At 41.2% G+C, this 230,686-nt stretch carries 193 protein-coding genes, 1 tRNA gene, 1 other RNA gene and 6 pseudogenes (2 of these 201 cut by a window edge); 85 read left to right on the top strand and 116 right to left on the bottom strand.

Annotated features, from left to right (window positions below; all coding sequences use genetic code 11):
* A protein-coding gene (pal, locus tag QLH32_RS16645) for a peptidoglycan-associated lipoprotein Pal (protein ID WP_283267152.1) crosses the window boundary here: on the top strand, positions 1-399 show its 3' portion. Its footprint begins 168 nt before the window's first position; only the last 399 of its 567 coding nucleotides appear in the window; the start codon falls outside the window, past its left edge; its stop codon occupies positions 397-399.
* Positions 400-437: 38 nt separating this feature from the next.
* On the opposite strand, the gene QLH32_RS16640 is transcribed toward pal, so the two are convergent.
* Positions 438-632 carry an NF038105 family protein gene (locus QLH32_RS16640; RefSeq protein WP_283267151.1) on the bottom strand — a complete coding sequence of 65 codons (195 nt, stop codon included), beginning with the start codon at positions 630-632 and terminating at the stop codon, positions 438-440.
* 173 nt (positions 633-805) lie between these two features.
* Here QLH32_RS16640 and QLH32_RS16635 point away from each other — a divergent pair, with 173 nt between their 5' ends.
* The 5 genes from QLH32_RS16635 (at position 806) to QLH32_RS16615 (ending at position 4,078) form a co-directional block, all read left to right on the top strand.
* Positions 806-1,780 (top strand): class 1 fructose-bisphosphatase, encoded by a 975-nt coding sequence (locus QLH32_RS16635; RefSeq protein WP_283267149.1) that lies wholly within the window; start codon positions 806-808, stop codon positions 1,778-1,780.
* 57 nt (positions 1,781-1,837) lie between these two features.
* Complete coding sequence (locus QLH32_RS16630; protein ID WP_267980556.1) at positions 1,838-2,614, top strand: TrmH family RNA methyltransferase; 777 nt, start codon at positions 1,838-1,840, stop codon at positions 2,612-2,614.
* Between the two features lie 157 nt (positions 2,615-2,771).
* Complete coding sequence (locus QLH32_RS16625; RefSeq protein WP_283269369.1) at positions 2,772-3,389, top strand: RNA polymerase sigma factor; 618 nt, start codon at positions 2,772-2,774, stop codon at positions 3,387-3,389.
* Entirely contained in the window at positions 3,376-3,699 is a 324-nt protein-coding gene (locus QLH32_RS16620; RefSeq protein WP_267980555.1) for a ferritin family protein, read from the top strand. Before QLH32_RS16625 ends, QLH32_RS16620 begins: the two co-directional genes overlap by 14 nt.
* Complete coding sequence (locus QLH32_RS16615) at positions 3,689-4,078, top strand: DUF3106 domain-containing protein (protein WP_283267147.1); 390 nt, start codon at positions 3,689-3,691, stop codon at positions 4,076-4,078. The genes QLH32_RS16620 and QLH32_RS16615 overlap by 11 nt, the downstream gene beginning before the upstream one ends.
* 80 nt (positions 4,079-4,158) lie before the next feature.
* Here the strand turns inward: QLH32_RS16615 and QLH32_RS16610 are convergent, their stop codons facing one another.
* From QLH32_RS16610 to cxpE, 4 genes are all read right to left on the bottom strand, one after another.
* Positions 4,159-6,651: a CSLREA domain-containing protein gene (locus tag QLH32_RS16610; protein ID WP_283267146.1), complete on the bottom strand. Its 2,493-nt coding sequence runs from the start codon at positions 6,649-6,651 to the stop codon at positions 4,159-4,161.
* 16 nt (positions 6,652-6,667) lie between these two features.
* Positions 6,668-8,542, bottom strand: coding sequence for a rhombotarget A (gene rbtA / locus QLH32_RS16605; protein WP_283267145.1), 1,875 nt, complete (start codon positions 8,540-8,542; stop codon positions 6,668-6,670).
* Positions 8,543-8,654: 112 nt separating this feature from the next.
* Positions 8,655-9,353: a DnaA regulatory inactivator Hda gene (gene hda / locus QLH32_RS16600; RefSeq protein WP_283267143.1), complete on the bottom strand. Its 699-nt coding sequence runs from the start codon at positions 9,351-9,353 to the stop codon at positions 8,655-8,657.
* A gap of 20 nt (positions 9,354-9,373) precedes the next feature.
* A complete protein-coding gene (gene cxpE / locus QLH32_RS16595) occupies positions 9,374-10,567 on the bottom strand; it encodes a chloramphenicol efflux transporter CxpE (protein WP_283267142.1) in 1,194 nt (397 codons plus the stop codon).
* A 133-nt stretch (positions 10,568-10,700) separates the two neighbouring features.
* Between cxpE and purM the strand changes: the two genes are divergently transcribed.
* A complete protein-coding gene (purM, locus tag QLH32_RS16590; RefSeq protein WP_283267140.1) occupies positions 10,701-11,771 on the top strand; it encodes a phosphoribosylformylglycinamidine cyclo-ligase in 1,071 nt (356 codons plus the stop codon).
* Positions 11,768-12,409 carry a phosphoribosylglycinamide formyltransferase gene (gene purN / locus QLH32_RS16585; protein ID WP_283269368.1) on the top strand — a complete coding sequence of 214 codons (642 nt, stop codon included), beginning with the start codon at positions 11,768-11,770 and terminating at the stop codon, positions 12,407-12,409. Before purM ends, purN begins: the two co-directional genes overlap by 4 nt.
* A gap of 37 nt (positions 12,410-12,446) precedes the next feature.
* Here purN and QLH32_RS16580 read toward each other — a convergent pair whose 3' ends face one another.
* Together QLH32_RS16580 and sppA are read right to left on the bottom strand one after the other, a co-directional pair.
* Positions 12,447-13,238 (bottom strand): alpha/beta fold hydrolase, encoded by a 792-nt coding sequence (locus tag QLH32_RS16580; RefSeq protein ID WP_283267138.1) that lies wholly within the window; start codon positions 13,236-13,238, stop codon positions 12,447-12,449.
* 165 nt (positions 13,239-13,403) lie between these two features.
* Positions 13,404-14,426 (bottom strand): signal peptide peptidase SppA, encoded by a 1,023-nt coding sequence (gene sppA, locus QLH32_RS16575; protein WP_283267136.1) that lies wholly within the window; start codon positions 14,424-14,426, stop codon positions 13,404-13,406.
* 138 nt (positions 14,427-14,564) lie between these two features.
* Here sppA and QLH32_RS16570 point away from each other — a divergent pair, with 138 nt between their 5' ends.
* Positions 14,565-15,521 (top strand): lysophospholipid acyltransferase family protein, encoded by a 957-nt coding sequence (locus QLH32_RS16570; RefSeq protein ID WP_283267135.1) that lies wholly within the window; start codon positions 14,565-14,567, stop codon positions 15,519-15,521.
* Between the two features lies 1 nt (position 15,522).
* On the opposite strand, the gene QLH32_RS16565 is transcribed toward QLH32_RS16570, so the two are convergent.
* The 3 genes from QLH32_RS16565 to QLH32_RS16555 all read right to left on the bottom strand — a co-directional run bounded on the left by QLH32_RS16565 (position 15,523) and on the right by QLH32_RS16555 (position 19,948).
* Complete coding sequence (locus tag QLH32_RS16565; protein ID WP_283267134.1) at positions 15,523-17,949, bottom strand: DNA internalization-related competence protein ComEC/Rec2; 2,427 nt, start codon at positions 17,947-17,949, stop codon at positions 15,523-15,525.
* A gap of 84 nt (positions 17,950-18,033) precedes the next feature.
* Positions 18,034-18,720 carry a lipoprotein-releasing ABC transporter ATP-binding protein LolD gene (lolD, locus tag QLH32_RS16560; protein ID WP_283267133.1) on the bottom strand — a complete coding sequence of 229 codons (687 nt, stop codon included), beginning with the start codon at positions 18,718-18,720 and terminating at the stop codon, positions 18,034-18,036.
* Positions 18,713-19,948, bottom strand: coding sequence for a lipoprotein-releasing ABC transporter permease subunit (locus QLH32_RS16555; RefSeq protein ID WP_283267131.1), 1,236 nt, complete (start codon positions 19,946-19,948; stop codon positions 18,713-18,715). The genes lolD and QLH32_RS16555 overlap by 8 nt, the downstream gene beginning before the upstream one ends.
* Before the next feature lie 25 nt (positions 19,949-19,973).
* On the opposite strand from QLH32_RS16555, the gene QLH32_RS16550 reads away from it, so the two are divergent.
* Entirely contained in the window at positions 19,974-20,555 is a 582-nt protein-coding gene (locus QLH32_RS16550) for a PilZ domain-containing protein (protein WP_267980543.1), read from the top strand.
* A 19-nt stretch (positions 20,556-20,574) separates the two neighbouring features.
* On the opposite strand, the gene QLH32_RS16545 is transcribed toward QLH32_RS16550, so the two are convergent.
* Together QLH32_RS16545 and QLH32_RS16540 are read right to left on the bottom strand one after the other, a co-directional pair.
* The gene (locus tag QLH32_RS16545; protein ID WP_283267129.1) at positions 20,575-21,468 is read right to left on the bottom strand and encodes a DMT family transporter; all 894 of its coding nucleotides are present in this window, start codon (positions 21,466-21,468) and stop codon (positions 20,575-20,577) included.
* 10 nt (positions 21,469-21,478) lie between these two features.
* A complete protein-coding gene (locus QLH32_RS16540; RefSeq protein WP_004676796.1) occupies positions 21,479-21,952 on the bottom strand; it encodes a YaiI/YqxD family protein in 474 nt (157 codons plus the stop codon).
* 200 nt (positions 21,953-22,152) lie between these two features.
* On the opposite strand from QLH32_RS16540, the gene QLH32_RS16535 reads away from it, so the two are divergent.
* Both QLH32_RS16535 and QLH32_RS16530 read left to right on the top strand, forming a co-directional pair.
* A complete protein-coding gene (locus tag QLH32_RS16535) occupies positions 22,153-23,091 on the top strand; it encodes a hypothetical protein (RefSeq protein ID WP_283267127.1) in 939 nt (312 codons plus the stop codon).
* Between the two features lie 36 nt (positions 23,092-23,127).
* Complete coding sequence (locus QLH32_RS16530) at positions 23,128-23,271, top strand: hypothetical protein (RefSeq protein WP_004761646.1); 144 nt, start codon at positions 23,128-23,130, stop codon at positions 23,269-23,271.
* 73 nt (positions 23,272-23,344) lie between these two features.
* On the opposite strand, the gene serC is transcribed toward QLH32_RS16530, so the two are convergent.
* Positions 23,345-24,424, bottom strand: coding sequence for a 3-phosphoserine/phosphohydroxythreonine transaminase (gene serC / locus QLH32_RS16525; RefSeq protein WP_283267125.1), 1,080 nt, complete (start codon positions 24,422-24,424; stop codon positions 23,345-23,347).
* Between the two features lie 349 nt (positions 24,425-24,773).
* Between serC and QLH32_RS16520 the strand changes: the two genes are divergently transcribed.
* From QLH32_RS16520 to QLH32_RS16505, 4 genes are read left to right on the top strand one after another with little or no spacing between them, the layout of a single operon-like run.
* On the top strand, positions 24,774-26,270 hold the full coding sequence (locus tag QLH32_RS16520; RefSeq protein ID WP_283267123.1) for a TolC family protein: 1,497 nt from the start codon (positions 24,774-24,776) through the stop codon (positions 26,268-26,270).
* 12 nt (positions 26,271-26,282) lie between these two features.
* Positions 26,283-27,443, top strand: a complete 1,161-nt coding sequence (locus QLH32_RS16515; RefSeq protein WP_283267121.1) for an HlyD family secretion protein — start codon at positions 26,283-26,285, stop codon at positions 27,441-27,443.
* A 3-nt stretch (positions 27,444-27,446) separates the two neighbouring features.
* Positions 27,447-28,577: an ABC transporter permease gene (locus tag QLH32_RS16510; RefSeq protein ID WP_283267120.1), complete on the top strand. Its 1,131-nt coding sequence runs from the start codon at positions 27,447-27,449 to the stop codon at positions 28,575-28,577.
* The gene (locus tag QLH32_RS16505; protein WP_283267118.1) at positions 28,574-29,680 is read left to right on the top strand and encodes an ABC transporter permease; all 1,107 of its coding nucleotides are present in this window, start codon (positions 28,574-28,576) and stop codon (positions 29,678-29,680) included. The genes QLH32_RS16510 and QLH32_RS16505 overlap by 4 nt, the downstream gene beginning before the upstream one ends.
* A gap of 29 nt (positions 29,681-29,709) precedes the next feature.
* On the opposite strand, the gene QLH32_RS16500 is transcribed toward QLH32_RS16505, so the two are convergent.
* Both QLH32_RS16500 and gyrA read right to left on the bottom strand, forming a co-directional pair.
* Positions 29,710-30,423 carry a hypothetical protein gene (locus tag QLH32_RS16500; RefSeq protein ID WP_283267117.1) on the bottom strand — a complete coding sequence of 238 codons (714 nt, stop codon included), beginning with the start codon at positions 30,421-30,423 and terminating at the stop codon, positions 29,710-29,712.
* Positions 30,424-30,571: 148 nt separating this feature from the next.
* Positions 30,572-33,301 carry a DNA gyrase subunit A gene (gyrA, locus tag QLH32_RS16495; RefSeq protein WP_283267116.1) on the bottom strand — a complete coding sequence of 910 codons (2,730 nt, stop codon included), beginning with the start codon at positions 33,299-33,301 and terminating at the stop codon, positions 30,572-30,574.
* Between the two features lie 221 nt (positions 33,302-33,522).
* On the opposite strand from gyrA, the gene QLH32_RS16490 reads away from it, so the two are divergent.
* Complete coding sequence (locus tag QLH32_RS16490; protein ID WP_283267115.1) at positions 33,523-34,104, top strand: hypothetical protein; 582 nt, start codon at positions 33,523-33,525, stop codon at positions 34,102-34,104.
* On the opposite strand, the gene QLH32_RS16485 is transcribed toward QLH32_RS16490, so the two are convergent.
* From QLH32_RS16485 to QLH32_RS16445, 9 genes are all read right to left on the bottom strand, one after another.
* Positions 34,098-34,613 (bottom strand): DinB family protein, encoded by a 516-nt coding sequence (locus tag QLH32_RS16485; protein WP_283267114.1) that lies wholly within the window; start codon positions 34,611-34,613, stop codon positions 34,098-34,100. The two genes, QLH32_RS16490 and QLH32_RS16485, sit on opposite strands and share 7 nt — an antisense overlap.
* Positions 34,614-34,730: 117 nt before the next feature.
* Entirely contained in the window at positions 34,731-35,666 is a 936-nt protein-coding gene (locus QLH32_RS16480; protein ID WP_267980521.1) for an FAD-binding protein, read from the bottom strand.
* A gap of 17 nt (positions 35,667-35,683) precedes the next feature.
* A complete protein-coding gene (locus QLH32_RS16475) occupies positions 35,684-36,433 on the bottom strand; it encodes an electron transfer flavoprotein subunit beta/FixA family protein (protein ID WP_267980519.1) in 750 nt (249 codons plus the stop codon).
* A gap of 431 nt (positions 36,434-36,864) precedes the next feature.
* Positions 36,865-37,758, bottom strand: a complete 894-nt coding sequence (gene xerA / locus QLH32_RS16470; protein ID WP_283269367.1) for a site-specific tyrosine recombinase/integron integrase — start codon at positions 37,756-37,758, stop codon at positions 36,865-36,867.
* 37 nt (positions 37,759-37,795) lie between these two features.
* Positions 37,796-38,398 carry an alpha/beta fold hydrolase gene (locus QLH32_RS16465; RefSeq protein ID WP_283267113.1) on the bottom strand — a complete coding sequence of 201 codons (603 nt, stop codon included), beginning with the start codon at positions 38,396-38,398 and terminating at the stop codon, positions 37,796-37,798.
* Positions 38,399-38,473: 75 nt separating this feature from the next.
* Positions 38,474-39,328 carry a diaminopimelate epimerase gene (gene dapF, locus QLH32_RS16460; RefSeq protein WP_283267112.1) on the bottom strand — a complete coding sequence of 285 codons (855 nt, stop codon included), beginning with the start codon at positions 39,326-39,328 and terminating at the stop codon, positions 38,474-38,476.
* A gap of 6 nt (positions 39,329-39,334) precedes the next feature.
* Entirely contained in the window at positions 39,335-40,585 is a 1,251-nt protein-coding gene (lysA, locus tag QLH32_RS16455) for a diaminopimelate decarboxylase (RefSeq protein WP_283267111.1), read from the bottom strand.
* 22 nt (positions 40,586-40,607) lie between these two features.
* Positions 40,608-40,820: an LPS translocon maturation chaperone LptM gene (lptM, locus tag QLH32_RS16450; protein WP_283267110.1), complete on the bottom strand. Its 213-nt coding sequence runs from the start codon at positions 40,818-40,820 to the stop codon at positions 40,608-40,610.
* 122 nt (positions 40,821-40,942) lie between these two features.
* Complete coding sequence (locus QLH32_RS16445) at positions 40,943-42,358, bottom strand: amino acid permease (RefSeq protein WP_283267109.1); 1,416 nt, start codon at positions 42,356-42,358, stop codon at positions 40,943-40,945.
* A 282-nt stretch (positions 42,359-42,640) separates the two neighbouring features.
* Between QLH32_RS16445 and radA (QLH32_RS16440) the strand changes: the two genes are divergently transcribed.
* Complete coding sequence (gene radA / locus QLH32_RS16440) at positions 42,641-44,029, top strand: DNA repair protein RadA (protein WP_283267108.1); 1,389 nt, start codon at positions 42,641-42,643, stop codon at positions 44,027-44,029.
* Positions 44,030-44,133: 104 nt separating this feature from the next.
* Positions 44,134-45,135 (top strand): Tim44 domain-containing protein, encoded by a 1,002-nt coding sequence (locus tag QLH32_RS16435; protein WP_283267107.1) that lies wholly within the window; start codon positions 44,134-44,136, stop codon positions 45,133-45,135.
* Positions 45,136-45,281: 146 nt separating this feature from the next.
* Here QLH32_RS16435 and QLH32_RS16430 read toward each other — a convergent pair whose 3' ends face one another.
* From QLH32_RS16430 to QLH32_RS16405, 6 genes are all read right to left on the bottom strand, one after another.
* The gene (locus tag QLH32_RS16430) at positions 45,282-47,183 is read right to left on the bottom strand and encodes an Lcl C-terminal domain-containing protein (protein WP_283267106.1); all 1,902 of its coding nucleotides are present in this window, start codon (positions 47,181-47,183) and stop codon (positions 45,282-45,284) included.
* A 208-nt stretch (positions 47,184-47,391) separates the two neighbouring features.
* Complete coding sequence (locus QLH32_RS16425; protein ID WP_283267105.1) at positions 47,392-48,534, bottom strand: helix-turn-helix transcriptional regulator; 1,143 nt, start codon at positions 48,532-48,534, stop codon at positions 47,392-47,394.
* A gap of 134 nt (positions 48,535-48,668) precedes the next feature.
* Positions 48,669-49,844, bottom strand: coding sequence for a helix-turn-helix transcriptional regulator (locus QLH32_RS16420; RefSeq protein WP_283267104.1), 1,176 nt, complete (start codon positions 49,842-49,844; stop codon positions 48,669-48,671).
* Between the two features lie 265 nt (positions 49,845-50,109).
* Positions 50,110-51,345, bottom strand: a complete 1,236-nt coding sequence (locus QLH32_RS16415; protein WP_283267103.1) for a hypothetical protein — start codon at positions 51,343-51,345, stop codon at positions 50,110-50,112.
* Positions 51,346-51,552: 207 nt separating this feature from the next.
* Complete coding sequence (locus QLH32_RS16410) at positions 51,553-53,181, bottom strand: inorganic phosphate transporter (protein ID WP_279959814.1); 1,629 nt, start codon at positions 53,179-53,181, stop codon at positions 51,553-51,555.
* A gap of 527 nt (positions 53,182-53,708) precedes the next feature.
* Entirely contained in the window at positions 53,709-54,350 is a 642-nt protein-coding gene (locus QLH32_RS16405; RefSeq protein ID WP_283267102.1) for a DUF6714 family protein, read from the bottom strand.
* A 165-nt stretch (positions 54,351-54,515) separates the two neighbouring features.
* Here QLH32_RS16405 and metH point away from each other — a divergent pair, with 165 nt between their 5' ends.
* Entirely contained in the window at positions 54,516-58,214 is a 3,699-nt protein-coding gene (gene metH / locus QLH32_RS16400) for a methionine synthase (RefSeq protein ID WP_283267101.1), read from the top strand.
* Between the two features lie 60 nt (positions 58,215-58,274).
* Here metH and QLH32_RS16395 read toward each other — a convergent pair whose 3' ends face one another.
* Both QLH32_RS16395 and def read right to left on the bottom strand, forming a co-directional pair.
* Positions 58,275-60,212: a DNA cytosine methyltransferase gene (locus QLH32_RS16395; RefSeq protein WP_283267099.1), complete on the bottom strand. Its 1,938-nt coding sequence runs from the start codon at positions 60,210-60,212 to the stop codon at positions 58,275-58,277.
* 87 nt (positions 60,213-60,299) lie between these two features.
* Positions 60,300-60,782 carry a peptide deformylase gene (gene def, locus QLH32_RS16390; RefSeq protein ID WP_283267098.1) on the bottom strand — a complete coding sequence of 161 codons (483 nt, stop codon included), beginning with the start codon at positions 60,780-60,782 and terminating at the stop codon, positions 60,300-60,302.
* Positions 60,783-60,915: 133 nt separating this feature from the next.
* Between def and QLH32_RS16385 the strand changes: the two genes are divergently transcribed.
* Positions 60,916-61,119 (top strand): amino acid transport protein, encoded by a 204-nt coding sequence (locus QLH32_RS16385; RefSeq protein WP_267980490.1) that lies wholly within the window; start codon positions 60,916-60,918, stop codon positions 61,117-61,119.
* 45 nt (positions 61,120-61,164) lie between these two features.
* On the opposite strand, the gene QLH32_RS16380 is transcribed toward QLH32_RS16385, so the two are convergent.
* Complete coding sequence (locus QLH32_RS16380; protein ID WP_267980489.1) at positions 61,165-61,656, bottom strand: DUF2505 domain-containing protein; 492 nt, start codon at positions 61,654-61,656, stop codon at positions 61,165-61,167.
* A gap of 108 nt (positions 61,657-61,764) precedes the next feature.
* Entirely contained in the window at positions 61,765-62,055 is a 291-nt protein-coding gene (locus tag QLH32_RS16375; protein WP_283269366.1) for a hypothetical protein, read from the bottom strand.
* A gap of 515 nt (positions 62,056-62,570) precedes the next feature.
* Here QLH32_RS16375 and QLH32_RS16370 point away from each other — a divergent pair.
* Entirely contained in the window at positions 62,571-63,011 is a 441-nt protein-coding gene (locus tag QLH32_RS16370) for a universal stress protein (RefSeq protein WP_283267096.1), read from the top strand.
* A 59-nt stretch (positions 63,012-63,070) separates the two neighbouring features.
* Here QLH32_RS16370 and QLH32_RS16365 read toward each other — a convergent pair whose 3' ends face one another.
* From QLH32_RS16365 to QLH32_RS16355, 3 genes are all read right to left on the bottom strand, one after another.
* A complete protein-coding gene (locus QLH32_RS16365; protein WP_283267095.1) occupies positions 63,071-64,234 on the bottom strand; it encodes an alanine racemase in 1,164 nt (387 codons plus the stop codon).
* A gap of 309 nt (positions 64,235-64,543) precedes the next feature.
* The gene (locus QLH32_RS16360) at positions 64,544-65,824 is read right to left on the bottom strand and encodes a D-arabinono-1,4-lactone oxidase (RefSeq protein ID WP_283267093.1); all 1,281 of its coding nucleotides are present in this window, start codon (positions 65,822-65,824) and stop codon (positions 64,544-64,546) included.
* A complete protein-coding gene (locus tag QLH32_RS16355; protein ID WP_283267091.1) occupies positions 65,821-67,557 on the bottom strand; it encodes a neutral/alkaline non-lysosomal ceramidase N-terminal domain-containing protein in 1,737 nt (578 codons plus the stop codon). The genes QLH32_RS16360 and QLH32_RS16355 overlap by 4 nt, the downstream gene beginning before the upstream one ends.
* A gap of 68 nt (positions 67,558-67,625) precedes the next feature.
* Between QLH32_RS16355 and QLH32_RS16350 the strand changes: the two genes are divergently transcribed.
* Positions 67,626-68,720 (top strand): AraC family transcriptional regulator, encoded by a 1,095-nt coding sequence (locus QLH32_RS16350; protein WP_283267090.1) that lies wholly within the window; start codon positions 67,626-67,628, stop codon positions 68,718-68,720.
* Between the two features lie 103 nt (positions 68,721-68,823).
* On the opposite strand, the gene tauD is transcribed toward QLH32_RS16350, so the two are convergent.
* The 4 genes from tauD to tauA are packed head-to-tail and all read right to left on the bottom strand — an operon-like array spanning position 68,824 to position 72,420.
* Positions 68,824-69,669, bottom strand: a complete 846-nt coding sequence (gene tauD / locus QLH32_RS16345) for a taurine dioxygenase (protein ID WP_283267088.1) — start codon at positions 69,667-69,669, stop codon at positions 68,824-68,826.
* 31 nt (positions 69,670-69,700) lie between these two features.
* Positions 69,701-70,582, bottom strand: a complete 882-nt coding sequence (gene tauC, locus QLH32_RS16340) for a taurine ABC transporter permease TauC (protein WP_283267086.1) — start codon at positions 70,580-70,582, stop codon at positions 69,701-69,703.
* Positions 70,579-71,370, bottom strand: coding sequence for a taurine ABC transporter ATP-binding protein (locus QLH32_RS16335; RefSeq protein WP_283267085.1), 792 nt, complete (start codon positions 71,368-71,370; stop codon positions 70,579-70,581). Before QLH32_RS16335 ends, tauC begins: the two co-directional genes overlap by 4 nt.
* A gap of 9 nt (positions 71,371-71,379) precedes the next feature.
* Positions 71,380-72,420, bottom strand: coding sequence for a taurine ABC transporter substrate-binding protein (gene tauA, locus QLH32_RS16330; RefSeq protein WP_283267083.1), 1,041 nt, complete (start codon positions 72,418-72,420; stop codon positions 71,380-71,382).
* A gap of 387 nt (positions 72,421-72,807) precedes the next feature.
* On the opposite strand from tauA, the gene QLH32_RS16325 reads away from it, so the two are divergent.
* The 14 genes from QLH32_RS16325 (at position 72,808) to chrA (QLH32_RS16260) (ending at position 87,736) form a co-directional block, all read left to right on the top strand.
* On the top strand, positions 72,808-73,317 hold the full coding sequence (locus QLH32_RS16325; protein WP_283267082.1) for a rhodanese-like domain-containing protein: 510 nt from the start codon (positions 72,808-72,810) through the stop codon (positions 73,315-73,317).
* A gap of 47 nt (positions 73,318-73,364) precedes the next feature.
* Positions 73,365-74,318: a serine O-acetyltransferase EpsC gene (epsC, locus tag QLH32_RS16320; protein ID WP_432442319.1), complete on the top strand. Its 954-nt coding sequence runs from the start codon at positions 73,365-73,367 to the stop codon at positions 74,316-74,318.
* Positions 74,319-74,576: 258 nt separating this feature from the next.
* On the top strand, positions 74,577-75,509 hold the full coding sequence (locus QLH32_RS16315) for a family 2A encapsulin nanocompartment shell protein (protein ID WP_283267079.1): 933 nt from the start codon (positions 74,577-74,579) through the stop codon (positions 75,507-75,509).
* The gene (locus QLH32_RS16310) at positions 75,484-77,436 is read left to right on the top strand and encodes a family 2A encapsulin nanocompartment cargo protein cysteine desulfurase (protein WP_283267078.1); all 1,953 of its coding nucleotides are present in this window, start codon (positions 75,484-75,486) and stop codon (positions 77,434-77,436) included. The genes QLH32_RS16315 and QLH32_RS16310 overlap by 26 nt, the downstream gene beginning before the upstream one ends.
* 209 nt (positions 77,437-77,645) lie before the next feature.
* Positions 77,646-78,569: an NAD-dependent epimerase/dehydratase family protein gene (locus tag QLH32_RS16305; RefSeq protein ID WP_283267077.1), complete on the top strand. Its 924-nt coding sequence runs from the start codon at positions 77,646-77,648 to the stop codon at positions 78,567-78,569.
* A gap of 479 nt (positions 78,570-79,048) precedes the next feature.
* Positions 79,049-79,801, top strand: coding sequence for a GntR family transcriptional regulator (locus tag QLH32_RS16300; protein WP_283267075.1), 753 nt, complete (start codon positions 79,049-79,051; stop codon positions 79,799-79,801).
* 69 nt (positions 79,802-79,870) lie between these two features.
* The gene (locus QLH32_RS16295) at positions 79,871-81,607 is read left to right on the top strand and encodes a fumarate reductase/succinate dehydrogenase flavoprotein subunit (protein ID WP_279959680.1); all 1,737 of its coding nucleotides are present in this window, start codon (positions 79,871-79,873) and stop codon (positions 81,605-81,607) included.
* Positions 81,608-81,621: 14 nt separating this feature from the next.
* A complete protein-coding gene (locus tag QLH32_RS16290; protein WP_267980458.1) occupies positions 81,622-81,867 on the top strand; it encodes a 4Fe-4S dicluster domain-containing protein in 246 nt (81 codons plus the stop codon).
* A gap of 11 nt (positions 81,868-81,878) precedes the next feature.
* Positions 81,879-83,288, top strand: coding sequence for an ABC transporter substrate-binding protein (locus QLH32_RS16285; RefSeq protein WP_283267073.1), 1,410 nt, complete (start codon positions 81,879-81,881; stop codon positions 83,286-83,288).
* 1 nt (position 83,289) lies between these two features.
* On the top strand, positions 83,290-84,132 hold the full coding sequence (locus QLH32_RS16280) for an ABC transporter permease (protein WP_283267072.1): 843 nt from the start codon (positions 83,290-83,292) through the stop codon (positions 84,130-84,132).
* 1 nt (position 84,133) lies between these two features.
* Positions 84,134-84,973 carry an ABC transporter ATP-binding protein gene (locus QLH32_RS16275; protein WP_283267070.1) on the top strand — a complete coding sequence of 280 codons (840 nt, stop codon included), beginning with the start codon at positions 84,134-84,136 and terminating at the stop codon, positions 84,971-84,973.
* Between the two features lie 11 nt (positions 84,974-84,984).
* A complete protein-coding gene (locus QLH32_RS16270) occupies positions 84,985-85,977 on the top strand; it encodes a HEAT repeat domain-containing protein (RefSeq protein WP_283267069.1) in 993 nt (330 codons plus the stop codon).
* Entirely contained in the window at positions 85,967-86,251 is a 285-nt protein-coding gene (locus tag QLH32_RS16265; RefSeq protein WP_283267067.1) for a gamma-butyrobetaine hydroxylase-like domain-containing protein, read from the top strand. The genes QLH32_RS16270 and QLH32_RS16265 overlap by 11 nt, the downstream gene beginning before the upstream one ends.
* 141 nt (positions 86,252-86,392) lie before the next feature.
* Positions 86,393-87,736: a chromate efflux transporter gene (chrA, locus tag QLH32_RS16260; RefSeq protein ID WP_283267065.1), complete on the top strand. Its 1,344-nt coding sequence runs from the start codon at positions 86,393-86,395 to the stop codon at positions 87,734-87,736.
* 23 nt (positions 87,737-87,759) lie between these two features.
* Here chrA (QLH32_RS16260) and QLH32_RS16255 read toward each other — a convergent pair whose 3' ends face one another.
* From QLH32_RS16255 to radA (QLH32_RS16205), 11 genes are all read right to left on the bottom strand, one after another.
* Entirely contained in the window at positions 87,760-88,377 is a 618-nt protein-coding gene (locus tag QLH32_RS16255; protein ID WP_283267064.1) for an ATP-binding cassette domain-containing protein, read from the bottom strand.
* On the bottom strand, positions 88,374-89,069 hold the full coding sequence (gene modB, locus QLH32_RS16250; RefSeq protein WP_283267062.1) for a molybdate ABC transporter permease subunit: 696 nt from the start codon (positions 89,067-89,069) through the stop codon (positions 88,374-88,376). The genes QLH32_RS16255 and modB overlap by 4 nt, the downstream gene beginning before the upstream one ends.
* Before the next feature lie 354 nt (positions 89,070-89,423).
* Positions 89,424-90,587 carry an OmpA family protein gene (locus tag QLH32_RS16245; RefSeq protein WP_283267060.1) on the bottom strand — a complete coding sequence of 388 codons (1,164 nt, stop codon included), beginning with the start codon at positions 90,585-90,587 and terminating at the stop codon, positions 89,424-89,426.
* Between the two features lie 2 nt (positions 90,588-90,589).
* Positions 90,590-96,682: an SdrD B-like domain-containing protein gene (locus tag QLH32_RS16240; RefSeq protein WP_283267059.1), complete on the bottom strand. Its 6,093-nt coding sequence runs from the start codon at positions 96,680-96,682 to the stop codon at positions 90,590-90,592.
* Between the two features lie 122 nt (positions 96,683-96,804).
* Entirely contained in the window at positions 96,805-99,501 is a 2,697-nt protein-coding gene (locus QLH32_RS16235; RefSeq protein WP_279959668.1) for a beta strand repeat-containing protein, read from the bottom strand.
* A gap of 29 nt (positions 99,502-99,530) precedes the next feature.
* Positions 99,531-100,028 carry a hypothetical protein gene (locus tag QLH32_RS16230; RefSeq protein WP_267980440.1) on the bottom strand — a complete coding sequence of 166 codons (498 nt, stop codon included), beginning with the start codon at positions 100,026-100,028 and terminating at the stop codon, positions 99,531-99,533.
* Between the two features lie 234 nt (positions 100,029-100,262).
* Entirely contained in the window at positions 100,263-104,366 is a 4,104-nt protein-coding gene (locus tag QLH32_RS16225) for a prealbumin-like fold domain-containing protein (protein ID WP_283267058.1), read from the bottom strand.
* Positions 104,353-107,001, bottom strand: a complete 2,649-nt coding sequence (locus QLH32_RS16220; RefSeq protein WP_283267057.1) for a hypothetical protein — start codon at positions 106,999-107,001, stop codon at positions 104,353-104,355. The genes QLH32_RS16225 and QLH32_RS16220 overlap by 14 nt, the downstream gene beginning before the upstream one ends.
* A gap of 19 nt (positions 107,002-107,020) precedes the next feature.
* Positions 107,021-109,690, bottom strand: a complete 2,670-nt coding sequence (locus QLH32_RS16215) for a COG1361 family protein (protein ID WP_283267056.1) — start codon at positions 109,688-109,690, stop codon at positions 107,021-107,023.
* Positions 109,691-110,361: 671 nt separating this feature from the next.
* On the bottom strand, positions 110,362-111,402 hold the full coding sequence (locus QLH32_RS16210; RefSeq protein ID WP_256414809.1) for a PDDEXK nuclease domain-containing protein: 1,041 nt from the start codon (positions 111,400-111,402) through the stop codon (positions 110,362-110,364).
* 122 nt (positions 111,403-111,524) lie between these two features.
* Positions 111,525-112,916 (bottom strand): DNA repair protein RadA, encoded by a 1,392-nt coding sequence (gene radA / locus QLH32_RS16205; protein WP_256414810.1) that lies wholly within the window; start codon positions 112,914-112,916, stop codon positions 111,525-111,527.
* A 358-nt stretch (positions 112,917-113,274) separates the two neighbouring features.
* Between radA (QLH32_RS16205) and QLH32_RS16200 the strand changes: the two genes are divergently transcribed.
* The 3 genes from QLH32_RS16200 to chrA (QLH32_RS16190) all read left to right on the top strand — a co-directional run bounded on the left by QLH32_RS16200 (position 113,275) and on the right by chrA (QLH32_RS16190) (position 115,968).
* Entirely contained in the window at positions 113,275-113,481 is a 207-nt protein-coding gene (locus QLH32_RS16200; RefSeq protein ID WP_256414811.1) for a hypothetical protein, read from the top strand.
* Positions 113,482-113,692: 211 nt separating this feature from the next.
* The gene (locus QLH32_RS16195; RefSeq protein ID WP_256414812.1) at positions 113,693-114,613 is read left to right on the top strand and encodes a chromate resistance protein ChrB domain-containing protein; all 921 of its coding nucleotides are present in this window, start codon (positions 113,693-113,695) and stop codon (positions 114,611-114,613) included.
* A 2-nt stretch (positions 114,614-114,615) separates the two neighbouring features.
* Positions 114,616-115,968 carry a chromate efflux transporter gene (chrA, locus tag QLH32_RS16190; RefSeq protein WP_256414813.1) on the top strand — a complete coding sequence of 451 codons (1,353 nt, stop codon included), beginning with the start codon at positions 114,616-114,618 and terminating at the stop codon, positions 115,966-115,968.
* Between the two features lie 123 nt (positions 115,969-116,091).
* Here the strand turns inward: chrA (QLH32_RS16190) and QLH32_RS16185 are convergent, their stop codons facing one another.
* From QLH32_RS16185 to QLH32_RS16135, 11 genes are all read right to left on the bottom strand, one after another.
* Positions 116,092-117,399 (bottom strand): MFS transporter, encoded by a 1,308-nt coding sequence (locus QLH32_RS16185; RefSeq protein WP_256414814.1) that lies wholly within the window; start codon positions 117,397-117,399, stop codon positions 116,092-116,094.
* A gap of 80 nt (positions 117,400-117,479) precedes the next feature.
* Positions 117,480-118,118, bottom strand: a complete 639-nt coding sequence (locus QLH32_RS16180; RefSeq protein ID WP_256414815.1) for a transmembrane anchor protein — start codon at positions 118,116-118,118, stop codon at positions 117,480-117,482.
* Between the two features lie 11 nt (positions 118,119-118,129).
* The gene (locus QLH32_RS16175; protein WP_256414816.1) at positions 118,130-118,843 is read right to left on the bottom strand and encodes a HupE/UreJ family protein; all 714 of its coding nucleotides are present in this window, start codon (positions 118,841-118,843) and stop codon (positions 118,130-118,132) included.
* Positions 118,844-118,848: 5 nt separating this feature from the next.
* Positions 118,849-119,220 (bottom strand): hypothetical protein, encoded by a 372-nt coding sequence (locus QLH32_RS16170; RefSeq protein ID WP_005322921.1) that lies wholly within the window; start codon positions 119,218-119,220, stop codon positions 118,849-118,851.
* Positions 119,221-119,231: 11 nt separating this feature from the next.
* Complete coding sequence (locus QLH32_RS16165; RefSeq protein ID WP_256414817.1) at positions 119,232-122,360, bottom strand: efflux RND transporter permease subunit; 3,129 nt, start codon at positions 122,358-122,360, stop codon at positions 119,232-119,234.
* 14 nt (positions 122,361-122,374) lie between these two features.
* Positions 122,375-123,853: an efflux RND transporter periplasmic adaptor subunit gene (locus QLH32_RS16160; RefSeq protein ID WP_256414818.1), complete on the bottom strand. Its 1,479-nt coding sequence runs from the start codon at positions 123,851-123,853 to the stop codon at positions 122,375-122,377.
* 10 nt (positions 123,854-123,863) lie between these two features.
* Positions 123,864-125,063 carry a TolC family protein gene (locus tag QLH32_RS16155; protein ID WP_283267053.1) on the bottom strand — a complete coding sequence of 400 codons (1,200 nt, stop codon included), beginning with the start codon at positions 125,061-125,063 and terminating at the stop codon, positions 123,864-123,866.
* Between the two features lie 46 nt (positions 125,064-125,109).
* Positions 125,110-125,565, bottom strand: a complete 456-nt coding sequence (locus QLH32_RS16150) for a hypothetical protein (RefSeq protein WP_256414820.1) — start codon at positions 125,563-125,565, stop codon at positions 125,110-125,112.
* Positions 125,566-125,720: 155 nt separating this feature from the next.
* Complete coding sequence (locus QLH32_RS16145; RefSeq protein ID WP_256414821.1) at positions 125,721-126,623, bottom strand: recombination directionality factor; 903 nt, start codon at positions 126,621-126,623, stop codon at positions 125,721-125,723.
* 106 nt (positions 126,624-126,729) lie between these two features.
* Positions 126,730-127,842: a YqaJ viral recombinase family nuclease gene (locus QLH32_RS16140; RefSeq protein ID WP_256414822.1), complete on the bottom strand. Its 1,113-nt coding sequence runs from the start codon at positions 127,840-127,842 to the stop codon at positions 126,730-126,732.
* A 103-nt stretch (positions 127,843-127,945) separates the two neighbouring features.
* Positions 127,946-129,007, bottom strand: coding sequence for a DUF932 domain-containing protein (locus tag QLH32_RS16135; RefSeq protein ID WP_283267052.1), 1,062 nt, complete (start codon positions 129,005-129,007; stop codon positions 127,946-127,948).
* Between the two features lie 503 nt (positions 129,008-129,510).
* Between QLH32_RS16135 and QLH32_RS16130 the strand changes: the two genes are divergently transcribed.
* From QLH32_RS16130 to QLH32_RS16115, 4 genes are all read left to right on the top strand, one after another.
* Complete coding sequence (locus tag QLH32_RS16130; protein WP_283267051.1) at positions 129,511-130,521, top strand: Lcl C-terminal domain-containing protein; 1,011 nt, start codon at positions 129,511-129,513, stop codon at positions 130,519-130,521.
* Positions 130,522-130,554: 33 nt separating this feature from the next.
* Positions 130,555-131,082, top strand: coding sequence for an Lcl C-terminal domain-containing protein (locus QLH32_RS16125; RefSeq protein WP_283267050.1), 528 nt, complete (start codon positions 130,555-130,557; stop codon positions 131,080-131,082).
* Between the two features lie 68 nt (positions 131,083-131,150).
* Positions 131,151-131,978 carry a hypothetical protein gene (locus QLH32_RS16120; RefSeq protein ID WP_249570809.1) on the top strand — a complete coding sequence of 276 codons (828 nt, stop codon included), beginning with the start codon at positions 131,151-131,153 and terminating at the stop codon, positions 131,976-131,978.
* A 58-nt stretch (positions 131,979-132,036) separates the two neighbouring features.
* The gene (locus QLH32_RS16115; RefSeq protein WP_087537522.1) at positions 132,037-132,480 is read left to right on the top strand and encodes a hypothetical protein; all 444 of its coding nucleotides are present in this window, start codon (positions 132,037-132,039) and stop codon (positions 132,478-132,480) included.
* 54 nt (positions 132,481-132,534) lie between these two features.
* Here QLH32_RS16115 and QLH32_RS16110 read toward each other — a convergent pair whose 3' ends face one another.
* Complete coding sequence (locus QLH32_RS16110) at positions 132,535-132,807, bottom strand: hypothetical protein (RefSeq protein WP_283267047.1); 273 nt, start codon at positions 132,805-132,807, stop codon at positions 132,535-132,537.
* 99 nt (positions 132,808-132,906) lie between these two features.
* Complete coding sequence (locus QLH32_RS16105) at positions 132,907-133,770, bottom strand: YagK/YfjJ domain-containing protein (protein WP_283267046.1); 864 nt, start codon at positions 133,768-133,770, stop codon at positions 132,907-132,909.
* A 508-nt stretch (positions 133,771-134,278) separates the two neighbouring features.
* Between QLH32_RS16105 and QLH32_RS16100 the strand changes: the two genes are divergently transcribed.
* Positions 134,279-135,196, top strand: coding sequence for a hypothetical protein (locus QLH32_RS16100; RefSeq protein WP_256414503.1), 918 nt, complete (start codon positions 134,279-134,281; stop codon positions 135,194-135,196).
* An 18-nt stretch (positions 135,197-135,214) separates the two neighbouring features.
* Here QLH32_RS16100 and QLH32_RS16095 read toward each other — a convergent pair whose 3' ends face one another.
* Positions 135,215-136,390, bottom strand: coding sequence for a hypothetical protein (locus tag QLH32_RS16095; RefSeq protein ID WP_256414504.1), 1,176 nt, complete (start codon positions 136,388-136,390; stop codon positions 135,215-135,217).
* Between the two features lie 158 nt (positions 136,391-136,548).
* On the opposite strand from QLH32_RS16095, the gene QLH32_RS16090 reads away from it, so the two are divergent.
* Together QLH32_RS16090 and QLH32_RS16085 are read left to right on the top strand one after the other, a co-directional pair.
* A complete protein-coding gene (locus QLH32_RS16090) occupies positions 136,549-136,839 on the top strand; it encodes a pyocin activator PrtN family protein (RefSeq protein ID WP_371924518.1) in 291 nt (96 codons plus the stop codon).
* Positions 136,840-136,860: 21 nt separating this feature from the next.
* Positions 136,861-137,127, top strand: coding sequence for a helix-turn-helix transcriptional regulator (locus QLH32_RS16085; protein WP_256414505.1), 267 nt, complete (start codon positions 136,861-136,863; stop codon positions 137,125-137,127).
* A gap of 162 nt (positions 137,128-137,289) precedes the next feature.
* Here QLH32_RS16085 and QLH32_RS16080 read toward each other — a convergent pair whose 3' ends face one another.
* From QLH32_RS16080 to QLH32_RS16060, 5 genes and pseudogenes are all read right to left on the bottom strand, one after another.
* On the bottom strand, positions 137,290-138,096 hold the full coding sequence (locus tag QLH32_RS16080; protein WP_256414507.1) for a DUF5677 domain-containing protein: 807 nt from the start codon (positions 138,094-138,096) through the stop codon (positions 137,290-137,292).
* Positions 138,097-138,181: 85 nt separating this feature from the next.
* On the bottom strand, positions 138,182-138,511 hold the full coding sequence (locus QLH32_RS16075; RefSeq protein WP_256414508.1) for a hypothetical protein: 330 nt from the start codon (positions 138,509-138,511) through the stop codon (positions 138,182-138,184).
* Between the two features lie 232 nt (positions 138,512-138,743).
* On the bottom strand, positions 138,744-139,958 hold the full coding sequence (locus tag QLH32_RS16070) for a tyrosine-type recombinase/integrase (RefSeq protein ID WP_256414509.1): 1,215 nt from the start codon (positions 139,956-139,958) through the stop codon (positions 138,744-138,746).
* Between the two features lie 167 nt (positions 139,959-140,125).
* A tRNA-Ser gene (locus QLH32_RS16065) sits at positions 140,126-140,215 on the bottom strand.
* 96 nt (positions 140,216-140,311) lie between these two features.
* Positions 140,312-140,659 (bottom strand): annotated as a pseudogene (locus QLH32_RS16060) (GreA/GreB family elongation factor); the annotation flags it as partial.
* Between the two features lie 108 nt (positions 140,660-140,767).
* Here QLH32_RS16060 and QLH32_RS16055 point away from each other — a divergent pair.
* The 8 genes and pseudogenes from QLH32_RS16055 to QLH32_RS16020 form a co-directional block, all read left to right on the top strand.
* A pseudogene (locus QLH32_RS16055) lies at positions 140,768-141,079 on the top strand (gamma-mobile-trio recombinase GmtY); the annotation flags it as partial.
* Positions 141,080-141,151: 72 nt separating this feature from the next.
* A protein-coding gene (locus QLH32_RS16050) for an IS3 family transposase (protein WP_283266669.1) occupies positions 141,152-142,311 on the top strand; the annotation gives its coding sequence in 2 pieces (ribosomal slippage) (positions 141,152-141,398 and positions 141,398-142,311; 1,161 coding nt in all).
* A 7-nt stretch (positions 142,312-142,318) separates the two neighbouring features.
* Positions 142,319-143,317: pseudogene (gmtY, locus tag QLH32_RS16045) on the top strand (gamma-mobile-trio recombinase GmtY); the annotation flags it as partial.
* Entirely contained in the window at positions 143,314-146,082 is a 2,769-nt protein-coding gene (gmtZ, locus tag QLH32_RS16040; protein ID WP_283267043.1) for a gamma-mobile-trio integrase GmtZ, read from the top strand. The pseudogene gmtY and the gene gmtZ, both read left to right, overlap by 4 nt.
* Complete coding sequence (gmtX, locus tag QLH32_RS16035) at positions 146,072-146,680, top strand: gamma-mobile-trio protein GmtX (protein ID WP_004739674.1); 609 nt, start codon at positions 146,072-146,074, stop codon at positions 146,678-146,680. The genes gmtZ and gmtX overlap by 11 nt, the downstream gene beginning before the upstream one ends.
* Positions 146,677-147,150 (top strand): transcription elongation factor GreB, encoded by a 474-nt coding sequence (greB, locus tag QLH32_RS16030; protein WP_004739676.1) that lies wholly within the window; start codon positions 146,677-146,679, stop codon positions 147,148-147,150. The genes gmtX and greB overlap by 4 nt, the downstream gene beginning before the upstream one ends.
* A gap of 66 nt (positions 147,151-147,216) precedes the next feature.
* Complete coding sequence (locus QLH32_RS16025) at positions 147,217-148,437, top strand: DUF4297 family anti-phage-associated protein (protein ID WP_283267040.1); 1,221 nt, start codon at positions 147,217-147,219, stop codon at positions 148,435-148,437.
* Entirely contained in the window at positions 148,437-150,110 is a 1,674-nt protein-coding gene (locus QLH32_RS16020; RefSeq protein WP_283267039.1) for an ATP-binding protein, read from the top strand. Before QLH32_RS16025 ends, QLH32_RS16020 begins: the two co-directional genes overlap by 1 nt.
* A 61-nt stretch (positions 150,111-150,171) precedes the next feature.
* Here QLH32_RS16020 and QLH32_RS16015 read toward each other — a convergent pair whose 3' ends face one another.
* The 4 genes and pseudogenes from QLH32_RS16015 to QLH32_RS16000 form a co-directional block, all read right to left on the bottom strand.
* The gene (locus tag QLH32_RS16015; protein ID WP_283267038.1) at positions 150,172-152,859 is read right to left on the bottom strand and encodes a DEAD/DEAH box helicase; all 2,688 of its coding nucleotides are present in this window, start codon (positions 152,857-152,859) and stop codon (positions 150,172-150,174) included.
* A 9-nt stretch (positions 152,860-152,868) separates the two neighbouring features.
* A complete protein-coding gene (locus tag QLH32_RS16010; protein WP_283267037.1) occupies positions 152,869-154,407 on the bottom strand; it encodes a site-specific DNA-methyltransferase in 1,539 nt (512 codons plus the stop codon).
* Positions 154,408-154,493: 86 nt separating this feature from the next.
* The gene (locus tag QLH32_RS16005) at positions 154,494-155,771 is read right to left on the bottom strand and encodes a hypothetical protein (protein ID WP_283267035.1); all 1,278 of its coding nucleotides are present in this window, start codon (positions 155,769-155,771) and stop codon (positions 154,494-154,496) included.
* 184 nt (positions 155,772-155,955) lie between these two features.
* A pseudogene (locus QLH32_RS16000) lies at positions 155,956-156,096 on the bottom strand (transcription elongation factor GreB); the annotation flags it as partial.
* Positions 156,097-156,468: 372 nt separating this feature from the next.
* On the opposite strand from QLH32_RS16000, the gene QLH32_RS15995 reads away from it, so the two are divergent.
* Positions 156,469-157,578, top strand: a complete 1,110-nt coding sequence (locus QLH32_RS15995; RefSeq protein ID WP_283267034.1) for a transglycosylase SLT domain-containing protein — start codon at positions 156,469-156,471, stop codon at positions 157,576-157,578.
* A 59-nt stretch (positions 157,579-157,637) separates the two neighbouring features.
* Here the strand turns inward: QLH32_RS15995 and QLH32_RS15990 are convergent, their stop codons facing one another.
* Together QLH32_RS15990 and ttcA are read right to left on the bottom strand one after the other, a co-directional pair.
* Positions 157,638-158,021, bottom strand: coding sequence for an SCP2 sterol-binding domain-containing protein (locus tag QLH32_RS15990; RefSeq protein ID WP_004676693.1), 384 nt, complete (start codon positions 158,019-158,021; stop codon positions 157,638-157,640).
* Positions 158,022-158,312: 291 nt separating this feature from the next.
* Positions 158,313-159,218, bottom strand: coding sequence for a tRNA 2-thiocytidine(32) synthetase TtcA (gene ttcA, locus QLH32_RS15985; protein WP_267980368.1), 906 nt, complete (start codon positions 159,216-159,218; stop codon positions 158,313-158,315).
* Positions 159,219-159,714: 496 nt separating this feature from the next.
* Here ttcA and QLH32_RS15980 point away from each other — a divergent pair, with 496 nt between their 5' ends.
* Together QLH32_RS15980 and htpX are read left to right on the top strand one after the other, a co-directional pair.
* Positions 159,715-160,596, top strand: a complete 882-nt coding sequence (locus tag QLH32_RS15980; protein WP_283267031.1) for a lytic transglycosylase domain-containing protein — start codon at positions 159,715-159,717, stop codon at positions 160,594-160,596.
* A gap of 215 nt (positions 160,597-160,811) precedes the next feature.
* A complete protein-coding gene (htpX, locus tag QLH32_RS15975) occupies positions 160,812-161,717 on the top strand; it encodes a protease HtpX (RefSeq protein ID WP_267980366.1) in 906 nt (301 codons plus the stop codon).
* A gap of 59 nt (positions 161,718-161,776) precedes the next feature.
* Here htpX and QLH32_RS15970 read toward each other — a convergent pair whose 3' ends face one another.
* From QLH32_RS15970 to QLH32_RS15960, 3 genes are all read right to left on the bottom strand, one after another.
* Positions 161,777-162,367 carry a DUF4112 domain-containing protein gene (locus QLH32_RS15970; protein WP_283267030.1) on the bottom strand — a complete coding sequence of 197 codons (591 nt, stop codon included), beginning with the start codon at positions 162,365-162,367 and terminating at the stop codon, positions 161,777-161,779.
* Between the two features lie 78 nt (positions 162,368-162,445).
* Positions 162,446-163,783 (bottom strand): magnesium transporter, encoded by a 1,338-nt coding sequence (gene mgtE, locus QLH32_RS15965; protein ID WP_283267029.1) that lies wholly within the window; start codon positions 163,781-163,783, stop codon positions 162,446-162,448.
* A 280-nt stretch (positions 163,784-164,063) separates the two neighbouring features.
* A complete protein-coding gene (locus tag QLH32_RS15960) occupies positions 164,064-167,183 on the bottom strand; it encodes a multidrug efflux RND transporter permease subunit (protein WP_283267028.1) in 3,120 nt (1,039 codons plus the stop codon).
* Positions 167,184-167,508: 325 nt separating this feature from the next.
* Here QLH32_RS15960 and QLH32_RS15955 point away from each other — a divergent pair, with 325 nt between their 5' ends.
* The gene (locus QLH32_RS15955) at positions 167,509-169,125 is read left to right on the top strand and encodes a phosphoethanolamine transferase (RefSeq protein WP_283267027.1); all 1,617 of its coding nucleotides are present in this window, start codon (positions 167,509-167,511) and stop codon (positions 169,123-169,125) included.
* A 112-nt stretch (positions 169,126-169,237) separates the two neighbouring features.
* Positions 169,238-170,455, top strand: a complete 1,218-nt coding sequence (locus tag QLH32_RS15950; protein WP_283267025.1) for a hypothetical protein — start codon at positions 169,238-169,240, stop codon at positions 170,453-170,455.
* A gap of 43 nt (positions 170,456-170,498) precedes the next feature.
* On the opposite strand, the gene QLH32_RS15945 is transcribed toward QLH32_RS15950, so the two are convergent.
* Together QLH32_RS15945 and pnuC are read right to left on the bottom strand one after the other, a co-directional pair.
* On the bottom strand, positions 170,499-171,656 hold the full coding sequence (locus QLH32_RS15945; RefSeq protein WP_283267024.1) for a LuxR C-terminal-related transcriptional regulator: 1,158 nt from the start codon (positions 171,654-171,656) through the stop codon (positions 170,499-170,501).
* 316 nt (positions 171,657-171,972) lie between these two features.
* Positions 171,973-172,545, bottom strand: a complete 573-nt coding sequence (pnuC, locus tag QLH32_RS15940) for a nicotinamide riboside transporter PnuC (protein ID WP_279959646.1) — start codon at positions 172,543-172,545, stop codon at positions 171,973-171,975.
* A gap of 417 nt (positions 172,546-172,962) precedes the next feature.
* On the opposite strand from pnuC, the gene QLH32_RS15935 reads away from it, so the two are divergent.
* Positions 172,963-173,913: a DMT family transporter gene (locus tag QLH32_RS15935; RefSeq protein WP_283267023.1), complete on the top strand. Its 951-nt coding sequence runs from the start codon at positions 172,963-172,965 to the stop codon at positions 173,911-173,913.
* A gap of 124 nt (positions 173,914-174,037) precedes the next feature.
* A complete protein-coding gene (locus QLH32_RS15930; protein ID WP_283267022.1) occupies positions 174,038-175,633 on the top strand; it encodes an alpha/beta hydrolase family protein in 1,596 nt (531 codons plus the stop codon).
* 34 nt (positions 175,634-175,667) lie between these two features.
* On the opposite strand, the gene QLH32_RS15925 is transcribed toward QLH32_RS15930, so the two are convergent.
* The 7 genes from QLH32_RS15925 to rlmE all read right to left on the bottom strand — a co-directional run bounded on the left by QLH32_RS15925 (position 175,668) and on the right by rlmE (position 182,708).
* Positions 175,668-175,982, bottom strand: a complete 315-nt coding sequence (locus QLH32_RS15925; RefSeq protein WP_283267021.1) for a DUF5713 family protein — start codon at positions 175,980-175,982, stop codon at positions 175,668-175,670.
* Positions 175,983-176,093: 111 nt separating this feature from the next.
* Positions 176,094-177,716 carry a vWA domain-containing protein gene (locus QLH32_RS15920; protein ID WP_283267020.1) on the bottom strand — a complete coding sequence of 541 codons (1,623 nt, stop codon included), beginning with the start codon at positions 177,714-177,716 and terminating at the stop codon, positions 176,094-176,096.
* Positions 177,717-177,866: 150 nt separating this feature from the next.
* Positions 177,867-178,625, bottom strand: a complete 759-nt coding sequence (locus QLH32_RS15915; RefSeq protein ID WP_283267019.1) for an SIMPL domain-containing protein — start codon at positions 178,623-178,625, stop codon at positions 177,867-177,869.
* Between the two features lie 78 nt (positions 178,626-178,703).
* Positions 178,704-179,555 carry a dihydropteroate synthase gene (gene folP / locus QLH32_RS15910; RefSeq protein WP_283267018.1) on the bottom strand — a complete coding sequence of 284 codons (852 nt, stop codon included), beginning with the start codon at positions 179,553-179,555 and terminating at the stop codon, positions 178,704-178,706.
* Positions 179,556-179,653: 98 nt separating this feature from the next.
* Positions 179,654-179,956 (bottom strand): hypothetical protein, encoded by a 303-nt coding sequence (locus QLH32_RS15905; protein ID WP_283267017.1) that lies wholly within the window; start codon positions 179,954-179,956, stop codon positions 179,654-179,656.
* A 68-nt stretch (positions 179,957-180,024) separates the two neighbouring features.
* Complete coding sequence (ftsH, locus tag QLH32_RS15900; protein ID WP_283267016.1) at positions 180,025-181,920, bottom strand: ATP-dependent zinc metalloprotease FtsH; 1,896 nt, start codon at positions 181,918-181,920, stop codon at positions 180,025-180,027.
* 137 nt (positions 181,921-182,057) lie between these two features.
* Positions 182,058-182,708 (bottom strand): 23S rRNA (uridine(2552)-2'-O)-methyltransferase RlmE, encoded by a 651-nt coding sequence (gene rlmE, locus QLH32_RS15895; RefSeq protein WP_004676658.1) that lies wholly within the window; start codon positions 182,706-182,708, stop codon positions 182,058-182,060.
* A 227-nt stretch (positions 182,709-182,935) separates the two neighbouring features.
* Here rlmE and yhbY point away from each other — a divergent pair, with 227 nt between their 5' ends.
* The gene (yhbY, locus tag QLH32_RS15890; protein ID WP_034423105.1) at positions 182,936-183,262 is read left to right on the top strand and encodes a ribosome assembly RNA-binding protein YhbY; all 327 of its coding nucleotides are present in this window, start codon (positions 182,936-182,938) and stop codon (positions 183,260-183,262) included.
* A 3-nt stretch (positions 183,263-183,265) separates the two neighbouring features.
* The gene (locus QLH32_RS15885) at positions 183,266-183,802 is read left to right on the top strand and encodes a DOMON-like domain-containing protein (RefSeq protein ID WP_283267015.1); all 537 of its coding nucleotides are present in this window, start codon (positions 183,266-183,268) and stop codon (positions 183,800-183,802) included.
* Between the two features lie 72 nt (positions 183,803-183,874).
* Here QLH32_RS15885 and QLH32_RS15880 read toward each other — a convergent pair whose 3' ends face one another.
* Positions 183,875-184,453, bottom strand: coding sequence for a hypothetical protein (locus QLH32_RS15880; RefSeq protein WP_267980352.1), 579 nt, complete (start codon positions 184,451-184,453; stop codon positions 183,875-183,877).
* A gap of 360 nt (positions 184,454-184,813) precedes the next feature.
* Here QLH32_RS15880 and carA point away from each other — a divergent pair, with 360 nt between their 5' ends.
* The 3 genes from carA to greA all read left to right on the top strand — a co-directional run bounded on the left by carA (position 184,814) and on the right by greA (position 189,769).
* Positions 184,814-185,953 (top strand): glutamine-hydrolyzing carbamoyl-phosphate synthase small subunit, encoded by a 1,140-nt coding sequence (gene carA / locus QLH32_RS15875; RefSeq protein ID WP_283267014.1) that lies wholly within the window; start codon positions 184,814-184,816, stop codon positions 185,951-185,953.
* 14 nt (positions 185,954-185,967) lie between these two features.
* Entirely contained in the window at positions 185,968-189,201 is a 3,234-nt protein-coding gene (gene carB, locus QLH32_RS15870; RefSeq protein ID WP_283267012.1) for a carbamoyl-phosphate synthase large subunit, read from the top strand.
* A 91-nt stretch (positions 189,202-189,292) separates the two neighbouring features.
* The gene (gene greA, locus QLH32_RS15865) at positions 189,293-189,769 is read left to right on the top strand and encodes a transcription elongation factor GreA (protein WP_267980349.1); all 477 of its coding nucleotides are present in this window, start codon (positions 189,293-189,295) and stop codon (positions 189,767-189,769) included.
* 80 nt (positions 189,770-189,849) lie between these two features.
* Here the strand turns inward: greA and QLH32_RS15860 are convergent, their stop codons facing one another.
* On the bottom strand, positions 189,850-190,569 hold the full coding sequence (locus QLH32_RS15860; RefSeq protein WP_283267009.1) for a Crp/Fnr family transcriptional regulator: 720 nt from the start codon (positions 190,567-190,569) through the stop codon (positions 189,850-189,852).
* A 122-nt stretch (positions 190,570-190,691) separates the two neighbouring features.
* A complete protein-coding gene (locus QLH32_RS15855) occupies positions 190,692-191,660 on the bottom strand; it encodes a TauD/TfdA dioxygenase family protein (protein ID WP_283267008.1) in 969 nt (322 codons plus the stop codon).
* 262 nt (positions 191,661-191,922) lie between these two features.
* Here QLH32_RS15855 and QLH32_RS15850 point away from each other — a divergent pair, with 262 nt between their 5' ends.
* Entirely contained in the window at positions 191,923-192,546 is a 624-nt protein-coding gene (locus QLH32_RS15850; RefSeq protein WP_283267007.1) for a CatB-related O-acetyltransferase, read from the top strand.
* Between the two features lie 230 nt (positions 192,547-192,776).
* Positions 192,777-193,214: a universal stress protein gene (locus QLH32_RS15845; RefSeq protein WP_283267006.1), complete on the top strand. Its 438-nt coding sequence runs from the start codon at positions 192,777-192,779 to the stop codon at positions 193,212-193,214.
* Between the two features lie 75 nt (positions 193,215-193,289).
* Here the strand turns inward: QLH32_RS15845 and QLH32_RS15840 are convergent, their stop codons facing one another.
* A complete protein-coding gene (locus QLH32_RS15840) occupies positions 193,290-193,607 on the bottom strand; it encodes an MGMT family protein (protein ID WP_283267004.1) in 318 nt (105 codons plus the stop codon).
* Between the two features lie 83 nt (positions 193,608-193,690).
* On the opposite strand from QLH32_RS15840, the gene QLH32_RS15835 reads away from it, so the two are divergent.
* Complete coding sequence (locus tag QLH32_RS15835) at positions 193,691-194,428, top strand: metalloprotease (RefSeq protein WP_283267003.1); 738 nt, start codon at positions 193,691-193,693, stop codon at positions 194,426-194,428.
* A gap of 103 nt (positions 194,429-194,531) precedes the next feature.
* Here the strand turns inward: QLH32_RS15835 and QLH32_RS15830 are convergent, their stop codons facing one another.
* The 4 genes from QLH32_RS15830 to QLH32_RS15815 form a co-directional block, all read right to left on the bottom strand.
* Positions 194,532-194,642, bottom strand: a complete 111-nt coding sequence (locus QLH32_RS15830; RefSeq protein ID WP_004799650.1) for a hypothetical protein — start codon at positions 194,640-194,642, stop codon at positions 194,532-194,534.
* A gap of 187 nt (positions 194,643-194,829) precedes the next feature.
* Entirely contained in the window at positions 194,830-195,876 is a 1,047-nt protein-coding gene (gene arsB, locus QLH32_RS15825) for an ACR3 family arsenite efflux transporter (protein ID WP_283267001.1), read from the bottom strand.
* 7 nt (positions 195,877-195,883) lie between these two features.
* Entirely contained in the window at positions 195,884-196,357 is a 474-nt protein-coding gene (locus QLH32_RS15820; protein WP_283267000.1) for an arsenate reductase ArsC, read from the bottom strand.
* A 6-nt stretch (positions 196,358-196,363) separates the two neighbouring features.
* On the bottom strand, positions 196,364-196,684 hold the full coding sequence (locus QLH32_RS15815; RefSeq protein ID WP_279959626.1) for a metalloregulator ArsR/SmtB family transcription factor: 321 nt from the start codon (positions 196,682-196,684) through the stop codon (positions 196,364-196,366).
* Between the two features lie 339 nt (positions 196,685-197,023).
* On the opposite strand from QLH32_RS15815, the gene QLH32_RS15810 reads away from it, so the two are divergent.
* Together QLH32_RS15810 and QLH32_RS15805 are read left to right on the top strand one after the other, a co-directional pair.
* On the top strand, positions 197,024-197,203 hold the full coding sequence (locus QLH32_RS15810) for a hypothetical protein (RefSeq protein WP_283266999.1): 180 nt from the start codon (positions 197,024-197,026) through the stop codon (positions 197,201-197,203).
* A 3-nt stretch (positions 197,204-197,206) separates the two neighbouring features.
* Positions 197,207-197,621: pseudogene (locus QLH32_RS15805) on the top strand (MFS transporter); the annotation flags it as partial.
* A 67-nt stretch (positions 197,622-197,688) separates the two neighbouring features.
* Here QLH32_RS15805 and QLH32_RS15800 read toward each other — a convergent pair.
* The 10 genes from QLH32_RS15800 to QLH32_RS15755 form a co-directional block, all read right to left on the bottom strand.
* Positions 197,689-199,152: an NAD-dependent succinate-semialdehyde dehydrogenase gene (locus QLH32_RS15800; RefSeq protein ID WP_283266997.1), complete on the bottom strand. Its 1,464-nt coding sequence runs from the start codon at positions 199,150-199,152 to the stop codon at positions 197,689-197,691.
* Positions 199,153-199,215: 63 nt separating this feature from the next.
* Positions 199,216-199,977 (bottom strand): 2-keto-4-pentenoate hydratase, encoded by a 762-nt coding sequence (locus QLH32_RS15795; protein ID WP_283266996.1) that lies wholly within the window; start codon positions 199,975-199,977, stop codon positions 199,216-199,218.
* A complete protein-coding gene (locus QLH32_RS15790) occupies positions 199,959-201,572 on the bottom strand; it encodes a bifunctional 3-(3-hydroxy-phenyl)propionate/3-hydroxycinnamic acid hydroxylase (protein ID WP_283266995.1) in 1,614 nt (537 codons plus the stop codon). The genes QLH32_RS15795 and QLH32_RS15790 overlap by 19 nt, the downstream gene beginning before the upstream one ends.
* Positions 201,573-201,606: 34 nt before the next feature.
* Positions 201,607-202,446: an alpha/beta fold hydrolase gene (locus QLH32_RS15785; RefSeq protein ID WP_283266994.1), complete on the bottom strand. Its 840-nt coding sequence runs from the start codon at positions 202,444-202,446 to the stop codon at positions 201,607-201,609.
* 233 nt (positions 202,447-202,679) lie between these two features.
* A complete protein-coding gene (locus tag QLH32_RS15780) occupies positions 202,680-203,282 on the bottom strand; it encodes an amino acid synthesis family protein (protein WP_283266993.1) in 603 nt (200 codons plus the stop codon).
* 11 nt (positions 203,283-203,293) lie between these two features.
* Positions 203,294-203,746 carry a VOC family protein gene (locus QLH32_RS15775; protein WP_283266992.1) on the bottom strand — a complete coding sequence of 151 codons (453 nt, stop codon included), beginning with the start codon at positions 203,744-203,746 and terminating at the stop codon, positions 203,294-203,296.
* Positions 203,747-203,760: 14 nt separating this feature from the next.
* A complete protein-coding gene (locus QLH32_RS15770; protein WP_283266991.1) occupies positions 203,761-204,798 on the bottom strand; it encodes a WD40/YVTN/BNR-like repeat-containing protein in 1,038 nt (345 codons plus the stop codon).
* 12 nt (positions 204,799-204,810) lie between these two features.
* Complete coding sequence (locus QLH32_RS15765) at positions 204,811-205,605, bottom strand: SDR family NAD(P)-dependent oxidoreductase (protein WP_267980282.1); 795 nt, start codon at positions 205,603-205,605, stop codon at positions 204,811-204,813.
* Positions 205,606-205,632: 27 nt separating this feature from the next.
* A complete protein-coding gene (locus QLH32_RS15760; RefSeq protein ID WP_283266990.1) occupies positions 205,633-207,120 on the bottom strand; it encodes an aldehyde dehydrogenase family protein in 1,488 nt (495 codons plus the stop codon).
* A 10-nt stretch (positions 207,121-207,130) separates the two neighbouring features.
* Positions 207,131-208,675, bottom strand: coding sequence for an acetolactate synthase large subunit (locus tag QLH32_RS15755; RefSeq protein WP_283266988.1), 1,545 nt, complete (start codon positions 208,673-208,675; stop codon positions 207,131-207,133).
* A 177-nt stretch (positions 208,676-208,852) separates the two neighbouring features.
* On the opposite strand from QLH32_RS15755, the gene QLH32_RS15750 reads away from it, so the two are divergent.
* Positions 208,853-209,671, top strand: a complete 819-nt coding sequence (locus tag QLH32_RS15750) for an IclR family transcriptional regulator (protein WP_283266986.1) — start codon at positions 208,853-208,855, stop codon at positions 209,669-209,671.
* Positions 209,672-210,029: 358 nt separating this feature from the next.
* Here the strand turns inward: QLH32_RS15750 and QLH32_RS15745 are convergent, their stop codons facing one another.
* Both QLH32_RS15745 and QLH32_RS15740 read right to left on the bottom strand, forming a co-directional pair.
* Positions 210,030-211,631 carry a GMC family oxidoreductase gene (locus QLH32_RS15745; protein WP_283266985.1) on the bottom strand — a complete coding sequence of 534 codons (1,602 nt, stop codon included), beginning with the start codon at positions 211,629-211,631 and terminating at the stop codon, positions 210,030-210,032.
* A 104-nt stretch (positions 211,632-211,735) separates the two neighbouring features.
* Positions 211,736-212,503: a TorF family putative porin gene (locus tag QLH32_RS15740; RefSeq protein ID WP_283266984.1), complete on the bottom strand. Its 768-nt coding sequence runs from the start codon at positions 212,501-212,503 to the stop codon at positions 211,736-211,738.
* 369 nt (positions 212,504-212,872) lie between these two features.
* On the opposite strand from QLH32_RS15740, the gene QLH32_RS15735 reads away from it, so the two are divergent.
* Genes QLH32_RS15735 through QLH32_RS15725 form a run of 3 tightly spaced genes read left to right on the top strand, consistent with a single transcriptional unit; the run spans position 212,873 to position 215,260 of the window.
* Positions 212,873-213,994: a class II histone deacetylase gene (locus QLH32_RS15735; protein WP_283266983.1), complete on the top strand. Its 1,122-nt coding sequence runs from the start codon at positions 212,873-212,875 to the stop codon at positions 213,992-213,994.
* A gap of 46 nt (positions 213,995-214,040) precedes the next feature.
* The gene (locus tag QLH32_RS15730) at positions 214,041-214,193 is read left to right on the top strand and encodes a hypothetical protein (RefSeq protein ID WP_267980275.1); all 153 of its coding nucleotides are present in this window, start codon (positions 214,041-214,043) and stop codon (positions 214,191-214,193) included.
* Positions 214,190-215,260, top strand: coding sequence for an MFS transporter (locus tag QLH32_RS15725; RefSeq protein ID WP_283266982.1), 1,071 nt, complete (start codon positions 214,190-214,192; stop codon positions 215,258-215,260). Before QLH32_RS15730 ends, QLH32_RS15725 begins: the two co-directional genes overlap by 4 nt.
* A gap of 258 nt (positions 215,261-215,518) precedes the next feature.
* Here the strand turns inward: QLH32_RS15725 and QLH32_RS15720 are convergent, their stop codons facing one another.
* The 4 genes from QLH32_RS15720 to QLH32_RS15705 form a co-directional block, all read right to left on the bottom strand.
* On the bottom strand, positions 215,519-216,460 hold the full coding sequence (locus tag QLH32_RS15720; RefSeq protein ID WP_279959610.1) for a helix-turn-helix domain-containing protein: 942 nt from the start codon (positions 216,458-216,460) through the stop codon (positions 215,519-215,521).
* A gap of 199 nt (positions 216,461-216,659) precedes the next feature.
* On the bottom strand, positions 216,660-217,919 hold the full coding sequence (locus QLH32_RS15715) for a D-amino acid dehydrogenase (RefSeq protein WP_283266980.1): 1,260 nt from the start codon (positions 217,917-217,919) through the stop codon (positions 216,660-216,662).
* Positions 217,920-218,029: 110 nt separating this feature from the next.
* Positions 218,030-219,385: an aminotransferase class III-fold pyridoxal phosphate-dependent enzyme gene (locus tag QLH32_RS15710; RefSeq protein ID WP_283266979.1), complete on the bottom strand. Its 1,356-nt coding sequence runs from the start codon at positions 219,383-219,385 to the stop codon at positions 218,030-218,032.
* Positions 219,386-219,412: 27 nt separating this feature from the next.
* Positions 219,413-220,837 carry an APC family permease gene (locus QLH32_RS15705; protein WP_283266978.1) on the bottom strand — a complete coding sequence of 475 codons (1,425 nt, stop codon included), beginning with the start codon at positions 220,835-220,837 and terminating at the stop codon, positions 219,413-219,415.
* A gap of 247 nt (positions 220,838-221,084) precedes the next feature.
* Between QLH32_RS15705 and QLH32_RS15700 the strand changes: the two genes are divergently transcribed.
* Positions 221,085-221,993, top strand: coding sequence for an alpha/beta hydrolase (locus QLH32_RS15700; protein WP_283266977.1), 909 nt, complete (start codon positions 221,085-221,087; stop codon positions 221,991-221,993).
* A 13-nt stretch (positions 221,994-222,006) separates the two neighbouring features.
* Positions 222,007-222,599, top strand: a pseudogene (locus QLH32_RS15695) (SDR family NAD(P)-dependent oxidoreductase).
* Between the two features lie 169 nt (positions 222,600-222,768).
* Here QLH32_RS15695 and QLH32_RS15690 read toward each other — a convergent pair.
* Positions 222,769-224,118, bottom strand: a complete 1,350-nt coding sequence (locus tag QLH32_RS15690; protein ID WP_283266976.1) for a PQQ-dependent sugar dehydrogenase — start codon at positions 224,116-224,118, stop codon at positions 222,769-222,771.
* 344 nt (positions 224,119-224,462) lie between these two features.
* On the bottom strand, positions 224,463-224,735 hold the full coding sequence (locus QLH32_RS15685; protein ID WP_267980260.1) for a hypothetical protein: 273 nt from the start codon (positions 224,733-224,735) through the stop codon (positions 224,463-224,465).
* Positions 224,736-225,106: 371 nt separating this feature from the next.
* On the opposite strand from QLH32_RS15685, the gene ssrA reads away from it, so the two are divergent.
* From ssrA to QLH32_RS15650, 7 genes are all read left to right on the top strand, one after another.
* Positions 225,107-225,466: a transfer-messenger RNA gene (gene ssrA, locus QLH32_RS15680) on the top strand.
* A gap of 178 nt (positions 225,467-225,644) precedes the next feature.
* A complete protein-coding gene (locus tag QLH32_RS15675; protein WP_283266975.1) occupies positions 225,645-227,006 on the top strand; it encodes a tyrosine-type recombinase/integrase in 1,362 nt (453 codons plus the stop codon).
* On the top strand, positions 227,006-227,752 hold the full coding sequence (locus QLH32_RS15670; protein ID WP_283266974.1) for a hypothetical protein: 747 nt from the start codon (positions 227,006-227,008) through the stop codon (positions 227,750-227,752). The genes QLH32_RS15675 and QLH32_RS15670 overlap by 1 nt, the downstream gene beginning before the upstream one ends.
* Positions 227,753-227,859: 107 nt before the next feature.
* A complete protein-coding gene (locus QLH32_RS15665; RefSeq protein WP_432442289.1) occupies positions 227,860-228,072 on the top strand; it encodes a transcriptional regulator in 213 nt (70 codons plus the stop codon).
* 33 nt (positions 228,073-228,105) lie between these two features.
* On the top strand, positions 228,106-228,312 hold the full coding sequence (locus QLH32_RS15660; RefSeq protein WP_283266973.1) for a hypothetical protein: 207 nt from the start codon (positions 228,106-228,108) through the stop codon (positions 228,310-228,312).
* A 69-nt stretch (positions 228,313-228,381) separates the two neighbouring features.
* Positions 228,382-229,671 (top strand): hypothetical protein, encoded by a 1,290-nt coding sequence (locus QLH32_RS15655; RefSeq protein WP_283266971.1) that lies wholly within the window; start codon positions 228,382-228,384, stop codon positions 229,669-229,671.
* Between the two features lie 304 nt (positions 229,672-229,975).
* Positions 229,976-230,152, top strand: a complete 177-nt coding sequence (locus QLH32_RS15650) for a hypothetical protein (protein WP_283266970.1) — start codon at positions 229,976-229,978, stop codon at positions 230,150-230,152.
* A gap of 309 nt (positions 230,153-230,461) precedes the next feature.
* On the opposite strand, the gene QLH32_RS15645 is transcribed toward QLH32_RS15650, so the two are convergent.
* Positions 230,462-230,686: the 3' portion of a helix-turn-helix domain-containing protein gene (locus QLH32_RS15645; RefSeq protein ID WP_283266969.1), read on the bottom strand. It continues 6 nt past the right edge of the window; only the last 225 of its 231 coding nucleotides appear in the window; the start codon falls outside the window, past its right edge; it ends in the stop codon at positions 230,462-230,464.

The following is a 230,686-nucleotide window of genomic DNA, read 5'->3' as shown; positions in this document are numbered from 1 at the left end:
TTGGCAGGTGCGTCCTCAAAAGGCGTAACCGCAGCGAATAAAGCATTTTTAGCAAAACGTGTTGTACATTTTGACTATGACAGCAGCGACTTATCTCAGGAAGATTATCAAACATTACAAGCACATGCCCAATTTCTTGTTGCAAATGCCAATTCAAAAATTGCTTTAACAGGCCATACCGATGAGCGTGGTACACGTGAATATAACATGGCACTTGGCGAACGCCGCGCTAAAGCTGTAGAAAGCTTTTTAATCACCAATGGTGTAAATCCACAGCAGCTTGAAGCTGTAAGCTATGGTAAAGAAGCTCCTGTGAATCAGGGGCATAATGAAGCTGCATGGAAAGAAAACCGCCGTGTTGAAATCAACTATGAAGCTGTCCCACCGTTGTTAAGATAATGCTTTAAGAAAAAATGCTCACATCATGTGAGCATTTTTTATGGCTGATGTTGGGTATTATCATCCTGTTTAGATGACTGCATCGACTCAATCATATCGTGCTTATTAAAGTCCTTATATTCAGGCTTGGCTTCATAATCTTTCCAGGCATCTTTCACATTTTCCTTGGAAATTTCATCCAAACTAATCGGCTCACTTGGGGTGGGGGTCGCTTCAAAATTCTTGGTTGACATTTTATTCTCCAAACATCCTGTCTAATATGCACCCAACATAGCATGTAAATGAATACTTGTAATCATAAAAGCAACATAAATAAAGTAAGATAATTTTTATTTTTTGGCGTTCTCATCTAGAATAGCGGCATTCTTTTATCAATTTTGATGCAGCAAAATCGGAGCTATTCAATATGTCGTCAAACCTTACTTTGTCCCAATATTTACAACAACAAAATGGGAATTTGACACCAGAGTTGGCTCAGGTCATTGAAACAATTGCAAACACATGCAAAACCATTGACCAGGCTCTGCAAAAAGGTGCCCTGGCAGGTATTTTAGGCAGTGCGGGCAATGAAAATGTTCAGGGCGAAACACAAAAAAAGCTGGATGTCATTTCAAACGATTACTTAATTGATGCCCTGAAAGTTCATCCACAGGTGGGTGGCTTGGCCTCAGAAGAGCTGGATGACTTCACGCCTGCACAGGAAAATGGTAAATATCTAGTTTTGTTTGACCCACTTGATGGTTCAAGCAATATTGACATCAATATGTGTGTGGGTACGATTTTCTCAATCTTACCTGCTAAAAATGCCGTAACTCAATCTGCTGACTTTATGCAGGCAGGCACAGCACAGGTCGCTGCTGGCTATGTACTGTATGGTCCATCCACCATGCTGGCGCTTACTGTAGGTGCAGGCGTTGCTTTCTTCACATTTGATCCAACGACACAAACTTTCCTGCTTACGACTGAACAGGTTCAGGTTTCAGTAGATACTCAGGAATTTGCAATCAATTCATCCAATCAACGCCACTGGGAAAATCCTGTAAAACGTTATATTGATGAACTGTTGGCTGGAAAAACCTCAGTCCGTGAAAAAGATTTCAACATGCGTTGGGTGGCGTGTATGGTCGGTGATATTCATCGTATCCTGTGCCGTGGTGGTATCTTCCTTTACCCTTACGATTTAAAAGATCCGAAAAAAGCTGGGCGTTTACGTCTGATGTATGAAGCGAACCCAATGAGCATGCTGATTGAACAGGCTGGTGGTGCATCTACAACAGGGCGTGTTCGCATTATGGACATCCAGCCAACTGAGTTACACCAACGAGTTCCTGTGATTATCGGTTCTAAAAATGAAGTGGAACGCGTAACAAGTTATCATTAATTATTTTTTAATAATCAGGGCATTATAAATTGTAATGCCCATTTGGATATTTACCCTATGGCGGTTATTTTTTTAGAATCAAAAGACAATGCAAAAATCAAACATTTGCGTGGACTCATCGAACTCAACAGTGCTCGAAAAAAACATCAACAAACGGTACTCGAAGGAACACATCTGTGCCTAACATGGTTACAACAACAAAAGAAAATCTTTTCCCTGTTTACCACTGAACAAGCCTTGTCCCATCCAGATTTGCAAAAGATAATTGAATTGCACAAGGGGCATATCTTTGTGATCAGTGAGGTTTTATATAAAGATCTCAGTACACTAGGTACAACCCTACCCTGTTTGGCCATTATTGATTTGCCCTCAAATATTCAAACTATTGATTTTAACAAAGACACCCTGATTCTTGAAAATGTTCAGGATCCAGGTAATGTGGGTACATTATTACGCTCAGCAGCAGCGGCCAATGTTCAACAAGTCATTTGTACCCAGGGTTCAGCATTACTTTGGTCTCCCCGAGTACTACGTGCAGGCATGGGTGCACATTTTAGTTTAAACTGTTTTGAGAATTATCAACTTACAGATATTTTACCAAAGTTTAATATTCCTGTGTTTGTTACCAGCTCCCATCGCTCCACCAGTTTATATGGCAAGGATTTAACCCAGCCCTGTGTCTGGATTCTAGGTAATGAAGGCCAAGGTGCAAGTGACTATGCCCTTGAACATGCCCAGGCTGTCACTATTCCTCAACCTGGTGGTCAGGAGTCCTTGAACGTTGCAATTGCGGGATCAATCTGTCTGTTTGAGATGGTTCGCCAACGTCAGTAAAACGTTAAATTATTTTACATACACTTTCTCTGCCGAGAAAATCAATTACACTACTAAAAATAATTGCTTAAGTTGTCAACGCATCCACCATTTTCAACGTTATAGAACTAATGAATTGAAATAATGGTGGGTATCCATGACAGGATTTTCCATCTCTATGGATTTAGCACCGAAACAGGCCCGAACTGATAATGGTACTGACCGCAGTACTGTTGAACAACGTCTGCGTTTTTTTATGCAAGACGTTACAGGTCGTGCGCTTGTGATGATGGAAAGTGCAACACAGGGACAACAAGGCATTGCAATGGATCTGGTTCAGGAAGCCTTTATTTCATTGCATAAATCATATTCAGATAAAAGCACCGAAGAATGGTATCCCCTGTTCTATACCATTCTAAATAACAAACTACAGGATTGGCGACGCAAAGAAGTACGCCGAGCAAGTCCATTTTCATTGTTTAAAAAAGTGAATTTGGATGATGATGATGAAATCATTGATATTGTAGATGAATCCACACCTAATCCATTCGATTTTCTTGATCAGGAAGTCACAATGGAGGAAATTCAGGCTGCAATCAACCAATTACCAGTACGTCAACAGCAGGCATTTATGCTAAGAGCGTGGGAGGGTTTTGATACCATGACTACAGCTCAAATCATGGATTGCAGTGAAGGCAGTGTGAAAACACATTATCATCGTGCAATTCAGGGACTCAGAATCGCTTTAGAGCATTTAAACCCACATACGGGAGGATCATCAAATGAAAAAAGATGAATTCACCAAACGAGTGACTTCCAAGCTTGACCAACTCGCAAGAGAACAACATCACAATAAAATGCTAGTGATGAATCATGTTCTGGATTCTGTTCAAAAAAGACCTACATCTTTTTACAGTATCTGGAAAATGACTGGTTTTGCATTTGCCGCTGCAATCATGGGTATTGTGGTTCTCCCAAGTTCTTTACAACTCGCAGACAAACCGCAAAACCAGGTCATCGTAAATCCAAAGCTTTCGCCACAAATGGTTGAAGATATGGAAATGTTAATGGTCTTGGGTGAGGATAAAGTTCCACATGGCAGCTAGAAAGTTAGCACTTGTTGTGTGTACATTGGGTTTATTACAAACCAGTTTTGCTGGTTCAGAACGGTTTTGGGTTTTCTCTAAACCCAGCAAACCGACAGCTGAAGAAGCATGGGATGATTTATCCCCTGAAGAACAGCGTATCTTAATTAAACGCTACCAAACATTGAAAGAAATTCCAACAGACCAAGGCTCACAACTCCAGCAAAGAATGGAGTGGTTTACACAATTACCAGATGATGAAAAACAAAAAATGCGTGATGTCTGGCAGAAAATGAGCACCCAGGAGCGAAATAACTTACGTAAACGCATGCAAAATGCGAGTTTGGAAGAACGTGTAACAATTAGAGATGAATATCTAACTAAATATTCTGAGCACTAATTCATTCAACACATCAATCATTATTTAAAATATATAAAAAATAGCGCTATAAATAGCGCTATTTTTTTAATTCACCGCTTCTATTTTCTGAATCGGCGATAAACAAGTAAACTTAACAACCCCAATATTGAGAAAATCCCCGTGCTGCCACCGCCGCTACCCGCAGGGCGAGTATCATCGGTTGTTGTAGCCGTACTAATGACACTCACTGTTGCAGCGTTTGAAGCAGTGCCATCTGCGTCATAAACTTGATAATTAAATGAGAAATTAAATGGATTAAATGTATTTACTTCCTGAACATAAATATTACCGCCATAACAGATTTCTTTATCATCTGTTTCAGGACAAGCCCCTTGACGATCTGCTGTTATGGTCAAATCTCTAGTTGGTACATTGGTTAAACGAATTGGTAATTCAACACCCTCTTCGTTTTTCCAGAAAGCAGGTTTATTTGGGTTATTCTCAGGTCCTTTCCCCCCCTCACCTGTATCGCCATCATCATTTGCAAAACTTAATAAATTCAATGTGGCTTTTTCATGTTGTCGATATTTTAAAGTTACAGACGTATCTTTTGCTACAGGGGCAATGTTAACAAATGCTGCCTGAATTAAACCTGATGAAGTTTGTTCAGGCTGAATACCTGGCTTAGTAGTAATTGTATACTTACAAAATGCTTTATCACCCGCCTGTGTAATCACATCATCTTTACGGTAAATCACGATCTGTTGTAACTTTTCATTCCAGTCACACATCAAATTTGGATCGGGAGGTTGTTGAATGTTTAGCACTTTACCATTAAGCTGACCAACCCCAAGTCGTTCTACTTTTATCTCATAACTATCTGGATTAAAGAAATCTAATTTATAACTACCTTTATCATCACCTTCAGTCAATTCAACTTCTCGAGGTAATGGAAGTTTATAATTATTTAGGTCTACAAATATTGCACGATATTTTAAATTTTCTTTTGTATATTTTAATAAGTTCTCATATTGCTCTAATCGAGATTTATAATAAGTCAAAAAAATCTCATCATTTGGTTTCTCAACAAGATCTTTAAAAAAGTCATATTGACTTTGATAACTTTTAATTAATTCACTAATTGAACTATTCGCTAAATCACTAATATCACCTGCTGTTAGCTTCATTAGCTCAACTGAACCAATATCACATCTATTAGCTGCTTCAGGATTAAAATATAGAGTTTGATTGGTATTACGTGCCAAACCACGTTGATCTGTTGAGCTACAACCCGTTCCATCAATATCAACTAAATCTGTTTCTGTTCCATTATTTTTAGGGTAATACAGTGGAAAGAAAGAAGTATATTTAGAAGCAGGTTGCAATGGACTTAATAATGTTCGAATATCAATATCACTTATATTAATATTGGTTTTATTATCCTTTAAAGCTTCTTTTGGTAAATCACACTGATTAGCTGTCCGATCTGCTGTATCATCTTTCTTTAATGATAAAGCATTATATTGAACGGTAAATCTAACAGATTCCTGCTCCGAAACATCTCCCAATAAATAGCGACAACCGTAACTATCACTTCCACCATTATACGCTATAATATTAGAATTTAGACTTTTAGAACCAAGTTTATCATACAAAAGCGTCGTATAGCCCTGATTTTCAACAATTGTATTACTTGTTAACGTTAAACTACTTCCATTACTTAAAATACTAGACTTATTATTTGAAGTATTTTCAGTTGTAGCGTCACCCGTAAACTTAATTAAATTACCTGTCGATGTCTTTACTGTATTTTGGGCAATTGTATTATTAGTTAAAATAACTTCTGGTTCTCCACATAATTCAAACATACTGTCAGAATCTGTGGCCCCATTTTTAATAAAACTACTTCCTGTGAGATTAACTTTTCTTTTAGAATAAACAATATCATTAAAACAACTCATTGAAAGCACACTACCTTTAGGTGCAATATTTTTTTGAATTAAACTGTCAGTTAGAGTTAATGAAGCTGTTGGTCCAGCTAAAAAGATCGCTCCACCTTCTTGATCTGCTTTCGAATCCAAAATTTGAGTGTTTTGCAAAACTACATCTGCTCCAGCATAGATTGCCCCTCCTTTATCACTTGTTCTCCCACCCGTTAAAATAAGATTATTTAATGTTAAGCCCTTGGCTCCAAATGTTGTATTAAAAATACGTGAGTTCTCTGCTTTAATTGTGGTTTTTAATGGTGTTTCCGCAGGATATTGATTCACAATATCATTAATCAAAACCTTTTTTTCTTGCCAATCGACTGGGCTTGCTCCCCAAATTAATACATTAACATTGGGTGTTAATTCTTTTTTAAGTATATATTCCCCTGCTTGAAGCTGAATCACTTTTTGAGTTGTTGATAAAATATCAGTAGATTCACATCCACCATAAGGTTTGCGTAACTCCGCAGCTTTTAATGCTTCTCGCAATGAACAAGCATTTAAGTTTTCGCCATCTTCATCTTCAAAAGTTGTTACATTTATTGGCGCATCACTTGTTGCTGCAAGTAAAGGCATTGTTGCAAGAATCATAGTCGCCAATATGGCTTTTTTATAATTTTTCATCTCATCATATCCCTGATTATGATTTAAAACGACGGAATCCAACTAAACCTAACAGCATGAGTATCGCACTAAAACCAATTCCTCCACCTGAAACATTCACTGTTTTACTTTTAAAGTTATTTGGTGGATCCTGAATAATGGTTGTTGGAATATTAATATAATAATTAGATACATCATTAAAGCGAGTGGTCGTTGTTATCACCCGCAAATTAAATTTATCCGCGCCATGCCAGTCACCATCTGGTGCATAAACTACATTACCCTCTTGATCTATGGTTAACTTACCTTTAGATGGAGTTGCTGTTTGTTGTATATCCAAACACCCTGGTTGCCATGCTTGACCATCAGAACGCTTACCTAGAAACTGTTCACAAGAGGTTGGATCTAATAACTCTCCATCCAATAAGCTATCTGCAATACTAAATTTTGCTGTTTCGCCATATAAAATGCTTTGTCCCGCTATTGGAACTTCACTACGGTTCACAACAAGCTCTATTGCACCTAAATCACACAACTCGTCATAACCACTACGACTATTTCCTTTCTGATCAGTTGTTTCACAGCTTGCAAGACCAATACTGCTCCCATCACTATAAATTCGCCCCTTATTCACAATAAGAGAATCTGACAACTTTTTATAGGACATTAATAGACGTGGTTTAAAGAAACCCAACATTTTATCTTTAGGGGTCGCATATGGGCATAATAAACCATCTGCTGGTGGAGCATCACACACACCCTCATCATTCACACCACCTGCCACTAATTTATTTGTATTAAGTGCAAAATTTGGACGTTCACTTGGTGTATTGTGCCTAAAATCCTCTACAGTGGTTAAAGTACTTTGTACCACTGTTGCATCGTCAGCCATATAGTCAAAATCACTACCAGTATTTCCTGCAATAATACTATTAGATATATATGAACTAGGAGCTTCTGTTGTTTTCGTTTCACCGTCACTGGTTGTCGTATATTTCCATTTTGATGCCTGCAAATATAACCCACCTGACTTATTTTTAATCAATGTAATATTGTTTAAAAACATGCCTTCACGGATATTTGCAATATAATCCCCTATATTGTGAAATATCGTACTATTTCTTAAGCCAGCACTACGATTACTTAATGCACTACCAATAGTATTATCAGTAAAACCCGTTTGAACATATAACACTACACCATTTGTACCTGTTAAGCTTTCATTATCACGAATAACAGTTTGGCTAATTAAATAGAGCGGCATTTCACTATATAGTACAGCACCTTGATCTGCTTTATTATTTTGTAGAATACTATTGCTAATTGTTAGTGTACCTGCTGTTTTTTGTGCGTCAGATAAGATACCAGCATTATAAATTGCCCCGCCCTTATTTGAATGACCACCAATTAAACGGGAATATTGAATAGATAAGGCTTCACGATTTAGAATTAACCCACCATCATTTACTTTGGTAGAAGAGCCTTGTAGGTTTAACTCAATTAAATTTACAGAAATTAAACTATTTTCGATACTGGCATCATCTATAACAAAAATACGGTCTGTTCCCGCCATTTTAATCGTTGCATTGTTTAATCCCTTTTTATCATCGTTAAAGATTTCACTAGCAGCGGTATTAATGGTCATTGCTGCCTTAATATTTAATGCTGAATTCAGCTGGTATATTTGGTCACGCTTTAAAACAATATTTGAGCTAGCTTCCTTATCACCACAACCATGGTAACCATTCTCAAACGCTGTCTGGCTACGTTTATTTAGAAATTCTACAGCTTCTCGTAATGAACAAACGGTATCATCCTTGTCTTCATCAACCAACGTTGTGACTTGAATATCCGCAGAATAAACATGCCCAGTAACCGCAAATAAAGCGCAGGCAAGCGTCCGTTTGAGCATACCGATCTCCTTCTATTTTTCATTTTTCTTGGTATTGCAAAATTTAAATTTGCAACCACATCCTTTGTGCGTACTTTGTCATAGCTCTCACAATTTCTCAAGAAATTTTATATTATTGACGATATTCATCAATCAATGCATAGATTTGCTTGAGTGTCATATTGGAAAGCCTGGTTTTTTCGCCTTTCAGCATTTTTTCAAGTTGGGCTAGCGTTTGTAACAATACTGACGCTTGATGAGGGCCATTATTTAATAAATAGTCAACGATTTGCTGATCAAAATGAATGCCCCGCCTCGTCATAACAGACTGCAGCAAGGCTTGTCGGTCTGCATATGAACTTCCATTTGGAACTTTTACGCTTACCGCCTGCGTTAATCTGGACTGCAAATCAGGTAGTTCAAGTTTTAACTCAATAGGTGCCACACGGGAAGAAAATACCAGTTGCCCCTCATGATTATTGATTAAGTGAAAAACTGCTTTCTGCCAATGAGGAACACCGCTGATTGCATCAATGTCATCTAAAGCAACCAATTCGTAAAACTCTAATGAGGTAATTGCTTCTATAGGCGCATCCAATAATTCCAACAAGGATACTTTTATTGCTTGGCGGCCTAACTCCAGATATGAATCACAAATTGCAGACAGCAAATGGCTCTTGCCTGTTCCAGCTCCACCATAGACATAAAATCGGCTGACCAAGCCTGCATGTAACTGTCGGACTGCATCAACCACATTTCCCCAACCTGGACCTGAAAAATCGCTGATTCGAGCATCCAGTTGTGGTTCTATATCCAGTTGCAGTTGACGCATATCGTTAATATATTCCCCAATTACTTAAAGTCATTTGAATTTGAAGTGCCTGTATCTTGAGAGTTTTTAATTTCAATATCAAGTTCTACATCACCCGCATCAACATTTATGTGCTGAATTTCACCATGGGGAACACTCACCTCAATCGGTAACCCATAAAGACGGCTTTTTTCGTAATTGTCACGCGCATGCTTTAACAACACCACAATCACTGCTGCGACAGGTAATGCAATCAACATCCCAAGGAAACCACCAAGTTGTGCGCCAGCTAATACTGCAAACACCACCGCAACTGGAGATAAGCCAATTTTATCGCCCAACAGGAAAGGTTGCAGAATATATCCTTCAACCATTTGTCCAATCATAAACACAACACCGACCAAGAGAAGCTGTGTCCAGTCCAGTCCAAATTGGAACAATGTGGCAACAACCGCCGCAATAATACCAACCGCAAAACCTAGATAAGGAATGATACTCGCCAAACCAGCGATCATCCCAATAATCAGGCCAACCTCCAGCCCAATCAACTGCAATCCAACAGCATATACAATTCCCAGTAATAACATCACCAGAAACTGCCCTTTCACAAATGCACCCAATACACTGTGACATTCACCCACAATTCTCAAGGTCGAGGCTTCATAAGGCCGAGGAATCAGGCGTCTAAAGCTTTGCAACATTCTTTCCCAGTCAAGAAGGAAATAGAATGAAATAATTGGAATTAAAATCACCACTCCGCCCAGTTGAATAAAATTCAGACCTGACTGTGCCAAACGTAGCAACATGGTTTGAATACTGTCTGCACTATAATTGGTCTGGACATATTCCATGATCGTTTTGGAAATTTGTTCGGTATCCAGTTCCATTGGAATAACATTAAAGGTTTTGGATACCCAAGGCAGAAACGTGGAGTTAACCCAATGAATCCCTGCTGGAATGCTGTCTCGCGCATACATGAGCTGTTTCCAGACCAACGGCACAAGAAACCATAACACCACAGTTAAAGTGATACCAATCCCAACGAATACAATACTAATTGCCAGCCAGCGTGGCAGCCTAAACTTTACAAGGGTATCGACAAGCGGGCTAAACAGGTAGGCAATAAAGAATGCCCCTACAAATGGCAATACCACTGGCTTTAACAGATATAATACCCAGAGTAGTAATGCGAGTCCCGCGAGGATGAAGATACGACGCAATACCTGATCTTGCATAAAATCTAGCCTTTCTTAGTGTAATCGTTATAAATGGAAAAAAATTTTAATAAAGATAGCATTTTCGGGCATAAATAACAGAAGAGTTTCGTATATTCGGGTTATAATCTGCCGCCAATGCGGAGACTTCACTATGAGCAACTCAACTTCTACCCCAAATACTGGTTTAAGCTATAAAGATGCGGGGGTCGACATTGAAGCGGGCGACGCACTGGTCGATCGTATCAAATCTGTCGCTAAGCGTACCACTCGTCCTGAAGTCATGGGCGGTTTAGGTGGTTTTGGTGCCCTATGCAAAATTCCAAAAGGTTATGAAGAACCTGTATTGGTTTCGGGAACGGATGGCGTAGGAACTAAACTACGTTTGGCACTGAATCTCAATCGTCACGATACGATTGGTCAGGATTTGGTGGCAATGTGTGTCAATGACCTGCTGGTTTGTGGTGCTGAACCATTGTTCTTCCTGGACTATTATGCAACGGGTCATTTGAATGTTGATGTGGCTGCAAATGTAGTGACAGGTATTGGTAAAGGTTGTGAGCTTGCTGGCTGTGCATTGGTCGGTGGTGAAACTGCCGAAATGCCAGGCATGTATGAGGGCGAAGATTACGATCTTGCTGGTTTTGCTGTAGGTGTGGTTGAGCAGAGCAAAATTATTGATGGCTCCAAAGTAAAATCTGGTGATGTGTTGATTGGTGTTGCTTCAAGTGGTGCCCATTCAAATGGTTATTCATTACTACGTAAAATTTTAGATGTTAAGAATGTAGACTTAACTCAAGTGATTGATGGCCGCCCTCTTGCAGATGTTGCAATGGAACCAACCCGTATTTATGTAAAACCAGTGTTAGAACTTTGCAAGCAAGTCGATGTTCATGCAATGGCACATATCACAGGTGGCGGTTTACCTGGTAACCTGCCACGTGTACTTCCAAATGGCGCACAAGCTGTGATTGATGAGTCTAGCTGGGAATGGTCTGAATTATTCCAGTTGTTACAGCGTGAAGGTAATGTAGAACGTTTTGAAATGTACCGTACTTTTAACTGTGGCGTAGGCATGGTGATTGCGGTTGACGCAAGCGAAGCTGACAAAGCAATTGATCTACTCAATGCTCAAGGTGAAAAAGCCTGGAAAATTGGTCACATTCAGGAAAATGCTGAATCAGTTGAGGGTGCAGACGAAAAAATTCGTGTGATCTTTGCATAATGAGAATTGCGGTACTTGTTTCTGGTAACGGTAGCAACTTACAGGCCCTGATCGACGCCCAACATGGTAAACAGTTGTCAGGACAAATCGTTGGTGTTCTCTCCAACAAAGCTGATGCCTATGCATTACGACGTGCCGAGGACGCCAATATTGCCACCGCTGTGATTTCCCATAAAGACTTTCCAAATCGGGAAGCTTTTGACGTAGCCATGCATCAGCAACTGTTGGCATGGCAAGTTGATCTTGTGATTCTTGCGGGTTTTATGCGAATTTTAACACCAGAATTTGTCAGTAAATGGCAAGGCAAGATGTTAAATATTCATCCTTCCCTGCTTCCTTTTTATAAAGGGATGAATACACATCAACGTGTGTTAAATACAGGAGATCGTTTGCATGGCTGTACAGTTCATTTCGTCACGGCTGAACTGGATGCAGGACAAAGTATTGCTCAGTCTGTCATTCAGGTAAACTTGCAGGATACAGTAGAAAGTTTGGCACAACGTGTACATGAACTTGAGCATTTTATTTATCCTCAAGTAGCACAATGGTTATGTAATGGTCAGCTCACCTGGGAAAATGGTCAGGCTTATTTCAACCAGAAACTATTAGAAAAACCAATTCAGTTTGCCCAGTTTTAAAAATAAAACGCATCTTCAGATGCGTTTTTTATTTGAGTTAAATAACCAGACTTTTAATTTTTTCGGCAGTTTCCATAGGATGTTCTAGAGGAAACATATGCCCCCCCTGCGCAATTGAAAATGGAATATCTAGTTTTCTTTTTGCCACTTGCGGAAATTTTTCCTTTAAAAATACACTGTCACTTCCAACCACGAGATGTACAGGAACAGGGGGTTTTGGCATTGGCAACCACCACATTGACGGTGTTGTTCTAAACATCGCCACTTCATCATCTTTTGGAATGGTTAAAGTCACACCACCACGCTGTGGATCATTGGTCAAAGCATGATCAATGTAGGCTTGAAAACAGTCTGCATCAAAATGCTGGTAAAAACCTCTCGAACCTAATAACTCAGCCGCTTGCTCACGAGATTCCCAATGATCACGACGACGTACTGACAAACCTGCTGGCGTGATTTTATCGACCAATTTAGGTTTAAAAATTTTGGCAAGATGAAAGACAAACGAGGCTTTGCCAATAATCAATGGTGGATCGAGCATAATCACTTGTGAAAACAATTCTGGACGACGATAGGCTGCCATCAAGGTGAGTACTGAACCGAGGGAATGCCCTAGACCAATGACTTTTCGCCCTTGCGCCTGCTGCACAATGCTATCAATGATTTGGTCAACCAAATGTGCCCAGCCATGTGTAATTGGATAACGCTTATCTGTTCCAATTTCTGCCACATAAATAATGTCATATTGATCTTTGAGCTGATCAAACAGTTTTTGATAGACTTTTGATGGAACACCATTGGCATGGGCAAAATGAATCAAAGGTTTCATAAGCTTGTCTTTTATTTTCACTGATTGGTCAATTATCTCGTTCTACACATGTATTGCAAATAAAAGGGAGAACTGTGCAGTTATTTTTACAATAAAAAGGCTGTGATATACACAGCCTGATTAAGATCAACGCAGCGCCTTAATCAAAGCGCTGCATCAGATATATTATTGTATTTTCGCGTTTTGCTGAGCTTCCAATTGTGCTGTAAGAGAGCTACTAATCCCCTCGCCAATCTTTGCACCCATACGCCCCAAAATAGACTCTAAAGGATTACGTTGAACGGTATAATCCACTTTTTGATCCACCTTTAACTCACGCATCAGGGTGGTAATGCTACCACTACGATCTGCAACACCAAGCGCAATTGCCTGTTCACCCGTCCAGAATAAACCAGAGAAAACCGCTGGATCATTCGATTTTAAACGTTTGCCACGTCCCTCTTTAACCGCATTGATAAAGTGACCATGAACATTATCCAGCAATGCCTGAACGTGCGCACGTTGTTCGGGGTTAATCGGCTTGGTCATACTCAGGATATCTTTGTTATTACCCGATGTTAAGGTACGGTCTTCTACACCCAATTTCTGTGCCAAACCGCTTAAACCATAGTTCGGCATGATCACACCAATCGAACCCACCAAGCTTGATGGATTGACGATGATTTCATCCGCAGCCGAAGCAATATAGTAGGCACCAGAAGCTCCCATATCACCGATGACAGCATAAACCTTTTTATTTGGATGCTGTTTTTTCTGATAGCGGATTTCTTGCCAGATTTCGTCCGACTGCACAGGCGAACCACCAGGCGAGTTAATATTGAGAACAATCGCCTTGCTGCCACTTGCTTCAAATGCCCGTTTTAAAGCCTTGTTGGTATCTTCACTGTTCACTGTAGACTGACCCGCAGAGGAATCAATGGTGCCAACAATATCAACAATTGCCAAATGACTGCTGCCAATACTGGTAGTTGATTTTTCTGTGCTGGTCGAACACCCCTTACTCATTGCAATCAGTACAATCAGTAAATATGCAAAACCCAAACATTTAAAAAAGATACTCCAACGGCGGCTACGGCGTTGTTCTTCGACAGAAGCCAAGACAGCTTTTTCTAAAATCTGCCATTCTTTGCCTGTCACATTATTAGGATTTGTTGATTCATTTTGTGGTTTTGGTGGCCAATCGGACATAAGATTCCAATCCAATGTATTTTAAAAGTGGCTTTATTATATACGTTGATTGGTACAAAACTGTTTAAATAACTTGTTTGAACTTATAATTATTTTTTGCATTATACTGGTTTCCTGTAATTCTCAGAATTTCAATACATGACTCAGCCAAATTCAAACCGTTCAAGTTATCGCCTACTCAAGCTCATTAGTCGCCAGCCGATTCAGTTAGGACGTTTTTTTGCACGTTTGGTTGCAGCTTTACTTACCACATTTCAGCTTTCCAAACTTTCAAAAATCATTCGACTCAACATACAGATTGTGTTTACTGACTTGGCTGAACCAGAGAGAGAACAACTGACCAAACAGGCAATTCGCAATGAATTGACCTCTTATTTTGAGTTTGTCAGTATTTGGGGAGCTTCCAATCAAAAGAATATTCAACAAATTCAAAAGATTCATGGTGAACATTATTTCCATGCAGCATTGACAGAACAAAAAGGTCTGGTTTTAATTATTCCCCACTTTGGAACTTGGGAAGTGATGAATGCATGGCTCTCAAAATATACACAGATGACCATCCTGTATAAACCTGTCAAAAATCCTGATGCTGACCGTTTTGTCCGTGACGCGCGCAGTCGTGAACAGGCTCATCTTGTCCCTACTGATGAAAGCGGTGTACGGCAGATTTTTAAAGCCCTGAAACAAGGGGGAACCACCGCAATTCTGCCCGATCATACCCCTGATCATGGTGGTGAAATGATCAACTATTTTGGTATTCCACTTGCCTCAAGCAGTCTGAGTGCAAAACTCATTCAAAAAACCAAGGCCAAAGCACTCCTACTCTATACCATGAGAAATGAACAAGATGGTTTTGACATGCATATTGAACCGATCAATCCCCAGATTTATGAGGGAAGTGCCGAAGATGGCACGCTGATCATTCACCAGACTCTGGAGCAGCTAATTCAACGCTACCCTGCGCATTACCACTGGAGTTATAAACGTTTTAGCGCCAATCCTGCCCTTAAGAAAATTTATGATATTGATGAGAATGACGCTTTGACTAAGGTTGCAGAGGTTCGTCAACAATACCAATCTCAGGAAAATGCTTAGGCTATTTTCTTTCCAGCCATTTCACCTGTTGACGTTGTTGCCTTAGCTTCACTTTGCCATTTTCAAATACAAAACTGATGGTTCCTGCCTGTACTGTCGTAAGCAAAGGAATATTTAACGCCTGCAAACGGTTTTGTAGCTCCTGACTGGGATGACCATAACGGTTATTAAAACCAGCCGAGGCAATCGCAAGTTTCGGTTTTAATGTTGCCAGAAAATCATAAGCTGAACTGTGTTTACTGCCATGATGACCAAGTACCAAGACATCCACTTTCAAATCAGGATATTGTCGCAACAATTTATATTCAGTTTCCCAGCCTGCATCGCCCATAATGAGGAAGTTTTGATACGGCTGAGCATCTAAAAACTGTAGATACACCACACAGGATTGTTCATTTTGCTGATCTTTTGCATAAACCAATTCTTCAGGGCGTGGGGATAGAATTTCAATTTTTACATTTGCGTAAGACCAGTTTTGACCTTGCTGGCAAAATGAAAAGTTATCCTTGAACTGCATTTTTTCATTGCGTTCATTGGATAGAACATGGGTGATTGCAAAGGCATTTTGAATCGCGGGAAATGCGCCACTATGGTCTTGATCGAGATGCGATAGGATCACGTGATCCAGATATCGAACGCCCTGTTGGCGTAAGAATGGAATCACCATCCGTTCACCTAAACTAAACTTGCTCTCATCATATGACCCACCTGTATCAATCATTAATATCTGCTGAGGATGCTGTAAAAGAACCGATTGTCCTTGCCCCACGTCCAGAATATTTAAAATCGTGGGTTGAGATTTTACCCCCCATACAATAGGTAAAAAGCAAACCAAAGCCCAAACTTTTGGCAACGTCCCTTTGGGCATAAATAAAATGATTAAACCTAGAATCAAACTGACCATCATGAATGGCGTACAACTGACACCATATAAATGAGGAGAAATCTGCTGTAATCCATCCAGAATCCACATTAACAACGATAATAAAATATCATTGAGCTGAAACAACAACTGCCCTAATGCTGGAATAATCAGCCAGACACACGCAGCAATAATATCCAAAGGCACAGCCAGACCACTTAATATCGGAATGGCAATCAGATTACTGATTGGTGCAAGCCATGAAACCTGCTGAAAGAAAATCAACACCAAGGGCAATAAGGAAACGAATATTTTCCACTGGGACTCAATTAAAACTTTAACCGCAAAAATGACTTTTTGCGTTTTTGTTGCCACCTGATCTTTGGGTAGGTCATTGATGGTTTGATAAATCCTGAGCAGAATAAAACATGCGCCATAAGACAACCAAAAAGCTGCCGATAAAATGCTAAATGGATCATAAATTAATAACAAATTTGCGCTATACACCAGCAATGCAAAAGGTTGAATCTCTTGCCGAAATAAAATAAAAAGGCTGGCAATGATGACTGTTAACAAGGTTCTAATTGCTGGAATTTCAAAACCGACAAAAGCGACATATAACAGAACACTTAACCCAAATGGCAGTAGCACTAAAATCTGTCGTGGTTGCCACAAATACAACTTCGGATAATAACGTTGCACCAATCTTTGCAAAATCCAAGTCAACATTAAGGCAAAAATCAATACATGAGGCCCTGAAATCGCCAATAAGTGAGAGATTCCAAGCTGTTGAAACTGTTGTTTTAAAGCACTGGATAATAGGCTTTCATCACCTGTCAGCAAGGCCAAAAGCAGACCTTTGTAATGTAGATTTGAACTCTGTAGCATCTGCCGAAATGCCAAACGTTTTGTTTCAACATTTAACAGCAACTTAGCCCGAAAGCCCTGTTGCTGCTTTAAGTGCTGCTGATAACCCAAGGCATAAATCTCATCAGGGCTTAAAGGCTGAATCTGCTGTACGGAAAATGCCGACATCACATTTTGCTGTAAAAACCATTTTTCCTGATCAAATGCGCCTGCAACCGCATAACTATGTGCTGGCTTAATCTTGCCATAGACTCGGTAATAATGACCAAGCTGTAAGGATTGAGACTGAACAGTTTGATCTCTATCCTGCTTGAGATAAAGCAACCAATTTAAGGGTTGGGCATGTCGATTGAGCACCTCCGCAATTTGTTTGTGTCCATCTTCTGTCAGTTCATCTAGGTTCTTAATATAAACAATGGCTTCAAATGGCTGTGGTTCAAGCTCCCTAAGCTGAAGTCGCTGTTGTAAGGCAGAATCTGCAAAATGATACCCTCCACAAAAGAGTGCCCAACTGGCACTGATCAGGATAAGAAATTTATACAGAGGCTGATTCAGATAGAATCGTTTTGCATATAACCCAAAACCAAATATTGCAATTGCCAAAAGTAGCCAGCTCCACCATGTCCGATCAACAAACGGTAGACTTTTCCCCATGACTGCAATACCAGCAATCCATCCCAATAAAATAAGCTTTAACATCTATTTTTAATAAAGTTTTTGATTTTTCTGAGGGCAAAATTAAAGCCCATTTTCAGGGCTTTAACAAGAAATTATGTAAAATATTTATGATTGTCCAATCCATAAACCATCCTGCATATGCAGGATTGAATCGGCTGACTGTGCCAACTGCTCATCATGGGTCACGATCAGCATCGCCATATTCAGCTCTTTTTTCAAGTCAGTCAGTAACTCAAAAATACTCAAGGCTGTTTTGCGGTCAAGGTTGCCTGTTGGTTCATCCGCAAGCACTACAGCAGGCTTGGTCACCAAGGCACGGGCCAAAGCCACACGCTGGCGTTCACCGCCTGAAAGCTCACCAGGTTTATGATCCATGCGGTGTGACAAGCCCACACGATCAAGCAAGTATTCAGCCTGTTTCTTCACATCCTTAAAGTTACTTTCACGACGCAACATTAATGGCATTGCCACATTTTCCAGAGCTGAAAACTCAGGCAGTAAATGATGGAACTGATAAACGAAACCCAGATATTGATTACGCTTATAGCCACGCTCCGCTTCGCCTAAATTGTCAAAACGTTGCCCTTGTAAAAATACCTGTCCCTGTGAAGGTTGTTCCAAACCACCCAACACATGCAGCAGTGTACTTTTACCTGAACCACTAGAGCCGACAATAGAGACGAACTCACCCGCGTTCACTTGCAGTGACAAGCCTTTGATGACTTCAACCTTAGTTTTGCCATCATCAAAATGTTTATAGATGTCTTTGGCTTCCAAAACAATCTTACTCATAACGCAACGCCTCGGCAGGTTGAACTTTGGCTGCACGCAATGCAGGGTAAATGGTCGCAAGGAAGCTTAACAACAATGAAACTGTGACAATCACCACCACATCCTGCCATCTGAGATAAGATGGTAGGTAATGCACAAAATAGGCATCAAACAGGTTCAAGCCTAAAGCAGTATTGAACCATGAAATAATATCACTGATGGTCAAGGCCAAAGTCACACCTAAAACTGTCCCTGCAATCGTTCCAATAACCCCAATCACTGTCCCCTGCACCATAAAGATTTTGGTAATCATGGAAGGTGAGGCACCCAGGGTACGCAGAATTGCAATGTCAGATTTTTTATCAGTCACGACCATGACTAACGATGAAACGATGTTAAATGCGGCCACCACAATAATCAGCACCAATAATAAACCAACCAAGGTTTTTTCCATCTGGATCGCATTGAACAAATTGCCATGCGTATAGGTCCAGTTGGATGCATAGAAGTTGCTTGGCAACTGGCTCACAATATCATTGGCCACTTTAGGGGCAGCAAAAATATCATCCAGTTTTAAGCGCACGCCCTGCGCACCATCTGGCAGACGCAACAACGTTGAGGCATCATTCAGGGCGATATAGCCGACCATCGAGTCCACCTCTGCCCCCACACTAAAAATACCCACGACCTTAAAACGTTTAAAACGGGGCACCACGCCTGCTGGGGATGGTGTCGCCTCTGGCAGAACCAAAGTCACGTTGTCATTTAGGCCCAAGCCCAGTGCATCAGTCATATCCTTACCAAGGACAATACCGAACTCACCCTTTTTCAATGCATTTAAATCACCAGAGACCATGTGGTTTTGGATGATCGAAACCTTTTTTTCATATTCAGGCTCAATCCCTGTTACCATAATGCCAGCCACTTGTCCCTGGGCAGTCAACATGCCCTGTAACTGGGTAAATGGCGCAACTCCAGTGACATGCGGATGGTGCTCAACCTTTTTTACAAGCTCAGGCCAATCTGTTAGAATTTGAGTAGAAGAAACAGTGGCTTGTGGAACCATTCCCAGAACACGATTTTTTAATTCGCGGTCAAAACCATTCATGACAGATAACACTGTAATGAGGACAGCAACGCCCAGGGTTAAACCAATCATGGAAACCAGGGCGATAAAAGAAATAAAATGATTACTCCGCCGAGCACGAGTGTATCTCAACCCTATATACAGCGAAATTGGCTTAAACATACCATCTAGTCCGAGGTGATTTATTATGGAAAATACACTGCATCATGTTGTTGACGACAACACTGAACGTCGTGTGATGTCTCGTATTGATGCCGTGTTGAGAATCAACTATCAGGTCATTCCTGACGACGTTGCGCTGAATGACCCGTATGACTCTCATTTTGTATTGCCACGCTATTTTCTACTACTTGCTGAATTAGATCAATTTGATCATGCGTTTCGCTACGAATTAGAACAATTAAATGAAAAAGATCAACAAATTGCCCGCATCTTATCCCTTTTTAACCAGAAACTGAACCTGATTACAGGCTCTTTTTATGACAATATCGTGCAGTCACTGTTGCCTGTACCTGAGCAGGTCAATGTTTCTGAACATGGATTAAGCTTTTCCAGCACTCAGGCCATTGCTGGAGAAACCTATATTCATATTACCCTGAGCCATCCTGAAAATTTCTTTCACATCGCGGCGATTGCCCAGGTGGCTTATTGCAACCCTGAAGAACAGGGCAAGTTCCGCATTGGTGCCTATTTCATCACATTAAACCCGCAGGACCGTGCCAAGCTGGCTGCCAGTATTCAACAGGCGCAACAGGATGAGCCGAATTAGTCAGAATGTGAGAGATAACTTATATCTTTAAACGGCGATACAGGCCTAAATCTTTATAGAAATAAAGGAATAGGCCAAACAAAATTACCACAGCACCCACAAATACCTGAGCTGACAATTGCTCATGGTTCAGGTAAGCCCCAATCAATATCGCCAGCATTGGTGTCATCACCGTTGTTAATGACAGTGTGGTCGCCTTTAGGTTCTGCACCAGTTTAAAATAGCAGAACATGGCAATCAGTGAGGCCATAACCACAGTATAAGCAAGTGCCAATAGCGATTTGGCTGAGGGAAAATGAGTGGGTGCATACTGCCAAATCCACGGCAAAAGCAAAGTTGCCAACACGGTTGAGACGAGGATTGAACCTGTTGCCTGAGCCATAGGCTGCACATCCGCATTAATCTTTTTCACCAGAAAAATCGAGAGTGAATACGCAAATACACTGATCAGCATCAGGACAATGCCTATCGGCTGTACATGCTTCTGACTACCGCTGAGACAGATCAAGGCTAATCCAGCAATTGATGTACCCATGCCCACCCACTGCAATCCTGCTAGTTTTTGCTGGAAGCCAAAGCGTCCTATAAGTCCCGCCATAATCGGTGCCAATCCAAACATCAGTGCGATTAAACCTGAGCTTAAATACGCGGTGGCGGCATAGGTAAAGATCTGTGAACCAATCAGACTCAATGAACCTGCGATATAGCTGAGTAATGCAATTTTATGCGTGGGAAACTGAACCCTTAACAGCATTAAAATGGTTGCAGCCAGAGGCAAGGCAATGAAAAAGCGTAACACCAAAGCCCACATGGGATGTAAATCAGCCACACTCCAGACAATTGCCAACGGTGTGGTTGCCCAGATAAACACCAGCAATGCATAGCTAAGCATGAGATTCATACGTGATGGCATAATGGCAGGCTCAAGAAGAAGCTGTTTTCCGTTTTTGCTTTAAAATGGTCTGGTCCAATGAGCTTGAAAACTCACGTTTATCCCGTTCCGAGATTGGCGGTGGACCGCCTGTTTGCACACCTGCGCCACGCAGGGTATCCATGAAATCGCGCAAATGCAGACGTGCCTTGACATTCGCAGTGGTATAAATCTCACCACGAGGATGGATGGCAATACCACCCTTTTCAATTACCTGGGCGGCAAGTGGAATATCTTGCGTAATGACAATGTCATTTTCCTGCATCCGCTCTACAATTTCCTGATCGGCTCGGTCTGCCCCACTCATCACCTGAATTGATTTAATCCGCACCGATGGGGTAATGCCCACATTTTGGTTGGCTACAAAAGTCACTTCCAGTTGGTAACGATCAGAGGCACGTAAAATCACCTCACGCAAAATTTTAGGCAGCGCATCGGCATCCACCCACAATTTAAATGGCAGCACGTTGGATAGGCTCAACAAGGAAAAAATATAGTGTAGCAGATTGCCATGACAGTGGAGTGAACAATACTGCCAATGTTGAGACAGGTATTTTTTACATCTAAAAATGAATTAAATTCCATAGAATTACATATCCAGACTTGAAAAAACGCTGTAACCCTCGATTTAATAGAATAAGTTCAATCTCTTTGTATTATGTTTTTATGAAAAATCAGAACAGTCCAGAAACCATTAAAATTCAAGATCAAAATTTCGGTCATCATGTCGAGCATTGGAACCTATTGACAGAAACACCCGAAACAGATGTGCCACAATGGTTGGGACTGGCGCTGGATGCACCTGTGATGCCCATGGGTCTATGTGAAGATGAACAGGAGATGGACCAGTCATTCTGGCTGATTCAGGGGCCAAGCGGTGAGGCGATCTCGATTAATCAAATTATTGCGGTTGAGGACCAAAAGCCACGCGCGTTAAAAACCGCATTTCCAAGTTTTGAAAGCCCATATAAATACGAAGCAAAAATTGAACGAGTAATTACCTGTGATTCCGCAACCCAGGCAGTATTAAGATTAAGCCTAAATAAAAATACGGTTATTTATGCCTTTGATAGTTTATTTAGTGTAAATCGCTGTCAATATGACAAAAACCAGAGTTATCAGGTTCAATTTAATGCCTGGGCATACGAACTGGAAACCGTTTCTAAAGATGAGAAAATCATTGTTGATGATCCAGCCTCAATTAAGCACCACCGCGCATTAAATGCAATTCTGGCGGAACATAATGGGATTGCCCCCGATAACCTACAGGAACTGATTAATGAGTGGCAGCCAAAAAGCCCAGAAGATCAAGAACCTGTCACTGTCGACTTTTCCAAAATGGTCGCCTATTTATATGGTGAGACATTAGGTCAGGAAGATGAAGCATGGTTTCAGGGAAATATCGTGGGTAAAACTACCATACAGTTTATGCAGGATGAATATACCCTGTATGATGTGACGCTGGTATTGGAAGATGATTTACCCGCAATTTTAATACGTATTGCAACTAAAAATGTTTTGTATAAAAACTTTAACATTGGTGAATATATTCGCGGCAACCTATGGATTCAGGCGAATATTTATGCTAAAACTGCACTAAAGTGACAAAAAATCACATAAATGGCATTTTTAGGCGTTCTAATGAAAATTATACCAGAACAAACGACCACCAGTCTTATTCCATCGAGTGATCAAGGCCTTAAACTTGATGTTGGTGCTTTTTGCTTTTTTTTACTTGGTATGTTTTTAGCAGCACTTATTTTTCATCAAATTGGCTTGTTCTAATTTTGACCATTTCCAACTGATCCCAAACAAAAGCCCTCGATGTTGAGGGCTTTTGTTTGGGATCAGTTATTGCTTAACCATGACGTTTCGCAAAATCATCCATAAAGTTCACAAGTGCCTGAACACCCTCTAAAGGAACTGCGTTGTAGATACTTGCACGCATACCACCTACTGAACGGTGACCTGCCAGGTTAAGTAAATGGTTCTGTTCAGCCTCTTTCAGGAATGTTTTCTCAAGTGCTTCATCAGCTAGGGTAAATGGCACATTCATCATTGAACGGTTTGCAATGGCGATTGGATTGTTATAGAAATCGCTAGAATCAATATAACCATAAAGGAGTTTTGCCTTGTCCTGGTTGATTTTGTAGATTGCATCCACACCACCCTGCTCAAGCAACCACTCAAACACCAAACCAGACAAATACCATGCATAGGTCGCTGGCGTATTGACCATTGAACCATTCTTGGCTTGGTCACCATATTTTAGGATGCTTGGAATTTCAGGTTTTGCCTGATCCAGCAAATCATCACGAATAATAACAATGGTTAAGCCAGCAGGACCAATATTCTTTTGCGCACCCGCGTAGATGAGGCCAAATTTGCTCACATCCAATGGCGCAGACAAAATACTTGAAGAAAAGTCACACACCAACGGCGCATTTACCTCTGGAACAGCCGCGAACTGTAAACCACCAATGGTCTCATTATCTGCATAATGCACATAAGCCGCATTATCAGAAAGGTTCCAGGTGCTTTGTTCAGTGATCGCATGTTTGCCATCGATTAAAGTGCCCGCCTCAACGATATTAATATCGCCATAACGTTTCGCTTCTTTTAGTGCCTTTTCAGACCAGATTCCTGTATGGATATAATCTGCCTTGTTATTTTTTCCAAGCAGATTTAAAGGAATCGCTGAGAATTGTAAGGATGCACCACCTTGCAGGAACAATACTTTATAGTTCTCAGGGATATTCATCAGCGTGCGTAGATCAGCTTCCGCCTTTTCTGCCACAGCAACATAGTCATTGCTACGATGACTCATTTCCATGATCGACAAGCCTTTACCCTGCCAATCCAACATTTCCTGTTGAGCTTTTTCTAAAACGGCAGTAGGTAGTGCAGCAGGACCAGCGCAGAAATTATAAGCACGCATGAGTTTTCCCTTGTCAAAGTGAAACAAATTGAAATGGGCATTTAATCACAGATTGCTAAAGCTTGCAGCAGCTTATCGCGTAAATATTTCGATTTAAATGAAAATAATCGGTAATTTTTCAATCGTGTTTTTGTAGCTGATTTAAAGCAACGGCTCATTCATCAGTTTGATGTTTTTATCATCAAAAAACTGGATAAATCCACATTCGCACTAGACTAAAAACTCTATTTTTTACAAATTCACTACACCATTCTTGTCCATATAACTATTTAATTAAAAACATAATATTTGAATTTTATAAAAATAATTTAGACTAACGCAGGATATTATTAAATTGCGACATCAGATCATGTTGAAACGGCATCATCGACCGAATTTTAAGGTCAAACGGTTTCCAGGGCAGTTGAGTTTGAGTATCAGCTTGATCAGTTGTGCCCTGTTCTCCATGCCTGTATTTGCCCAAACCCTGAGCTATGGTGAAGCTGAACAATATGTTGTGGAGCATGCCTATGCCACACAAGCGCAACAGGCACTACAGCAGGCTTCCCAACTTGAAATGCAGGCGGTAAAGAATCTCGGCCTACCCCGTATTGATTTAAATGCCCGTGCCTATTCATTTCACAGTGAAACCAGTGTTCCTCTGGAATCCAGTAAACGTAGACTGGAAAACTCATTGACCCGTGGTTTTGATGACAAATTATCGCAATGGCAAAATGTACTTCCGCCAGAAGTGATTGACCAAGTTAGTCAGGGCTTTGATCAGGTGGTCAGTGACGGTCTGAATAAGGTTCCAAACGACTTGGATGTCACCATTCAGGACCACGATGTCCGCACCTCGGTTTCCATGGTGATGCCTTTGTATATGGGCGGGAAAATCAACAGCGCCAAGCAAATCGCCAATATTCAGGCACAGCGTTCCAACATCAGCGAAAAACAGCAACAGGACACACAGCGCTTTGAAATGATTCAGGCTTATTTTAATGTGCAGTTGCAGCAACAATTGGTCAATTCTGCCCTTTTTAATTTAAATGCAATGCAGGAACACTACGGCAATGCAGTCAAGCTTGAGCAGCAGGGTTTTATTAACAAAGGCCAGCGAATGCAGTTTGAAGTTGCCCGCAACAATGCTGAACGCAGCTACCAAAATGCACAGGCAAACTTAGGGGCAAGCCAGTTTAGTCTGCAAAACCTGTTGCAAACCAAGCAAAGTATTCAGCTCTCCACCCCGCTTTTTGTGAATTTAACCCAAAATCATTCCCTGGATACACTACTTGCAAACTATGATCAAAATTCAAGCCTGATCAAGAAATTGCAGATGGATACCCAGCTTGCCAACGAGAATGTCAAGCTGCAGCAATCGGCCAAGAAACCCAGTGTTTTTGCTTTTGGGGAATATGGATTGGACAGTAAAGAGAACTGGATTGTGGGTGTGATGGCAAAATATAACCTATTCTCTGGAATTGATAACAACAAGAATATTCGTGCGGCCGAGTTAAAAAAATATGCCGCAGAGTTGATGACTGAGCGCACTAAGCAGGAAGTTGAAAATGTGCTGTATAAATCTTTCAGTGAGTTAAATTCTGCTCAAACCAGCCATCAACTTCTCACCCAAAATATCAAGGCAGCTCAGGAAAACCTGCGTATCCAGCAACTGTCCTTTAAAGAAGGCATGGGGACGGCCACTCAGGTCATTGATGCCCAGAATGCCCTAAACGGTTTAAAAACTGAAATGGCGATCAATGCCTATAAATACATCCTATCACTGGCAACCTTACTGCAAAGCTACGGTTCGATTGATGAATTTAAGCTGTATGTCAATCAACCACGTACTGACTATATCCGTTAATTGGAGAAATTTATGAGTCAAGATCAATCATCATCCAATTCAGAACGTGATATAGGTCAAGAGACGATTCCGACTGAAAATCAGAAAGCAGCTTCTGTTGAACCTGTTCAACCAGAAAAACAGCATGAGGATGTTTCAGCCAACACAACGACTCCGAACAGCAAAGCTGACTCAACTGGATCAGGCAAAGGCAATAAACTGAAACTGATTGTGTTTATTGTGGTTGTCATTTTACTTGGTCTGATTGCCTACGGTTTGTGGAAAGCCTATCTTCCGAAAACTGTTGAGTTACAAGGTCGGGTTGAGTCGGAAACGGTACATATCAGCACCAAGGTGCCTAGCCGTATTGAGGAATTTTATGTCACTGAGGGGCAAACCGTTAAAAAGGGTCAGGCTGTGGTGCGCTTTGTCAGCCCTGAACTGGAGGCTAAAAAGGAACAGGCACAGGCAGCCCTGCAAAGTGCAATGGCATTCCATTCAACCGTCTACCGTGGTGCCCAGCAGGAAAATATTGATACCCTCTATGCCAACTGGCAAGCCATGAAAACTCAGGCCGAATTGGCGGCAACCACCTATAAACGAGGTGAAAATCTTTACCAGCAAGGGGTAATTTCCCGTCAGCGCCGTGATGAAATGCTGGCGACCCAGACCTCTGCCCGTGAAACAGCGGAAGCATCCTATCAGCAATATGCACGCGCCAAACGTGGCAGTACTGAACAACAGAAGTCAACTGCCGATGCACAGGTTGCCATGGCTCAGGCTGCGGTAAAAGAAGCCAATGCCCTGGATGAAGAAACCAAGCTGTATTCCCCGACTGATGGAACCGTGTCCAAAACCTATGGCAAACCCACTGAACTGGTGGCGACAGGAATTCCAGTGGTCAGCATCATTGAAGACCATGATTTATGGGTGAGCCTGAATGTCCGTGAAGATATGTATAGCTCCATCTATAAAAGCAAAACCCTGGATGGTTTTATCCCTGCACTGAATCGCAAGGCCAGCTTCAAAGTGAAAAATATTGATGCTGAGGGTGACTTTGCCACCATTAAAACCACCCGCCAGACAGGTGGATATGATATTCGCAGCTTCAAGTTTCACTTGGTTCCTGAACAATCTATTCCTGATCTTAAAGTGGGTATGAGTGTCCTGTTCAAGATTGAAGAGGCCAAATAACCGATGTTTGCTGTCATGCTTCGGGAATTACGCTATTTACAACGCCATAAAGCCGATCTTTTTATGGCGGTGATTGCCCCTTTGCTGGTGATTGTTCTTTTTGCAAGCATGTTTTCATCAGGTAAGGCTAATCATTTGCCTATTGCCATTATTGACCAAGACCAAAGTGAAATGAGCCGCAAGGTGATTCATGCGCTCAGCATCAACCATACCCTCAAGGTAAAAACCATTACTGCCAGTCAGGATGAAGCCGAGCGGCTGGTCAACAGTACGCAGGTATGGGGATTTGTCTTGATTCCAGATGGTGCCGAACAGCGTTTGGTCAAGGCACAGGATGCCCAAATCAGCATTGCCTATAACCAGTCCTTTTTTAGTATTGGTAACACCATTTCCTCCGCCATGCTGATCAGCACATTGAATGGCATGGCGGATTACATGGGAGAAAGTTATTTATCAAATAACATACCTTATCTGGACATGCCCACACCGCATATCAAGATTTCCACCCTGTATAATCCCAGCATGAGCTATGAACTGTTTCTGGAACCATTCATGGTGCCTGCGGTGCTACATTTACTGCTTTGCTGTTGTGTGGCTTTTGCCATTGGACAGGAATTTAAAAGAAATACCTTTGCTGACTGGGTTGATCCCCAACAGATTATTCCCAGTTTTCTTGGAAAAATCCTACCCTATGTTTTCATTTTCTGTTTCTGGACATGGTGCTGGATGTTCTGGCTGGCACATATTCGTGGCTATTTTATTGCTGGTTCACTCAGCCTGATTTTAATTGCCCAGTTTCTTCTGTATTTTGCCTATGCAGTGATTAGCAGCACGGTGGTGTTGACAACTAAGGATTTACCCAAAACCTTTGGTTTTATCGCCCTGTATGGCGGCTCATCCCCAAGTTTTTCGGGCATTACCCTACCCTTGAACAATGCACCTGCATTTACCCAGTTCTGGTCAATGATTATTCCCTATACGCCCTATGCGAAACTACAGACCGAGCAATGGGTAATCGGCAGTGACCTATCGGTATCACTGCTTCCCTTTGGTATCCTGATCATTTTCTCAGCCTTGTATTTTGCTTTAAGTATTCGCCTGTTAAGGAAAAATACCCAGGAGCAATGCTCATGAAGTCATTTTTCTGTTATTACATTCAAACCTTTAAAAATATTGCCGCCAATACCTCAGTATTTACCACCCTGATTGCAGCAATCATTCTCTACAGTTTTTTCTATCCAACCGCCTATAAAGCCCAGTCAGCAGAAGATATTCCCATTGTGATTGTGGATGAGGAACAGAGTATCCTGACCTCAAAGATCATCAGTCAGGCCTCCAACAGCCCACACATTCACATCATCACAGTGACTGATAATTTTCTCGAAGCAGAGCAATTGGTTAAAAACCAGAAAGCCGAGGGTATCCTGTTATTGCCAGAAAACCTGACCAATAGCCTAAAACGTGGTGAAATGGGCGGGATTGGGCTGTATCTCAGTACTGCCTATTTCATCCGAACCAAGGAAGTGGGAACAGGTTTGGCGGGTTCGATTGAATCGACCTTACAGGACTATTTTGAAAAGTTTGGTGAGGCTTCACAATTTCATCCTGAGCTTTCAATTCACCAAATCCCATTGTTTAATACCCTATCAGGTTACGCGAGTTATATCTTTCCTGCGGTGGCCAGCCTGATTATTCATCAGACCATTTTACTTGGCTTGGCAATGCTGATTGCCAGTTACCGTGAAAAAGGCTGGATTGCTGAAAGATTAGAATTCTGGGCGATCTTTGCAGCCATTCTCACCATCAGTTGTCTGGGTTGCCTGTATCTATTTGGTTTTACTTTCTGGTTTTATGAATATCCTCATGGCGGCAATTTCTGGGGCATGCTGCTTGCTGTACCAATTTATGTGAGTTGTATTATAGGTTTGGCGATGCTGGTGGGTTCACTGGTGGATATGCCTGAACGAGTTGGGCATTTGATTGTGGTGACCTCCGTTCCCCTGTTTTTACTGACGGGAACCGCATGGCCACATGAAGCAATGCCTGAATGGATGCAGTGGTTTGCATGGACATTGCCCTCCACTTATGGGGTACAGATGTTTGTGCAGCTCAATCAGATGGGTGTACCCACTGCCATTGTTGTGCCAAAACTGATTTATCTCGCGACAGTAGGCGCTATTTTATTGGCGCTTTCCTATTATCGCTTGGTAATGATGAAACCAACAAAAGGAAGCTGATTAGCTTCCCTTTACGATATAGAGCATTGTTAAATATTAGAATTATTTATCAGTGATGTTAGCTTGTCTTTAGCGGAATCCTTTAGCAATACACCATGTGCAGAAATCAGGTGTTGAAAATCCAGTTGTAACAATCGATCAAAATCACTTTTTAAGCTACCTTGCTTCGGTGTTACCCGCTTTAGCCAAGGTCCACCAATAAATAGCCCCAACCGAAATCCCATGAGATAGATAATCACCTTGCTGAGAAAACTAAAATATTTCCAGTCATTCCAATATTGAATACTGTCTGTGCTAATCAACAGTTTTTTATCTTTTATAAATAAGATTGCTTCTGGGCAGGTCGCCTGTTCAAAGATAAAGAATTCGGAATTTTTGATAGGTGGCTGTACATCTGCATGAATAATCTGTTGAGGAATAAGCTTGGGATAATTCACATGATGAGATTGGCTCCAGAATGTTGCCTGATAACGGTCAATATAAAACTGATCATCCAAACCGTGAAAATCGCCTAAACGAATGATATGCCGCACTTGTCCCAAGCTTTCCAATTTTTTTAATTCAGGCTCAGAGATTCGAACAGCATTGATTAATGTCAATTCATTCCCCTGTTTCAAAATCATCATGTTACGATTCATTGAAAGACCCAATCCAAGCCTTATACTTCCCCTCAACAAATAAATATTCTCAAATATTTCAATGATTGGATCATGTGGATAGATAGGTGCATATTTTTTTGTCATGATTATTTTCTCGGTTATTTTAATATCAATATATTTTATACATTTAAAACAAAAATATTAGATTGACCAATATATAAGAAGCTCAGTCAATAAAGCAACAAGCATAAAAAACCCAAAGCTGACTTTGGGTTTTTTACCACGAGACTAATTACTCTTCAGTAGCATCATCTTTTGGTTCTACTACAACGTCTTCAGAAGTTACCGCTTCAGCCTCAGTAGCTTCCATTTCTTCTGTCGCTTCCAACACTTCGTCATCTTCAACAGCTTCAATTGAAACCACACCCACCAGTGTTTCAGCATCGCTTAAACGAATCAGGCGAACACCCTGTGCATTACGACCTGTAGTTGCAACCTCAGCCGCACGGGTACGCACCAGTGTGCCCCCATCAGAAATCAACATCAGTTCCTTGGTTTCATCAATGGATACCGCACCAACAAGTTCACCATTACGCTCGCTGGTCTTGATGGCAATCACACCCTTACCACCACGTTTCTTGGTTGGGAAATCATCCACTGGAGTGCGCTTACCATAACCATTGGCGCATGCACACAGCACTTCACCTGTGACAGGTACAACCACCAATGAAACGATGCGGCTGACAACATTCGAATCTACTGAATCATCATTGTCATCGCTGTCATCATTTTCAACATCAGCATCTTCGGCTTCAATGGTATTGCTGGCAAAGCTGACACGCATACCACGCACGCCTTTGGCGGTACGTCCCATGGCACGAACATCGGTTTCTGCAAAACGGATTGCCTTACCTTCATTCGAGAACAACATAATCTGCTGATTACCATCAGTAATCGCAACACCAATCAAGGTATCTTCTTCATTGAGCTCAATCGCACGCAAGCCATTTGAACGCACATTGCTAAACTGTGCTAGTTCCACACGTTTCACTGTGCCTGACGCGGTTGCCATGAACACATAGTGATTTTCAGGGAAATCGGTCAATGGCAAGATCGCTGTCACTGTTTCATTCGCATCTAGTGGAAGCAAATTAATGATTGGACGACCTTTGGCACCGCGGGAAGCCTGTGGAACTTCAAACACTCTTAAACGATAGACCTTACCGACATTGGTAAAACACAACACCGTTGCGTGGTTCGATGCAACGATTAAATGCTGGATGATGTCATCATCTTTCATTGAGGTTGCGGACTTGCCACGACCACCACGGCGCTGCGCCTGATAATCAGAAAGTGGTTGAGTTTTCGCATAACCTGTCTGAGACACAGTCAATACAACTTGCTCTTCTGGGATCAGGTCTTCACGACAGAAATCAACACCAGACTCAACAATTTCAGTACGACGACCATCACCATATTGCTGCAGGATCAAGGCGAGTTCTTCGCGAATCACATTCATCAATAAATTGAAGTCATTCAGGATTGCGGTTAATTCAGCAATTTGGCCTAAAATTTCCGTATATTCCGCATGCAGTTTGTCTTGTTCCAAACCAGTCAGACGGTGTAAACGCAATTCAAGAATTGCAGCGACCTGTGTTGGTGATAAACGGTAAATATCACCTGACAAGCCAAATGGACGCGCTGGATCTTCACCTTCAATCTCATCAGGACGAACAGAGATCGCACCCGCTTTTTCAAGCAATGCCACCACACCACCGCCAGCCCACTCACCCGCCTGTAAACGTTCACGCGCTTCGGCTGGGTTTGCAGAGGTTTTAATGGTTTCAATGATGGCATCAATATTGGCTAAGGCAACGGTTAAGCCTTCCAAGATATGACCACGTTCACGTGCCTTACGCAATTCAAACATGGTACGGCGGGTCACCACTTCCTGACGGTGACGGATAAACGCCGCAATGATGTCTTTCAGGTTCATCAATCGAGGCTGACCATTATCCAGACAGACCATATTGATACTGAACGAGTTTTGCAGTTGCGTATGCAGGAACAGGTTATTCACCACCACTTCAGCGTTTTCGCCACGCTTCAGGTCGATGGCAATACGCATACCTTCTTTATCAGACTCGTCACGAAGCTCAGAAATACCTTCCAACTTCTTTTCTTTGACTAACTCGGCAATACGCTCAATGGTTTTTGCCTTGTTGACCTGATAAGGAATCTCAGTAAAGACGATGGTGGTACGGCCTGTTTTCTGGTCTTCCTCAAAGTGGTACTTACCACGGATATGCAAACGCCCTTTACCTGTACGGTAGGCATCCACAATACCCGACTTACCGTAAATAATACCGCCTGTAGGGAAATCTGGGCCTGTAATGTGCTCCATCAATCCTTCTACAGAAATATTGGGATTGTTGGCATAAGCCAAACAGGCATTCACCACTTCGGTCATGTTGTGTGGTGCCATATTGGTCGCCATACCCACCGCAATACCCGTTGTACCGTTAATCAAAAGATTAGGAATACGGGTTGGCATCACCTGGGGAATACGCTCAGAACCGTCGTAGTTGTCTTCCCAGTCAACTGTATCTTTTTCCAGATCAGCCAAAATCTCATGGGTGAGCTTCTGCATACGCACTTCGGTATAACGCATCGCAGCCGCACTATCCCCATCGACAGAACCGAAGTTACCCTGACCATCCACCAGCATATAACGCAGACTAAAATCCTGCGCCATACGGACAATGGTTTCATATACCGCACTGTCACCGTGAGGATGGTATTTACCGATCACGTCCCCGACCACACGGGCAGACTTTTTATATGCTTTGTTATAATCATTGCCCAATTCGTGCATCGCAAACAATACGCGGCGATGAACAGGTTTTAGACCGTCTCTAACATCAGGCAATGCACGAGATACAATTACGCTCATTGCGTAATCTAGATATGAATGCTTGAGTTCGTCCTCAATGGCAATCGGTCTGATTTCCGATACGCTCATGCATACTCCTTGTTTACAGGTCGATGGTTCCACCTGTTTTTATGTCTTCAATCTTGCAAAAATTCAGTTCAAAAACTTGAACTAAAATAAAAAATACAGCGAAAAATTATAGCATAAATAGCTCCCCAACTGGGAGCATTTGATACAAATAGATTGTCGTATTTTCTTTATTTATATAGAATTTACATAAAACCATTAAGCAAAAATTTATTTAGCAAAATATGTCAAAACCAAATCAAGAATATCGTTACCGTGTCTCAAAACGTATGTTCAAATACTATAATGACGAAAATCGTAATATGCTCTTTGGAATTGGTCGTATGATATGCAATGCACCATTTTCAAATGTATTTTATCAACGTATTTTTCCCATAAAAAACAAACACAGAAAAATTGATATAGCGCTTTTAGAACAAAGTCTTATCCCACAATATTTAGATTATTTCTCTAATATACATTACACCCCATCTACAGAGGACGCTATTTCTTTACATAAAGATGATATTCATTGGGATCTTGAAATTTTTCCGCCTAAAGAAATTGAGCATTATATAGCAAAACAATTAACCAATACTTTAAGCACCTTGCAATCAACAGAGAATTTAGAAAAAATATTTCAACATGGCATTACAGGTGTTTCATGGAAACTTGCTGACAATATTATGTTTATGAATAATGACTGGAATTTTAAGTTCCCTACATGGAAATGTGAAATTTCTTCGCCTTATTACAAAAATCATTTATTAATTATGCAGTTAACACATGGTTTAGTCATCATGTCTTTTTGCTACCCAAATCAATGATACAAAGAAGCAAAGGCTCTTTGAAAATAAATCAAGTCCAGCTCAAGTGATATATCAGTCAACTGGAAAACCATATTATGCATTTGCCCACGATGATGGGTTTGATGATTAAACATATGAGCCAACACCTCAATCAATGGCTCTGTATAGGTCTGGTTACGGCGAATATAAGTCAATGCTTGATGAAAAGCTGATTCATCATGAACCTGGACATAATCAATTAAAGATTGATCATGGTTTTTACGAACTTGAGTTAATTCCTTTATGTCTGGATATAAAACATCATCCAGTGCATAACTTGAGGGTTGTAGTCCACAGATACGTTCAAACCAGAGGAAATCCCCAACCAACACATGATTTGCAGTCTGAATCAGTGAGTTAAAATAAGCGCCACAGTCCTGATTCAACTGTGTTTCAGGCAAAGCCTCTAAAACTGCAAACAACTTGTTATTTGCCCATTGATTATAATGTGCCAACATCAAAAAATAGGTTTTAAAACGATAATTCATAAATGATATCCCTTTAATTTATTATTATTTTTAGCATAAAAAAACGCTCCTGAGCAGAGCAGCAAAGCATCGCTTTAACTGCCTGCGCAAGAGCGCTTTAGACTTTAATTCAGAGAATTAAAGTTTAGATACCAATTCAGGTACAACAGTGTTCAAATCACCAACTAACCAGTAGTCAGCAACGCTGTTGATTGGCGCTTCTTCGTCTTTGTTGATAGCAACAATAACTTTAGAATCTTTCATACCTGCCAAGTGCTGGATCGCACCAGAGATACCGATTGCCATGTAAAGGTCTGGCGCAACGATTTTACCAGTTTGACCAACCTGGAAGTCGTTTGGTACGAAACCAGCATCTACCGCAGCACGTGATGCACCTTGAGCAGCACCAAGCTTGTCAGCCAATGGATCAAGTACCTTGTGGTAGTTCTCACCAGAACCGACACCACGGCCACCAGAAACAACGATGCGCGCAGCAGTCAATTCTGGACGGTCAAGTTTAACGATTTCTTCGTTTACAAAGCTAGAAAGACCAGCATCATTCACTTCGCCCACAGTTTCAACCGCAGCAGAACCGCCTTCAGCAGCAACCGCATCGAATGCTGTACCACGAACTGTACCAACGATGATTGCTTCATCAGACTGAACAGTTGCAATCGCGTTACCTGCATAGATTGGGCGCTTGAACGTGTTTGCAGATTCAACAGCAATGATGTCTGTGATCATGCTTACGTCAAGAAGCGCAGCAACACGTGGAAGAATGTTCTTACCAGTGGTTGTAGACGCAGCCAATACGTATTTGTAACCGCCTTTCGCGATGTCGGCAACCAAGCCAGCAACGTTTTCAGCCAATTGGTTCGCATAAGCAGCATTGTCAGCAAGTAATACCTTGCTCACACCAGCAACTTTGGCAGCAGCGTCTGCAACTGCCTGAGCGCCAGAACCAGCAACCAATACAGTAATATCACCACCGATTTTTTGAGCTGCCGCAACAACGTTTAAAGTTGCACCGTTAAGTGTCTGGTTGTTGTGATCAGCGATAACTAAAATACTCATGATTTTATCCTTCTGTATTAGATCACTTTCGCTTCGTTTTTCAATTTTTCAACAAGTTCGTCTACAGACTTCACTTGTACGCCAGCTTTACGTTCAGCAGGTGCTTCAACTTTAATCGTCTTAAGTTTAGTACCAGTTGCAACGCCATAATCAGCAGGTGACTTAACATCAAGCGGCTTCTTACGTGCTTTCATGATGTTTGGAAGAGCAGCATAACGTGGCTCGTTCAAACGTAGGTCAGTTGTGATGATTGCAGGAAGTGCAAGCTCAACAGTTTGTAGACCACCGTCGATTTCACGCGTAACCTGAACTTTACCGCCTTCAACTTTAACTTCAGATGCGAAAGTACCTTGACCAGCACCAAGCAAGGCACCAAGCATTTGACCTACCTGGTTAGAGTCGTCATCAATTGCTTGTTTACCAAGAAGAATAAGTTCTGGTTTTTCAGCATCAACAACGCCTTTCAAGATTTTAGCAACTTCTAGAGCACCAATCTCATCAGCAGTTTCAACCAAAATACCACGGTCAGCACCTAAAGCCATTGCAGAACGAATTTGTTCCTGAGCGTCTTTAGAACCCACTGAAACAACAACGATTTCTGAAACCGTTCCTTTTTCTTTTAAGCGAACCGCTTCTTCCACTGCGATTTCACAGAATGGGTTGATTGACATTTTAACGTTGGTAAGGTCAACCCCACTATTGTCCGGCTTAACACGAACTTTAACGTTGGCATCAACCACACGTTTTACAGCGACAAGAGCCTTCATGTAATCCTCGGCTGTTCTAAGCAAGTAAATGTAGTGAAGAGTATTCTAACTCTTCGTTTGAAACTTTTTAGGTGCCCTATCTTGCAATGTATTTGGCATTTCGGTCAAGTCACAATTTCCTATGTGACTGTAAAAAAGATGAAATGCTCAGTTCACTAATTTAGGGCACTGATGGACTGCCTCAATTAAGCCGTCCATTCTTATTAATATTACATTTTGATTTTATTAATATTTTATAAAATTCAACCATCTAAAATAGATCTTGCAGACAAAAAGCAGATGTTCTGTAACGGATCATTTCGGGCAAATCCAAACACCCAACAGTTTTTGCAAAAAATGGGCAATAAAGTAAGAACATTGTTTAGGCAGTGTTCAATTGCAAACCCGAAAACGAGTTGTCTATTTAACACTCAATTTTGCAACATAATATATCAGGACCCAGCTTTTTGTGCACGTGGATGGGTTTGGTCATACACATTCATCAATTGTTCAAAATCCACATGGGTATAGATTTGAGTGGTGGACAAGTTGCTATGACCCAGCATTTCCTGAATTGCACGTAGATCACCACTGGCGGAAAGCAAATGACTGGCAAAACAATGCCGTAATAAATGTGGATGCAAATCGACACTGATTCCTGCCCGCTGGGCCTGTAACTTGACTCGATTTTCAATCTGTCGTGGGGTCAGTGCATTGCCTTTTTGTGAAATAAATACAGCTGAATCTGCGGTAAAACCACCTTTCCATATTCGATAGATTTTCAGCCATTCAACCAGACTTTCTTTAGCTTTCTTTCCAAAAGGTACAATTCGAGTTTTATTGCCCTTACCTGTAATGCGTAATAATTGCCGATTAAAATCAATATCCTTGACAGTTAAGCCCTGTAACTCAGCCAAGCGCAAACCACTCGAATACAACAACTCAAGCATCGCCCTATCCCTGAACCATAATTGCTGCTCAATTGGTTTTTCAGGTGCGGGCTGATCCAGAATCTGATTGATGGTTTCGATGTCAATCATCCCTGGTAAAGGTCGGGGCTGACGTTTTAACTTAAAATCTTCTGATGGATTCTGCTGTAGATACTGGCCTTGCTCAGCCCATTTCATAAATTGGCGGATGGAGGTCAAGTGACGTTGCAGGCTACTGGAACTCAGGCGGTCGCGTTCAACACGCTCGGCTAAATATTCACGTAAGTCTGAAGCTTCAACATCCTGTAGTTGCAATTGTTTATTTTTACAAAATTTAAAAAAGTCAGTGAGATCACGTTGATAGGCTGTAATGGTATGTGCAGACTGATTTTGAATCATCCGTTCTTTTAACCACATGGAAAGTAGTTGCAAAGCTGTCTGCACCCTCAACTCCCTAAAATTGCTTTATAAAATCGTTGACATAAATAGCAACTTCGGACGCATACTGCTCAGCAAAATTATGTTCTCCACCTTGAATCACATAAAGTTCAGAATTCTTTAAAATATGATGTAAATGTTGTCCCACAGCAACAGGGCTAATCAGGTCTTGATCTCCCCACAATAATAAAACCTGTTGTTGAATATGTGCCAATTGGGCTTCGTAGTCTACCTTTGCTGTGATAAACCAATCAGGATATTGCAAATATTCTTGCTGATAAGCCTGTCGCCAATCCTGAACTTGAAACGGGTCTAAATTGATACCTCCCGAAGTTGCCATCAGAACCAACCCTTTGACCAGATCAGTCTTTTGTAATGTGGCTGCGATGGCAAAAATACCACCCATTGATTGAGCAATTAAAATCGAGGGTTGTTGAATCTGTGCAACCACATAATCGGTTAAATCATCAAAACTATTTATATCTGGATGTGCAGCCACACCATGAAAACCTGGATATGCAATGACCTGTTTTGTATAGGGTTCAGGAATTTGTGCGATCAAAGGATTCCAGAATTGGATATTGCCTGATGCGCCTGGAAGAAAAACCAAGTTATTCATTTTTATCCTTTGAAATTATATTTTTATTTTAAAAAACAAACACCCTGCAACTCAAGGTGTTTATTTATTCTAACCTTAGCCTTGGAAATATCTTAAATCCAGACGCGCATCATAAACATGCGTGGTTGGACCTGTCATCCAGACCACATCACCCTCACGCCAAGCGATATGCAATTTACCGCCTGCTAGCTGAACCTCAACCTCATTGGCAAGCAAGCCACGGCGCATACCACTGACCGCAGCCGCGCAAGCCCCTGTACCACAGGCCAAGGTCTCACCCACACCACGTTCATATACACGCAAACGGATATGCTTTTCATCAATGATTTGCATAAAACCAGCGTTTACACGTGCAGGAAAACGAGTATGTGATTCGACTTGCGGACCGATATTTTCAACATCTGCCGTCAATACATCAGGCACGATGGTCACCGCATGTGGATTGCCCATATTCACCACATCAATATTGATACTCTTTTCATCCGCCAATGCCAGTGCATATAAACCCTCAGCATCTTCATGTTCCTGAGTAATAAATGGGATTTCTTCAGGAAGAAATTTTGGTGGTCCCATATTGACCCGAACCCAACCATTTGCACCTAATTCAGGTTCAACAATCCCAGCCTTGGTCTGCACACGGATTTTAGTTTTGGTGGTAAGTTGACGCTCATGCACAAAACGGGCAAAGCAACGCACGCCATTGCCACATTGCTCCACTTCCGAACCATCGGCATTGAAAATACGGTATTTAAAATCAACATCTGGAAAATCAGGTGGCTCAACAATCAGCAGTTGATCAAAACCCACGCCAAAATGACGATCTGCCAAACGCTGAATGGTGATAGTATCTAAATAAGCACGCTGGGTAATCAGGTCAACAACCATAAAATCATTGCCCAGACCATGCATTTTGGTAAATTCTAAATACATCTCAATTTACTCCTCAGGCAACAAACGCTCTTTTTCCCAAAGTGATTCTATGGTTTCACGTTCACGAATTAAATAGGCTTGGTCACCACTAACCATAACTTCGGCAGCGCGACCACGGGTATTGTAGTTTGAACTCATGACAAAACCATAAGCACCTGCGCCCAATACCGCCAATACATCATTTTCCTGAAGCGCCAGCTCACGTTCCTTACCCAGAAAATCGCCAGTTTCACAGATTGCACCAACCAAATCCCAAGTTTTTACTTCAACATCAGGATTTGGATTCACCGACTGAATATCCATCCATGCTTCATACAAGGCAGGACGAATCAGGTCATTCATTGCCGCATCAATAATGGCAAAATTGCGGTGATTAGTTGGTTTGAGTAAATCCACTTTGGTGAGTAATACACCTGCATTGGCAGAAATACTACGCCCTGGTTCCATATATACTTTTAAGCCTAGTTTTTCCAAAGCTGGACGCATCGCATTGGCATATTCGGCAACACTTGGTGGTGTTTCATCTTTATAACAAACACCCAAACCACCACCGATATCAATATGTTTGAGGTTGATGCCCAGACCTTTCAGCTGCTCAATCATTAAAATGACCCGATCAAGCGCATCGACAAATGGTTTGGTTTCTGTCAACTGTGAACCAATATGGCAGTCAATCCCGACAATCTCAAGATTCGGTAGTGAAGCTGCATATTGATAGGTTTCATTGACCGTATCGCTTGGAATACCAAACTTGTTTTCTTTCAAACCTGTTGAAATATAAGGATGGGTTTTTGCATCCACATCTGGATTAACACGTAAGGAAATCGGGGCTTTTTTACCGAGTTTCGCCGCTACTTTCTGGATACGATCCAGCTCGGCATGCGACTCCACATTGAAACAGGCAATACCAACATTGAGTGCTTTTTCAATATCCACTTCGGATTTACCTAAACCAGAAAATACAATTTTTGCTGGATCTCCACCAGCCGCAAGCACACGCGCTAATTCTCCACCTGTGACAATATCAAAACCAGCGCCTAATTTTGCCAAAACATTCAACACCGCAATATTTGAGTTTGACTTCACTGCAAAACAGATTTGATGATCAATAAAATCAAAGGCACGGTGCATATCCAGATAATGCTTCTCAAAAGTTGTTTTTGAATAAACATATAAAGGCGTGCCGAATTGCTGTGCGAGCTGGTCCAATGAACATTGCTCAGCGTGCAATACCCCATTAATGCGAGTGAAACTCATGAAGATGTCCTTATTTAGAAACTTAAGGTGAGGTGGTCTGTGATTGTGTTGCCTGACTTTCAGTATTTACATCAGATGAAGCCTTGGCCTGAGCGGCTTCATTTTTATACAGCAGGTATTTTGCGCGTTTGTCATGGTTTGGGTCAGATGGCAATTGCAACGCCCCTGACTGACCACATGCAGTGAGTAGCATACTGCTCAATAATAAACCGATGGAACAAATGACTTTAAGCATCTGAGCACCTAACTTTTACAATTCGGAGCAGTATAGCGTGATCATTAGATTGGCTAAAGCCTAAAACCATAAAAAAACGCCAGCGTTTCGCTGACGTTTTTAGAAAAGGATTCTGCTACTTGCTAGTTTTTCTTTTTATAAAAGAAATAACCAATTGCCAAAATAACGAACCAGATTGGACTGACCTTTAACGATTCCAGCGTGGTTTCATCCAGCGCAAGGAAATAGATGGTTGCAAGGAAGAATAAAATCACCACCCAACAGGTAAACACACCACCTGGCAGTTTAAATGTTGATTGTGCATGCAGTTCAGGTCTATTTTTGCGGTAGTTGATATAACTCCACATAATGATGATCCACACACAGATAAACAGGATGGTTGACAAAGTGGTCGCCAGAGTAAACGCTGTCACTTCATCATTGGTTCCAGTTTGTACTTTATAGATGAACTGTACAAATGCACCAATAAAGATACAGATTGATGAGAAGATCAGTGCTTTTGCAGGAACCGCCGATCTAGACAATGTACCGAATAATTTTGGTGCCTGTTGATCCGTTGATAAACCAAATAGCATACGACTGGTCGAGAATACCCCACTGTTCATGGATGACATCACCGAGGACAACACCACCAGATTCATGATAATTGCGGCAGAGGCAACACCTGCCTGTGAGAAGATATTCACGAATGGACTGACTTTAGGATTAATCTGGTCCCAAGGTGTCACACACATCACTACAAACAATGCCAATACATAGAAAATAATGATACGGATTGGAATTGAGTTAATCGCTTTTGGTAAGTTGCGCTTTGGATCCTGTGTTTCAGCGGCGGTTGTACCTACCAGTTCCACCCCAACAAAGGCGAAGATGGCGATCTGGAATCCAGCAAGAAAGCCATCCAGACCTTTCGGGAACATGCCTCCATGTGTCCAAAGGTTGGAAATGCTTGCAACCGTGCCATTGGTGCTGGTGAATCCAGTAAAGATCATCCATAGACCGACGGCGATCAACACAATGATCGCGGTGATCTTGACCATTGCAAACCAGAATTCCATTTCACCAAACAGCTTCACAGTGACCAGATTCAGCCCAAGTACAAATAGAATTGCAACAGTACTGATCAGCAATCCACCCATTGGTGTAAAGGATTCACCGCCATTGAAAAATTCCAGATAGTAGATAATGGCAGAGAGATCGGCGATACCAATGGTGACCCAACACAACCAATAGGTCCAGCCGACAAAATAACCCGCCCAGGGACCAATTAAATCAGTGGATAAATCAATAAAAGATTTATAGTTCAGATTGGATAAAAGTAGTTCGCCTAACGCACGCATGACAAAAAACACCATGATACCAATTAGGCCATAAATGAACAGAATGGATGGACCAGCCAAACTAATGGTTTTGCCCGATCCCATAAACAATCCTGTTCCAATTGCTCCACCAATTGCAATCAACTGCAAGTGTCGGTTGGACAAACTACGGTGCAGCCCTCCATTTTCACTGGATGGCTCAAGAAACTCATTTGACATTGTTATATTCAACTCTCAGTTTTTATGTCACAAAATTAGCTTAAAAACTTTAACAATAGAAAAAGTTTTTGCAGATTTTTTTCAGATTTTTAAAATTTCAGGTTTTTTAGTTGCTTTTTCACTCAATTTTCCTCTCTTTCATATTTAAACTGGCATTCCTTGTGCGTAGCAGTTTACGTGCCAAGCTCAAGTTTGGCGACTGTCTGTAGATAAAATTTGTATTTCGGATACGCTATTGCTACATTTTCAATAATTTTGATTGATCTATCACGTATCTTAAATATGAGCAAAGTTAAAACAGTTTATCGTTGTGAACAGTGTGGCGCTGATCACCCCAAGTGGGCAGGACAATGTTCAGAATGTGGTGAATGGAACAGCTTGACCGAGGTACGTTTAGAATCAACAATTTCCCATCGTGCCCGCCCAAAAATGGGGGGGTATGCAGGTCAGGTCGCCAATATCACCACACTGAATCAAATTTCAGTCTCACGTGAAACCCGTCTTCCGACAGGAATCAGTGAATTTGACCGTGTGCTCGGTGGTGGACTGGTCACGGGTTCTGTGGTGTTGATTGGCGGTGATCCTGGTATTGGAAAATCGACCATTCTGCTCCAGACCGCAACACACATGGCAAGCAAGAAAAGTACTGCCTTATATGTCACTGGTGAAGAATCCCTTTCTCAAGTCGCACTACGCGCACAACGCCTTGATCTTCCCACAGATCAGCTCAAAGTTATGGCAGAAACCTGTGTAGAACGTATTTGTGAGGTTTTGGCACAGGAAAAGCCTGTCGTGGCAATTCTGGATTCAATTCAAACACTCTATACCGAAACTCTACAGTCCGCGCCTGGTGGCGTGTCACAGATTCGTGAATCTGCCGCCCTACTGACCCGTTTTGCCAAAAATAGTGGCACAGCATTGTTTATTGTGGGCCATGTCACTAAAGAAGGTTCGCTTGCGGGTCCACGTGTTCTGGAACACATGGTCGATTGTGTATTGTACTTTGAGGGACAATCTGACTCGCGTTACCGCATGATTCGAGCAGTCAAGAACCGTTTTGGTGCAGTCAATGAGTTGGGCGTGTTTGGCATGACCGATAAAGGCCTGCGTGAAGTCGCCAATCCATCCGCTATCTTCCTCAGTCGTTATGATGAAGCCATTCCTGGTTCAATTGTGATGATTAGCCGCGAAGGCACCCGTCCCCTGCTGGTTGAAGTACAGGCACTGGTGGATGATGCACACGGACAACCACGACGTGTGGCACTGGGTCTTGAACAAAACCGTTTGAATATGTTGCTGGCTGTGATGCATCGTCATGGTGGCGTACAAACTTCTGGTCAGGATGTCTATGTCAATGTGGTCGGTGGTTTAAAAATCACTGAAACAGGTTCAGACCTTGCCGTTTTACTGGCCTGTGCTTCCAGTCTACGAGGCAAGGCCTTGCCCCAACAATTGGCTGTGTTTGGTGAAGTGGGTTTGTCTGGCGAAATCCGTCCTGTTCCAAATGGTCAGGAACGTTTAAAGGAAGCTGCCAAGCATGGTTTTAAATATGTGATTTTACCAAGGGCCAATGCACCACAGAAATCAGTTGATGGTGTTCAGATCATTGCTGTAGCACGTTTACATGAGGCATTGACCGAGGCCATGCAGCTGAGCGATGAATTAGGCTAGGCTAAAACAGGCTTTGACATAAAAAAACATACTTTTCTGGTTGAAATTACGCATAAATACCTGCATAAATACATTTACAAATTGGATTTAAATAGGAATTTTCGATGCAAGTACACCAGCGTGGCTTGATGGCAGCTCTTTTAATGGCAACCTTGGTTGCTGCACCGCTTGCGGAAGCAAAGCGTGCAGGCGGTGGTAAAAGCCACGGCATGAGCAGATCTAGTTCATCTAGTCAGTCTTATAACCAGTCTTACCAACAACCACGTCAAGCAGCGCCAGCACCTCAGCAAACCGCACCTCAACGATCAGGTCCAGGTGTAGGTTCAATGGTTGCGGCGGGTGTTGCTGGTGCAGCGGTTGGTGCTGTGGCGGCTAATGCATTGGCAGATGACAAACCTCACAACCCAACTGCAACTGAGCAACAGGCTACAGATGCACAGGCAACCCAAGCTCAGCAGCAAGAAGAAAAAAGTGGAATTCCAGGCTGGATATGGGTACTTCTCGCTGCTGCCATTGCTTTCTTTGTGTTCCGTAAATTGGGCGCAAAAAAAAAATTAGCAGCTAACAACCCTTACGCACCAAACAATGGTGGTCAGAATAATTTTGGCCGCCAAACTCCACCTCAGGCCAATGCCCGTCAAACAGGTGACAATACCAATATTTTTGGTCAGTCTGTTGGTGGTGGTGCAGCCACTCAAGCGCCTTTTGGTGCGGCATCGATGAGTAGTGGCCATCAGCTTCCTGATGGTACTGAACCTGCTGCATTCCTGCGTGTTGCACGTCAGCGTTTCAACCACATTCAATCTGTCAATAGTGCAAGTAATGTTGAAGAAATTCGTCGTTATTTAACACCTGAGCTTTTTAATTCAATGTATCAGGACATCATGGCAAATCAGGATCAGGATGTTGCTGAATTTAGTAACCTGAATGCAATGGTGGCAGACACTGCAACTGAAAATGGTCAATATGTTGTCAGCGTGCGTTTTACAGGAACTGTAAGTGAAGATTTAAACAGCCTGCCTCAACCATTTACTGAAATCTGGCATTTTGTTAAACCTGCTGGTTCACAACAGGATTGGGTTGTTGCTGGAATTCAACAGGCTTAAAACCTACTAAATAAAATGGCTACTTTAGGGTAGCCATTTTTTTGATTTGTCGTTTTTGTATATCTGCTTTATTTAGTAAAAAATTTATTTTCAAAACAGGATTTTTTTCTAATTATAAAAGCTAAAACAATCCTACAAGACCTTAATTAAAAAGCATCACGAACAACCACGACACCAAGCGCATTTCCTTTACCTTTCCTCACTAATTTACCAGAGTAATAGAAATCTAAAGCCCAAGCTTCACGGTTATTATCCTCAACTGATGAACTTGACCATACGTTAGTTGTATAAAACGGAACAGCGTGTATTGGCTGTAATCCTTTTGCAGACAAATCCTCTAACTCATTTTTATGCGGTAATCGCCAATCACTATATCCACAAATTTTCTCTTTATTTGCTTTTTCAACAAAAGCTTTTGTATTACATTTGGCTAGTGTATGACCACACTGATCACCATAAGATAAGCCCTCACCAACATAAGTACCACTTAAGGCATCTTTAAGATCTGCATAACCAAAGCTATCCTCAAACCATGTATATTTATAGTCGCTTCTAAAACTCTCAGATGTACGGAGCTGCCACATGAGTCCCGTTTGGGTATCTAATGCACAATTCCAATCCTTAGCACTATGCGGTAGTTTTTGTCCTTTCTCACTAATTTTTGTAAAGTAATATTTATACGTACCAGAGAAGCATTCTTTATCTAACATTTCCTCGTAGGAAGTTGCAGAATCACAACCTTTCGTGTTAATTTCTTTACAAACACCATTAACCAATGTTTCTCCTATTAAACAAGTTGGTTCTTCTTTCTTGCAAACTCCATCTACAAGTTTTTCATCTACATCACAGATCGGTTCTACTTTTTTACAGACACCATTAACAATATTTTCATCTGTCGCACATTTCTGTTCTTCTTTTTTACAAACACCATTGATTAGTGTTTCCCCAACATCACAGATCGGCTCTATTTTTTTACATGCCCCATTAATAAATATTTCTCCTACGGAGCATTGAGGTTCTACTTTTTTTGTACAAATACCATAAAATAATGTTTCGCCTACATCACAAATAGGCTCTACTTTTTTACAAACACCACCAACCAGTGTTTCCCCTGCTAAACATTGTTTTCGTTCATTTTTGGCTTTTTCTTCCTCTTTAGCCAATTCATTCTTTATCGCTGCAAGTTCATCACGTGCTTTTTGATTCTTACTGTCTATCTCGGCAGCTTTCCAACCAATTACTGCACCCACCGCAATAGATAAACCTGTTTTTACCGTAGCTGTTGCAACAAACTGTGCTGCTACAGGTAAAATAATAGGTGCTGCTACAATGATTACTCCTGCTGTTAAAAAAGCTCCACCAACATTCTTAATAACATCTCCCCATAATGCACATGGATGAGTTACTTTTTTTGCAAAAGTAAAGCTACGTGATGCAATCATACTATCTGTTGCTATAGTCACCTGACTAGAAATCATGCTTAAAACATTTGCTACTTTCGCACTTGCAGAATAATTTGTTGTATTTTGTGCCTGTTGCCCCCCTTGCTGGTAAGCTTGAGTAATATCTATTTTTTGAGTTTTATCTATTTCAGTTCCATTAAGGGGTGCAATAAAAAACTTGTTGCCCTCCTGAAAATAAGCCACAGATTCTATAGTAACACCCAAAGAATCTATAACCGTCTGGTAAATTGTTTGGTTATCTATTTGCTTAATTCTTAAAGTCTGGTTTTCTCTGTCATTAAATGCAAAAAATTCCGTTAGATCCTCCGAAAAACTGAATTTAGTTTTTCCTTCCTTATTTTTTACGACACCATGCCATAAATTATTCTCATGAAAATAGGAAACCTGATTTTGACCATCATCAAGATAATAAGATGAAACTCCATCAATATTTGCACCATACAACTGATTCTGTTTGATTGGAGTTTTTTCTAGCTGTGTACTTTGTCCCTTATCATCACTTGTTGAAGAACCATCTCCTCCACCACAACCTGTCACCATCAACATAGCACTAAAAACTGCTGTATATAAAATTGAACGTTTCATAAATTTTCCCCTATAGATATTAATAAATATGCTAACTGAATCACATACTTTATAGACATTCCCAAATGGGAATATCACATCATAAAAATTTAAGATAAACTCAAGGCATAAATCATTTGATAGACTCAGTATGAGCAGATCCCCCTGCTATCCAATACAGGTCTATCAAATGATTTAAAATTAAGACAATTAAATAAAACAGATGAAATTAAATATGCTCAAACTCAAGCGTTACTCCCATCAACAACTGCATCAATTCAGTTTGGGAAGTACAACCCGTTTTGGCAAAAATATTTTTAATATAGACACGAATGGAACCATAAGTAATATCCATGTGTTCAGCAATCTGTTCAAGACTCAAACCATTGACAAATAAATCACATACTTCCAGTTCACGTTTAGCCAGTTTATATTTTTGGACAAGATAATCTTTAGCTAAATATTGTGCTTGATTAGTTTGGGTCACAAAAATAATCGCCTGTTTTTGATAATACTGCGCCTCAGTTTCTGAAAAAGGTAAAATACTGAGCATCAATGAGCTATCATTATCATCATAAAGTGCGAGCACCCCACCCGCCTCATTATTCAGATCATCATTCTCAAACAAAGCACTACGAATAAGCTGATTTAATTTTTCCTGAAAATTTTTTAAGGTCTTTAAACTATTGTTTTTATCAAGTTCCAATATAGATGAATGTTCAAATACTTTCTTTACAATTGCATTGGCATAGCATAAACGATAATCCTGATTTATTAAGATTACTCCTATTTTAAAACGATCCAATACTTGATAAATATTCTTCTTATCTTCCTGTAATATCGTGATCTGACGATAAATCTGTAATGCACGGCGTAAATGTACCCCTAAACGCTTTAATATTTTTTCTTCCTGTTCGCTATATTCATCTAGTTGAGGCGAACGATGTACCGCAAATACCGCCCAACTATAGGCACTTCGCTCCAACAAAACTGCCGCCACATGGCTGACATTGGTTGGTTTTGCACATTTTTCATAAAACAGAAACTCATCTGTTTCCACAGGCATAGCAGCATAATGTGCAAATGTATTCAGTACAGTATCGCCCAATGCTTTTTCTGCCCAATAAGGTGCATGTAAACGCATATCCAGTACTTTGACCTGTTCATCCTGATAGGCCTGCATACTTTCAGGCGGTATATTGTAGGTAAAGACAAAATCATAATTCGGACTTAACTGGTCTGTTGCGGTAAAAATCGCGGTAGTACTTCCTGTAAAATCAACAATTTCCGTCAACACATCCTGCCATAAAGCTGGGTTTAAGGCAGCCTCATAGATCATGCCAATCACTTTATTTTCTTGTTCAGCCAACATCCGTGTATCCCCCGAGTTAAATCGTACACAGATTCATGCTAACTGAGTCACACAACCTAGACATATCCTCATTTAAGGATGTTTTAAGCAAAATTTAAGCTTTCGCTGAAATAAAATTCTACTCTGGCTTAATATTAGCTACGGATACTCATGAGTAACTGCATCAACTCTACCTGAGAACTGCAAGGCATTTTTGCAAAGATATTTCTAAGATAGGTGCGTATTGAGCTTCTGGTCAGCCCCATTTGCTCTGCAACCTGTTCCAGATTCATGCCATTCACAAACAGGTCACAAAGCTCTAGTTCCCTTTTAGTCAGATTATAAGTTTGTTTCAAATATTGATGATTTAAATGATATTTTTTCTTATTCTCTTGTTCATCCCTTAATACCATTGGCACATCATCAAAACTCAGCATCACCAAGGGGCGAATACCAAAAAATGACATTTCTTTTTCAGAAGCCAATAAATTGATTGTGCAGAATAAGCTATGCTCTGTTTCTGTAATTGAAAACTTTATGTCCTTATACTGTTCCAATTGCGCTTGCTTGTATCGAAATGCCTCCTCAATTTGATAAAGCTTTTCTAAAAACTGAATCTGATCTTTTTCAGGTAAAGTCAATCGCTGATCAATGACCTGCACACATTCATTTTCTTCCAAGAAACCAAGCATCACTGGATTGTTGTGTACAACCTGCCCAGACAAATTCAACAGCATAATCGGCTGGTTCAGTTTATCAATCAGGTTATAGCCAACGATATTATCCAGGGAAAATTCATATAAATGCCGCTGTGCCATGACAATGCGCTTTAAATGTGGCAACAAGCGATCCAGAAACTCCAACTCCTGCGGATTCAGTGGCTGTCGTTGCTGTGAGGTACTCACGCTCCAGAATACGCATAGCTTTTCATCCAGAATCAGTTCATGGGTTGCCACATACCTTAGACCATAAGGCAAAAGGATTTTCTGATATAAATCAGAATTTTCCACAAATTCTTCAGGTACATGCGTATGGCATTGATACCAGCCCTTTCGTTCAGGGTCCAGAAATTTCCCCCAGCGTGGGTCTGCCTCAGTTGGATAACGCAGATAATCCAGTTCAGCCGAGGCATACGCCTCCAGTGGCAGTGATCCCACACCATTACTAAAGGACAATACATTATAGGAAAAGTCGATAGCCTGAATATGCACATAAGACACATTCAAGATTTTAAGTAATTCTTTGGAAAAGTTAAACCATCCATCTTTATTTAGGGGAATCTGATAAATCAGCTCACATAATTCATTATAGTAATTTTCAAGTAAATCCATTACATTTGTGTATCAAGTTTCATTCCTGTATCACCATATTGTATTTAATTTGTTATTTCAAGTATTTGAAATACATCTCTACAAAATACGATAAAAAAAGCCATTCCCTATACAGGGAATGGCGGAGTGTAAAGGTAAGCTACCCAGTCATGTGATTCCATTAAAATGGAAAATCCATCACCAGATTATCATTCTTGTTATCTTAATAGATAAACTAGTCTAAAAACCATTCCTCATCTGGGGAATAATTTTTAGATCAGACACATTAGAATGTATAACCCGCGTTTACCATAAAGCCTTTTAGGTTATTGTCCGCGTAGGTGTAGGTAAATCCAACACGGTATTCATCAATCCATGCTTTTGGTTTTAGGTTTTTAAAACCAATCGAGCCAGAAAGATCATGCTGGAAATCGGAATAAAGTTGATCGCCATAGAAATCTGTTCTTGCATACTGCAACTTGGCAATCAATGGACTGCCTGCAACTGTTTTATGCAGGACATGGCTATACTCCACCCCATTACGGAAAATGGTGTTTTGCAGGTCATAACCACTGTCAAAATCACCCACTTGCAGCGCATCCGTTTTATAGTAAGAAATCATGTTGATGATGGAGATATTGGAATGCTCATTGAGGGGGAATTGGGCGTTGCTGCTTAACCCTCCACCATAAATCAGTGCCGCTGTACCAAAATCCTGTGATCCTGTTGCACCAACACGAACCTGTGGCATAAGATACCAGGTCATTGCATCATTTGAAGTTACCTGAAAATTAAGGCCTACCCCAAGATTCAAGCTACCAGAAAGTGCATCTTCTGTATCCACCAAGGTAATTGGCGCATCAATCACCAAACCCATTTTTTTGGAGTCAAACCAATGTGAATAAGCCAATGGCAGGTTATAAACATTGAGACCATAGCCTTGTTGGGTATAGCGGCCAAAACGAGGCATCATTGAAAAACTGGAAGATGACTGGTCTTTTAAGCCGAATGCCTGATTGGTTGCCATGTCAGATAAACTGTCTGTCATTGAAACAGCCATGTTTGAAAGCAGGCTGGTTGGGTTGCCTGCAACAGGATCAATTGGTGAGTTCTTTACCCATTCCTTGGTTAATGCCTTTAACAGGTCTTTATCCATGCCTTCCAGCGCATCAACAAATTTTTCCTTACTTTCCTCGCGGGTTGCACCCGTATAGCTACGCTCAATACCTAAAGATGGAATCTTGAAAACCAAGGTAGATGAGTTCTGGGCATAACTGATATTGACAGGAACACTACGCAAATCAAGTTTTGCATTCACTGCTGATATATCTGAATAATTTGGGAATATTTTACGCATATTTTCAGATTCATACTGATCGGCAACATTCAGGATCTTGTTATAGCCAATCATCTGGGTCACACCATCCACCTGCACTTCAGCAGTGAAGATATCTTTTGCAAATACTGAACCTGTTCCCATCACAGCAATTGCTAGACCCGTTGTCCAAATCTTGATATTCATTTAACCATTCCCCCGAATGAATCCGTTTCAAAAAACAAATATTTCAACTGGTAGATGGTATGTTATTTTTTGTTAAAAAAACATTCCTCATTTGAGGAATAGACTTTTTATGTTTTATCAGATAAAGCAATGCAAAACAGATATTTTGATCAAAAAAAAGCCTTGCTGAAGCAAGGCATTTAAAATATTAGATTCAATTCTTTGTAATCAGGACACGAACTGGAGGAACAACCAATATAATCCACCTGAGATTGCAATCGTTGCTGGCAAGGTAAATATCCATGCAGAAAGGATTGTTTTCACTGTCGCAAAGTTCAGCCCAGACTTGTTGGCAACCATCGTGCCTGCAACCGCGCTGTTTAAAACGTGGGTTGTCGATACGGGCATACCCAAGCCATCGGCGGCAGCAATTGTGCTCATTGCAACCAGTTCAGCCGACATCCCCTGCCCATAGGTCATGTGGTTCTTGCCAATTCGTTCACCTACAGTCACCACGATACGCTTCCAGCCGACCATCGTGCCCAGACCCAGTGCCAAAGCTACTGCAACTTTCACCCAGTTCGGGATGTATTGCAGGAATGAATCCAGATTGCCACGGTATTCTTTGACAACTTTTGCCTGATCCTGATTCATTGCAGGTAAAGCCTCAGCCTTGTCCAGACGCTTGAATGTGGTGGTACTTAGGTACATATCATTACGGATTTCACTTACCGCTGCCTCTGGAATGGCTTTCAAGTCACCATAATTGGCAACACGCTCACCCAAATGTGCAGTCATGCTGGCAAGTGCAGGCACAACCTCAGGTGTCTGTTCTTTGGTCTGGATGTATTTAGTCAGCACATCACGTGCTTTGGCATCTGTCAGCTCATTTTGATTGACATTAAGCACAGTCGCTGTTTGTACTGAAAGTTGTTCAAATGACTGTAAGTGTTTTGCATCAAGATTCTTGTTTAAAGAATACGCCAACGGCACCAAACCAATCAAAATCAACATGATCAGCCCCATACCTTTTTGCCCATCGTTTGAACCATGCGCAAAACTTACCCCTGTACAGGTAAAGATCAGGATGGCACGGATTAATGGTGGTGGTGGCTTGTTGCCTTCTGGCGGCTGGAATAGCTCCAGTTGACGCTTAAAGACTGTTTTTACCAATAAAAAGACGATAGCCGCAAAGGCGAAACCAATCAGTGGAGAGAACAGTAAGGCCTTACCGACCTTAATCACCTGATCCATATCTATGCCAGATGCACCACCGTTACTCGAATTTAGAATGTAGTTCATAATGCCTACACCTAAAATTGAACCAATCAGGGTATGTGAACTTGATGCTGGAATGCCCAGAAACCAAGTCCCCAAATTCCATAAAATTGCGGCAATCAACATGGCAAACACCATGGCAAAACCAGCCCCACTTCCCACATTCATAATGAGTTCAACAGGAAGTAAGGCAATAATACCGTATGCAACCGCACCACTCGCCACCATAACTCCAAGGAAGTTACAGAAGCCCGCCCACATGACGGCCACAGGTGCAGGCAATGCATTGGTATAGATCACCGTCGCTACGGCGTTTGCTGTATCGTGAAAACCATTAACAAATTCAAAGCCCAACGCAATAAAAAGTGCCGTTGATAGAAGAATAACTGAATATAAACTTAATGGTGGAACATGCGCCAAATCAGCGCTCACCTGAAAACCAATATAAATAAGTGTTGCAATAATAATTGTTAAAAACACCGGCATAAAGAATTTCGGTGTAGGAACATGCACATTCGTCGATTTTGCCTGTGAACTGGCAAGCGGTGAATCCGAAACAGGAGGAAGATTAGAATTCATGTAGACGGCAAGAGGATAATTAAATCCCCTGTATTGTTTAATTAAATTATGACAATTATATGACAAAGGACTGTCACATGAAGCCAAAATTTCATAGTTTTGTCACATTTTCTGGAATTTTATTAGGACAATCTCACTATTTTTTAAAAAATTAATTATTAAAAACAGCATGTTAATAAAAATACTTTTAAAACAAAACTGTTTGTCTGATTTTGCAACAAATACAATGAAATATGACATCTGACTGTCATATTTCAGATTATTTGCGTTCTTTTTAAGCATTATTCAGCTCAATTATGACAGCTTAATGAAGCTTTTATGACAAAATTTTAAATATCAGGCGTAATGATATGACTTCATGTCATTTCTGGCCTTAATCAGATTTAATGCTTAATTTTTTCCTAACCAAGCTGATGAACTATTAAGTAAATTCATCTGGAATACTTCATTCAACAAGCCGTGGAAAGAGAATATTTTTATTACTCAAGATAGAAAAATTATTAAAATTTTGATTTTAAATGAAAAAATTAAGTAGTTAATCGAGAACACCGATAATTCGCTAATACCATCGTAATTTCTGAAATATTGTTCTCTAGATTAGGAAGTAGCTTCAAAAGCACAATTAAAGTATATAATTGTTTATCTGAAAAGTTTCGCAACTTTCTATTTAAATCATACTGTTGACTTGAATATGTAATATTAAAAGCCCATGAATTAAATACTGTATCTAGATGCTGCTGTTGCCAGTCATTAAGCTCATCCTGTTTAAACATCCACATCAATAATGGAGGCGTATAAAAATAAAATCCTGCTGATGAGGAAAATGTGAATCCTGTATAGTAAGCATATAAATAATCTAGAGGAATATCCTGCCAGTTAGGGTAAGTATTACGCATTTTCCGCTGTTGCCGTAAAGCTTCTATCGCTTCTTGCCTTTCCAACTCTCGCCAATAACCATACGATGAATGCAATGCCTGTTCTTCATCATCCAACCATTGAGATAATGGATAATCAAAATTAAAACATGGCCTAGGCTGGCCATCCATATGTGCATGACTGGTATCGTACCAATCTTCTTCAGCCAGAGTATAAGCATCTGTAGCTAAAGTGACATCACCAAATTGTTCTATCAATAATGCTAAAGCTGACTGTTTTTGTATTCTATCCATATCAATTGTTATTCCATCTTACCTAGCTAAACACATTCACTTTATCATATTGAAGCTAACCTCAATAATTCATCTTAACATTCCTGATCCGCTCCCCACCGCAAGACGCTTAATTTCTGCTAAACTTCACGCATTGTTACATATTGAATTTAGCGAGCGTTCTGCATGTCCACCCCTGCACCATTGTTAGCCACATTAAAACAACTTTTAGCTGAGCGTATCCTGATTATTGATGGCGCAATGGGAACCATGATTCAACGCCATAAATTACAAGAAGAAGATTATCGTGGTGAACGCTTTGCAGATTGGGCATCAGACCTTAAAGGCAACAATGATTTACTGGTATTAACGCAACCACAGATTATTCAGGGCATTCATGAAGCCTATCTGGATGCTGGTGCAGACATTATTGAAACCAACAGCTTTAACGGTACACGTGTCTCCATGTCCGATTATCACATGGAAGATTTAGTCCCTGAAATCAACCGTGAAGCGGCTCGTCTCGCCAAACAAGCCTGTTTAAAATATTCCACCCCAGACAAACCACGTTTTGTTGCAGGTGTGCTTGGTCCCACTTCCCGTACCTGTTCCATTTCACCGAATGTGAATGACCCTGCTTTCCGCAACATTACTTTTGATGAACTCAAAGAAAACTATATTGAGGCAACACATGCCCTCATCGAAGGTGGTGCCGATATTCTTCTGATTGAAACGGTGTTTGATACGCTAAACTGTAAAGCAGCGATCTTTGCGGTTAAGGAAGTGTTTAAGCAAATCGGTTATGAATTGCCTTTAATGATTTCGGGCACCATTACTGATGCATCAGGTCGTACTCTGACAGGCCAAACCGCCGAAGCCTTTTGGAACTCAGTGCGTCATGGTGATTTATTGTCGATTGGTTTTAACTGTGCATTGGGTGCTGATGCCATGCGCCCGCACGTTAAAACCATTAGTGATGTCGCGGATACTTTTGTTTCAGCGCATCCAAATGCTGGTTTGCCAAATGCGTTCGGTGAATATGATGAAACGCCTGAGCAAACCGCAGCATTCTTAAAAGAATTTGCTGAAAGTGGTCTTATCAATATTACAGGTGGTTGTTGTGGTACAACGCCAGACCATATCCGTGCTATTTATCATGCTGTTAAAGACATCAAGCCACGTCAAATTCCTGAAACCAAACCTGCTTGTCGCCTCAGTGGTTTAGAGCCATTTAACATTTATGATGATTCACTATTTGTCAATGTCGGTGAACGTACCAACGTCACAGGTTCAAAAAAATTCCTGCGTTTAATCCGTGAAGAAAATTTTGCCGAAGCTCTGGAAGTTGCACAGCAACAAGTTGAAGCAGGCGCACAGATCATCGACATTAATATGGATGAAGGGATGCTCGATTCGCAAAATGCGATGGTGCATTTCTTGAATCTGGTGGCATCTGAACCTGATATTTCCCGTGTGCCAATCATGATTGACTCATCTAAATGGGAAATCATTGAAGCGGGTCTAAAATGTGTACAGGGTAAACCTGTGGTGAACTCGATTTCCTTAAAAGAAGGTTATGACGAGTTTGTCGAAAAAGCCCGCCTATGTCGTCAATATGGTGCGGCAATTATCGTCATGGCATTTGATGAAGCTGGTCAGGCAGATACGGCTGCACGTAAACGTGAGATCTGTAAACGTTCTTATGATGTGTTGGTCAATGATGTGGGCTTCCCTGCCGAAGACATCATTTTCGATCCAAACGTGTTTGCTGTCGCAACAGGAATTGAAGAACATAATAACTACGGTGTCGATTTTATTGAAGCGACAGGCTGGATTAAACAAAACTTGCCACATGCCATGATTTCAGGTGGTGTGTCTAATGTATCGTTCTCTTTCCGTGGCAATGAACCTGTGCGTGAAGCGATTCACTCTGTGTTCCTTTATTATGCCATCAAACAAGGCATGACCATGGGGATTGTCAATGCTGGGCAAATGGCAATCTATGACGATATTCCAAAAGAACTGAAAGATGCGGTTGAAGATGTCATCCTGAATCAAAATCAGGGTGAAAGTGGACAAGAAGCCACTGAAAAATTACTTGAAGTTGCAGAAAAATATCGTAGTCACGGCGGTGCAGCCAAAGAGGCTGAAAACCTTGAATGGCGTAATCAGTCTGTTGAGAAACGTCTTGAATATGCCTTAGTGAAAGGGATTACCACTTATATTGATGAAGATACCGAAGAAGCCCGTTTAAAAGCCAAGCGTCCCCTTGATGTGATTGAGGGTGCATTAATGGATGGCATGAACGTGGTCGGCGACTTGTTTGGCTCAGGGAAAATGTTCCTACCACAAGTGGTGAAATCTGCCCGTGTCATGAAACAAGCGGTGGCTTGGTTAAATCCGTACATCGAAGCTGAAAAAACAGGTAGCCAGTCTAAAGGTAAAGTGTTGATGGCAACCGTTAAAGGCGATGTACACGATATTGGTAAAAATATCGTGGGTGTGGTCTTGGGCTGTAATGGCTATGATATTGTCGATTTAGGTGTGATGGTTCCTGCTGAAAAAATCCTGCAAACCGCCATTGATGAAAAATGTGACATCATCGGTTTATCAGGTTTAATCACACCATCTTTAGATGAAATGGTGTTTGTTGCCAAAGAAATGCAGCGTAAAGGCTTTACTATTCCTTTATTGATTGGTGGCGCAACCACATCGAAAGCCCATACCGCAGTTAAAATTGATCCGCAATATTCAAATGATGCCGTGATTTATGTGGCGGATGCCTCTCGTGCTGTGGGTGTAGCGACGACTCTACTGTCAAAAGAAATGCGTGGTAACTTTATTGCCGAGCATCGTGCTGAATACGCCAAGATTCGTGAACGCCTAGCCAACAAGCAACCGAAAGCGGCTAAATTGAGCTATGCAGAATCCATTGAAAATGGCTTTAAAATTGATGACAACTATGTACCGCCAAAACCAAATACGTTAGGTACACAGGTTCTTAAAAACTATCCACTTGAAACCTTAGTACCATATTTTGACTGGACACCGTTCTTTATTTCATGGTCATTGGCAGGTAAATTCCCGAAAATTTTAACTGATGAAGTGGTCGGCGAAGCAGCAACTGATTTATACAATCAAGCTCAAGCCATGCTGAAAGATATTATTGAGAATAAGCGTTTTGATGCTCGTGCCGTGTTTGGTTTATATCCTGCACAGCGTACCGATGCAGATACCGTGAGTGTGTTTGATGAAAACAGTCAGAATGTCACACATACCTTTGAACATTTACGTCAGCAGTCCGATAAAGTCACTGGTAAACCAAACTTGTCTTTAGCCGACTATATCAGTACTTCTAAAGAGCAAAATGATTATCTTGGTGGCTTTACCGTGTCGATTTTCGGTGCGGAAGAACTCGCCAATGAATATAAAACCAAAGGTGATGATTACTCAGCCATCTTGGTCCAGTCATTGGCAGACCGTTTTGCCGAAGCCTTTGCCGAGCATTTGCATGAACGGATTCGTAAAGAGTTTTGGGGCTATCAACCTGATGAAAACCTTGATAATGAAGCACTGATCAAAGAGAAATATGTGGGGATTCGTCCTGCACCTGGTTACCCTGCTTGCCCTGAACATTCGGAAAAAGCGGTATTGTTTGACTGGTTAGGTTCTGAGGAAAAAATTGGAACCAAACTGACTGAACACTTTGCCATGATGCCGCCATCTTCTGTCAGTGGTTTCTATTATTCACACCCTGAAAGTGACTACTTTAATGTGGGTAAAATCTCGCAAGATCAGCTTGAAGATTATGCAAAACGTAAAAACTGGACAATTGATGAAGCAAAACGTTGGTTAGCGCCGAATTTGGATGATTCGATTGCGTAATATTAAGCACACGCTAAAAACGATCCCCTTTATTAAAAGAATAGAGGGGATTTTAAATCATCAGGTGTTACGGATTTGTAAATTGAGTTTAAAATAATATTTACCATTGGTTTCCTGATAAATCGTACCGAAACGATGACGTGTACTGGAAGCTGTATCCAGTTTGGTATTCAAAAATAAATATTCTTTTAAATCTGCATCTTTTATTACATGATAAAGTAAAAGATCACCATCTTTTCTGACTACAACCAAACCATTACAGGTATAAGCACCATCCCACGGCGTACCAGAGAACATGCCCAATAAAATTGCTTTTAGAAAATCCTTAACCCGAATAGTTTTAATTTCATCATCGACTAAATCTCTTAAATAGCGCCCTTGACCTTTATAATATTTAAGTAGTATTTCTGCCAAATACTCTGGCATTAGCGAGTCTGCTTTTCGTAAATTATCATTAAATACGTCATTTTCACATTTATAAAATTCGAGTTGCCCTCCTAATTCTTCAATTTTAGTTAAACGATCCTTTATTTTTGATGAAGTTTCAATTTGATTAACATCCTGTAATGTACCTCTAAAATTCTTCACCTCATAAATAAAATTGGTTGTCGATCCTGCATTGAGTAGTGTTGGCGCACTGCCTAAAAATGATTTTATTCCCAATGGGTCATATTGATAACTTTGATTTTGAAATTCAAAAGAAATGTTTAAATCAGCCTTAGTATATGAGCTGCCTTTAAAAGAGCTAATCTTTAATAATTCCAATAAACTCTGTTGTTCAATATTAAAAGTTTTTGTTTCAGGATTTAAAATCGTGTTCTTGATCTTGGCAAGTACTTCATCATTTAAAATATGCTGAATAGAGCCTAAATCAATCGTTTGATTTCCCTCAATAATTTTTAAGTGATCGTCACCAATGACATAAAATTTACTGGAACCAATATGTTGTAGAGCATAAATTTTAATAAATTCATTGGGTTGTTTTTCTTCTAACCGAGCATTACCAAATGATAACTTTTTATCATGCATAAGCTTCAGGAAAGCATATAATTCACTCCATTCACCTTTATTGAATTTCATTAAATCCTTTTCCTCTGTACGCTGTATGGTATGTTGTTGTAAATAATTCTGCACTGCTTTTGCTACATGATAGACCACATCCACACAGACACTATTCCCCAGTTGTTTCATGGCCTGAGTTTGATTCACAGGAAACTCAAAATCATCAGGGAAACCCATCATCCGTTTTCCCTGTTTAGGGGTTAAACGGCGCACTTCATGGTTGACCAGATAACCGTCCCAGTTACGGCGATCATCAATCGGTGAACTTTTACCACCGACCCTTAAGGTGAAACCAATTTCGCGACTACATTCTGCTTCCCATACATCCGACATATTTAATTTAAGTGGGACTGATGTAGGAAATTGAAATTCCTGTTGAGTCTCAACTAAATCTTTATTAAACCCAACAATAAAAATACGTGGTCGATGTTGCGGACGGCCATATTCACTTGCTTTTAAAATTTTATAGTGAACTGAATAGTTTAAGGCTTCCAATTCATGTTTGATAATTTGAAAAGTACGACCATCATCATGATTCATTAATCCACGTACGTTTTCTAAAATAAATGCTCTGGGCCTTTTCTGCGATAAAATTTCCACAATACAATAGAATAAATTACCTCTTTCTGACTTGGCTCCATCAATTAGTCCCTCTCTTTTCCCTGCGTGAGAAAAGGCCTGACAAGGAAATCCACCGCATAAAATATCATGTTCAGGAATCAACTCATATGAAGCTGAACGAATATCTCGATTAAAATCTTTTTCATCAATTTTATGATTTTTTAAATAAGTTTTTCTGGCATGCTCATCAAATTCTGATGCAAAAACACATTGCATACCCAGCTGAGATAGAGCAAGATGAAAACCACCAATCCCTGCAAATAAGTCTATAAACTTAAATTTTTCAGAAAAATCAAATTCTAAATTTGTACTCATTCACTACAAGCTAAAAAAATCATTATCCTATTATAGCCAAATATAAAATCGCATTGTTAAATGTATTGATAAACGTATGATCAGTAATCAATTCATTCTTTCTACAAACAACACCCCATCCAAATGATCAACTTCATGCTGCACAATCCGTGCAGGAAAACCCTCGTAGCTGGTTTCAACCACTTCACCCTCTAAAGTGTAATAACGCACTTTTACTGCTTGTACCCGCTCCACCTGTCCACGTTCATTCGGCACACTCAAACACCCCTCTTCACCCAAACAAGTTGCTTGAGAAAACTCTAAAATCTCAGGATTGACCATCACAACAGCATCCATTTCTGGTGCATCTGGATAACGTGGATTAGGTCGGGACGCCACAATAATCACACGCTTGGAAATATAGACTTGTGGTGCTGCAATGCCAACACCATTACGCTCAAGCATGGTCGAATGCATGGCAGATGCAAGCCCCATCAACCATTCACTATTAAATTCCACATCTGCCACCAATGCCGCTTTCAACTTTAAAATTTCTTCACCACGCTGTGCCACAGGTAAAATCACGTTCATCACATAACCTTATAATTGTTTTGACCAAATCGTAAATAACATCGTATGGGATATTGAATCAGGTTGCCATAATTTTCATTTAAGAATCTTGTCATAGTATATGCACGATAAAAATAACGTATGGCAAATCACAATGAACGCGACCCAGCTTTTTCTTGGTGTGATCTTTAGCTCGATTGGCTTAGGCTATTTTATGTACGGTAAAAAGCAGAAAATGACCATCCCCCTAGCCTGCGGCCTAATTCTGATGATTTATCCTTACTTTATAGAAAGTACCACTTTACTGAGTGTGATTGGTGTCATCCTTTCGCTTCTACCCTATTTTCTGCGCTTCTAAAAACAAAAAACTCCCCTGACGGAGAGTTCTTCTATCGCATCTAAATTAAAGGTTTTTCTTTAATTCATCTTCAACAATTTCAATCTCAAGTTGGCTAAACTTGCGAATTTCGCCCTCTGCATGCTTTTCAAGCATCCCACCAATCAAAGGTACTTTTACCTTTACAGTCCAAGTCAGGGTAATGTCTACTTTGTCACCGTTACCTGTTACCTTACGCTCAGCTTTCGCCTCCAGCGGCAAGTTTGCACCCAGCTCAACCGTTGAAGTCAGGTTTTTCAAATGGGTAATGTCAGCACGTTTTAAACGGAACGCATTTTTTAATAGTTTTTTCGCAACTTCTGGAATATTCACATCAAGGTTATATTCACGGCGTAGGGTATAAATGTCGCCATTGATGTTGGATTCAATAATTTCCAGATTCTCGCCTGGGATACGCTTACACACTGCTTCATGCAATGAGGTGTCGGCAACCAGTCTTGAAAAATCTTCAATTGAAACACCGTGAATTGTTTCATTAACCGTAAATTGATGTGCCATCTTTAAACTTCCGTTTCATTGTATTTAGGATTTCGGGATTGCGCAAAATTATAGCACTCTCTTTTGTAGAACAAAGCATCATCTTGAAAAAATGGGTGACTGCACGGATTAGTTATTTTTATTGTAATGATGTCGCATACATAGTTTTACCGTTACGTGCTCAGTACGGCTGATGTATAGGTAATGGCTACCGTATTCAATTACGGCATAGAAGTGTTCAGCACCATCATCCAGTCCTGTCGCTGACCATGTGGTGCCCTGTGGAAACTCATCCAGCCATGTGGCCTTATAGAAATCTGAAACTGAGTCAAAAGCCAGATAGGTATCGGGGTCGTCCATAATTCTGGCGGCGACCTGATCAAATTTTTGTTGTTTAAACGCTTCCAGACTCAGTAGCACAAACATTCCCATGATTTTAGATAGAGTTAAATTTCAAAATCATACTAAAGTTAATATTTAGCCGAATTACAAAAATACTGTGATTTTCCTAGCGTTATATTTTGCTGGGAATTTTCCAGTTTTTCCACGTTATTTTCTGTGTTATCAGTTATTTTCGATCATGCTCTTATTTGCTAGACCGCGTTCAATATGGTATCAACCTATAGGGTCTGTTGACATTTCACAGATGCTTGCGACAGAGGACATTTTTTAGACGGTACAAGGCATGGCTTATGAAATTTAGCTATTCTAAATGAATAAGACATAACGCAGTAGCGGCAAAAAATGTCCCTGTCCCGCAGGGTTATGGCTAAAACTTTCCTAAACTGTGTTATGAAACTTGACAAGGGGTTGCCATTGTCTACGTTTCATGCCTTGTTTATGTCGTTTTAGCCTATAACGCAAGACATGGCTGAAATGTCAACAGACCCTAGTACTTTTATCTTTTTTACAACGATAAACAATAAGGAGTAAATATGTCTTACCAAAATATTTTAGTCGCTGTTGATGATTCTCCTATTTCCTATGCAGCGGTTGAACATGCACTTTCCCTGGCCAAATTGTCAGGGGCAAAAGTGACCATTCTGAGTGTGGTTGCAGTTGACCCTTTTGTTGGCGTGGACTTTTATCAGGTTGCGCCAGCAATTACCGATCATTTTATGCAGGCTGAAACCCATGCCAAAACCCAGCTTCAGGACATTGCCCAATCTTTTGTCCGTGATGGCATCAGTGTCACAACAAAAATTCATCATGGCCCAGCGAGTGAGGGCATTATCTTTGTGGCCGATGAGGTGGGAGCCGATCTCATCATTATGGGTTCGCATGGACGTACAGGGGTAAAACGTCTGCTATTGGGTAGCGTTGCCCGTGCCGTTTTAACTGAATCACATATTCCTGTGCTGATCGTTAAGCAATAACATCGTGTTCTCAATGGAAAAACCTTGTGTTCTACAACGAGGTTTTTCTTCAGGTATTTTTATTCTCGAAACGTTTCCCATGCTGCAAAAGCATGTTGCTTATAGAGCTTTAATACTGAGAATTGCGGAATAATCGCCTCACTTTGCGTTGGTCTTAAAAACACAAAATCATCGACCTGAATTTCACAATCCTTGGGTACATTTACCATTTCCTGATTGCTACTCCGCCCATATAAGATATGCGGATGGCATTGTTTCGGATAGACATAATTGGCCAGCCAATATCCACCATAAATAAACAGGGCCTTAGATTTGTGTGGCAATTTATCCAGCACAGACATGGCGGGAAGCTGGGTATAAGGCAGAACTTTTAATACAGGTGCGGCAATCCACAAAGCAGGCTGCAATGCCCTTAAAAAATTACTGTCAAAATCACTCGGTTTTAATAGCATCGAACCAAAAGACAGGTCGTTGCAAACACTTTCTGTGGTATGAAAACTAAAAGTGGGACTGCCCCCACCATTGAAACAAAGATTATCATTCCACAATGTAGGAAACTGTTTTTGAATCAGCTTTTGATATTCAGAATAGATGTATTGAGATTGCTGATAGGCAAGTTCTGGTTTTTTAATCAGGGCTGGTATTTTGGTGACATGAGCGTCGTAACCCATTAGACCTGAAAATTTTAAATACTGTGGATATTGCTGAATCAGCGTTAATATTTCAGTGAGTTGCTGACCAGACTGTACCCCACCACGATGTAATCCCACATCTATTTCAATATTCACATGCAAACAGATTGAATAATCCTGAGCAATTTGCAGATATTGCTGTAGGCGTTGTGTGGTATCCACCAGCCATTGAATCCTAGCCTCTGACCAGCCTGAATGTTGTTCATAGAAATAATATACCGCCTGGGCTGGCATCGGCTTGCCCAGCAAAATATCCGCTTCGGCAAAGTTTTCTAATATTGTAATGATATGCGGTTGATGGAACAGCATAAATCGCTGGGTATTGATCTGTTCAGACAGCATTTTTAATAAGTCTAAACATGCCAGAGATTTTACCACCAGACGTGGTTTTAAGTGTTGGGCATGCGCTAGTCGCACCTGAACATGCTGGATATTTTGTTTTAAGGCAGCTTCATCCACGATGAGTTGCGGTGTCGCAATCCCCTGCTTTTTTAAATCGAGATTAAGTTGTTTAAAATAATAATCCAGCATTTTTTTATCCTCTATCTCATTAAGAGAAATTTATAACCTGAGTTCGGAAAAATATGATACTCGGAAAAGTCATCCACAACTGTTTGAGACAGGACTTCATTGATAAGATGTTGTTTCTGCGATTTATTAACTTAGCTGAGGGTATTCAACGAGTTTTGTGGATGACAATGCCTTTGCTTACTTTGGGCGAAACCAAAGTAAGGCGAGCCGCAGGCTTATCCTGAAAATAGATGAAAACTCGGCAAGACTCCGTTAAGGTAATTATTTTTCAATAAGTTAAAAAACATTGAAGTCAAACTTTAGTTAAAATCAACCTAAAAATAACTTTTCCAGATATGGATTTAAAAACTTGGCCTGTGGGTCAAGCTCCTGACGCAAGGCCATAAAATCATCCCACTTTGGGTATAATGCCCGAAGCTGCGTGGTGGTCATGCCATGCATTTTACCCCAATGCGGCCGTCCCTGATATTTCTGTAAAATTGGCTCAACCACATCAAAGATTAAACGTGGGTCTTGTTTATGATATTGATGCACTGAAATGGAAATTGAATCCTGCTGATAAAAAGGACTGAGCCAAATATCATCACCTTTGACAAAGCGAAATTCCAGTGGAAAAAAGGTGGCAACCTTATGCTTTCTCAAGGCATGCAACACCTCATCCAGACATTCAATGCCCTGATCAACGGGAATCTGGTATTCCATTTCATTAAACTTGGTATTGCGTGGCGTTGGAAATATCTTGCTCGACCAGTCAATATAGGTGGTTGGTTTGACAAAAATACCTAACAATTTCTGTAAATACGGATTCAGTGATGGAAAGCTTTTGGTCAGTTCAGAACACAAGGTCAACAAGGTATCATCCGAGGGGAAATTTTCCTTGCGTGGCAAAATCTCCTCATTGGTTTCATCCAGCGTTTTCAGCATCAACTGTTTTTCATAGGAAAATACAAAACACTCAATATGCCTATGCTGATGTTTCCATTGCTGGATGTGTTGCATCATGTCCTCAACAGGACACAGCTCAATATGTTCCCTGAGTTTATAACGTGAACGGTTTTGCATGGTGATCTTGGTCAATATTCCCAAACTCCCCAGTGAAACACGCCCTGCGGCAAAGATTTCAGGGTTTTCGGTTCGACTACATTTCAGAATCTCGCCTGATGCGGTAAGCAACTCAAAGGCTTCCACATAAGCCGAAATACAGTGCAAATCGACTCCTGTGCCATGTGTTCCCGTTGATACCGCACCAGCCAGACTTTGCTGGTCAATATCGCCCTGATTGATCAAAGCCTGATTGATGGGCTGTAAATATTGTTCCAGATCATATAAACGGGTGCCTGCATAAATATCGCATCGGCAGCGTTCCACATCCAGATGGGTTACGCCCATCATGCGATCCAGCGATAGTAAAGTTGCATCGGTACACACCAACGGTGTAAATGAATGTCCTGCCCCGACCACCCGTATTTTTGTATGATCCCGAACGATACTCTGCAATTCCTGAGTATTGGCAGGCTGTAGAATCTGTTGTGGATTGGATTTCTGAAAGCCTGACCAGTTCGTCCATGTCGTTTGGGTTAAATCACTCATACTGCCTCTCCTTGGCTTGTGGCAGTTTTTAAATTGCCATGATTGATTCTTTTTGCGAGCTCCTGTTCTGGAATCGGTTTTGGTCGTGTGCCTTGATCATAATTACGCTGATTTTTATCCCGCAATAATTGTTCCGCCAATAGCTTGAATTTGCTTTGACAGGCCACCAGTGTCGATTGTCCAAATAAGGTATGTCCACCCTCATAGGCCTGTTCCTGATATTCCTCGTAAGTAGTGACATAGCCCATATAATCATTGCAGTAGGAGGCTAACCAAACTTGTTCTATATCAGGCTGATCAGCAACCACCTGTTTTACCGTCTCCACAACCCGTTGTCCTGCAATAGTGGTGAACTCGCCTGGACAGCAGACCATTGCCAAATTCCCCAATCGAATCATCTGTAAGGGCAAAACGTTTGGCACTAATGGACTCTGCTGAATTGCGCCTGCCTTGACCTGTCGGTTCATCTCTGCAATGAGAGGATCAAGAATACTGGGCGGAAAACCAATCGGCTGACCCAAAATCTTTTTGGCACCTGCTTCCAATAGAATCTGTTTCGGTCCCTGTGAAGCATAGAGTTGTTGATAGTTGACAAAATCTGCTGCCTTGGGATTTTTGCTCTTTTGTTTACGGAATTGGTCTGCCAAAAACTGCATGCCTTTCACCAACGGCTTTGGCGCACCCAAACCATCGACAGGCGTACCAGCAAAAAAGGCGGTGCCATGACAGGGTTGACTGGTTTTTGCACCAATCTGTCCTTGTGCAAATTCAGGTGGAATCTCAATATTGCTTAAATCCACATAAGACAATACCGCATCAATTTTTCCTTGTATTGGCTTTAAAGGTTGCTGGAATGCAGCCAAAGCCAGTTCACTTTGATAGCGTCCATTTTGCTGTGCATATTGGTATTCCTGCTCGCCCTTAATTTTATTGCGAATTTTAAGCTGATCTTTACCATGAAAATGTGGAGATACATCCCCTGCGGTGGCTTGGGCAAAAATGGTGACAGGATTTTGAATACCTTGCTGAATTAAGGCCTGTTCAGAAAATGCAGCGGCATAACCTTTATTGTCCCCATCATAAGCCTTTAATTTATTACCAAGACAGGTGGCATGTACACCAAACAATGAAATAAAGGTCTGTAATTTTTGTTCCCGATAAAAACCGATCAGTTGCATTTCACGGTTTAACGCTAGATGGGTATCACGTTCTGAATGTGGCTGCACTTCTGGATTACGGTTATAAGCCCTGATCGAGCGATTCCATGCCACAGGTGTATCTTCGGCAAAATGCTGGGTTGTTAAGAAAATCTCAGTGTCCTGTTCATGTTCAATGGCCGTTTGAATACTCAGCACAATGGCATCCACAACTGCACCTAAATGTTCAGGCACAAAACCTGGGGTCGGCATATTGTACAAGGCCTCATGGGCACAGCCCCCTGGCCCAGAATGGGTATGGGTTGCCATCAATACCAATTGATTTTCATCAAACTGTGAACCCAATATTTGCTGTAGTCGCTTCACCGATTGACTGCGCATGGCATGGGTAATACAACCCAAATCCAGACAACAGATAATGAGTCGATGTTGTTGCTGATCAACAATACTAAAGCTACGTGCATATAACGCCGTACGTTTTTCATAGGCACGATGTGACCATTGCCCATAGCCAAACATGGCATAGCCTTTTGGTGTAATTTGAATTTCCTGTTTATCCCAACCAACCTGATACATTGGTATTTTCCTTTTAAGTTCTTTTTCTAGCTGTCTGTTATAAAGCATGTTGAAAGTTAAACAAAATTATGCGATACCCAAAAGGGTTAAAAAGATTTTATTTTGGGGGGCAAAACGGACTTATGCCTAAACGAACCATCCATACAAATGCTGTACAGCAGTTTATTCCACCAACCATTCTGGCAAGCCTGATTCACTATGCGGAACAGCAACGGTGGGACTATGCAACATGGTTTAAAGATTCAGGTCTGGACATAGGGCAAATCCAGCAAACGCATAGCATGATTCGATTTAGCCAAATGTGTGAAGTGATACGAACAGCCATCTCGGTTCAACAACAGCCAGCTTTGGGTTTAAAAATTGGCAGTAGCGAGGGACTGATTTCAATGGGGATTCTGGGTTTTGCCATGCAATCCTGTAAAACCGTTGCTGATGCCTTACAGATTGCACTTCGCTATCACCGCGTTTCAGGCAGTGTACTCAATATCGAGTTTTCAATTCAGGGAGATAACTGTCAACTTGAAGTGACTGAAACAAACCCAACTTTTGACCTCCAAGCCTTTTTCCATGATGAATTGTTTAGCAGTATTATCACCTGTTTAAACGCCATGCTGGGTGATCATGATGATGTAATCAGCCTTGAACTGAGTTATTTACCCAGCGAGTATTTCGAAGAATATCAACGTGTCTTTGGCTGCCCAATCCAGTTTAACAGTGATAAAAATGTCATGCGTTTTAAAACCAGCATGTTAGCGCGTAGCTTAAAGAATTACAGTCCAGCCAACTATGCCACCGCGATACTGATTTGTGAGCAGACCTTAAAGGAAATTGACCAACTTAATCAGGCGGGTTATGCCGATCTACTCGATCACTGGATTGAACAGCATTTACCTGAACGTTTTGAGATGGAGCAGGCAGCTGAACATCTACAAATCAGTGAACGTCATTTAAGACGGCAACTGTTATTGGAGGGCTTAAGTTTTCAACAAATTCGACAAAATGTACTGGAACGTAAAGCAAAACAACTGCTCGGACAAAACCTGTTAATCAGTGAAATTAGCCTAAAACTGGGCTTTAGTGAATTACGCGAATTCCGACGTGCCTTTAAACGCTGGACTGGACAAGCGCCTTCTATTTATAAGCAAGCTAAAGAACTAATTTAATTAAGGTAAGTTTCAGTATCTCACTAGAGAGATAAAACCGAAAACGATTAGCAAAAATTGGAATAAATCTTTCCAAAAATTTAAAAACCAACAAGCCAAAAACTTAACTTGCCACCTGATAAAACGGTACATCCCCATTAATGGTGGCACGATGCATAATCCGATGCTCATCACCATAATCAAATAAAGCCTTATGCTGCGTACAACGATTATCCCAAATCGCCACGTCACCCGCTTGCCACTGCCAACGCAAATGGAACTGCTTGTTGGTTGAATGTTCAAATAAGAATGCCAAAAGTTCTGAACTTTCAGTTTCATCCAATTCATTAATTCGTGTGGTAAAGCCCTCACTCACGAATAAAATCGGCTGACCTGTCACAGGATGCGTTCTCACTACAGGATGAACAACGGGTGGATTACGCTTAAAAGTTTCTTCCAGTTTTTGACGCTCAACATCATTATGCGCAAAACGCTCGATTGGAAAAGATTGACGAATGTCATGTGTTGCAGTTAAGCCTTTTAACTTTTGCTGCAAGCCTTGATCCAGTGCCGCAAATGCTGCCGCCCCACTCGACCATAGCGTATCACCGCCTACAGGTGGAATCTTGATCGCTTGTAATACACAACCCAGTGGAGGATTCTTGCTAAAGGTCACATCTGTATGCCAAAGCTCATTGTCACGTAAATCCTGTTTCCAGCTGTCTAATACAATGATCTCAGATACATTTTCTACCGTTGGGAAAATCGGATGGATATGCAAAGAACCAAAACCACGTGCCAACTCAGCTTGCGCCTGAGGTGCAAGCTGCTGGTTGCGGAAGAAAATCACATGATGATCCAGCAATGCTTGTTGAATTTGTTGTGTAGTATTTTCATCAGCCATGTTTAAATCAACATCGTGAATAATTGCACCGATTGTTGGTTTAATAACCTCAATATTTAACGTCATCTTCTAGCTCTCTCATCTCTACAATGTACACTTATAACTGTTGGCCATACCAAGGAGATAATTGCTTCTGTAACCAACGCAAAAACAATTCAAAACTCACTGCGACGATCGCAATGACAATAATGCCCAGAACCACTGTATCGGTGATCAGGAACTGCGCCGCAGACTGCACCATAAAACCAATGCCCCGATCTGCTGCAACTAATTCTGAAGCCACCAAGGTTGACCAGCCCACACCTAAACCAATACGAATACCCGTTAAAATATGCGGTAAGGCTGTCGGCAGAATCACATGCCAAAACACTTGTGATTGGCTTGCTCCTAAAGATAAAGCGGCACGTTCACGATTGAGCTGATGGCTCAATACGCCATGAGTACTACTGATAATCACAGGTGCAAGGATCGAAAAGAAAATCAAAAGCACTTTGGTGGTTTCACCAATCCCGAACCAGATCACCAATAAGGGTAAATATGCCAAAGGTGGAATTGGGCGTAATAACTCAACCAATGGGTCAAGCACAGCACGCACCCATTTGTTCAAACCCATCCATAAACCTAAAGGCACACCAATCGCAATCGCAGCAACCAAAGCCAATAAGACACGTGAGATACTCGCGGCTAAATGCTGCCATAAGGTGGCTTTCATAAAACCTTGTTGACTGACTTCAAGGAACTTCTGCCATACCGCTTGTGGACTTGGTAAAAACAGGCTTGGGACAATTTTTAATGCCGTGATCAAATACCAAATCACCAGTACGCTCAAGACACTGGAAAGACTAAGCGCTAAACTACGATGACGAATAAAGAAAGCCTCAATTGGACTAAAAACCGAACCAGACTGTGCTTGGTTAGTCGATCGTAATTCCTCGGCCTTACTCACCTCATAGGCTGTATTTTTTGCTTGCCCCGTCATACAGCCACCTCATGCCCTGTCTGTTTCTGCACACGCAGGCGTTCAAACAATTGCTCGCGTAATTGAATAAATTTAGGATCAGATTTAATCGTACGGATGGATTCACCCTGCTTATAACGCTCTGCAAAATCCAGTTTTAAAGTTTCGACAATCTTACCTGGACGAGCCATCATCAATACCAATTGATTACTCAGCAATAGTGCTTCTTCAATGTCATGCGTGATCAGGAAGAACGATTTATTTTGCTCAATCCATAAATCCAACACCAACTGCTGCATGGTTTCACGGGTAAAAGCATCCAGCGCAGCAAAAGGCTCATCCAGTAAAATGAATGCCGCATGGCTGATCAAGGCACGTGCGATCCCAACCCGTTGTTTCATGCCACCTGACAGTTCCCAGATATTGGCTTGAGCCACATGACTCAAGCCAACAATTTTAAGAATTGCATCGACTTGCTGCTGAATTTCCTGGGCTTTCAAGCCTTTGAGCTGTAAAGCAAAACCGATATTTTCAGAGACATTTAACCAAGGCAATAAAGCATGATCCTGAAATACCACCGCACGACGTGCATCTGGCGCAGTGACGACTTCATGATCCAGTTTAATCTGACCTGAGCTTGGCTTTTGGAAACCTGCCAAAATATTCAGTAATGTTGTTTTACCACAGCCTGACTCCCCCAAAATCACAGTCAACGTGCCGTCTTCAATCTTGAGATTGATATCCTGCAATACAGGTACGGTCTGCTTTGGAAAAGTTAAATGAAGATGCTCGGCAGCTAATACGCTCATTTCGATCTCCTATGGCTGTAAGAATTGGATGGTGACATTAGCTTGATAATCAGGTTTTACTTGATCCACCTTGCCTTGGCTTTTGAGGAATGTTGCAGTATCGAAAATATTCTTGGCAAATTCACCTGATAAAGTGGCTTGCTGCTGCTGACGATCAAGGTAGATATTTCCAGAAAGAAGCAATGGAATATCTTTCACATCAGAGCCTGTCAGCTGAGCAATTTTCTGGATATTGTCCGCATTTTGCTCAAATGCTTTTGGATCTTGCTGATATGCTTCAACTTGTTTCAAGCTGGTTTTTACGAATGCTTTTAAGAACTCTGGATTTTTTTCAGCGAAATCTTTACGAACTACCCATAAATCATAGGTTGGTGCGCCCCACTCGCCGACTTGTTTCGAGTCTGTTAATACATGACCACTGGCTTTGACTTTACTTAATGCAGGTTCCCAAACATAAGTTGCATCGATATCACCACGTTCCCAAGCTGCTGTAATTTCAGGTGGACGTAAGTTAATAATCTTGACTTGGTTATCCGCAATATTCCAATGCTTGAGCACTGACAATAAGCTGTAATGCGTGGTTGAAACGAATGGTACGGCAATGGTTTTTCCAATCAAATCTTGCGGATTTTGAATGCCTGATTTATTACTCACCACCAATGCCTCTGAACCGCCTAATTTAGCCGTCACCAGAAATACCTCAATTGGTAAATCACGACTTACAGCAGCAGCCAGAGGACTAGAACCAATATTGCCAATCACCACGTCACCCGAAGCCAATGCATTGACCACATCTGAACCTGCATCAAATTTACGCCATTGAATTGCTTGATTACTATCACGTTCATAATCACCATTGGCTTGTGCAACCTTGGTTGGATCCACACCAGTTTGATAGGCAATCACCACTGCCTTGTTGTTTTTAGACTGAACAGGTGCAGCATCTTTTTGATTTTGATAGACAATAAAAGTAACAATCGCCACAAGGACGATCGCTGTAACAATTAGCGGCTTAGAATTCTTGATGCCCATAATTAGATGATCTTTCAACAATATCTGCTTATGGTATGAGCCACGCCTTATGATTAAAAATAAGAAAAAATGAGTTACTTATTCATTTAAAAGATAAATAGTGATGAATTTTTCTGCTTTTTTGATTTATCATGATATCGACTCACCCTGAATTTGATTTAAGGTTAACTTATATAGGTGAGGATTTTATGTAAATGTAAAATATTTAATTGTGATAAATAAATCCCTAATCATACAATCCATTTAAAATAAGATTTTTAGTTTTAAAATCCATATTCACAATCATTTAATAAAACCCTATTATTTATCAAAAATAGATATATAAATAAATTTTGATTATTTTCCTGAATATAAAAACAGTCATAAGATAAAAACATCATCCCGCTGATGTTAAAGGTTATAAAAATGAATGCTCAATTTGATTCTACCCAAGCCGTAGAATCCATTACTACAACTCACGGTTTATCTGCAAACCCACAAGACATCTTACAGCGCGCACAACACTACGCGGAAGAAAATGAACTCGATTTCACAGGCAGTATTCCACCTGCTGAAGCATGGTTTCTAGTTCAACAAGGTCATGCCATCTTGGTTGATGTACGTACCAATGAAGAACGTAAATTTGTCGGGTATGTGCCTGAAAGTATTCATGTGGCATGGGCAACTGGCACATCGTTTAACCGCAATCCGCGCTTTCTAAAAGAACTGGATAGCAAAGTTGGTAAAGACAAAACCATTCTGTTGCTCTGCCGTAGTGGTAAACGCTCTGCTTTAGCTGCAACGGCGGCATTTAGTGCGGGTTTTGCCCAAGTTTATAACGTGCTGGAAGGCTTTGAAGGTGATTTAAACGAGCAACAACAACGTAATCAAAGCAATGGCTGGCGTACACATCAGTTACCTTGGTTACAAGATTAGTGCTGCTTTTTGACCCAGCGATTTTAGGATTAATTTAATACTTGGTTTTGCAAGGAATCAGCGTGAGCAAATGGAAAATCCAGCCTGTTGTTGAGGGCTTACAGCAAGCACGTCATGAATGGCGTGAACGTCAACACCGTATCAAGGAATTTGGCGGACGCGAACTGCCTTCCAAGGAATCGCTTAAATCCATACTGGATGACTTGTGCGGTATTTTATTTCCAATGCGACTGGGACCAAGTGACCTGCGCCAGGAAACTGAGGACTACTACATTGCCTATACACTTGACCGTGTGCTGAACGAACTGTTCTCACAGGTTAAGCTGGCCCTGAATTACGAGGCCAAAAGTCGAGTAAAGCAAGTTCCTGTCTCCAGCAATGACCATTTGCTCTACGAGCAGCAAATTGCTTTGGCCCATACCATTGTGCAGGATTTTGCCAATACCCTGCCTGACATTCGCCGTTTGCTGGATGCTGATGTCTGTGCTGCCTATGAAGGTGATCCAGCGGCACATAGCGTGGATGAGGTGCTGCTCTGCTATCCAGGTATTTTTGCCATTATTTATCATCGGGTTGCGCACCAGCTTTATCACAGTGTTCCCCTACTCTCCCGCATTATTTCCGAACTGGCCCATTCCGCAACAGGGATTGATATTCACCCTGGCGCACAAATTGGCAAGGGTTTCTTTATTGACCACGGTACAGGTGTGGTGATTGGGGAAACCTCTATAATTGGGGAATATGTCCGCATTTATCAGGCGGTTACTCTCGGTGCCAAACGTTTTGAGTTGAATGATGATGGTGCATTGAAAAAAGATTATGCCCGTCACCCAATTGTGGAAGACCATGTGGTGATTTATGCAGGAGCAACCATTCTAGGTCGCATCACCATTGGTAGAGGTTCAATTATTGGCGGAAATGTCTGGCTAACCCACAGTGTTGCGGCAGGCAGCCAGATTTTACAGTCACCGAGTGAATCCCTGCATAACAGCAAGGTTTAATCATGCAGGAAAATCAATATAAGCCACCTGAATAATGAATGGATTCAACTCATAAATCATGCATATTCAGTATTTATATTTATTTTTCATAAATATATTCTTATGAGTAATAAGATAATAATTCATTGTTATTTATCTCATAATAATATTTTTAAAAATAATGATTAAGCTCTAGTCTAATTAAACAAATGATTCAATACATTTTAAAAATCAACACTCTTTATTAACAAAGCCAAAGTCTTACAGGAAAATTTATTCATGGCAAAAACCACAGATAAAGTCCAACTTGCGCTTGGGGACCATGCAGCCAGACAGCTTGCCAATGCCACCAAGACTGTTCCACAACTTTCCACCATCACCCCACGCTGGCTGACTCATTTATTACAATGGTTACCTGTAGAAGCGGGTATTTATCGCGTCAACCGTGTCAACAATACCGATGATATTCAGGTGGCCTGCACGCAACGTGATGAGGCGACCCTGCCACAGACCTTTGTGGATTATGACTCTCAGCCGCGTGAATATTTCCTCAATGGCGTTTCAACCGTTCTGGATATTCATACCCGTGTGGCGGATTTATATAGCAGTCCACATGACCAGATTAAGGAACAGTTACGCCTGACCATTGAAACCATTAAGGAACGTCAGGAAAGTGAACTGATCAATAACCCTGAATATGGTTTATTGGCCAGTGTGGCGGATGAGCAACGTCTTTCAACCCTGAGTGGCCCACCGACTCCAGATGATTTTGATGATTTGTTGCGTAAGGTCTGGAAAGAGCCTGGGTTCTTCCTTGCCCATCCAGATGCGATTGCCGCATTTGGCCGTGAATGTACCCGCCGTGGCGTTCCACCACCAACGGTAAGCCTGTTTGGTTCACAGTTCATTACCTGGCGTGGTGTACCTTTGATTCCATCCAATAAAATCCCTGTGGAAGATGGCAAAACCAAAATCCTGTTGCTGCGTGTTGGGGAAAAACGTCAGGGCGTGGTCGGCCTGTTCCAGCCAGGTCTGGCAGGTGAACAATCTCCTGGGCTTTCGGTACGTTTTATGGGCATTAACCGCAATGCCATTGCATCGTACCTGATCTCACTGTATTGCTCACTCGCCGTTTTAACTGATGATGCCCTTGCGGTACTCGAAGATGTGGAGGTGGACAAGTATCATGACTACCCAGTTAACTACAAGTAATCTAAACAGTAGTCCAACGGGTTCTGAAGTGGTCGGTGTTCAGCCACCGTCCAACTTCCCAGATGAAGCAACACTTTCACGGCTTGCCTCTGAATTTTTTGCGGCATTGCCCAGTTCTGGGAGTGGTCATCCATCTGGCCTGAATCTGGACTTGCCGAATGTCGGCACGCCACCACATCCTCCCCAACCTGCCGAACGATTGGCAGCGCTGAGTGGACGTGTACCCAATATTGCCTATGAAAAAAGTTTAAACCCTGAATATCCTGAGCATATTCCGAATTATCCAGATTATCCTGAGCGTCGGGCGATTGCATCTGCGCCTGTGGTCGGTGGTGCAAACCTGCCTAAACCTCCACTTGAGCCAACTTTTCCACAAGCGGTTCATAGCGCACCCAATGTGCCATTGGTTGAACCAACACATCCCCCAATCCGTGATGCTTCACCCTTTTATTTTTTAAATGATTTTGCTGCACCGAATACATCAAGCTCTGAATTTGATGCTGCTCGTTTTGCCACAGCACAATCATTTCAACTGCCACAGGGTGATGGATTAAAAAGCTTGTTGCAGGATGAACCTAAAATCCAGTCTCAACCTGCCCATAACGCATCTTCTGGCTTTTACTTTCTGGATATTCCATCAACGCATCAGGCATATGGCAATTACCAGCCCTCACAACCACAGTTTCTTGCCAGTTCAGCACAACCATTGGATGTGCATGCCATCCGTCGGGACTTTCCGATTTTGCAGGAACGAGTCAATGGTCGTCCTCTGGTCTGGTTTGACAATGCCGCCACCACGCAAAAACCACAAACTGTGATTGATCGAATTGCCTATTTCTACCAGCATGAAAACTCCAATATTCATCGTGCAGCGCATGAACTGGCAGCTCGGGCAACCGATGCCTACGAACATGCCCGTAATGTCACGGCACGATTTATTGGAGCGAAATCATCCAAGGAAATCATTTTTGTTCGGGGCACCACCGAGGGCATTAACCTGATCGCTAAAACTTGGGGTGAGCAAAATATTGGTGAGGGTGATGAGATTATTGTCTCGCATCTGGAACATCACGCCAATATTGTACCGTGGTTCCAGTTGACTAAAAAAGTCGGGGCAAAACTGCGTGTGATTCCTGTGGATGATACGGGACAGATCATCTTGGCAGAATTACCCAAGTTGATTAATGAACGTACCAAGCTGATTTCGATTACCCAGGTTTCCAATGCCTTAGGTACGGTGACACCTGTTCCCGAAGTAATCCAGATTGCCCATGCCAAAGGTGTACGGGTATTGGTGGATGGTGCTCAGTCGGTTTCGCATATGCCCACCGATGTACAAGCGTTGGATGCTGACTTTTTCGTATTTTCTGGTCACAAGGTATTTGGCCCAACAGGGATTGGCGCAGTTTATGCCAAACCTGAACTACTCGAAAGCATGCCTGTTTGGGAAGGTGGCGGCAACATGATCGAGGATGTCACCTTTGAGCAAGTCATTTACCAGCCAGCACCAAACAAGTTTGAGGCAGGCACAGGCAATATTGCCAATGCGGTAGGTCTAGGAGCAGCACTGGAATATGTGGAACGTATCGGGATTCATAATATTGCCCGTTATGAGCATGATCTACTGGAATATGGTCAACATGCGCTGAGCGGTGTTAAAGGCTTGCGCCCGATTGGTACAGCCAAAAACAAAGCCAGCGTGATGTCTTTTATACTGGATGGCTATTCAACTGAACAGGTTGGTAAGGCGCTGAATCAACATAGCATTGCGGTACGTTCAGGCCATCACTGCGCCCAGCCGATCTTGCGTCGTTTTGGGGTGGAGCAAACGGTACGCCCCTCTCTGGCATTTTATAATACCCCTGAGGAAATTGATTTACTGGTGTCGGTGTTGCATCAGCTCTCGAGAAATAAGCGCACTGTTTAGTGTTTTAATGTCACAAGGAAGCTGCCATTGGCGGCTTTTTTGTTTTCGCAACAACAATCTACACAAATAATTTCTGTACTTGCATCCCCCTATTTTTACAAGATTAAGCTGCTTATCAATTTAAAAAATGCTTGACATTAAAGCTAACTTTAATCTTATGCTGTTTATAGAAATAGACAATTTCCATGAATTATAGAGGTCAGATCAAGATGCAAACTATACTCGGTGCAAATGGACAAATCGCTCAGGAATTAGCTAAAGAGCTAAAACGCAACTATACATCTGATCTTAGATTGGTCAGCAGAAATCCTAAAAAGGTCAATGATACAGATCAACTTTTCCCTGCAAATTTACTCGATAAAACCCAAGCCGAAGATGCCATTCAAGGCAGTGAAATTGTGTATTTTGCCGTTGGCTTACCAATGGACACGGATATGTGGGAACAACAGTTTCCTGTGATGATGCGCAATGTCATAGATGCCTGTAAAAAATATCAGGCCAAACTGGTATTTTTTGACAATACTTATATGTATCCACAAAACAATCAACCGCTGACTGAACAAACCCAATTTGCACCTGTAGGACGAAAAGGTAGGGTTCGGGCAGAAATCGCCAACATGCTACTCAAAGAGATGCAGGCAAAAACCATCACAGCAGTGATTTGTCGTGCGCCTGAATTTTATGGGACAGGCCATACCCAAAGTATTACCAACTCGCTGATCTTTGAGAACATTAAACAAGGTAAAAAACTCAAAGTCTTTTTAAATGACAATACTTTGAGAAGCCTAATCTGGACACCTGATGCCAGTAAAGCGATGGCATTGATTGGCAATACACCTGATGCCTATGGTCAGACTTGGCATTTACCTACTGATGATCATCGTCTGACCTATAAACAGTTTATTGCACTGACTTCGGAAATTTATGGTAAGCCGCTTTCCTATAGCGTGATTCCTAAATGGGCATTAACCATAGCTAAGTTTTTTAGCCCGCAAGCCAAGGAAGTACAAGAATTACTGCCACGTTATGCAAAAGACAATCTGTTTATTTCAGATAAATTTAAACAGCGTTTTCCTCAGTTTAAGGTCACGACTTATCGACAAGGAATTGAACAAATTCTAAAAGAACAGTGATAAAGCTTTTCCAATTCACATGATATTTTTTGAAAATATTTATCTTAGCGGAGTCTTACAAAGTTTTCATCCAATTTCAGGATTAGCCTGTGGCTCGCCCTACTTTTCTTTCGGGATGAGGAGCGAAGCTCCGCAAGGGCAACCATCTTGCGCAGCTATCGCTGCTCACCGCAAAACTCGTTGACTATCATCAACTAATTAAATGAATCGCAGAAACAATACTTTATTAATGAAATCCTGTCTCAAACAATTGCGGATGACGTTTCCGAGTATCATATTTTTGCCAAACTCAGATTTTTTAAAATTTAATGGCATCTAACTTGCTCATGCGATTTATCAAATTTTGATTCTATTTTTCATATTTATCCCATCTTTTGTGCAAAGCAGAAATTCAGATATTTTTTGCGTTATTGCTTATTTTTCTTATTTAAAAATTGCCATTAATCTAGCCTCAAGTTGTTATAACAAGTTGCTGACAAATGAATCAGGCATTGCTCAATAAAGTGGATGGCGAACGACCTTTGTATGATCAGGTTTACCAAACCTTATTACAACAGATCGGTGATGGGACTTATCCAGTCCAGCATAAACTCCCCTCTGAAAAGGAACTGAGTGAATTATTTAATGTCAGCCGTATCACCATTCGTCAGGCCTTAACCCAACTCCAGCTTGAGCATCTGGTTTACAAGATTCAGGGCAAAGGCACCTTTGTCAGCGCACCAAAAACATTCCAGAACATTTCCCAGTTACAGGGCTTTGCCGAAGCCATGCGCAATATGGGACATGAAGTGTTTAACATAGTGAAAGAATTTCGCTTTATTCCAGCCACACCGCAAATTGCATCGAAGCTCAAGCTTTCGGTCACCAGTACCGTGGTGGAAATTAAACGGATTCGTCTGGTGGATCGGAAGCCTGTTTCCTTTGAACTGACTTATTTACCCGAAGCGATTGGTGTGGCGTTGCAACAGATTAATCTTTCGACTCGTGATGTGTTTTTAGCCCTTGAGGAAGACTTAGCCATTCCACTTGGACATGCCGATTTAAACATTGATGCCACCCTTGCCGATGAAACTCTGAGTGAGTTGCTACAAGTGGACATCAATGCACCGTTGCTGCGGGTAGAACGGTTGACCCATAACCATGAGGGACATCCGATTGATTTTGAATACCTATATTTCTCAGGAGAGAACTTTCAATACCGTTTAAGGGTAGATCGAAAGAAATCCAAATAACAAGGCAGATATTTAGGGCGAACATCGTTTTAAGGCGAACTCAGTTCGCCCCTACAGCAGAGGCAAAACATGAATACCATTTATTTAGACTATGACCTTGTGGTCATTGGTGGGGGGACGGCTGGCCCAATGGCAGCCATCAAGGCCAAAACAGCCAACCCTACCCTAAAAGTTTTATTGATTGAAAAAGCCAACGTCAAACGCAGTGGCGCAATTTCAATGGGCATGGATGGCTTAAACAATGCCGTCATTCCTGGCTATGCCACACCTGAGCAATACACCAAAGAAATCACTATCGCCAATGATGGTATTGTCAATCAAGCCACTGTTTACGCTTATGCCAAGCAGAGTTTTGCGACCATTCAGCAACTGGATCAATGGGGCGTGAAATTTGAAAAGGATGAAACAGGTGAATATGCGGTTAAGAAAGTGCATCACATGGGCGCATACGTGTTACCGATGCCTGAGGGTCACGATATTAAAAAGGTGTTGTATCGTCAGTTAAAACGGGCGCAGGTCAAGATCAATAACCGTATTGTCACCACCAAACTACTTAAGAATGCCGATGGTGCAATCAATGGCGTATTGGGTTTTGATTGCCGTACTGGTGATTTTTATGTGATTAAAACCAAAGCAGCGATTTTATGCTGTGGTGCGGCTGGACGTTTGGGCTTGCCTGCTTCGGGTTATCTCATGGGAACTTATGAAAACCCAACCAATGCAGGTGATGGTTATGCAATGGCGTATCACGCTGGTGCGGAACTGTCTAATCTGGAATGTTTCCAGATCAATCCCTTAATTAAGGATTATAACGGCCCTGCCTGTGCTTATGTGACTGGCCCATTGGGTGGCTATACCGCCAACAGTAAGGGCGAACGCTTTATTGAGTGTGATTATTGGTCTGGTCAAATGATGTGGGAATTTTATCAGGAATTGCAAAGTGGCAATGGCCCTGTGTTCCTGAAAATTGACCATTTAGCTGAAGAAACCATCCAGACCATTGAAGAAATTTTACATACCAATGAGCGTCCAAGTCGGGGACGCTTCCATGAGGGACGAGGTACCAATTACCGTCAGGACATGGTGGAAATGCAGATTTCTGAAATTGGTTTTTGTAGTGGACACAGTGCCTCTGGTGTGTGGGTCAATGAAAAAGCTGAAACTTCGGTTAAAGGCTTATATAGCGCAGGTGATATGGCAGCCGTACCACATAATTATATGTTGGGTGCGTTTGTCTATGGCTGGTTTGCAGGCACCAATTCAGCGGAATATATCGCCACTGTTGCCGATTCAGAACTAAATCAGGAGGAGATTGAGGCAGAAAAAGCCCGCATCTTTGCGCCATTACAGCGTCCACAAGGGCTGTCTGCGGAACAGGTGGAATATAAGTTGCGTCGTATGGTCAATGATTATTTACAACCACCAAAAACCCGCCAAAAGATTGAAATTGCCCTCAAGCGTTTTGAGGAAATCAAGGCAGATATTGCCCAGATTAATGCCACTCATCCACATGAGTTGATGCGTGCCGCAGAGGTTTCAGTGATTCGGGACTGTGCGGAGATGGCAGCACGGGCGTCCCTGTTCCGTACTGAAAGCCGTTGGGGTTTATATCATTATCGGGCTGATTTTCCTGCCAAGAATGATCAGGACTGGTTCTGCCATGCACATCTGAAAAAGGATGAACACGGCAATATGGTTAGCTTTAAAAAGCCTGTCGAACCATACCTGATTCCAATTGATGAACAGGAAGCTAATTCCTATAACTTATTACGCATTAAGAAAAAAATATTGGCTGAGGAAGCCTAAACGAGGTCACGATTATGGCGTTTATTTTTAAGGAAATTGCTCACCGCACTGCAGCGCCTGTGTTGGTGGATGAAGATAAATGTATTGCAGATAAGGGCTGTACTGTCTGTGTCGATGTCTGCCCAATGGATTTATTGGCGATCAATCCTGACACTAAAAAAGCCTATATGCAGTTTGATGAATGTTGGTATTGCATGCCATGCGAGAAAGACTGCCCGACCGATGCTATTCAGGTCAACATTCCATATTTACTTAAATGAGGGGGAACACAATGCAACTGAACAAATTAGCGAAAAGTATTATTTTAAGCACAACGTTACTGTCTATTTTCAGCACAGCACAGGCCGAAGACATTCGCATTGCTATCGGGACACAAGATACAACCATTAACTGTGCCACTGGTGGCTTATTAATTCGTGAATTAAATTTATTGCCTAAATATCTGCCCAAAACAGGTAAATATAAAGATGCCAAATATGACATCGTCTGGAAAAATTTTACCTCTGGCGCACCCTTGACCAGTGAAATGGTGGCAGGTCGTCTGGATATTGGCGCAATGGCAGACTTCCCTGCGGTCAATAACAATGTTGCCTTTAAAAAGACGGGCAAGGAAAGTATTTTCCTGAGTGTTCTATCAGGCAGCACGACTGGCAGTGGTAACGGGATTGTCGTACCTGTCGATTCAGACGTGACCTCGATTCAGGAACTCAAAGGTAAAACTATTTCTGTGCCGTTTGCTTCAACTGCACATGGCTTGTTGTTACGTGCCATTGCAGCTCAAGGTTGGGATCCTAAAACTGATGTAAAAATTATCGCCCAAGCACCCGAAGTCGCTGGCCCTGCCCTAAAAAGTAATAAAATTGATGCGCATGCTGATTTTGTCCCATTTGCAGAATTATTTTCCTATCAAGGCATTGCCCGCAAAATTTATGATGGTGCACAGGCTAAAACCCCAACCTTTCATGGTTCTTTAGCCAGTAAGTCTTATGCTCAGCAATATCCAGAAATTATTCAGGCCTATTTAAGAGCGACGATTGAAGCGGATCAACTAATTCGTAAAGAGCCTGAAAAATACAGTGAACTGATTGCCGCCAAAACAGGGATTCCTGCCGAAGTCGTATACCTATTTCACGGTCCTTTAGGCTTGCAAACCCGTGATCTGACTTGGAAACCTGAATATAAGAAAGCCACCCAAACCGCAGTCGAAACACTGAAATATTTAGGTCGTGATGATGTGGATATTGATGTGAATCAGTTTATTGATGATCAATATATCCAAAAAGCCTTTCAGGCAGCAGGTTTAAATTACAACCAACAACTTAAAAATTATGCTCAATCGCCATTGGTGGCCAAAGATGCTTTGACACAAAAACCAATTCAAAGCTTTGAACGAGTGACTCAGATTTGGGTGAAAGGTGAAGCTAAAGTGCGTAGTTATGCCACCCCTGAAAATGCCTTTAAAGATTTAAAGAATTTGCAAAAACAAGGCAAAACCATTCGTGTGGTGTACAACCAAGACCGTGATTTAAAAATTAAAGTATTGGCAAATCTGGCATGGTATGCCACCGATAAAAATGGTCAGATCAATGCGTTCCTGTTGCGTGGTAATGCCAACAATTGGGCAAAAGCGCATGGCGGTAAAGTCTATGACTTTAATAATGCACAGAAATTGGTGAAGTGATATGAATAGTTTAGCGGACACCCAACCGATTCAGTCTAAGGCAATCCGCCCTGTGTTTAAATTTTCCAGACAACAGACGTTTTCTTATGGCTTGAGTGCGATTTCGATTATTTTAAGCGTGGTGTTGTGGCAATTGCTTTCCCATTACCATGTCAATCTGAGTGTGGTGAATTTTGCCAATGTACCCTCGCCATTGGATGTAGTGCGTTCATTTGTTGCATTTGTGGAGCTAGATACTGCCCTTGCCCATGTCAAAGCCAGTATTGGACGAGTTTTAATAGGCTTTGTTTTGGCTGGGTTTGTGGGCGTGATTTTAGGTTTATTGATTGGTTATTCCAAAACTATTGCAGCGATTTTTATGCCGCCACTGGAAATTTTACGCCCAATTCCTGCGGTAGCTTGGATTCCATTGGCGATTTTAATGTTTCCCTCTTCCGAAGCATCCATGATTTTTATTACCTTTTTAGGTGCGCTATTTCCAATTTTACTCAATACCATTCATGGTGTAGAAGCAGTTGATCACCGTTTGATTGCATCGGCAAAAAGTCTGGGTGCAGGTCAGTTTGCCATTTTGCGTGAAGTGATTATTCCAGGTTCATTACCAAGTATCACCACAGGTTTAGCGATTGGTATGGGCACTTGCTGGTTCTGTCTGGTCACAGCAGAAATGATTTCAGGGCAACTCGGTATCGGCTATTTCACGTGGGAATCATTCACCCTGCAAAACTATGCTGACATTATCGTGGGCATGTTATTGATCGGGGCATTGGGCATGTTCAGCAGTGCCTTACTGCGCTATCTCGGCAAAAAACTCACCCCGTGGTATCAGTTAAGGAAAGCATAACATGAGCACAATTTCTAACAATACGGCATTGGGTCATATTCATCTAAAAAATATCACCCTGCATCTCGGTCAGGATACACAACGCTTTCAGGCCCTTGACCATGTGTCCTTTGATATTCAGGCAGGTGAATTTGTGTGTCTGCTGGGGCCATCAGGTTGCGGTAAATCGACTTTACTGGGTGCACTAGCAGGACATTTACCAATTAGTTCAGGCACGATGTTATTAGACCAACAACCAATTGCTAAACCATCTTCTGATCGTGGCTTGGTATTTCAGCAACACACCTTGTTTCCATGGAAAAGTGTACTGGAAAATGTCTGCTTCGGTTTAAAAATGAAAGGCATCGCCAAAGCAGAACGGCTGCAACAAGCGCAAAACATGATTGAACTGGTCGGGCTGAAAGGTTTTGAACATAAATATCCTGCCGAACTTTCAGGCGGTATGCAACAACGGGTCGAGATTGCCCGTGTCTTGATCAATCAACCTCGTGTGTTGCTGATGGATGAACCCTTTGGTGCACTGGATGCCCAAACCCGTTTAAAGATGCAGGAACTATTACTGGAGATTTGGCAGGACATCCAGACTTCGGTGCTATTTATCACCCATGATATTGATGAAGCCTTATTTTTGGCAGATCGGGTGCTGATCATGAGTCATCGACCTGGACGGATTATTGAGGAAATTAAACTGGATTTTGCCCGTCCTCGTCATGTGGATTTGGTTACTTCACCTGAATTTACCCAGATTAAAAAACATTGTATTCAAGTATTAAAACACGCCACGCAAGCTGAACTCAGCCGCCTCAATCCATTAGGTCTCAATCAGAAAGTAGCCGTTTAGGAAGATTAAAAATGAGTATAAATTATCCAACATTACCTGATCTTGATGAAGATTATGCTGATTATTTAGTGCAGCTCAATCAGGATGATGAAAATATCCGTTTTGTGGCGATTATGAATATCGCCGATGAAGAACAGCCTGAATTATTAGCTTGGTTGCATTATGCGGTGCTACATGACCCAGCATCTAAAGTACGTGAGTTGGCAGCAGCTCGTTTAGAGGGTTGGGAAGATGCCACTTCCTTACATGCTTTAGCGCAAGCACTCACAGATGCGCATGAAAATGTCCGTTTAGCTGCGGCACAAAGTCTCAGTGAAATTAAAAAATCAGAATCTGCTGAACATTTAACGACTTATTTACAGCATCAGGATGATTTTGTGATTGCCTCCATCTTACGGGCAATCAGGGAATTGCGGGCTGAACAATTATTTGAAGATATTTTACAGCATGTGCAACATACCAATCCTTTGGTGCGTAAAGAAGCGGTCAGCACCTTAAGCTGGTTACAAAAACAACAAGGCTTGGCGGCTTTGGCAAATATTGCTCAAAATGATCAGGATTCTGAAATTCGACGCATTGCCACAGGTGGCTTGGGCGCAACCCAAAGTTTAAGCCCTGAAATACTGGCAGCTTTGCAGAGTTCACTCATAGCCGAAGAATGGCAATTGCGTGTCGAAGCAGCATTGACTATTGGTAAGCTGAAAGCGGTCGAACTGGAAAATATCCTGTTGCAACAACTGGATGATGTATATTGGCAAGTACGAATTGCAGTGACGCGTAGTCTGGGCTTACTCAAAGCCAAATCTGCCCTTGCAAAATTACAGGAAAATTTCCAGCATGACATTAGCAACTTGCGTAAGGAAGTCGCCATTGCATTAGGTGAAATTGGTGGCGAACAGGCACAGGACATTTTACTTGCCCATGCCGAAGACCCTGACCCAGAGGTGCGTAAATCTATTCGTATCGGACTAGCTCTGATTCAGGAGAAACTTAATGCAGCTTGAACCGACTGAGATCAAGGTCAATGTAAAGCAGCAACGTTTATTGCTGAGTTGGGAAGATGGTGAGCATAAGGATTTTAGCCATGAGCAATTGAGAGCCAATTGCCCCTGCGGATTTTGCCGTGCCAGTCGTTTATGCCAGAAAGAGATTCAATATCCTGAAAATGTTGCTATTTCAGCGATCTACTCACAAGGCTATGGTATTCAAATCTGCTTTGATGATGGACATGACAAAGGCATATTTCCGTGGGCCTTTTTGAAAGAACTTATGGTTTAACAAAAACATTCAAAGTGATGAAAATATCTTTAACAACTCTGCCATTTCATCATTTTGAATGATTCACTCCTTAAAATATCGAGGTTAAATCAGACCAGCTATTCATCATTCGCTATAAAAATAAATTCTTTGGAAATTTCCATGCAACCATCAGATACCACACCTCCGATTCAATCTGTCTCCTTCTGGGATGCTTTTCGCTTCTGGCTTAAATTGGGGTTTATCAGCTTTGGCGGACCTGCTGGCCAAATAGCGGTAATGCATCAGGAACTTGTGGAAAATAAACGCTGGATTGCTGAAAAAAGATTTTTGCACGCACTCAACTATTGCATGTTGTTGCCTGGTCCTGAAGCACAACAACTCGCCACCTATATTGGCTGGTTAATGCATCGAACCACAGGCGGTCTCGTTGCAGGGATCCTGTTTGTTTTACCCTCCCTGTTTATCCTGATTGCCCTGTCATGGATTTATGTTCAGTTTGGTGATGTACCGATTATTGCAGGCCTGTTTTACGGAATTAAACCTGCCGTAACCGCAATTGTATTCCATGCAACTTATCGCATTGGCAGCCGCTCACTAAAAAATGCTTATCTTTGGTTGATTGCTGTGGCTGCGTTTATTGCCATCTTTGTGTTCAACACCCCTTTTCCCTTAATCATTTTAGCGGCTGCGATTGCTGGCTATGTGCTGAGTAAGCAAAAACCAGATTTATTTAACGCTCAGGCTTCCCATCAAAATGATCATAAAAGTTATGGGGCAGCCCTGATTGATGATGATACCCCCACGCCTGCACATGCAATTTTCCATTGGGCCAGACTCGCCAAAATCCTGAGCATTGCAGCATTGCTTTGGTTTGCTCCAATGCTGGTTTTGACTCTGGGACTGGGATGGCAACATGCCTATACCCAAATGGCATGGTTCTTTACCAAAGCTGCCTTGCTGACTTTTGGCGGTGCGTATGCGGTTTTACCCTATGTCTATCAAGGTGCGGTCAATCATTATGCATGGCTGGGTCCAACCCAGATGATTGATGGTCTGGCACTGGGTGAAAGTACCCCAGGCCCACTAATCATGGTGGTGGCTTTTGTTGGCTTTCTGGGCGCATATAACCATGCATTATTGGGTGCTGATCATTTATTTTTAGCTGGGACAATTGGGGCAGTTATTGTCACTTGGTTTACATTCCTGTTTTCCTTTGTGTTTATACTGGTGGGTGCGCCAATTATTGAATCCACTCATAATGAGTTGAAATTTACTGCGCCACTTGCCGCCATTACTGCTGCTGTGGTCGGTGTCATTCTCAATCTTGCCTTGTTCTTTAGTTATCATGTGCTCTGGCCAAACGGCTTTCATCACCCTTTTAATTATGAAGCGGCATTTATTACTTTGGCTGCATTTATTGCACTATTCAAATTTCAGCTCAATGTGGTGTATGTGATTTTTGCTTCAGCCTTTTGTGGTTTAATCCTCTATATGAGTGGTTAAACATGTATACACAACTTAAGCAATTATAAGTACCAGATTGTGTCACTCAGTTGTTTTATTTCAGATTGATCATGACTGACATAGAGCATCGGAATTTTAATATCTTGTTTGACGCGTTGAAAAAAAGGAATGATTTCGGCTTTATGGGCTGCATCCAAAGCAGACAGAGGTTCATCCAACAGCAATAACTTTGGTGAATACAGCAAGGCTCGTCCCAATGCCACGCGCTGTTTTTCTCCTCCTGATAATTTGATTGGTGTCCGTTCAATGAGATGCCCCAATTTGAGTAGCTCAATAATATAGTCCAGTTCAAACTGTCGTTCATGTGGTTGGATATGCTTAAAACCAAATAATAGATTCTGCTTTACACTTTTATGCGGAAACAGTTGGGCATCCTGAAAAACCAAACCAACACGGCGCTGCTGGGTACTCAGGTTAATATTTTGGGTTGAATCAAACCAGATATGATCCTGAATTTTAATCCACCCCGATTGTGGTCGGATTAAACCTGCTATGCTGTGTAATATGGTGGTTTTCCCCGAACCAGAAGCCCCAAATAAACCAATCACCGATTGATCAGATTGAAAGCGTTGTTCCAAAGAGAATTGCCCTTGTTGTAGCTGTATATGACAATCAATCATGCTGAATACCCGCGCTTATTTTTCTGATAGCGATTGAACCACTGTGCAAACCATAAGGCAAAAAATGCTACCGATAAAGACAGGATAATCAATCGCCATACTGCCGTTTCGGTATCAGGCTGCTGCATCAAGCTATACATGACCAACGGCAAAGTACGGGTTTCACCAGCAATATTGCCAACAAAAGTGATGGTTGCACCAAACTCGCCTAAGCTACGGCAAAAACATAAAATACTGCCGACTAAAATCCCACTACTTGCAAGCGGCAATGTCACTTGCATAAATGCACCAAAGGAAGAAGCACCCAACGTTTTGGCTGCCATTTCCAGACGTTGATCAACCAGTTCAATCGCCAGTCGAATGGATTGCACCAATAAGGGAAATCCCATCACTGCGGATGCCAATACTGCCCCTTTCCAGTTAAAGGCAAATTCTAACCCCAACGGCGCAAGATATTGTCCTAAAAAACCCCGATTACCAAATACCTGTAGCAGCAAATAACCAGGCACTACAGGTGGCAAAACCAAAGGCAGAAATACCAAAGTTTCAAACAGGGATTTACCCCAGAATTCCTTTCTCGCCAATATCCATGCAATCAAGGTCGCAGGAACCAAACTAAAAATAAGACAACTTGCTGCCACTTTGCATGACAGTTTCAGTACTTCCAACTCTTCAGGAGTAAACATTATCATTTATTACAATACGCTAGCCATATTTTCTAAAGACGATTTGATCTGTCCATTTTCCAAAAACTTGGAGAATTTTATAAATTCAAATTTTTTCCACTAAAACATTCCTCATCACATCAGCCAGCATAGCTAGTCCAGACTGCTTTATCCTCAAGTTTCGCTATATTTCCATAAATATAGCGAATAATACGGTTATACAGAATACCTTAAATCAAAAGCGATCATCATGAATACTTTTTTGACCCAAACTAAAATTGTTATTCAGCCAACTTTAATCGTTTTAAGTCAGCAATATTGATACCAAATTAGTTAGAAGAATTATTAGCAATAGCAACTATTACCGCAAGCTTAAAAACTTTAGCGCTCTAGCTGAATATCCTGATTTTGTCGAATGGTTTGAATTTCCCTGCCTTCAGGATCGACATAAACCAGCTCCACACGGCGACTTAGGGCACGCCCCATTTTCGGGTTTTCATTTTCAATCAGCTGGGTCTTACCTTTTGCCTCTGTCGCAATACGATTTAGGGCAACACCTTGCTGAGTTAGATATTGAGATACTGCCTGCGCACGACGCAAGGACAGTTTTAAATTATATTGTTCATTTGCCTGCTGATCGGTAAATCCATACAGTGTCAAGGTGTAAGCTGGATGTGCTGTTAGGAAGTTTACAATCTGATTGAGTACATTGATGGAATCTTGCGATAAAACCGCCTGATCCAAAGCAAAATGCACAACGTTCGGCACAGGTTGATCAGCAACCTGCCTATTTTCAGAGATTACTGTTTTTTGTTGCGGCGACCAAATCGGCCAAGGCCCTGCAACACCATGACATCCCTGCTCACTGCCATTCAGTTCCTGTAAAGATGGATAACTAATTTTCGGAAGCTGTTGAGGAACATCTGCACCGCAACTAAACGCCCGACTATCTGCCTGATCAATTAAGCGCTGTGCTGATAAAAACAGTTCCCGTGAATGTCGCCAGCCCAACTCACAATGTTCAGCGGCTGCCCAGACCAGCATCACCTCTGCCTGTGCAACCTGAGACTGGGCACAGGAAAAACCCGCATGCTGTTTCAATAATTCAGCATTTGCCCATAAATCCCGACGCATTACACTTGAGGTAGACAGAATTGGTGTGGTTAAACTTAACTGCTTAGCCTGACCCTGCTCCAATGCCGCTATAATCATTTCCGCCTGAGCAAGTGCCTCCTTTCGCGCAACCGTTGCACTTTTTTCACTTCCCTCATGGGCTGCATAAGTCAACCATGCGGCTGCTTTGGCAGCATGATAACGTTCAACCCCCTGTTCATTCAAAAAGGGAACGAGACGTGCCTGCAAGGCAGCAACCTGTTGGTCTTTTGGATTATAAATGCCTGTCTGGACTGTGTTTGGGGAATCTTGTGCCGTAACAGGTGCAACCAACTGATCAGGGTTTTCTGCCCAAACCATCACGCTCCAGTAAACTGCAACAGTTGCAGCACCACGATAAAATTGACGCAAGGCAGGTGTGACATATTTCATCTTTATGGTTCTCTTGAAGCGTTCACGGTAGCATTGTTGCGAGAAAACAGGTTCTCATCAAACTTGAATCTAAAGCGTACATATGCGCCCTGAATCGTTGTGTCACTATCCACCAGATCATCATCTTTATAGCCAGAGAAGTTATAACCACCTGATAACCAGAGGTTTGCAGCCAGCAAATAGCCCACCTCACCCCCAACCAAAATACGGCGGCCCGAACTCATGTTTGACCATAACACACCTGTATGAACACCCGCATCCCAACGTTCATTGATGTCATACATTGCCCGACCACTAAGCATATGCGTCATACCACTTGACTCCAAACCAGAGAACGTGGTGTCCACATTTTTAACCGCATATTGGCCTGAAAGGGTAATATCGCGACCTGGATGATAATTCAAGTGATTTGAGAAAATATAGACATGCTTTAGGTATGGATTATTTAAATCTGACTTGTTACTGTCATAGCGGTATTCCACCTTGGTCAGCGCATCAAAACGATTGTGCTCAGTGTCACGGTAGGCAGCACCCACCTGGAAACGATCAACCAGGCGATCACCACTGTTTTCATTCTTACTGTCAGTCAGGCTAACTACATTTTTCGCCAATAAAGTCACGTCATCAGAATATTTGTAGGCAATACCCAGATTATTCAGGATGGTGTCAGACTGGTCAGCCCAACGTGCTTCAATTCTCGCAACAGCTTTCCAGTTTGGATTGGCCAGATATTCCACACCTAAAGATGCAGCAGTGTTATCTGAATTTTGGTTATCGGTATCTGCTTTTGACAATGACTTCACCTGTTCAAAACTGGTGGTTGCATAGAAGCCTTTTTCCAGTTCCCAACGGTTACGTAAACCGATTGCAGCTTCAGCTTCACGAGCGCTGATACCATCACGAACGCGATATTCACTAAACGCTGTGCCATTATTGTTATATTTGCTATCCAGACCGAATACTGTGACATTACGACGCTGATTGTTATTTAGGTCATATAGTCCCTGAATACTCGACACCAACTCATGGCGACCATAGGCACGTAGTTTTGAATTAATCTGGTAATTCGCACCCAAGGCAAAAATACGGCGCTCAGCTTCGGAAACATCCTGCTCATATTCAGCAAAAACATTTGAACCCTGCCAAGGAAGCTGTGTGGTGATTTTTGTACGTGCGGTTAAACCATGATACGGCGCTGTTTGTGAAGCCCCCAACAGTGCTGGATTCTCAGACTCATCATAATATTTCAGGCCCAGCTCAACTGCCACAATACGGCTGATCGCACGTTCAATACTGGCAGAAACACCCTGATTGACACCACTTTGCAAATCTTCGGTACGGATAGCCTCCAGTTTTGCCAAACCGATCTTACCCAGTTGCGCACGCCCTTTTATACCACTTTCCTTACGTCCAGCAGTGATTGGTGCCGCAGTGTTATAGAACCCTGTATCTGCCTGATTATGGTAGGTTTTCAGCTCCATATTCTTATAGGCATAGTTCAGTTCAACGCGAGCCGCATTTCCCGACAATTTACCTGTTGCATCTGGTGTGGTGTTAATCTGTGTTAAAGAGTTTAAACCGTCATTAATATTTTCAGAACGGGCAAACTCAGCAATCAATTTACCCTTGTCGGCAAATTTCACCACGGTATTGACACTGGCCAACTGGTCCTGCGTCAGTGGATTATTGCTTTTTACATAAGCCCCACCCACTTTCACCTGATCAAGCAGCTTCACTGAGCCTGTAACACCACCAACCGTGTATTCATCCCCACCCTGATCAGATTCCACTGTAATACGCAGATAGACTGGATTCAGGTCAGCATCGACACTTGGTACAGGATCTTTTAAGTAAATGCTGTTGCTAAAGGTATCCACTTCATAATCGGTAAAACGTGCCAAAGTGCTACGCGAAATGATCAGGCCTGGATTATTGCGGTCACGGGTAACCACCTCAACTTTTTCACTATTGGCAAGCACATCATCGGTATTGACATTCCCCATGCTATAAGGACCCGAAATCCCCATGGCGCGTTGTTCATTGGTCACCTGTTGCGTATTGGTCTGCGCAGCAAAGGCCGTTACTTTATAGCGGTCTGTTTCGACAGCCCCACGAACACCTGTTAATGAACGGCTATATTGACCTAAAGCCAGGCCCTCATCATTTTCAGTACGTGTGACATAATCACCATACATGGCATAGGAACGGCCTTTATCCACACGCACGTACAGCTTACTGGTTGTTTGTGCATCAAAACCTTTCGCTGCCGAGTCACCATAAACTGGATAATATTCATCTGGACGAATATCACGGAACAGACGCTGGTTTTTATCCTTGTCAGAATCATAGGCAAGAGTCAGTAGATATTCACCCTTGACTTTACCTTTCAGGAACATGGCTGCACGCCCTGTCACATTGCTTTTGCCATTATCTGATGATGAAATCTCTTGCAGTTCTTCCTCAAACCCATCCTGCGAACGGACATTACTTAACTGTTTCGGATCAAATTTCTTAAAGTTAATTGATCCTTCCACCAAACCAACTGCGATAATCGGACGTAGATCAGGTAAGAAACGTACTGGGGTACTGCTATGGAAAATACCGCTTTCAACCGACAGTGTTCCTTCACCTGCCTCAATTGGCGCCTGTATTGGCACAACAAGCGTACCGCCCTCAACAAACACCTGAATACCAGGTTGTTTTGGGTCCAGGTCAGTCAACTCAATTTTACCAATCGAGCTGTCGAGCGTAACAGGCGTACGGCTAGAAACCAATGTGCCATTACGGTCAACAATTTTCATGGTCACGTTAAAATAATCACGGCCGTTGGCTTGCGGTTGTACTTTGGCTGACTCAAGTAACAGCTTATCCATTTGGTCAGGGACAATCACATTAACCTGTTTGCTATCCCGAACATTGCCCATCATGTCGACTTGACGAACTTCAATACTGTTTTTACCCACAGCAAGATCGACACCGATAAAATCCAGACCTGCAACCTGTAAGTCAGGCAATATTGCACGCTTACCAATTCGTTTCTCAGAAACCTGTGTGCCATTTACCCACAGTTGTAGTTGTGTGCCAGCAGCACCCTTAACCTGAACCGCTGTTTGGGCATAACCAAGAAGCTGCCCATCTTTTAAGTTGATAATTTCTAGCTGATTATTGGCAGCATTTTCCAGCACTGTTTCCAGACTAAGCATTTTCGCAGCTTGAGTGGATTCGGCTGGCACACTCTCAGTTGCTGCCAATGTTTCATTCAGTGGCAAGGCAACTGAAGAAGCAACGCCAGATTTTTCTGGTTCAAAAGTAACCTCTTTCAGTTCCTTAACCTGTTCCTTGGAAAAATCAAGGTTACAATTGGCCCTGATTCCCTGTGCCGAGATACAACCACTTGCTGGCTGACCTTTAACATCGGTAATTTTGGAAAAAACTGGATCAATTGTAAGGTCTGAACGTAACACCTGTTCTAAATTGGTGTTGTCCAGTTCAATGCGCTTTTTACGTTCTGCTATCTGCTGCAATAAGGCTTGCGAACATTGTCCCGCACCATTGGCAATTGCAAAATCGGCACGGTGTAGTTCACCACGTTTTAAATCAACAAAACGGCTATTCGGATCACCTGCCTGACGATTGCCAATTAACACCAACTCAGAATCAACTGGCAAACTGGTACGGTCAACCTTTAGAACGTGGGTTTTGGCACTGATCCCATAAAAATCATATTTACCCTCACTGTCAGTCACCACATAGCTACCATCTTCAAGGTAAATACGCACACCTGGCACACCGACTTCACCTGCATCCTGTACCCCGTTACGGTTACAGTCAGTAAAAATCTTACCGACAATAAAGCCATCAGAGATCATTGCGCCAGGCGTTACTTCTACTTTTGCAGATGCTTCGTTTGATTCGATTCCTTGACCATCTTTTGCCCGAACACGGTTAATGCCATCACCATTCAAGGCATTTGGACCAATATAGACGCGATACTGAACCTTAACTTCCTTACTTGGAGTCAGTGTACCTAAACCCAGCTTCAAATAAGGACCTTTTCCGCCCAATGGATCAGCAACCCTGGTTCCATCAACACGCATGGATCCTTGCACATAGATAAAGCCTCTAGGCAAGGTATCAGTAATCGAAACATCTTTGGACTCAACAGTTCCACGATTGGCAACTGTCACGGTATATTCTTCAAACTCACCGATTTCCGAGTTTTTATTGGTCGCAACTTTTTGTACAAATAACGGCGAGGTTGGTACAGCCAAATCAGGATCAATTGGAATATCGATATTTAGTGCTGGATCACCATTATTTAAGGTAAATTTGCCAGCATAAGACCATTCCAGATCAACAGCCTTATCCGCAGGGAAACTTGGATAAACCGATTTATCACTGACAAAGCTATAACGTGTATTTCCAGGAATTGTGGTTGTATCCACAACAAAACTGTAGGTTCCTGCTTTAACAAGGGGATAAATAAATTCACCCTCACTATTGGTGACCTGCTTAGCTGGAATTGTAACCAGTTCTCCAGTCTGCTCATCAAGTTTGTATGCAACATTGTCCGCAATTGGCTGGCCATTCTGGTCTAATAGGGTTATGGTTGCCCCTGCCACAGGTAAACCTGTCTTGGCATCAAACACTGTTCCATATGGATCCATAAGTACCTGAGTACTAATATCGGTAAATGTCTGGGTTGAATTACCCTGTGCATCCAGACAGTCCGTCAGGCTAACTTGCACTTGATCGCGTTTGACAGTTTGCAATAATGAATCATAAGCAATACCTACATCTGCAAATGCGGTTGGTAGCGTGTAATGGAATACGCCTGTATTCGGGCCAGTTTCTACACCAATGACCTCTTCAAGATCACCTGTCTTGGTTGATTTAATCTTAATCTTTACCTTGTCCGCAGTATAACGGTCCGCATTACAGCTGGCATTTTGCGCTTCAAGATAAAGTGGTTTATTCACGCTGCCTGTAGTCAAGACATTTTGGAAATCACCAGATTTATTATTAATCGCTGCGAGACCACCTACCACGGTTAAAGCAGGATTAGACAATACCTCTTTTTGGCTATTTGTGGTTGCATACGAAACTTTATAGGTATTTTTAACCGTTGTTTTGGCAATGTTACGGTTCATTGTGACCGTAAGGTCAACCTGTTCGGTTGTATTGGCGTCTATTTGTGGAAAGCCAACCACCAATTGATCAACCTTGCTTAAGTCACCTGGCAAGGTCGTTGTATAGTTATTGCCTGTTTGCTTATACAAAACCTTGGCCTGCGTATTTTTTAACTGTGCAGACTTAAATGTTGTATTGGCAGGCAGATCATCAACTAAAAGCACCATTTTCTGTGCCTGACCATCGATCATCACATCCACTGGTCTTGCCGCTTTTTTACCTTGATTGGTTATGGCCAAAGTATAGTTAAGGTCATAGCTGGCATTGGCTGACGGCTCAAAAGTTTTCTGGGCAACCTCTTTGGTTGCAACCAGTTGTGGTCCATAGCTGATGGCACTATCTGTAGCCGTTGCTATTACACTGTTGTCTTCAACAAGTGTTGCTTTTAACGGTAAATTTAACTGCTGACTCTCGGTCAGGGTCGCACTCGCTGTTGCAACGACCCACAAATGAACGCTCTGGCCTACCGCCAAGGCAACAGTGGTTGTCAGTTGTTGATCATCGGTGTCGAATTGACCGTTTTTATTGGTATCTACATAAATTTTAACATTGCTTAGTTCATTTATTGTTAATGCGTCTAGTTGTACATTGACAGGAGCATTACTATTGTTGACTAAGGTATTTGCCCAAATAACACGGGTACTTGGTTCAATTTCCTGAACTGGAGGAGTAGTTAAAGCAATTGCATAAAGAGCAGAAACATTGATTTCGACGGTATTTGAAACTGATTGTTGGGATTTACCATCGGGTGCAACATAAGTTGCATAGGCGATATTTTGGATAGAGCTACCCACTTCAGGCATATTCGCTGCATAACCGTACTGCGCTGACAATATTGATACCGTCAACGTTGATAACATGAATGTCATGTTATGGAATGCGTTAGATTGCTTCTGTTGTAGCACAGCGCTTACCCTTCAACTAAATAGTCTAAAAAAATTCAAAAATTTATTTGAGATGAACACCTGCCTAGGCAAATGTTCACATCTCTAGTTATTTGTTTTCATTTCAAGTGAATGAATAAAGCTTATGGTGTAAGTGGATTCACTTTAATCACAAACTCTAATGTTGCACTTGCATTTGGTGCTAAAGGCGACTGTTCTGCTGAAACAGTACCTGTATAGCCATCAACATAACTTGCTGTGTTTTGTAATGTTGCGCTTGTTGCAAGTGGAGACACACCTGAGATTGCTTTCAAGGTAGTGTATGACGGCGTATTATCGCTAATCACCACATTCGTTACGGTTGCATTACCTTCATTGGTCGCAACAATACGGTATTTCACACATTCGCCTGGTTTGGCACTCACAGTGTTCTGTGTATAAGTTGCGCCTGTGCCTGTTGTACAATCAACCAAAGCCTGATCCTTAACCAAACGTACCTGACCTTCAGTCACTGTGGTTAAGTCAGTATTAGAGATACTTGCGTGTGCAATACCAGTCACAGTTGTTGGGTTAATGGTGAAGATAACTGAACTTGGTGTTCCAGGGGTTGCATTGCTTGGCGCTTGAACCTTGATGAGTAAGTTCACAGAAGCGTTACGTGCAATCGCGCCTGTTACCGCTGCCAAATCACTACCTGTAACTAGGGTATCACCTGCATCAATGTTACCGTCGTTATTCACATCGATAAACAAGCTGGTTACCCAACCATTACCAGATTGGTCATTGGTCAAGGTAAATGGTAAGCTACCTGGTGTTGCACCTTCAGCAATGTTACCTGTGTTGGTTAAGGTGTGTTTATAAACAACTGTACCACCTGGTGCAACTTGACCAATGCGGTCATTTTGCAGGCTTAACTTACGATCCGCCTGAACAGTAACCTTGTCCACCATCACATCACTTAGGTTTGTCGCTGGTGAAGATACCTTGAAGTAAACTTGTTGGTCACCTGCTGGTGCATTCGCAGGAGGCGTTACCACAGCAACAAGTTTAATGTTACTGCCACCATTAATATTACCAGTATTGGTTAATGGTGCGCCTGTTGGGTTACCACTACCATCAGCCACATAGAATTTAACATCCCAACCTGTTGGTAATGCATGTGCAGGATCAATACCTAGATTGAAGTTATCGCCTGTTACACCAGCATTATCAATTTGAAGTGGGAAATTCACAGCCTGATTTGGTTTGGTACTACGAACATCAATATCTAAGCCAGTATCCTTACCAGATGCGCCAGCCACTGAACCAGTAGTATCTGAAGCATCACCATTATGTAAGTCAACTGTTGCAGGCGTTACTTGGCTAATCACCAAATCTAACGTATCTGTCTTAGTTGCATCAGACTTAGGACTTGTGGTCAAAGTCGCCTTAATAGCCGTTGATGTTGAATAGTTTGCTGGTAGCGTTACTTTTGCAACAAGGTTGTATGTACCACCACTTGGGATAGAACCTGTTGAAACAAATGGCGTTACACCGTCAGCTTGATACAAGGTAACAATACTACCTGCTGGTAATGTGCCTTTATCAATCGCAATATTAAACTCTTCACTCACATTACCCGTGTTATGGATAACGATTGGCTCGCCACCTTGACCTGAAGTGCTAAATTCAGCAACTTCACCCTGCTTGATTGAAGCAATGACAATTTGGTTATCTTTTGCGGTTGCAGAGGTTTTCTCCGCATCTGCGTAGGCATCAGTTTGGCTATCATTGATTGTGCCTTTTTTGATGCTTAAGATATTTACGTCATTTGGGTTAGATGGCGTATTTCCTTCTGGACCTGATGGACCATCTGGGTCAACATTTGCAATGTTCGTGATCACGCCTGCTGGTGTATTTTGATCTACGCGAACCTTAAAGGTTAATGTACCTGTAGTGTTCGGTGCTAGAGTTGGAATCGTTAAGGTTACAGTACCTTTACCTGATCCTGGAGTGGTTTCAACAAACTTATAACCATCAGCATCAACACCATCAGTTTGTGTCACGCCAGCAAGTTTTGCAGAATTAGCAACATAAGTTAAACCAGCAGGTAACAAGTCCGTAACTGTAACATCAGTTGCTGTTGTGTTACCTGTGTTTTGGTAAACCAACTTATATTCAACTTCACGAGCGGTTGGACTAGCTTGGGTCGCATCAATTGCCGTTACGCTGGCAGATTTAATCACACTAATCACTGCACCGTTGGTAATTTTAACGGTGTCTGTATTTGTTGCTGTGAGTGTATTGTCTAAAGTACTTTGTGCAGTGATGGTTAATTTACCCAAATCACCAGCAGAAAGTGCAACACCACCTGCACGAGTTGTTGGAGTGGTTGCCTGAACAATTAAGTTCACCGACTCACCTGCTGCCAAGGTAACACTTGTTACAGGAGTCTGGCTATCAGGAACACCATCCTTATTGGCATCAAGATAAACTTTTAAATTACTGAAGTCATATTGGTCACCAGAGGTAACATCCGCCACATTTACCGTGAACGTATCACTACCGTTACCCGTGTTGGTTAAGGTGTGTGATAAAGAAACCTGGTTGTTGGCATTGGCATTTGCTGTTCGGTCAGCAATCAACGTGAAACTTGCAACTGGCAATACTGTGGTGGTCACAATATTTGAAGATACAGTTTTAGTGTTTCCTGTGCTATCAGTATAGCTTGCAGATGCAATGTTACTGATATTTGTACCAGCGGCTGGTGCAGCGGCATGTGCAGATGAAACGAAAGCAGCACTACCAGCGACCAATGCAATGGAAGCTGCTAGCTGTGTAAGTTGTAGACGATTTGACATTATTTTACCCCTTATACGTAAAATGCCAATTAATTACTTGTTTTTTCACTATTTACGCGTGTTTGAGCAGAAACCGTCACAGACTTTCCAGCTGGAAGTTCTGCAATGGTCCAACGCAATGCACGATAATCTTTCAGTGGTACATTCACCATTTGATTACCCTCTTTGCGTTTTAAAGGCATTGGGGCAAAATGTGTACCGTCGGTACTTGCTTCAGCATTCTCTGGCTGAGACTTCGCCAGAAATTGAGTTTCTACAGGTATCGGTAAAGTCGCGGCCAGATTCTTGATTTTCCCAGTGGTGTTATTGGTATAGGTTGCCCGATACTCAATCACATCATTTGGTTTTACCTTAGTCACCAGCTTTGAAGTTGATTTCCCATCAGTGCCTGCACTGATCAGGAAAGTTTTGAGTTCTACTGAAACGGGCTCTTTTGTCGTTTTAGCCTCGGCGAATACACTTCCAGCCAAAACAAGAACCGCAGTACCAAGCAAACATTTCTTGTACATATTGTTTAAATACGCCATTCAATTATTCCTAGTCTTCTTTTTTATTTTTTGAACAGTAAGCTTTTTTACCATTCAAAAAACCGTTACTCATTTTTACAAAAGTATATCAACAATCAACAAATTTGTTTGAATTATTTCACACTTTTACAAAAAAATATTCTATTACTTCAAACTAAAGCAACTTCCATACCATTTTTTTCACCACAATATCTCTGCATATTTTTCGACCTAATTTTTAATCAGACTTTCTGCTTATTGAATCACACAGAACCTTAGAGTTCCTGTTGCTGATGGTTTTAGCAAACCTGTTAGCGACCATTCAAGAACTTCTCCAGAATGTGTTGCATTACAAGTATTTCCACTCGGTGTTACCCTGCAGCTCACATCACCAAAATTAGTACCAGTTGGTAAACTATCTTTCACCTTGACATTCTGTAGGTTCTTCACACTATTGTTTTTATAGGTGATCTCATACTCTAAATTTTGTTGTTTTGTGGCTTGGTTATTTACTAAAAAGCCTAAAGAATCAGATGGAGTTGACGAACAACTGGTCACTGCGCGTACTTTTTTTGTCAATGTCAACCCTGCACTGCCAATAAGTGTCACGTCCTGACGTTGTTGGGTCTGCCTGGAAATGTTAAGTGAACTGACCTGATAGCTTGCCTGTAACGTTCCAATATGCTGGGCACCAGCAAAAATATTGGTTGGTGAAAGTACTCGTTGCACAAGACAGATATCGGTATTGGGTTGTAATAAAACAGTACCAGATGGCGTTGGATCAAATACTGTCTCACCAGCATCAACAGCACCATTACAGTTGCTGTCTCGGTAAACCAGTGCCTGCCAAGGCTGATCATTATTTGAGTTTGAAGAACTTCGGATAAGTTGAGTTAGTTGTACAGGTGCTTGTGTAGTCAAGCGATGTGGATAATCGGTGACTTCACCTACCGTAATAGTATGTTGTCCATCTTCTGTTAAAACCACATTGAGATTGGCATCACCAAAATTATTGTTTGGATAACTTGTGGCTGTGGTTTTTGGCACCGTAATCGTATCCGTATTGCGACTGTACGTTCCTGTTGGACTTACCCCACTAACTGAGGTGTATTCTGGTAAATTGGTTTGCACAATGCAGAATGGGTTACTTAGAACACTTTTCTCAACTTTAAAACGATAATCCCCATTGTCATTGCTTATTGATACAACATTGAGGTCAACACCTGAACAATTGGCAAGTTTAAGCGAACTGCCAGCAATGCCCTGCTCATTTGCATCAATGATTCCATTATAGGCATTTGCCACAATATTGCTGACGTTGCCGCCATTATCATTAAAGACTTTGCCTGATATTAAAACTAAATCTTTACGGCTATTGGTTAAGGTACAAATAATTGCTGCATCGTTTGTATTAATCGTTAATTTATTGCCATTTAAAGGCGTAGTGTTGCCAGTACAGACGAGATTCCCCGCATACTCATTTTCATCGCCTTTGCTAAACGCCTCAATGATACTTCCTGTTGTTCCAAGCATGGCCAGCGGAACAATAATTGGTGTACCTGCTGTAGAGTTTGCTCCCGTGGCGTCCGCAACTGAGAGTCCTGTTGTTGCATTTGTGGTAAAGCCAACACTGTTCACGGTTGCACTATCACCAGCTAAGGCATTTTCCCATTTTTTGATTAAAGTGAGCGTAGTAAGTGTATTCGTTAAGGTACAAACAATATCTGCCCCTGCTGCAATTCCCGTTCTGGCTAAGGTGACTGTCCCATTTGTTTTATTAACAGTGACTGAACTTGCTCCTATACCCGTACATACAGCATCGGTCAACCGATATCCTGTCGGCATACCCGATTCAGTTAAGACGACATTTGTTAATGACAGACTCGGAGAAAAATATTGGGTTATGCCTGATGTTTCAGTTTCTGTAACTGTTGTCGTAATGGAATGGTTTAAGATTCCGCTATTTGCACTGGCAGTAAAATCAAATTTTCCAACCCCACCACGGCTAATTTTTTTAATTGTTAAACTTGGCGTACTATTAACAAATGTACAGGTAATATCTGCTCCACCAGTAATTAGTCGACCAGATGAAATGGTCAGCGTTGACCCGCTTAAATCACCAAACTCACCAATATTTCCTGTAATAAAACTATTGGCATCAGTACATTTCGCATCCTTTAATACATAACCCGTCAAAAGAGTTGGCTCACTAATCGTCACATTTGAAAAGGTGTCATTCACCGTTAAAGCAGCAGAGGTACCTTTACCAATATTGGTGGAAGAACTTGAGGGGGTTGTTGCCACATTTGTCGATGTACTGGATAAATTACTGTTGACGAAAGCAAATGTGCCTGTACCACCACGTGACTCTTTTGCAATCTTGACAATTGGCACTTTAATATTGGAAAAATTGCAGTTTATATTTGGGTTATTGTTAATTTCAGTGGAGGTAAAGGCATAAGTTTTTGTACCCGTTCCTGATGTTGGTGCAGTGCCAACAAGTGCGCCAGACGTGCCATCAGTATTTCGAACACGGCAAGTTGCACCCAGTAATGACCAGCCAGCCACATTTGTTTCTGAAATGTTTACACTCCCTGATGACGAGGTGACTGCAAAAGGCTGACCAGAAAATATTGTTCCACCGTCAACCTGATATTGATCAATTGGTGTTTGCGTTATCACGGTCGCACTGGTTTTATTTGTACCTGTTAAAGAAAAATCAAATGAACCTGTTCCACCAATACTTGACTTGGTTATATAAATCAATGCTCTTGCAATGGTTGTTTGTACACTACTGGTGTTGTCACTAGGAAAAATATCATTATTTGCAGTAGCATTCACTGTTGCCGTGTTTGTGGCAACGCCTGACACTGCTGTTGCAGAGATAGTAACGCTACAAGTCGCTCCTTTAGGACCACTAAAAGTACCTGACAAGGTGTTTCCAGATAAACTTGCTGTACATTTATCTGAAGCAGTTGCTGTTCCACCTTTAGTGGCCGCTACAGCAATAGAAACTGAATTAAAATTATTTGGAACGATATCCTGAAAATTAGCCACCCCTGTAGAACTAATTGCACGTTCTCCTTTATTGGTAATCACTAACTGATACTGAACTATATCATTAGTTTTTACCATTAGAGGTTGTGATTGAAATGATCCACTCGTTCCTTTACGCTGAGTTTTTTCAATTTTTACATCCACATCCTGAGGGGCATCATCATCAATAATTGTATAGGTTGCCGTGCCATTACCTGATGCACCACAACCACTTGAAGACATGACATGGTATGCATTGCTTTGATTAATTGTGACGGTAAAAGTTTCATCAGGTTCAGGGACTGTATCATTGATAATTTCTACAGGGACATTCAGGATATAAGGTGTGCCACTTCCATAGTTACCAGCGGGTATTGTAATGGTAAAAGTATTGGCCACCCCACCATTAATTTTATAGTCTGTACCTAGCTGTGCTGTACCATCAGTAACTGTAAAGGTCAGTGGAATGCCTGCTGGTGGCACAGTTCCAACCACAATGACCTGAACAGGCTGAACACCACCGCCATTTTCGGGTACAGAATAATTAGCAGATGTAAATTCAATAATCGGCTTAACCTCAATCTGAATGCCATCCAAAAAATTCCCTGAAGTTCCTGAGCCTGAAGTAGACTGAAAACCAATGGTCGTTTGCCCTGTCGCACCTGTATAAATAAAGCTTCCACTATAGTCAGCCCATCGAGTTGTATTACCTACAGGTACAGTATTACTTTGCACAGGATTACATGTACCAGCACTACATGACGTTATATTACCCGTCCCTGTTGTACCAGTTGCGACTGATACTACTGGTTGCGTACCTGCACGAAAATTCATGGTATCAGGATTGGTATTTCGTCCATTATGGCTAAATCTCCAATTGACTTGCTCGCCATTGACCAAACAAATATTTTGGGATATTTCTGAAATATATTGGGCATTTAATTCAGCGAACTGCGTTCCTTCTTTAGCAACCATGTTGCCTGTGCCTCCCCCCCCAATACCCCGAGGTCCTGACCACAGTTCCATAACCTGTCCATTTCCACTTGGGACATACGTACAAGAATCTACAGCCTCTTCTTGGTAATAGGGATGTGTGGTTAACCAACCAGGAACCTTAGTACTGTCAATATATACACGACAGGCATTACCAGTATTTGCAATTTTAGGACTTTCAAAACTCAGGTTAATAAAACTACGCTGATAAGCAGCCTGAGCAATACTGATGCTACTGACCAGTGAAAAAAACAAAATCAAAAGTTTTAGAACAGCATGACTAGCCAGTTTCATCATCTTGAATTTTTCCATTGAATTACTGCCCCACATAGCGCACCCCAAAACTGAATTCGTAACTTTGACCACCAACCACACTGTTTAATGTTCCTGTCAGCTCACCCGCATTATTTAAAGCAGGGGCTGTCGTGCCACTACATGCTGTACAGGTTGGAACTTTCGACAATACTGTATAAGCAGGCGTCATATCCCTAAAGGTAAATACATTATTGATTGTGGGACCTGAATTATTTAAGGTTACTTTGTAGAGGACACACTGTCCCTGACCATTGCCCTGTTTGCCAATATTTAGCTTATTTAAACTATAAGCCTCGTCAGCAGTACCATCACAATTGAAATCACGTGCCTGCAATTTGGTTAAACTTAACTGTGATTTATTCACGGTGGTCACATCCTTAACAGATGCTACAACTTGATTCGCTGAGTCTTTTAAATTCACAATGGTTGTGTTGGATTGGGTAACATTATTTGAAGCAGTATTATTCACCTGAACAAACAACCTGACTTGTGACCGTGATGCCAATCCACCACTCGGTAAATCTGATAAATGATTAATTAAGGTATCACCACCATCAAACTGTCCATTATTATTGGCGTCATAATAAAGTTTGGCATTAAATTCAGACTGATCATTGCTTAGAACAAAATCATAACTGCCAGAAAAAGCTGTATCGCTATGATTGACCAATAGATGGCTATATACCACAGTGCCTAATGGTGCGACCTGACCATATAAATCTGGCATAAATTCCAATTGAGGCTTGGAGTTTACACTTTGAATGGTTATGGCATCTTTAATAATGTCCTGAGCAGGGTTACCTGTAGCGACAAAGCTGGTTGAGATGACACGGAAATAAATCGGTACGGTGACGTCATTATTAACTTTATCGACCTCAACAACCGCACAGACCAGTTGGGTTTCTCCATCATTTAAATAAATCGTCTTACCAATTTCATTACCCAACCCACTACAGTTTGTACCATTTGTGGATGTATAAAAACGCACACGGTTTACACCTGCGGGTAAAGTTAGGCTGGAAAAATCACTGCTGGCATTTGCATTGAGCAAATACTCTGTTCCAACGCCTGTATGTTTCACCCTTAATGGAAAAATTGCCTGCCCACCAGTCACAGGGTTATTACTGGATTTTACTGTTAAGGTTTTCCAAGCAGCACCATTATTATCAACCACACCATTACCCTGCCCCGTATTATCCGCATTGGTTAAATCTACTAGTTGTGAAACAAGAGTAAGGGTCAAAGTACCCTGATCTTTAATTGTACTGGTTTTACTACCGTCACTCACAGACTGTGCTTGTGGTGTAACTTCAAAAACTGTATTTGTGGTTACCGCATAACTACTTGGGAAACGAACTTTGACCACAACAGGAACACTGGTATTGGCAGCCAATAATCCTGTATCAGGAATGCCATCACCATTACTGTCCAATAACGGAGTCACACCATCCGCACGATACAACTCAATTTGACTGCCTGCTGGAAATGTACTGCCAGTTAAAGTGAGGTTAAAACGGTCTGTGGTATTCCCTGTATTCCAGACATAGTTGGTAAATTTAAGTTCACCGCCCTGTGATACCGCACTGGCAGTAATGGTATTAGTATTATCATTGACATTGCTTGCACTGCCATTCATTTTGACAGCATAGACTGGAGCAACATTTACAACTGCTGTATTTGTTTTGTCGGTCGTTGTTCCTGTCACATTGACAAAATTCTCAATCTTTCCTGCAATACTTTTATTAATTTTTACCTTAAATTCAATATAACCAATCGAATTTGCAGGAATACTGGTCAATACAGCAGTCACAACATTAGAACTTACATAATAATTAATACCAGTAGGATCATTTGCTCCTGTTGCAGGGTCGACGGTTGTGCCATTCCAGTTTTCACCACTATTGGATTGATACGTTAAGGTTGAATCCAGAGTATCCGTTAAAGTGATATTACCTGTAGCAACATTACTTGGATTTTGATAATCCAAACGTATTGTGACAATGTCTCCATTTGCAGCAGTAGTTTGGGAGAATTTTTTACGTACCATCAACGTGGACTGATCAGTTACAGTTGCCTTGTCAACATTAGTGTTTGTTCCAGTTGCACCATTCATTGATGTCACAGCTAAAGTCAAGTTTGCAACTTTTCCTGTGGTAATCGTATTTGGTATGGTTGCCGCAACAACCAGTCCAACTGACTGACCTGCACCCAATGTATAACCTGTGATTGGCGATCCATCTGGGACACCATCATTATTGGCATCCAGATAAACCGTCAGGCTACTATTCACAAAATCAAAATCATCACCAGTGAGATTATTGCTTACAGCGAAAGTATATTGATCTGTATCGTTACTGGTATTGGTTAAGATATGGTTAAAATAAACAGTCTGTCCTGCCACTACTGTTTTGTTATTGGCTGCCACCAAATTTAATGAATACACAGGCAAAATCGTGGTTTGAACAAGATTTGAACGTGCCACCTGTACAACAGTTGAACCCTCTTCACTATATTCACCGACTGCCATGTTACTGATGATCGAGTTGGTTGCAGCCCAGGCCGATTGCTGGACCATCAACACGCACAGCAAGGTCAAGACCCAATTAAACAGTTTTGGGCGGTTATTATTTAATGTATTGATCATCTTCATGCTCTAATATCCGCTCTGTTTATGGGCTTACCCGAATAGAAAAGTACATGGCAGCCTGATCCTGTGGCGCAAGGGTGCCAACATTTCCTGAAATCTGCCCCGCATTGACTGCAACTGAACCCTGACTAATTGACGGTGGTAAACCAACACGCAATTGACTGTAAACAGGTACAACGTCATTGATCACGACATTACTGGCCGAGGTTATTCCCTCATTTTTAATGGTTAAACGGTAAGTCACACATTGATTTGGTTTTATCTGAAGCGGTGTACTTCCGTAAGTTGCATTGGTTACCGTAGCCAAAGTTAAGGCACAATTTTCATCCTTGGTCTGCTCTTTGGTCAAACGTAACTGGGTTGGATCTACCGTGGTCAAGTCAGTGTTTTGTAAATCAGCCAAAGCCAAACCCTGAATAACATTGTTTGTTTTTACAATAATATTGGCTGCACTGGACATACCATTGGTTGCGGTTGTCGGTGCCTGAACTTTTAAGAGAAGTTGAATTGAAGCTTGCGGCGCTAAACCACCCGTAACCGTAGATAAGTCATTAATGAGTGGATCAGTTGCATCAATCACACCATTGTTATTGGCATCATAGTACAACGTATAAATAAAATTATCGGCTGGTTTCTGCGATACAACACTTAGGCTAACCTGACCCGTGGCACTCCCCTCAACAATCGTACCCATGTTTTTCAAAGTATGCAGATAAACAACTGTTCCACCAACATTCACTCGTCCCTGTTGATCATTTGCCAATGTCATTTGTCGTTGAATAAGATCGACTTGATCTTTAATGCTATCTGCCTGAGCATTCATTGGAGATTTTATCGCAAACCAAATTGGCAAATTGGTCAAGTTGGTATTAGGTGGAACAGTGACTACCGCACAATATTGTTTGATTGCACCAGCAGCAACAACCCCTGTATTGCTAATTTCACTTGTTAATGTCTGGCAACTATCATTGGTATCATAAAATTTTACGATCCATTGCGGAGGCAAATTGGTGCTGATGTTATTCACATCAATCTCATTGGCTGAAGCATATAAATTATAATTATTGGCGACACTATTATAATTCTTAACCATTAAGGGAAATACTGCATTTCCGCCCTTAATTGCAACTTGCTTGAATAGTGCCTGTCCACCAGCTGCTGTGACATTTCCTATGCCAGTTCCTGAACCATCATTATTGTACAAGTCACTAGAACCGACAGAATTAGTATTGGTTAGTTGATCACGAGTCGCATTCTTAATTGCTGTATCTGTGGTAGAAATTGCTGTGATGTCAAAATTCAAAGTCTCTGTAGTGACACAATTGGCAGGAAAATAAACACCAAGCACAATTTTTTTCGATGCGCCTGCTGCCATCGAACCTGTATCTACCACACCGTCAGCATTACTATCGGTGAGCAAAGTTTTTCCATCAGAGTGATATAAACGTGTTATCGCACAACTTGGCACATTTACACTTTTATCAATTGTAAGATTATAGCTATCTGTTGCCTGCCCCGTATTCCAGACATAATTTTCAAACTGAACTTCTTTGGCGGCGCCAGTAAATGTGTTTGCTTTGGTGAGCAAGTCATTCGTGCCTCCATCAGTATTTCCAGCAGAAGAGTTATTCAGTATCACCCCTAAGCTTTGCTCTACATTAAAAATAACGGTGTTGGTGTTGGTGTCTTTCAATAAAGTAGTTGTATTGTTTTTATACTGTTTATAGTTCGCAGTGTTATTGATCTTTTCCGCTGCATTCGGATTAACTTTCACCTTAAAGCTCACCGTGCCCTTGCTTAATGCGGCAATCCCTGTCAGTTTAAACTCCACCTCACCATTTACATATTTATAGTTCATGACTGATTCAGCAGTACTTCCTGCTTCATTGTCATTATCTATATCTGTCAGTGTAGCCGTGCCATTACTCCAAATCGCAGTTCCCGCCTGATATGCAACATTACTCGGCAAGGTATCATGCACCAGCAACTGACCTGATGCAGTCCCTGTATTGCTATAGGTAAATGTATAGGTAACTTCTGTGCCTGTTTTACCTGTACTGATATTTTGAGATTTTGTGACCTGAATGACCGCATCATCAACCACTTTTGCAACATCTGAGACAGTGGCAGACACATTACCTGGATCAAGTTGACTGGTTGAAGTTAAACTAAAGTTTGCCACATTACCTGCGACAACATTTTTAGGAATACTTCCGACCACCACCAAAGCAACTGACTCGTCTGCCTCTAAGTGCAAGATTGCATTATTGAGTAAATTATTATTGTCATCAGGTTCACCATTTTGATCCCGATCCACATAAACTGCGATATTTTCCAGATCAAATTGATCATTTGTGAGCTGTGTCAGAGCAACCTTATAGTTATCTGCGATATTTCCCGTATTGGTGAGTACATGAGGGAAATTGAGTTTACTGCCAATTGTACCAATATTTTGCTGATTGCTTTGTAGACTCAATGAGTAAATGGGCTGAACTGTCAGGATAACAGGGTTGGAGTTAATTGTTTGTAGGTTGCCCTGTTTATCATAAAAATCACCACTCGCAATATTGGTGATACTGCTACCTGCCTTAGGCTGAGCAAAAGCAATAGAGCTACAAGAAAAGATAAATAAACCAAGAAAAGAGGTAAACGAAATTTGTGAGATATCACTTTTCTTGAACCGACCTATCATATCCAACAACCCACTAAAAAAATAAAAAATTATATTGACGATTTTTCAACCAGAATACTACAAAAAACCAACTTTTAACAGAAAAATGTAAAATAATAGTTATTTTTATTAAAAATAATAAATTTAGCAACATTTATTTTCAAATCAGAGACTACAAGCACATTATTTATTATTAGATATGGAATCAAATAAAAATTTAGGAGAACCCTATCACAATAAAAGCAAATATTTTTATGTCTTTCAACACAAAAAAATGACCTAGACGAATACTGTCAGTTTTAAGCATAAAACAAACATTCACTGCATAAAAACGTCATATCAATCATTCGGAAGATTATTTAATTTCTCTGCTATATCAATTTTGACTTCAATAATTCCTAAAAATTCTGAATGGCTTGAATTCTATAATCAGTAAAATTTTTATGTGGAGTAAGTTGAGGGGTAAATCTAAAGATAAAAAAATAAGCCCTTGTAAAAACAAGGGCTTATTTCAATATTTGGCGGAAGCGGTGTCAGTCACATTAAGAACTCAAATTATTGATTAATAAATATAAAAATATTTAAATTTAGTTTTTTACTACTATTTTTACTACAAAAAATTCCACCAACTCGTTTGTTCAATACTTGTTCATTATAAACTAAATTGCTGTGAATAGCCTGATAACTACCCATTAAGCATTACCCTCAGCTTGCTCATCATCAATCAACTCAAATTTTCTTAATTCATCAGCTACCAAAGTTTGCAGTTGATCTTTAGGTAATAGTAGTTGGTACTCAGCCACCCCGATAGGCTTACCTACATCTTGCAAAGCAATTTCCACATCTAAATGATCTTTATCGGCACAAAGAATAATACCGATAGACTGATTCTCGTTTTCAGATTTTTCTAACCGATCAAGCAGTGATAGATATAGGTTCATTTTACCAACATATTCTGCTTTAAAACTTCCTATCTTGAGTTCAATCGCAACGAGGCTTCGTAAGCCACGATGAAAGAACAGCATATCAACAAAATATTCTTTACCATTATATTCCAGTCGGTGCTGATTACCAATAAAGGTAAATCCCTTACCAAGTTCCAGTATGAAATATTTGATTTTTTCAATCAAACGTCTCTCTAGTTCCAGCTCTCTGATAGGCTCAGTAATTCCCAGAAATCCAAGGTTATACTGGTCTTGGAATATTTCATTGGCATAGTCTGCATGAGTTGCGGGAAGCGTGTTATTAAAATTGTTCGATTTTAACTGGTTCTGTGTTTGACCATACATATCCATTTTTATAGCATTAAGCAATAAATCCCTTGACCAACTTTTTTCAATGGTTTGTTGCATATACCAATGGCGGACTTCTTTATCCTTAATTTTTTCCATCAATAAGATATTGTGTCCCCACGGCAATTTTGCAACAGCCTGTTGCAAAATTGAAGTTTCTGGATACTCCAAAGCAAAACGTAACATATAACCTAAGTTTCGTTCTGAAAAACCTTTTAGGCTGGTAAATTCATGTTGTAAATCTACTGCCAGTTGTGGAATAACCTTTGCTGACCAACCCTCCTGCTGTTGGCGCTCAGCAATCATTTTTCCTGTTTGCCAGTAAAGCAATATCATTTCAGCATTTACAGCAAGAGCTGTTCGTAACCGTGTTTGTTGTATTACATTTTTTATATCAGCGAATAATGACTGGTATTTTTCGATTGCTATTTCATTGCTCATAAAAGAACCTAATCAGATCAGCATCTATCTTGGTAAATTTGGCATAACAACTTGATTCATTGCTTTATCCATGACGACATGAAAGCATAGCATAAGTTGAACTAAAGACTTTTTACTGCTGCTTAATTTACAACCAAAGCATCATTTTCAAAGACAGCCTGTAAGACTTGGTATAAATATTCCACAGCAATCACTTTCATAGAGCCTATAGGTTGTTTTGGCTGATTCACTTTAGGTACAACTACAGTTTTAAATCCATTCTTTTCTGCTTCCTTTATACGGTCCTGTGCATTGGGTACAGACCGAATCTCGCCAGACAAGCCTACTTCACCAAACACAGCCATATCGTGAGGCAAGGGTTGATTTTTCAAACTCGATACACAAGCCAGTAAAACTGCTAAATCTGACGCTGTTTCTGTAATTTTCAATCCGCCCACAATATTGACATAGACATCATGTTTCAGAATATCCACTTTAGCTTGTTCTTTCATAATGGTAAGAAGCAACGTTAGACGATTATGCTCCAAACCTAAAATAAGCTGTCTAGGTGCATTTTCTGTTTTACTCACCAAAGACTGCACTTCAACTAAAAATGGTCGTACACCATTTCTACTAACCATGACAACAGAACCAGCAACTGCCTCACCATAGCGATCCAGAAAAATCGTGGCTGGGTTGATGACTTCTTTTAATCCCTGATCGGTCATATCAAATACACTTAGTTCATTCACCGCACCAAAACGATTTTTAACCACTCTGAGCATGCGATACTGTAAGTCGCTTTGTCCCTCAAAATGCAAGACACAATCAACCATGTGTTCAAGCACTCTAGGTCCTGCCAACTCACTTTCTTTGGTGACATGCCCAACAATCAGTAAAGATATTCCTGTATGTTTGGCAAATCGGGTTAAGATTGAAGCTGATTCTTTAATTTGCGACACATTTCCTGAAGCCGCAGGAATAGACTCTGTATATAAGGTTTGAATAGAATCCAAAATCACCAGAGAGGTTTTTTGTTCCGTTAATATTTCGCAAATACGCTCTACCTTCGTTTCTGCCATGACATCAAGTTTGTCCAGTGGCAGACCCAATCGTTTAGCTCGCATGGCAACTTGTGACAGTGACTCCTCCCCAGTGATATATAAAACGGATTGATTTTCTGCAATATAGGTTGCTGTTTGTAAAAGTAAAGTTGATTTGCCAATGCCAGGGTCACCACCAATTAACACCACTGATCCAGTGACCAGCCCACCACCTAATACACGATCAAACTCATCAATACCTGTTGAACACCTAAGCTCCTGACTCATTTTCACCATATTTAATTTAGTAATATGATGTTGTTGTCCTGCATAGCCAGAATGACTTAAACCTGTTGTTGCCCGATGTCGGGGCTTTCGTTCAACTGTTGTTTTGCTGAAACTATTGTATGCTCCACATTTAACACAGTGTCCTGTCCAGTTATCCTCCTCCTTACCACATTCACGGCATATATGGACTATACATTTAGCCATAGTAAAAACTCTATTTTTTAGTCACCTCAGCACCTTATCAAGCCAGATTATTAATCTCAAGCAAGGTAATGAAATAAGGGGAATTCGTTGAGAATAGAGGGGGAAAATGCCATTCAATGATATACGACATACAAGGTTAAATAACATTGAATTGAATCACCAATATATTTAAGCTGATTCAAAATATAATCCTACAAAACTACAGCGATATTGAGATATTGAAAAAATAGAAGTATTTGCTGCTCAACACCTCCAACCTCTACCTTTGCGATTGATCACATGCTCATCAATGGCAAAAAGGTTACGATGGACGATACGCATAACACTTTAACCCAAAAGCTGGGCAAACCCTCTTCAAATGGCAAGGGGGTACAACGAATGGAAATTTGGCAGTACCCAGGTTTATGCAGCTTATGGTCAGTACGGTTTGCAAAAACTAAGTGTGATGACCACAGGTAATACTTCCAGTTTGGTTGCTGTTGTCAATGACAAACAGATTCAACTGAAAAAAGATACATTTAATAATGTGAAATCAAAGCTCAAACGCGGCTGTACTGATATTTAGGAATTGCGTTTTGCAGACCAGTTTTATTATGCCACTACATTCTTGTAGGGGCATAATAAAATTAAACTGAAATATCTATTCATCATTTATAATTAATATCAACCTACACTCAGTTCAACCTAATATTTTTCTAAATAAGAAATCACTTCTTTGTATTTGTCCTTTAATTTTTTATATGTAATATATTAAACAAATAAGTTGAGTATATTACATGAAAATATCCTTACTCATATCCTCACTGCCTACGCAGAACACAACCACTCGTATGAGAGTCTGGCGATCCCTCAAAGCAAGTGGTGCAGCAATTCTAAGAGATGGTGTCTATCTACTTCCAATTTCTCATAGCGAGAAATTTGATTCTATTGCAAATGATGTTATTTCAGAGCAAGGGACTGCTTATGTGTTTCACGCTGAGCAACCCTTAAATCTTGAACTTGCTCCTTTTTTCAGTAGGAAAGAAGAATACGACGCTCTCTATAAACAACTTACTGAATTAAGAGATCGCCAAACTAAAGATGAAAAGAAAGAACTACTCAAGCAAGTCCGTAAATTAAGAAAAAATATCGATGCACTTGTAGAAATTGACTATTACCCTGATGAAACTCAGGCACAAGTTTTAAATGAGCTCTCCTCTTTAGAACTTTCAATTGCACGTATTGGTGAAGCGAATGAGCCTCAATCAATACAATCTCATATTCAACTTCTAGATAAAAATAGTTATCAAAACAGAACTTGGGCAACCCGTAAAAGACCTTGGATTGATCGTCTAGCCTCTGCATGGCTAATAAAGACTTTTATTGACTCTGCGCCTACATTCATTTGGCTAGAAACACCAAGTGACTGCCCTAAAACAGCATTAGGATTCGATTTTGATGGCGCTACTTTCAGCCACATTAATCACTGGGTGACCTTTGAGGTTCTCTTACATAGTTTTAATTTAGAAACACCCGCTTTAAAGAAAATCGCTGAAATTGTTCATTACCTTGATGTAGGTGGAATTGAACCCCCTGAAGCACTTGGTATTGAAAAAGTTATCCAAGGAATTCGAAGTCAAATAAGTGACGATGATCAACTATTTGCATTATCGAATCATATTTTCGATGGCTTATATGCCAACCTCTCAAGAGAATAATCATGGAACAAAAACTTGTTATCAAGTCAGAGCAAGAAATACAGCCTATTTCATTTTGGAAAGCATTTCTGTTTTGGCTTAAATTGGGGTTTATTAGTTTTGGTGGACCAGCGGGACAAATCGCTGTTATGCACCAAGAATTGGTTGAACAAAAGCGCTGGATTTCTGAAAAACGTTTTCTACATGCTCTCAACTACTGCATGTTACTGCCTGGGCCTGAAGCACAACAATTAGCAACCTATATCGGTTGGTTAATGCATAGAACCGTTGGTGGATTAGTTGCAGGAATCCTATTTGTATTACCCTCTCTCTTTATTCTGATTGGTCTGTCATGGGTTTATGTAAAATTTGGTGATGTTCCTATCATTGCTGGTCTTTTTTATGGGATTAAACCTGCTGTTGTTGCTATCGTTTTTCATGCGACATATCGGATTGGTAGCCGATCGTTGAAAAATAAGTTTTTATGGGCAATCGCTGCGCTTGCATTCATCTCAATATTTTTCTTTAACTTGCCATTCCCCTTAATCGTTCTAACGGCTGCAATTATTGGATATTTGGCAAGTAAAAAATATCCAAGCTTTTTTACAGGTGGGGGGTCACACCAACAAGGTAAAAAAGATTATGGTCCCGCATTAATTGATGATGATACACCTACCCCAAAACATGCCATATTTAGTTGGAAACATTTAGCTAAGATACTTTTGATTGGAGCAATCCTATGGCTTGCCCCAATTATCAGTTTGGTTTTAACGCTTGGTTGGGATCATTCTTATACTCAAATGGCTTGGTTCTTTACAAAAGCTGCGTTGCTCACATTCGGTGGTGCTTATGCAGTATTACCTTATGTTTATCAAGGTGCTGTTAATTTTTATGGTTGGTTGAGTCCAACACAAATGATCGATGGTTTAGCCCTTGGAGAAAGCACCCCAGGTCCTCTGATCATGGTTGTTGCGTTTGTAGGATTCTTAGGTGGCTTTAATCATGCTCTGTTAGGTAATGAACATCTATTCTTAGCAGGTGTATTGGGTGCTGTGATTGTGACTTGGTTTACTTTCCTATTTTCTTTCATTTTTATTCTAGCTGGTGCTCCAGTGATTGAATCAACCCACAATGAATTAAAATTTACTGCACCTTTGATGGCAATCACTGCCGCTGTTGTTGGTGTAATTTTAAATCTTGCACTGTTCTTCAGTTACCACGTTTTATGGCCAAATGGATTCGACCGTCCATTCAACTATGAAGCAATGGTTATTGCGATTGCAGCATTTATTGCCTTATTCCAATTTGAAGTCAAAGTCATGTATGTCATTTTTGCTTCAGCATTCTGTGGCTTGATTTTGTATATCGGTGCATAAATTTATAATTTTTAGTTTTTAATAAAAAAGGAAGCTAAGCTTCCTTTTTTATTGAACGATAAAACAAGTTTGAAATTGTACAACAAATAAATAATGCACTTCTAAGCCATTAATCGGAAAAAATTATTTAGGCCATTTTTGATGGTAGTCATCAATCACATATTCATGCACATGCACACCATTGATCTGATGTTGAATCACATGTTCATGGTCTGCGGGCAAATCATCATGGCTATGTACTAAAACATCATCATCTTTAGTTGTCCATAAGCGTAATGCGAGGATGAGAGCAACAACGGCAATAACTGCCATCGGTATAAATGTTTGTAATGTCCCTATATTCGTACTCAACCATCCAACCAATGGATAAGTAATTAACCAACAAGCATGTGAAAATGCAAATTGGGCTGCGAATAATGATGTTCTATTCTCACTGGAAGCAGACTTACGAATCAAACGCCCTGTAGGTGTTTGGGAAACCGAATATCCAATACCAAGGACAAACCAAAGTGCTAACAAACCATTATAAGATGCAATCAAAGAACCACTGAATAACCCAATGACAAGAATTGTCGTTCCCGTCAACATCACTGTTCGATCAGGAAACTTATCCAATATCTTAGGTAGGATGAACGCTGAAAGCATAGAACCTAATCCAAATAAACCAAAAGCCCAAGTTGTCGCATTTTCAGTTAGCTTAAATGTCGATTGAACCAATACCACGGTATTTACAATCACTACAGCGCTTGCTGACGCAATTGCTAAATTGAGAGCAAGCAATGCTTTAAGTCTTGGCGTATTAAAATAAATTTTAGCTCCCTGCTTAATACGGCTATAAACACCTCTAAATTCAGGTACTTTGGCAACTGGTAATTTCGCACTTACCACAAACAAAGCAGAACCGATAAAACCTAATACTGTTCCCAAAAACAGATTGTGATAGCTCATCAGAGTTAATAAAAATGCTGCCAACATTGGACTAATGATATTTTCTAAATCATAGGCTAAGCGAGATAATGACAAAGCATTGGTATAGTCTTTTTCTTCAGGCAAAACATCAGGAATCATTGCCTGAAATGTTGGCGTAAATGCAGCAGATGCAGATTGCAGAATAAAAATAAGCACATAGATTTGCCAAATTTGTGTCACAAATGGTAGGCACAATGCTGTCAATGCCCGAATAACATCTAATCCGACCAAAACCTGTTTTCTTGGTAATCGCTCTGCAAATGCCGATGCTATAGGTGCAACACCAATATAGGCAATCATCTTAATTGCCAATGCAATGCCAAGAACTTGAGCAGCTTGACCTTTTGCAATATCGTATGCCTGTAAAGCTAGGGCGATTGTAATCAACCCAGTCCCTATCAGTGCTATTACTTGCGCCAAAAACAAATGCCGATATGTTGTGTTTTTTAGTACTTCTAGCATTTTATGGATTCCTTTTAGAATCTGACATTTATAACGATTAAATCTCCTTGGAAGACTATTCCAAGGAGATTGATTAAAGCTTAAAAGACTTTCTTCATTTCACTAAACTGTCCTTCTACAAGTAGAGTTACAGTCACTGGATTTTCAGTACGGTTACGCCAGAACCAACCATGTTTACCATCAAAAGCTGCTTTTAAGACACCTTGTTGAGTTGTCTCATTCTTGCCTTTTCCATAACCATGATAAAATCCTTTAGGCGCATTTACTGGATCGCCATGAGTATCATAGTTAAGACCACCTCCTACAGCTTTCCAATCAAAGTTGACACTTGCACTTTGCGGCATTGTTAGTTTTACCTCTGTGGCTTGCCCAGGTTTTAGCTCAATACTAATACTCTCTTTATTAATCGCAGGCATCGCCATTTGATCATTCTCAGTCGCTACTTCAGTCGAAATTTCTGAGACAACTGAGTCAGAGTTATTCACCACTTGTTGAGAATTAATACCATTCTCTGACTCTTCAGCTAGAGATTGTTTAATTTCACCCATTTTTGTTAAGCCAAGTACTTTACCCATTCCTGTTGGGTCAATCGCATATTCCGCAGGCATGACACAGGTAACCAATACAACCACAGCACTTATAGCCGCGATAGCTGTTGATTTGATTAACTTTTTTGATGAAGGTAATTCGATATCTTTTGGAATTTCAACGTTATACATAATTTAGATCCTTATTGAGTAATGAAGCCAGTAAGTTGATAGCCAACAAGTAAAAAACCGAGGAACATGAGGAAGACATTGCTTTGATAGGCTGTTTTAAAGAAATAAGGTGTCTTTCTCCAAAACGTCATTAATAACAAGATGATGCACAGAGCCATAAACTGACCTAATTCAACCCCAATATTGAATGAGATTAAATTTGCCAGTAGCCCATCACTCGGAACTTCATATTCCTGAATTTTTACTGCGAGTCCAAAACCATGAATCAGACCAAAAATTAAAGTCGCTATTTTCGTGTTTGGTTGAAAACCAAACCAACGCTGATAAGCCCCCAAGTTATCAAGAGCCTTATAAACAATTGAAAAACCGATGATTGCATCAATGATGTAGGCATTTATCGAGATATTGTAATAAACACCCACCAGCATTGTAATCGAATGCCCAAGTGCAAACAGGCTGACGTACAAGCCTATGTCCTTCATTCGGTATAAGAAGAAGATAATGCCAACAAGAAATAGTAAATGGTCATATCCAGTGACCATATGTTTCGCACCCAAATAGATGAATGGAATCACATGAACGCCATAAATTTCTTGAATATAGCCCTTATCACCTTCTGCTACGCCATGAGCAAAAAGTGTCGGACTAACCAAGGTGATGGATAAAGCAAGTAATAGCTTTATGTAAGCACTTAATTTCACAATGTGTGAATCAATAATTTGCATGTATATCAAACTCCAAAATTTAAAATGAATTGAAAATCCATTAACTTTTTTGGGGGTTTAAAAATACGACTCACCATCAGATAAACATATTCTTTTGACCAATCTAGAATCGAAATTCCCTTTAAGAGATGAGCTAAAGCGGCTGATTTAAGTACGTCATAGCCAACAAAATGTTCATAGTAATTATCTTGGTGACTATGTGAATGTTGTTGGCTTATCTCATGATGGTGAGAGTGAATTGCATCAATTGAAACGTGTCTCTGAAATTCATTGTCAGTTACATGCTCATTAAAGTGCAAACATAAAGCGAGACTGATCATGCAGACTAGCCACATCATCACAAATTTGCTTTGTTTATCTCGCAATATATTTGTCATTAAAGATGCCCCTAAACAACCTGTTCAGTGGCATCGTTTGATTTTCTTGACCTACCTTGGTTAAACCACACATATAAGGTCGGCAAAATAATCAAAGTCAGTAAGGTTGATGAAATAATCCCACCAATAACGACAGTTGCAATTGGGCGCTGAACTTCAGAGCCAATGCCTACGTTTAAGGCCATCGGAATAAAACCTAATGAAGCGACTAAAGCTGTAATCAACACGGGACGGAGTCTTTCCATTGCACCATGTTTCACTGCATCAATGACACTTTCACCTTGAACTCTAAGTCGCTGGATGGCTGAAACAAGAACCAAACCATTCAGCACAGCAACACCCGATAAGGCAATGAAACCCACAGCCGCAGAAATTGAGAATGGAATATCACGTAGTGCTAAAGCAATCACACCACCTGTTAGTGCAAATGGCACACCCGTGAATACCAAGATACTGTTTCTAACATTACCTAAAGCCATATAGATCATGGCAAAGATCAGAATTAAAGCAATCGGTACTACAACCATAAGACGATTTGAAGCAGATTCCATTTGCTCAAACGTACCGCCCCAAGTCAGCCAATAACCATCTGGTAATTTAAAATCAGCATTCAGCTTAGATTGTGCTTCTGAAATGTAACTACCAATATCAGTTCCACGAACATTTGCTGTAATGACGATACGACGTTTACCATTTTCGCGAGAAATTTGGTTTGGTCCTTGAACATTTTTTAACTCAATTAATTCAGATAAAAGTACACTTGAACCATCAGGCAGATTCACAGGAACTTGATAGAGTTTTTCTAAGTCTGTGACAGAGTTTTGATCCATACGTACGACAATGTCGAACTTTCGATCACCTTCAAATACCTTACCTGCTGTCTCGCCTGTGATTAGGCTAGAAACCTGTTTTTGTACATCCTCTGCATCAAGTCCATAGTTGGCAATCATGTCTTTTTTCAGCTCAACAGAAACCATAGGTAAACCAGACATCTGTTCGACTTTAAGATCAGCAGTACCATTGACTCCCTCTAAAATTTTAGCGGCAGCGTTTGCCGATTCAAGCAACTGTTCCAAATCATCACCATAAATTTTTACGGCAACATCTGTTCGAACACCTGAAATAAGTTCGTTAAAACGCATTTGAATCGGCTGTGTAAACTCATAATTGTTTCCATATACGCCTTTAGCTACACGTTCAATTTCAGCAACAACCGCAGACTTTTCCTTATCAGGATTAGGCCACTGACTACGAGGTTTCAGCATGACAAAGTTATCTGCAACGTTAGGTGGAACAGGATCAGTAGCAATTTCAGCAGTCCCCACTTTGGCAAAAATAGTCTGAACTTCTGGAATTTTCTTAATCTCTTTTTCTAATGTGTATTGCATTTCAATTGCTTGAGTCAACGACGTGCCAGGGATACGCAAGGCATGTAGTGCCACATCTCCCTCATCCAAGGAAGGTATAAACTCTGAGCCTAAACGAGTCGAAAGACTTGCACTAAAAACAAAGAAAATAGAGACAAAAGCAATTAGCAAATATCTGTGATTTAAAGACCAATCTAAAATTGGGTTATAAAACCTTTTGATGCCATGGACGATTTTTGACTCTTCTTCTTTAATTTCACCAGTAGTGACCAATGCCACCATTGCAGGGACAAACGTAATTGAAAGAATCATTGCTGCCACTAAAGCCATAACCACTGTTGCAGCCATTGGTGTAAACATCTTTCCTTCAACACCAGTCAGAGTCATTACAGGTAGATACACCAAGATAATGATCAATTGACCATAGAGAATCGCTTTGCGGGATTCTTTAGTCGCCTCAAACACAGTCGTAAAGCGTTCTTGCCTTGTTAAAACTCGCCCAAGCTCTTTTTGTTTAATTGCCAACTTCGCTAAGGAGGCCTCAACAATTACAACAGCACCATCTACAATAATCCCGAAATCTAGTGCCCCAAGACTCATAAGGTTTGCACTAATTTTCTGGTTCACCATACCTGTGATTGTCATCAGCATGGATAATGGAATAACTAGAGCTGTAATCAGCGCGGCACGGAAGTGACCAAGAAATACAAACAGAACAACGATTACCAGAATCGCACCTTCTAAAAGATTCTTTTTCACCGTCTGTATCGTTGCATCAACCAAAGTTGTACGGTTATAGACAGCTTTTGCTTCCACACCCTCTGGTAATGATTTTTGAACTTGCTGTAGTTTTTGATCAACAGCATGAGCAACATTTCGTGAGTTCTCACCGATAAGCATGAATGCTGTACCCAGTACAATTTCCTGCCCATCTTTAGTCGCAGCACCTGTACGTAATTCGTGACCAATAGATATTTTGGCAACATCTTTCAATCTGAGGATATAACCATTGCTCGTCGTAATTGGGATATTCTGGATTTGCTCAATCGAGTTAATTTGAGAATCAGAGCGAATCAAATACTGTTCACCATTTTTCTCAATATATCCCGAGCCTTTGTTCATGCTGTTCTTAGAGATCGCTTCTAAAATCGCTTTCTGATCTAGCCCTATACTACGTAAATAAGCATAATCAGGTTGAACTACAAATTGTTTGAGATAACCGCCAATGGTATTGATTTCATTAACACCCTCAACATTTCGAAGCTGAGGTTTAATCACCCAGTCTTGTAAGGTGCGTAATTCCGTAGGTGAAAGCGGATTAGGATTGTTCTTGGCATTTTCAACGGTATACATGAAGATTTCGCCAAGTCCTGTAGAAACAGGCCCCATAGAGGTTGAAATTCCAACGGGAAGATTTGGTGTCACTCCTTGTAGCTTCTCATTGACTAATTGTCGGGCAAAATAAATATCAGTCCCTTCTTTAAAAATTGCCGTCACTTGTGACAGGCCATACCTAGAGACTGATCGGGTATAGTCTAAATTTGGAATACCAGCCAAAGCCGTTTCAATAGGATAAGTCACCTGAGACTCCATCTCCATTGGAGAGAGTCCTTGAGCTTCACTATTAATCTGAACTTGTACATTCGTAATATCGGGAACAGCATCAATTGGTAGCTTAAAATAGTTATAAGCCCCCAATGCACCGACAAATAGGAATACGATGAGTACAAGCCAACGATTCTTAATCGAGAGTTTAACAATCTGATCAAACATATTCGCTACTCCCCTTAATGGTCATGAGTAGCGCCAGATTTACCTAGCTCTGCTTTTAAAAGATATGAATTTCCTGCGGCATAAACCTGTCCTATTCGTAATCCAGATTTAACTTCCACATACCCATTGTATTTATCACCGAGCTCCAGTGGTCGAGCTTCAAAATCGTTACCAACACGAATGAATACCACGTCCCAATCACGGAAATTCTGTAACGCATCTTCACGTACAACCATTGGCTTTTGACTTTGATTTTCAAAAATTTGAGCCGTGATTAACTGTCCAGAACGCCACTTAAACTGATTTGGTATCTCAATAAATACCTGCGCTGTACGTGTTTTAGTATCGATGACATCACTAATATATTTGATTTTGCCCAATGCCTCTTCTGTGCCTGTTGGACTTTGAGGCTTAACTTTGACTCTGTTTGTAGGGTTTATAGCATTAAGCTTGTCAGCAGGAACATTTACTACTGCCAAGAGTTGTGAAGTATTTGCGATTTTAAAAATAGGGGTTGAAGAGCTTACATTAGATCCAACAGCACCAAGGATTTCTAATATTGTTCCTGACATTGCGGCACGAACTTCAACTGTTCCATTACCTGAACCGCCATAAGAGCTTATTAAGTTATTCAACTCATTTGCACGAGTTTGAGCAGCATCAAAATCTCTCTTTGCAGAAATATAATCAATCTCAGGTGATACACGCTTTTGCCATAATGCTCGTTCTTGTTCCATTTTTTGGCGAGCAAACTGTAGAGTATCCAAAGCAACTTTACGATCTGCATTCAAACGAATTAAATCTTGGCTTTGGACAACAGCAAGTAAGTCTCCTTGGCTTACTTTATCCCCAATATTACGGTAGGTTTTTATCAATGTTCCACTGGCTTTTGGTGCAACAAGGCTTTCAAAATTATCAGGAAACTTCAATTCACCTTTCAATTCCAAAGCATTTTCAAACATCATTGGTTCAACTTTTAAAAGCTCTAAACCACTGCTCTTAATACTACTGTCTAACATGGTGACACGACCTTCTTTCGTATCCCACTTCCAAGTATGTTTTTTTCCTTGATAATCAACATTTATAACCATCAAGAACGAATGTGGTTCATAGACAATTTCATTCCCAATCAAGTAATCACTCTCTGGCTTAAATTGAATGTTTTGCTCCGCATCCAAACGCTTGATGTAGACATTTGCCGTTAAATCTTCAGGTTTAAGTGGTTTATCTTTGAAATACCCATAAACACGGAGATGTGGTTCTACGCCCTGCTCAAAGATTTTTACTTCTGCTGAGAAATCCCCATCACGATATAAACGTCCACCATGAGGTCCTTTCTCGTCACCTGCTACTGCAACTTTTTCTGCTGTTGCTTCCCCATGTGCTGAAGAAGACTGAGTCTTTTGACCTGTCTTGTACCATGCCACAGCACATAACACGACAAGCAAGGCAATAATGCCCGTAGCAATTAAAGTATTGGTTGGTTTATTCATATTCTTGCCCTTATTCTTGGTCTAAATGAGTAATGTAGTTGCGTTCGACTTCTGCAATTTCAGTCTGCAAAGCCAACCACAAATCGAATCGAGCAAGATGTTTGTCTAACCAAATTTGCTTAATGCTATTGAACTCAAGTAACGAGTTTTTCCCTGCTTGGTATCCCATCTCTGCAATGCGAAGACTTTCATTGGTTGCGGGCAAAATGGTTTGATCATATTGATGGATCGCATCGATTAAGTTAGAGACCTCAATGGACTTGTTTTCCAGTTCAATTTTAGAATTACGGCTAACCCATACAGACTGCGTTTCAGCTTTCATCTGTTCCGCTTGGGCAATCGCAATATTGCCTTTATTTCGGTTGAAGATATTGAGTGGTATTGAAGTTGAAACTTGGAAGACCTTGTCATTGGTTTCTTGATAGTTTTTGACCCCAACACCCAAAGTAATATCAGGTATTGCCTCTTTACGAGCGAGTTCAAATTGTGTCTTTTTCAATTTTGAACTCAGAATCGCTTCTTGCTCAGCCAAACTAATTTTGTCTGTGAAATTAAAACTTAGAGGAACTTCTAAGGCGTTGCTTGGTAGATTTGATGTGAACTTAGAGCACAGATTCTTCTGAAACTGCCCCTTTTTCACTTCGTTTTGATAACGTAGCTTTGATTCAGATGAAAGTGCTGCACTGAGCTGAGCATCGGAAGGAATGACTCGCCCAAGCTTGAGCCTTTCCGAAAGAACATTGGCTTGTCTTGCATTCAATTTACTTTCTGATGAGTAAATTTCAGCACGTTGAGTTGCCACATACCAACTCGCCATACAGATTCTTAAATCTGCTTTGAGTTCAGCCTGTCGCTTTGCTATTTCGAACCGATTACGATCACCTTGAAAACTCGCAATTTGCTTTCTCAAGGAGAGTTTATTACTGAGAGGAATCTCTTGTGACAGCCCCAACAAAGTTGTTGGACCATCCAAATCCTTCAATTTAGAATTGCCGAGACTATCCAACTCTACATTGAAAGTCGGATTATTTAATCTACCAGCAAACTTTTGGTTGATTTCATAAGCTTGTTCGGACTGCTGTAAGCTATTCAGTACAGCATCACTTGCGATTACCTGCTTTTGTAGTTCAGCATAATTCGTTTCTGCGAATACGTTTGCTGCTGTTACTACAAAACCACAGGTCAGAAATATCTGATATTTTTTAGACATGACTCTACCTATACAAAAAAATTAAAATTATTTTTGTATAGAAAGATCAATTACGTAGGACGATTAGGTCTTTAGAGTAAGTATAAGAATTACTAAATACTAGAGGGGGACGCCGCTTTACAAAGGCTCGATAAACGGGTTTTTCAAAAAGCTGGGAAAAAAATAAAACGAGTGGGATTGCGAAACTAAGAATAAAGACTGGATCTATGCTTAGATCACTATCAGAAGAAATTGGTTTTACTGAATGATGATAGATCGGCTCATCAAAATTCTTCCAAATATGTGCTTCCGCATCATGATCAGTAGAATTTTTTAGATAATCATCTGAGTGCTGTAAAGACCAATGACTAGAAGCATCATCCTCTACAATGATACTCAACTCATGTTGGTGTTCAATATTTTCAAGTAAAACAGGTGCCCATGCATGAACACCCGTAATTGTTATCGTAAACAAAAACAGGGTAAATGCGAGTATAAGCTTAGACAACCCACTTGAACGCATGGTGATGAACATACTTCTGATTTGCTGACAAAATACTAAAAAGCACGATTGATGTAAACCTATTTACTCAGACTTTAAATAAACAAATGTATCTAAACCTGATATTCGGAATGTTCAAAAAAAGAGTACTCATACTCTTTTTCAAGTGAATACTATCAATTCAAAGCCTGCACTGACTGCTGCAACCCTTTCTGAATATCCTGAACATGGGTCAAATCATGTGTCTGTTGGTGTGGCTCTGACTTCGTTTCATCCGTATAAAACTCCTCAACAATATCCAAACCCTCATCACCTCCCACCTCAAAACTGGCATTACCATAACCCTGTCGTGCCACATGATCTAAAGCCTCCTGATAAAACCCTGCTATTTTGCTTTGTTCATTCATCTGTTTGGCTGAAGTAATTGCCTCCTGCAAGTTAGTCCCATCACGTAAAGTTAAGTCCACGTAGTAAATCGGGGTACGATAGCTTTGTATAGTGCTTTTGCCTCTTAAAGTGAGTTGCAACGGTAGACATGACAGTAAATCACCCGATGCTGCATGGTAGTAACGTAGTCGTGCCGCCAAGGTACGGATACTGTTAAAACCTGTGGTTCTAAAGATAAATGTACCAAGCTCATCCGATTCATCCAGATTCACATACAGTCGTCCATAGGGTTTGCATAATCCACCTTGTGCCAATGGACATAAATCAGGGGATGGGCATGAGTGTTGCTCAACCCCTTGATTAGTCAATCGCTGACAAGTTTCTCCATTGCCTGAACAGATTAAACGTCCTGTTTGGCGGTCAAATAAGCTGTACTCTGCCCGTAGGTTTAAATCGGGATCATTGAAGATCATACGCACGGGAATCGTTCTGAGCTTTTGGTTTTGATTCGGTGCTTTGGCACGTAGTTGCTCATCCAATGGATGTTTCACCCATCCATCCTTATTCTGAATTTGACTAGTAATGGTAAATTGGTCATCCTTTTCAGGGATGCGTTTGCCGTTCTTTTCGACAATCTTGCCGATGCTAATACGACCTAAAACAGGTGGGGTGATTGCGAGACCTTTAATCATGATGTTGTCCTTTATATAGAGAAGTTAAAATTTGAATCAATAAATTTTGGGCATAAAAAATCCCATACCTGTTGCAGTATAGGATCAGTTTGGGTTGAGGTATTCGTTATCCACCATTGGGATAAATCTGAAAACGCCTTGTTCCTGCTTTGGTTTGAGGAAACTGCTGTAAATATTCAGGGTATTGTTTAAGCAAGGATTTGCTGTCTAGGCTGATGGAGTCCTGTGATTTCTTCCACGTCACTGATCCACCTGTAAACACCGCTCGTTCAGCTTCTTTCATCATCATTTGTAATTGATGTTTCAGTTCATCAAAATACTGTTGGTGCTGTTCAACCTTATGTCGCTCCTCTAACAATTGATTGAATAAGTAGTTGGCTTGTTCATTTTGAGTGAGATCTTCCACTGTTAATGGCACTTGCTCAGGATAAAGTTGTTGCAGGGCTTTGGCTGCTGAATCTGAAGCATCAACACTTGGCGGAATATCGGATTCCACACATTGCCAGAAGTGACGTTCAGCATTAATAAGGTGCTGAATCACAGTTTCATTACGCGTGACTTTGAAGATTTTAGTTTCATGCCCACAGATCAAGGCACAGATATGCGCTGCCTGTTTGCCTGTTACTGCGAGTTGATGTTGTACTTGGCATAAAACATAAAGCGGCACACCATCTCGCCAAAGCTTAGAACCGTACTCACCCACCGTCTTACATTCCAATATTTGAACTTCTTCATTGCCCACCACGGCATAGTCCAAATTGGCAAGCATAAAGTGTTTATCTTCATCAGGATGTTGCAGCACTGCATTGACTCGACGCACCTTATGATTGGTGTGCATGCTGTAGTATTCCGCCACCAAGGGTTCAAGCTGCTTGCCCCAGTACAAGGGTGCATAGCCTGAACTTTCATCCTCAATGTTCTGCTGCATTCGCCCCGTTTTGATCATCCATAATTCCAGCATCGACATATAGGGATTGAGTCCACATGCCGTAGCAGCGTCACTGCTGCCAATGCCCTGTTTCCGAACTTCCAGCCATTGCTGGTAATTCATCTGCTTGGTATTGGCGAGACGTTTGGCTACTGGAGCTTTGGTTTTTCTGGATATCCGTTTTCTTCGTGTACCGACCTCAATTTGTTGGGTAGTCTGATTGAGATTTGGTAAATACGGTTGTAATGGCGGGTAGTTTAGCGTGTTTTGAATCTGGGTATTGATATTCATTGGACTGTCCTAGTGGGTAAAATGGAAATTTGCGGCATAAAAAAGCTGCATCTTCGGATGCAGCTTTAGAAAATAAATTTGAGTTAAGTTTGCTTAGGCTAATTTAGGCAATCATTCTTAAGGCTTGTTCCAGTCCACGCTGTTTAATAGCTGCTCCTGCCCCAAACCATGCAGAGTCCAGACGGTAGTCCTGACTCATGGCTCGACGCTCGTGGTCAACGAATTCCGTGATACTGCACAACAAACCGTAGGCGGTATCCTTGGCTGAGCTAAGTTCAGCTCCTCGCCCATGTCCATTAAACATGGTCATCACCTTGGACATGGCACGTCCGTTGGGTTCAGTTTTATTGTCAGCTTTATTCGTTGTGGATGTTACTGGTACTTGATTTGGCATTGCCGCATTACGGTAGAACTGGACAATGCTTTCATCCTGCTCGGCAATACTCAGGCTGGTATTGTTAAACACTGCATCAAAATAGGCTGCGGCTTCCTGCTGGGTCACTTTACGCTGGCTAAGTTGCTTCATTTCATACATGTATTCATCCCATGCACGAACTGAGATGCCGAGTTGCTGTTTTACTTTCTCTGCATCAAATCGGGTACTGTGCGGAACTTTCACCACACCTGCACTGGTATTTTGTGCTTTTAATGCAATCGCCAGCGTGTTGTTACACACCACACGAATCGAAGTAAATTGTGCTGTGGTGGCAAGGGTTCCATCACAGGCTGTTGCCAATAAAATGTAGCCATTACTGACATCTTTGCCTTTTAAAGCCGAGGTCTGTCCTGTTTTAGCCAATGCCCAGAATTTCTTGCCACCCTTGAGTACCCCTGCGGTTTCCAGTTCAAAGCCTGATTGTTCAGTCAGGTCTTTGTAGAAATGCAGGATTTCCATCGGCTGTACTTCCTGAAAACGCTGACTGACCACGGATAAAGGTGCATGGGTATCAGAGCGGTACAGCACCCGTTGTTCCTCAAACGGCATGATGATGCTCTGCCCTTTTTCATTTTGTGCCATGTAGCTAACATCCGAAGACTCGATGCGCCAGTCCATGCCTGCCTGTTGTGCCCAGATTTCTAAAGGTTGGTTTGGGGTAAGTTCATTGCCTAAACCATGCCAAGGGGTTTGTCCTACAAATGCCATAGTTTCAACTAAATGTGCCATACGGTTTTCCTTTTAAAAGATTGAAATTGCATGATGCAAATTCAGATTTTGTGCATAAAAAAAGGCCTGCTGGGGGAGCAGGCCAAAGTGAGAAGTTGTTAAATGGGTTTGAATACGTGGATTCACCTAGATGGTATATATCTGAAATTTTTTAAATTCATTTTGTTCATCATTTAATTTTTCTGAATCAATAAATTGACGTGTTCTTTTTCAGCGATTATGATTCCCATGCTGGCCTACATTGCCAGTCGGTTTTGACAGACCGCTTATTGGGTTGCATCAGAGTTATTCTTTTCTGAGGGATAATTTTGAGGGTATATCTCGTCTCCTCCCGTTGCGGTAGGACGGGAGTGGGACACTTTCGAGTGTGCTGGTGTCAATCCAATCCAGTCTGTCAACCCTCTCTCGTTCTGCCACCATAATAATGTTTTGGTAGAACTTCTTTTCCCTAAGAGAATTCTATTAACATGGAAAAATATAAGTTATCAATCCTTTGCGGGGCTATGTTATTAACTGCTTGTGGCGGTGGTAATGGCGGCAATAACAACTCTACAGAAGTAAAACCTGAACCAATCCCTACTCCAACCTGTACAAGTACCCAGTATCTTGAGGGAAATATTTGTAAGGACAAAGTCGCTCAAACCATCACAGGTTTAACCTTACCTAATTCAATCAATGTAGACCAAACAGTGTCTTTATCTGCTCAATCCAGTGCAGGCTTAGCACTTACATATACCAGTAAAACTGTTGATCATTGCCGTATTACTGGTGATCTGGGTCAGCAAAAAGTTGAAATGTTTAGTGTTGGCGTATGTACCATTGAAGCCAATCAGGCTGGTAATGGTAAAACACTTGCAGCACTCCCTGTTTCCGCTTCATCCACCATCTTGCCAGTGCTGACAACAACAGGTATTACCTTGTGTGGTACAAATGATAAAAATAACCTTGTTTGTAACGCATCTAATCTGGGTGAACTGCTCGGCTTAGGACAGGATGGTGAAATTCAGGCTGGGAAAAAAATGACCTATAGCCTGATAAAACATAACAATGATGAGTGTATCAAGGATCAGATCACTGGTTTAGTCTGGGAACAAAAAACCGCAGATGCAAAATTACATGACAGTAACTGGCGTTACTCTTGGTTCAATGCAAATACTCAAACCAATGGTGGCAATGCAGGTTCGCAGGCTAGCTCGACTACGTGCGGCTCTACGCTAACAAGTTGTAATACAACTGCTTATATCGAAGCCCTGAATAAAGCTAACTATTGTGGTTATAGTGACTGGCGATTACCAACCCGTAGTGAACTGATCAATCTGACAGATTACTCATCGACTCAACCCTCTTTAAATCCTATCTTTACCAATACAACTGTTGTAGATCGTTATTGGTCATCAACCACGAGTGCGAAACAAAGTACTCAGGCATGGATGTCTGACTTTAAGGATGGTGCAGCCAGTCCTGCTTTCAAGGACTATATGGGACATATCCGTGCGGTACGTGCCAGCCAATAACAACACCACTTAAAGATAAAAAAGGATTCTAAAATGAAAGCATCTTATAACGCTTTGTTGATTACTGTTATGAGTACCTTATTGGCTCACACCACTTATGCACAAACCTGTAACAGCCAAATCAAAAAAGTTGTACCTGACACACGTTACCAAATTATTGAAGGTAGCAATGGCAGCGAAGTGAAAGACATTAAAACAGGTCTGATCTGGCAACGTTGTAGCGTAGGGCAAATGTGGGCAAATAATCAATGTTACGGTACGCCACAAAGCTATACATGGTCAGAGGCATTACAAAAAACCAAAGCTTTGGGTAACGGTTATCGCTTGCCCAATGTAAAGGAATTACAAACTTTGGTTGAAGAAGCCTGTGTTAGTCCTGCCATCAATGAAACAATTTTTCCAACAACTGCCATCAATGACTATTGGTCATCATCTCCAAAGACCAGTGATAACCGTTATGCGTGGTCAGTCAATTTTGAGGAAGGTACAGTCAATAGTGCTTCCATTTACTACAAGACTGCCAAAAAATTTAATGTCCGTGCTGTTAGAAATTCCAATTAAAACATTTTTGTCGATTGCCTGAGTGCTGCTTATTCAGGTGATCGTCATGCCTTATGGAGGAAAGGTCTATGAATAAGCCAAATATGGCATGGATGATCTCAGCATCTTTCCTGCTACTGACCGCTTGCAGTAAACAGGAACCTGATATTAAACAGCCTCAAACAACTGAAGCTAAACCAGCCGAACATTCCAGACTTGACCAATTGAAGTTAGATGCGATTAAACAAATGTACGCTGAAACTCAAAAAGTAGAATCTGGCAACGACACACTTCCTCGTTATTCCACAGATAGATTTAAGGCAATCCTAGAGATGACCAAACAGTTTCCTGGGGAAATCTGTGGATACAATAGTGACGTTATCATGATGTCACAAGCTCCTGACTATACCAAAATGAATTTCAGCTATAGCTTGAATCAACAGGGTCAAGTTGTTGCCAATCTTGGTCGGGAATCCATTGTTTACGAATTAGTGTGTTCTGCCAATTCTTGTTTGGTAGATGATGTGATTTTTCCTGAATATGGAAACAGGCTAAGTTCAGATATTCAAAAAGAGTGTGGTGAACTGGCTCAATATCATCAAGAGCAACAAGCGGCGCAAGAACAACCCCATTACCAATTTTCTTATCATATTGAAAGCCAAAACATGAGTTTTGGAAATCAATCTACCACTATATACACCCTCGTTATTTCATCAGAGTCAGATAATCCCGTAGAACTTAACAAAATTAGTGTCAATCGAGGTAATTGTCCTGTTCACATCATTGGAGACCAAAACAATATTCTTCAATTTGGGCAGAATTTCAAGTTAAGACTACATTGTGATGGAGTCGATGTTAAAGAGGTACGTCTGCTCGTTGACAAGGACAAAGAATTCGTAATGAAGTCTCGGTACTAAATAACGAACGTATTGCCATGAGTAAACAGCATGGTCAACAGCCAAAAAGGAATTAAATATGAAAAATATAAATGTATTCAAAACCACTTTACTCGGTGCATTGTTAGCAACCTCATGTGGTCTATATGCAAATCCACTACCAAGCTATAAAGGCATCCCCAAATCAGACCCTAAATTCGCACAGTTTATGCAAAAAAATAATAATAAACTGGTTCAACTCGACCTTACCATTAAAGACCCCAGTGAATATGATGACATCAGCTATGGATATAAAGGCGTAAGTCCAACATTCTATATCCCGCCTAAAGGCAAGCTATATTATGATATCTATATCGATTGTGACAAAATTGATAATCCAAATGCGGAGAATAGCATTCAGAGATGCTCGCCATATGTAAAATGGAATACACAGACGGGGCGATTAACAGGCAAGTTTAAGGTTCTAGACAAAGGTAAAAACGGAATGGGGAATAGGCTCTTCATGCTTGTTGCAGTTAAATAAAGTATTTATGATCCTCAAAAAACAGGGAGGCATAAATTGCTTCCCTGTTTTTCTTCAGTAAAAAGATTGCCCACAATGCTGACATTGAAAGCAGGACTGCACAGTTTGGGTTGAAGCAGAACCAAACACTGTACCCAATAAACCACCGACTACGGCTCCAGCAATCCCTCCAACCAAGGGGGACACAGGCAAGGTTTTTGATAATGCAGCACCCATTGTGGCAAATGATGCGGACGATGCCAAACTTTGGTTGCCAGCTTGTGAACCACTATTTTGCACAACACGGATCACATGCTCTGCATGGCAATATGGACAATTGATTTGCATAAGATGTACCTCTGAAATAAGAAAGGCTTACTATTGTGGTAAGCCAATAAAGAGAAGATGTTTCTCATCTAGATGGTACATATCTATAATTTTTTAGAATCAGCCAAACGTCCTCATCTTTCTACACACCTTAACCCTTAAATGCTGTTCTTCTTTTTCTGATCGTACAAGGTATTTAATCGTAGCCAGCATATTCTCAACTTGTTCCTCATCTTTTGTTTTAATCATACCGATGCCTAGCGTTCCTTTTTCCTTAAACTGGCGTAAATATACAGCCGAATGACAATTAAAGTAGTATCCCTGTTCAAAGGTGATTTTCTGCCATAACTCATTTACACGTTTGGCAATACCATAGCCGTTGTTATGCTCATGTCCTTTATAAACCAAGAGTAGATGGCAGTGGTAGCCTTTGTCCGCACCTTGCTCTAAAGCCCAAGCATACTCAATCAGTCCCTCAAAGATTCTATCTTGATTGTGGATATACTGCCTTAACGTCCGCATATCACGATCAAAATCCTCAATACCAATTAAATGACGATAATCTTTCTTATACATCAGATCTAGCCTTACAACTAGAATCCGAGCATAACGCTTAGATACAGCTTTCATACGTTCAGTTAATTGCTTGGTATTTTCACTTTCACTATACCGATGATCTCTTAGCTTACGTTTATGCCTTGTTACATAAGAATCAAATCGACGTTGAATATAATCAAATGATAAATTTCTTAATTGCTGTACTAACTCATCTTCATAATCAAGATAATCATTCAGGTCATAACGTAATTCGACAAATGCTTCAATACATCCAAAATAGCTATAATCAGGATTATAGACTTCATCGAAGTCAATTAACAATCTGGCTAGTCTATTAAAAAAACTTCTGGACTTTGTTTGGTATTCACAAGTATCAAGAATAAAATCTTCAATCTCTATCAATAAACCTGCTTCACTAATACTCACTAGATTTCCTTTTACAGTAATTAAGACCATATAAAGGATGAGTTCTGTAAATTTATATTTTTTATTATTTAAACTAAGTGATAGAATTAATTAATAATATTAATAACCCGCATTAAAAAGCCTGAACATTTATTAACTCCAATACAGCTACCACTATTAAAAGCCTTGCTGTATATAGACAAAATCCAATAAACGTATTATAATCAGCAAAAAATAAGTACTCTTTTTGAAGATTGAGTTATCTGTCGCTTATAAGCAGTTCTGGTACAACAGGTTTCGACCTAAGCAGAACAACTCCATCACTCGATGAAGAACATCAAAGTTAGATTCAAGTGAAGATAACACCATCCCCCTGCATGTCGGGGTTGCCACCACCTACAATACCCCTCTACAAGAAACATTCGAAAAAATAAGGGGAAAACGTCTGAAACAGGACGGAAAAGTTACTTGAAGCTCTACCCAATACATCTAAAATTTAAGGGTAAGTTTTTCGTAAAGAGGTGTAAAAATGAGCAACTTTGAAGATATTAACCCACTAAGATCAGCACTCAATCAACTAAAGGATGATGATCTTATTGCTGCATTGTTCCTAATGGAAATGGATAGTGAGCTAGGTAACTTTAGAAGTTTTCATCGTGAACTAGATAGGAATGTAATGCGTGCTTTTATTCAAAAAATAAATACCATTAAGGAGTTAAGTGAAATTCGCCAAATCATTATCCATTATTATTCAGCACAGAGTTGGAGATTTATTGATGATTATTTGGATCAAATTTATTGTCTTATTAATCGCCTTAATAACCGTGGAAAAAATCTATCTAAGCATAAGCTAGACCCAAGACTATTAGCATTCGCATTAAACTATTATGTTGCAGATTCTAGACGTTGGGATAGAAGCATTAATGATATTAACAATGGTTTCTTTAGACTATTATTCATTATCTACTGCCATCCAGAATATAGCCAACGCTCTAGGGAACTAGATATTATTGAGGAGAGATATAGTAGCCTAATTAACAAACATCTTGTTCATTTTGTGAAAAGTGATACGGTGGACTTCTACCGTTGGGCGAAAAACTATATGGACAGCGATGATAAATATAGGAGTACAATCTATACACCTATCACCGATGAGGAGTATAGAACGACTGTTAATATTATTTTTGACAGACTATTTGATGAGAATGAGGACATTTATTCAGCGTTAAAAGATAAAATGTCAAATGCGTGGTATCAAAAAACATACCGCAAAAAAAACAAAGGGAAAAAAGCTCATCATTATGCTTTACCTAAAATAGCATTAGAATCCTTGCGTATCTTGTCTTTTAAATGGAATATGACACAGGAAAAGGTCATCGAAAGATTAATTAACGAGCGTTACATTAAAGAGTGTTCAGACCCTAATTCTGGTGACTCGTTATATTAATCTTTCCATTAAAGCCCTCTATAGTGTTTTAAATAGGGGGCCAAAACGTACATCATCATTTCTAATAATAAAGAAATAATTTATAATATCAGGAGTCATAATACCAATTTGATCTTCTGAAAATGTACGGAAATACTCTCTTACCAACCGATAATATAAACAGAAATCTTTATAATGATCATTAAATGTTCTTGGCTCATGTAAGGTAAATCCATGCTCGAACATTCGCTCTTTAGCTTCAACTGTACAGACTTTTTTCTTTGGATCATCTTCGTTTAATGGCTCTGCATGAGTAGCTCGTTCAGTATTAGTCTCTTTAAAATAGTTCACAAACCAACTTCCCATGAGTCCTATGCATTGAGAAATATTATTTAAAAACAATCTATTGTGAACCAATCTGCTGTTTATTTCTTTTATATACTTCTCTATACTCTTTTTAGAATCTAGGTCTATATCTGCAATACTCTGATAATCATTTCCTATCTGTAATTGAACCTGTTTCATTGATTTTACAAATAAAAGCATATCATTAATTTTTTCTTCTGAGTTATTAAAGTCAATCTCTAAAGTTATTTTTTTATAAGTATTTTTCACGTATAACTGTTTTTTATAAACCTCAAATTCAATGAATAACATTGCTCTAAAGAAAATATCATTAAAACGCTCTTTTTTATCCTCTGCATTTTTAGCTTGATAGCGATCTGATTTCAAAATCTCAAGGTCTAAAAATTTATTAAATACTGCAATTGAAGTTAGGTCATATTCAAAATAGAGATATTGAGCAACTAACTTATATACCAGTTCTCTTTTTATAGTAGCAAACTTATATATTTCATCTAATGTATCTATATCTGCACGAAACTCATCTAAAGCAAAGCCTTGTTTCTCTACATTACTTGCCACTTTTTCTAATAGTCTATTGGCAGCCTCAACCAACTCAAGATAATTATTAACCTCTAATGGTTGTGGAGTACCTGCCATAGTTTCAATGTAGCACAATAAAAAATGTTGATATAAATGGAATTTTTTTCCTTGATGACCTCTAGCATAGGTTACATCATCAATCGTTTTTGTAAAATGCGGAAAAAACTCATTTTTAGGAACTGAATAAGTCGAGAGTGATGCTGTATCATGGAAATAGAAATAATCCATAAGTGTGATGGCTGTATTTTGAACTTCTGTAAGGCTAGGCATAGCGTGTTGTGTCTTGGCAGAAAGGGGGACTCTTTTTACCACATTTAATACAGGATGGTGATGTACCAAAATGTCCTTCATCAAGCAGCACAAAAGTGTTGGGGCAACCCAGCTTTTTACTTTCTGCTTTGTTTTGTACTTTACCAAACAATGGAGTCATGATGAACGAGTTAAACACCATCGACTATTTATTTTTAAAGTTCCGTTCAGTTTATATCAAACTGGAGGATGTCTGCAAAGAATATTACCCCCATCTTTGCAAAGAAAAAGTGCTTGAAAAAGCACGTCAGCACAAATTTCCTTTTGTGTGCTTTAGAATAGATGACAGTCAAAAAGCACCATTCTTTGTACGGATAGAGGAACTGGCTAGCGTGCTGGATGAAATTTACGCACAAAATTATCGAGGCTTCCAAACCTCGATGCAAAAAGCCATCCAAGCAACAATCTAAGCAACATTTAGGGAGCATGAAATGTTAGAACCTCGCTATCGTGTCAAGGATTTGGTGAACTATCCTGAACGCCCAGCAAAGGACTATGTAGATCGTAGTGGTCGCAGACGGAGACTGTCCCACAAGCCTGCAAGTAAAGGCTTACTAAATGTGGCTGAATCAACTTTCTGGAAAATGATTCGTCGTGGTGATTTTCCTGAACCGACATACTTAACAGCAAGTATGCCAACATGGGCAGAAAGTCAAATCAATGCTTGGCTTGAGCAGAAAAATACAAAAGCAGCATAAAACGAAACAGCCTGTCTATGACAGGCTGTTTTTAAATCATAATATTTTGCATAAGAGGTAATATTAATTTTAGAAATTCTTACAGATTACCTTAAACCTTTTATCTAATCATTATTAAGAAATCTGTGTTCCACTCAAATTTTAAATGTCTAATAAACGAGCTTATTCAATGTAGAGTAGTTTTTTTTCTTGAGGGCTAATTTTTTCTAGAATATCTGGAAAAAAAATTAACATATTGCGACAGCCACGAATTAAATAACTTTCCGCAAGCTCTAAAGCAACCGCACTATATCCTTCCTCAACCTCTGAATGTACTCCTGTCCCTCTATTCCCTTCAATCATTCTAAAAAATCCCATTGGGAAAGAATGAACATTCGTTGATAACAGCTTATACCAATATCTGAAATCATTTTTATCTACTCCTTCTCGCTCTTCAATATCCTCTCTACTTATAAAAAAAGCATTTTTTCCTTTTAAATATTTACTTTTTTCATTTTCTTGTAAGTCTTTAAAAAAGCTACAACTTTCTAATTTTTCTAGAACAAGTTTCTCAATCTCAACATTTTCTCTTTCTCCATCATAACTATCAGGGAAAAATGAAAAAAACTGTTTTCTAGAATAGTAATCATGCACATTAAAAAGAGCCTTTCTGGCTTCTAACTCTTCATCCGACACATTATCAAAACATAAATAAAAAAGCGTTTGATAACATTCCATTATATTCCTCGTAAGGCTAAAAGCTGAGGAATAATCCCAATCCGCTTTATATTCCTTGGACACATCGTGATCTAATAATTTTCTTAAGCTTCTACTAGTCGTGCATAGTTTAGTAAAAAGAATACAGGCCCAAACTACTTTATCTTTTTCACCATATCGACCTGCCCCCAAGCGAGAAATTTTAACTGCTAGGTTAAGTGTTCTACAGTAACTTTTAAAAGCTACCGTAAATTTTTTATCGCCTATTGCCATTTACTTTAAATTTCCAAAGAGATGGATACTTATATTCTATATTTTCTATAACATTAAACAAAATCTTATTTATCCAAGGTCACAACTAATCCAATTGGATTAAATTATTTGTTCTTACATACTCATCAATGAGTTTAAGAAAATTAATCCGCTTTTTACCTTTTCTAACTTTATCTGTAGCAATAAGAAAAAGATCAATAAGACCTAATCTTAAATGATGTTCATTTGTTGGAAAGTCAATAATTATGGGAAATATTGGATGACTACCAGAGAATACTACAACGTAATTTTTTTCAGGAACATATGGTGTAATCGTTACTTCAAAACTCATATCACTATAAGTTTCCTCAGAATGAGGTAACTTTTTACCAGCCTCAATCTCAAAAAAACGTTTTAAAAATTGAGCCTGATTCATAAATGTCCCCACTTTTGCATTCCAATATAACACAAATTAAACATCAGATATAAAACAAGCTTTAAAATCAGCCTAAAAGGTCACCATTGGCCACAATCAGTTTTAAGCTTACTCATGTCATAACGACCACTATGAGAAAGCCTAGCCTTTGCCAAGCTGCCAAGAACTCTTTGATATAGTCCAATGATCGAGATAAAATGGTCTATTTATCTTTAGCTGTTTTTCGATGTCATTAAAATTGCAGTTCGAGTAAAGATTCCAAATAATCAGCCCATTCCTGCATCATCTGTTGGCGTTTATTTAGGAATTTGGTTCGGTTGTAAGCTGTACCATTATTGTCTTTGACCTTATGGGCTAATTGATGCTCAATAAAATCAACTCGTTGTTCCAAGATTTCATCTAGCATGGTACGTGCTGTTGCCCTAAAGCCATGTGCTGTCTGCTCACCACCATAGCCCAAACGTTTCAAGGCTGAATTGATAGTATTGTCAGAAATACAGGTTTTACCATCCCGACCCACGAAAATATATTCGCTGTATGGATGCAGATCAATAATTGACTCAATCAAGTCAAAGGCTTGATCTGACAATGGCACAATATGAAGCTGCCTGGTTTTACTGGCTGTAAATTTAAAGCATCTCTCCTCACGATAGAAATACTCTTTTTTCAGCTTGCGTATCTCCCCTGGTCGCTGAAATGTCAGCACAGAGATTTTTAACGCCACCTGTGTGGTCAGTAAACAGCGTGTATAAAGTTTGGAGTAGTTCCAAATTTTATTAAGCATCGGAGCTAGGTCTTGCTCCTCTGTTACTGCTGCAAAGTTCCCACCCCGTGGTTTGGGCAATTCAATATCCTCAATAGGATTGTATTGAATCAGCTTCTTTTTACGCGCTGATTTAAAGATTTGGTTCAGGTCTGATTTAAGGCGTTTGGCAACTGACAAGGCTCCACGCTCAATGATGCGCTTAAAGACCTTAATCTCAAGGATTTCTAAGGTAAGCTGTGGAAAGGTTAAATCACCAATGTAAGGATAGACATCGTGCTTTAAACGACGGACTGTTTCCTCATCCTGCTTTTGTTCAAGTTCACGTTTATATAGCCATGCTTCAGCAACAATACGAAAGGTATTTTCTGCTTCTTTCTGTTTCTGAGACTTGGTTTCAATCCGCTCCATTGCTGGGTCTATGCCCTGCTTGATGAGTTTCTTATATTCATCACGAATCGTACGTGCGTCATCTAACGAAACTTCTGGATAAGTCCCTAAAGATAAATCATTACGCTTACCTAAGAACGGACGTGTGTAATTGAAGATCCAGTACTTGCTACCGCTTTGGTCAATACGCAAATACAAATTTCCACCGTCTGACAGCTTATACATCTTGTCAGGATCAGGTTTGGCTTTTTTGACTTGTAAAGCACTAAGCTTATTGATTCCACGAGTTGCCATAATTCAGACATAAAAAATGCAGTAAGAAATAATCTTACTGCATTTTTTACTACTTTATAACTACCGATTGGCGTAGTGCGTCAGGGCTTGTTATATCGTATATTTCCAACTTTAACTTTATAAATCATAAACTTATATAGTGTTAAACAGTGTCAGAAACTTGAATTTGGCGGAAGCGGTGAGATTCGAACTCACGGAGGACTCACACCCTCGTCGGTTTTCAAGACCGGTGCATTAAACCGCTCTGCCACGCTTCCAATGGCGGCTATCATATAAATAAAAGCTCAACTTGGCAAATATTTTATTTAAAAGCCCATATCAAGTGCTCAAAATAAAAGCAAAACACTGTTATTTTAAGCATTTTCAGGTTTTTCATATCGAATTGAGTTGATATACCAGACTTTTTTACCTAATGGCGTGTGCACCTCAACCTCATCATCCACCTGTTTACTTAACAGTGCCCGCGCCATAGGAGATTCAATTGAGATATGCTGAGAGTGATGGTCGTAGATTTCATCTACCCCCACGATACGCAAGGTTTTCTGTTCACCATCATCATTCTCTATTTCAACCCAGGCACCAAAGTAGACTTTTCCCTCTTGCTCAGGCACAAAGTCAACGATTTTCAATTCCTCTAAACGCTTACCCAAATAGCGAACACGACGATCTATTTTTCTAAGTAATTGTTTATTATATTGATATTATAACCCCACCTTAAAACATACTATTTCTAGTATTCTGTATTGACAATAGATCAAATAATGATAAGTTTAAATTGAGAAAACCTCATACTTCATACTAAATAGTATATGGCTTACGTTAAGAAAATTTATGTAAATTACAAAGATTGTTCTACTCAAACCACCTTAGTCTTGCCTTGCCTCTTGACTGAGAAAGGAATCATCATTTCTCATTTGCGCTATTTGGCTTGGTTTAATTCAAAAAGTGAATCATGGAAAGAAAGATCTTGTTATGCACTTAAACTTTTATTGAAGTATATAAATTCAGTTCCACAAATTGAGAATGCTACTAAATTACTGAAAGCTTTCACCGAGGCATTAATCACAGGCACAATTGACCCAACAACCCGTACAGATTCTCTTAATCTTTATTGGCGACCACTGATCCTAGCCAAAATAATGGACAATGATTCCCTCTAAAGATAACGTAACGTTAACTTTGGAGATGTAAAAATGGCTAAACGCTTTAGTCCAGAATTTAAACAACAAGCAATTGATTATGCACTTTCAAACTCGCACGAATCTGTGGCTGCTATCGCCCAGAAATTAGGTGTGGGTTATTCAACATTAGATAAATGGATTCGTGAGACCAACCCCACTGGTTCCAGCAAAAGACAGCTCTCGCCAGAACAACAGCGTATTCTCGATTTAGAAAAAGAAGTCAAACAACTCAGGGAAGCTAATGATATTTTAAAAAAGGCGCATGTGTACTTCCTGACAGATCATGCCAAGAAAAGTACACGGTAATCCAAGGCCTAGCTGTGACTGAAATTACGGTTTCTTCTGCCTGTAAATGCCTAGGTGTCAGCACTTCGGGCTACTATGCTTGGCGAAAGAGACAGACTTACGTCAATCAGAAGTACACTGATTTAAAAGCTGTATATTGGCAACACCATGCTCGCTTAGGAGCACCTTCATTGGTGCACGACATGCATGATTTAGGTTACTGCATGAGTGAACGTACAGTTGGAAGGATGCTGAAAAAGCTCAGTTTACGCAGCAAGATTGCACGTAAATATAAGCATACGACTGATTCAAATCATCGTTTGCCGACGGCACCGAATTTATTAGATCGCCAGTTTACAGTCACTCTGCCAAATAAAGTTTGGACAACAGACATCACCTATATCCGAACCAAAGAAGGTTGGCTGTATTTATGTGTGATGCTAGATTTATTTAGTCGTCGTATTATAGGTTGGCAAACCAGCCATCGGATAGATCGTCAATTGGTATATGATGCATTTAATTATGCAATGGCACGTCAGGGATATCCAACAGGTGTCATGGTGCATTCGGACCAAGGCTCACAGTACTGTAGTCGTGATTTTAGAGCACTATTATTGGCGAATCACTGTATTCAAAGCATGTCACGTAGGGGGAATTGTTGGGATAATGCGGTGACTGAAAGCTTCTTTCATACATTGAAAGGTCATGTGATACATGGCAGTGTATTTGCCACTCGAAAAGAAGCCAATGCTATCTTGTTTGAATATATTGAAGTTTACTACAATCGAATCAGACGACATTCTGCAAACGGCTGGTTAAGTCCTGAAGCCTTTGAACATAAATATTTTAAGAATTTAGAGGGATATGCTGTCCACGATACTGTCTAGGATCACACGCACAGTCAGAGATACCAATAATCTATTATTTCATATTACCCATTACACTGATTTTCTGACTTCACAGGATGAACATTCAACAATTCGTATAAATCCATTTCGCAAAGCCACAAGTTATGAAGAGCGTCTAAATTGGTGCGCTTATTATCATAAACAAGCAAATGTCTTTCTAAATCATTTAACTAAAAGAGATTTATCACAGCAGCAAGTTCGTTTGGTTGGATCGTTCAATGAAGACCTGATTGATTTTGAATATGCAGTTCGTTTCCCTGAAGATCAAATTGAAAGATTGATTTACTTAGGGTTCGAAAAAAATGGTAAATATGACTATAAATCGCAAGCGATTACGATGTTGATGAATTACGGTGGGCTTAGGAAAAGTGAAATTTTTCATATTTACACTTCAGATATCACATTAAACCCAAACCGTCCTCAAGAAGCTCTTGTTCGTGTTTATCATCCTGAATTAGGTCTAGCTCCAGACCCTCATTTCAAAAATAGACGTGAATTTCTTTTATCCAAAACATCATTGAAGCCTAGAAATAACTATCCATTTACCGAACGTTTATATGCAGGATGGAAGTCCCCATTACTTACATCTAAACAAGGTTACTTTGAGGTTGTATTTAACCCTCCTGAAAAAGCTAAAGATTTCTTATTAATTTGGGCAAACTATCTCAAATATCAGCGTGTAGAGCCGCTGAAAAGTAATCCACATCCTTTTGCATTTACAAATAATTTAGGTCAGCCTGAAACTATAAAAAACTTTCAACGCCTGCATAAACGTGCAGTAGAGCGTATCGGGCTAATTTGCAAAAAATCTCTTGGTACGACTGAGCATGGTCATCGTCATGCATATGGATTTCGTGCGCGTCAGGCTGGTTTAAATCAAGTCGAAATTCAAAAAGCTATGCATCATAAAAGCCCAACATCATGTCTTGTTTATATCAAACCAACAATTGAAGAAGTCCAAGAAAAGTTGAGAGCGATTAAATGATTAAACCTCAAGCAATCAGACGAATTGAAAGTAAACGATTTAATAAAGAGTTTTCGACTTTTCCTAGCTTAGATTCTTTAAAACAATTTTGTAAAAATGAAGGTATTACAAACTCAGTACTCTATAAACAGAAATATAGAGAATATGGGCTACCTGCTCATCCCGAAAGAATTTATGACGAATGGATTAGCTATAAAGATTTTTTTGAAATAGCTGATTTTATTTCATATGTCGAACTAAAAAATTTGATTGAAAACAAAAATCTTAAAAATGCGAAAGAGTACAAAGCTTTTATTTTAAAATTAAATGATCTAAGTCTTCCACTTGATCCACAAACTGCATATCCAAATGAATGGGAAAACTGGTATAAATTTTTAGGTAAAACAGAACCATTTAAGCCAGATTTTATTTCTTCTGACTATGTCACTTGGGCAATAAAAATTAAAGAATTTATGACTAAAGCTCGTGGTGGAGGTACTAAAGAAACTCAGCTTTGTCGTTTCGTTCGTCTTTATATTGAACAATTTGATAAAAGCAAAACACCACATGCTTTTCTTATACAGGAAAAATTCGATGTAAAACCCTTTCGAGATATTCTTGAAAATATAGAATCTGAACCTATGAGGAGGAAACTCGTTGTTTATGTCAATGAATTCTTAGATTACATTATTGACAATGATTTAACGATTGAAGATGAAGAAACAGGCGAAATAGTACGAGTCGATAATGCTAGAAATCCGTTCAGCCTTTTACTCAATCAACAAAATATATCATCTAGCTCAATCCGCTCTGAAACAACAAAGCCATGCTTACAATACCATTTTGTTAAAAAAGCTCAAGAATGGATTATTCCAACCAATGCAAAAAACTTTCAAGATTTAGAGCACTTTCATAAATTCGATGCAGATTGGGTAAAAGTAAGCTTTGATCAATTAGATTTACATGATTTAGATTGTGTATACCGTGTAATTGATAATCAAGCATATTTATGGTGCCCAACTGACTGGATTCATACTTATACACTCACCAAAGTTCCCTTAAGAGGACGACAAATCGCCTATAATGATTCTGGTGAAGCCGATGAGTATATTGCAGATTTAGATCAGCAAAACAAAGTAATTTGGCAAAAAAATAATTCCCCACTTTCTGGATTGACTAAAGAACAATCATTCATAAAAAGAATGCCTGATGGTCAAACAGGTATCTTTACAACTACAAATAAAACAAATAACAACGGACAAGGCTACACAATTCCGTGGATACCCGAAGATTTAACATATTGGCTAATTAGGCTCCGAAAATGGCAACAAAAATATAATCCTATCTCATATCCGAGTGCTTGGATTGATTGTCAAAGAACAAATTTAAATGAGGTACAAAGAAAAGGCAAAGGCTTGAATTGTTTTCTTTTTAGGCGCTTTAATGATTTTGAGGCAGCGAATGTCGGAAATGCATTAACCCCGAGATTAGCAGCTGCTCTTTATAATATACAGCCCTCAAATCTTTGCTTAACTACACTTGAAGGAAATAGAGCAGTTTTAGGTGCATATAAGTCTAAATATACACCCCATAGCATGCGTGTTAGCCTCATTACAGCCTATGTTCTTGAAATGGGCATGCCAATTGAAATTGTGATGAAAATCGTTGGTCATAGCTCCGTAATTATGTCGATCTATTATTGCAAAGTTTCCAATCATGACATTAGAACTCGATTAGAAGAAGGTGAGAAAATTGCCTTAAAATCTGAAGTAGAATCTATTCAAAGAACCATTGAACAAAATAAAATTGAAAGTGTTAAAAACCAATTGGTTGGCAATAATTTGGAATTACTGCAAGCTTTGTCTAATGAGGTTCCTGCAGGTAATTTTATTTTTAGAGATTATGGTATTTGCCCTTTTGCCGCTTCAAGATGTGAGGATGGCGGTGAGTTAATAAAAAGTAGTTCATTCTATACCCCTACACCTCAAGGTTATTTAGGAACTCAGAATTGTATACGTTGTAGACATTTCATTACTGGACCCGCCTTTCTTGGTGGTCTATTGGCAATTACAAATGAGATATTACTCCAATCCAATGATCAATCTGAAATATGTTCCAAGCTACAACTTAAAATCAATCAGATTAATCAAGATATAGAGAATATTGAAAAAGAAGAATACATAGCCAATTTGAAGAAAGAAAAATTTGAAGGCACAGCAAACAGATCCAAGCTTGAGACTGAACTTCGAAATTTCGAATCTGAATATGAAACAGCCGCTAAAAAATTGGATATGCTTTTATGCGATATCCAATCGGCTTATAGTCATATTACGAAATGCCACAAGCTCATCAACAACAATCCCCTTATAGAGAGCGATGAAAAACTTTCCTTAATTACAGCCCCTAATGCTGAATTGATATTAGAAATGGAAGAAGTGAGCCATTATCAACAATTACAAGAAGTCTGTGAAAATGCAGCCATTTATAAATCTTGTAATGCAGATCAAGCTATTTATCCAAGAACTCAGCTCATTGATAAAATGGCAATGTTTAATGAAATTATGCCCGCTTTATTCATGTTATCTAAAGAACAGCAACTTTCAGCAGGCAATCAAATTTTCAAGTTATTGATGAGTCGTCTCAAATCTTGGGATAAAGTGCAAAGTGTTATAGATGGAAAGCTTAAACTAATAGAACTTTCTGAAACTGAACAAATTTCAAAATCAGAGATTGAACTCATTCTACATAATTCACCAAATTTAATTGAGGTAAGTCGTGAATCCTGAAGAGTTATTACATAAGTTAAAACATGGATCATCACTTAAAATCCAACAGTCACTCGATGCAATCTATGAAGTATGTATGGAGCAACAGGAACGTGGAATTCAGGATTTTTCTGTAAGTACGATTGCTAATTTAGGATTTAATCGAGGTGTCCCTAAAGCGCAAAGCATCAGAAATAAGACAGGTGAAAAATATAGAGCACTGATTCAATGTTTTGCAGATTCATCCCAGACGACTAAATTAACAAAACCATCTCCAACAGATAATGCATGGATTGAAGAAATTCAAAATCCCAAGCATCAATTGCTTGTACGGATTATGGCATCTGAGTTAAAAGAAGCTCAACAAATGATCCGTGAAATCATTCCTCCTAAACAAAGGATTGATATTTATGATCATAAGAATATGATACCTGATGAATCTTTTAAGCTTTCTGATCAAGAAGTACGAGCATTACAGTATTTATTGTCTATAGATTTCCAAAAAAAATGGAATTTAAAGCCCACTCATTATGGTGAGCTTGTAGATGAGTCGAATAAGCCAGTTTTTAAAGTGTCAACATTAGATGCCTTACGGAAGGCTTTGGAGTATTTGTCTTGAATCGTAAATTATTAACGGCTGAAGGCTATCAACGTTTACAAGACGAGTTAAATTATTTGGTTCGTAAAGAACGTCCTGAAATTACTAAAATTGTGTCTTGGGCAGCTAGTCTCGGCGATCGGTCTGAAAACGCTGATTATATCTACAATAAAAGAAAGTTACGTGAAATTGATCGTAGAATTAGATACTTAACTAAGCTTTTTGAAGTTGCCTATAAAGTTGAATATAGCCCTGAGCAAGATGGTAAAGCCTATTTTGGTGCGTGGGTTGAATTAGAAAATGATGAAGGTGAAATTATAAAATTTCGTATTGTAGGGGATGACGAAATCTATGGTCGCAAAGACTATATTTCTCTGCAATCACCTATAGCAAAAGCTTGTTTAGGTAAGTCGGTAGATGATGAAATTCAAGTGCATACACCTACTGGCAAGAAAAATTGGTATATAGCTAAAATTTTTTATGCTGAATAATTCTAATATATTGTTTTTAATTAAATTATGGATATTATGGTATTTTTAGCTTTCAAATAAAATAAAATGACTGATTATGACAGAAGCGCTGTTGATACCCTGACTGGGTACTTTTACCAATTTGATCAATCAATTCTTGAGATACTAAATCTAAGTTCATTAGAAGACAGTGTTGCTATCGAATGTATCGAAGATATTGATGTTAAAACAGCGACTGAATTATCAGCAATACAGTGTAAATACTACTCCAAATCTGAATATAATCATTCTGTTATAAAAAAAGCTGTTATGCATATGCTGAATCATTTTAAAAAAGTCACAATTGGAGAAAAAGAGGCTATCAAGTACCAAATAAATAGATATTATAAATCTGGGCAAGATAAAATTCCAAATAGCTTTGATATAGCTTTTTTAAAAAAGAATTTTCTTACATATACCGAAGAAAAAGTGAAGCAAGAACATCATGTAAACTTAGGTCTAACTGATGAACAGTTAGAAGTTTTTTTATCCTACTTATCAATTAATGTAAATTGTCCTGAATATAATGCTCAATATAACCAATTAATAGATTCGCTTTGTGCTTGTTATAAATCAACAAGATACTCAGCTGAATCCTATTATTATAATAATGCATTAAGAATCATTAAAGATTTATCAATTAATCCTCTTGAAGAGAATAGAACAATAACCAAAAAGTCATTCCTAGAAAAAGTAAATAATTCAAAAATTCTTTTTAATGAATGGTTTATTAAATTAAAAGGTAAACAAGCACATTTTAAAAATCTAAAACAAGAATATTTTACTTCTTTGAATATAGAACCGTTTGAAAGATTTTTTTTGATTGAAATAAATCAAGATTTTTATATTAGAAACGAGCTTAAAGAGTTGATTTTCATAATTTCTAAAAAATGGTCCAAAATTTCTAAATATGGAAATATATCATTTTGCCCATATATTTTAGTTCATGGAATAGAAAATTCTGAATTAATTTCTATCAAAACTGAATTATTCAAAGAAAAATTTAATTTCATTGATGGTTATGATTTTCAGGGAGCAGAATTCAATCCAATTTCAGTTGCACAAACTGCAACCTACCACAATCAAATTAAAGTTAAAGTATTGAATGTATTAACAGATTTGGAACTAACTCTTGGCTCTATCCCTAATAAAACGAAAAAAGTTTATCAATTTTTTATAACAACACCTTACTTTGAATATTCAGACCCATCAATTGGAATTCATAACATTCAAGTAGAACACTTTACAGATATTAAGGAAATTATATGATGACGTCAGATACAAATGAAAAAATAAATGCCCAAGTTATAGCCGTATTCCCTGATAAAGTAAAAATTGTTGTCGAGGATTTAGAACATTTCAAAGTTGCTGAAGAGTCACTAAAAGTTGGTTCATACTTAAAAATTGCTGATAATGAAAATGCGGTATTAATAGCTGTAATTGAAAATTTTCAAATTTCTGTAGGCGAAGGTGTACAAAACTATATTATTGAAGCATTTCCATTAGGAGTGCTCAGAAATGGTAAATTTGAACGAGGAGGTGATTCATTAGCTATTCCTCCAAAAGAAGTTGTTCCTGCAACTATCGAAGACATAAAAAAGATTTATGAGGATACAGTTAATCCTGTTGAAAGCTTTACTTTTTCACATCTGGCTTCTAATAAAGAAGTTGCCGTACCAATTAATGGGAACAAGTTTTTTAATAAACATATTGCTATAGTAGGTTCAACGGGCTCTGGAAAATCTCATACTTTAGCAAAAATTATCCAAAAAGCTACCTCTGAAAAACATGAAGATTTTCATTTAAATAACTCTCATGTTATTGTTTTTGATGTTCACTCTGAGTATAAAACAGCTTTTCCAAACGCAAATTACATTGATATTTCAAATTTAATACTTCCATATTGGATGTTAAATAGTGAAGAGTTGGAAGAATTCTTTTTAGATACAGAAGCTAATGATCATAACCAACGTAATATATTCAAAGAATCTATAATATTTGATAGAAAACAGAAATTTACAGGTGATGAAGATGATAAGCAAAAAATTCATCTTGATTCACCAATACTTTTTGATATTAATGAAGTTTTAAATTTTTCAAAATTTAAAAATACAGAACAAATAGATACTGGTGAGGTCTATGCTTCAGGTGATAAAAAAGGACAACCTAAACTCAATCAAGGTAGTTTGTATGGCAAACTAACAAATTTTATTAATCGGCTTGAAAATAAAATTAATGACAAAAGATTAGATTTTTTTCTAGGGGAAAAATCTAAAAATATTACATTTGAAGAAACCTTACAAAATCTCTTAGGTTTTACTCCCAAAAAAGAATCGAATATCACTATTATTGACCTAAGCGGCGTTCCTTTTGAAGTATTGAGTATAACTGTATCTTTAATATCAAGATTAATTTTTGAGTATGGTTATATATATAAAAAATTGCGCTGTATAGAAAATCCTGAAGAAAAAATTAATAATGATGCACCTATCTTATTGGTATATGAAGAAGCACACAAATATGTACCAAATAGTGATTTATCCAAATATAGATCTTCAAAACTCTCTATTGAAAGGATTGCCAAAGAAGGACGAAAATATGGCGTCACTTTACTATTGGCGAGTCAGCGACCTTCTGAAATTTCTGAAACTATATTTGCACAATGCAATAACTTCATAGCTATGAGACTCACTAATCCTGTCGACCAAGCTTATGTCAGAAAGTTATTACCTGATTCTTTGGGTTCTTTGATTGATAAAATGACGTCATTTAAACAAGGTGAAGCTCTTTTGGTTGGTGAATCCATAATACTTCCATCGATTGTTCAAATTGAGCCTTGCTCTATTGCTCCATCATCAAATGATATCCCATACTGGGAACTATGGAAAAATAAATGGAAAGATATTGATATATCGAAAATAAAAACCGAATGGCACAAATAATTTATACCACTTTGATCAAGAGAAAATAACTTATTTCCTCTTGATCAGTTATATTCAGATTTCAAATTAATATAGTATTAATCTGCTCTTCCAAACTACGTCCAACTTCATCTTGCTTTTTAGCCATCAAGAATATTCGTTTGCCATTACTATCCTTAGCCCATTGTTTCCCGATAGCATTCTTCACACGAGCATTATCAGCAGTATCTAAATGCCCGCCTTTGTATTCTAAGACAAAAATAGAACCATCTACTAATTCCGCAACAAAGTCAGGGTAAAAATAGTCTTTTTCAGTTGGTAGCCAAAAAGAATATTGAGGTTGCTTAGGAATATTTCTCACCCAATATTTAACTTTAGGATGTAAGTCTAATAACTGAGCGCATTGAAACTCTTCAGAAATATTACCACCGTCTGTTTTTTCTCTTAAATCATCAATTTGGGCATAGAAATGTTTCTTAAACTTAAAACTACCACGATAAGGCTTCTTAACTGGATACATGCCACGCTTAAATTCAAAACTATTTTCAAGTTGTGGCTCGTTAGCTACCTGTAACTGACTAAATAAATCACCCTGAAAAGCCTTTTTACGAGCTAATTCGAATAAACGATCCAATTCATTTGATACAGCAAGTGACAGTTGGAACTGAGCACGATGCAATTGGGTTAAAGTGAAATTTCGTACATTTAACAAATAACTAATTAGTTTTGTTAAATAAGCTCTTAATTGGATTTGTGTTAAACCTTGACGTCTTACTTTACGATCAAGCCAGTTTAGTAAATCATTTTCAGTGATGAGTGTTGGCATGTCAGAAAATTGGATTTGCTGACTACCTAATTGTCCATATTTTAATTCTTGATCTTCAATATTTAGATCAATTTCAAAACTATTTACAGTTTCTCTGATATTAAAACCTTCAAGCTGCACAGGAAAATCGAGTAAATTCCATTCCACGGAGTCTTCAATCGCCTCTTTATCAGCAACTTGCCATTCACCATCTACAAATAAACCTAATTGCGGAATCAATGCAAATGTCGCATTCCAGTTCTCAGGTGCTTGATACGCTTGTCTTTCGGCACGAGCATCATCAAAGGCTTCTTTCACTTGAGCTTTCTGTTTTGGAGTTGCTTGATCAATAACAGCCTGTTCAATTTGGTCAAATTCTTCGTCAGTTGTACCTTTATTGATAACTAAAGATGTACCTTGGCTGTTATCTAGTTTCTGAACTGAAAGTTGTAACCCAGTAGGAATAGTATCTGCCTTTACCTCAAAAGGTACAGAGATAATGACTTCAGGTGTAGGCTTAGCTCCACCACTGCCTGTTTGACCTAGATTTAATTCAGGTTGAGGGTTAACCACAATGGCTGTATCAGCCTCCCATTTATTAAAGCCCATATTCTGCACCATACGGTCTTTAAGTAGCATGGTTGCTTGCGCTATAGAGCTGGAAATCACATGGGCATATGCTTTGTTGAGTTCATCATTTTGGCGTAATTTTGCGTAAGGCATACGCAAGACACGCCCTAATAGCTGCTCGACATCAGTCGCTGAGTTAATGTTTTGCAAACTTGCCAATACATAAGCGAAAGAACAATCCCAACCTTCTTTTAAAGCTTCGACCGTGATGACAATTTTCACTTTACTGGTAGGGCTAAACAGATTTTCATCTTCAAGCTCTTTAGTTTGCCCTGTAGAGATAGCAATCCATTCTTCAGTGATCTCTTCTCCGTATTCACTTAACAAGTGTTGCTTTACAGCATCAACATTTGCTTCGCCATTTTTATCTTGAGCTTGGATCAATAAAATAGGGCGAATATATTCTTTTTCTTTTTGTGCAATTAACTCTAATTTTTTACGTTGAATAAGTGCATCACGAATACAGTCCTGCCAACTATGAGGATGTTCAGTAAGTACAACTGGAAGCTTAATCATCTCAGCGACTTTGAGTTCAGCAGCCGACACTGAATAAAGCACATTATTATCTTTAGGTGTGGCTGTTAGTTCCACCAAACAACTTGGATTTAAACGCTTCAGTGTGGGAAAGAAGGTCTTACCGCCACGGTTTTTATGTGCCTCATCGACAATGATAATTGGGCGATGTAGATTAAAGAAATTCACCAACGAATGTTTCACACGCCCTATATCTTTTTCAGTCAAGAATGGCTGATACTGCAATGTATCTGCCGTAACACGATCCATATCTTTGGTCTGAAATTCTGTTAAACCAGTGAAATGTTCACTCAAGGATTCATCAAAAGCGTAGGCATTGCGTTGAAATGTCTTTTCTTTGTCAATATTAAAAATTTGAATTGTGGTCAAAATTACAATACAGGATTGATTAACATCATGTTTATTTAATGTTTGTAAGCTTTCAATATCACAAATTTTTAATTTATCACCGTAGTAACCTTGCAAAGCTTGTCTATAAGGATGTGTAACATCTACCAAGGCTTCAAGTGTCTGCTGACGAATCATATCCGTTGGAACAAGCCATAAAACAATAGGCGTATCCGTATTTACATAATTTCGAGCTGCAATAGGAATACTATGTGATGCTAGTAAGGTTTTACCACCGCCTGTGGGAACACGCAGACATACGCTTGGAATGCCTTCTAAACGGTCGTTATATTGAATATTTTCGCTCACACACTGCTTAAAAGCTCTTTCTGCCCCAAATGATGCAGCTAAGGTAAAAAATTGCTCTAAAGCTTGTAAAGACTGATGTTGATAATTTTTTAATTGAAGTGACATGAATAATCCTTACTTAGCCTTATTGCCATAGAGTGAATATGGAATTTGTTTAAACTCGATATTCAATGCTTCCAATCGAGCAGGACTTAAACGGGAGGCTTCGCCAATCACGATTCGTTTACCATCATGGGCATGACATTCATTCAAATGATTCAATACAGATGACGTAAGGACATTTCCACCATTTGGTCGTCGATCACCTAAAATACCGTTATACAGCAAATAGTAGGCTGTACTTTCATGAATACCTAAGAATGGATTATCAAAATTTTCAGTTTGGTTTAATGCAAATTTTGTTTCTAACCACCATACATAACTAGCAAGGTCTTTAAACTTAACTTCAGCATTTAAAAAGCCATTATCATCAAATACTGGATTACCTAAAGTATAAAAACTGAATCCACCACCGCCTTGCCAATTAACAGTTTTGGAAATACCGCCTTGTTCACCCTCAATGACTTTTTCAAGACGTGGGATCACATGGGTTTTTGCATGCTCCCCCATTTCAATCCCAATATAACGTCTTCCCATTTTATGAGCGACAGCAGACGTTGTTCCTGAGCCTAAAAAAGAGTCAAGAACTATATCTTTTGTATTAGTTGATAAATGTAAGATACGTTCTAATAGCCGTTCTGGCTTAGGTGTATCAAATGTATTCTCTACACCAAATAAATTATTTACTTCTTTTTTAGCTTCTTGTGTATGTCCAACTTCAGCATTAGTCCACCATGTCCAAGCATTTTGTCCCTCTGATTCAGATAGATATGTTTTTCGGCGAGGCATACCTCCACCATCTTTACCAAACCACATTCTTCCGTCATTTACGAGCTGTAAAAATACTTCTTCAATATTTTTCCAGCATGTTCCTGCAGGAGGCGTATATTTATTACCGTTTGGGGTAGTTATTGTATACATTTGATTTGGGCGAAATCCTTGAGCAGTATAATCGGAAGATACCCATGGTCCTCTCGGATCATTATCAGGATTTTTATATGTTTTTATTTGTTCAGCAGTTTTAGGAACTTTTTTCAGAATTTTTTTAAACGAACTGAAATGCTTAGCATAAACTAAAATATTGTCATGCCCCGCACCTAAAGTACTTCTCATATCTGGGGAGGTTCTTTTTTGCCAAACAACATTTGCGACAAAATTGTTTCTTGTAAATACCTCATCACACATTACTTTTAGATAGTGCGCTTCATTATCATCCAACGTGATCCAAATAGAGCCATCATCAGCTAAAAGCTCTTTTAACAGTTGCAAGCGTGGATACATCATAGAAAGCCACTGAGCATGTTCTAGCTTGTCATCATAGTGCTCAAAAGCTGATTGTGTATTGTATGGAGGGTCAATGAAGATACATTTTACTTGACCTCCATAAAGCGGGAGCAATGCTTTCAATGCCTGTAAATTGTCACCTTGAATAATTAGGTTTTCTTTTGCTTGTTGCTTATCACCATATGATTGTTCAAATTTTAAAAGATGATAAGGCACATTGGTTGCTGTTTCTTCAGCTTGGTTTCGATTGACCCAATCAAGTAAAGGCATAACATCACTGAATGTAAGATAAAATATGACTTTATTTTATCAAAAACTAGCCTTTAAATGTTGATTAGATTTTTTACTGCTAAAAATTAAAAATCAGGTTTTATCGTTACTTTATCACTATTTAACCACTTATGAATTAACTCATCACCACTAAAAGTAGTCCAAGAGAGTCCATCATTTATTATACTTTTACTAACAAAGTACTCTAAGCAAGTATAACTCCAATTAAATCCAATATTTCGTGTATGAGATGGAACTTTATTATTTAACTTACAATGTTCTAAGTAAGATGTGATCCTCGCGATAAACATCTTATTCACAGAATAATATCTATCTTTTCTTTCTCCATGCTCTAAGCTATACAAATTTGAAGCAACTTTATCCGCATGATAACTTAACATACTATTTACAACTAAGAGATTATACTTTTCAACTAACTCAATAATTACGTGATCCAATTCAATAGATTTTTCAATTGGGATGGGTTTATATTTTTGTATATTTAAAATTAGCTCATATGCATCAATTTTCTTTTGCTCGATAACAAACTCTCTAATTTCTTTAATATCCAAATAATCCAGTTCATAATAGTCTAATTCTATACTTAATTCTTCCAACATTTGGTTAAAACTTCCACTAATTAGATCTAAATTTAAAAAGGTGTTCCCATCAAAAAAAATATACTTGTATTTTTTATATCTACTAGATAGTTCAGCACGTATTAAATGTGAGTTTTTATAAAAAAATTTGTTTGCATCATTAAATACCCCTATAATTTCATCTGTTTTTTTACTATTAAAAATGACTCTTTTTTTATACAATGACTTAATTAAGAAGTTCTGATTAGCTCTTTCAGTAATAAACATATCTTTCCAAATTTCTTTATCCAATTTACCATGCTGATTTACTTGGCATTTAAGAGCAATTAGATACAAATAAATTTTTTCTAAATAAGTTAAATTAAATGAATTTTTCATAAATAAAAATGAATAGTCATCTTTTATAACTGATTCAATTTTTTCTATAATTACTTCAGCTTGGTTATTTATATCTTTACTTAAACAATTTTGGCAACTTAATTCATTTTGAAAAAGCTTTTTTAACTCCATACGTGATCTAGCCTTAATTTTTTGATTACAACTAAGACAATTTGAATTTTCAATAGTAGATGTAACAAAACTAAATTTAGCAATGATAGCTTCTAAGTTAGAAATATTATTGAATCCATGTTTTTTTACAAGATTTTTTAATGAATATTCAAAATCATGTGTTTCCCAACTTAATGCCCAATAATCCTTAATAAGTAAATCATAAGTTTTTGATTCATCATCTATAACGTGTATTAAGATATTTTGTTTAGTCATTGTGGAAAATTTTATCAATAATTTCTTAAAGTATTCTATTTTTCAACTAGTTAAACTTTAGATCCATTATTGAATTGTAACTGAAGTATAATAGTACAACTAAATAGTATACATACTATTTATAAGATTTTGTTTTTTATTAATAATTATTATTTTAGTATGAAATATAGGGTTATTTTTTCTAATCTGCATTTTCTGAACGATCTCCCAAACTTGCGGCCCAGTTTACCTTTTTGGTGATTTCTGGACGTTCGTCATGCCATAGTTTTTTTAATTCAGCAACTAGCAAGTCATGCCCATTACGTGTGATCAAGTTCGATTTCATATTTAAAAACGCTACAACAACAATCCATTTACAAGTTTTTGCATTGTATTCCTTATTTCAACACGACTAAAGTGTATAAATTTTATTCTTTTTCAAATCATGTGTTTGTGATGTATTTCTCATATTTTTACTGATCAAAATTTGACAAGCTTCTTTCTGACGCTTAAGATGCGCTCCTAAGTTAGTTTTTCGTTTACTTTTTATACACTTTGTAAATGATGTGAAACATTTTCATCATTTTTCCATTAACCCAATGTCATTTTGAATGACGTTCATGACTTGCCCACCCCGATTTAATTTATCAACTTTTAGAAGTTGTGGTGAAGTTTTGCCTCAATTTTTAGGGCATAAATTACCTGTAGCGGAGACAACATGCACAGTAATTCAAGTTCTGGGTCTAGGCCTAGCCTTAACTCTTTATCTTCCAAGCTACCATTCCAGGCCCTTGCTTTAGGCATCGTCATTATGCCATTCAATAGCTTGAATGCAGAAAAATCACATCAATACAACACGGTTGTGACAACCAATGTTTTAACAGTGGTTGCAGTTGAAAACCCAACTACTGTTTTTAAAGACGGTCAGTTTCTGCATGGTTTCGGCTATGATTTAGCCCGCAACTATGCACAGAGCCTCAACGTAAAACTTGACTTTAAAACTGTTCCAGACAATGCAACCGCATTGAAATGGGTTGCCCAAGGCAAGGCCAACCTAGCCATGACCACGGCAACACTTGCCACAATTGAGAGCAAACAACTGGTTTCTTTCTCGGCAAGCTGTGGTGATCAAGCAAGTTTGAGCCGTAACGGACTAAATCCCCAGCTTAACTGGGTGTTTAAACAGGCTGATGATCCCCTTACCCTGACAGCCAGTGGTTTTGTCTGTCAGAGCAAGCAATCAGGCACCACTCAACAACTCGCCTCTTTCTATAATCGGAATGTGGTCAAACCTGAATCCTGGTCGACTATTCAGAAAGACCTGAATCAACGTTTACCGATTTATAAGGCGAGCTTTAAACAGAGTGCTGCAAAATACAATCTGGATTGGCACCTGTTGGCAGCAATTGGCTATCAGGAGTCTTACCTAAAGCCTAGCTCGGTGTCTCCCACGGGTGTCCGCGGCTTAATGATGCTGACCAACAGTACAGCGCAGGCAATGGGTGTCAGTAACCGATCTGATCCAATACAGAGTATTCAGGGTGGTGCGAAGTATTATGACCTGATGCTGGATCAATATGCCAATGTAGCCTACCCAGACCGTAACTGGTATGCGCTGGTGGCATACAACATGGGACCTGGTGCAGTGAACCAGATTCAGAAACGGATCAAGGCTCAAGGCAAGGACCCAAATCAGTGGGTGAACCTATATGACTATTTACAGCGCAATCAGGCACGCAATGGTCGCTATAAGCAAGCGGTTCAATACGTCACCCGTATCCGCACCTATCTAGAGCACATCAAAACCAGTAACCGCATTGATGTCTGAATCCAGACAGGAACAAAAAAAGCTTACCTTTGGGTAAGCTTTTTTTGTTCAGAAAACAATTAAGCAGTTTGCTCAAGCACTTTCTTGAATAGGTCTTTTTGTTCCTGGCTTGGTTTAGCTGTCTGTAAAGCCATAAGCTGGGACATATCGCCTTGAACCTTGATTTTACCTGTCATGAATGCCTGCATCGCAGCAGCCATGTCAAACTCAAGGAATACTTTACGTAAAGTTTCCGCATCCATGTTCAAAGTGGTTTTAGCGTTTGGAGATAAACCCTTTTGGATTTTACCCGCATCTAAAGCCAACTCTGTATTACCAGCCGCATCTGTAACAACCAAGTTAATCGCTAAATTCGCAAGTGCTGGTGGTAAGTTTAAATCACCCGCCTCAGCAGTAAGTTTTTCAACAGTTGCAAACCAATCATCAGTTAAAAATGCAGCCATGATTCTTCCTCAAATGTATTTGTTCAATTTCTTGTGCCATCTATCCAGACGACATCACATGAAGCAATTTGCTTGTGCCCTGTTATAGCATGTAATTTTTAGTTTAGGCTATGCTTTTTTGTACCTCGAACTGAATTTTTTAGATGCTTATTGCTACCTTTATCGCTTATTGATCAAAATTTGAATTTTTTTAGTGCAAATTGTTTGTAAATAAAATCATAAAAAACCGCAATACAGATTTCATCATGTATTGCGGTCAAGTTATTTGATTATGGCAGAAGATTATATGGATTATTCCGCAGCAAAGCTGAGGTTCACCACATCCAGACGATTCTTCATCTCCTCAGGATCTTTCATATCAAACTCACGTTGCCCGTCCAGCGCCTCAAAGTCGAATAACTCACGGTCAGCCAGTTGTGATGGAGAAACGTTCTGCAATGCGCCAAAGATGCTGTGCAGGCGTTTCGGATATTGTCTATCCCACTCACGCAGCATGTCATTGATGATGGCACGCTGTAAGTTTTCCTGTGAACCACACAGGTTACAAGGAATAATTGGGAACTTACGCAATTCTGCATACTTGATAATGTCTTTTTCCTCGACATAGGCCAAAGGACGAATCAGGATATTCTTTTTATCTGAAGACAGTAATTTCGGTGGCATTGCCTTTAGGCTACCGCCATGGAATAGGTTCAGGAAAAACGTGGCCATGATGTCATCACGATGGTGTCCCAACGCGACCTTGGTTGCACCAATCTCCTGGGCAAAGCCATAGAGGGAACCACGGCGCAGGCGTGAGCACACAGCGCAATAGGTCTTGCCCTCAGGTGTTAAACGCTTGGTGATGGTATAGGTGTCTTTTTCAAGGATGTAGTAGGGAATGTTGTTCTCTTCCATATAACGTGGCAAAACGTCTTCTGGGAAGCCAGGCTGTTTCTGGTCCAGATTCACCGCAACAATATCGAAATTGATTGGTGCAATACGCTTGAACTGCAACAGGATGTCCAGCAAGGTGTAGCTGTCCTTACCGCCCGAAACACAGACCATGACCTTGTCGCCATCCTCGATCATGTTGTAATCACGAATCGCATGTCCAACTTGACGACGCAGCTTTTTCAACAGGCGATAATATGCCGAACTGGTCGGAAGTTCAGGCTTGAAATTAAATCCTTGGTTGGACTCGACTGGCGCGTACATAGACGTGATTTACCCATAAACAAAAATACCGCAAGATTTTATCTGATTCCGAAAAAATGCGCACCTAAAGAATTTTTCAATTTCTTTGAATCGTCATATTAGAGTTTCATACTGGTAAAATTCTGACCAAAATAAGTAAAAATTGTCTGGATTGCTTATATTTCAAACTTTTCCACAGTTTTCCACAAAACCTGTGGATAAAATTGTGGATTTCTACGCTATTGACAAACTGTTTTTATCTTAAAATAAGGCGTTCGATTAAATTGATCATTTTTTAACCAATGTTTTTATCAAAATAAAATCAATAGGTTATATAAGTCAATACTTCGATTTTAAAAAAAATATTTTAATTTTTTTTGCTGAACATTCGCACAAAATGACTTGATTTTTGTCAGACAGTGAAAAATAAAAAAATTGTAGCCAAAGTACTTTTTATGCTTTTTTTTGTTAAACTGCTGTGAAGAACTTAAGCTCATCTTTTGTGAATATTATAACGATGGACAAAACAACTTATTTTTTTGCTCTTTGTTTGGGGTCAATCGGTTTTTTTCATAGCACAGTATCGACCTCGTATGCTGGGCAGACCATTTATCAATTTAAAGACACCAATGGCACCACCCTGCTGACCAACCGCAAGAAAGCAGAATATAATCATTTAAAAGTGGTGAAAGCCACCTATTATCCTGACAGTAACATTCACAGTTATAGTAACTGGGGCGCGAGCGAAGCTTCTGTTCTGCCAAGCTACAGCCGTAATAAAAATGCATTTGACCAACTGATTCGGCAGGCCGCCCAGCAACATGGCGTTTCAGAGGGTTTGGTTAAGGCCATCATGCACACCGAATCGGGCTTTAACATTAATGCACGCTCACCTGTAGGGGCACAGGGCCTGATGCAACTCATGCCTGCAACAGCCCGTCGCTTTAATGTCAATAATGCCTACGACCCACAGCAGAATATTTTTGGTGGGGTCAAATATCTAAGCTGGCTATTAAAACGTTTTAACGGTGACACCCGTCTTGCAATTGCCGCTTATAATGCGGGTGAAGGCAATGTGGACAAATACGGCGGTATTCCCCCGTTCCGTGAAACTCAGGACTATGTACGCCGTGTTACCAGCCGCCTGCAAAACCTTTATTCATCAGGTCTGGGCACCCCGCTTTCTGACTCAAGCAACAATACTCCAAACGGACAAGTGCTGGCGCAATCCGCCAATTATTCCACGAATTCCAACAACCCTACCGAACCCGCACCAACGGCCAAACAGTACAGCCGTCAAATTATCACCCTGTCAGATGGTACTTTCACTGATGCACCGATGGGAACATATACCACCAGCAATGCCACTGCATCTGCCCGAATTCGCCTGAGTGACTAGCAATTTACTTCATCTATTCTCACCTGATGATTTTAGCTGTTTTTTATAAAAATTTGCTTTTAAGTCCCTGTTTAAGCGTCAGTTCATTGTTTTATTGATTAAATGTATCAATCCCTATTTTTTTTCTTGAATTTTTGGGGTTCACCCTGCATATTAACGGTATGGTTTATAATTTATAAATCAGATCACTTTTTCTTTATAAGAGGGTTTTCTCAATGATGCGGATTGGTTTGTTCTTGCTAACCAACCTCGCGGTACTGGTTGTAGCTGGCATAATTTTGTCACTCTTCGGTGTCGGTAGTTACCGTGGTGCGGGTGGCTTAAACCTAGGCAACCTGATGGTCATCTGTTTTGTCTTTGGTATGGTGGGTTCTTTTATTTCCCTGTTCATGTCAAAGTGGATGGCTAAAAAAACCACTGGGACTGAATTAATCGACCCAAATGCACCTCGTAACCAGGCGGAAGCATGGTTATTGCAGGAAGTTGCTCAATTAGCCCAACGTGCAGGAATCAACATGCCTGAGGTTGGTATTTTCCCATCTTACCAATCCAATGCCTTTGCAACAGGTTGGAATAAAAACGATGCGCTGGTTGCCGTTTCCACAGGTCTACTTGAACGCATGAACAAAGATGAACTTCGTGCTGTGCTGGCCCACGAAATCGGACACGTTGCCAATGGTGACATGGTGACACTTGCCCTGATTCAAGGTGTGGTCAACGCTTTCGTGATGTTCTTTGCACGTGTCGCAGGTGACTTTATCGACCGTAACGTGTTTGGTCGTGAAGATGGTGAAGCCCCAGGCCTGGCCTATTTTGCCATTACCATTGTACTTGACATTGTGTTCGGTATTCTGGCCTCTGCCATTGTGATGTGGTTCTCCCGTCAACGTGAATACCGCGCAGACGAGGCTGGAGCGCGTTTGGCTGGTAAACAGGCGATGATTTCTGCCCTGCTTCGTTTACAGGCGGAATCTGAAATGCCAGACCAAATGCCGAAAGAAATGAAGGCATTTGCAATTGCGGAAGGTAAGGAACAAGGCTTTAGCTTAGCTGCTTTATTTCAAACCCACCCAACCATTGAACAACGTGTTGCCGCCTTACAGCAATTAAATGTTCAATAACCTAAACCAGATAAACGATAAAGCCTCCAAAATGGAGGCTTTATTTTTACTTGGTTAATCTAACCAGCCTTGAAAGACTGATACAATTGCCATAAATAGCTAAAACCAGCCCACATGGCAATCACCAATAGAATAAGTACCGCAATACCCAGCAAATCAGGAATTCTTAACCAAACCCAGCTTACGATTGGATTACGCCAGAATGCCGAGGTTTTCTGCTTTTGCTCAAGGGATTCATGCAGGAATGGATGCACCACATGGATGTCACTGTATACCTGATATTCCTCACGGATATGCTCATGCACAATGTCCAGTGTCTTGCGGCTCGGACGAATAAACACGTCAAACAGGGTGCCAACAATCGGCACAAAACCCACCAGCATATCCATAATCGCCAGTCTGACCACACCATTCAGTTTATGTTGTGGAACACCCACTTCCCTTGCCTTTTTAAAGGCGTAGAGCGTCAGGACAAAACCTGCAACATCGCCCGCAAAGGGAATGGTACTGAGTGCAGCATCGGCTCCCACGCCCTGCTTGGTAAATGGAATCCTGACCAGACTATCCATGGTATTGGCAAATTTTGCCAGATCACGTTCCACCGCAATCGCCTGCTGCTGGGTTAGTTTTTTTTGTGTTGGACCAGTCATTCACTCAACCTAAAAACGTTGTTTATGCTTGAGAATAAAGTACTTTTTAGGCTTTGTCGGTACAATTATTATTACAGTTCAGAATAAAATCATTGAAGCAATAAACAAATACACAATTACACCTGTGGCATCACAGATTGAAGTTACCAAAGGTGCCGAAGCACTTGCTGGATCAAGTCCTGCCTTATTCAAGATAAAGGGCAAGCTCATCCCAATCAGACACCCCATCAACACAATACCCATCATACTGATTGCCAAGACCAAGGCGATCATTTCGTCACCACGGAAATAGCCCAACAACGACACTGCAACGGCCATAGTTCCACCAAGGCACAAAGCCACCAGACTTTCCCGCCCCAATAAATGAAACCAGTCCCTAAACTGCACATCCCCCGTAGCCAAGGCACGTACCATGAGGGTTGAGGACTGAGAACCCGCATTTCCCCCACTTCCGACCAGCAATGGCAAAAAGAACACCAGCACCAGATTTTGCGAAATCACGTCTTCATAATGGGCAATCCCAATACCCGAAAGCAAACTGCCAAAAACCAAGAAAACCAGCCAAAACACTCGTTTCTGATAGAGCAGCAAAATCGGTGCCGACTTGATACTAAGTTTAGATGAGGCATTCACCGCCCCCACTTTCAGGAAGTCCTCCGTTGCCTCCTCACTGGCAACATCCATCGCATCATCATAAGTGACTATTCCCACCATCATGTCCTGATGGTCAATGATCGGCAGGGCCAACAGGTCATAACGGGCAATGGTTTTCGCGACCTCATCCTGATCTGTATCGACATAGGCTTTCAGGACATTAGTTTCCATCAGCTCATTGATGTTCTGCTCCTCAGGCGCAAGTATCAGTTGCTTTAAGGATAGAACACCCAAAATCTTTCGGGCCTGATCCAACACATAGGCAAAGTAAATTGTCTCGGTATCAGGCGCTTCCAGACGCAACATCTTAATCGCATCTTTTACCATCATGTTGGGTTTTAAGGTCGCATACTCGGAACTCATGATCGCCCCAGCGGTTCCCTCAACATAGGAGGAAAGCTGGCGAATATCTTCCCTTTCCGCCTGAGCCAATGCAGGCAGCAGCGCATTCTGCTGTTCCTGGTCCAGACATTTAAATACATCAGCCCGTTTATCCGATGACATCTCGCCAATAATTTCAGCCAGAATATTTCTTGGCATGACTTTCGCCAGATTGACCTGTTCAGTGGGGGGAAGATAAGAAAACACATAGGCCCGTTTGGGCAAATGTGTTAACAGCAATTGCCCCTGTTCTACAGGTAACTGGGTCAACACATCCGCAATATCAACGGCACGGAACGTTTTTACCGAATCAAGTGCAAGTTCAATCTGATTATTCTTTAGTGCATCATTTAATAAATATAAGAAATTGTTGGAGCTCATATCCACCTCTTCACCAATGATCTGTCATGAAGAGTCAATCAGCCTTTTATTTTACTGGCGGATCAGCGCTTCATTCAGAACTTGGTCAATATAAAAATGTTTAATTCTTGAAAAACGACAACTCTGCGTGTCCATTTAGGCAATTAATCCTCATTAAGCCGTTTATACGGCACGGCAATACTACAAATAATTTTTTTCATTCTCAAATGAGCTAACAAAAATGAACAATTCAGGTCTATGGACTTGGCCCATAAACCTGATTATTCATTTGCATTGAATTTTAAAGACTGTCTTGTTCAATGGTTTCCAGTTTGTGTTTAGGCTTAAACATATTGGCAACCAGTACAAACATAAATGGAATAAAGATCAGCACCAAGACCGTTCCAAAGACCACTCCACCCAAGACACTGATCCCGATTTCCTGACGGCTGACCGCACCCGCACCAAAAGCAAAAACCAAGGGAATCACCCCCGCGCCAAAAGCAAAGGATGTCATCAGAATCGGGCGTAAACGCAAGCCTGCACCCTGCAATGCGGCCTGAATGGCATTTTTCCCCTGAGCCTGTGCCATTGCCGCAAACTCAACAATCAGAATCGCATTTTTACAGGACAAACCAATGGTGGTAAGCAAGGCAATCTGGAAATACACATCATTCGGCAAACCAAAACTATGTGCAAAGATAATACTGCCTCCAATCCCCAAGGGAATTGCAGTCATCACCGCCATTGGGATACGCAAGCTCTCATATAGGGCGGCCAAGCATAGGAAAATAAATGCAATGGAGATTAAATATAACCAGATTGCCTGATTGGTTGACTGCTTTTCCTGATAGGAAAGCCCTGTCCACAATAATCCCAGTCCCTGTTGCTGGCCCACCAACTGCTCAATATCTTTCATGGCCTGTCCAGACGATTGGCCACTGCCCACATTGGCCTGTAGTTGCAGGGCGCTATAGCCCATATAACGTTGCACAATACTTGGATTCCCTGCCCAGGCAGTATTTGAGAATGAGCTGAATGGCACCATCTGGTTTTGACTGTTACGGACTGACCATTGATATAAATCTTCTGGTTTGGAACGAAACGGTGCATCACCCTGTAGAATCACCTGCTTAATCCGCCCCCGATCAATAAAGTCATTTACATAGGTTCCACCCCATGCCGTTGACAAGGTGCTATTGATATCATTCAGGTTTAGGCCATTTGCCAACGCCTGTTTATGGTCAATCTTCACATTCAGGGTGGTTTTGCTGTCGGTTGACTGTTTGTCCAGATTTTCAAAGCTCGAAAATTTCTGACCGAGCTGCTGTAGCTGCTTAAAGCTTTGATCAAGGAATTGATCGCCCTGTCCATTCAGGTCCTGAATCCAGAAATCAAGGCCATCGGTTGAACCCAGACCATTTACCGAAGCGGGTAAGGTCACGTTAATCTGGGCATTTGGAAATTGGCTAAAATATTTAAGCGCTCGTTTACGAATGGCTTCGGCAGAATTTTTCTGTCCCGTGCGTTCATCCCAATGATTCAATGCAATAAAGCCCTGTCCTAAGTTTTGCCCTGTACCTGAGTTATTGCGTCCATACCGAATCAGTACCAGCTTGACGTTGTGTTGTTCATTCTGGAGAAAATATTGTCGAATCGACTCACCCACTTCCTGACTTTTGGACAGTGGTGCGCTATCCACCAGCCTAAATTGCACACTTAAGATTCCTTGATCCTCTTTCGGCAGGAAACTGCTTTGCAAGCCTTTATAGAACAGGGCAAATACCGCAATCAATGCAATAAATATCACCAGAACAGGGGCTTTATAGCGCAATGTGGTCTGGACTAAATTCAGGTATTTGGTTTTTAAGCGTTCAATCCCGTTATTGAAGTGAACAGCCCATTTTTTAGGTTGATGGTTCGGTTTTAGAATCAAGGCACACAATGCAGGCGTCAGTACCAAAGCCACCAACAGTGACAATATCATGGCAGCAACCAGGGTAATGGAGAACTGGCGATAGATCACACCAATTGATCCTGCAAAGAAAGACATTGGAATAAAGACCGCAGTCAGCACCAGCGTAATCCCAATCAGTGCGCCACTAATTTCCTGCATTGATTCAGTGGCAGCCTGTTTGGGAGAGAGATGCTGCTCATGCATCAATCTTTCCACGTTTTCCACCACCACAATGGCATCATCCACCAACAGACCAATGGCAAGGACCAAAGCAAATAAGGTTAAAGTATTGATACTAAACCCAAGCAACTCCAGCACAGCAAAAGTACCGAGAATCACAATCGGTACAGTAATACTTGGAATCAGCGTGGCACGCCAGCTTTGCAGGAACAGGAACATCACCAGAATCACCAAACCAATGGCCTCAACCAATGTCTTGATTACTTCCTTGATGGATTCCTGAACAAAAGGTGTGTTGTCACGTGGATAAACGATTTTATAGCCAGCAGGCAATTTGCTGGATAACTCATCCAGCGTCTGGTGAATCAGTTTAGAGGTCTGGATGGCATTGGCACCCGAAGAAAGTGAAATTCCCAAACCTGCCGCTGGATAACCATTAATGGTGTTAAAAGACTGGTAATTTTCTGCACCAAGTTCAATACGGGCAATGTCCTTGAGTAAAACAAAACTGCCTGAGACATTGGATTTAACCACGATTTGCTCAAAGTCCTGAATGGTTTTTAATCGGGAACCTGAAGTCACTTTGGCATTGAGATATTGACCATCCACCACAGGCAAGTCACCAATTGCACCCGCGGCAACCTGCGTATTTTGGGTACTAATCGCTGCAACAATATCATTGGGGATCAGGTGGTACTGGATCAGTTTATTGGGGTCCAGCCAAATTCGCATGGCATACTGTGAACCAAACACATCGGTTTCACCCACCCCATCAATACGATTTAAATTATCCAGTACATGGGTTGAAAGATAATCGGATAAGGTGATATTGGTTGATTTTCCTGTACTGTCATATAACCCCACCACCATAAAGGTATCACCAAGTGACTTGGTCACATTGACACCCTGACGCTGTACGGCATCGGGTAAACGTCGAATCACACCACTGATTTTATTTTGTACCTGAACCTGTGCGGTATCTGGATTGGTGCCATTTTCAAAACTGATGGTAATACGGCTACGGCCTGAGGCATCACTGGTTGAACTAAAATACAGTAAATGGTCAAGCCCTTGGATTTGCTGCTCCAATACCTGAGTAACACTCTGCTCAACAGTTTTGGCATCTGCGCCACTATAATTTGTTGAGACAGTAATTTTAGGCGGTGCAATATCAGGATAGCGTTCCACAGGTAAGTTGAGAATCGCGAGTATCCCTAAAGCCATGACGATAATGGCAAGTACACCTGCAAAAATGGGTCGCTCAATAAAAAACTTAGATAGCACGGCTGTTCATTCCATGGTTGAAACAGTCAATTTTTCAAAAACATAAACAAATATGGTGACTTTCAGCATATGATCATTACCGAGCTTTCCAGCAAACACCATCTCTATTAACATATCATTGCAAAAAGCGGAAATTGCGGAGAAATAATGGATTTTGGAGATTTAAGGGAAATAATTTCAATGTTCATTTCCATGAGAAATTAAAGCTTGGCTAAATAATTTAATTTGCTGTGCAATCAAATACTTCCCAATTTTGAATTGACACATCCTCCACTTAAACCGATATTAGCACGCTTATTACTCTCTCCCACTGTACTAGAACCATATGAAAGCCAGCTTAAAAAATTTTAATATTTTGCTGCTTATTGTGCTGCCTGCGTTAATCACGGGCGGTCTGTTGATTTCTGCTGGAAATTTAACCGATGGTTTACGACTGGGCTTCCTATCCTTGCCTGGAACAATTTTTCTTATTCTCGCCATCATTAAACAGAAAAAATATTGGCATGTGCTCACCATCATATGGTGGTTTATTTTCTGGCTTGATGCACTGTTACGTTCCAGCACATGGTTTCTATTTAACAGTGACAATGAGGCCTATTTTATTATCGAGGCGGTTGCCAATACCAATCAGCAGGAAATTCTGGAATTTTTTGAATTACATCTCGCCTCTCTTATTCTGGTCTTATCAGGCTTAGCTTTTCTTACAGTGAGCTATAGCTATGCAGTATTTAAATATTTAAGTGCAAATGACCTTTTGCAAGTCTGGAATCAACGTTTTTACCGTTTTTTTATCATTTTTTTAATATTATTAACGATCACCAGCTATTTAATGAAGCCCTCGCGCAAAGTTCACCCTGTGGTATTTTGGCAAGATTATTACAGCAAAATCCAGAATTTTAAAGACAGGATCAAGCAACATAAAGCTGTACATCAGCAATGGGATCTCAGCGCAAAACAAAATCTGGTCTTAACTGATCAGGCAAAAGGCAAACAAACCCATGTTCTGGTACTTTCAGAAAGTATCACCAGCCTGAATTATGGTGTATGTGGCTATCCAAGAGATACCACACCAGAACTCAATAAACGACTGGATCAGCTTAAGGTTTTTTGCAACGCCTTTTCACCTGCTCCATCCACCATCAATGCCTTACGGGTTTTATTGACGGAAAGTCCAGCATCGGAACATGATAAATATTCCCCTGAAAGTGTGCTGGCCTATGCCCGAGCGGCAGGCTATAAAATTTACTGGATCAGCAATCAGGACGATGTTTATCTCTCGTCGCTTTTTGGTTCCTATACGGATAAAGCCATTTATAAAAACAGGCGTTCAGGACGTAGCAGCAGTTCTCTGGATGAAAACCTGCTCCCTGATTATCAGCAGGCACTGGCTGATCCTGAACCGAAAAAATTGATTATCCTGCATTTGATTGGTGCCCATCCAAACTATCAGGAACGTTATCCAGCAGCATTTAACCGCTTTACCAGCACCAGTAATGATGCGGTGGAAACTGACCTTAAAAACAGGGATATTGACCCGTGGATTCGTTCGCTACGCAATGATTATGACAACGCCGTGTTATATGAAGACTCCTTATTGGCCAAATTTCTGGATGAGTTGCAGGCCGATCATGTACCAGACTTCAGGTCATTCATGGTGGTGTCGGATCATGGCAATGAAGTTGGGCATGAAATCGACTATGCAGGTCATAGCCCAAATACCAAGGCGGGTTATCAGGTTCCCGTGATCATGTGGTATGACCATATTCCCTCAACTGGTGTGGATAAAACCAGGACACTGAACACGGCAGAACTTGATGACAACCTGATGCATATCATGGGACTTAAGGAAAAGTCAGCACCCAAACGGACGTACTGGCTGGATAACAATTATCAGTTTAGCCCTGAAGAAAATTGGCCTTATTGGAAACACAGGCCATCCTGATATTCAAAGTTAAGAACGAATCCTGAGTCTTACGATACTCCACATTTGCGGATATGCAGTTAAATAAAATCTCTCTATGCTGAATATAAAGCAACATAGAGAGAAAAATGCTATGAAAAAAACTTTTTTAGTCATTACCTTAGCGAGTCTTTTAACAGCATGTGGCGGTTCTGACAATGATCATGACTCTGCAACGCCAGACAATCCTAATCCATCTCAGCCAAATGAGCCAAAGGTCGGTGTATTTAAAAATGGCGAGATTGTTTCAGGTGTTCACTATCAAACCAGTGGCGGCACACAGGGTGATACCAATGACAAGGGCGAATTTAATTACAAAGCTGGAGAAAACATTCGTTTTAGTTTAGGCAATGTCCAACTTGGCAATGAGGTGAGTGCTAAAGCAGTCCTCACTCCTGTAGATCTATCTGAAAAAACCAATGTTAAGGAAAATCTGGTTGCATTTATCCAGTCTCTGGACAGTAATACAGCATTAGCAGGTATTCAGGTCAGTGATCAAACCAAAAATGTTTTAGCGGGGACACCCATCAATTTTGATCAAGCTTCAACAGCGTTTGTACAGGACAGCAATGTTAAAAAGACGATAGCAGAATCAGGAACAACCCTAGTGGATTCTGAAACAGCCAAGGTCAATTTAAGAAAGGCATTTTATAGTGATATTGCAGGCGTATGGCAACTATCCTCAACCAAGGCCAAAGAAAAAACCCTGGTTTATGTGGATGCAAATGGCAACTATGTGATGGGACAGGCCTCTGCTAAAGATGCATATGGACAAGCTGGCATTGAGATTGGTAATTTTAATATCGACCCAATTACTTCACATATAAAAGCAACTGCAAGTCTTGATAAAAATGGTGAATGGGGCTTTGCTGGTTCCGACACCGATATTTATCTTTCCTATGGTGAGCAAAAAGACAGCTTGCTGATACGGGAACCGAGTGACAACAATGCCCGTTATACCCTGACTAAAGTTCCAAATCAGGAAAACAGTTTGGTCGGTTCATGGCAAATGCCGAACCACATCTTTACGTTCTTTAGCGATAATAGCTATTTCCTACTGCACACTACAGAAGAAGATTGTGCATTCAATGGCTTAGAATATGGTAAATACAGTGCCACCAATAACACGCTGAAAGTTTCTGAGATTTATTATGACACCACAGGCTGTGCTGGTTTAGTTGATTCCTATCATCCAGAGCTGGTTCCTGGACAATATGATCTGGACAGCTACACATTCACCATTAAGCAAAATGACTCACTTGCAGTTCAATATGAAAATGAAGAACCCGCAATTTTCAAACGAATAAAATAATCCAACACATGCCCTTTCATTCAAACCGATGAAAGGGCCCAAACTAAACGATATGCTCAAAATCCAGTGTAAACCCTGCCAGCAATTTTAATAATTCAGCTTGTGAATTACACTGCGTTTTCGCATAAATCGTTTTAAAATAAGTCCGTACTGAGTGATAAGTCAGACCTAGATGTGTTGAGATTTCCTCAGTCTTCAACCCCTTAAAAAATAGCACACAGATTTGTACTTCACGATGTGACAGCCCATACAACTGCTGCACAAACTGTTCCGCCAACTGGCACTTTTCATGAACTTCTGTAATAAACAGCGCAACCCGTTGTCGCTGATCAATCTGGAAGATATGTGACTGGTCAGATAATGGCGTGACTGTCAGCATAATCGGATGTTCTCCCTGTTGCCCATAAATTCCCAGAACACCGCCAACATCTTCTGCATTAACGGTATTGTCCTTAAACAAGGCACTTTGAATCAAACGGTGCAACTGTGCCTGAAACTGGGCAGGAGCATATAAATGGTTATATTGATCAATGCTCAATAAGGCAGAATGTTCTAAAATATGTTTGGCCTGAAGATTACTGTAGGCAATATTCATCTGTTCATCTAAAATGATTACGCCTGTCCTTAGCCCATCAATCAACTGATACAGTTCACTGTTTTCCTGCCTTACAATACTTAACTGCCGATGAATTTGTAGGGCACGACGCAAATGCTTGCCTAATCGGGCCAACAGTTGCAGTTCCTCCACAGTATAGGGCGGTGCTTTTGGGTTACGGTGTACTGCAAATACCGACCATTGATATTTCCCCTGTTCAAGCAGAACAGCACCAAAACGGCTAATCCCAGCAGTTCTTAAACATCGGTCATGAAAAATATATTCATCTGAATATTCAGGCATATCTGCATAATGGCTCAAATCTGCATGCACCACCCCGCCAATGCCAGCCTGCTGCCATAAAGGGACATGCAGTTTCATATCAATCACATTGATACATTCATCCTGATAGGCTTCTAAAGCTGATTCAGGAATGTTGTAGGTATAGACAAAATCAAAACTGGGATTCAGCTGATCAACCGCAGTAAAAATAGCAGTATTACTCTGTGTATATTCAACAATGGACTGTAAAACCTGTGTCCAAAGCTGATGATCCAAGGCAGCATCATAAATCATCCCAATAATATGATTCTCCAGTTGTTGCATACGCTTTGGCCCCATAAAAATCCTTTTAAATGCACCTTTAATTTTTATATAAAAAAATTAATAACTTAAGGAATTATTCACTCATTTTGTAACGCTATATTTTTTAATGATATGCAATAACATGATTTTTATAGGATTTTTTGTACAAAAAAAACAGCAACCAAACTTAACTAAACCAATAATTAAAAATCTATTCTTCATATTTTTAATTCTTCAGCCTTTTCATAAAATTATCATCTTATTGTCTTTCATAAGTTAAAGAAATATTTAAGTCAAACTCAGGTGAATAAATAAGGGCAGATCACCTGCCCCTATTTTATGGATGAGCCAGTTGCTTGCGTTTAACCTGTTGCCATTGCCACCAGCCATAGGCTGCCAGCAACACAAATGCAGCATATAAACCTGCGGTCAGGAACAGTTCCTTGTAGATAAACATACCCACATAGACAATATCCACAAACACCCACAACACCCAGGTCGCAATATGCTTACGGCTGGTCCAGTAGGTCGCCAGCAGGCTAAATGCAGCCAGTTGTGAATCCAGCATTGGTACGGCGGCATCAGTAAAATGCTTTAGGATCAAGCCAAACAACAAGCCACCGATTGCAGCCAGACACATTTGTAGCAAAACCATTTTGCTAGCGATCGGTTCAATCCGAATCTCATGATCCTGACGCTTGCCTTTTAGCCAATAATAGAAACCATAGAAATTAATCACCATAAAGAAAAATTGCAGAATGGTTTCGCCATACAGCTTAAAAGTAAAGAAAAGATAGGCATATAAAATGAAAGCCAGAAAGTTAAACCACCAGCACCACATATTGCGTTGAATGGTTAAGGCAACCCCAATCACACTAATAATGACGGCTATTATTTCTAGAGGAGACAAAAGAAAACTTCTTATAAAAACTGGATGACATCATTATGGAAAGATTCTCATTTTAAGCAATCACAAATTCTTTATTTTATTCACTGATATTTTTATCATGATTTGAGATTATAACTATTTTTCAACCCAAGCTTATGTTATAAAAATCTATCGTTTATTTTTAAATCATGCTCATGTTGGCAAAGCAAGTTTCCTCTACACGCCTGATTATGATTCCGCACAGCATTCCCGCCAGTGCGGCATGGCGACGTGTCTGCATTTTAATGCGGGGGACTTTGCAAATATTCAGCCGATGACAATTTAAAAGCATCATTTGAACAGCAAGGTCGCCTCAGTAGCGACCTTTTTTATTGCCCTATTTTTTTTAAATCTAAAAAAACACATCGTTGCGATTGCAACAATAACAGGAGATTTCTCATGTCACAGTTTCAGCAAAAGAATTTTATACAGACCACACAGGTACAACCGACTGTAGTCCCTGCCAACCCTCGCCTTGCTACAGTCGGTCAATTCATTGCTGTGGTGCTAATCTGGTCATTGACCCCATTGGCAGCCGTCTGGACAGTGCATGAAATTCATTGGGCGTGGGGCTTGTTTCTACGATTCAGTATTGCCATTCCTCTGGCCTTGATCTGTCTGTTTTATTTTCGACTAAAACTCATCATCAATAAAAAATCCCTGATGAGTTATGCCGCAGGAGCATTGGGCTTGTTTGGTTCAATGACCTTTTGCTATATCGGCGCAACCCGAATTTCATCTGGCATGATCTCGATTATTTTTGGCACCGCCCCATTATGGTCGGGCTTGATTGCGGTGTTTATTTTAAAGCGTGAACACTTTTTAAAACGTCAATGGTATGGACTGAGCCTTGCCATTTTCGGTTTAGCGCTCACAATGGGAATTGGCGCTAATCATATTCAGATGGATATGCTGGGCGTTGGCTATGTGATGCTGGCCGTATTTCTTTATGTCATTTCAATGTTTGCTGTGGCGAAAGTTGGTGCTGACATCCATCCTATCATTCAGACCACAGGTTCAACTCTGGTGTCATGGTTGGGCTATGTATGCCTGCTGCCCTTTTTTCTGAATGAGATGCCAACACAATTGCCAGGCTTACAGGCAAGTCTGGCTATACTTTATAGTGCGTTTTTTTCTTCCATACTCGCAATGATTTTTTATTTTCACCTCATCCAGAAGTTGAATCCAACCACAGTGATGCTGATCACGATCCTTACCCCTGTATTGGCCACCTTTTGGGGTGTATTTTTTAACCATGAGCCCCTTAGCTCACATTTGATTATGGGTTTAATTTTCCTATGTTTGGGCCTGTCTTTATATGCCTATCGCAACAAAGCCCGTGTGTTGTAACGATTAAAACTGATAGGTCAGCCAAAATGATCTATCAGTGGATGGTATCCATTGATGAGCCACAGTAAACTATAGCCACTCACATTGTGAGCTCCCAAAGATTTGCTCAAGGATGAAAAAATCGATGCGTACCTACCTTTTATGGCTATGGTTTGGCTTAGTTCTGACATTACAGGGTTGTATGCATGCTGCCGTTCAACCTATCTCTACTCAAGTCAAGGCCAGTGAATTAAAACAGCGTTATTATCAGGCAAAAACCATCGCTCCCGATGGCACGGTACTGGCGTTTACTGTTTATCAGCCACATTTAAAGGTCGGGCAAACTGCGCCTTTGTTATTGCATACGCATGGTTTTGGCTTGTCCCGTATGAAACGCCCTAGCCTGAGCCTGTATGGTTTTCTGCTACCCACTGGACAAGTGGCAAAAACAGCCTGGCAAAATGGTTATTGGGTGATTAGTTATGACCAGCGTGGGCATGGCAATAGCCAGGGTAAAATTCGCCTTGCCGATCCTGAAAAGGAAGCTCAGGACGTGATCAGCATCATGAACTGGGCTGAACAGCATCTTCCTCAATTGGCAAAAAATCAGAACGGTGTCCGTGCAGGTATGATTGGTGAGTCCTATGCAGGCGGCATACAGTATCTGGTTTCCGCTTTAGATCCCCGTCTACAGGCGATTGTACCGATCACAACATGGTATGACATTGTGAATAGCCTTGCCCCGAATGGAATTCCCAAAAGTGACTGGATTACATTCCTCAACCTGATTGGTGACTGGTGGAACTGGAACAAGTTTGATCCTGAATTGAAACAGGCCTATGTCGATACCCAGCAAGGTCAATTAAAGGAGTCTACCTATAACTTTCTTAAAACCCATCAGGCCAGCTGGTTTTGTGAACATGCCCAGGCACCAAAAGCAGATGCCCTGATTATTCAGGGATTTCGGGATGTATTGTTTCCATTTAATGAAGGAGTCAAGGCTGCACAATGTATTCAGAATGCCCAGCATGAGGTACATTTAATTGGTGTTCAAGGGGGTCATTTACAGCCTTTTGCCCAGCATTCACCATTGGGCAATACACCATTTTGGTATATTGGCAAGTCAGTCAGTTGTGGCAATAAACAACACTATAATTTGCAAGATACGATTATGGCGTGGTTTAACCAGAAACTTAAAGATCAGGCACCTATAACATTGCCTGAATTATGTATTGATCATAGCCCTGTGAATCATCTGAGTGATTTAACGCCTAGCACACACTACAGCATTGCCAAAACGTGGATTGCAGCAACACCGAAACAGGCAGTGTTTATTCCCATTCATAGCGCAACCCAAACCACCTATATGACGGGTTCACCACAGTTGACCCTCAACATTGGGTCAACATCTGGACAAATTGATCCAACCCTGTTTATTTCGGTGGCAATAAAGTCAGTGAAAACAGGAAAATATAAAATTCTCAATGAACAGACTGCACCATTCAATCCAGCCCAAAAACGTCTTTATGATCAGGTGATACAAGGTTCATCACAGCAAGATGGAGAGGGTCAAAATATTGAACTTCCAAGTGTCAATGCAAAATTGCATAAAAATGATACCTTGGGTTTATTGATCAATAGTGAAAGTATCTATTATCAAAAAATCAGACAGCCTAAAATTGAGGCAGAGATTTCAGGGCAAATTGTTTTACCCAAACTTTGGAGTGAAACAGCGCAATAATCATTTTTTAAAGAGAAATCTTAGCTCGGGAGTGCTACCACTCCCGATTGGCAATCAACTCTTCCATTTCAATCTCCAAATATCCCGCCTCCTGCACAATCATCATCATGGCTTCAGCAATATAATCGGCAGCCGTATCGTCCAGGCTTGAGTCAAGATCTTCAAACTGCGGTTTCATTTCGTTGATTTCAATCAGGGTTTGATGGGCGAAACGATAAATATCCGACTCAGACACGCCTGAACCCGCTACTTTTTTTGAGAACTGCTGAATATGCTGTTTGACTTCGGCCACCAGAATATCGGGATAATATTCATCGTCAAACATGGGGAGGAGTAAATCTTCAAACATACACAATAAGATGTCAATAAAACGCCATGCTTATAGCATAATCTGCTGCAAATCACGAGATTTAGGCATTAAAAAAGCGGTTTTTCCGACCGCTTTTCATCAATTTAATCTCTAGTCCTTTTTAGCACTGAGATTTTTTGCGATTTTTGCCAATTCAACAAATTCCTCTCGCATTAAATAAGGATCAGGTTTGGCTGACTGCTGCGCCAGTTGAATAATCTGATCCCAGCCCATTGCACCATTATATTCTCCACCTTTTAACTGCTGGGCATAGGAAGCCACCGCAATCGCAAAACGGGTATCGTTACTGGCTTGGGATAAAGATTTACGACCTGCTGGCACAGGCTGATTCAATAAAATACTTTTGTCCTGATTCGGTAATTTATAACGCACATTGACAAAAGCATATTCCGAGGTATTTCCTGCATTGGTTTTTGTCGGGGTTTGGTAGCGTGAATCATTGAGCCAGCCTTGCTGCCCGACTGGAATGATCTCATAAATGGCAGTGACATTATGCCCCGCCCCAATATCACCTGCATCAACCTTGTCGTTATTAAAATCTTCCTGTTTTAGCATCCGATTTTCATAGCCAACCAAACGGTATTCTTTTACAGTCACTGGATTAAACTCGACCTGAATCTTGACATCCTGCGCCACTGTGGCAAGTGTGGATGAAAGCTGACGCTGCACCACTTTTTTGGCTTCATTCTTATTGTCGATATAGTTGTAATTACCATCGCCTGCATCGGCAAGCTGCTCCATCAACTGTTCATTATAGTTGCCTGTTCCAAAGCCCAGTGTCGTGAGTGAAATACCACTTTTGCGCTTTTCCGCCACCATGCCTTTTAGGGTACTAAAATCTGTGATCCCGACATTAAAGTCACCATCGGTTGCCAGCAGAATCCGATTAATGCCATTTTTCAGCATGGCTTTTTCTGCCTGTTGATAGGCCAGTTGAATCGCCTGCTCGCCTGCGGTTGCACCACTCGCCTGCAAAGCATCAATCACACGCAAAATCTTGTCTTTTTGATCGCCCGAAGTAGGTTCCAAAACCAGTTTTTCACCACTGGCATAGGTAATAATCGTTACCTTATCTTGCGGACGTAGTTGCTCAGTCAATAAACGTAGAGTTTGCTTAACCAAGGGCAATTTATCTGGGGCATCCATACTTCCTGAGACATCAACAAGGAAAACCAGATTGGCTGGTGGTAACTGTTTGGTTGCCAAGTCTTTGGCTTGAATACCAATTTTGATTAACTTGGCATTTTCTTTCCAAGGTGAATCAACAGTTTCAGTCGTGACCGAGAATGGGTGAATACTATTTGGCTGTGGATATTGATAATCAAAATAATTAATCATTTCCTCAGTACGAACCGCATCGACTGGCGGCAAGCGTCCATCATTCAGGAAACGGCGAGTATTGCTATAACTGCCTGTATCAACATCAATGCTAAAGGTTGAAACTGCCTGATCTGCAACCCGATGTACAGGATTCACCTCATTTTTCTGATATTTTTCGGTGTTTTGCTCTAAACGCTGGCGTTCCATTGCAGGTGCGGGCATGGCTGCAATTGCCAATACAGGACGTGGTGCCGCCATCGCTTTCATACTTGCAGACATGGCCTGATCATGGGCTTCCATTGCAATTTGGCGATGTTGTGGTTCAACTGATTGGCAGGCGGCAATCATGCTGCCAAGTACGGTTAAAGCAAATATTTTTGCAAGATGATGCATTTTCAATTTCCCCAATTTTATTTATCTTTTCAAATGTATGGCTAGATCAAAATCATTGTATGTAAAAAAAGAAAGATACACCGTATTCGAATGTATCTTGATTTTTGGGATTTCTTTTAATATTTTATAATGATTAAAAAATAATCCTCACTATTCAATCGCATAATTAATGGTAACGACCACACGGGCAATTTTATTAATGGTGGCTTTATCATAGGCTCCACCATAATCACTATCTTCATCCGAACCACTTTCAGGCAAAATATAAAATGCACCCTGACTGGCTGAACGCATGCTACCCACTTTCGCACCACCGACCTTGGCAAATTCATTGGCACGGCTATAGGCATTCTTGGTGGCATTTGCAATCAATGACATTTTAATTTCTTCTAAATTAGACACCAGATAATCAGGTTTTTGGGCAATTGCAATACCCTTTTCATCCAGCAAATACGCATCTTTGGCTGCCTTTTCAATCTTTTGAATATCACGGCTATTGATCACCAAAGACTGCATTGCAATATAGCCTTTAAACTCACGTCGGGTTCGTCCCTCATCCGTCTCCACCTCTTCATAATAAGACTGGGAACTCTTATTGCCCAATTGCATATCAGTGGCTTTAAACCCATGCTCAACAAAGAAATCCTGCAAGGTTTTCATTTGCTGATCAAGTAACTGGTAGGCTTGTGGAATACTGTCTGAAGTATGGCTGGTTTGCAGGTTAATTTCCCAACGGGCCGAATCTGCCTGAATCGGTTTTTCTGCCAATCCCTTGACGGTAATTGAATTACTGCTGTTATTAAACTGCTTCACGGCATAGCCAATCACCGCAGCCGAAACAATAAATCCTAGACTGAGAATGAGTGCAAACACCCATAAGCTTTTATATGTAATTATTTTATTTTCCATTTTTCAATATCACTCATTCTATTTAATCTTATGGAGCAGGCCAATAGAACCTTAAGGTTCTATCAATACCCTAAACTATTATTGATTTAACATCATTTTCCAGACGTTAATGGCATCACTGGTCGCTTTGACATCGTGCGCACGGACAATACTGGCACCCTGCTGAATACTCATTAGATGTCCTACAACACTGCCCACCGCACGTTCTTGTGCAGGTACACCATTTAAGGCTTCACCAATAAAACGCTTACGTGACAAACCTGACAAGATTGGATAGCCCATCTGGTTCAGCTTCCAGAATTCATTCAATAATTGAAAATTCTGTTGAGCATTTTTAGCAAAACCAAAACCAGGATCAAGGATAATATTGTGCTTTTTGATTCCCATTTCGAGTGCCTGATCCAAGCGTTGCTGTAACTCATACATCACATCTTCTGTGACATTTGTATATTGATCAAGCTGGTTCATATTGGTTGGTTCACCACGCATATGCATCAGGATCACAGGAATATTCAACTCAGCAGCCGTTTCCAATGCTTTCGGACGGGTTAAGGCACGAACATCATTCCAGATATGTGCGCCCGCTTTTACAGCAGCACGAATTACTTCTGGCTGGCTGGTATCTATTGAAATAACCACATCATATTTTGCCAATGCTTCAACCACAGGAATTACACGCTGAATTTCCTCCTCAAGCTCAACGGGTGACGCATTGGGGCGTGTGGATTCTCCACCAATATCAATAATGCTTGCACCCTCTTCCACCATCTGCAAAGCACGTTGAACTGCCTGTTCTTTATGATGATGCTGTCCACCATCACTAAACGAATCAGGCGTGACATTGAGAATACCCATAATCTGGGGTTGGGATAAATCCAGTATAAAACGACCACAGTGTAACTGGCACTGTGGTAATGGCATCAACTGCATCAAGCTTCTCCATTTCTAACAACACCTATTTTAGCAATCATCAGTTATTTAAATGTTGATTTCTTTTTCAATCTTTTTTCTTGTATTTTCAGTTGTCATTAGAATTTTTCAACAATGACAAAAAATTCATCCAGAAATTGATAGTTCATATCCAGAATAAGTTTGTAATAACCTAATTGTTTGCTTTCTTTCTTAAAAATATCAATTTTACAAATAATTGTAGATTGAGAATAATCCTTATTCACTTCTTGTAAAATAGATACTGTCTGAAATTTAAATGACTCAAAATCACATAATATATCTAGATCACTCAAAGTATTTTTTTGAAAAATTCTTTCTAAATATTTATAAGCCAAATTTTCAACTTTCAAAAATAATGATGATTCTTCAACTCCGATCATTTTAGTTCACTCTTTTTATTAAGTCATAAAAAAGAGTCGCTTTTAGCGACTCTCCATGATTTTAACCATTAGCCCATTGCTGGTAATGGTGGTGGTGTAGATGGACCATCTTTCGGTGGTTCAAATGCAGCCACTGGATTTTCAGGAATATAGACCTTAGGTGGTTGTGGTTCACGACCTTCCATGATGTCACGGATTTGATCACGATCAATCGTTTCCCAATCCATCAGTGCTTTCACCATTGCATGCGCGATATCTTTATTATTTTCCAAGATATTACGTGCAATGGTATATTGCTCATCCAGAATACGACGTACTTCTTCATCTACTTTTTGTTGAGTCGCTTCTGAAATGGTACGACTACCAACATTGCCGAAGAAACCACTCTGATTTTCGTCTTCGTAGACCATGACACCAAGTGCATCTGACATACCATATTTGGTGACCATTGCACGTGCCATTTTGGTTGCACGTTCAAAGTCATTGGATGCACCAGTTGACATGCGGTTGATGAAGATTTCTTCCGCAATACGACCACCAAACAGGATTGAAAGTTCATTCAACATCTTGTCTTTATAATGGCTGGTCTGGTCTTGTTCAGGAAGCTGCCAAGTCACGCCCAATGCCCAACCACGCGGCATGATCGTTACCTTATGCACAGGATCTGTACCTGGTAGGATTTCAGCAACAATCGCATGTCCAGCTTCATGGTAAGCCGTTGCGCGACGCTCTTCTTCACGGATCACCATCGACTTACGCTCAGGACCCATGTAGATCTTGTCTTTTGCATCTTCAAAGTCATGCATGTCAACCGTATTTTTATTACGACGGGCAGCAAACAAAGCAGCTTCATTGACTAGGTTCGCAAGTTGCGCACCAGAGAAACCAGGCGTACCACGGGCAAGGACCTTAACATCCACACCAGTCACTGAAGGAAGTTTCTTCAAGTGAACATTCAGGATTTGCTCACGACCACGGATGTCTGGCAAACCAACCATCACCTGACGGTCAAAACGACCTGGACGAAGCAAGGCTTTATCAAGCACATCGACACGGTTGGTTGCAGCAATGACGATCACGCCTTCATTACCCTCAAAACCGTCCATCTCAACAAGCATCTGGTTCAGGGTTTGTTCACGCTCATCATGACCACCCCCTGTACCTGAACCACGGTGACGACCCACCGCATCAATCTCATCAATAAAGATGATACATGGCGCATGACGTTTTGCCTGTTCGAACATATCACGGACACGTGATGCACCCACACCAACAAACATCTCAACAAAGTCAGAACCAGAGATACTGAAGAAAGGAACCTTGGCTTCACCCGCAATGGCTTTTGCCAATAATGTTTTACCTGTACCTGGAGGACCCACCATCAATACACCACGAGGAATGGTCGCACCAAGACGTTTAAATTTAGCAGGGTCTTTCAGGAAATCTACAATTTCAACCACTTCCTGTTTTGCTTCGTCACAGCCAGCAACATCAGTAAATGTGACCTTGATCTGGTCTTCAGACAGCATTTTTGCCTTTGACTTGCCAAAGCTCATCGGACCGTTTTTACCACCAGCACCACCGCCCATATTACGCATGAAGAACATGAACAACAGGATGATCAGCAATACAGGGAAACTCGCAATGAGAAGTTGCATCAAAATGCCCTGGCGTTGTGGCGCTGTGCCCTCAACCACTACATTTTGTTTGTTCAAGCTTGGTAGCAACTCAGTGTCTTCTACTTGTGGGCGAACCGTCTCAAATGAAGAACCATTGGTTTTCTCACCACTAATATTCAAGCCATCAATGGTGACCTGTTTAATTTGCCCAGCATTCACCGCTGCAACGAAATCTGAATATTTCATCGCTGCAGGCTTATTGCGGTCACTGACGTTGCTAAAAATCAAAATCAGAACACCGAGTATGATGAGCCACAATACGGCATTCTTGAAGTAATCGCTCAAGGCTTTATTCCCATATCAATCTAATTTGATCATACCTAATCTTGGCTGACCTTCACAAAAACAGCAATGAATTTGCGTTGCAAAAAACTTAAAAGGTACAAAATGCACAATTTTTAACATCTTGGCAAGTACACTTTTTATTGCAATGCCTTTTTACGACCCTGTCCAATCAAAAAAACCTCTTTTGACCGAGCGCGTGACGCCGCAGGTTTGGCTGTTTTTAATACATCAAAACCATCAACCACCTGTTTTCTAAACTCATCAAATCCTGAACCCTGGAACACCTTAACCACAAACTGTCCATTTGGTCCTAAAACTTTCTGAGCAAAATCCAGTGCCAACTCACACAAATAAATTTGGCGTGGCTGGTCGACAGCCCTATTACCTGATGTATTGGGGGCCATATCAGAAATTACAATGTCTACCTGACGGCCATTTAAAATATTTAACAATTTTTCGAAGACTTCCTCTTCCCTAAAATCACCCTGTAAAAAGGTCACATCTGGAAGCGCATCCATTGGCAGGATATCGGATGCAATCACCAAACCATTGGCACCGACCAGCTTACCTGCGATCTGTGACCAGCTACCAGGCGCCGCGCCCAAATCGACAACCGTCATGCCAGGTTTAATCAGTTTATATTTTTCTTGGATTTCGAGTAACTTATATGCTGCGCGTGCGCGATACCCCTCTTTCTGCGCCTTTTTAACAAAAGGATCATCCAGATGCTCTCTCATCCACGCACGACTGCTTTTAGACAATTTTTGATTGGTAATGCGTGTCGCCATAACTCACTAAATTTCAAAACACTTCTGATTGGTCATTGTACGTGAAAATTACTCTCATTACAGTACGGATGTAGCGTAATCACACGAACTTTTACAGATTTTTTTCGATCAACATCATTGGTTATTTCAACAGTTTCTTGAATATTTATGATCAGTCTGCCTGCTGAATCTATCTTAGGTTTGGGATGCAGGCTATACTAGGTCGTTTTTCAAATCAGGTATTTTTAATGGCGGCTTTATCTATCCATGAACGTAAGCGTTTACGTCAAATTGGTCATGCACTTAACCCAGTTGTAATGGTTGGTAGCCAAGGTCTTACAGAAAACGTCATTGAAGAAACGAATCGTGCGCTAAATGACCATGAACTGATTAAGGTGAAAGTTGCGGGTGAAGACCGTGATGCGCGTGCGGCAGTGATTGATGCCCTTGTTGAGGCAACTGGGGCGGAATCGGTACAGAAAATTGGTAAAATTGTTTTGCTTTATAAAAAGGCAGCCAAACAAAACCAGCATCTTTCCAACCTCGTTCGTTTTGCTCACCTCAGTAATAAGTAAGCAATGGCAAGTTATGAATTGTCGGCTTTTGATCGCTTTAACGCCATTACGGTGGTTGGGGCGATTGAGCAGCAAACACCAGCAACTGTGAATGTTGGTTTCTGGGTGCGTGACCCAAATCAGTTTCTGATTTATCCCGATCAGGTTTCGGCACACCCCCGCCGTGACTTTTTATGGGAACAGACCTGCTTTGAGATTTTTATTGGTGTGAAAGATGAGGATTTCTATCGTGAAATCAATCTCTCCCCCTCTCAGGCATGGCAGGCCTATCAATTTGAAGAATATCGCTTTCCTGAAAATATGCCGCCCGTAGCTGCCTATGATATTGAGTTGAACCATTTACAGCGTACTCACTATGGCTTAAATGTCAGTCTGGATTTGTCCCAGTTTATGCAGCAAAATAAATTGAAATGGGCTGACCTGTATCTTGGTTTAACCGCAGTGTTAAATACCACTCAAGGCACGCATTACTTTGCAATGCAGCATAGCAGCCCTCAGGCCGATTTCCATAACAAACGGGATTGGCTGCATCAGTTTTAACTTTTTTTAATAAGTCTAAAAAACAAAAAAAGCGAGAACTCAATTCTCGCTTTTTTATTGGCAAGCGATTACTTAGCTTGCACGCACCTTATTCCAAGCTTCAACTGCCTGTTCTTTGGTACGTTTAAAGCTCTCAGTCAAAGTGTCTTTGTGTTTTACTGAAATCTGGCTAATGTCATCTTTCAGTTCTTTGCTGACTTTGCTTAAGTCTTCCACTAAAGCGTTTAACTCAGTTTTCAAGGCATTCTTAAATTCAACCAGGTCTTCTTGAGACAAGTTAAACTGAGCCTTGATCACTTCAATACGCTGTAAAATGTCTTGCTTGATTTGTGCAAACTGATTTTGAACAGCATCATTGAGTTCTTTTGCTTCAGCTTCAATTTTTTCCTGAGTTTCAGCAATGACTTCTTTCGCCTGTTCCTGAGTCTCAGCAATCACCTCTTTCGCTTTTGCTGTCTGCTCTGCAACCACTTCTTTCACTTCAGCGGTTTTTTCAGCAACGACTTCTTTCGCTTTTGCCGTTTTCTCAGCAACAGCCTCTTTTACCTCAGCCGTTTTTTCTGCTACAACTTCTTTAGCTTTCGCAGTTTTTGCCACGACTGTTCCTTTCACTTCTTCAGTTACAGTTGTTGCAGTTTGATTTTCAGCCATTTTGATTCCCCTCTATATTGATTGTTGCTTTTTTGGCTATATATAAGATAAAGCCCTTTCTACCTAAAGCCCTAAAAAATTGTTAGACAATTTGCATAATATCTCATGATATATTTATAAGAATGACTGATTTTGCAATAGACACCTGTCCATTTAAACTTATAAAAGAAAAACACCAATTCCTGACTTTAATAGACAAAACACATAGACTTTTCACCTACTCATGCGTATAATGCGCTGTTAAGTTACAAGCGAGCAGACCAGAAGGAGGGCATGTTTTTTTAAGACAGCCTGCCTTTTTTTATGTCTACTCGCTTTTTTACAGCCCTATTTTTGTGGTTTTAGTTCAGGAGCTTTGGTTTGAGCACCCCCGCCATTTTAGCCCTCGCAGATGGAACGGTCTTTAAAGGAACGTCTATCGGTGCATCGGGTAGTACGACTGGTGAAGTCGTTTTTAATACCGCCATGACTGGTTATCAGGAAATTTTGACTGATCCAAGTTACGCACAACAACTTGTGACGCTGACTTATCCTCATATTGGAAATACTGGCTGTAATAGTGAAGACGTTGAATCAGGTCGCATCCATAAGGTATGGGCGAATGGTTTGATTATTCGTGATCTCCCTTTATTACACAGCAACTTCCGTTCTGAACAATCGCTGAGCGAATATCTGGAACAACACAATGTTGTTGCCATCGGTGATATTGATACACGTAAATTGACCCGTATCTTACGTGACAAGGGCGCGCAAAATGGCTGTATCCTCGCTGGCGAAAATATTACAGAAGAAGAAGCCATTGCAAAAGCGCGTGCATTCGGCGGCTTAAATGGTTTAGACCTCGCAAAAGAATGCTGTGATCCTGAAGGTTTTGAATGGACCGAGGGTTCCTGGGCTTTAGGTCAGGGCTTTACCCAACCTGAATTAAAATATCATGTTGTGGCATACGATTATGGTGTCAAAACCAACATCTTACGTATGCTGACAGACCGTGGTTGTAAATTGACTGTTGTTCCTGCACAAACCCCTGCTGAAAAAGTGCTTGCCTTGAATCCAGATGGGGTATTCCTGTCAAATGGTCCTGGTGATCCAGCGGCATGTGACTATGCGATTGAAGCGGTGAAAACCCTTGTTGAAACCACAAACCTGCCAGTATTTGGCATTTGTTTGGGTCACCAGATTTTGGCACTCGCTTCTGGCGCAAAGACCATGAAAATGAATCATGGACATCATGGTGCGAACCATCCTGTACAAAACCTTGAGAATGGTACAGTGATGATCACTTCGCAGAACCACGGCTTTGCTGTCGATGAAAGCACTTTACCTACAAACTTAAAGGTGACACACCGTTCACTGTTTGATGGTACAAACCAAGGTATTCATCGTACGGACAAACCAGCATTCAGCTTCCAGGGTCACCCTGAAGCCAGCCCTGGTCCACATGACTGTGCGCCATTGTTCGATCATTTCATCGAACTGATTGAAGCAGCTAAGAAGTAATTAAGGAGCGAATAATGCCTAAACGTACGGATATTAAAAGCATCTTAATTATTGGTGCTGGTCCTATTGTCATTGGTCAGGCGTGTGAGTTTGACTACTCAGGTGCGCAAGCATGTAAAGCACTTCGTGAAGAAGGCTACCGTGTTATTTTGGTCAACTCGAATCCAGCGACCATCATGACTGACCCTTCAATGGCAGATGCAACCTATATTGAGCCAATCACCTGGCAGACAGTTTCACAGATCATTGAAAAAGAGCGTCCAGATGCGGTTCTGCCAACCATGGGCGGTCAAACAGCATTAAACTGTGCACTTGCACTCGATGCCAACGGTATTTTAGAAAAATATAATGTTGAATTGATTGGCGCATCTAAAGAAGCGATTGAAAAAGCAGAAGATCGTAAACTGTTTGATATCGCCATGCGTAAGATCGGTTTGGAATGTCCTCGTGCCGATGTTGCTGAAAGCATGGAACATGCGCTGGAAATCCAGTCCCGTTTCGGTTTTCCAGTGATCATCCGTCCATCATTCACCATGGGTGGTTCTGGTGGCGGTATCGCATACAATAAAGAAGAATTTATTGAAATCTGTGAACGTGGTTTTGATCTTTCACCAACCAAACAATTATTGATTGATGAATCTTTAATTGGCTGGAAAGAATACGAGATGGAAGTTGTTCGTGACAAAAACGACAACTGTATCATCGTCTGTGCGATTGAAAACTTCGACCCAATGGGCGTACACACAGGTGACTCGATCACGGTTGCGCCTGCGCAAACCTTGACCGACAAAGAATACCAGATCATGCGTAATGCATCGGTTGCGGTTCTTCGTGAAATCGGTGTGGAAACAGGTGGTTCAAACGTTCAGTTCGGTATCAACCCGAAAGATGGCCGTATGGTCGTGATTGAGATGAACCCGCGTGTTTCTCGTTCATCTGCACTTGCATCCAAGGCAACAGGTTTTCCAATTGCGAAAATCGCTGCGAAACTTGCGGTGGGTTATACCCTTGATGAGTTGAAAAATGACATCACTGGCGGCATTACTCCTGCATCTTTTGAGCCATCCATTGACTATGTTGTAACGAAAATCCCTCGTTTTAACTTCGAGAAATTCCCACAAGCTGAGCCTGTATTGACCACTCAGATGAAATCTGTGGGTGAAGTCATGGCGATTGGCCGTAACTTTCAGGAATCGGTTCAAAAAGCACTTCGTGGTCTAGAAGTGGGTGTAAGTGGCTTTGATGAAAAAGTTGAAGCGGGTACAGCCAATGCCAAAGACGTTATCTTAAAAGAACTTAAAGTGCCAGGCCCAGAGCGTATCTGGTATGTGGCAGATGCATTCCGCCACGGTTTCTCTTTAGATGACGTATTTGAAGCAACCAAGATTGACCGCTGGTTCCTGATCCAGATCGAAGACATCGTAAAAACTGAAAATCAAATCAAAACTTTAGGTTTTGGCGATTTAAATGTCGATAACATTCGTGCATTTAAACGTAAAGGTTTATCTGACCTGCGTATTGCCGATTTGATGGGTATTTCACAAAAGCAATTCCGTAAGCATCGCTGGAACCTGGGTGTATACCCAGTTTACAAACGTGTTGATACCTGTGCTGCCGAGTTTGAATCTGGTACGGCATATATGTACTCAACTTACGATGAGGAATGTGAAGCCAATCCATCCAGCCGTGACAAGATCATGGTGATTGGTGGTGGCCCTAACCGTATTGGTCAAGGGATTGAGTTTGACTACTGCTGTGTACACGCTGCCCTTGCAATGCGTGAAGATGGTTATGAAACCATCATGGTCAACTGTAACCCTGAAACGGTTTCAACTGACTACGACACATCTGACCGTTTGTACTTCGAGCCTGTAACACTTGAAGATGTCCTTGAAATCGTTCGTACCGAGAAGCCAAAAGGCGTGATCGTACAGTACGGTGGTCAAACTCCTTTGAAATTGGCGCGTGCCTTGGAAGAAGCAGGTACACCAATTATTGGAACTTCACCTGATGCGATTGACCGTGCAGAAGACCGTGAACGTTTCCAGCAAATGATTCAACGTCTACAGCTTCGCCAACCAAACAACAGCATTGTCAAATCTGCTGAAGAAGGTATTTCAGAAGCGGCTAAAGTGGGCTATCCACTGGTTGTTCGTCCATCTTATGTATTGGGTGGCCGTGCAATGGAAATCGTGTATAACGAAGATGAGTTAAAACGTTATCTTCGTGAAGCAGTTCAGGCATCGAATGAAGCCCCTGTCCTGCTGGATCGTTTCCTTGACGATGCAACTGAAGTTGACGTGGACTGCGTATCTGACGGTAAAGATGTGGTGATCGGCGGGATTATGCAGCACATTGAACAGGCAGGGATTCACTCTGGTGACTCAGCATGTTCAATTCCACCGTACTCGCTTTCACAGGAAGTTCAGGACGAAATGCGCCGTCAGACTGTTGCCATGGCAAAAGAGCTTGGCGTTGTCGGTTTGATGAACGTTCAGTTTGCCGTAAAGGGTGATGATATTTACATCCTTGAAGTGAACCCACGTGCATCCCGTACTGTACCTTTCGTATCGAAATGTATTGGTGAGTCTTTGGCAAAAGTAGCGGCACGCTGTATGGCGGGTCAATCACTTGAGTCGCAAGGTTTCACCAAGGAAATCATTCCGACCCACTTTGCAGTGAAAGAAGCGGTGTTCCCGTTTGCTAAATTCCAGGGTGTTGACCCAATGCTTGGGCCTGAGATGAAGTCTACAGGTGAAGTGATGGGTGTTGGTACAACATTTGGTGAAGCTTTCTATAAGGCTGTACTTGGCTCAAATGAACGTTTACCAGGCTTGCCGACTGAAGGTGAAGTGAAGCATGCATTCCTGTCAGTTCGTGAATCGGACAAGAAATACATTGCAAACATTGCCAAGCAGTTAATCCAGTATGGCTTTAAACTGGTTGCAACAGGTGGTACCTATCGCGTGCTTAAAGAAGCAGGTTTGGAATGTGAATCTGTGAATAAAGTCACCGAAGGCCGTCCACATATTGTTGACCGCTTGAAAAATGGTGAAATTCATCTTATTGTCAACACCACTGAAGGCAAACAGGCTCAATATGATTCTGCAATGATTCGTCGTGCTGCCCTACAAGGCAAAGTGTATTACACCACGACCATCAATGGCGCAGAGGCGGTTTGCCAAGCATTTGCCGTGAAATTGCCAATGGATGTTTACCGCTTGCAAGATTTACAAACTGTAGGTTAATTCTGTACCGATAAGCCCCGCCACCTTATCGGTGGCGGGCTTTTTCTTTTTTTAATCCTGTATTTTCCCAACCAATTTAGAGGGGACTAAAATGCAACGTTATCCAATGACTCCTGAAGGCAAGGCTGCCTTAGAGAAAGAATTACAACAGTTAAAAACAGTGGACCGCCCTCGCATCACACAGGCGATTGCTGAGGCCCGTGAACACGGTGACCTCAAGGAAAATGCTGAATACCATGCAGCCCGTGAACAACAGGGTTTCTGTGAAGGCCGTATCCAGGACATCGAAGGAAAGCTTGGCGCTTGTCAGGTGATTGATGTTAAGGAACTTGAGCAAACAGGCCGTGTGGTTTTTGGTGTGACTGTCACCATCGAGAACCTGGACACAGAAGAGCGTAAAACTTATAAGATCGTAGGTGATGACGAAGCAGATTTTAAAATCAATAAAATCTCCGTTAACTCCCCAATCGCCCGTGGCCTGTTAGGCAAAAACGAGGGTGATGAGGCAAAAATTCAGACACCGCAAGGTGAAGTTGAATACGAAATTATCAGTGTGGAATACCTGTAGTATTCCTACATAATCTTAACCCCTCAATTTGAGGGGTTTTGTTTTTTATATTTTACAAATATCGCTTTAATTATAAAGTCTTATTCCAACTTGCATAACTGTCTAAGTTGCTGAATATCCAGAATATGGATCTGGCTATAATTCCATTCCAGGATACCCTGCCTTAAAAATGGTTGCAGTTTTTTTGCCAAGGTCTGTCTTGAAATACCAAATAACTCAGCAAAATCCTGTTGCGTCATCCGTAGGCGAATGGAACAGCGATTATTGCTTTCCTTGCCATATTGTCTGGCAAGCTGCTCAAGATAGTAGGCAATATGCTGGGTAGAATTGGCGGTATGGGTATATCTGGACTGCTCAAACAGGCTATACATACGCTGGCTGAGCAATTGTAAAATCTGCCACATTGCCTGTGGCTGCTGTTGTAACTGTTCTAAAAAAATCTGTCCCGACAAGACCGCAATATCGACCTGTTCCACTGCAAAAAAATCATAATTGACAGGTTTTTTCTGCAAAAATGACACCAGATTAAAAGCTGAATAGTTGGCTGTATAATTCACTACCTTAAGCTGTCCATTATTCTGTAACCAGCCCACCTGTAAAGAACCATTTAGCAAAACATAGATATCCGCCACCGTCTGCTGATGACTCAAAATCAACTGTCCAAATCGAAAACGGCGAAAAGAGACCTGCTGCAATAGTAATTGTTGGGTATCAGAAGCAAATGCCTTAAAGACATCATCCTGCTCCAGAATCAATTCCAGCCTTTGTCTAGCGTTGGAGACATTACCAATGGCAAGCATATTTATTCAAAAGGGACCTAATATCTACAAAATACTAGGTCCATTGCTTATACAAACAAACGATTATTTTTCACTAATTTTATCCATTTTTATGAATTTCCCAAGGCAAGACTGGCTTATGGCTAAGAAACTTTTTTATAAATCCGTCCCTCATCTTTTCTTAGTTCACTAATATCCTGATTGACCACATTTTTAATGATTTTACTTGGACGACCATCCACTCCAACAGGAATATCACCCTCCAAGGTAACGCGTGAAGCAATTCTCAGCTCACTGCCATAGTCATCAATTGCGCGGTGTTGTGTGGCGCGGTTATCCCAAATTGCCACATCACCCGCTGCCCAGCGCCAGCGCACGACATTTTCCCAGCGTACAATATGATTCTGGAATAAAGTAAACAGCAGACGTGAATCTTCATTGTTCAGACCACTAAACTGTTTAAAGAAATGCCCCAGCACTAAGGTTTTTTCACCCGTTTCAGGATGTACACGTACCAATGGATGCTCAGTCTCAATCTCAACGGCAGTGGTAAACAGTTTACGACCCTCCGACTCTGCCGCTGAAGCTGCCTTATTGGCATAATCATAAACATTGGTATGAACTGCACGCAGGCTTTCTGCCAGCGTTTTCAGTTCTGGTGTCAAGTCTTCATAAGCTGCTGTGGTATTTGCCCAAACGGTATCACCACCAACATCAGGTGCAACCACGTTTTTTAAAATGGTGTATTTCGGATAGTTTGGCAGAAAGGTAATGTCAGTATGCCATGATGAGGCACGCCCATCACGCGAATCAATCGCTAGGGTGTGTTTAGTACCGCCCTTGATTGGCACACTTGGATGATTCAGGGGTTCTCCCAACAATCGGGCAAAGGCTTCCTGCCCTAAATCGTCCAGATGCTGCTGTCCACGAAAAAACACCACTTTATAATCCAGCAATGCCTGATTGATTTCGTTGACAACGTCCTGATCTAACGCTGCGCTGAGTGCCACACCCGAAATTTCCGCACCGATTCTTCCTGTGACAGGTTTTACCTGAATATGCTGATAATCATATTTCGGCTTTTTCTGGCTAGTAATGTCTAACTGGCTCATATCGTTATTTCCTCTATGGAGATAAATTCAAATAAATATTTTTATGAAATAAAATCACCAGCCAAGTATGTTTTAATGCAGAGGAAGCAGTCTGTAAAAGAGTTAACACTTTTACGGAATATTAATGCTAAACTTTATCGTTTTTTTCATAACCCTATTCAAACCTGAATCAGGTAAATTTTGTCCCTGCTTTCATTATTTTTGAATCTAGGCCTAAAATTTTAATGATCAGCATCCAGCCCTTTCATTTTTCTAATGCTCTATGCCCAACACAATTAATTCTCCTGTCAAACACTGGTGTGAATTCGAATTTATTTCTAAAACAGTGAAGAATCCCAATATTCATATCAAGGGTAATTATTCTTATTATTCAGCCTATTGGGATCAGGGTTTTGAGCGTTGTGTGGTGCGTTATCTACATGACAAAGCCTCCACACCAGATAAACCGATTGACCAGCTTTATATTGGCAACTTTGTCTGCTTTGGGGCCGAATGTGTGATTATGATGGGTGGCAATCAGTTGCATCGACCAGACTGGATTTCAACCTTTCCCTTTGATACACGTAGTTTTTTGCCTGCTGGAGATACCATCATTGAAGATGGTTGCTGGATTGGCAGTCGCGCCATGATTATGCAGGGAGTAAAACTTGGTGAAGGAGCAGTGGTCGCAACAGGTGCTGTGGTTACCCAGGATGTACCACCCTATGCGATTGTTGCTGGTGTTCCCGCCAAAGTAATGAAGTACCGCTTTTCTCCACAAGATATAGAAAAACTGCTTGCACTCAAACTTTATGATTTAGATGAAAGGCAATTTTTAAAAATACGTGAACTGTTACAAACAGATAATATTGATCATCTAAAGAGTTTTCTTCAAGAAAACTTATAAATGATGAAGATAACTTATTGATATCCTGTACTTCTCATATTCATAGAAATTTCACATAATTTTATTTTAACCATTTTTCCTAAATACAGATAAGTAAATTCTCTATCCCTATAAAAATACTAGGTTTTATTCTTTCAAGAATAGGGTTACCATAAAAATATAGATCTTATTTTATACAAATATTTATAAACCTGCTGAATCTTAAAATGGAATAATAAGGAGTAATAAACATGACTTATCAAAAAATCCTCGTTGCGATTGATGACTCAGAAATTTCGGTCAATGTCATTCAGCAAGCAGCTCAACTTGCCAAAGCGCTCAACAGTGAAATTACTGTGGTTGAGGTGATGGCATTGGACCCATATTTAGCCGATACCTATGTTCGATTTGGTCAAAGCAATGATTTAATTGAGCGTGTTCGTGGTTATGTGGAAGAAAATCTGGCAAAAGCCGAGAAGAAATTTGAAGAGCTGGGCTTAACGGTTGCAACTCAAATTCTGGAAGGTTTTTCTGTACCTCAAGAGATCATCAATGCTGCTCAAAATCTGGGTGCGGATTTGATTATTATGGGTTCACATGGACGGACAGGATTTAAGAAATTTATTTTAGGTAGTGTAGCGCAAAAGGTATTGGGTGAAAGCCATATTCCAGTGTTGATTGTTCGTTAAATTCCATTCAGGTATTGGATCAAAACATTGGTCTAATACCTGTTTGATTCAAATTATTGAGCTAGAAATATTTGCTCAAGGCTGCCAGCCAAATTTTTTTAAACTGACTTTACCATTCAGTAAGTACACGCCCTCTGCTTCCAGTAAATCCTGTTGGACATTATTTCCTTTCTCATCCATACGGGTGACACTGATTTTTCCCTGTGAATTAATCACTCGATACCACGGAATCTGGCTTTCCTTATCTAAATGCTTTAAAACATAACCCACTAAACGCGCATGTTTAGGCAATCCTGCGAGTTTGGCAATTTGTCCATAACTTGCCACTGTCCCATATGGAATGAGGGCAATCACTTCCAGAATTTGTCGATGTAGTTCATTGGTATCTTGCATAAAAGAAAGCCTAAAATTCTGCTATGATCAATCTGATTGTACAAAATAAGAAATAACAACGAGATAAAACCAGAGGATAAATTATGTTGAATAAGAATATTATTCCTTTTTCTCTTGCCGCCTTACTCTGTATTTCCTGTAGCACTTCAAATAAAAACTATACTGAGCTTGAAAGATACTCCGCTCCCCCACGCCCAGAAGAAAATCTAAACCTACCTGTTGTGCATGTAAGCTTTGTTTTTACAACAAACAACCCAAAGGCGAGAGAATTTGATCATACAGCACAGATGATGAAAGAGATTCAAATCCTGAATCAATATTTTGTTGATGAAAATAATAATAAAATCTTCAGGTTCAAGCCTTATCGCTACTATTCCTATCAGAATTTCAGTAAGCGTCACTGCGATTTGGCCAATCTTCTTAACCAGCCTCAACCCATTGTGACAGATCGCATACCTGCGGCTGTAAAACAATGCTTTCCACGTAGAAAACACAAGGAAGTGCTGTTTATTATTTATGACTCCTACACTGAGAAGCTGAAATATAATGACATTACCAGTTGGGGTTTTCGAAATCAGGGACAGCCTTTTATCCTGATTGACTGGGAACGGCTAAATTACCAGACTCAGGCCGCCACTCCACATGAAATGGGCCATGCATTTGGTTTAAACCATGTCTGCTCCCCCAATGCCACTAAAAAGACTCCGACCAATATCATGAGCAGTTATGACTGTGGTCTGGGAAGTGGCGGTTTAAGGAATCTTGGCTTTAATCGGGAACAATATTCAAAAATTATGGAGAGCTATGGCCTATTATACTAACTCAACGATAACGATCAGTTCTGTACGATTAAGACTTGACGATTAGCTTGTCAATGCCATTGATTAACTCATAACAATCAGCCCAGAGAGATCATGCCCTATCTTATAAAACATATTCCCAAATGATAAAGCCGAGTCCAAAGCCTAGAAATGCGTAAAGTGTGATGATAAAGAATACAAAAGCGGCATTATTTTTCTTTTTTAAAAAACTCATATTCAGCTCCCAAATCTTGTCTAAGCTAGATTCTGGATGAATATACAAAACAAGAATAGACACAAAATACCTTTAAAAAAATATAACAGATCAGTTCAGCCAAACTGATCTGTTATAAAAATTCTGCCTTGGGATAACAAAAAATGGTTTTGCCCGATCAGCAGAAATATTATTTTTGAAACTATATTTAACTCGACTCATCGGGAAAATACTTCTTTTTTAGCCACAACGAGACGATCACAAGTGAGATCAATACAGGAACTTCCACCAAAGGCCCGATTACTGTTGTAAACGCAACAGGTGAAGCCAAGCCAAAAGTGGCAATTGCAACCGCCAAAGCCAGCTCGAAATTATTGCCAGCAGCCGTAAAAGAGATTGCTGTGGTTTTAGAATAGTCATTACCTAACCACCTGCTCATAAAGAAGCTGATGAAAAACATCACCACAAAGTAAATGGTCAGTGGGATTGCGATACGCAGAACATCCAAGGGTAAGCTCACCACATCACCACCTTTTAGGCTGAACATTGCCACAATGGTAAATAGAAGTGCGAGCAAACTGAGTGGGCTGATCTTGGGTAAAAAGACATTTTGATACCAATCCAAACCTTTGGCTTTAACGAGAGTAAATCGTGTCATAAAGCCAAGGAAAAATGGAATCCCCAAATACACCAATACTGCATGGGTAATGGTCCAAAAATCGACATGGATGACTTGTCCTGCAATTCCAAAAAGTGGTGGCAAAAATGTCAGGAACAACCATGCGTAACTGCTAAAGAACAGAATCTGGAAAATACTGTTAAATGCCACCAATGCCGCAACATATTGGTTATCACCACAGGCCAAGCCATTCCAGACCAGCACCATAGCAATGCAGCGGGCCAAACCAATCAGGATAAGCCCTGTCATATATTCTGGATAGCTATGCAAAAAAATAATGGCTAATGCAAACATCAATACGGGTGCAATCAGCCAGTTCTGTACCAGCGATAAAGTTAAGGTTTTCTTATCTTTAAACACTTGTGGCAGAGCGGCATAGTCCACCTTGGCTAGAGGTGGATACATCATCAGAATCAAGCCAATCGCAATTGGAATATTGACAGAATCCACACTCATTTTGTCTAAAGTAATGGAAGCTTGAGGTAAAAACACACCGATTGCAATCCCCAACCCCATCGCAATAAAAATCCATAGCGTCAGGTTACGATCTAAAAATGACAGTCTTTGCTGAACCATGACATTCTCATTCGATGTTTGAGATTTGATTGATTGCAGCAATCAATTCAGGACGGGTCATATTTGCCGTATCTAATGCAAATAAAGCATCTAAACGGCGATTGATGTGGTCTACTGTTATCTGAAATGCCTGTAACTTTTGCTCTTTCGGTAGATCTAAATGCGATGGGTCAGCCAATCCCCAATGTGCCTTGATCGCTCCACCTAAATAAAGCGGACAAGCCTCTTGAGCTGCTGAATCACAAACAGTGATCACCACATCAGGCTGATATTGCTCACAGTCAGTAATGGTTTTACTCCACAAACCATCGGTCGAAAGCCCTAGGTTCTGCAAAGTTTCAATGGTCAATGGATGTACCTGTCCAGAGGGTTTGCTGCCTGCACTGTACGCTTTCCAACTTTCAGGTGCGCGACTGTTAAACAGCACTTCAGACAAAATGCTACGACAACTGTTTCCAGTGCATAAAAAAAGAAATTTCATGATGGATTACTCACAATAATTTGGGGTATGACATGCTGCTAATGTAGAGAGGTTTTTTGGTGGATGAGCAACCAAGATCGTTAAAATGTCATGGCACCACGCTGGCAACTGTGAATTGATGCTGTAATACACCCATTGGCTTTGTCGCCTATCCTGCAACAATCCTGAAGCACGCAACAAGGCAAGATGCCTTGAAATCTTGGGTTGGCTCAGTTGTAGCTTTTCTGTCAGATCACAGACACACAGCTCTTTATTTTCAGCAACTAAAGTCACAATGTTAAGACGGGTTTCATCTGACAAGCATTTAAAGAAAGTCACCTGATCCATATTCACTCCCATTTATTTGGATATATAGATAAGCATATATATAAGATAAACCACTAAATTTTTTGATCGCCACTTTTGTATGAATGGTCAATCTTTTAATAAATAGACGTATTGTATAAATACTAGACTCGATCTATTTACATCTTTATATACGTTTTAACATATATATGCAATTCCATATATTGATTTATTTCCTATCGATGACAACTTTCTTGATCTATTCATGCAGATAATTCATGACTCTATTCAATAAAGGCACCTAACTCACAACCTAGTGATTTGCTAGTGTGTCCTGCTTTCTAGCTCCAAATTCTAAATGCTTTTTAAAGCAGGATATGTATGTCTTTTTCTATTGAGAAACAATCTACAACCGATCTAAGGCCGAGTACGCCTACATGGAGTGCAGTGATCGTGATGTCTCTATGTTGCGCGGTTCTGATCGCCTCTGAGTTTATGCCCGTAAGTTTGCTGACACCGATTGCATTTGACCTCAAGATGACTGAGGGACAGGTCGGATAAGCGATTGCAATTTCAGGGATTCTTGCCGTCATGACCAGTTTGACCATTAGCAAATTTACTCGAAAATGGGATCGCCGTTCCGTGATGTTGGGGCTGACTTTACTGATGATACTGTCTGGAATCATTATCACTTTTGCCCACAACTCCATTTTATTTATGTTGGGACGGGCAACTCTAGGCATTGTGATTGGTGGTTTTTGGTCAATGTCCACAGCTATTATGATGCGACTGGTGCCTTTCAATAATGTACCAAAAGCATTGGGACTTTTAAACGGCGGCAATGCCTTAGCCACCACAATTGCAGCACCATTAGGCAGTTTTTTTGAGTTCAATGATTGGTTGGCGTGGTGCTTTCTTTTGTATTGTTCCCATTGCCCTACTCTGGCAAGTTAAAACCATACCGTTCCTACCTCCCATCAAGACCTGAATAGCACTGAGAGGAAAATTTAATATTTTTCCTCTCATAAAACTGGATGATACAATCCTTATCTATTCTCTAAACCAGCCAGCAACACATATTTAATTTCCAGATAATCCTCAATGCCATATTTAGAGCCTTCACGTCCCAGACCTGACTGCTTGACCCCACCAAACGGCGCGACTTCATTGGACAAAATCCCTGTATTCAGTCCCACCATGCCGTATTCCAGCGCATCGGAAACACGCATTGCCCTGCCTAAATTCTGAGTGTAGAAATAGGATGCCAAACCAAACTCGGTATCATTGGCGTAGCCCACCACTTCCTCCTCAGTTTCAAATTTAAATATCGGTGCCAAAGGGCCAAAGGTTTCTTCTTTGGCAACTTTCATGTCAGCGGTAACATCTTTGACAATGGTTGGTTCAAAGAACAATTGGCCCAAAAGATGGGGTTTTCCACCCAGCACCACCTGAGCGCCCTTGCTGACTGCATCCTCAATATGTTCTTCCACTTTCTGCATGGCTGCACTGTCAATTACTGGGCCAAAGTCCACCCCAGCGTCCATGCCATTACCGACCTTGAACTGTTTTACCGCCTCAGAGAGTTTTTCTATAAACAGGTCATAAATCCCTGACTGCACATAAATACGGTTGGCACAGACACAAGTCTGGCCTGCGTTACGGAATTTGCTGGCAATCGCGCCTTTTACCGCAGCATCAAGATCGGCATCATCAAACACAATAAATGGTGCATTGCCACCCAGTTCCATAGATACTTTTTTAACTGTTGAGGCGCATTGAGCAATCAGCTTTTTACCCACCTCGGTTGAACCTGTGAAACTAAACTTCTGCACTCGGTCATCGGTGGTCAGCACTTCACCAATTTCGGTGGAACCACCTGTGATGACATTAAATACCCCTGCTGGAATACCTGCACGCAAGGCAAGCTCTGCAATCGCAAAAGCAGATAATGGGGTTTGCGAAGCTGGACGAACAATGATGGTACAACCTGCCGCCAACGCTGGCGCAACCTTGCGGGTGATCATGGCATTGGGAAAATTCCACGGGGTAATTGCCGCACATACGCCTATCGGTTGCTTATTCACAAGAATCTTTTGATCAGAACCATTTGAGGGAATAATATCGCCATACACCCGTTTGGCTTCTTCGGCAAACCATTCGATATAGGCTGCACCATAAGCAATCTCACCTTTGGCTTCACTCAAGGGCTTACCCTGTTCCAGAGTGAGAATATAAGCCAAATCATCCTGATGCTGCATGATCAGGTCAAACCACTGACGTAAAATCTTGCTACGTTCCTTGGCACTTTTTTTACGCCACAATGGCAATGCCTGTTCAGCCGCCGCAACCGCATCCAGCGCTTCCTGTTTGCCCATTTTGGGTACAGTACCAATGCTTGCACCTGTCGCGGGATTGGTCACGCTTAGGGTCTGACCAGAGATTGCATCCTGCCACTGACCGTTGATCAATGCCTGTGACTTTAATAAACCGTGATCATTCAACTGTGCCATATTCTTGTTTCCCTATTGTCAAACATTGAGCTTCTCTTATTTTTAACAGCAATCCTGATTGATTCAAGTGACCTTTAGTGAAACTTGTTGTCCAAGCACCTGAAACTGATATTGCCCAGCCTTTAAGTCCATCGGACGAATGATTGAACCTGTGAGAATCACCTCATCTGCTTGTAGGCTTTTATGCTGTGCCAATAAGGTACGAACCAGCCAGAGATAGTTACGGATGGGTTGATCTTCTGGCTGGGTGGTGACAGTCACCTCTACATTGGCATGTTCAATCAGTGAATGAATATCTAAATCATGGATTGATACATCCACTTCATCGCCCAGCACATAGAACTGTGCTGCCGAATTGTCCGCCAGAAATTGCCCCAGATTAAATTGCCAGTTCAGCCAGCGTGTATCCGCAATCTCAATGGCTGGGCGGATTGATCCGACTTTTTCCAGCAACTCGGCATCGGTAGAGTCAGCAGTGCTGATGGTTTCCTTTAAAATAAAGGCCAATTCAACTTCCAGTTTAGGCTGGTACAGTTGCGTAAGTTCGATACAACTGTCATTTGCCAGTTGCATATCCGCACAAAGATGTCCATAGACAGGATGTTGTAATCCATATTTGGCCTTGGCAAGAGCTCCTGACAATGCAACTTTCCATCCAGATACTGTGCTTGCAGTTTCATGGCAATATTGCTGGATCAACTGGGACTGAATCTCATAGGCCTGATCCATTTCAGCCGATTCAAATTCCGTTGCATCCAGACAATGTCTGGCAATACGGGCATCCAGTAAACGATGTTGCAACTCGGTTAATTGATCAACTGACATGCCAGTTTCTCCAAAGTTTCTTCAAGCTTTTCAATGGAACAGGTGGCTGCAATAAAACGGTCTGGACGGACAATCACCACTTCATCACGGGCATTTTCAAACCAGTCTTCCAGTTTACGTTCTACATCCTCGACACAGATGACTTGCTCCGAAGCAGTCAAAGGCTGGTTGCGGTTGAAACCGCTTTTGGCACGATTGACCTGAATAAAATGGGTGTTGCGGCTTTGCCAGAACTGGCGGGTTTGCTCAGAAAGTGAGGACAATGGGTCTTTACGGAATGCAATCACCGCATACCATTGCCCAAGGATTTCATCAAACTTCACTTTCTGCGCTTGTTGATCTTCCACCTGTGGTTGAATAAATATTTTCCCCACCACATCCGTGTCCCTGACATGCGGACGTGGATGATAGACCAGACCTTTATGGATAAAGGGTTTCGGCTTGAACTTAAATTCAACCAGATGGCTACGCAACGCATCCACATTGTTAAAGGCCTGAAATAACCAGTCCCGTACCCCTGCCATCAATGGATTGGTCAGGCCCAGCACCATGCCCATATTGTCCGCCAAGGCAACCAGTTCTGTGGCGTGGGTACGTCGTTCATCGTCATAGCTGGCAATGATTTTTTCCGAAGCATAGCCTTTTAATACCGCAGCCAGTTTCCATGCGATATTGCCGACATCACGAATGCCTGAATTGAGTCCCTGACCTGCCCACGGTGGGGTAATATGTGCCGCATCGCCAATCAGGATAACCCGCCCATCTACAAAACGATTGGCAACCCGTGAGTTGTGGGTATAGGCACGAATACGGATAATTTCTAGTTCATCCACCGCATCCCCAATATGATTACGGATCAGTTGACGAATGTTGTCTTCCTTGCACATGCTTTCTTCATCTTCACCCTCAAACAGCATAAATTCCCAGCGACGCTGCTGATAAGGCAGATAGATACACACGAATGGACGGTCTGGATCAGCATGCAGGGCGGTATAAGGCGCATCCAGCGAATCATGGGCGGCATCGACCACAATCCATTTATGTGGATGGGTCAGACCATTCAATTGTATGCCGACTTTTTTACGCACACTGGAACGCCCACCATCTGCACCAATCACATACTTAGCAGAAATCTGGTAAATGTCGCCATTCGGGTCTTTGACCTCAACCGTGGCCTGTGCATCAGTCTGGGAAATGTCCAGCATTTCATGGCCTGAACGCAGTTCAACATGCGGATATTGCTGCAACATCTCCCGCATGGATTTTTCTAAAAGCTGCTGCATAAAGATATTGCGCATTGGCCAGCCGTAGTCAGCAACAGAGGGTTTGACCTCGGCAAAACAAACACCACGGGCATTGTAGTAGCGCAATGGCACATTATGGATCATGTCTTTCACCACTTCATTCGCCACACCAATGGTTTGCAATACACGCAGGGCTTCATCATCCATGCCCACCGCACGGGGATAAGGCAAAATGTCTGGATTCATTTCCAGCACGATGCTCTGAATGCCATATATGCCCATATAATGCGCCAGCGCAATACCGTTTGGCCCACCACCTACAATGACAACCTGTGTTTGTTCCTGCTTCATGCCTATTGCTCCATTCCTTTTGTCTTTGTGCCAGCTAAGCCAGTTGATTTAAAAAATCCTGTACCGTCTGGTTGAACTGCTCAGTTTGATCATCATGGACATAATGCGATGCGCCCGCAATTTCCACGGCCTGCACATGATGTTTCTTTACCCTGATTTGCTGAAGCGTCTCAGCAGAGAGAAAATCAGACAGGCCACCTTTGATAAATAAGGTCGGGCAATTCAGGCTTTCAACCGCAGGCCATAGGTCAATCGAGGGAAAGGTCAAGCGTGCCTTGGCAATGCCCTCCTGATCATGTCGCCAATGAATCTGCCCCTGTTTTTCTACCAGCGTATGTTGCAGGCGGGATTGAATGCCCTGCTCATCAATCAATGGACGCAGCTTTTTCCAGAATGCAGCCGCCTCATCCCATGAGTTAAAGGACAGTGGTGTGGTCTGCATTTCACGTCGGATTCGTTCCGCACCATCGCCCTGTATGGATGAGCCTGGCCCAATATCCTCAACAATCAGCGCCCGCACCTGTTCAGGATGTAAGTGGGTAAATTCAAGTGCATTGGTGCCCCCTAAAGAGTGGCCCAACAGAATGACCTGATCAATGTTTAATTCTGCCATCAGATCTTCAAGGTCATGCACATAGTATTCCGTCTGGTAAGTGGAATATTCCGCCCAGTCGCTTTCTCCTCGACCACGCTGGTCCAGCGCCACTACATAGAATCGTTCTGCCAGCAATGGTGCAAGCAGATGCCATGTGGCTGCGTAGGAACGTAATCCATGCAACATGATGATGACAGGCTGTTCAGGTTGTCGTCCCCAGCTTAAATAATGCAGTTTTAGCCCACTACGATTTTTAAAAAAATGACTTCCTGTTTGCATAATGTCCTGCCTTAAATTAAGTTATAAATAGGGTTTACATTTTCTACTTGCTGCACAGCCACATAAACCATTAAAAATCAAAGAGCATTTGTATAGGCATTTTTGTCACTTTGACAGGGCAAAGTAACCAAACCCTTTGTTGGACTGACGGTACATCCCTGATACCGCAGTCCAACAGGTGGCATCCATGCCACCTCCACGATAGCCAATTCTGGGAAAAATCAGTTTTTTGGTTAATTCAACCCATCTTCGCCCTTGATTTCAGATGCTTTCAAACCGCCTAAAGGGGCATGTAAACGTCCACGGGTGGCAAATACCCAGATCACAATAATCTCATCGTTGTTGGGTGCATCATTAAACGATAAAGAAAAAGTGTCATAGTGTGAACGTACATACAGCGCATCTTTATGGGCCAGTGGCACATCAATAATCGTGCCTACCACGCCCCGTTTCCCTGTCGATGGCACCCATGACTTACCACCACCAATCGCATCCCGTACTGGGTTTGCCGCTGGATTGGTCAGGAATGCGTTGCCATGTTCATATTCGCTGTTCATACCGACCAAAATGGCTTTGCCATAACTTTCAATGGCACGCCCTTGTGCCAAAGCCTGTATACGGCGACCAAATTCCCGACCCAGTTCAGGTGACTTCTCAATCAGTGTATTCAGGTCTTGCTGGAATTGACCTGCAAACGGATTATGAATGGCAGCAGCAACCGCATATTTATAAATCGGTTCGCCATCTGCCAGTACACCACTTTCATTCGCCAGCGTTTCTTCTACAAAGCTGTACCATTTACGGATATGGTAATGTTCAAAATTTGCTTTTTTCATATCAGAACCGTTTAAAAAATAGGTTTAATTTCAATTGGGTTGCTTGGCGCACCCGCATCATAAAAGGCTTTGATCGCCTCAGCATCGTCATGGATGGTTTCCAGAAAGAATTCCAGACGATTGCCATCAGGGTCATTGAAATACAGGCCATTGCCCACTGCATGGTCTGTAGTCTTAACCACTTCAACACCTTTCTGGATCAGCATGCCGTGCAGTTTTTGCAGGGTTTCAAATGTACCCTCGATTTCCAGTCCATAGTGCTGCAAACCCAGTCCACCCTGCTGTGCATCAGGCGCAGCCTTGATCAGCGCAATGTCATGGTGCTTGATGCCAAAACTCATCATCACCCATGCAGGGCCTCGTGCATGTTCAACCATCCCCAGCACATCGGCATACCATTTGGCCGATAATTCGGGGTCCCGAACAAACAGTGAAAGATGGGTACGCAATACCTTGATTTTCATCTTCTGGTTCCCCCTTATTTTTGAATCACCGACTGATGCAATGCCTTGATTTCAGTTTGTGCAGGTGTCCATAGCACATCTGCGATTTCACTAAATTCACGCCATTGCTTGACCCAGCTATTGCCACCATTTTCACTGACAAATAGATGACCATATTTGGTGCCTGCAATCACCTGCTCAGGGTTGTTAAAATTCTGCTGAATTGCCCAGACACATGAGTTGGGTTGCTGTGGTAATGGCAACACTTCCCATGTGGCAGCCGCATCTTTGGATACCAGAATCTTACTGGTAGTACCTGGTGTACCATCGGAAATACTTAGATAGACCCTGTCCTGTGTTTGATGATGCGCTGACATGGCCCGAATGTAGTACAGGCCAAATTCTTCCTTGGCAATAATTCCTGTCCATGTCTGTCCATCATCAAAACTGCGGTACACCGCATTGACACAGACCACCACCACCACTTTTTGACCGTGGTTTGGCAATACCGCAATGGTATGAATGTCGGAGTTAAAGTCCCACAGCAGGCGATCATCTAAACGCTGCCATGTATCGCCACCATCCTGTGAGTGAAACAAGCCACCTTCTTCCAGACCGAACCAGATTTTATTGGCATCGGTTGGGTCATAGGCAAATGCTAATAAGCGAGGACGGTTTACTCCTTCACAGAACTCTGGAATTTCAACAGGGGCCCGATCCCAGCTCTTGCCACCATCCAGCGTCCGCCATAGCACTGCACGGGAGGGTGCGCCTGTCCCCACAAAGATTCTTTGTCGGTTTTGTGGGTCAACCGCAACTTTCCAGACGGTTTGTCCATTAAATGGGGTATCCATTTGCTCCCATTTACCACCACAGTTATGGCTGACACAGAGACCAATATCCGTGCCTGCATAAATGATTTCATGTTGCTCAGGGTCTTGTGACAGAGAGCGGGTAATGGCATCAAACTCCAAGTCTTGCCCGACACCCAGACGGTGCCATGACTTACCATCATCGCCACTACGGATGACCGCCTGACCAACGGTGGCAACCAACCATGTTCCATTTGACATAACCGCTCTCCCTTAGATAAAGATGCCACGTGTCAGGCCACCATCAATACCGATGGACTCGCCCGTAATCGCTCCCGCCTTAGGCGAGGCAAGGAAACCAATCAGGTAACCCATTTCAATCGGTGCAAGGGTACGTCGGATTGGCGTATTCTCAATATAGCCCTGACGCACCTGTTCAGGCGTTTTGTTCTGCTTCACACCCTCACGTTCATACAGTTCCTGAATATGTGGCGTATCCACTACCCCAGGATGAATCAGGTTAACCGTAATGCCAGATGGCCCAAGCTGGTCTGACAGGGTTTTGGTCATGTGGGCAATCGCAAGGTTACGCATGCCTGACATCACCTTACTGCCACGTCCAGTTAAACCACCGATATTAATCACCCGTCCAAAGCCGCCTTTTTTCATATGTGGGGTAACGGCCTTGGTACAACGGAAATAACCGATAACTTTGGTATCCAGATCACCCAGCAATTCATGGTCTTCAGCGTGTTCAATATCATTGCGTACCACACCTGACGGCGCTGCTGCGCCATTGACCAAAATATCAATACGACCAAAATGCTGCATGGTTTGATCGACCATACTTTGTACCGTCTGCATATCGGTGGTGTCACAGAATAATGGCAACACCTCATTACCTGTTTCAGCAGAGATTTCCTTGGCCGCCTCTTCCAGATAGCTCATACGACGGGCACAGATCACCACTTTACAGCCTTCCTGTGACAGGAAACGGGCAACATCCTTACCAATGCCCATGCCACCGCCAGTTACAATCGCCACTCGGTCTTTTAGCTCTAAATCCATTTTTTAATCCTTTTCTCTATGCTCTGATTAGTACAAATTCACACACACATTTTTGGTTTCGGTATAGGCTTCAATCACGTCATGGCTCATTTCACGGCCCCAGCCTGACTGTTTATAACCACCGAATGGCGACACGGGATCAACCACGTTATAGCAGTTCACCCACACCGAACCGGCTTCAAGCTGTGCGGCAATGCGATGTGCCTGTGATAAATCCTGCGTCCAGATGCCTGCCGCCAGTCCATAAATAGAATTATTGGCACGCTCGACCAGTTCGTCAGTATCTGACCAGCTCATCACGGTCAGCACAGGGCCAAAAATTTCTTCTTTGGAGATACAGGCTTTCTCTTCACGATCAAGGAAAATGGTCGGTTCAAGGTAGTAACCCTTGTCAAAGCCCTCTGGACGCTTGCCGCCTGTCAACAACTCTGCACCATCCGCCAAGGCCTGCTCGATATAGCGGTTGACTCGGTCATATTGTCGTTCAGACACCAGTGGCCCCATAGTCGATGCCTCATCCAGACCATTGGCAATCTTCATGCCCTGCGCCTGTTTGCATAAGCCATCCAGTACTTCATCCAACACTTTTTCATGTACATACAGACGCGAACCTGCGGTACAGACCTGACCCTGATTGTAGAAAATTGCCTGTGCTGCGCCTGGAATCGCCTTGCTCAAGTCAGCATCTGGTAAAATGATGTTGGGTGACTTGCCGCCCAGTTCCAGCGTGACACGCTTCATATTGGAGGTCGCCTGCTGGGCAATGGCTTTACCCACCATGGTTGAACCTGTAAATGCCACCTTATTGACATTCATGTGTGCACTTAGCGGCTGACCCACATCAATACCCATGCCTGTCACCAGATTCACCACCCCTGCTGGGAAACCCGCTTCCTCAAAAAGCTGCATCAAACGCACTGCAATCAGTGGGGTTTGCTCGGCAGGTTTTAGAATGGCGGTACAACCTACCGCCATGGCAGGTGCAAGTTTCCAGATACACATGGTCAGTGGAAAATTCCACGGCACGATCAAGCCACACACGCCCACAGGATCACGCAAGGTATAGTTCAGGAATGCGCCATTTGGTGCGCCCGAAACAGGCACCTGACGGCCCTCGACCTTGGTGGCAAAGCCTGCAAAGTGACGTAGGATATGCGCTGCCGCACCACACTCATGGCGTGAATACAGTAATGGCTTACCATTATCCAGTGTCAGGATTTGCGCCAGTTCCTCAGTATGCTTCTCAACCAAATCTGCTAACTTAAACAATAATCTGGCACGGGTGGCTGGAATCTCATAACGCCATGTTTTAAATGCCTTGTTGGCAGCGTCCACCGCCAGATCAACATCAGCAGCATCACCTTTTGCCACATGCGCAATCACCTGCTGGGTGGCTGGATTTTCAACCTCAAAGGTCTGCTTGCTCACCGCATCGACCCATTGACCACCAATAAACAATTGTGTTGGTTTGGATAAAAAATTATGTACTTCTGGAAACACCGTATTTAAAGCCATGTTGAATACCTCATAATTCCATTACGATTAGGTGGGGTTGCATTGATTGATTGCTTCGGGTCAATGCCGCTTGTAATTCCTGGTTGGTTCGGGTCACGGTAGACGCAAGCCCATAGGCCTGTGCCAATGCCGTCCAGTCGATTTTAGGTTGATTCAGTTCGGTCAAGGACAGTGCCGTTTCACTAAACTTCTCTACGCCAAAGCGACGAAGCTCATTCTGTAAAATGGCATAACGGTGGTTGGCCACAATTAAAATGGTGATCGGCAGATTTTCACGGGCAATACTCCATAATGTTTGAATGGTGTACTGGGCGCTACCATCCGACTGTAAACAGAACACCCGATTGCCACGTTCAGCCAGTGCTGCACCAAAGCCCGCTGGAATCCCTTGTCCAATGGCACCGCCTGTATTGGTGATGACCCGATGCTTGACCGCATCATTGGAGGCGGTAAAAAATGGATAGCCACAGGTTCCACCCTCAATGGATACAATACAGTCCTCAGTCAAACTGGCAGCCAATACTTTGGCAACCGATGCTGGACTCAGTTCAGCCTGTGCAGGGGGCAACTCGATGGCTTTAGTTGGAACAGTAACAAAGGCGGGTGCATTTAGTTCATCGGCCAGTGCATTCAGTGCCGCAGGCACATCCTCACCTACATTCGCCAAATACAGTAAACGGTCGGGTTCCGCCAAACGGGATGGCAAGCCCTCATAACCAAAATAGCTGATCGGGTCAATCACGCCTGCACACACCACATAATCATACTGTTCCAGTACTTCAATGGCCTTTTCAGGAAAGTACGGCAAACGGTCCAGATCAGGTAAGCCACCACCACGATGGCTAATCCGTGGGAATGTTTCAGCAAACATCTTGACTCGATCCAGATTTGCCAAACGCCCTGCCGCTTTCAAGCCCTCTTCGTTTACGCCAGTATCACCGACAATAAACACCAGAGATTTGCCCTGTTGATACTGTTTTGCCACCGCTTCAACCTGAGTGGCAACAAAATGGCGTTGTGGGGCAGCCACATGGAATTTTTTACCCAAGTCCTGAATCTGTTGAGCCTGAAAATCCATTGGTAAAATTAGGGTGGCAATTTGTCCCTTGGCTTGCCAAGCCGCTTTCATTGCATCCTGCAAATCATCACCGATACTGTTGGCATTGCGGGTCATACGCACCCAGCCTGACACAGTTTTCGCCATGCTTTCAATATCGCTGGCTAACGGTGGATCATAGTTGACATGCCATGAAGCATGGTCACCAATGATGTTAACGATTGGGGTATTGGCACGGCGGGCATTGTGCAGGTTTGCCATACTGTTGGCGAAACCAGGTCCCAGATGGGTCAGGGTCAAGGCAGGTTTTGCCGCCACACGACCATAACCGTCAGCCGCCCCAGAACATACCCCCTCAAAGAGAGACAACACTGGCTTGATTTTTGTTTCTGACTCCATCACCGCAACCATCGGAATTTCTGTGGTTCCTGGATTGGCAAAACAATATTCAAAGCCAAGTTGCGCAGCCGTTTTTACAAAGTATTCCGCACCGATCATCGCTTTCACCAAAAATTAATTCTTCCCTTATTAAGAGATTTATAAAACATAAAATTTATAATTTCAACAATTATTTTCATATTACGGGATTTTTTATATTTTTTAACATTTCAATTGACCAGACTGCATAACTGGTGAAAGATATGAAAAATAATTTGCAGTTTTAATCGAGACAATATGAATAGCAGTCTGGCCAGGATACTGAACGTACTTAACCTGTTTGGCCCTGAACAATTAGAAATTGATGCTGAACTTATCGCGCAAAAATTTGATTTATCAAGAACTTCGTCTTATCGCTATATAAAAGAACTATGTGATGCGGGACTGATTGCCAAGCGTGGGCCAGGCGGTTATGCGCTGGGTCCCCGTGTGATTGAGCTAGACTGGATGATGCGAAAATATGATCCTGTACTCAGTACAGGCCGTCCCTATCTGGAAAATTTAAGCCAGATTACAGGCCTTACGGTTTTTGTCAGCGCGTTTTATGACAGCAAGATCATCAACACCTTTATTCTAAGCCCCAACAATGAAATGCACTTTAGCTTTGGTCGTGGGCGACCTTTACCGCTGTTCAGGGGCGCACAGGCCAAGGTTCTCACCTCTTATAGAAGTATTAAAAAAATCAGGGAGCTTTATGAGACTCAAATTTCTAAAGACCCACAAAACCCTTATTCACTTGAGGAAGTGCTGAAAATTGCCAAGACCATTCGTAAGGATGGCTATTGCGCCACCAATAACGAGTTGAATATTGGCAACATCGGGATTGCAGCGCCAATCTTTTCAGATTTTGATTCAAAGGAAGTGACTTATAGCGTCTGTGTGGTGGGGTCTGATCAACAGTTTAATTTATTGCGTCAGGAAACCATCATTGAGATTTTATTGGAAACCGCAAAAAACCTGACCAAATCCATTGTGTCCTCGCCTAAATCGGTCAATGTACCAATTGAGATCAATGAGGAACAAATTCAACGGGAAGAAGTTGAGCATCTGGAGTAAGTAGCTGACTTCAACATAAAACTCTTGATGAAATATGATACTCGGAAACGTCATCCGCAATTGTTCGAGACAGGACTTTATGAATAAAATGTTGTTTCTGCGACACATTAAACTAGTTGCTAGTAGTGAACGAGTTTTGCGGTGAGCAGCGATAGCTGCGCAAGATGGTTGCCCTTGCGGAGCTTCGCTCCTCATCCCAAAACAAAAGTAGGGCTAGCCTGAACAAACTAAAGCGTTTAAAGCTTTAGTGCAGTGCAAGACGGAGTGGCTTATCCTGAAATTCGATGAGAACTCAGCAAGACTCCGTTAAGGCAATTTTTTTCAATAAGTTAAAACAATATTTAAGTCGAATTCAGGTTTAGCTACGCTGAATCAATACGTCCGCACCTTTTTCCGCAATCGCAACCGTTGGCGCATTGGTATTAGCGCTTGGGATGGATGGAAACACTGAACAGTCAATCACACTGAGCTGATCAATTCCATGTACTTTCAGGTTTAAGTCCACCACAGAATCCTGCGGACTTTGCCCCATTCGGCAAGTTCCTACAGGATGATAGGTGGTTTTGCAATATTCCCGCACAAAGCGTTCCAAGGCCACTACATCATCCCGTTTTACCGTGTGGTCAGGGGCAAAAACCTCGTCAATTTCATTGGACAAAGAGGGTTGCTGTAGTAAGTCCAGACCGAATTGAGTGGCCCGAATCAGCCCCTGTAGATCATCTGGATGTTCCAGCAAGTTGGCCTCGATCCTAACCGCATCATCTGGATTTTTACTACGGAGATAGAGCTGACCTCTCGACTTAGGCCGTAAATGACACATTTTCAGGGTAATGCCATGCGTATAGTTTTTACCCTGACCACTTGGGTCATCAAACACATCCAGAACAGGCAGGAACATGGCCTGTACATCGGGACGGCCCTCATGGTTGCTATCCATAAAAGCTCCACCCTCCAATACACTGGAGGCAACCACACCCTCCCTAAATAGAAGCCACTGCAACCCATGTTTATAGCGTTTCAGCCCCTTGTCTTCACCATACAGTGAAATCGGGCGCTTGATGGTGGCATTGATTGAGGTATGCAGATGGTCGTGGTAATTTTTTCCGACTGGCAGGTCCTGCTTGACCTCAATCCCCAGACTGTCCAGATGCTCTTTCGGCCCAATCCCTGAAAGGAGCAGGATTTTTGCTGAGCCGATTGAACCTGAACTGAGTACCACACCTTTTCTGGCTTTAATGACTGTACTGGTGCCATTGATTCTGCATTCAATTCCAGTGGCCTTGCCCTGTTCAACCAGAACTTTCTCCACCTGTGTATTGAGTTGCACAGTTAATTGTGGATTCTGGCGTACTGAAGCCAGATAAGTTCTTGAAGTGCTGCCACGCTCACCATTTTTGATATTGTGCTGATAAAAACCCACGCCTTGTTGTGACTGTCCATTAAAGTCATTCACATAAGGCAGGCCCAGTTCCTGTCCCGCCTTGATAAAGGCACGTGTTAAAGGATGTTTGAGTCGGGTGTCACTGATCACAAAATGCCCTTGTGTACCGTGATATTCACCAGACAGGCTTTCATTGTTTTCAGATTTTTTAAAATAAGGCAGAATGGACTGAAAATCCCAGCCTGTACAGCCATACATATCGGCCCATTCATCGTAGTCTTCAGCCTGTCCACGGAGATAAATCATGCCGTTGACGGAGCTACTGCCACCCAACACCTTGCCCTGCGCACAGGACATTTCCCGATGATGGGTTCGGGCATCGGGTTCAGTGGTATAGTTCCAGGTGGAGTTGATCACCACGGGAATACCTGCTGGAATCTTGTAATTAAAGTCCTGATCACTGCCGCCTGCTTCGAGCAATAATACTGTTCCCTTATTCTGTTCAATCAGACGTGTGGCGACCACACAGCCAGCCGATCCCGCACCACAGACAATATAATCAAATTCCTTAACTTGCATGAGTTCTCCTTTGGACCTATTACCCGTTTCAGTAATACTTCACTCCCTAAAAAAGTGAGGCAGCCAAACCATCCTACCCACCTCACAAAGAGGAGCCACAGCGTTTAGAAATTCTTGGTCACACTGACATATAGACGGTCATCGTACATATCAAACTGGCTGTCAATATTATTGCCTACCCAGGCCAGTTCAGTGGTTACGCCCTTATAGTCACCACGTACCCCCACCTTGTAGTCGAAGTAATTGTCTTTTTTGCCATCGGGAACCGAACCTAGCTGGAACTCAGCAACGCTGTCCTGTTTGGTATAGCCCGCTGAACCAAACAACCGTACGTTTTCAACCACAGGGAAACTGTATTCTCCACTAAAGTAATACTCGTTACCTGAGCCAAATAGATATTCTGGAGAATAGTAAACTGCCGCACTCAAGTTATCCTGAGCAACCAGTGTGCCCGTGCGCTTATACATCACACCATACTCACCAAAATCAGCAGACTTACCATTTGGACTGAAATCCCCTCCTGAGTAATTCACATCCGCATAAAAGAAGTCCAGGCTGTTCTTTTCATCAATACGCCATGTGTAACCTACGATGGCATCGGCCTCCATACTGCCGCCATTCGGTGTGGTGGCACTTGCCCCCCATAGCATTAAGTAAGCACCTGACTGATGCGCCAGAATCATCCCTCCCTGTACCGATGGCTTATGGCTCGACTTGGAAAAACCACGACTACGGTAATCTGAGGATAGGGTTAAGGTTCCATGTACAGAAAACTGATCCATAAATGCTGCTGGAGCTGATGTTCCTGTATCTGCTTGTACCGCCTGTCCACACCCTAGAGCCAGCATGGCAGCTAAAACTGAATATTTCATATTCTTCTCCTTTTCATCCTTGTTGTTTGCCTCATCAGTCCACCCTGAATGTATGTGAGGCGATGTCATCTTCGGGGTTTTAATCTATGAAAAACAATTTTTTCCATATTATGGGATTTTATATATTTAAATAATCATAAAAACAACACATATTTTTAAATATTTACACATTACGGTATTTTCCAATATTTATGCATTATTGTAATGCAAAAGGGTGCTGTATGATTGTGCAGGCTGCACCAAAATATAGAATTTTTAAATTTTTTATCGAAATATAAGAATTTTTATCTTTTTACTATTGTTTATTTCTCAATAAAGTAATATATATCCCATATTACGGGATTTTTATAAAAATAGATGGAGTTAAAAATGGAACAGAAGCAAACTGGATTTTTCTTTGATGAGTGGTGTTTCTGGCACACCACAGGCCTACATGCAACGGTATTGCCAGTCGGTGGCTGGGTACAGGCCCCATCAAGTGCAGCCCACGCGGAATCACCTGAATCCAAACGCCGCTTTAAAAACTTAATGGATGTGTCTGGCCTGACCAGACAGCTGGATGCCCGTTCGGCCTCTCCCGCCACAGAGGAAGACCTATTACGTGTTCATCCCCAACACTATCTTAGCAAATTTAAAAATCTAAGTGATCAGGGCGGTGGCTTGCTGGATGAACATGCACCGATTGGCCCTGGCAGCTACGAAATTGCCAAAGTTTCGGCAGGGCTTGCCTGTGAGGCGGTTGAAAAGGTATTGCTCGGTGAATTACAGAATGCCTACTCCCTTTCACGTCCACCTGGTCATCACTGCCTGCCCGACAAACCCATGGGTTTCTGTTTCCTTGCCAATATCCCCATTGCCATTGAACGGGCCAAAGCCAAATTTGGCCTAAACAAGGTCGCGGTGATTGACTGGGATGTACACCACGGCAATGGAACGCAACATATCTATTATGAACGGGATGACGTACTGACCATTTCCCTGCATCAGGAACGTTGCTTCCCGCCTGGCTATCACGGCGCTGACGATCTAGGTGAGGGAAAAGGACTAGGCTATAACATCAACATTCCACTGTTGCCAGGCTGTGGTGATGAAGCCTATCTGTATGCCTTTGAAAGCATTGTATTGCCTGCGCTGGAAAAGTTCCAACCCGACATGATCATTGTCGCCTGTGGCTATGACGCCAATGCATTCGATCCACTCGCCCGTCTGTTACTGACCAGTGAAACTTTCCGCCGTCTTGCAGAACTGACCAAACAGGCAGCTGAAAAGCTATGTCAGGGCAAACTGGTTATGGTGCATGAGGGAGGCTATGCCGAATCCTATGTTCCATTCTGTGGCTTGGCGGTGGTTGAGGCGCTGAGTGGTATCAGAACCAGCGTTGAAGATCCATGTATTGACCTGCTCAAATTACAGCAACCCAGCGCCCCCTTTAACCAGTTCCAGAAACAGCTGATTGATCAGCTCGCACAAAAAATAAATTCAACCCCATAACTCAACGCTTCATTGCAAGGAAGCAAACGGCTTCAAGGAGTATGTCATGTTAGATCGGATGTGTTATGTCTGGGTGGTTCCAGACAGGCAACCCCAATATCGTGCTGAACGGCTGTATTTTTTACCTATTTTTCATTTCACCCGATTCAAGGCTGAATGGCGTAGCAAAAAGACCAAAAACTTGGGAGAAAAATTATGAATACTCAGGCTTTTTTTGATTCCAAGGGACATATTTTTGCATTGTGCCTGTTTGCCGCCATTGGCCCACTGGTGATGATGACCACGCCTGTACTGGCCTATCAACTTGCAACTGAATGGCAGTTTGCGCCATCACAGGTCGGCACGTTCTTCTTCTATGAACAGATCTTTATGGGGGTTGCCGCTTTACCTGCGATTTACTGGGCAAAACGCTATTCACCGCAAAAAGTCATGAAAGTGTTTATTTTGCTATTTATTCTGGGAAATTTCCTGTCTCTGTTTGCCAATAGCCTGACCACGCTGGTGCTGGCCCGTTCATCCGCCGCCTTTGCGGCAGGCAGCATCATGATTGTCACCATGGCTTCATGCAGTATGACCTCCAAACCTGCACGAACCTTTGCCCTGTGGCTGCTTGGACAAACCATTTTTGGTGCCCTCGCCATTCTGGTGCTGCCACACCTGTTCGCCCAGTTTGGTTTAAAGGCATTCTTTGTACTGTTGATTATCCTGATGCTGATCGCAACACCTTTTTATAAACAGTTCAGCAATGAAGTTCCGCAGGCACCCCAGCAAACCGAACAGCATGCCAACCATCCATCCAGCCTTTCCATCATCTGGAGCATTATTGGGGTTGCATCGGTGCTGTCATTCTTTATGTCGATCAGCAGCATCTGGACATTTCTAACCAGTATTGGCCTGAACTCCAACATTCCAGAAGCCTCCATTAATGGCTATTTATCCTTTGCCACCTTATTTGGAATTTTGGGCTGTTTTGTTGCCACCTTTATTGGGCATCGGGTCAGCCGTATTGTGGTGGTGATTATTGGCTTTATCCTGTTCTTTATTTCCCTGCTCCTCATGCTCGGCACCATTGCAGCATCGACCTTTATGACCTCAATTGTGGTGTTCAAGTTTGCATGGATGTTTACATTCCCATTTATCCTTGCCAGCCTCGCCATGATGGATCATACAGGCAGCATTATGAAATATGTCAGCTTGATGATTGCGATTGGTATGGGCGTTGGCCCTGGCATCTCAGGCCAGATTATTGAACAAACCGCAAGCTAACACCCTAATCATGTATGCCATGGCGATGTTTGTCATCTCCTTGGTTCTGGTGACCCTATTGAATGGCAAGTTCCGTAAACATCAAAACAGTGGGCAGGCAAACTCCTTAGCACATTGAACCGATCAATCCACAACATAAAGCCAGTCAACTGACTGGCTTTGGTGTTTTTAAATTAACCCTTTTTCAATAAAGTTTCTAAAAATAATTCTTTCTCTTTTTATTGTTATCTCATTCCAAGACCAAACAAAAAATACGACCTATTTACACTGCGCCAATGTTTGTGACGGCGTTTCACCAAACAACTTTTTATAGTCTGTGGCAAATTGCGATAAATGCCAGAATCCCCATTCACTCGCCACCTCACTGACCGACACCGATTCAGCATTCTGGATAAAGGTGCGCCTTACCCCATTCAGACGTAAATGTTTCAGGAACTGTGCAGGACTCTGCCCTGTGATCAGTTCAAAACAGTTCTGCAAGGTACGACGGGAGGTATAGGTCAGTTGGCACAACTCATCCATTGTGGGTGGGTTATCATGGCAGGACTGCATGGCATCGAGTGCACGCTGCACCACAATCTTGGCCTTACGTGCAGAGGTCCGAATCTCGTTGCGTTGCTGTTGCAAGGCCTGAACATACTGAAAGCCCAGATCCAGAATCTCGGATTTTGCCTGTTGCATACTGGCCAGGTTTGTAGTGTGAAGTCTGGAGAGCTGATTTAATAAAACCGAAAGTTTGCAATAAATTTCCTGTGCCAAGGGTTGATGGGTCAACATGCTTGCACCCTGTGGAATCTCTCCTGCCTCAGCCAGTAAAGACATGGGCAGACTCAGCGACAAAAAAGATGACTGCGGTGGTGTCCGCATCATGATTTCACCGCCCTGACAAAGTGAAATAATTTCTGACCCCTGTAATGCCTGCCCCATCCACAGGGCTGGGTCGGATAGGTTGGAAAACACACCTAGACACAGTGAGTCGGCTTTGCCTTCGCCACTCTGGAAAATCGAGGGACTGATTTTTTCTTCATAGATTTGAATGTCATCCAGCCAGAGTTCATTTAAGTGACTTTCAAAATGACCCGAGGAAAGCTGGTTATAGGATAGCGACCAGTCCTTTAAAATCTGGGTATGCTGCAACGACTCCCGAATTTGAAAGGCATGTAGCAAACCTGAATTTACATCTGGTTCAACGACTAACATCCGTGCCTCGCTTTGACCTAAAAATGTATAAATATCTTATAGTTAGATTTAAATAAAAAACCCAGTCCTGTTTTTATTGTAAAACGAATCACCTAATTGGCAAGTCTTTAAATGTAATTATTTCAAATGTATATCCAAGCATATTTCGCCTAAAAATATTGAATATTTATGGTCAACTGATATGAGAAAAAACTCAAATTTAGCTCTGGTAACGGTAGATATCCAGTCCTTCGCTACGAATCTGTGTCGGCTTTTGGGAAATGATGTCACTCAACAAACGCGCAGAACCACATGCCATGGTCCAGCCCAGGGTGCCATGACCTGAGTTGATAAACAGGTTGCTATAAGGCGTTTTACCCACAATTGGCGTGCCATCGGGAGTTGCAGGCCTCAAGCCCGTCCAGAAATTGCTTGGCTCCATCGAACTCGCCAAGGGAAAAAGTTGCTGTAACACCATTTTCAGCGTGTTTTCACGCTCAGTATGCAGTGATAAATCAAAACCGCTAATTTCCGCCATGCCCCCCACCCGAATACGGTCATCAAAACGGGTCAGTGCGATTTTATAGCTTTCATCCAGAATGGTAGACACAGGAGACATTTCCGCATTTTTAATGGCGGTGGTGATGGAATAACCTTTGAGTGGATAAATTGGTGCAAATAAACCCAGTTGTTTCAACATATCACGGCTATAACTCCCCAATGCCATCACATAGGCATCTGCGGTGAGCTGTGAACCATCTTCCAGTATCACCTTGCTTATTTTTTGTTGATCTGACTGAATCGACTGGATACGACTATTCAAGCGGAACTGTACCCCTAGCTCTCTGGCATACTGCGCAATTTTCTGGGTAAATTTTTGGCAATCGCCTGTCTGGTCATTGGGCAGGCGCAATCCGCCCACAAAATCAACCTGTGCATGCGCCAAGGCAGGCTCAACCTCAATCACACCCTGCTTGTCCAGCAGTTGATAAGGAACACCCTCTTCTTTCAGCACCTCGGTATCTTTCACTGCATTGTCCAGCTGTTCCTGTTTCCTGAATAGTTGCAAAGTCCCCAACTGACGCTCATCAAAATGGATGCCTGTTTCATATCTTAGTTCATCCAGACAATCACGGCTATATTCAGACAAACGTACCATGCGTTCCTTATTGATCTTATATCGGTTTTTCGTGCATTCACCCAGCATTTGCAGCATCCAGCGATACTGAAAGATGTCACCTGTCAGTTTGAGCCGCAAAGGTGCATGATGCTGAAACAGCCATTTAAAGGCTTTTAATGGAATGCCAGGCGCAGCCCAAGGTGAAGCATAGCCTGGGGAAATCTGGCCTGCATTGGCAAAACTGGTTTCAAGGGCAACATCAGGCTGACGGTCAACCACAATCACTTCATGTCCTGCCTTAGCAAGGTAATAGGCAGTGGTTGTGCCAATCACCCCTGCGCCCAAAACAAGAATATGCATATTACACCTTTAAAAAACTATATTTTTCAGTGATATAAATCAAGATAAACAGGACTGGGTGCTGATAAAGCCAACACCCAGTCCTTATTTGGATCAGTGAAGCTCTGGTTTTATCGGTCAACCTGTTCAAACGCGGTCTGTAGCGCATTGACCAAGAGATCACAACCCGCCTGATCAAGCACCAAAGGTGGGGCAAGCACAATTTTCGGCCCGACTGGACGCACTACGGCACCTGCATCACGACACGCCTCAGTAATACGCCAAGCTAAATTGTTGTCAGGTGCGATGGATTCACGGGTGTTTTTGTCTGAAACCAGATCAATCGCCAGCATTAAGCCCTTGCCACGTACATTGCCCACAGATGGGAATTTATCTTCAAAGGTTTTGAGCTGGGTCAACAGGCTATCACCCATTTTGGCGGCATTGGCAGGCAGGTCTTCTTTTTCCACAATATCCAGAACCGCCAGCCCTGCCGCACAACCCAATGGATGTCCACCATAAGTATAACCCTGCATCAAAATGCCACGATGGTCCTTGTTCTGCAAAAAGGCCTGCTCAATTCGGTGATTGATCAAGGTTGCCGACAGTGGCACATAGCCTGCGGTTAGAGCCTTGGCAAATACCATGATGTCAGGTTTTACCCCCCAGCCGCGTGAGCCGAACATATTGCCGCTACGGCCAAAGCCTGTCACCACTTCATCGGCGATCAGTAGGATTCCATATTTGTCACAAATCTGGCGAACCAAAGGCCAGAAATTGGCTGGAGGCACAATCACCCCACCTGCGCCTTGCACAGGTTCAGCAATGAATGCGGCCACACTGTCTGGGCCATAATAGAGAATGTCACGTTCCAGTTGCTCGGCCACCATACGTCCCAGTTGTTCTGGATCATCACAGTTCCATGGGTTGCGATACAGCCATGGAGACTCAATTTGTGAACAGCCCTCCAGCACAGGGCCATAATTCATGCGGTAAATCGACAGGCCACCCACGGATGTGCCCCCGAAATGCACCCCATGATAGGCATTTTTCAGGGAGATAAAACGGGTACGCTGTGGCTGTCCCTGTAAAATCCAGTATTGACGCGCAACTTTTAGGGCGGTTTCCACCCCATCTGAGCCGCCTGTACCATATAGCACCCGCGCCATATCCTCCTGAGCGGTCATTTCAATCAGTTTATTGGACAAGGCCTCGGCTTTCGGATGGCTCACCCCATCAAACAGTTGGTAATAGGCCAACTCATCCATTTGCTGGCTAATCGCCTGTTTAACTTCTGAACGATTATGGCCGACATTGACACACCATAATCCAGCAAAGCCATCCAGCATTTTGCGGCCTTTATCATCCCAGACAAACAGGCCATCACCCTTGACGATTCGCAATGGTGCCTTGTTCACCCAGTTGTTTGGATGGGTCATGGGATGCCAGAACTGGTAATCATTTTTTTGAACCACTGAACTATTCATAAGTTAAACTCCTTGTCGATTCTGACATTAAGAATGAGTGACAATGTCTGCGACATTTGCATATTTTTGAGGATTGATATGTTTCAGTACACGTGCCGTGATCATGCCAATGAGCATGCAGGCAAGCAGTAACCATGGTAAAAACAGCACCACTGGAGAGGAAGAACCACTCAGCATTTCCAGATTTCCAATCACCACATACAGCATCAGCAACATACCCAGTGCGGAAATGATCGGGGCGATCAAACGGCTCCAGATCGACACTGGCAGGTCTTTATGCTGTTGAAAATACTTGATGACAGCGAATGAAACACCGATCTGCAACACCAGAATGGCCATACTGCCCAGCACCGATGCCCATGCGAAAATATTGATCATTGGATCAAGCTGAAGTAATCCAAAGACAACCAGTGCGGCAATCATAAAGATGCCCTGCGCAATGCTGGCGATATACGGTGTTTTATAGGTGGCATGGGTTTTTGCCAGTTTTGACCACAGCAAACCATCACGGCTAATGGTAAATAGATAACGGGATAATGAGTTGTGAAAGGCCTGGGTTGCTGCAAACAGGCTGGTGATCAACAAGACTGAGATTAAGTCAACCGCCCAACCACCCAGCAATTGTTCCGCAACGTTGTAGACATAAACGCCTGGGTCTTTAGCCGCCTCTGCAACAATATTATTGGCACCCGTATACTGTACAAACACCCATGCGGTCAGTGCGTAGAACACAGTAATAAGGATAACCGCGGTAAAGGTTGCCTTGGCGACGATTTTTTTAGGTTCCCGACATTCCTCCGCATAAATTGCGGTTGCCTCAAAACCAATGAAAGAGCAGATTGCAAACACCATGGCGATGCCAAAATTACCATTGAGAACAGTGCTTGGCTGAAAAGAACTAAACTCCCATGAGACTGGTCGGGTCATAAACACTAGATCAATCAACAGGACAATGGCGATTTCAAGCAACATTAGTATGCCAAGCACCTTGCCACCAATCTCTACCTTGGCAATGCCCAGTGCAATCACCAGCAACTGCATCAAGGCGGCATATCCCCACCACGGCAAACTGATCCCAAGATGTCGGGTGACAAACTGCTCCGTAAAGAAACCGAACATGGCACTGCATGACAACTGCATTGCGGCGTAGGCAAGCAGTGCGACATTAAAGCCCGCCAGTCCACAGGTCACGCCCAATCCCTGTACGATATAGGAATAGAATGCGCCTGCATTGACCACATAGCGGCTCATTGCCACCAGACCAAAACTAAAGATAAGCAGCAATGCGCCTGCAACAATGAATGTCCCTGCCACCCCTGCACCATTGCCCGCCATAAAGGCCACAGGCAAGGCACCGACAACGCCAGTTAAGGGCGAGGCGGCGGCAACAACAAAAAACACCACGTACCACAGCCCTAGACTTCCTTTCTGGAGTTTATTTTCTTCTGCCATACTGATCTCCTTCCTTGATCATTTTTGAGTCTATAAAGGAAGAACGGACAGGCGTTATCAAAATATGGCAATTTTTATGATGGGCAGAAAACTCTGATAGCTTCGATACGAACTTTTCTCATGTTGAATAAAAGCTGAATGCATATTTTGGCGCAAAATATCAAGTGACATGGCGGTTCTCGTCAAGCTAACCACTCCGTTTTTCCTGAAGATAGGGTTATAAGCCACCTATCTAGAGAAAACCGTCATGAACAAAAAATTAAACCACCTGGCACAACCCACCGATGTTCAGTTTTATTCAGCTGGAATGAGATGTAGTGCCTATTTATATCGTCCAGACCATCAGGCCCCTAGTCCAATCATCATTATGGCGCATGGGCTGGGTGGCACCAGAAAAATGCGTCTGACTGCATTTGCCGAACGCTTTACTGCCGAGGGCTATGCCTGTCTGGTTTTTGATTATCGCCACTTTGGGGGCAGTGAGGGACAGCCAAGACAGTTGCTGGACATTGAACGCCAGCTTGAGGACTGGAAAGCGGCGATTAACTATGCACGTAGTCTGCCGAATATAGACCATTCAAAAATTATTCTTTGGGGAACATCCTTTTCTGGTGGGCATGTGTTGTCAACTGCCGCACAGGATTCAGGCATTCGTGCGGTGATTTCCCAGTGCCCATTCACGGATGGCCTGGCTTCAAGCCTGGCGATGAACCCCGTTACCTCTGCCAATCTCACCGCCTTGGCTGTACGTGACCGCATCGGGGCAGCATTCGGGAACGCACCGATTATGGTTCCTTTATCCGCCGCTCCAGGTGAAACCGCCCTGATGAATGCAGTTGATGTTGTTTCAGGATTATCGGAAATCACCAAAAATGACCCTGACTACAAGAACTATGTTGCGGCACGTTTTGCACTCGACATTATCCGCTACTATCCAGGCCGTCAAACCACAAAAATAAAGGCTCCTGTACTGTTCTGTGTATGTGAAACCGATACGGTTGCCCCTGCAAAAATGACCTTACGTCATGCAAAAAGAACACCACACAAGGAGATCAAGCTTTACTCATACGGCCATTTCGAAATCTATGTAGGCGATGCCTTTGAGCATGTGGTCAAAGACCAGATTGATTTTCTAAAACGTACCGTGGCAGTGTGATGGAGTAAAAAACATGCGTAAATATCAATTAAAAGACAAGGTTGTGGTGATTACAGGTTCAACAGGTGGTCTTGGACAGGCAACCGCACGGGCTTTAAGGGAGAAAGGCGCAAAACTGGCACTGCTTGATTTGGACCTGAACAGCGTGGAGCGACAGGCAAATGAACTGGGTGGCAGTCAGGTAGCGGCTGGCTATTTCCTCTCTGGCCGCTTTTGTCCACTCCCCTTTAAATACGCACTATACCTCAAGCAAGGCGGGTGTTTGGGCCTTGTGTGACAGCCTGCGTCTGGAACTCAGGCACCTGAATATTGGGGTTGGCAGTTTTCATCCCACCTTTTTCCAGACCCCGATGATGGATGCCGTACAATCTAACCCAGCGGGCAAGGCGGTATGGAATGGCAATACAGGTATATGGAAATATGTGCCCATTGAAACTGTGGTTGCGGAGCTGGTTGAGGGTAAAGCGCAAGGATATTGTGATTGTGCCCAAAAGTAATAGGCTGGTTGCCAGTGCACCAGGACTCGTCCGCAGCCTGATTGAGTTTATAGGCTTCGATCAGAAACGGCTTAAGAAAACCATGCAACTGGCGGAAAAAGCTGATTAGAATGAGAGCGATGGAGGGACTTCAATCCTGAATTTATCACGTTCCTGTTGTAGTGTTTTACCCGACCATTCCCTGTAGGCTCGGGTAAAGGCACTATGTTCTGAAAAGTATCAACTGAATTATTTAAAATCGTCAAAGCACACCTAAGTATTGATCTCAGAGTATCCTCTCAACGCCGTTGCATTGGGCTTTCATAGGTTGTCTGCCCCACAGGTGACACACGCCAGATCATGCCACCCACATCATCCGCCACCAAAACTGCACCTGAAAAATCAATTGCCACTCCTACAGGCCGTCCCAAAGCCTGTCCCTTGTCACTGAGGAAACCAGTCAGCACATCCTGTGGTTTACCATAAGGCTGACCATTTCTAAACGGTACAAAAACCACCTTATAGCCACTATGCGGTTTACGATTCCATGAACCATGCTGGCCGATCAATGCACCCCCACGATACTGCGGCATAAGTTCAGCCGCATAGAAAGCCAGGCCCAGTGAGGCGGTATGGTTACCCAGTGCATAGTCTGGCTTAAGCGCACGTGCAACCATCGCGGGGTCTTGTGGTTTTACCCTTGTATCCACATGCTGTCCGTAATAGCTATACGGCCAGCCATAAAAGCCACCCTCCCTGACGGAAGTCATGTAGTCAGGCACCAAGTCGCTCCCCAGCTCATCACGTTCATTGACCACGGTCCAGAGTTTACCGCTCTGGGGTTGCCAAGCCATGCCATTTGGATTGCGTAAACCTGTGGCGAATGGCCGTGCCTGCGCACTGGCAATGTCAAACTCCAGAATCAGCGCCCGTCCCACTTCCTTGTCCAGTCCATTTTCAGCCGCATTACTGTTCGACCCCACCGTAATATACAGTTTGCTTCCCTCTGGATTGGCAATCACATTCTTGGTCCAATGGTGATTCAGCTTGCCAGCAGGTAAATCCAAGACCTTGGTGCCTTTTGATGTAATTTGAGTGGCACCCTCTTGATAAGGGAAACGCAGCAAGGCATCAGTATTGGCCACATAAAGCATATTGCCAACCAAAGCCATCCCAAATGGTGAATTTAGATTCTGTAAAAATACGGTGTTCTGGTCGACCACGCCATCACCATTTGTATCACGCAGCAAGCGGATACGGTTGGCACTCGGAAATGAGGAACCTGCTCGCCGCATCACCATTTTCATGATTTTTCCGCGAATGCCCTTGCTATCATCAGGTTTTGGAGGGGCATCCGTTTCAGCAACCAGCACGTCACCATTCGGCAATACATATAGCCAGCGTGGATGCTCAAGCCCCTGTGCAAATGCCTGAACCTTTAAACCCTCCGCTGGAATTGGCATTTTCCCTTTGGGCCAGCCCTTTGCGGGTGCAATATTAACCGTAGGCAATAAAGCTGACTGCGGTTCAGGCAGCACAGGTTGTGGACCATAGCTCTCTGCAATTGGATATTTGGAGGATGCGGTACAGCCTGAAAGAAGCACAAACATACTAAGGCCTGTAATAGACAAGATAAATTGGGTAGCCATCTTCATATCTCCATTTTTATTTTTGTTGCTACAGAAAGCATAAGGCGAAGCATCGTTGAGATATAGCCGATTTGCTTAACAGATTGTCTCTCTTGTAAATCAAACGTACCAATGTGTAGGGTGATGCTGGTGCCAGCCTTATAACCCCATCTTTATAAAGTTATAAGGCTGGCTGATTATTATGGGGTGAGAATCGCTTCCTTAGATAAATATTACTCTTATTCTGATAGACCAAAATCTGGAATTTAGGCATAAAAAAACCACATCGGGGATATGATGTGGCGAAAGGGTGAATTACGTTATAAAAAGTACCTATCCTGAATAAATACCTTTAAATTTCTATACTAACTTTTTGCAATGTTATTGAGCAGTTCAGGCTCCAGCATAAAGAAGTCCCGTCCAAAGTTTTCCAAAGGAATGTCTGAAACATTGATGTGGTATTCAATGTCACCATTTAAAAAACTCTGCGACTTTTGTATGGAACGCTCCCAACCAAATCCCTTTCCACATTGCCTTAATAAATATTGATAGACTTTTGCATCATTAACCCTTAACAAGAATGCGTTATCCGATAACTGCTGTATCGAGACATTTTGTGAATATTGCACATCAATCATGATCCACTCCTTAGAATAAATGACCAAGTGAATAACAGTTATCATTATGCATAATTGGTTTTATTTCAACCATAAACTCATATTTTTCTATAACTATTAAAGGGTTAATGAGGATTTCTGACATAAAAAAACCACATCGGGGATGATGTGGCGAAAAATGTCACTGTATGGATACAGAGTTATCAGATGCTTAGGCTAATTGTTTCTGCTTAAATCAAACTGAATTATTGAAAAAATTCCAATCCACAAATTATTGAGTCTTTCATCTTTATCCAGCTATAACACTTGCTTATATTTCAATCATTAACCCCCTTATTTATAGATTTAGATGTCAATTTTCAATATTTATGCTATGATGCCCGTTCATATATGGGGGTGTTATTGGCTTCGACGCTGGTGATGAAGCTCATAGATGCATGCCGAGAGCGCATTTTCTCTCGTAAATAAAATTTGCATTTTAATAGTCGCAAACGACGAAACTTACGCTCTAGCTGCCTAAGGGCAGCTTGTCCGCTTCACTGAATACTTGTGGTCAGTGAACCCGACCGAAGCGCACGCACACAAGTCCGTATAAAGTCAAGCCTCGGGGCTTTATACCAAACTTAGAGGATCGCGCCTTGTACCCTGTTCGTCGGGTCGCTTGGTGTTAAAACAATAGACGATATCTAAGCATGTAGTATTCTCGAGTGTAGTGCTGGCGGACGCGGGTTCAACTCCCGCCACCTCCACCAAATGCCTAAATTTATATGCCGACATATACTGACATATAAATCCAAAAGCCTTAGCTAGCAATAGTTAGGGCTTTTTTCTTGCCTACTCACAGCGATTCATAAAGACCTATAGTATTGTTTGTTGTGTATAGTAGCATGTATAGTCTGAGTTACACACTTTTTCACTATACACGCCATTATGAAAAGAACCGCTATCAAACGCTTTCCAATGAATGACACGGTATTAGCAGCCCTTGAACCTGAATCGAAAGAATATCGGGTGAATGATGGTGATAATCTTTACTTTGCCGTGCATCATAAGGGCAACAAACGCTGGGACTTTAGATACAAGAATCCAGTAACTCAAAAATGGGACTGGATGGGCTTAGGGGCATATCCTCAAACAAGTGGCAAATTGGCAAGGGAAAAGGCGGTTGAAATAAGAAAGTTGCTTGCCGATGGTATTAACCCAAAAGAACACAGAGAAGCACAAAAACAAGCCTTGTTAAATAGTGATCAATTTAGTTTTAAAAGTTTGGCAATTGAGTACTGTAATAGCAAGACGTGGACAAATGAAACAAGAATTAGAAATGAGGGTGCATTAAAAAATCATGTGTACCCATCTATGGGTAATCGTGACTATAGAAAAGTCACTAAAAAAGAATGGTTGGATTTAATCAAAACCATTCAGGAAAAACCACACCCAAAAACAGGCAAGCCGATTGTTGAGATGGGCAACCGTGTAAGAGGATTGTGCAAAGACATTTATGATTTAGCGGAAGTAACAGAGCGAATTGAATTTAACCCATTATCGGGCATTGAAAAGTTTATAGAGAAGCATAAAAAGCAGAATATGCTTCATGTAAAAGCTGAGGAATTACCTGATTTATTAAGGTCTATTCGTGCATTCAAGGGGAGGCAAACATCCATAGGCTTGCAATTATCGATCATGTTTGGATGTCGCCCAAACGAGATGAGAAACGCCGTATGGGATGAATTTGACTTGGAAAAAGCAATATGGACTATCCCAGCACACCGTATGAAAAAACGGATTGAACATACTATCCCCTTGTGTACTCAGGCATTAGCTTTGCTTAGTGAGTTAAAAACCTACAGTAGAAATAGCCCTTATTTGTTTCGTGGTCGTTCTAAGTCAGATCAACCTATTTCAAACAACACTTTTGGTAAGGCACTCAAGGATATGGGTTACGCTGGTAAGCAAACACCACACGGCTTTAGGCATATTATGAGCACAGCATTGCGCGAGAAAGGCTTTCAAAGGGATTGGGTCGAATCAGCCCTAGCGCATAAAGTTGGTGGTGTAGAGGGGGTTTACAACAAAGCGGTTTATCTACAGCAGCGCAAAAGCATGATGCAACTATGGGCGGATTATTTAGATGACTTGGTAAGCGGTGTAACGATACAGACAACAAAAAATGAGCAGCCACTGGATAATCTAGCAAGCAAGTTAAAACTTTCTCCTGAACAAACTGAATTGCTCAAGGGATTATTTGAAATCACCATCATTGATAATGAATTTGAAAGTGAGACAGCAGCATAATGTCATATATCAATGTTAAACAAGCAATAAACATAATTCAGAAAGAAACAAAGCAGCGATGCAATGAATTTACCTTATTGCATTACATTGCGAACAATCAAATAGATATTTTCATAGACAATGAAATACATGGATTTCATATTTGTCGCGTAGGATTACATGGTTACGAATGTGATGATGATTGGGTAGCGTATAGTATTGATACGAATTACAAAGGGGCACTTAAATTAAGCACAGAAGAAAATGAGGTAAGCACAAGAATTATTGCCCTCAATGAATCAATGGATGTAATAGAGGTTTACAAGGTTCATAGTGATTTACAGTATGTTTTACTTGCTTCAAAACTTGATACCAATACAGATGAAGCGATAAAGGCATTGGCATATAGTTCAGGAGACATCATCGAACTTCCATATATTAATCAAAAACTAGGAATTGGGCGACCAATATCAAAAGATGATTTATTATTTGATGTGAGGCAAATTGAAAGCCTTGGTTTAAAACCAATTATTCAAGAGTTTTCCAATACTCATAAACGGAATCTAGCGACTAGAATTAACAAGACTGTAGGTACTGAAATTTGTGGTCATATTCATGCCATTGATATAAACAAACCACTAACAAATGTGCGAGTAGCTGAAATTGCCAGTTCCATATTTGAGACGCTTGGTATAAAAATTGAAATAGAGACGATTACCAATAGATGGAATTGGAAGAATAAAAACGCAAAAAAGAATAAAAAATAAACAACCAGAACATGTATTACGGAAAATGTATTCTCGTAATACATGTTAATATTTTTCAGATTCATCAATATTCATCTCACATTAAACAAATATATGAGATGAATATCATGCAAATTACCCCCATTAGATTAATTAAACGTGACGCAGCTAAATTGCTCGGCTTATCTGTAGATGGATTAAATAAGCTCGCAGCAAAAGACCCGTTATTCCCAAAACCCTACAAAACATCAGATGCTCGTCAAGCCCATGTTTATTTCGACTATGCTGATTTATTAGCTTGGCATAACACACAGAAAGCCAATGCAGTGATGGAGGTATAAGGAAAAATGAGGAGTAAGAAAGGAGAAGAAATCATGCACATTGGTTTTGGTTTACGTTTGAACAATATCATCATCAAACGAATAGAGAAAAATGACAGTTTCAAAGATTTTGAGGATGGTAAAAGGATTAGAATTTTCTTAGAAACAGAAAGAGATATTGCACCCCACACATACGCCCTTTCACTTGAACAAGCCAAACAACTCAATAAACAATTGACAGAAGAATTAGCGCTTCTTTAAGTCCCCAAATAAAAAAACCTAGCGAGTACCAGTCGCTAGGTTTTTCATACTCACTAAAAGGCTTTCTAAATGAGTACAATTTGCTTGAACGGTAATTATAGTACTTTTTCTCTTAATCAACTTGAATGTTTGTATGACGGTTTTGATCCAGCATCAAGTGCTGGATTAGATTATTATGGCAATGACAATGCTTTAGAAGATCAATTGACTAAAGAACTTGACGATCTATTGTTGTCTTGTGAAAAAGAAACAGCTTTCACTACAATTACAACGACTAGCACAAACGAAGAAATACGTGCTGTTAATGCTGATCTTCAACGCCGCCATAAAAATAATGTTAAACAATTAGAAACGGCGGAACGAAATAAAATTTGTAATATCAAGTATTACAACCGTTTATCTATGAAGAACGCAGGTATTACAATAAAAGCTTGCATTGATTTTATTGACGTTAAATTTGAAACGGCGAAGCCATTCAACAGAAGCGTTATCAAAAAGTATCTAACAGAAAAAACAGGAATCAGGCACTTCATTAAAACAGTTGGCGAATCAGATGACGTTTTAAGAGATGAGGAAAGTAACAACCTTAACGACAATATCGGTACGGCGTTTGTTATTCGTTTGCATGATGTGAAGAACCTCAAAGCGTTGACTGAACGATTAAGCATCTTGAAATATTACAATTTAAGCTTAAATGTCGCCGATCTTGAAATTGTAAGAATTGAAAGAGCCATTGATTTTTCTAACGCACCGCATTTCATGCGTATTGCTTTATTGAAAGCTGTGCAGCTATCAAAAGCAGAAAATTGTCGCTTTTACAACAAGAGCGCCTTTTTTCCCAAAAAAGAGAAAACAGGCGGAATATTCAGCATCTTTAACAACTTTAATGATGTTAGAGACGGCAATACGATCTATATCAATAACAAAGATGATGACCACTATTATCGCATCTATTTCAAAACAACAGACTTCAACAAGCGGCCCCTCAAAGTTGAAGATCACAGAGTGAGGTTTGAAGAAAATTATTCAGGAAGCGCCTTGCTTCAATTGAATGACGGTAGAACAGTTACAATACGAGACATTGAGACAGTAATTAAAGCAATGTCAAAAGCATTGATCTTTACCCGATTGCGTGATGACGCTCTCCCATACTTCAAAAGTGCATACAGAGATATTGCAAAACCCTACGGCTTAGAAAGAGAAAGCGTATCAGTTGATAAATACAGGGTTAAAAAACGCCGAGACAAATACGGTAATGAGACAAGGTTATTAAAATATTTAGAAACTCACATTGAATTTAATCAAGTTATCGCAAAGGTGCAGCATAAATTAGCAGAGAAGTTTAAGGTTAAAAATTAATCAAAAATCGTAAATTTATCCCCGTTTTTTATTTTTCAAAAACATGCTCTAAGCTTTATACGGTAATGCTTAAAGCATGTTTTGAATGATCTTGTCTGCCTAATAGCTTATATACCTTAATAACCACATTCGCTTAAAAATATCTAAAATGCCGTCCTTTAAACTTAATAATCGAAATAAACAATTGAAAAACCAAAACAATAGCTTAAATTTTAAACATTATAAGTCAGCACTTATATAACTTTAGATGATAGATTCGTAATTCAAGTTTAAACACACATATACAAGACTTAAAGGTAAAGCGATGAACGTTCAACAAATTTCAGAAGATCAATTTACAACACTAGCAATAGACTTAGCAGATAGAACAGACACTCAAACTTTAGATTTAGGCGGAGTGTTAATTCTGAAAGCCAATGACGGTAAAGTTTTGATTCAATCTGCTTTCGATAGCAAATATTTATTGATCACACAAAACTAATCCAAAAAAGAATGAAGTCCTAGGAAAAACGAACTTCGCTTTAGGGATTGCGTATAAATCGATTGATCATTTTTATGATTACCCTTGTCCCGACCTTTTCTAAATTCATCTCAGGAAAAGGCTAGGTCAAAAAATTTTTGGGTGAATTTTTTGAAAAGGCTTGTTCAAGTTGCGAAGCGCATTCAAATATAGCTACAGAAGCTCACAGAATGCGTTTAGAGCGCGATTAAAGTTTAAATAATAAAAGGGGGAGACAGCTATAGACCACCTGTTAGCTAAATCAACAGCGTACTCCAAATTTACTTTAAGCTAGTCAACTAAAATTTTGATCATAAAATCTCTATCAGCATCCAATGCTTTCAACCATTCTTTGAGTTCAATAGCATCAATTCGTCGATCTAAATTTTCTACTTTGGCAATGTATTGCTGTGGTTTATCTAATTTTGAAGCGAGTTCAACTTGAGTCACGTTTTTTGACTTTCGGTAGCTCACGATTTCTTCAATGAGAACTTGATAGGCAGGATTGTGGATTGA

The sequence above is a fragment of the Acinetobacter corruptisaponis genome, from assembly GCF_030053775.1.
GTDB lineage: Bacteria > Pseudomonadota > Gammaproteobacteria > Pseudomonadales > Moraxellaceae > Acinetobacter > Acinetobacter corruptisaponis.
This window is presented reverse-complemented; position numbering and strand designations above follow the sequence as displayed.

Bases quoted from the DNA above. Each gene is read 5' to 3' on its own strand.
- QLH32_RS16325 (WP_283267082.1), top strand. From the start codon at position 72,808: ATGAATGCTCAATTTGATTCTACCCAAGCCGTAGAATCCATTACTACA.
- metH (WP_283267101.1), top strand. From the start codon at position 54,516: ATGTCCACCCCTGCACCATTGTTAGCCACATTAAAACAACTTTTAGCT.
- QLH32_RS15840 (WP_283267004.1), bottom strand. From the start codon at position 193,607: ATGCAAGATACCAATGAACTACATCGACAAATTCTGGAAGTGATTGCC.
- QLH32_RS16300 (WP_283267075.1), top strand. From the start codon at position 79,049: ATGAATCAGGCATTGCTCAATAAAGTGGATGGCGAACGACCTTTGTAT.
- QLH32_RS16380 (WP_267980489.1), bottom strand. From the start codon at position 61,656: ATGGCACATCAATTTACGGTTAATGAAACAATTCACGGTGTTTCAATT.
- QLH32_RS15705 (WP_283266978.1), bottom strand. From the start codon at position 220,837: ATGGCAGAAGAAAATAAACTCCAGAAAGGAAGTCTAGGGCTGTGGTAC.
- QLH32_RS16360 (WP_283267093.1), bottom strand. From the start codon at position 65,824: ATGAGTGATTTAACCCAAACGACATGGACGAACTGGTCAGGCTTTCAG.
- QLH32_RS16005 (WP_283267035.1), bottom strand. From the start codon at position 155,771: ATGACTAAACAAAATATCTTAATACACGTTATAGATGATGAATCAAAA.
- QLH32_RS15970 (WP_283267030.1), bottom strand. From the start codon at position 162,367: ATGACTGGTCCAACACAAAAAAAACTAACCCAGCAGCAGGCGATTGCG.
- QLH32_RS15785 (WP_283266994.1), bottom strand. From the start codon at position 202,446: ATGCAAACAGGAAGTCATTTTTTTAAAAATCGTAGTGGGCTAAAACTG.
- QLH32_RS16230 (WP_267980440.1), bottom strand. From the start codon at position 100,028: ATGGCGTATTTAAACAATATGTACAAGAAATGTTTGCTTGGTACTGCG.
- QLH32_RS15685 (WP_267980260.1), bottom strand. From the start codon at position 224,735: ATGATTGATGTGCAATATTCACAAAATGTCTCGATACAGCAGTTATCG.
- QLH32_RS16480 (WP_267980521.1), bottom strand. From the start codon at position 35,666: ATGAGTATTTTAGTTATCGCTGATCACAACAACCAGACACTTAACGGT.
- rlmE (WP_004676658.1), bottom strand. From the start codon at position 182,708: ATGGCGACACGCATTACCAATCAAAAATTGTCTAAAAGCAGTCGTGCG.
- lptM (WP_283267110.1), bottom strand. From the start codon at position 40,820: ATGCTTAAAGTCATTTGTTCCATCGGTTTATTATTGAGCAGTATGCTA.
- QLH32_RS15660 (WP_283266973.1), top strand. From the start codon at position 228,106: ATGCACATTGGTTTTGGTTTACGTTTGAACAATATCATCATCAAACGA.
- QLH32_RS15795 (WP_283266996.1), bottom strand. From the start codon at position 199,977: ATGTCAGTTGATCAATTAACCGAGTTGCAACATCGTTTACTGGATGCC.
- QLH32_RS15950 (WP_283267025.1), top strand. From the start codon at position 169,238: ATGAAAAAAACTTTTTTAGTCATTACCTTAGCGAGTCTTTTAACAGCA.
- QLH32_RS16545 (WP_283267129.1), bottom strand. From the start codon at position 21,468: ATGCCATCACGTATGAATCTCATGCTTAGCTATGCATTGCTGGTGTTT.
- QLH32_RS16185 (WP_256414814.1), bottom strand. From the start codon at position 117,399: ATGCTAGAAGTACTAAAAAACACAACATATCGGCATTTGTTTTTGGCG.
- QLH32_RS16625 (WP_283269369.1), top strand. From the start codon at position 2,772: ATGGATTTAGCACCGAAACAGGCCCGAACTGATAATGGTACTGACCGC.
- QLH32_RS16620 (WP_267980555.1), top strand. From the start codon at position 3,376: ATGAAAAAAGATGAATTCACCAAACGAGTGACTTCCAAGCTTGACCAA.
- QLH32_RS16210 (WP_256414809.1), bottom strand. From the start codon at position 111,402: ATGAGCAATGAAATAGCAATCGAAAAATACCAGTCATTATTCGCTGAT.
- purM (WP_283267140.1), top strand. From the start codon at position 10,701: ATGAGCAACTCAACTTCTACCCCAAATACTGGTTTAAGCTATAAAGAT.
- QLH32_RS15885 (WP_283267015.1), top strand. From the start codon at position 183,266: ATGGCAAGTTATGAATTGTCGGCTTTTGATCGCTTTAACGCCATTACG.
- QLH32_RS15830 (WP_004799650.1), bottom strand. From the start codon at position 194,642: ATGAGTTTTTTAAAAAAGAAAAATAATGCCGCTTTTGTATTCTTTATC.
- modB (WP_283267062.1), bottom strand. From the start codon at position 89,069: ATGATAATGTTTACTCCTGAAGAGTTGGAAGTACTGAAACTGTCATGC.
- QLH32_RS16555 (WP_283267131.1), bottom strand. From the start codon at position 19,948: ATGTTTAAGCCAATTTCGCTGTATATAGGGTTGAGATACACTCGTGCT.
- QLH32_RS16110 (WP_283267047.1), bottom strand. From the start codon at position 132,807: ATGCAAATCAATTGTCCATATTGCCATGCAGAGCATGTGATCCGTGTT.
- QLH32_RS15755 (WP_283266988.1), bottom strand. From the start codon at position 208,675: ATGATCGGTGCGGAATACTTTGTAAAAACGGCTGCGCAACTTGGCTTT.
- QLH32_RS15670 (WP_283266974.1), top strand. From the start codon at position 227,006: ATGTCATATATCAATGTTAAACAAGCAATAAACATAATTCAGAAAGAA.
- QLH32_RS16425 (WP_283267105.1), bottom strand. From the start codon at position 48,534: ATGTTGGCTGAACAAGAAAATAAAGTGATTGGCATGATCTATGAGGCT.
- QLH32_RS16280 (WP_283267072.1), top strand. From the start codon at position 83,290: ATGAATAGTTTAGCGGACACCCAACCGATTCAGTCTAAGGCAATCCGC.
- QLH32_RS15765 (WP_267980282.1), bottom strand. From the start codon at position 205,605: ATGGATTTAGAGCTAAAAGACCGAGTGGCGATTGTAACTGGCGGTGGC.
- QLH32_RS16365 (WP_283267095.1), bottom strand. From the start codon at position 64,234: ATGCTGGATTATTATTTTAAACAACTTAATCTCGATTTAAAAAAGCAG.
- QLH32_RS15730 (WP_267980275.1), top strand. From the start codon at position 214,041: ATGTTAGATCGGATGTGTTATGTCTGGGTGGTTCCAGACAGGCAACCC.
- carB (WP_283267012.1), top strand. From the start codon at position 185,968: ATGCCTAAACGTACGGATATTAAAAGCATCTTAATTATTGGTGCTGGT.
- QLH32_RS16490 (WP_283267115.1), top strand. From the start codon at position 33,523: ATGTCAAAACCAAATCAAGAATATCGTTACCGTGTCTCAAAACGTATG.
- QLH32_RS16245 (WP_283267060.1), bottom strand. From the start codon at position 90,587: ATGAAATATGTCACACCTGCCTTGCGTCAATTTTATCGTGGTGCTGCA.
- QLH32_RS16520 (WP_283267123.1), top strand. From the start codon at position 24,774: ATGTTGAAACGGCATCATCGACCGAATTTTAAGGTCAAACGGTTTCCA.
- QLH32_RS16175 (WP_256414816.1), bottom strand. From the start codon at position 118,843: ATGCAAATTATTGATTCACACATTGTGAAATTAAGTGCTTACATAAAG.
- QLH32_RS15780 (WP_283266993.1), bottom strand. From the start codon at position 203,282: ATGAAAAAAGCAAATTTTGAACATTACCATATCCGTAAATGGTACAGC.
- QLH32_RS15860 (WP_283267009.1), bottom strand. From the start codon at position 190,569: ATGCTTGCCATTGGTAATGTCTCCAACGCTAGACAAAGGCTGGAATTG.
- QLH32_RS16150 (WP_256414820.1), bottom strand. From the start codon at position 125,565: ATGCGTTCAAGTGGGTTGTCTAAGCTTATACTCGCATTTACCCTGTTT.
- QLH32_RS15835 (WP_283267003.1), top strand. From the start codon at position 193,691: ATGTTGAATAAGAATATTATTCCTTTTTCTCTTGCCGCCTTACTCTGT.
- QLH32_RS16125 (WP_283267050.1), top strand. From the start codon at position 130,555: ATGAAAGCATCTTATAACGCTTTGTTGATTACTGTTATGAGTACCTTA.
- tauC (WP_283267086.1), bottom strand. From the start codon at position 70,582: ATGACGGGGCAAGCAAAAAATACAGCCTATGAGGTGAGTAAGGCCGAG.
- QLH32_RS16095 (WP_256414504.1), bottom strand. From the start codon at position 136,390: ATGCCTAGCCTTACAGAAGTTCAAAATACAGCCATCACACTTATGGAT.
- QLH32_RS15935 (WP_283267023.1), top strand. From the start codon at position 172,963: ATGTCACAGTTTCAGCAAAAGAATTTTATACAGACCACACAGGTACAA.
- QLH32_RS15925 (WP_283267021.1), bottom strand. From the start codon at position 175,982: ATGTTTGAAGATTTACTCCTCCCCATGTTTGACGATGAATATTATCCC.
- QLH32_RS16155 (WP_283267053.1), bottom strand. From the start codon at position 125,063: ATGTCTAAAAAATATCAGATATTTCTGACCTGTGGTTTTGTAGTAACA.
- QLH32_RS15790 (WP_283266995.1), bottom strand. From the start codon at position 201,572: ATGAAGCAGGAACAAACACAGGTTGTCATTGTAGGTGGTGGGCCAAAC.
- QLH32_RS16570 (WP_283267135.1), top strand. From the start codon at position 14,565: ATGACTCAGCCAAATTCAAACCGTTCAAGTTATCGCCTACTCAAGCTC.
- QLH32_RS16130 (WP_283267051.1), top strand. From the start codon at position 129,511: ATGTTATTAACTGCTTGTGGCGGTGGTAATGGCGGCAATAACAACTCT.
- QLH32_RS15945 (WP_283267024.1), bottom strand. From the start codon at position 171,656: ATGCAACAACTGGAGAATCATATTATTGGGATGATTTATGATGCTGCC.
- rbtA (WP_283267145.1), bottom strand. From the start codon at position 8,542: ATGCTCAAACGGACGCTTGCCTGCGCTTTATTTGCGGTTACTGGGCAT.
- QLH32_RS15845 (WP_283267006.1), top strand. From the start codon at position 192,777: ATGACTTATCAAAAAATCCTCGTTGCGATTGATGACTCAGAAATTTCG.
- QLH32_RS16270 (WP_283267069.1), top strand. From the start codon at position 84,985: ATGAGTATAAATTATCCAACATTACCTGATCTTGATGAAGATTATGCT.
- sppA (WP_283267136.1), bottom strand. From the start codon at position 14,426: ATGTCCGATTGGCCACCAAAACCACAAAATGAATCAACAAATCCTAAT.
- QLH32_RS15710 (WP_283266979.1), bottom strand. From the start codon at position 219,385: ATGAATAGTTCAGTGGTTCAAAAAAATGATTACCAGTTCTGGCATCCC.
- QLH32_RS16385 (WP_267980490.1), top strand. From the start codon at position 60,916: ATGAACGCGACCCAGCTTTTTCTTGGTGTGATCTTTAGCTCGATTGGC.
- QLH32_RS15770 (WP_283266991.1), bottom strand. From the start codon at position 204,798: ATGTCAAATGGAACATGGTTGGTTGCCACCGTTGGTCAGGCGGTCATC.
- QLH32_RS16355 (WP_283267091.1), bottom strand. From the start codon at position 67,557: ATGTATCAGGTTGGTTGGGATAAACAGGAAATTCAAATTACACCAAAA.
- mgtE (WP_283267029.1), bottom strand. From the start codon at position 163,783: ATGAGCTCCAACAATTTCTTATATTTATTAAATGATGCACTAAAGAAT.
- tauD (WP_283267088.1), bottom strand. From the start codon at position 69,669: ATGACGTTAAATATTGAGGTTATTAAACCAACAATCGGTGCAATTATT.
- QLH32_RS16465 (WP_283267113.1), bottom strand. From the start codon at position 38,398: ATGAATAACTTGGTTTTTCTTCCAGGCGCATCAGGCAATATCCAATTC.
- dapF (WP_283267112.1), bottom strand. From the start codon at position 39,328: ATGTATTTAGAATTTACCAAAATGCATGGTCTGGGCAATGATTTTATG.
- QLH32_RS16165 (WP_256414817.1), bottom strand. From the start codon at position 122,360: ATGTTTGATCAGATTGTTAAACTCTCGATTAAGAATCGTTGGCTTGTA.
- QLH32_RS16020 (WP_283267039.1), top strand. From the start codon at position 148,437: ATGACGTCAGATACAAATGAAAAAATAAATGCCCAAGTTATAGCCGTA.
- QLH32_RS15700 (WP_283266977.1), top strand. From the start codon at position 221,085: ATGAACAAAAAATTAAACCACCTGGCACAACCCACCGATGTTCAGTTT.
- QLH32_RS16500 (WP_283267117.1), bottom strand. From the start codon at position 30,423: ATGACAAAAAAATATGCACCTATCTATCCACATGATCCAATCATTGAA.
- QLH32_RS16265 (WP_283267067.1), top strand. From the start codon at position 85,967: ATGCAGCTTGAACCGACTGAGATCAAGGTCAATGTAAAGCAGCAACGT.
- QLH32_RS15915 (WP_283267019.1), bottom strand. From the start codon at position 178,625: ATGGAAAATAAAATAATTACATATAAAAGCTTATGGGTGTTTGCACTC.
- QLH32_RS15955 (WP_283267027.1), top strand. From the start codon at position 167,509: ATGAAAGCCAGCTTAAAAAATTTTAATATTTTGCTGCTTATTGTGCTG.
- chrA (WP_283267065.1), top strand. From the start codon at position 86,393: ATGCAACCATCAGATACCACACCTCCGATTCAATCTGTCTCCTTCTGG.
- QLH32_RS16225 (WP_283267058.1), bottom strand. From the start codon at position 104,366: ATGTGGGGCAGTAATTCAATGGAAAAATTCAAGATGATGAAACTGGCT.
- QLH32_RS15905 (WP_283267017.1), bottom strand. From the start codon at position 179,956: ATGATCGGAGTTGAAGAATCATCATTATTTTTGAAAGTTGAAAATTTG.
- QLH32_RS16145 (WP_256414821.1), bottom strand. From the start codon at position 126,623: ATGATTAAAGGTCTCGCAATCACCCCACCTGTTTTAGGTCGTATTAGC.
- QLH32_RS16370 (WP_283267096.1), top strand. From the start codon at position 62,571: ATGTCTTACCAAAATATTTTAGTCGCTGTTGATGATTCTCCTATTTCC.
- QLH32_RS15760 (WP_283266990.1), bottom strand. From the start codon at position 207,120: ATGGCTTTAAATACGGTGTTTCCAGAAGTACATAATTTTTTATCCAAA.
- QLH32_RS15735 (WP_283266983.1), top strand. From the start codon at position 212,873: ATGGAACAGAAGCAAACTGGATTTTTCTTTGATGAGTGGTGTTTCTGG.
- QLH32_RS16405 (WP_283267102.1), bottom strand. From the start codon at position 54,350: ATGGATAGAATACAAAAACAGTCAGCTTTAGCATTATTGATAGAACAA.
- QLH32_RS16220 (WP_283267057.1), bottom strand. From the start codon at position 107,001: ATGAAGATGATCAATACATTAAATAATAACCGCCCAAAACTGTTTAAT.
- QLH32_RS15815 (WP_279959626.1), bottom strand. From the start codon at position 196,684: ATGGATCAGGTGACTTTCTTTAAATGCTTGTCAGATGAAACCCGTCTT.
- QLH32_RS16350 (WP_283267090.1), top strand. From the start codon at position 67,626: ATGCGATACCCAAAAGGGTTAAAAAGATTTTATTTTGGGGGGCAAAAC.
- QLH32_RS16180 (WP_256414815.1), bottom strand. From the start codon at position 118,118: ATGTATAACGTTGAAATTCCAAAAGATATCGAATTACCTTCATCAAAA.
- QLH32_RS15990 (WP_004676693.1), bottom strand. From the start codon at position 158,021: ATGGCTGCATTTTTAACTGATGATTGGTTTGCAACTGTTGAAAAACTT.
- lysA (WP_283267111.1), bottom strand. From the start codon at position 40,585: ATGAGTTTCACTCGCATTAATGGGGTATTGCACGCTGAGCAATGTTCA.
- QLH32_RS15995 (WP_283267034.1), top strand. From the start codon at position 156,469: ATGCACAGTAATTCAAGTTCTGGGTCTAGGCCTAGCCTTAACTCTTTA.
- QLH32_RS15930 (WP_283267022.1), top strand. From the start codon at position 174,038: ATGCGTACCTACCTTTTATGGCTATGGTTTGGCTTAGTTCTGACATTA.
- QLH32_RS16015 (WP_283267038.1), bottom strand. From the start codon at position 152,859: ATGTCACTTCAATTAAAAAATTATCAACATCAGTCTTTACAAGCTTTA.
- QLH32_RS15820 (WP_283267000.1), bottom strand. From the start codon at position 196,357: ATGAAATTTCTTTTTTTATGCACTGGAAACAGTTGTCGTAGCATTTTG.
- QLH32_RS15690 (WP_283266976.1), bottom strand. From the start codon at position 224,118: ATGGCTACCCAATTTATCTTGTCTATTACAGGCCTTAGTATGTTTGTG.
- lolD (WP_283267133.1), bottom strand. From the start codon at position 18,720: ATGAGTAAGATTGTTTTGGAAGCCAAAGACATCTATAAACATTTTGAT.
- QLH32_RS16010 (WP_283267037.1), bottom strand. From the start codon at position 154,407: ATGCCTTTACTTGATTGGGTCAATCGAAACCAAGCTGAAGAAACAGCA.
- QLH32_RS16335 (WP_283267085.1), bottom strand. From the start codon at position 71,370: ATGAGCGTATTAGCTGCCGAGCATCTTCATTTAACTTTTCCAAAGCAG.
- QLH32_RS15650 (WP_283266970.1), top strand. From the start codon at position 229,976: ATGAACGTTCAACAAATTTCAGAAGATCAATTTACAACACTAGCAATA.
- QLH32_RS16090 (WP_371924518.1), top strand. From the start codon at position 136,549: ATGATGAACGAGTTAAACACCATCGACTATTTATTTTTAAAGTTCCGT.
- QLH32_RS16200 (WP_256414811.1), top strand. From the start codon at position 113,275: ATGGCAAGGGGGTACAACGAATGGAAATTTGGCAGTACCCAGGTTTAT.
- QLH32_RS16550 (WP_267980543.1), top strand. From the start codon at position 19,974: ATGGAAAATACACTGCATCATGTTGTTGACGACAACACTGAACGTCGT.
- QLH32_RS15675 (WP_283266975.1), top strand. From the start codon at position 225,645: ATGAAAAGAACCGCTATCAAACGCTTTCCAATGAATGACACGGTATTA.
- gmtZ (WP_283267043.1), top strand. From the start codon at position 143,314: ATGATTAAACCTCAAGCAATCAGACGAATTGAAAGTAAACGATTTAAT.
- QLH32_RS15750 (WP_283266986.1), top strand. From the start codon at position 208,853: ATGAATAGCAGTCTGGCCAGGATACTGAACGTACTTAACCTGTTTGGC.
- QLH32_RS16435 (WP_283267107.1), top strand. From the start codon at position 44,134: ATGCAAGTACACCAGCGTGGCTTGATGGCAGCTCTTTTAATGGCAACC.
- QLH32_RS16285 (WP_283267073.1), top strand. From the start codon at position 81,879: ATGCAACTGAACAAATTAGCGAAAAGTATTATTTTAAGCACAACGTTA.
- QLH32_RS16415 (WP_283267103.1), bottom strand. From the start codon at position 51,345: ATGAATATCAAGATTTGGACAACGGGTCTAGCAATTGCTGTGATGGGA.
- QLH32_RS16635 (WP_283267149.1), top strand. From the start codon at position 806: ATGTCGTCAAACCTTACTTTGTCCCAATATTTACAACAACAAAATGGG.
- QLH32_RS15720 (WP_279959610.1), bottom strand. From the start codon at position 216,460: ATGTTAGTCGTTGAACCAGATGTAAATTCAGGTTTGCTACATGCCTTT.
- QLH32_RS16255 (WP_283267064.1), bottom strand. From the start codon at position 88,377: ATGATTGATTGTCATATACAGCTACAACAAGGGCAATTCTCTTTGGAA.
- QLH32_RS16070 (WP_256414509.1), bottom strand. From the start codon at position 139,958: ATGGCAACTCGTGGAATCAATAAGCTTAGTGCTTTACAAGTCAAAAAA.
- QLH32_RS16610 (WP_283267146.1), bottom strand. From the start codon at position 6,651: ATGAAAAATTATAAAAAAGCCATATTGGCGACTATGATTCTTGCAACA.
- QLH32_RS16275 (WP_283267070.1), top strand. From the start codon at position 84,134: ATGAGCACAATTTCTAACAATACGGCATTGGGTCATATTCATCTAAAA.
- QLH32_RS16085 (WP_256414505.1), top strand. From the start codon at position 136,861: ATGTTAGAACCTCGCTATCGTGTCAAGGATTTGGTGAACTATCCTGAA.
- QLH32_RS16430 (WP_283267106.1), bottom strand. From the start codon at position 47,183: ATGAAACGTTCAATTTTATATACAGCAGTTTTTAGTGCTATGTTGATG.
- QLH32_RS16475 (WP_267980519.1), bottom strand. From the start codon at position 36,433: ATGAAGGCTCTTGTCGCTGTAAAACGTGTGGTTGATGCCAACGTTAAA.
- QLH32_RS16235 (WP_279959668.1), bottom strand. From the start codon at position 99,501: ATGTCAAATCGTCTACAACTTACACAGCTAGCAGCTTCCATTGCATTG.
- QLH32_RS16080 (WP_256414507.1), bottom strand. From the start codon at position 138,096: ATGGCAATAGGCGATAAAAAATTTACGGTAGCTTTTAAAAGTTACTGT.
- QLH32_RS16025 (WP_283267040.1), top strand. From the start codon at position 147,217: ATGACTGATTATGACAGAAGCGCTGTTGATACCCTGACTGGGTACTTT.
- QLH32_RS16290 (WP_267980458.1), top strand. From the start codon at position 81,622: ATGGCGTTTATTTTTAAGGAAATTGCTCACCGCACTGCAGCGCCTGTG.
- chrA (WP_256414813.1), top strand. From the start codon at position 114,616: ATGGAACAAAAACTTGTTATCAAGTCAGAGCAAGAAATACAGCCTATT.
- QLH32_RS15810 (WP_283266999.1), top strand. From the start codon at position 197,024: ATGTCTTTTTCTATTGAGAAACAATCTACAACCGATCTAAGGCCGAGT.
- yhbY (WP_034423105.1), top strand. From the start codon at position 182,936: ATGGCGGCTTTATCTATCCATGAACGTAAGCGTTTACGTCAAATTGGT.
- xerA (WP_283269367.1), bottom strand. From the start codon at position 37,758: ATGTGGTTAAAAGAACGGATGATTCAAAATCAGTCTGCACATACCATT.
- QLH32_RS15655 (WP_283266971.1), top strand. From the start codon at position 228,382: ATGAGTACAATTTGCTTGAACGGTAATTATAGTACTTTTTCTCTTAAT.
- QLH32_RS16515 (WP_283267121.1), top strand. From the start codon at position 26,283: ATGAGTCAAGATCAATCATCATCCAATTCAGAACGTGATATAGGTCAA.
- QLH32_RS16535 (WP_283267127.1), top strand. From the start codon at position 22,153: ATGAAAAATCAGAACAGTCCAGAAACCATTAAAATTCAAGATCAAAAT.
- cxpE (WP_283267142.1), bottom strand. From the start codon at position 10,567: ATGCAAGATCAGGTATTGCGTCGTATCTTCATCCTCGCGGGACTCGCA.
- QLH32_RS16215 (WP_283267056.1), bottom strand. From the start codon at position 109,690: ATGATAGGTCGGTTCAAGAAAAGTGATATCTCACAAATTTCGTTTACC.
- QLH32_RS15850 (WP_283267007.1), top strand. From the start codon at position 191,923: ATGCCCAACACAATTAATTCTCCTGTCAAACACTGGTGTGAATTCGAA.
- QLH32_RS16445 (WP_283267109.1), bottom strand. From the start codon at position 42,358: ATGTCAAATGAGTTTCTTGAGCCATCCAGTGAAAATGGAGGGCTGCAC.
- QLH32_RS15740 (WP_283266984.1), bottom strand. From the start codon at position 212,503: ATGAAATATTCAGTTTTAGCTGCCATGCTGGCTCTAGGGTGTGGACAG.
- QLH32_RS16140 (WP_256414822.1), bottom strand. From the start codon at position 127,842: ATGAATATCAATACCCAGATTCAAAACACGCTAAACTACCCGCCATTA.
- QLH32_RS15920 (WP_283267020.1), bottom strand. From the start codon at position 177,716: ATGCATCATCTTGCAAAAATATTTGCTTTAACCGTACTTGGCAGCATG.
- gyrA (WP_283267116.1), bottom strand. From the start codon at position 33,301: ATGAGCGTATCGGAAATCAGACCGATTGCCATTGAGGACGAACTCAAG.
- QLH32_RS16485 (WP_283267114.1), bottom strand. From the start codon at position 34,613: ATGAATTATCGTTTTAAAACCTATTTTTTGATGTTGGCACATTATAAT.
- QLH32_RS15665 (WP_432442289.1), top strand. From the start codon at position 227,860: ATGCAAATTACCCCCATTAGATTAATTAAACGTGACGCAGCTAAATTG.
- QLH32_RS15855 (WP_283267008.1), bottom strand. From the start codon at position 191,660: ATGAGCCAGTTAGACATTACTAGCCAGAAAAAGCCGAAATATGATTAT.
- QLH32_RS15800 (WP_283266997.1), bottom strand. From the start codon at position 199,152: ATGGCACAGTTGAATGATCACGGTTTATTAAAGTCACAGGCATTGATC.
- QLH32_RS16100 (WP_256414503.1), top strand. From the start codon at position 134,279: ATGAGCAACTTTGAAGATATTAACCCACTAAGATCAGCACTCAATCAA.
- QLH32_RS16075 (WP_256414508.1), bottom strand. From the start codon at position 138,511: ATGAATCAGGCTCAATTTTTAAAACGTTTTTTTGAGATTGAGGCTGGT.
- arsB (WP_283267001.1), bottom strand. From the start codon at position 195,876: ATGGTTCAGCAAAGACTGTCATTTTTAGATCGTAACCTGACGCTATGG.
- serC (WP_283267125.1), bottom strand. From the start codon at position 24,424: ATGCGTGCTTATAATTTCTGCGCTGGTCCTGCTGCACTACCTACTGCC.
- QLH32_RS16120 (WP_249570809.1), top strand. From the start codon at position 131,151: ATGAATAAGCCAAATATGGCATGGATGATCTCAGCATCTTTCCTGCTA.
- QLH32_RS16310 (WP_283267078.1), top strand. From the start codon at position 75,484: ATGACTACCCAGTTAACTACAAGTAATCTAAACAGTAGTCCAACGGGT.
- QLH32_RS16115 (WP_087537522.1), top strand. From the start codon at position 132,037: ATGAAAAATATAAATGTATTCAAAACCACTTTACTCGGTGCATTGTTA.
- folP (WP_283267018.1), bottom strand. From the start codon at position 179,555: ATGCAGTTGATGCCATTACCACAGTGCCAGTTACACTGTGGTCGTTTT.
- QLH32_RS16160 (WP_256414818.1), bottom strand. From the start codon at position 123,853: ATGAATAAACCAACCAATACTTTAATTGCTACGGGCATTATTGCCTTG.
- QLH32_RS16615 (WP_283267147.1), top strand. From the start codon at position 3,689: ATGGCAGCTAGAAAGTTAGCACTTGTTGTGTGTACATTGGGTTTATTA.
- QLH32_RS16395 (WP_283267099.1), bottom strand. From the start codon at position 60,212: ATGAGTACAAATTTAGAATTTGATTTTTCTGAAAAATTTAAGTTTATA.
- QLH32_RS16510 (WP_283267120.1), top strand. From the start codon at position 27,447: ATGTTTGCTGTCATGCTTCGGGAATTACGCTATTTACAACGCCATAAA.
- QLH32_RS16630 (WP_267980556.1), top strand. From the start codon at position 1,838: ATGGCGGTTATTTTTTTAGAATCAAAAGACAATGCAAAAATCAAACAT.
- QLH32_RS15745 (WP_283266985.1), bottom strand. From the start codon at position 211,631: ATGCAAGTTAAGGAATTTGATTATATTGTCTGTGGTGCGGGATCGGCT.
- QLH32_RS15880 (WP_267980352.1), bottom strand. From the start codon at position 184,453: ATGGCTGAAAATCAAACTGCAACAACTGTAACTGAAGAAGTGAAAGGA.
- ttcA (WP_267980368.1), bottom strand. From the start codon at position 159,218: ATGTACGCGCCAGTCGAGTCCAACCAAGGATTTAATTTCAAGCCTGAA.
- QLH32_RS16530 (WP_004761646.1), top strand. From the start codon at position 23,128: ATGAAAATTATACCAGAACAAACGACCACCAGTCTTATTCCATCGAGT.
- htpX (WP_267980366.1), top strand. From the start codon at position 160,812: ATGATGCGGATTGGTTTGTTCTTGCTAACCAACCTCGCGGTACTGGTT.
- QLH32_RS16505 (WP_283267118.1), top strand. From the start codon at position 28,574: ATGAAGTCATTTTTCTGTTATTACATTCAAACCTTTAAAAATATTGCC.
- QLH32_RS16170 (WP_005322921.1), bottom strand. From the start codon at position 119,220: ATGACAAATATATTGCGAGATAAACAAAGCAAATTTGTGATGATGTGG.
- QLH32_RS16305 (WP_283267077.1), top strand. From the start codon at position 77,646: ATGCAAACTATACTCGGTGCAAATGGACAAATCGCTCAGGAATTAGCT.
- QLH32_RS15725 (WP_283266982.1), top strand. From the start codon at position 214,190: ATGAATACTCAGGCTTTTTTTGATTCCAAGGGACATATTTTTGCATTG.
- QLH32_RS16565 (WP_283267134.1), bottom strand. From the start codon at position 17,949: ATGTTAAAGCTTATTTTATTGGGATGGATTGCTGGTATTGCAGTCATG.
- QLH32_RS16315 (WP_283267079.1), top strand. From the start codon at position 74,577: ATGGCAAAAACCACAGATAAAGTCCAACTTGCGCTTGGGGACCATGCA.
- QLH32_RS15775 (WP_283266992.1), bottom strand. From the start codon at position 203,746: ATGAAAATCAAGGTATTGCGTACCCATCTTTCACTGTTTGTTCGGGAC.
- QLH32_RS16295 (WP_279959680.1), top strand. From the start codon at position 79,871: ATGAATACCATTTATTTAGACTATGACCTTGTGGTCATTGGTGGGGGG.
- radA (WP_256414810.1), bottom strand. From the start codon at position 112,916: ATGGCTAAATGTATAGTCCATATATGCCGTGAATGTGGTAAGGAGGAG.
- QLH32_RS16135 (WP_283267052.1), bottom strand. From the start codon at position 129,007: ATGGCACATTTAGTTGAAACTATGGCATTTGTAGGACAAACCCCTTGG.
- QLH32_RS16410 (WP_279959814.1), bottom strand. From the start codon at position 53,181: ATGAATTCTAATCTTCCTCCTGTTTCGGATTCACCGCTTGCCAGTTCA.
- radA (WP_283267108.1), top strand. From the start codon at position 42,641: ATGAGCAAAGTTAAAACAGTTTATCGTTGTGAACAGTGTGGCGCTGAT.
- QLH32_RS15980 (WP_283267031.1), top strand. From the start codon at position 159,715: ATGGACAAAACAACTTATTTTTTTGCTCTTTGTTTGGGGTCAATCGGT.
- QLH32_RS16195 (WP_256414812.1), top strand. From the start codon at position 113,693: ATGAAAATATCCTTACTCATATCCTCACTGCCTACGCAGAACACAACC.
- QLH32_RS16420 (WP_283267104.1), bottom strand. From the start codon at position 49,844: ATGGATTTACTTGAAAATTACTATAATGAATTATGTGAGCTGATTTAT.
- QLH32_RS15715 (WP_283266980.1), bottom strand. From the start codon at position 217,919: ATGCATATTCTTGTTTTGGGCGCAGGGGTGATTGGCACAACCACTGCC.
- QLH32_RS16640 (WP_283267151.1), bottom strand. From the start codon at position 632: ATGTCAACCAAGAATTTTGAAGCGACCCCCACCCCAAGTGAGCCGATT.
- def (WP_283267098.1), bottom strand. From the start codon at position 60,782: ATGAACGTGATTTTACCTGTGGCACAGCGTGGTGAAGAAATTTTAAAG.
- QLH32_RS16580 (WP_283267138.1), bottom strand. From the start codon at position 13,238: ATGAAACCTTTGATTCATTTTGCCCATGCCAATGGTGTTCCATCAAAA.
- hda (WP_283267143.1), bottom strand. From the start codon at position 9,353: ATGCGTCAACTGCAACTGGATATAGAACCACAACTGGATGCTCGAATC.
- greA (WP_267980349.1), top strand. From the start codon at position 189,293: ATGCAACGTTATCCAATGACTCCTGAAGGCAAGGCTGCCTTAGAGAAA.